This is a genomic window from Kocuria sp. HSID16901, from assembly GCF_003989425.1.
Taxonomy (GTDB): Bacteria; Actinomycetota; Actinomycetes; order Actinomycetales; family Micrococcaceae; genus Rothia; species Rothia massiliensis.
The window spans coordinates 346,029-576,714 of sequence record NZ_RBLM01000002.1 but is presented as its reverse complement, the minus strand read 5'-3'; the positions used below and the strand labels follow the sequence as shown (position 1 = coordinate 576,714).

Sequence of the window (230,686 nt, the reverse complement as noted above, 5' to 3'; positions counted from 1 at the left end):
ACGGCGTCCTCCGTGCGTACCCGGACACCCTCGTCGGCACCGACTCCCACACCACCATGGTGAATGGTTTGGGTGTTCTCGGCTGGGGCGTCGGCGGCATCGAGGCCGAGGCCGCAATGTTGGGTCAGCCCGTGTCCATGCTGATTCCCAAGGTTGTGGGCTTCAAGCTGACCGGCAAGATTCCCGCCGGCTCGACCGCGACCGACGTCGTGCTCACGATCACCCAGATGCTCCGTGAGCAGGGTGTGGTCGGCAAGTTCGTCGAATTCTACGGCGAAGGTGTCGGTGAGGTGCCGCTGGCCAACCGCGCGACGATCGGTAACATGAGCCCCGAATTCGGTTCGACCGCCGCGATCTTCCCGATCGACGACGTGACCCTGGACTACCTGCGCCTGACCGGCCGTAGCGAGGATCAGGTCGCCTTGGTCGAGAAGTACACCAAGGAACAGGGTCTGTGGCACGACCCGAGCAACGAGGTCGAGTACTCCGAATACCTCGAGCTTGATCTCTCGACGGTGGTTCCCTCGATCGCTGGCCCGAAGCGTCCCCAGGATCGCATCGAGCTGACCAATGCGAAGCAGCAGTTCCGTGCGGATCTGAACAACTACGTGAACGGCAAGCAGTCCGAGGCGGGCGACGAGTCCTTCCCGGCATCCGATGCTCCGGCCGCCACGGCTTCGAATAAGGAGCAGGAAGAGCAGCGTCCGCGCCGCGTTTCTGCCGCCGCGTCCGCCAGTGGCCGCCAGTCGAATCCGATCGACGTCGATATGCCGGATGGACGCGAGTTCGAGCTGGATCACGGCGCCGTCGCGATCGCTTCGATCACGTCGTGCACCAACACCTCCAACCCGTCCGTCATGATGGCGGCCGGCGTGCTCGCTCGTAACGCCGCGGCGAAGGGCCTCAAGGCCAAGCCGTGGGTCAAGACATCGATCGCACCGGGCTCGAAGGTCGTCACCGACTACTACGAGAAGGCTGGCTTGTTGCCGGAGCTCGAAAAGGTCGGGTTCTACATTGTCGGCTACGGCTGCACCACCTGCATCGGTAACTCGGGCCCGCTCGAGGACGAGGTTTCGCAGGCCGTGAGCGATAACGATCTGTCGGTCACCTCGGTGCTTTCGGGTAACCGTAACTTCGAGGGACGCATCAACCCCGACGTCAAGATGAACTACTTGGCTTCGCCGCCGTTGGTCATCGCCTACTCGTTGGCCGGGTCCATGGACTTCGACTTCGAGAACGACGCTTTGGGTCAGGATGCGGACGGTCACGACGTCTTCCTCCGAGACATCTGGCCGGATCCGACCGAGGTCCAGTCCATCATCGACGATTCGGTCTCCACGGACCAGTACAGCACCGAGTACGGAACGATCTTCGACGGTGACGAGCGCTGGCAGAACCTGAACACCCCCACGGGTGACACGTTCGAGTGGGACGAGAAGTCGACGTACGTGCGCAAGCCACCGTACTTCGAGGGCATGACGATGAACCCGGATCCCGTGGAGGATGTCCAGGGCGCACGCGTGCTCCTGAAGCTGGGCGATTCGGTCACGACCGACCACATCTCGCCGGCCGGCTCGTTCAAGTCCGATACCCCCGCGGGTCGGTACCTGACCGAGAACGGCGTGGAGCGCAAGGACTTCAACTCCTACGGTTCTCGCCGTGGTAACCACGAGGTCATGATTCGCGGTACGTTCGCGAACATCCGCATCAAGAACGAGTTGTTGGACGGCGTCGAGGGCGGTTTCACCCGCGACTTCACGAAGGGCGGCGAGCAGGCCGCGGTGTACGACGCCGCACAGAACTACGCCGCTGAGGGTACTCCGCTGGTCGTCTTGGGCGGCAAAGAGTACGGCACGGGTTCGTCCCGTGACTGGGCAGCGAAGGGCACGCGCCTGCTGGGCGTCAAGGCTGTCATCGCCGAGTCCTTCGAGCGCATCCACCGTTCCAACCTGATCGGCATGGGCGTTCTTCCGCTCCAGTTCCCGCAGGGTGAGTCGCACTCATCCCTCGGCTTGGACGGAACAGAGACGTTCTCGATCACGGGCGTGACCGAAATCAACGAGGGCAAGACTCCGAAGACGGTTCACGTGACGGCGACCTCGGAAGACGGCAAGACCACCGAGTTCGACGCCGACGTTCGCATCGATACCCCAGGTGAGCGGGAGTACTTCCGTAACGGGGGCATCTTGCAGTACGTGCTGAGGAACCTGGTCCGCGAGGCCTAAGAGCCAGCCGGATAGCACGACGCCGGGCGGGGGAGTTGAATGACTTCCCCGCCCGGCGTCGTTATTGAGGGTGTGGTTTCTCCGCGGGCTCAGGGCCGCGCGAGGCGCTGGCTGGCTAGCTGATGGTGACGCGGTCGCCGTTGACCGCGACGGTGTACTCCGGAAGGGCCTCAGGTGCCGGACCGGCCTGGACGGATCCATCGCTCAGCGAAAAGACCGAGCTGTGGCATGGACACGTGATGGTGTCCTTCTGGACGTTAACTGAGCAGCCTTGGTGCGTGCAGGACGAGCTGAAGGCTTTGAACTCGCCGGGCTTGGGTTGGGAAACGATCGCCGTCACGCCGTCGGCCGATGCTTTGATGCCGCTGCCCACGGGGACATCGGCGGTCGACGTGAGATCCACGGGTTTCTGGGGATCGATGCTCGCTTTGCCACTGCTCTGGTCCGAATCGGAGCTGGAGCCACATGCCGAAAGGACGGCTGCGGTTCCGGCCAGGGCACCCGCTCCGGCAAGAGCGGAACGTCGCGGGGTCCCACCACGTACCGATCCGTCGGTTCCGGCCGTGTCGGCCGCCTCCGTGATGTCGTGCGGATGGTGAGTGGGCTGCTGCTCTGACAACGTGTCCTCCGTGGATTGTCTTGTGATGCGCCTGCATCGCGGTATCGATGCCGCATTCTGTGGACCGGCCGGCACGATCCCGCAGCCGATGACCATGACACCGAAGGGCCCACCGTTTACGTGCGCCATGCACGGCATCGGTGGGCCCTTCGACGTTCCCGTTAGTCGATACGCTCGAAGGCGCCGACGCGGTCCAGGTACCGGGTGATTCCTCCGTTGAAGAACGGCCATCCGGTGCCCAGAATCATGGCCAGATCGATGTCTTGGCGGTCCGGGACCACACCTTCATCCAGCATACGAGAGATTTCCGAAGCCAAGGCGTCTTCCACCGAGGTCCGGAGCGTCTCCTGGGTCACCGTATCGTCGTTGGCCGCGCCCACGAGTTCGCGGGCTTCGGTGCTCAGGCCGCCCTTCTGGTCGGACAGTGGCGAGATCGCGTGCTCATTGAGCGTCCGGAATTTCTCGGACACGTGGAATCGATCGCCCTGGTAACGCTCGAGGGATTCCAACAGGTGCACCGCGATGGGGAGCCCCACGAGGTCAATCAAGGTGAAGGTATCCATGGGAAGTCCCAATGGCCGGTATGCCTCGGTAATGCTCTCCGGGGAGGCGCCCCGATCAAGGGCCAGGCCGGCTTCGGAGAGGACGACGCCGAGCACCCGATTGACGATGAATCCGGAAGAATCCCGGGCACCGACGGCGATCTTGCCGAGCCGTTTGGCGAGAGAGAAGGCCGTCGCGATGGCGGCGTCGGTGGTCGAGTCCGTCCGCACAATCTCCACGAGGGGGAGGACGGCGACCGGATTGAAGAAGTGGAAACCGATCACGCGTTCGGGGTGATCGAGGTCTTCGATCATCTCGCTGACCAGGAGCGAGGAGGTGTTGGTCGCGAGGATGCAGTCCGTGCGCACGGACTTCTCGAGGTTCGCGAATACATCCCGTTTGACCTGGGTTTCCTCGAAAACCGCTTCGATCACAAAGTCACAATCGGCGAAATCTGCCGTGTCTGTGGTGCCGCTGACCAATGTCCGAAGGTGTGCGGCCTGTTCTTCGGCCAATCGTCCCTTGGACACGTTCTTCTGAAGTTCGCCGGAAATCGTGTCCAATCCTCGGTCAACGCGAGCCTGGTCGACGTCGCTGATGATCACCGGAACCTGGAGCCGAGTCAGGAACAACAGCGCGAGTTGCGAGGCCATCAACCCCGCGCCGACGACGCCCACCTTGGCAATGTGCGCAGGCTCGACCTCCGGAGGAACCATCGAGGGGTGTTTGGCGCGATGCTGCACGAGTTCCAACATGGAATAAACGGACGAAGAAAATTGGTCGCCGCGGGCGAGCTCGTCGAGGACGGAGATTTGGCGTTCCCGCGACTGCTTACGAGACTCGAGCGGACCGTTGGTAAAGACCTCGAGGGCAACTCGAGCGGCGTCGCTGGCACCGGAGGTCTTCCGCTGCACGATCTCTTCTGTGGCCCGCACCGATTCCTCGAATCGTTCGCGCAACGAGCCTCCCTCGTCGCTATCCGCGGCCCACAAAGGCTCTTCTTGATCCGTCTCGTGTGGGCGGTCGACGACGACCTCGCCCCGAACCACGCCCTCGAACCATGCCAGGGCCTGGTTTCGCGCTTCGTCGTCGGTGACGGGAGCCTCGGTCAGTTCATCGAGGATTCCGATCTCGTGAGCCTGTTGCGAGGTCAGGGACTTGCCGTTGTTGAGTGGGTTGTGGAAGATGACGCGCACGGAATTTTCCGGGCCAATGAGGCGCGGCAAGGCGAAGACACCCGTCCATCCCGGTATCAGACCGAGACGGATTTCGGGAAGACCAATGTTTTTGGTTCCGGGATGACCGATCCGGTAGTCGGCGGCCAGCGCGAGTTCGAGTCCACCGCCGAGCGCGGTGCCATTGACTCGGGCGCACGTGGGAACCGGCAGGGAACGAATAGATTCCACAAAGTCGTGTCCCATCGCCCCGACCGCGGTAATGGGAGTTTCCGGGTCTGCCGCTAGGGTGCTCACCAGGGTGAGGTCGACGCCGGCGGCGAAAGTTGGGGCCGTTCCCTCGATCATGACGCCGTCTACGGAACCATCTTCCGCCAACTGGTGGACCTCGTCTATGGCATTGAGCAATTCTTGCATCGAGCGGGGTCCCAGGGTCTCGGGGCGCTTCTCGGAGTCGTTGTGCAAGGTCAGTACCGCGATCTTGCGTCCCTGAGGCCCGGTGACGACGTCGCGAGAGACGTGCGTGACCACCTCGTCGGGGCAACGGTCTGTCAGCGGCGTGTAATCGGGATGTGACACGGTCATGGGGATCCTCTCGACGGGGTGTTTCAGCACCACGGTACTGTAACGCCCGTCACGAATCTACCCGGTACTCGCGGTATCGAAGAGTCGTTCCGTCGTCAGGCATCCTCGGCGAGGTCGCGGGCCAGGGGGTGGGCGACGAGATCGATCTGCCAATTCCGCGCACCATATCCGCGCAGGGCCTCGATCGCCGTCTCCTCGGAAGGATACGGATGTTCCCAACACAGACGCCGCAGGTGCTCCGGGGTGAGCAGATTTTCGGACGGCATGGAGTATTGCTCCGCCAGCTCGGACATGGTCTCCTTGGCGATTTTGAGAGACTCCGCCGAATCGGGTCGCTTGGATTCCCATGCCTTGATGGGAGGGGGAGACGAGCTAGGAATGCTGTATGGGACGAGGTTTTCCTCGCGAGCCGCTTCCTGAATGGCTCGTACCCACCGCACAGACTCCCTCTTGATGAGCTTGGCGTGGAAACCGGGGATGCGTTGCAATTGTGGGACGGATGAGGGCATGGCCTTCGCGGCCGCGATCAAGGCCGAATCGGGCAGGAGCCGCTTCGGAGCGACATCCTTGTGTCGGGCCAAAAGATCCCGTTCGTTCCACAGGTTTCTGAGGGCGGTGAGCTGGCGAGGCGAGCGAACTTGGCGAATGCCCTTGGTCTTGCGCCAGGGGTCGGATTTGGGCTCGGGATCGGGTGCGTCGCAGATCGCTTCGAATTCCTCGAGGGCCCAGTCGAGCTTGCCTTGTTGCCGCAAGAGTTCGACGACGGCGTCACGCAGGTCCACGAGGAGTTCAACGTCCAGCGCGGCGTAGTTGAGCCACGGCGTCGGGAGCGGACGCTGCGACCAGTCGGCCGCCGAATGTTCTTTGGCCAAGGCATAGCCCAGGAGCTCCTCAGTCATCGCACCGAGACCGACGCGGGGCAGCCCGGCGATGCGTCCGGCCAATTCGGTGTCGAAGAGCCGGGAAGGATGCATCCTGACCATGCGCAGACTCGGAAGGTCTTGTGAGCTGGCGTGAATGATCCACTCGGCACCCGACAAAGCCCTGTTAATCACCGTCAAGTCCTCGAAGGCCTCGGGGTCGATCAGCACGATGGGGGAGTCCCCGCGTTTAATCTGGACGAGAAAGGGCCTCTGACCATAGCGAATACCGGAGGCACGTTCCGTGTCGATCGCGACCGGTCCCGAGTGCTTCGTCAAGAGCTCGGCCGCTTCCTCAAGCTCGGGATAGGTGTCGATGACCGACGGTACGCCACCGGACGGCTCGTTGAGCGGAACGGATGGGGGAATGACCAGATCAGGGCTCAGTCCGAGGTCTTCGGGATCGATGCTCAGTTTCTCGAGCTCGTCGGCGCTGAACCCCTCTCCGTAAGCCTGGTTTTGGCCGCCGATGGGGGTCGATTCCTTGGTCATGACGCTGTCACGGGCCGGGTATCCATCCTTCGTCCTGCCTCGAGGGGGAGTGCCATCCCTCGGCTGTCCTGCCTTGTCATTTGTGCACGTCTAGTCTAGTTCACGGGGAATCCGCGTCGTGGGGCTCAGCATCTCGAGGAAGTCAACGGCTAGATACCGCTCACCGGGAAACGGGCCACATCTTCCGGGAGCGGGGGCAAGCCAGCGTAGGTGCAGACCATGTCGGCCCAGGCTTCGAGATGTCGGCGCATGTCCGGACCGGTAGGGGTCCATGATGCCCTCAGCTCGATCTCATTGCGTTCGCCGCTGTCCTCAAGGACTCCGAAGCCTTGAGAAAAGGCGCGCGTTGCCGTGCCACCAGCCTGCTTGTGGAGAGCGCCTTTGGACTCGAGGGATTCCACGAGCCAGTCCCAGGCGACCGAGGAGAGCAACTGTTCTGCCGCGACATCGGGTTCAATCGCTGCGCGGATGTAGCTGACCACGCGAAATTCCCCGCCCCAGGTCTCCGGTGCTCGAGGATCGAACAGAAGAATGAACCGTCCCAGAGCGAGATCCTGATCTGGGGCATCGGGATCCGCCACCCCGGCCCCCAAACCGACGCCGTATGGCGCCAGATGTTGGGGCGCATCAATCGGTGACAGCGAAAGTTCAGGCTGAAATCGGGCGCGACGCAGTGATTCCAAGGCCTCCTGAAATTGGCTTGGCGTCTGGAAATCATCCTGTGGCGTCGTCACGTTGCCAGGCTACGACTAGCGAGCGGACGCACCCGGCAGGCACGCCGGTTAGGGTCAACAGGCCCCCAAAGTTACGCGCGACTCAGGATCCCGACGGCGTGAACTTCAGGGATACGGAGTTCATGCAGTACCGAAGGTCCGTGGGTGTGCCGAATCCTTCGCCCTGAAACACGTGCCCCAAATGAGAATGGCACGCGGCACACTGCACCTCGATGCGTTCCATGCCCATGGAAGTGTCCTCGATGTATCGGACTCGTTCCTCGGCCAACGGTGCAAAAAATGACGGCCAGCCGCACTGGGCATCAAACTTTGTATCGGCCTCGAAGAGATCGGTCCCGCAGGCGCGGCAGGAATACGTGCCTGGGGAGTCTTCGTCCCAATATTCCCCGGTAAAGGGCCGTTCCGTGCCGGCCTGGCGCAATACCGCAAATTCTTCGGGAGTGAGGATCTGCTGCCATTCCACCTCGCTCCGTTGTGCCGAGCCGCTAGCGTTCAGCGCAGAGTTTTCGAAAGGGTTCTTCTCAGTCATCGACGTGTCCCGTTCCCCAGTACAGGTGCAATACCGGCACCCCTAGGGTCCTTTCCGCTTGGTTGGACCAATGAATGTTCAGCGTGTCCTCGACCGGATGGGGCTCGGTGATGATCAGCACCTGTTGGGCGCCGGTTTCCACCTCTTCGCGCATCGCGGCCACGGGGTCGCCCAACGCAACCCGGCCACGCGCCGTGAAACCGGCATCGCTGAGAACGGCCAAAGAATCCTCCAGGATTGCTCGAGCGTCGGACTCCAGCGTCGCCGGTCCCTTTTCCGCGTGGGACACCACGTGAACTGCTTCCTCAAAGTCCAACAGCGCCAGTTGGTCCAAAAATTCCAGCCACAGATGTTTCGGCAGCGCGGCGGGGACCACGACACGGACATCGTCACCCTCTTCCTGCGGGGCCACGATGTTGATGTTCTCGATCTCCGTTTGGCCGAGAGTCACTTCGGTTACCACTAGCAATGTGCTCATGACTCAAACCCTACTCGCGACGCACCCCAAATGACCTGGTTGTCTACCGATTGACAAGCAAGGATGATGGTAAAAGACACGGTCGAGAAAGGGCGGTACCTGGTGGGCTTATTGGAGTCGGCGATCGGTAGGAGAGGGCGATCCGCCTCCGTGATGAGTCACATCCCTGGCATGACTCCCGAAGTGCGACGTCCCTGGGTTTCCGGTCTCCGTACCGGCGTCGTGGCAGGGGCTTCAATTACCGGCCTCGCGGTGGGCGCGGTGGCGACGATCGCCGGATTCTACGCGCGGACCATCGTGACCCCTCCTAAACAAGGCAATGAGGCTCTGAGAATTCTCGGCGTCGGCTACGAGACCCCCGAACCCAGCGAATCAGATATTCCCACCACGGTGACGTTGCCCGCCAACGACGAAACTCTGGTCAGCGGTCGGTACATGCTTTTTTTCGATGGTGGGCGGGGTTACGCCGTCGTGGGCGACGTCGTGGCTTACTCTCCGAGGCTCGAGACCGTGACACGGCGGGTCGTCGAAGTCCACGAAGGCGACCTTCGCGAGGCCAAGAGGGGACGCTGGTCCGGCGCTATCTACGAAAACCCCGGCGATGCGGGATATGACTACGACGACGTGACCCTTGAGTTGCCTGTCGGGGATGCTCCCGCATGGGTGGTTCCGGCGCCCCAGGACTCGTCCTGCCGGACGTGGGCCGTGATGGTGCATGGCCGTGGGGCTGCGCGCCAAGAGACCCTCCGGTCACTCGACACGGTGCAAGAACTGGGCATGACCAGTATCCATGTCGCATATCGAAACGATCGGGATGCGCCGCCCTCAGAAGACGGCCGATACGGCCTGGGATTCACGGAGTGGGAGGACATCGAGATCGCGATCCGCTACGCCCTTGATCACGGGGCTCACGACGTCGTGCTCTTTGGATGGTCCATGGGCGGCGCCATCGCTTTGCAAGCCACCGATAAATCCCAATACCAGCACCTGATTAAGGCCTTGGTGCTGGACGGTCCCGTGGTGGACTGGTTCGAACTCATCCGGTACCACTCGCGGATGCAGCGTTTGCCGTTGAGGCTGGGCCAGCTGGTCTCCGACCTCCTCGCCGAACCTCGCGCCGCAATGATGACCGGATTAGGTGCGCCCATCCTTCTCTCTGACTTGGACTGGCTCTCCCGCAGCGATGAACTCCTGACCCCAACCCTGATCTTGCACTCGGTGGACGACGAATTCGTGCCCGTCAATACCTCCGTGGACCTGGCGTCCCGAAATAGCCTCGTGGAACTCGTCCCGTTTCATAAGGCCCGGCACACCAAGGAATGGAACGTGGACCCCGAGCGATGGAAGCAGGCCGTGGTCGAGTGGCTGCCGGAACATCTCTTTCACGAGAGCGCCCCCACGGAGTTGCCAGAGGGCGAGTCTCCGTTGGACGTCGCCGAGCGCCAGGCGGACTACTGATCGGTCCGGACGGCCGCAGCCGCCCGGCATCTCGACCCGGCCGGGTTCACTGCGCGGCGATATCTGCGAAGTCTCCACGGGTCGCGGCGACCAGGTCATCCGGAGCCAGCTCCACATCCAGACCTCGTTTCCCGCCCGAGACGAAAACCGTGGGGTGTTCCCGGGCGCTCGCATCCACCACCACACGCACGGGATTCTTCTGGCCCAACGGTGACATGCCTCCGAGCACGTAGCCGCTACGCTTTTCGGCAACGGCCGGGGGAGCCAACGAGGCAGACTTCCAACCCAGCGCGGCCGCGGCCTTTTTGACAGCCAGCGAACCCGACACGGGAACCACCGCCAGGGCGTAGTCGTCGTCGTGAGTGATCATGAGTGTCTTGAAGACTCGATCGGCGGAATGTCCGAGTGCAGCGGCGGCTTCGGCCCCGAAATTCTGGGTGTCCTCGTGTTCAAATGGGTGAAGAGTGTACTCATAGCCCGACTCGATGAGGGCAGTGACGGCGGCCGTAGGTGCCCCGGATGAATGCTTGGATGATTTTTTCGACACGACTCACCTGTCTTTCTTGAGGATGCTCCCACGATAGTCATGACGCGGCGTTGTACGCACGCATCGCGGAGAGACTACACTCGCTGTGGACCGCCGCCCCGCTGCGGTCCCGTATTCGCGCCGTGAAGAGGCCGAATGCGCATGATGAGCGAGACTCAGCCTCGAAGGAGTACGGTGCCCGAAAACCCCACACGTCTGGTCGACCGACGTCCCAACGTTTCCGCGGAGGAGCTCCTCGAAGGGTTCACGCCTTCGGAGCGCTTCGGGGAGGTTTCCTTCGATACCTACATTCCCGACCCGCAGCAACCGTCGCAGTCTCAGGCCGTCGAGGCGCTCAAGAACTTTGCGCAAACGGTTGGCGGATCCTCTCAAGGCGGCTTCCTCTCCAAGCTCTTCGGTAAAGGGGCCAAGAAGGAGGATAAAGCCGGAATCTACCTCGACGGCGGATTCGGCGTCGGAAAGACCCACCTCCTGGCTTCCTTATTCCACGCGGTACCTGGGCCTAAGGCCTTCGGCACATTCGTCGAGTACACCAACTTGGTGGGAGCGCTGTCTTTCCGCAAAACGGTAGAGGCTTTGTCCACCTACAAGCTCGTCTGTATCGATGAGTTCGAACTGGATGACCCGGGCGATACCGTGCTGATGTCCCGCTTGATGCGCGAACTTTCCGATGCCGGGGTCAAGCTCGCGGCGACATCGAATACCCTGCCCGGCTCCCTGGGAGAAGGACGATTTGCCGCGGTGGATTTCAAACGGGAAATTCAGGTGTTGGCCGATCAATTTGAGGTAATCCGCGTGGATGGCGAGGACTACCGCCACCGCGGCTTGCCGGCGGCTCCGCAGCCCGTAGCCGATGGCGATTTCGATCGCGTCGTGGAACAACATTTCGGAGAATCCACGCAGGTTGCCGTGGACGATTTCGACCAGCTCATCGAACATCTCTCCTCGGTTCACCCGAGCCGATACCGCCAGCTTGTGGCGGGGCTGGACGGTATCGCGTGGCGGAACGTCACGACGATTACCTCGCAGGCCGTGGCACTGCGTTTCGTCGTGCTTGCGGATCGCCTTTACGACCGAGACCTTCCGATCATTTCGTCCGGTGCGCCTTTTGACCAGGTCTTCACCGAGGAGATGATGGCGGGCGGATACCAGAAGAAGTACTTCCGCGCGGTCTCTCGTCTGACGGCACTCGCTCGCGAGGGCATGCTCGAGGGCTCGGCGCATCAAAACTAGGCCCCCAACGGGCTTGGCGGAAGGAGCTGCCGTTGTTGTGGTGGATACTTCCGGCGGTCGTGGTGGGCACGATTCTGCAACGGATTTCCGGGACCGGGGTGGGCCTGGTAGTCGCTCCGGTGTTCACCCTCATCCTGGGTGGGGCGAGCGGCATTTTCTTGGCGAATCTCACCACCGCGGTCTCTGGGGCCCTCCTGACCGTCGCGCTGTGGCGTTCCGTCAACTGGAAACAGTGGCGGTTGCTGTGCCTGTCGGCCGTGTTGGGTACGGTCCCCGGTGCCGTCCTCGTTCGGCTGGCTCCCGGCCCCGTTCTTCAGCTCATCGTCGGTAGCGTCGTCGCTCTCGCCCTGGTAGTGACGCTGGCGGGAAAGCAAACCCGTGCGGTACAGGGGTCCGGTGTCGGCGTGGTCTCCGGTGCCGCGGGCGGGCTCTTGAACGTCACGGCCGGAGTCGCCGCACCCGCCATGGTGATCTATTCGCGCGTGACCTCGTGGCGTCAGACGGAATACGCCGCAACGATGCAACCGGTGTTCATGACCCTCGGCCTGATGTCTCTCGTCGCCAAATGGTCGGTCGGCGCGGTGCACGGGGCCGCTCTGCCCGCGCCCTGGTTGTTGCCGGGTGTGGCGCTCTCCGTCGTCGTCGGTTTGGTGATGGGCCGGCCGTTGGTTCGGCGTATCTCCCCGAACATTGCGAGGACACTCGCACTGACGCTCGCGGGGGCCGGAGCCGCCCTGACGATCGGGAAAGGGATACTCGGGCTGATGATGACCTAGCGACGTCAGCCTGACCCAAACGTACGGACCGGTGATTGGGCAGGTGCGGTAGACACACAAAGGCCCCGGTTCCAAAGAACCGGGGCCTTTCCTTTGTGCGCGATACTGGGATCGAACCAGTGACCTCTTCCGTGTCAGGGAAGCGCGCTACCGCTGCGCCAATCGCGCGAGTTACATCAATATATTATGTACTGCGAGGTGAGGACGGGATTCGAACCCGCGTTCACGGCTTTGCAGGCCGCTGCCTAACCACTCGACCACCTCACCATGTTCCTGATCAAGCGACTCAGGGCCTTCGCTTCACGAGGTGAAGCAAGCTGCGAGCGGTTGACGGGACTCGAACCCGCGACATCCACCTTGGCAAGGTGGTGCTCTACCAACTGAGCTACAACCGCATGTCCAGCAGACTCCAGGGTGACACCCTGACGTCCGGCGGGTGAATATTTCCAGCCCGTCGCGCTGACAGATGAATACTCTACACATCTTCTAAGGTCTTACAAAATCCAGCGATCCATACCCAAAAATCCCCGGAATCACGGGGGAGAAGAGGGTTCCTTGGTGCGAAATCGGGCCATGTGGCGTCGAAATAGTGACCGTGTTGTGCATCACGGGCCCTTGGAGGGTGCCGAATTGACTCCCAGGGGTGGCGTCTCTAAGATGTATCGAGTGCTGAGCGCGATTGGCGCAGTGGTAGCGCGCTTCGTTCACACCGAAGAGGTCACTGGTTCGAACCCAGTATCGCGCACAAATGGTTGCCCAGCAGCCAGGTTAAGGTCCCCGCCGGAACATCCGGTCGGGGACCTTTTTCATGAGGTGTGGTGTAGATCGGCACCCGAGGTGCAGTGTCGATCCCGCGGGTGTGGACTGACCGGACGCACACTGGAATGAAGCATTTCGGGGTGGACCGAAGATTGGGTGGGCTCTCACGGCGCGCCGCCCAAGCCCCCGGACACGCCAGTACGAAGGACTGATTCATCGATGACCCAACCGAGGTTGGCAACCGCCACCGAGCACGGGCGCATGTATGCGCGCAAGGTGGACGGTGAGCCCACGGTGCCTTCCATTACGACGGTCATCGGCCAGTTTGCGCAAGATCTGGGCGGTTGGCATGGGTACATGGCAGCGAAGGCCGCACTCGAAGACGACCGCATGCTCCGGGCCGGGCGCTCGACCGGCCTCAAACACGCCGTCATTCGCGACGCCGCCGCAGCAGCCGAACGATACAGAGATCAAGCCGCCGCACGGGGAGATCGGGTGCACAACTATTGCGAAGCCGTCGCTTTGCGAGAGTTGGGCCGAGAAAATCAGGTTGCCGAGACCCGGGATACCCTGCGCGCGCATGGGGAAACTGACTGGGCGGATCGGTTCGATGAATGGTGGGACCTCTACCAACCCGAGCCTCTTGCGGCAGAAGTGACGGTGTGGAACCACACCGTGGGATACGCGGGGACCCTGGATCTCGTGGCTCGAATCGGCGGGCGCGTCTGCATCATCGACTACAAGACCAAAGGCACGGATCGGAAAAACCGCGTCAAGCCGCTGGACGCCAAGGTCATCATGCAGCTCGTGGCCGGGGTCAAGGCGGAGGAGTATCTCGTTGACGCCGAAACGGGGCAGTGGGAACCGTGGGAGTACGGGGATGCACCCGTTCTCCTGGGAGTTGCGCTCGGCGAAACCGAAGTCAAACCCCAACAAGCGAATCCGGCATTGCTCAAGGACAGCTGGTTCAAGTTCTGCGCTCTCCGTAAAGTATGGGAATACCACCGGAGCGTGGATTCGATCGCTGCCGACGGGGCCGTTCAACCACTCATGCCGGTGGTTCCGCCGCCCCCGCGCGTCACCCTGCCCGAACAGAACGCCAGCTGACTCACCAACCTCAAGGACTTCGATGACCGTACTGACCGTGCGCACTCTTGGCGATCCGGTACTTCGTACCGTGTGTGAACCCGTGACGAATTTCGACGACGAAATCGGCCGCCTCGTCGACGACATGATTGAAACCATGTTCGAGGTCGAAGGCGTTGGGCTAGCCGCGCCGCAGATCGGGGTCTCACTGCGACTCTTCACCTACGGCGTCGAGGGGCGCGATGGCGAGGTCGGTCACGTGATCAATCCGGTGCTCGAAGTGGGCGAGGAGCCCCAAGAAGGCGGCGAAGGCTGCCTATCCGTTCCCGGGTTGAGTAGCGACACCCCGCGCCGACACTGGGCGCGCGTCACCGGCGTGGACAAAAATAATCGTCCCGTCGTGGTGGAAGGCGAAGGCCTTTTGGCGCGATGCTTGCAGCATGAAACCGACCACCTGGACGGCAAGCTGTACATCGACCGGCTGGTCGGCGACGACAAGAAACGGATCATGAAAGCCATCCGAGCCGCCGACTATCGGGACGTTGCTGCGGGAGTGGAACGACGCCGGGCGGGCACCGTGTCCAGCGGATTCGCCGCTGGGTCAAGCTTCGGCAAGGGATCAGCTTTTGGTGGTTCGGCATTGGGAGGACGTTCATGACCCGAGTTCTGTACGCGGGGACCCCGGAGACGGCCGTCCCCCCGCTCGGAGCGCTCCTCGCCGCCGGGCTCGACGTCGTCGGGGTTCTGACCAGGAATGATGCCCCCGTGGGACGCAAGCGTGTGATGACACCGTCGCCGGTGGCGCGTCGGGCAGAGGAGCTGGGCCTTCCGGTCATTAAATCCGGTGCGTACGACGACGAAGCGCACCAGGCGGTCACGGACCTCGCCCCGGACATCGCGGCGGTGGTCGCCTATGGTGCGATCCTGCCGAGTCGAGCGTTGGACGCCTTGGAGCACGGATGGATCAACCTGCATTTTTCGGTCCTCCCGGCGTGGCGAGGAGCGGCACCTGTACAACGTGCGCTGATGGCGGGGGAGCGAGAGCTCGGCGCGTCCGTATTTCAGATCGAAAAGGGCATGGACACCGGCCCGGTGTACAAGACCTTGACCGAGACGGCCTCTGACGACGACACTGCAGGGACCATGCTGCACCAGCTGTCCATCAGCGGAGGCGCTCTCCTTGCCGAGGTGATCGGTGACGTCTCACAGGGGCGGATCGTTGCGACGCCGCAGTCCGGCGAACCGACCTACGCCGCGAAACTCACCCTTCAGGATGGACGCATTGATTGGTCGGGTTCCGCCGCCGACGTCGCGGCGCAGGTGCGCGGAGTGACGCCAGAACCCGGGGCCTGGACGGAACTCAACGGCCAGCGGGTCAAGATGCAAGGAATCCGGCAGGTCCACGATGCGGCCGACCCAGCCCCACCAGGCACTGCCCGATTGGAGCATCGCACGATGACGGTCGCCTGCGGCGTCGGGCGAGTGAGCGTTGAGCGTCTCCAGCCGGCGGGTAAGAAGATGATGGCCGCGGCGGACTGGGCCCGTGGAGCCGGGCAACTCGAGCAGAATACGGTGGTCTTTCAATGAGCGAAACTTCAGGACGTGGCCGGTCATCGGCGTCCGGCGGTCGGCGCGCCGGGTCGTCCCCACAGCGGGGAGGCGCAAAGCGTCGAAATGCACAGGGCCGGGAGCGCAATCGCCAGAGCCAGGGAGCGCGAAACTTTTCGTCCTCCGCGCCCAGCCAACGGCGTCGAGTCGCAGACCCGGAACGATTGGTCGCTTTCGAGGTTCTTCAGGCCGTCGAAACCCAGGACTCCTACGCGAATTTGGTTTTGCCGTCGACGATTCGTCGACACGGGTTGGACCGGCGTCAGGCGGCCTTCGCCACGGAGCTGACTTACGGAACGTTGCGCGAGCGGGGAATTTACGACGCCGTCTTGGCCGAATGCCTCGATCGGAAGCTCTCCGCAACGGACCCGAAGATCGTGACCGCGTTGCGGCTGGGGGCCCACCAGATTCTCGGAATGAGGGTTCCGGCCCACGCCGCGTTGAATCAGACCGTTGGTCTGGCGCGCGGCGTCATCGGTGCCGGACCCGCCACGATGGTCAACGCAGTCTTGCGTCGCGTCAGCGAGAAGAGCCGCGACGAGTGGCTGGCGCAACTCACGGAAGGGGTAACCGACGAGGTCAAGCGGCTCTCCCTCGAGACATCGCATCCGGCATGGATCGTCCGTGCCTTCCGCCAAGGACTGGCGGCACACGGTCGTACGACCTCGGAGCTTCGCTCGCTCTTGGACGCGGACAACGAAAGCCCCTCCGTGCACCTGGTCGCATTGCCGGGGCTGGGAGACCTCACCGAAGCCCGTGAGAATGACGCCCGACCTGGCGAACTCACTGAGGACTCGGCCGTATATCGCCACGGCGACCTGAGTAGGCTCGAATCGGTACGATCCGGCACCGTCCGGGCTCAGGACGCCGGGTCTCAACTCGTGGCCCGCACCCTCGCCGCAACACCGATCGAGGGTTCGGACGGTGCCTGGCTCGATCTATGTGCCGGTCCCGGAGGTAAAGCGGTGCTGCTCGGTGCACTCGCCGTCCAAAGGGGTGCGCAGCTTGTGGCGAACGAATCGGCCGAGCACCGTGCAGATCTCGTCCGCAAGGCCCTTGCTCCGCTTCCGCGGGAGTCCTACACGGTGCTGACCTCGGACGGACGTGCCATCGCGGAGACGATCCACACCGCGGACCTCCCGGAAGAGGTATCGCTCGCGGTCGAGGCCTTTGGCGAAACCGGTGAGATTTTCGACAGGGTCATGGTCGACGTTCCGTGTTCGGGTCTCGGGGCATTGCGACGTCGGCCGGAAGCCCGGTGGCGGAAGACGCCGGGCGATATCGCGGAGCTGATGTCGTTACAACTCGATTTGGCCCGCGCGGCCGTCACCGTGACCAGGCCGGGAGGTCTCATCGCGTATGTGACGTGTTCGCCCCATCCCGCCGAAACACAGAACGTGCTGTTGGACCTCCTGAACGGGGAAGACGTCGAACTGCTCGATACTGGCGCGGCCATGCAGGCGGCGGCCCTTCCCGGAGCCCTCGAGGGAGATGCTGCTCCTGGAGCGCCGATGGCGGGGGCTCCAGTTGCCGAGGGGCAAAAGGCGGCCACCACGGCACAGCTTTGGCCGCATGTGCATGGAACGGACGCGATGTTCATGGCCTTGTTGCGCAAAAAGTAGGTCTGCGCACGACCGAAAGCGGCAAGTGCTCTCGGTATGCTGTGACATGCACCCCGTCTCTTGCAAGGCACGAGACGGGAAAACCGCGTCTCGACGTCAGGAGGGCCCGTGAGGCATCTTCACATCAACCCGTCCATTTTGTCCGCCGACTTTTCTCGCCTGGGCGAGGAACTGCGTGCCATCGAGACGGCCGATGCGGCCCACATCGACGTCATGGACAACCACTTTGTGCCGAATCTGACCTGGGGACCCGCCGTCGTGGAGCGACTCCACGCCGTCTCACCCGTGCCCTTCGATGTCCACCTCATGATTGAGGACGCCGATCGGTGGGCACCTCGCTACGCGGAGATCGGGTGTGAGTCCGTAACTTTCCACGCGGAAGCTGCGATAGCACCGATCAAGCTCGCGCGCGAGCTACGAGCTCAGGGCGCCAAGGCCGGGATGGCGTTGCGTCCGGCGACTCCGGTGGAACCGTACCTCGACATGCTCGAGGAGTTGGACCTACTCCTCGTGATGACCGTCGAACCCGGGTTTGGTGGCCAGAAGTTCTTGGATGTGACCTTGCCGAAATTGCGGCGTGCCGCGGAAGCGATCCGCGGTTCTGATGCCCAGGTCGCTTTGCAGGTCGACGGCGGAATCTCGGAAGAGACCATCGGGCGTGCGGCCGAGGCTGGAGCCGATGTGTTCGTGGCCGGATCCGCCGTCTATGGTGCGAAGGACCCTGCGGAGGCCATCTCTTCATTGCGTTCCATTGCATCCCGATCGGTGGGCTAAACCTCTTCATCGGCACTCGATGTGCCATAATCGAATTCACGCAATCGTGCTCCGGGGGTCGGTGAAATTCCGAACCGGCGGTTATAGTCCGCGACCCGGTTCATTCAGTTCCTCTTGAATGGCCCGGCCGAATCGGTGAAATTCCGGTACCGACAGTCACAGTCTGGATAAAGGCGCACGAGCAGAACGCGGCACAGCGCCGTCGGACGCTCGCTCTCAGCGGGCTTCCTCGATGGGCTGGGCCTACCGTTGTGTTCTCCCCGGAGCCTCCGCAGCTCGGAAGGAGAACAGTGAACTTTCTGCGGTGGCTCTTTGACGCTCAGCTGTCGATCGGTGGAGGTTTCATCCTCTGGCGCGAGGTCTTGGGCAATCTTTTCGGCTTGGCATCTGCCCTCGGCGGAATGCGGCGCAAAGTCTGGGCCTGGCCCGTCGGCATTGCCGGAAATCTGCTCTTATTGACTGTGTTTATGGGGGCCGTGTTTGGTTCCCCGCACCCTGTGAACCTCCTCGGCCAAGCGGCCCGGCAGATCATGTTCATCATCGTGTCGATCTACGGCTGGTACCAGTGGAAGACCGCTAAGCAACAAGGCCGGTCGGCCGTTTCGCCGCGGTGGGCCACATGGAAAGAACGACTCGTGCTGGTGGTGGCCTTCATCGGCGGTACCGCAGCGCTCACGCCAGTTTTTCGGGCCCTGGGATCCTACGAACCGGTGTGGTCGGACGCCTGGATTTTCGTGGGAACGCTGCTGGCCACCTGGGGAATGGCCAGGGGATGGGTCGAATTCTGGCTGATCTGGGTCGCGGTCGACGTCGTCGGCGTACCGTTGTTGTTCTCGGCCGGCTACTACGCCTCCGGATTCATGTATTTGTTCTATGGATGCTTCACACTGACCGGATTCTTTATGTGGTGGCGTACCCGGAACCAAGAGCGGCGCGTTGAACTGGAAACTCAATTCCCGGATCCCACGGTGGACGTCACGAGTAAGGACCACGCGTGAACCACTCGGCAGAAGAATCTGGCTTCAGGGCCATGCGAGCGGCGCTCACGGCGGCTCTGCACGGAGTCCGAGGAGCGAACCCCCTGGTGGGGGCGGTGCTGACCAATGAATCCGGGGACATCCTTCACGTGGGGTGGCACCGGGGGAGCGGCACGCCTCACGCCGAGGTAGATGTTCTGGAACAAGCCCGCCGGGCCGGAACCGACCTCAACCGCACGCATCTATACGTGACCCTCGAGCCGTGCAATCATTACGGGCGAACCGGCCCGTGTTCCAAAGCGATAGCAGACGCCGGCATACCGAAGGTCACCTATGCCGAGACGGATGGGACGGGCGCCGCGGGCGGCGCGGAGTTCCTGGCCTCCCATGGGATCGACATGCATGCGGGACTCCTTCGCGAGGAAGCCCACGACATCAACGCCCGATGGTGGGCCTCCCAACAAGAGACACGACCATTCGTGACCGCCAAGGTGGCCGCTTCACTCGACGGCCAGGTGAGCGCGCTGGACGGAACGAGTCAGTGGATCACCGGCCCCGAAGCGAGGGCCCACGGGCATACACTTCGCAGCCGAGCGGATGCGATTCTCGTCGGAACGGGCACGGCGTTGAGCGACAACCCTCAGCTCTCCGCGCGCGACACCGGGGGACACCCATTGGGGCGCCAACCCCTCAGGGCGGTCATGGGCATCCGGACCATACCGGCGGGAGCACACCTCAACCAAGGTCCCGGCCATTTGCACTTGGACACTCGCGACCCCCGGGAGGCCCTTCGGCGTCTTGCCCAAAAGGGGATCGGTCACGTGCTCATCGAAGGAGGGCCCAGCATCATCTCGGCATTCCTCACGGAGGATCTGGTCGATGAAATGTACTGGTATACCGCTCCCACCCTTCTGAGCGAGGGCCGCTCCGCGACGCACGGTCTCAGCGTGCCCACCCTGGCGAAGGCTTATCGGCTCGCGATCGACCCAGCTAGCGGCGAAGCCGACGGAACCCGAGAAGGCATCGGACGCCTCGGAAACGACACCCTGACGCATCTCGCACCTCAACGTCCCCACGAGAGAAAGTAACGCATCATGTTCACCGGAATCATTGAATCCCTCGGAACCGTGGAGCATCTCGATCTCCGCGCCGACTCGGCGGTACTGTCCGTGCGGGCCGGAGACCTGGTGGCTGATCTGGCCGAGGGCGGATCCTTGGCCATCAACGGAGTATGCCTGACCGCCACGCCCCATCACGCCGAACCCGGAATCTTCACCGCCGATGTGATCGGAGAGACCCTCGCCCGCACCTCATTGCGGACCCTGCACCCGGGATCGCGGGTCAACCTGGAACGTTGCCTCCGCGCCGACGGCCGATTCGACGGTCACATCGTACAGGGGCACGTCGACGGCACCGGCACGATCCTCGCGATCGAAGACCTGCCCGACTGGTCGATCGTCCGCATCGGCATGCCTCAAAGCCTCGCCCCGTTCTTGGCGGAAAAAGGCTCTATTGCGGTGGACGGGATTTCCTTGACCGTCACCGCGGTCAGCCCGGCCGGTTCACCGGATCCGTGGTTTGAAGTGGGAATTATCCCGACGACGTTGCGAGCCACCACCCTGGGGGACGCCCACCCCGGAGACCCCGTGAACCTGGAGACCGACGCCGTCGCTAAATACTTGGCGAGGAGCCGAGCCTTCGAAACCCCCGCGCACGAAGCCCTCACGGAGATCCCCGACCATGACGCCGACGTGTCGACGGGGCTCGACACCGTCGAAGACGCCGTCCAAGCAATTCGTGCAGGCGGCTTGGCCGTCGTGGTGGACGACGAGAACCGGGAGAATGAAGGCGACCTCATCGGAGCCGCGGCGCTCGCCGACCCGGCACGACTGGGCTTCATGATCCGGTACTCCTCCGGGGTCGTGTGTGCACCCATGAGTCCCGAGCGCGCCGATGCCCTCGACTTGCCTCCCATGACGGCAGTCAACGAGGACCCTAAATCCACGGCCTACACGGTGACCTGCGATGCCGCCCGTGGGATTACCTCTGGTATCAGCGCTGCTGACCGAGCCAAGACGCTGAACGTTCTCGCCGGCTCGTCCTCCACGGCGTCGGACCTGACGCGCCCCGGCCACATCCTGCCTTTGCGTGCCGTTCCTGGGGGTGTGCGCGCCCGGCAGGGGCACACCGAAGCCGCGGTCGACTTGGCGCGGCTGGCTGGCCTCCCCGACGTCGGATATATCGCCGAGGTAGTTCACGACGACGGTTCGATGATGCGCTTCGATGCTTTGCGTGATTTCGCGACGACGCACGGCCTGCCGATGATTTCGATTGCTGATCTCCAAGCGGAGCTCGAGGCTGATTTGGTGGAGGACCTTGACGCATGAGGATTCCACCAGATTTTGGGGACGTGGGGGAGCAGCGGATTCGTCCCGAGGCGACGTCGGAGGCCGTGATGGTCCCCACGCCCCATGGCATTTTCAGCATCCGGGCGTGGTCTTTCCCTGACGGCCACGAAATTCTGACCGCGACTGCGGCGGACGCCTCGGGCAACATCATCGATTCCGAGAACCCGGAGCCTCTGGTTCGTTTGCATTCGGAGTGCCTCACGGGTGACGTCTTCGGATCGTTTCGTTGCGACTGTGGTCCGCAACTGGCCCAAGGCCTCGAGACCATTGCCAAGGTCGGAGGAACATTGATGTACATCAAGGGCCATGAGGGGCGAGGCATCGGGCTGGTCCACAAGATCAGGGCCTATGCTCTCCAGGACCAAGGGATGGACACCGTGGACGCGAACCTCGCGCTGGGTTTCGAACCCGACCCGCGAGCCTATGCCCAGGCGGCCTATGTCCTCCGAGACCTCGGAATCACGACGTTACGGTTGATGACCAACAATCCCGCCAAAGTCGAGGCACTCGCCGCGCTCGGCATCGAGGTCTCGTCGATTGAACCTGACGAAATCGGTCCACGACCGGAAAATGCACGATATCTTGCGACCAAGAGGGATCGCATGCATCACCGCCTCGAGCTGCTCACGAATGAGGGCCCGGAACAAGCTGACGTCAACCATGACGACAACAATTCACCCAACGTAGCTGACGGAACGAAGGAGACATCATGAGTGGAGAAGGCGCATTCACTGCGGAACTGAAGGATCTGGACGCGGGAGACCTCAGGGTCGCCGTCGTGGCAGCCTCATGGCATGAGCGTGTCATGAACGGACTCCTGGACGGGGCCTCTCGTGCCCTGTCCGAGGCCGGTCTCAGCGAATTGTCGACGATCGTGCGCGTGCCCGGATCATTCGAACTTCCGGTGGCCGCCGCACGGCTGGCTCAGAGCCACGACGCCGTCGTCGCGCTGGGAGTCGTGATTCGTGGAGGAACGCCTCACTTCGAGTATGTCTGTCAGGCGGCGACGCAGGGATTGACCCAGGTCAGCCTCGAGAGCGGTAAGCCGGTCGGTTTCGGCGTGCTGACCTGCGACGACGAAGAGCAAGCCCTCGATCGTGCCGGGCTCGAGGGATCCTCGGAGGACAAAGGCTACGAAGCGACGTCGGCCGCTGTCCACACCGCGGTAACACTGTCTCGACTTTGAGAACGCCGGGGTACCCTAAACAGGTGAAAACATTTGACGAGCTCTTCGCCGAGCTGACCACTAAAGCAGCCGACCGACCCGACGGTTCGAAGACCGTGGCCGAGCTAGATTCCGGTATTCACGGGATCGGGAAAAAGGTCGTGGAAGAGGCCGCCGAGGTGTGGATGGCCGGCGAATACCAGTCGGACGAGGAACTCTCTGAGGAAATTTCCCAGCTGATCTATCACCTTCAGGTGCTGATGATCGCGCGGGGCCTCAAGCCGCAGGACATCTACTCGTACTTGTAGTCGCGGACACGATCGCCCAAGAACCATCACCGATCAGCGCCCGAAGGAAGACCATGTTGCGCATTGCCGTCCCGAATAAGGGATCCCTCTCCCAAGCCGCCCAAGCGATGCTGACCGAAGCGGGGTACCTGCAGCGTCGTGACAGTCGCGAACTCGTGATCGTCGACGAAGAGAACGACGTTGAATTCTTCTACCTTCGTCCCCGCGATATCGCGGTGTACGTTGGCCACGGAACCCTCGACGTCGGCATCACGGGCAGGGACCTCCTTCTCGATTCCGGAGCGAACGCCGAGGAGTCCTTGGGCCTCGATTTCGCTCGTTCGACCTTCCATTTCGCGGGTCCGCGTGACCAGTTCAGCGACATTTCACAGCTCCACGGCAAGCGGATCGCGACCAGCTATTCGAACCTCGTGCAGAATTATCTGGAAGAACAGGGCATCGAAGCTTCGGTGGTTCGGCTCGACGGCGCCATCGAATCGTCCATCCGATTGGGCGTGGCCGACGCCATCGCCGACGTCGTGGAAACCGGAAACACCATGCGCGCGGCCGGACTCGAACCATTCGGAGAACCCCTCATGCGGTCCGAGGCCTTGCTCATCAAGCGCCGTGGCTTGGAAGATCGTGCAGGCCTGGATGTGCTTTCACGTCGCCTGCGTGGTGTGCTGGTTGCCCGCCAATATGTGCTGATGGACTACGACGTAAGCGGAGACGACCTGGACGCAGCAACCGCCGTTACTCCAGGTCTGGAAGCGCCGACCGTGTCCCCGCTCCAACGTGAGGGATGGTTCGCGGTGCGCACCATGGTGCCCAAGAAGTCCACCAACCAGATCATGGACCGTTTGTACGACGCCGGGGCACGGGCCATTCTGGTCTCCCCGATCGCGGCGGCTCGGCTGTAGCCACCCACTCGGTGAGAGGAGACGCATCATGGGCGTTGCTGTTCGTGTGATCCCTTGCTTAGACGTCGACGCGGGACGTGTCGTCAAGGGCGTTAACTTCGAGGATCTCCGGGACGCCGGAGACCCCGTCGAGCTGGCGCGGCGCTACGATGCCGCCGGAGCCGATGAACTGACTTTTCTCGACGTCACGGCGTCTTCCTCCTACCGCGAAACGACCTACGACATCGTCGCGAAGACGGCCGAACAGGTCTTCATTCCTCTGACGGTCGGCGGAGGCGTTCGCACGCCGGAAGATGTCGATCGGTTGCTCAGGGCCGGGGCAGACAAGACGTCCATCAACACCGCAGCCATCAAGAATCCGAACGTCATCAACGAGATCTCGGATCGATTTGGGAATCAGGTGCTCGTGCTCTCCGTGGACGCCAAGCGGTCGGAGCACACCGCATCGGGATTCGAGGTCACAACACACGGAGGTCGCACCTCGACGGGATTGGATGCCCTTGAATGGGCTCGCGAAGCCGCCGAACGCGGGGTGGGCGAGATATTGCTGAATTCCATCGACGCCGACGGCACGCGCGACGGATTCGATCTGGAGATGATCCGGGCGGTGCGCGGCGTCGTAGACCTCCCACTGATTGCCTCCGGAGGCGCCGGCAAGGTGGAGCACTTTCCGGAGGCCGTCCGAGCGGGCGCGGATGCGTTGTTGGCCGCGTCCATCTTCCACTTCGGGCCAGATCACGCGATCAGGGACGTCAAAGCCGCTGTTCGACAGGCGGGCTTCGAGGTCCGCTGATCTCCGGTCGTGACGCTGGGTGCCGCGGAAACTAGTAGGAAATGTCGACTCGGGCGGCGTCCCGACGTCCAAAGAGATACATCATCAACTCGAGGGGTTCTCCCGTGAGCGTTACGGACTCACCGGTGCTGGGGGCCCGCACGACCTTCTGCACGACGGCGCTGACCCTGGACTCGTCGGAAGGCTGGCGCACGACCTTGGTCCCGTAGGTCGGTGAGCCGTCGGAGTCGGTCCCCACCATGGTGAGCCCATCGGGATAATTCTTCGCGAAGAGTCCCGCACGACGGGACAGAGCCCTCCAGACGGCGGATTGTTCATCCGCATCTGCCTCTCGGCCAGCATTCATCTCCAAAGCACCGGGCGATCCACGCAGAACATCCTCGCGATGAACGAGGTATTCCAAGAAGTTCGTCGTCTCGTCGACCGCCTCAACACGGCGAATGAGCGGACGAGCCGCCTCGAAACGGCTCAAACCGTGAGAAAACGCCTGACCATCGGAGAGCTCCTCGGCGAGTTCTTCGGTCTTGGTTTCGGTGCGCTGAGCCAACGGGGGAAGGAGGACTCCGGCGGCGACGTCGGGTCGAGTCTCCCGCAGGATCAGGTGCGCGAGCATGTGCTCGGTGTTCCAGCCCTCACAGAGTGTGGGATAGCCAGGGCCCACCCGGCCCAGGACATTGACGAGGTCTTGTCGAATTTCTGTGATCGCGCTCATGGGTCGATTGTAGGCCCGCAAGGTTAAACGGGGGAGACGCCGAGGTGTCCCACCGGTCACGTTCGCCCGCCACCGTTGCGTCACGACGGTCCGAAGGCCGGACGGTAGAGTGGTGGGCGATGATGAGTCAGCCACGTACCCAGGAATCCACCCTGCCCGAGGAGATCAGGCAGGGGTTGAAACGCGATGATCAAGGACTCGTTGCCGCCGTCATCCAGCAATACGACACCGGTGAAGTGCTCATGTTGGGATGGATGGACGACGAAGCTCTGCAACGCACCCTGTCCACAGGCCGTGTGACGTTCTGGTCGCGATCCCGCGCCGAGTACTGGCGTAAAGGCGACACCTCGGGGCACCGCCAGTACGTCAAATCCGTTGCATTGGACTGTGACGGCGACGCACTGCTGGTGCAGGTCGACCAAGTCGGCGCCGCGTGCCACACCGGAACGCGAACCTGTTTCGACGAGAGGTCATTGCACGCCGTCACGGGCCACCGAGACGACCACTAATCCCAGGCCGATCCATCGCTTAAGGAAACATCGATGAAGACCCACGAACCGTCCTACTCCGGCAAGATCCGGCCAACCCGCGAGGAATTCCGTCAGCTGGCCGAAGAACACCGGGTGATTCCGGTGACCCTCAAGGTCGTCGCGGATTCCATGACACCCATAGGGCTCTACCGTTCCCTCGTGGCGCGCGATGGCCAGAGCCGGCCGGGAACCTTTCTCCTGGAATCCGCCAACGAAGGCGCCCAGTGGTCCCGCTACTCATTCATCGGCGTCTCTTCGCGCTCGACGCTGACCACCAAGGACGGCAAACCGCACTGGCAGGGCACCATCCCGGAAGGGGCCCCAACCGACGGCTCTCCCGTAGACGCCATCCGCGATACCCTCGAGATGCTCCACACGGAAGCATGGGACGGTCTTCCGCCCCTGACCTCGGGACTCGTCGGTTACTTGGGCTGGGACACCGTCCGGCACTGGGAGAAACTGCCACACCCACCCACGGACGATGTCCACCTCCCGGAATTTGCCCTCAACCTCGTATCCGACATGGCGATTCACGATCACCACGACGGTTCCGTCACCTTGGTGGCTAACGCAATCAATTGGAACGGCACCTCGGACCGGGTGGACTGGGCCTACGACGACGCCGTCGCGCGATTGACATCCATGATCGACGACCTCGCCGAACCCCTCGGGCGGACCACGGTCTCCATTTTCACGGGCGATGACAAGGACACCTCGTCACCCGTGGACGACGAGCGAGTCCACGAAACATGGAGTCGCCAGCAGTACATGAACGCGATCGTCGAGGCTAAACACGCGATCGTCGACGGGGATATCTTCCAGGTAGTCATCTCCAGGCGTTTCGAGGCAGACTGCCCTGAGCCGCCATTAGATGTCTACCGCGTCCTGCGGCAAACCAACCCCTCGCCGTACATGTACCTCTACACTTTCGAAGACCCCGACGGCGAACCCTATTCGATCGTGGGTTCCTCGCCTGAGGCCTTGGTGACCGTTCACGGCGACCGTGCCAGCACGCACCCGATTGCCGGATCCCGCCCCCGAGGAAAGACCCACTCGCAAGACGTCGCGCTCGCAGAAGAACTCCTGGCCGATGAGAAGGAAAAATCGGAGCACTTGATGCTCGTGGATCTCTCCCGGAACGATCTCTCGAAGATCGCCACCCCGGGCACCGTGGCCGTCACGCAGTTCATGGAGGTCGAGCGGTTCAGCCACATCATGCACATTTCCTCGACGGTCGAGGCCCACATTCGCGACGACGCCCATGCGTACGACGTCTTGAGAGCCACCTTCCCCGCCGGAACGCTCTCGGGAGCACCGAAACCCCGTGCCATGCAACTCCTCGACGATTACGAGCCACACCGCAGAGGGGTCTACGCTGGCGTGGTCGGGTATTTCGATTTCGCGGGAAACATGGACATGGCCATTGCCATCCGCACCGCGTTATTGCGCGACAATCGTGCATTCGTGCAAGCAGGAGCGGGAATCGTCGCAGATTCTCAACCCGAAACGGAAGCCGATGAATCCGTGAGTAAAGCTGCCGCCCCCTTGAAGGCGGCGCTCCGTGCCCGTGATCTGACGAGCATCGCCGAGGAGGAAAAGCATTGACCCAGGAACCGGACAACGCCTCACTCGCGGCCCCCGAAGTGTCCGGAGGGACGGACCAGGGGAAACGGGCTCCCGGCTCAGGGCGGGTGATCTTGGTGTGTTTGTTGATTCCTGCGTTGGCCTTTGTAACGACGCTATTCCCGTGGATTCAGGCACACGTTTCGAGCGTGATGTCAGCGGTCGATGTCGACGTTAAGGGCACGGACGCGGCGCCCGCTGTGTCCGCCTTGGCCTTGGTGGCCTTGGCCGGCGTCTTGGCGGTTCGGATCGCGGGCAAAGTGTTGAGGTTGGTGATCAGCGCCGTCATTGCCCTGGCTGGACTTGGCATGGGGATCGCGGCCCTTACCGCCGCTCTGAACCCCACGGATGCCGCGATGACCAAGGTGGGCGAAGCCACCGGCACCAACGGACCCGGAGGTCAGTACGTTGTCACCGTTTGGCCCTGGCTGACTCTCGTCCTCGGGGTCGCCACCATCCTCGCGGCGGCCTGGCTGTGGTGGAGCAGCCGGTCGTGGAAGACCACCTCGCGGCGTTACGAACGAACGTCGCAACATTCGGTCCAACGAGGTGAGAACCCTCACGCTGACGATATCGATGCCTGGGACTCCTTGAGCGAGGGCGAAGACCCGACGCGGTGAGGCCCGTGCAACATCCGTTGCCGGCGGTATCCTTGACATAGACTATTCACAGACTGCGCACGAATTCGTGCTGATCACTTCGTATTAGGAGGGCCAGTGAGCTCTGAACAGAATCTCGAACTCACGCCGACCGCCGTCGAGGGACACGGAAATACACCGGCCGCCTGGGCCTTGGTCACGTTGGTGATGCTCGGGACTCTGGTCGGTACGGTTGCTTTCGACCGCGGCAGCATGGTGTGGATCATCATTGGTGTCGCCATCATTCTGCTCGGCGGGGTAGTCGGTGGCATCTTGAAAGCCGCCGGTTACGGCAAGCTCGGCTCACGGCTCAAGAGCCATCACTAACAATCCATGACGACAGCGCTCCCCGAGGCACCAGCCTTCGGCGGGGCGCTGTTCTTCATGAACAGGCGCGGCACAACGTCACGCATCGCAGCAGACCGGAGACCACAGCTTCATGACCGTTTTGGAAGAAATTATCGCCGGAGTCCGAGAAGATCTCGAAGAGCGGCGCCGGAAGGTGAGCCTCGACGAGCTCAAGGAAAGGGTCTCGTCGGTATCGCCTGCCCGGGACGCCGTCTCGGCATTGCGTGGACCCGATGCCTCGACCCTCGAAATCCTTGCCGAGGTCAAGCGCGCCAGCCCCTCCGCGGGCGATCTCTCGCACATCGAGTCGCCGGCCGAATTGGCCCATGACTACGAGGCCGGAGGAGCCGCGGCGATCTCGGTGCTGACGGAATCCCGGCGTTTCAAGGGATCTTTGGAGGACCTAGACGCCGTCCGTGCCGAGGTCTCGATCCCGATCCTGCGCAAGGATTTTACGATCGATCCCTACATGATCTGGGAGGCACGTGCTCACGGTGCCGATATGATCCTGCTGATCGTGGCGGCCTTGAGCGACGAAGAGCTGCGGGAATATCTAGAACTGACCCATCGCCTGGGAATGAACGCGGTCATCGAGACGCACACGGTCGAGGAGATCAAGCGTGCGGCTCAGCTGGATGCGCGCATTGTGGGCGTGAACGTTCGGAACCTCAAGACGCTGGGGACGGACAAAGCACATTTCGGCAAACTCGCGTCGAAGCTGCCTTCCGGGCCCGTGATTTTGGCAGAGTCCGGGGTCGTTGAGGCCGAAGACGTGGCCGAATACGGACGTCAAGGTGCCGAGGCGGTCTTGGTGGGCGAGGCGCTCGTCAAACACGATGATCCTCGGGACGCCGTCAGCCTCTTCAAAAAGCAAGGGCGCAAAGCACGGGCTGCCTATTTAGAAGAGAAGGAAGCACAAAATGGCTAATTCCCCGTCTCCTCAGGAGCACCACAAGCTTGCGGATGCCTTCTTGGAAGGATCCGGCGGTACCCTCAAGAACGCTAGCGGTCCGTACTTTGGCGAATACGGCGGGCAATGGATGCCGGAATCCCTGATTCGGGCGATGGACGAGCTCGAAGACACCTTTGATAAGGCCAAAGCCGATCCGGCGTTCCTGGACGAGTTCCAGAGACTTTCGCGGGACTATGCCAATCGCCCGTCGCTGATGACCGAAGCCCAGCGCCTCAGTGAACGGGCTGGCGTGCGCATCTTCTTGAAGCGGGAAGACCTCAACCACACGGGATCCCACAAGATCAATAACGTCCTGGGGCAGGCCCTCTTGGCGAAAAAGATGGGCAAAACCCGTCTCATCGCCGAGACTGGTGCGGGACAGCACGGCGTCGCCACGGCCACGGCCGCCGCATATTTCGGCATGGAATGCGTGATCTACATGGGCGAGGTCGACACCGACCGGCAGGCCCTGAACGTAGCGCGGATGCAATTGCTCGGAGCCAAAGTCATCGCGGTTCAAAACGGTTCACGAACGTTGAAAGACGCCATCAACGAGGCCCTCCGGGACTGGGTCGCGAACGTCGAAGATACCCACTATTTGCTGGGAACCGCGGCCGGAGCGCATCCGTTTCCCGCGATGGTGCGGTATTTCCATGACGCCATCGGCACCGAGGCCAGGAGCCAGATCCTGGAACAAACTGGTCGTCTCCCCGATGCGGTCACGGCCTGCGTTGGCGGCGGCTCGAACGCCATCGGCATGTTCCACGCCTTCCTGGATGACACCTCGGTGCAACTCATTGGTTTGGAGCCGGGCGGCGACGGCGTAGAGACCGGTCGCCACGCGGCCACCATTAATTTGGGCCGTCCGGGGGTCTTGCATGGTGCTCGCACGTATCTCATGCAAGACGACGATGGTCAGACGATCGAATCCCACTCCATCTCGGCGGGCTTGGACTATCCCGGAGTCGGGCCCGAGCACGCTTACCTGTCTGACATCGGTCGAGCTACTTACCTTCCGATCACGGACAGCGCGGCGATGAATGCCCTGCGAATTCTGTGCGAAACCGAGGGCATCATCCCGGCCATCGAGTCGGCGCACGCCTTGGCCGGAGCGCTTGATCTCGCCGCGTCGTGGAAAGAACAGGATCCCGAGGGAGCCCGTGAGAAGATCATCGCCGTCTGCTTGTCCGGGCGTGGGGACAAAGACATGGACACTGCGGTGTCGTGGTTTGGCCTGGGGAAGGCCATCCCCAGTTCCGAGGTCAACGCCTCAACACTGAAGAGCCAGGAATCTGACGCCCACGACGCCGCGGAGGAAACTCGATGACCACGCCCGAATCGGAACATTTCAGCGCCTCGACCCGAAGCTTCCCTCAGCCCAACCCGGAGTCGCCACTCGCGGCCAAGCTTGAGGAATGTCAAGCGGAGGGACGCCCTGCACTGATTGGTTACCTGCCGGTGGGCTATCCCACGGTCGACGAATCCATTCGGGCCGGCATTGAGCTGGGACAGAACGGGGCCGACATCATTGAACTCGGCATTCCCTATTCCGACCCGGTCATGGACGGCCCCGTCATCCAGGAAGCGACCGCCGTGGCACTGTCCCGAGGTTTCCGGGTGGACGACGTTTTTCGTGCCGTCCGCGAGATTACGGCCCAAACCTCAGCGGTCGTCGTCGTGATGACCTACTGGAACCCGGTGCTTCGAAAGGGCGTTGACCACTTCGCGTCGCAGCTCGCTGCTGCCGGTGGCGCCGGAATCATCACGCCCGACCTGGTCCCGGACGAAGCCGCAGAATGGCTCGAGGCGAGTGACCGTCACGGCCTCGACCGAATTTTCCTCGCGGCACCGTCGTCTACGGTCGAACGCCTCGAAATGATCTCCCGAGCTTCAAGTGGTTTCGTCTACGCCGTTTCCGTGATGGGAGTGACCGGGGCACGGTCCTCCGTTTCGGACGTGGCCGAACGGCTCGTGTCCGACCTCCGAACCGCGGGCGCTCCGAAGGTCTGCGTTGGACTCGGCGTCTCCCGTCGGGAACACGTGGAAGAAATCGGCAGCTACGCCGACGGCGTGATCGTGGGGACCGCCCTCGTTCGGGCGCTCGGAGAGGGCGGCCCGGAAGCCGTCGGTGAACTGACGAGACAGTTGGCGGGTCGGTCCGGAGCCTCCGCATGAGCCTGGTGGTACCCATCCTCGGAGCTATTCCGTCTCCCAGCTGGTCCGGTTTTCACCTGGGCCCCCTGACCATCCACGCGTACGCGTTGTGCATCCTGCTGGGGATTCTCGTGTGCCTATGGCTCACCACTCGACGGTGGGCAGCGACAGGCCGTAACCCCGACGATATTTGGGACATCGCCCTCTGGGCCATCCCCTTTGGGCTCGTCGGAGCCCGGATGTATCACGTCTTGATCACGGCCCCCGGTGACTACTTCGGTCCCGGCAAAAACCCCTGGGATGCCCTCAAAATTTGGGAGGGCGGAATCGGCATCATGGGTGCCGTGACCCTGGGAGCCTTGGGAGCCTGGATCGCCTGCCGCCGGAAGAACGTCTCCTTGGCGGCATTTGCCGACGCCGCGGCCCCTGGAATTCTAATCGCTCAGGGCATCGGCCGGTGGGGGAACTGGTTCAACCAGGAGCTCTTCGGGAAACCGACCACCTTGCCATGGGGACTCGAAATCGACCCGCTGTCCAGCAACTTTCCGCAACAGTACCCGCCCGGAACGTTGTTTCACCCGACGTTCCTCTACGAATCCCTGTGGGACATCCTCGGCGGGCTCGTCATCCTGTGGCTTTCCCGGAGGGTTCTGACGAAAATGGGGCAGGTCTTCTGGACCTACGTCATGTACTACGGATTCGGCCGATTCCTCATTGAGCTGTTCCTCCGGATCGACCACTCGGATGAATTTCTGGGTCTCCGGATTCACGTGTGGACGTCGGGATTCCTGGTGGTTCTCGGCGCGGTCATGCTGTTCGCTATGAGCCGCCGCAAGACCAAAGATCCTGAGGATATTTCCAAGGATCGCGACGCCACGGCCGTCGAAGCCTAACCACATGGGAGTTGAAGAGGGCCGGTTCCAGAAATGGAACCGGCCCTCTTTTCGTGCTCGTAATGATTCTGTATCTCAGCCGTAATACGTGGAGAAGTTGAGACGTCATTCAGGGACGTGGGTCACGTCGTGGTACTTTGGCGGAACAACACATGGGAAAGTCGTGCCTTGCCGCCGCATCACATCACAGGCGAGGCAACATGATCGACTCGGTGCGTGCACCACACAGCGCCGGAATATCTCGTAGTAGCTGCAAAGACGCGGTGACCGTTGGATCGTCGGGGCCTAGAGCTCCGACCGGTCGCGCTCGTTGCGCCAGCAGCCGTGACCCTTCCTCTCCCGTTCGACGTCGGAACCTCAAGACCCGCACGTGAAACCCGATCGACAGGGATGTTGGATCCACCGGTTCGCCGAACCGCGGTGCCGGCTCGTCAGGAGTACGTGGCACCGACGAACTCGCAGGGCACTGACCTGGCATGAGTTCACGGACTGACACGAGGAGGAGAGGCTCCACTTTGAATGGTTTCGATATGACCGATTCCGCCGAGGGACGCGGCCACGCACCTTCACCGTTCAAGACGTTCGCGGACATTCCGGAGAAACACGGACTGTATGACCCGGAGTTCGAAAAGGACGCCTGTGGGTTGGCGATGATCGCCAGCTTGACGGGAGAGGCCACGCACGACGTCGTCGACAAAGCCCTGACCGCTCTCCGTTCACTGGAACATCGCGGTGCCGTCGGAGCCGACAAAGGCACGGGCGACGGCGCTGGCGTGATGACGCAGATCCCGGACGACTTTTTCCGGTCCGTCGTCGACTTCGAGCTTCCTCCGCTGGGGAAATACGCCGTCGGCACGGCCTATCTTCCGACCGATGGAGTCAACTCCGAGGAGCTTCTGCAGTCCTTGACCGAAATGGCCGAGGGTGAAGGAACCCGGGTGGTCGGTTGGCGCGAGGTACCGGTGGACTCCAGCATCGTGGGGGGATCCGCCCGCGCCGTCATGCCGTATTTCGTGCAGATGTTTATCGCGGAAGCCATCACCGACGAGGCAGATCAAGCCGTCACGGGACACATCCCGGTGATCGAGTTGGACGCCGACCAGCAGCGACGGCAGCTCGACCAAAAGGCCTTCCGTCTGCGTAAGCGGGCGCAGCATAAGTTGGGGATCTACTTCCCGTCCTTCTCGACGCGCACCATCACGTACAAGGGCATGCTGACGACGGCCCAGTTGGAGCCGTTCTACCCCGACCTTTCTGATCCGGCCTTCGTGACCCGCCTGGCGATCGTGCATTCGCGGTTTTCCACCAACACCTTCCCCTCATGGCCTCTGGCCCAGCCGTTCCGCACCATCGCTCACAACGGTGAGATCAATACCGTCAAGGGCAACCGCAACTGGATGCGTGCGCGTCAGTCGCAGCTCAAATCCCCGGTGCTCGGACGCCGTCCGGAAGAACTCTTTCCGATCTGTTCCGTCGGCGCCTCCGACTCACAGTCTTTCGACGAGGTCTTGGAGCTGCTCATGCTTTCTGGGCGTTCCGTAACCGAGGCCATCATGATGATGATTCCTGAGGCCTGGGAGAACCACGAGAGCATGGATGAGGCGCGCCGCGCGTTTTATCGGTATCACTCGACCCTCATGGAACCGTGGGATGGCCCGGCCGCCGTGACCTTTACCGACGGTGAACTGGTGGGTTCCGTGCTGGACCGTAACGGGCTACGTCCGGGCCGCTACTGGGAAACCGAAGATGGACTGGTGATCTTTGCATCCGAAGTCGGCGTCGTCGATCTGGGTGACACGAAGATTGTCTCCAAGGGACGCGTCGCTCCGGGCAAGATCTTCTTGGTCGACACCCGCGAGGGCCGGATCGTTCCTGATCAGGAGGTCAAGGACGACGTCGCGGCCCGCAACCCCTGGAAAGAGTGGGCGGATCGCAACATCATGCGGCTCGCCGATCTTCCCGAGCGTGAGCACCGCAATCCGTCGGCTCAGTCGATTCTCGTGCGTCAGCAAACTTTTGGATACACACACGAGGAACTGAAGTCACTGCTCGGGCCGATGGCGGCGAAGGGTGCCGAGCCGATCTACGCGATGGGCACGGATACGCCCATCGCGGTCCTCTCCGGCCGGCCTCGATTGCTGTTCGACTACTTCATCCAGTCCTTCGCCCAGGTGACGAACCCGCCGTTGGACTCGATCCGCGAAGAGCTCGTCACCTCCCTGCGATCATCGCTGGGGCCCAACGGAAACCTTTTGCGCAACGGGTACGTGCCCACACGTCAGCTCGAGCTCGATTTCCCCGTGATCGACAACGACCAGCTCGACAAGATCATGTACATCGAGGACGACGACGGCATGCCGGCCGCGCTCAAAGTGAGGGGTCTGTACGAACCCGCCGGGGGAGAAGCGGCATTACGGTCTCGGATCTCCGAAATTTGCGAGAAAGTCTCTGCGGCCGTGAACCGCGGCATCGAATACGTCGTGCTGTCAGACCGTAATTCGAACGCCAACTGGGCACCTATTCCTTCGCTCCTTCTCACGGCGGCGGTGCACCACCACCTGTTGCGCTCCGCGACCCGCACCAAGGTGGCGCTCGTCGTCGAGGCCGGTGACGTCCGGGAAGTGCATCACATTGCTGCCCTGGTGGGCTTTGGTGCTTCTGCGGTCAACCCGTACCTGGCCATGGAATCCGTGGAACAGCTGGTCGCCACCGGTGACCTGACCGGTGTCACGGCTCAACAGGCGACCACGAACCTCATCAAGGCCTTGGGTAAAGGCCTGCAGAAGATCATGTCCAAGATGGGCATTTCGACGGTCAGCTCATATTGCGGCGCTCAAACCTTTGAGGCATTGGGACTTGCGCAGTCGCTCGTGGACGAATATTTCACCGGAACGCACTCCCAAATGGGCGGTGTGGGGCTCGACGTCATTGCCGCCGAGGTCAAGTCTCGTCACGATCGTGCCTACCCTCAGGACGGCGTGAAGATTCCGTATCGAAGCCTGGAGACCGGCGGCGAGTACGACTGGCGTCGTGACGGGCCGCCGCACTTGTTCAATCCGCACACGATCTTCCGGCTCCAGCACGCCACGAAGACTCGGAGCTACGACATTTTCAAGTCCTACACCAAGCTGGTGGACGACCAGTCGAAGGATCTCATGACCCTTCGTGGACTCTTGGATTTCAGGTCGACGCGTCCCTCGGTGCCTCTCGAGGAGGTCGAGCCCGTCAGCGAGATCGTTCGTCGATTCTCCACGGGCGCAATGTCCTACGGATCCATTTCGAAGGAGGCCCACGAGACCCTCGCCATTGCGATGAACCGTCTGGGGGCCAAATCGAATACGGGAGAAGGCGGCGAGGACCTCGACCGTTTGCTGGATCCTGAACGTCGTTCGGCCATCAAGCAGATAGCCTCAGGACGTTTTGGCGTCACGAGCTTGTACCTAACCAACGCGACCGACCTCCAAATCAAGATGGCACAGGGCGCTAAGCCGGGTGAGGGCGGCCAATTGATGTCGGCCAAGGTTTATCCGTGGGTTGCCCGCACCCGTCACGCGACGCCGGGTGTCTCGCTGATTTCACCGCCACCGCATCACGATATCTATTCGATTGAAGACCTGGCCCAGCTCATCTACGACCTCAAGCGGGCGAACCCGGAAGCTCGGGTCCACGTCAAACTGGTCTCGGAAATGGGGATCGGCACCGTAGCAAGCGGCGTCACTAAGGCGAAGGCCGACGTCGTCCTCGTTTCGGGTCACGACGGCGGCACCGGTGCGGCACCCATGAACTCCCTCAAACACGCCGGAGCCCCGTGGGAACTCGGTCTCGCCGAAACGCAACAGACCCTGCTGCTCAACGGGCTGCGCGATCGTGTGGTGGTCCAAGCCGACGGCCAAATGAAGACAGGCCGCGACGTCGTCGTGGCGGCACTGCTGGGGGCGGAAGAATACGGTTTCGCGACCGCACCTTTGGTGGTCGAAGGCTGCATCATGATGCGCAAGTGCCACCTGGACACGTGCCCGGTGGGCATCGCGACCCAAAATCCGCAGTTGCGCGAACGCTTCCGTGGTCAAGCCGATCACGTGGTGAACTTCTTCGAATTCATCGCGCAGGAGATTCGCGAGTATTTGGCCGAACTGGGATTCCGGAGCCTCGCCGAGGCGATAGGTCACGCGGAAGTGCTCGACACCCGCAAGGCTGTGGCCCATTGGAAGGCCGATGGGCTGGACCTGCGCGATATCCTGCGTTCCTCTGCCGACGAGTTCGGAAACGAAGGCATCCGAAATACTCGTCCGCAAGACCACGAGCTGGAATTGCACATGGATAACGAGCTTATCCGGCTCGCGGAACCAGCATTGCGCGATCGTCGCCCCGTCTCCATCGATCACACGATCATCAACACCGATCGGGCGATCGGCACGATGTTGGGGCACCGCGTGACGCAGACCTTCGGTGCCGACTTCCTGGAGGACGACACCATTACCTTGAACCTTCACGGTCAGGCGGGCCAGTCTCTCGGTGCGTTTTTGCCCCAGGGCATCACTATCCGGTTGACGGGCGACGCCAACGACTACACGGGCAAGGGGCTTTCGGGTGGCCGCATCATCGTCCGGCCGGAGTCGGACGCGTTGTTCATCGCTCAGGACAACGTGATCGCGGGCAACGTCATCGGATATGGAGCGACCAGCGGCGAGATGTTCCTTCGAGGCCAGGTCGGTGAACGATTCCTGGTTCGAAACTCGGGCGCCACCGCCGTCGTCGAAGGAATTGGCGACCACGGCTGCGAGTACATGACCGGTGGTGTTGCTCTGATCTTGGGCGACACGGGCCGAAATTTCGGAGCCGGTATGTCGGGAGGCGTGGCGTATGTCCTGGACCTCGACGTCATGGATGTCAACAAAGCCGCGCGCGAGTCGGGGGAATTGACCTTCGCCGGGCTCGACCCGCATGAAGAAGAAATTGTCCTGGACCTGCTCCGTCAGCATGTGGCGGAGACCGACTCGGAGATCGCTCGGACCATGTTGGCCGATCCCGAGGGGTCTCTCGCACGGTTCACACGCGTCCTACCGCGGGACTTCGCAGCGGTTCGAGACATTAGGGCGCGCGCCGAAGCTGAAGGAACGGATCCCGATGGGGATCAGGTCTGGCAAGAAATTTTGGAGGAGACCGCACGTGGCTGATCCGAGAGGCTTTTTGAAGCACAATCATCGAGTTGACCGGCCCAAACGCCCCGTACCGGTGCGAATTCGAGACTGGAAAGAGGTCCAGGTCGAGCAAGACTCGGCGGTCCTCAAGGAACAAGCGTCCCGGTGCATGGACTGTGGCGTGGCCTTCTGCCATCAGGGGTGCCCGCTGGGCAATTTGATCCCGGAGTGGAACGACCTCATGTGGCGCGACAAGACCGCCGAGGCAGTGCAGCGCATGCACGCGACCAATAATTTTCCGGAATTCACCGGTCGCGTGTGCCCCGCACCGTGCGAGTCGTCGTGCGTTCTGGGGATCAACCAGCCGGCCGTGACCATCAAACAGGTCGAATACACGATCGGTGAGAAGGCCTTCGACGAGGGGCTGATTGAGCCTCACCTGCCAGAGCGCTTGGTCGACAAGACGGTGGCCGTGGTGGGTTCCGGTCCGGCCGGACTGGCCGCTGCGCAGCAACTCACACAGGCCGGATACACGGTGGCCGTCTACGAACGAGACGACCGTATCGGCGGGCTTCTCCGCTACGGAATTCCCGACTTCAAGATGGAAAAATCGGTGCTGGATCGCCGTTTGGACGTGATGCGCGAGGAAGGTACCCGATTCCGCGCGGGAGTAGAGATCGGTCGGGATATTTCCTGGGACCAGCTCCGACGTCGTTATGACGCCGTGATCGTGGCCACCGGGGCAACCAAGCCTCGAGACCTACCGATTCCCGGACGTGAACTCGACGGTGTTCACTTCGCCATGGATTACCTCGTGCAGTCGAATCGCGTGATCGCTGGCGACGACGTTCCGGATCAGATTTCGGCCGAAGGCAAACACGTGGTGATTTTGGGCGGTGGCGATACCGGCGCGGATTGCATCGGTACCGCGAACCGGCAGAAGGCGGCTTCCGTGACGACGCTGGCCATTGGTAAGCGCCCTCCAGAGGAACGTGCCGACCACGAACCGTGGCCGATGTTCCCGAATCTCTTCGAGGTCGCCAGCGCCCACGAGGAAGGCGGCGACCGAAACTACCTCGCGTCGACCATCGAATTCGTGGGGGAGGACGGCGTCCTCACCGGTCTCAAGATCGCCGACACGGAATACCGTGACGACGGCACTCGAGGGCCCAAAGCGGGAAGTGAGCGGGTCATTCCTGCGGATCTCGTGTTCCTGGCCCTCGGCTTCACCGGTCAGGATTCGGAAGACATCGTGGATCAGGCCGGAGCGGAATTCGACTCTCGGACCAACGTGGCCCGCGACGACCAGTACATGACCAACGTGCCCGGCGTCTTTTCCTGCGGCGACGCTGGCCGGGGTCAGTCGCTCGTGGTGTGGGCCATCGCCGAGGGTCGAGCCTGCGCTGCGGCGGTAGAGCGGCATTTGGTGGGAACCACGGTTCTTCCGGAACCGGTTTCGCCTTCGGACCGACCGATCAATCTGTTGTAACCGACCACGACGGCGCATCGCCGGTCGCGGACGAGTGAGCCCCCGGATTCTTCTCCAGAATCCGGGGGCTCATGGCATGTCGAGTGGATGCCGTCGTCAGAGGGCCTTCAGCGCCTCGATGAACGGCGTGATGGATGACCGGTCGCGATAGTCGGCCGAACCGCCGTAACAGTCGATCATCTGACGGTCGGTCTCTGATTTGTGCGGCTTAGATTTCAAAAAGGTTTTGACGCCGACCATTGCGGTTTTGTGTGCTCGGGAGAGAACCGAGTAGTCGATTCCGCCGCGAAAGTGAGCCGTGGGTGCGCCTTCCTGATAGACCTCGCCGAGGTTCTTCGCGATGAGTGCATCGAGTTTCTCCGTCGGCTGGGACACATCTCCGGAAAAGGAGACGGTGAAGAAGCCCTTCTTCTTGGGCGAAAGGGCGGCGTCCAAAGCCTTAAACTGGTCGGCATTCGTCAGCTTTCCCGCGTAATCGCTGGCTCCCAACACCACGAGATCAGCCTGGGCGACGTCGTCTCCGGTGGCGTCGCTCACTGCGAGTGCGCGACCATCCAAATCCTCGGCGATCCATTCGGCGTACGAACGGGTGTATCCGTAATTTGATCCGTAGAGCACGAGGGTCGTGGCCAAAGGTTTCTCCTCTTGTCCGTTGTACGCACAGACGCAATGGGTGATCTGAGCGGTGCATGATGAGCACCACCTCCACTGTAGTCGTGACGACCCTACGGCTAGGACCGTGACCTGGCGAGTGTGGGTAGATGTGGGAAATTTGGGATGTGGGGTAACCGTATGTGAGGTATATCTACCCTCGGTGCTTTACCCCGGTAATCCCGGAAAATCCCCGGTTTCTAGGGGAAACGCAGATGGAATCGGCCGGCTACAGTTCGTGACGATGACCATGACGACACCATTCTTAACCCGGGGATGTTGCCTCGCCTTACTGTTCATGTGGCATTGAGGGAACTAGAGTTGACGCTATGAGACGCGCAAAAATCGTATGTACCCTTGGACCTGCCCTTTCCACCTACGACAAAGTCTCGGAGGCCATCTCCGCTGGACTGAATGTTGCCCGGCTGAACATGAGCCACGGTGACCACGAAGTCCACATCAACAATTACGACAATGTCCGGCGTGCCGCGGCTCATCTCGGCAAGAACGTCGCGATCTTGGCCGACATTCAGGGACCGAAGATCCGCTTGGAAACTTTCGCTGATGGTCCCGTCAACCTGGAGCCAGGTGACGTTTTCAAGATCACCATTGACGATGTTCCGGGTAATCAGGACATCTGTGGCACCACCTATAAGGGACTTCCCGGCGACGTGCGTCCCGGAGATGCGCTCCTGATCGACGACGGAAAGGTCCGCCTCGAGGCCACCCAGGTGGATGCCACGACGGTCACCACCCGGGTCGTCGTCGGCGGCAAGGTCTCCGACCACAAGGGGATCAATCTCCCCGGTGTCGCAGTCTCGGTTCCTGCACTGACGGAGAAGGACGAAAAGGACCTTCGCTGGGCCTTGCAGACGGGTGTGGACATCATCGCCCTGTCCTTCGTTCGTTCGGGCGACGACATCACCCGCGTTCACGAGATCATGGAGGAAGAGGGTCTTCGTCTTCCGGTGATTGCCAAGATCGAGAAGCCGCAGGCCGTGGATAACCTCCAAGACATCGTCGATAAATTCGACGGCATCATGGTGGCCCGTGGTGACCTCGGTGTGGAGTACCCGCTGGAAGAGGTGCCCCTCGTCCAGAAGAAGGCCATTACGCTGGCCCGCCGTTGGGCCAAGCCCGTGATCGTGGCGACCCAGGTTCTCGAGTCCATGATCACCAACCCCATGCCGACCCGCGCCGAGGCTTCCGACTGCGCCAATGCGATTCTTGACGGGGCGGATGCTGTGATGCTGTCCGGCGAAACCTCCGTGGGTAAGTACCCGATCATCACCATTCAGACGATGGCGCGCATCGTCGAGTCCACGGAGAAGCACGGTTTGGATCGTGTTCCGGCCTTGGGCTCTTCGCCTCGAACCCGTGGCGGTGCCGTGACGCTTGCGGCCGTGAACATTGCTGACCAGCTCAACGTCAACTACATCTGCACGTTCACGCAGTCCGGAGACTCGGCACGTCGTTTGTGCCGTTTGCGCCCGTCCAAGCCGGTGCTGGCCTTTACCCCGGACGACAAGGTGCGTGCCTTCATGGCCTTGTTCTGGGGCGTCGACGCGGTGCAGCAGTCCGAGTGTTATGACACCGACAGCATGACGGAAGCGGTCGACCGCTATCTTCTCAAATATGACCTGGTCAAGCCCGATGAGCTGCTCGTGATGACGGCGGGTACACCTTTGGGTGTCGCAGGTTCGACCAACATGGTCAAGGTCCACCGCGTCGGTGACCTTGACGATTCGGGGGCTCGTGCTCCCGAGAGCCGCGAAAAACTCGGGCCGTACAAGCACTAACTTGGTGCATTTAGCTGTGGTCGAGGGCCTCGGTCATCGACGCCCGGCGCGCGTCGACGGGGCAGGGGAAGCCTCCCTTGCCCCGTTCGCCGGGTGGCGCTGGCCACAGCTGGGCTATGGATTTCCGCACGGACCAAGGATTGTGTAAAGTATTCATGGTTCGAGTCGACGCAAGCCGTTGACGAGACTGGCCCAAGTGGCGGAATTGGCAGACGCGCCGCACTCAAAATGCGGTTCTTCACGGAGTGTGGGTTCGAGTCCCACCTTGGGCACCATTGCTACAAAGCGGCCTTCCCAGCTATGAAAAATAGCTGGGAAGGCCGCTTTTTTAGTGCCAGGACGAGCTTAGGAGGCGGGACCGTACGTCAGAACGACGGTTCCCTTGGTGTTGACTTGGTGGTCCAGGAGCGTCAACGAAAGCGGTCCGGAGGACAAATCCATCGAATCGCTGAGACGTCGTTCGGATCCGGCCATCACTGGGTGAACGATGAGCGTGAGGCGGTCCAGCAGCCCGGCCTCCAGAAGCTGGGCAATCACACTGAGGCTTCCCTGGATCGAGATGTCGCGCCCTTCGGTTTCTTTGAGGGAGCGGACGAATTCTAAGAGCTCGACGTCGATGACGGAACAGTTGTCCCAGGTCACCGATTCACGGGCGAGCGTTCGCGATGCTACGTGTTTGGGTACGGAGTTGATGAAGTCCTTGAAAGGGTCTTCGACGTCGTCGCGGGTCCAATGCGAGGCCCACATGTCATAGGTCGAACGCCCGAGGAGGACGTCGTCGACCGAGGAAAGTGTCGACGTCATCACCTGTGCCAAGATGTCGTCGAAGGCGTCGCCTTGCCAAGCGGCGGGATTTTCAACGGCCCCGTCAAGGGTCGAAAAGAGGTTAGCGGTTACGAGTCGCGTCATGTCTGTGTCCTTGGATTGGGTTCCGTCTTCGACGGCCGAAAATGGCCACATCCGAATGCCTTCATGCTAGCGGGAACGGAAGGCCTTGAAGGGTGACGGCGCGGTCGAGGTCACCAGAAAACCCGCTCACGGGAAGGCAGAATTGAACGAATCAGCTCGTGGCTGATAGCCCTCAGACCGTTGGGTGCCGTGTGGTCGGTGCCACTAGGGTGGTGAGGACAGGGTTTCCTCGGGACTCCCGGGGATGAACCACCGAAGTCCAACAGTAGGAGAACGCATGTCTGACACCACGTCCATTACGGTCAGCCGCTCTATCGACGCTCCGGCCAAGGCAATCTTTGATCTCTTGAGCAACCCTGAGCGTCACCACGAATTCGACGGATCGGGATTCGTGGTCTCCGATGATCGGACCGATCGCATCGAAAAATCCGGCGTGAAGTTCACCATGAACATGAATGGTGAGCACATGGGCGGCGACTACAAGACCGACAACTTCGTGACCGGTTACGACGAGAACAAGTTGATCGCCTGGAAGACCGCACCTGCGGGTGAGGAACCCCCGGGTTGGGAGTGGACCTGGAGCCTCGAGTCCACCGGCTCCGACTCGACCGACGTCACGCTGACTTACGACTGGTCGGCTATGGACCCGAAGTTCGCGCAGGAACTCGGAATGCCCTTGGTCAAGCAGGATCAACTCGAGGAATCCCTCGAATTGCTGGCCAACGCCGTCTCGGGAGCCTGACTTCTGAGGAACTGACACCATGAAGAGCCCGACGCTTCCCAGAGAAGCGCCGGGCTTTTCTGTTGCCTCGAGCCGATGGATGTGTCGGAATAATCATCAACAGGCGGTGAAGACCGCGCAGGAACGGCGCCTGTGCACGTAAAATAGGGGAGAAGCCCATCCATACACGGCGGCCACGGTCTTGATGATGACCGCTTACCAGAGGAGTGCACGGTGACAGACCCGACGCCAGAACAGGACACCACGAACCTGGAAGAGAAGACTCAGATGAACGAATCTGAGACGGAACGCCGTACGGTCGTGGTGGCCGAAGATGAAGCGCTGATTCGCCTCGACATCGTCGAAATTCTCAAAGACCAGGGCTTTGACGTTGTGGCCGAGGCTGGTGACGGCGAAGAAGCCGTGGAGCTGACTCGTCAGCATCAGCCGGACGTTGTGCTCATGGACGTCAAGATGCCCAAAATGGACGGAATCAGTGCCGCTGAGGTCATCGCGAAGGAACAGATTGCTCCCGTCGTCCTCCTCACCGCGTTCAGCCAGAAAGAACTCGTGGACCGCGCCACGGAAGCCGGTGCTATGGCCTACGTGGTCAAGCCGTTTACCGAGCACGACCTCATTCCCTCGATCGAGGTGGCCATGAGCCGCTACGAACAGATCAAGGCCTTAGCGAAAGAGGTTACGGGCCTCAAGGACCAGTTTGAAACACGAAAGCTCGTGGATCGCGCAAAGTCCCTGCTGATCACCAAGATGGGTTTGAGCGAACCGGAAGCTTTCCGGTGGATTCAGAAGACGTCGATGGACCGTCGCCTGTCGATGCGCGAGGTCGCCGAAACGGTCGTCTCTCAGGTTTCCTAACCCAGACAGGGGCCGGGAGGGAACCCTGTGTACTGTGCATGACGGCCTCATCCAGGCGGTCCATCCACAGTTTCGTGGTCCCAGACTCACATCTCGCTTCCGGCCATGACTAGGATTGAAGGGTGACTTCCGCTTCATCCTCCACACCCAGTAGCCAGAACGGCAAGCAGCGCCTGTTGCTCATCGACGGACATTCGATGGCTTTCAGGGCCTTCTTCGCTTTGCCTGCCGAGAACTTCTCGACATCGACAGGCCAATGCACGAATGCCGTATACGGGTTCGTCGCCATGTTGATCAACCTCATCAAAGGTCAACAACCGACGCACGTAGCGGTAGCTTTCGATCTCTCCGGACCCACCGTCCGCTCGGAGGAATACTCGGAGTACAAGGCCGGTCGCGATGAAACCCCGCAGGAATTCATCGGTCAGGTCGAGTTAATTCAGCAGGTCATGGATGCGATGAACATCCACAGTGTGACCGTAGAAGGGTTCGAAGCCGACGACGTCATTGCCACGATGTCCGTTCTCGGCGCGGAAGCCGGGATGGAGGTCCTGGTGGTCTCTGGCGACCGCGACGCCTTCCAGCTGGTCAACGATCACGTGACCGTCCTGTATCCGCGGCAAGGCGTCACGAAAGATCTTCCGAGGATGGATGCGGCCGCGATCGAAGAAAAATACGCGGTTCCACCGGAAAAGTATCCCGACCTCGCGGCGCTTACTGGCGAGAAGGCGGATAACCTTCCGGGCGTACCCGGCGTCGGCCCCGGGTTTGCCGCCAAATGGATCGCTAAATATGGGGACCTCGAAGAAATCCTGAGCCACGCGGACGAAATCCCCGGCAAGAAGGGAGAGGCTCTCCGGGCCCACATCGACGATGTCCGCCGCAATCGTCGTCTTAACCGATTGGTCACGGATGTCGCGCTTCCGATCACTGTGGAGCAAACCGAAGAGCCGCGGCCAGATCGGGAGAGGATCAATGAACTCTTCGACAAGCTGGAATTCAATTCGCTCCGAGACCGTCTCTTCGCTCTCTACGGCGAAGACGCGGCGGAGCAGACGGTTGTCGAAAGCACCATTGAAGAGGTCCAAGAGCCGGCAACCAGCAAAGAGGTGACGGCGTGGTTGGACCGAGCCGCCGGCGACGCCAGCGCTGCTGGGGATTCTGAATCGGCGCGAGCGGCAACCGCGATTACCCTTCGGCCACACTATGGCAACGGAGAGACCGGCAGGGCCCACGAGAAGGACATCGTTGGCGTGACGTTAGTTTCGGGACCACATGCAGCGTGGTTCCCGTGGGCGGAACTCGCTGAAGATGCCCATTCCGCCCTCACCTCGTGGCTCGAAGACGAGGAAAAGCCCAAAATCGTGTTCAACGCCAAAGACGCTTATAAGTCCTTCGCCGAGATCGGCGTGGAACTGCGCGGTGTGGTGGATGATCCGGCCCTCTCGGCCTACCTGTGTGGATTCATTCCTCTGCAGCGACGCCGCGAGCACGTTTTTGAGGACCTCGTGGGTCAGTACCTGCACTCTTCCTTGCCGGAACCTGCCGAGGATGATGCGCAAGGCGCGCTGTTCGACACCGCCGTGGATTCAGACTACGAGGCACAGTTGGCTTCGCTGACGGAGGCGTTGAGCGTGCGGCTGGACCAGGAGCTCGCCGAAAAGAACATGACGGCTCTCTCCCGAGAATTGGAGCTTCCCCTCACGCAGGTCTTGGGATCCATGGAGCGCCGAGGCGTGAGCGTCGATGCGGAAGCCTTGGATGGGTTCATCAATAACTTTGCTGGGCAGGCCAAGCAGGCCCAAGACAGCGCCTGGGATGCCGCGGGCCACGAGGTCAATTTGGGCTCGCCCAAGCAGCTTCAAACCGTGCTGTTCGATGAGCTGGACATGCCCAAGACACGCAAGATCAAGTCCGGGTATTCGACCGACGTGGAATCCTTACAAAACCTTTTGGAAAACGCCGCTCCGGATTCACCGGGGGAGCGATTTTTGACGGGTCTCATGAGGTACCGGGACCAAACGAAGCTCAAGCAGACTGTCGAGGGCCTCAAGAAGGCGATCGCCTCGGATGGACGCATCCACACGACGTTCCAACAGGCCATCGCCTCCACTGGGCGACTTTCCTCCACGGAACCGAACCTACAAAATATTCCGATCCGCACGGACGAAGGTCGGCAGATTCGTGGCGTATTCGTGGTCGCCCCAGACGAGGTCAACGGCACACGCTACGAAACCTTGCTGACCGCCGACTACTCCCAGATCGAAATGCGCATCATGGCCCATCTCTCAGGAGATGAGGGGCTCATCGAGGCCTATCGATCCGGGGAGGACCTGCACCGTTTCGTGGGCTCTCAGGTTTTCGGAGTTGAGCCGTCTGAGGTCACTCCGGAAATGCGTTCCAAGGTCAAGGCGATGAGCTACGGTCTCGCGTACGGCCTCTCGTCGTACGGCCTGTCAAAGCAGCTCCGCATTGGCGTCGATGAAGCGCGTGGACTCATGAGCAACTACTTCAAGCGGTTTGGCGCCGTGCGGACCTACCTCCGCGAGGTTGTGGAGCAGGCTCGTCGGGACGGATACACCGAAACCATGCTGGGGCGTCGTCGGTACCTGCCGGATCTCCAATCGGATAACCGGCAGTTGCGGGAGATGGCTGAGCGGGCGGCTCTGAACGCTCCGATTCAGGGTTCGGCGGCCGACATCATCAAGAAGGCAATGCTCGGGGTGGAGCGCCGTCTCAACGAAGGCAATATGCGCACCAGGATGTTGCTGCAGATCCATGACGAACTCATTCTTGAGGTCGCACCGGGAGAACTCGAGGCTGCCGAGGGAATTCTTCGCGATGAAATGGGTGGTGCCGTGGAACTCGCGGTGCCTCTAGAGGTTCAGATGGGTCACGGTCGATCCTGGAACGACGCAGCCCACTAACCTCACGACGCACCGACGGAACCGATTCGACACGACGAGGGAGCACTGACATGAGTCTGAAACCGATCCATCTGACCGAGTTCACGGGAAAAGACGGAAGGGCCACCGATGAGTATCGGCGGATTTCCACCCGCATCGCCCACGGATTTCATGCGACTCCCGGTGAGGCGGAGATCCAGGACTATAGGGCCCGTCACGATGAAAAGTCCGGAGTCGTTGTTCGGGGTTTCGAGGACACGGCAGACCTACCGGACTGGGCGGGAGGTAGCCCGAAGCCCGTGGCCACGATCCTCGGCTTCCCCATGCGAATCAATGTGGGAGCATCCGTGCTGGGTCTCTGGGGGATCACCGGTGTGAGCGTCTCGTCGACCCATCGACGCCGAGGATTGCTACGCCAAATGATGCAGTCCGAGCTTGAGGAAGCGCAGCGTAACGGCTACCCGTTGGCCGCACTCACGGCGACCGAAGGGGGCATTTACGGTCGATTTGGCTTCGGGATTAGTACTCGACTGTGCACCTACGACATCAATCTTCGATCCAAGCCGAGGATCCTAACCGAGGTCATGGAGGCCACGGGTGCGGAAGGCGGCACCATCGTCGAAGCCGAGCCGCGTGACCTCGTCGAGCTGGCGCGTGACCTTAACGAGCGACGCCTCCAAATCATCCCGGGTCAAATCTCGCGGTCGGACAAGATCATCGATGACCGCCTAGGCATCGTGTCTCTGGGCGAAGAGTCCATGAAGCCTCGTCTTAAACGAGAAGCCTTCGTGTATCGCGGGGCGAAGGGCGTGGACGGATTTGCCGTCATCGAGCATCAGGGCCGGGAGCATGATGTCTCCCGGGCGAAAGTCGTGGACGTTCAAGCGGCGACCACCGCTGCGTGGGTTGCCCTCTGGGATCATCTCCTTCAGCTTGACCTCGTCGATTCCTTGATACTCGACGAATCGCCGGGGCAGCCCTTGGATGCGCTCATTGCCAATCCACGGAACGTGGTCCTGACCGAAGATGAGGATCTCATCTGGACGCGAATTCTCGATGTTCAGAAGGTTCTTGAAGCCCGCCGTTATCCCATCGACGGCGACCTTGTGATCCTGGTGGATGATCCCATGGGTCTCGTGACTGGTGCGTACGCGCTCAGCGTGAAAAACGGTGTCGGGACCGTGACGGCTTCCGAAGAGTTGCCGCCGGTCGGTGAGCGGGGGAGCACCTCCGAAGACGACGCCGATTTGGTCCCGGAGGCTCCCCGGGTGCGCTTCTCGGTGGATCGCTTGGCCTCGGCGGTGTTCCGTGGGTGCAAGGTGGAGGCACGTTTCGGTGTGATCCGCGGGGAAGGGGTCGTACAGGCTACGCATCTCTTCTCGGTCGACGACGAGCCGTTCTGCGATTTCGACTTCTAGCGCCGCGCACGTCGGGAAACGTTGGGGCTTTCCGGCGGGTATACCCCCGGAACCTGCAGGCGTTATGGCTGATACGGCTTACGGTCTCGGGTTCCGGGTCATGCGGCGTAACTCACGCCGAATTGATGAATTAATGCCCGACACGCGGGGATTTTCCGCGTATTCGGCGTTGACCGTGTTTGCCGCACGTCATACACTGATAGGGCGCGTTTTTTCTTCGCGCAGTCCAATAAATGTTCGGCTTCGTCCCAACACGTCCAATGGACAGGGCGGGGTCGACCGAGTACAAAATCTATCCACATCGGAGCCCCTACTACATGACCACCAACACCCCGCAGGTCGCGATCAACGATATCGGAACCGAAGAAGAGTTCCTCAAGGCCGTTGACGAGACCATCAAGTACTTCAACGACGGCGATCTTGTTTCTGGCGAAGTTGTCAAGGTTGACCGCGACGAAGTTCTGCTGGATATCGGGTACAAGACCGAAGGCGTCATCCCGTCCCGCGAACTTTCCATCAAGCACGACGTCGATCCCGGTGAAGTTGTTGCCGTTGGTGATGAGGTTGAGGCTCTCGTCCTGACCAAAGAGGACAAGGAAGGCCGCCTGATCTTGTCCAAGAAGCGCGCTCAGTACGAGCGTGCTTGGGGCGATATCGAGAAGATCAAGGAAGAGGACGGCGTCGTTACCGGTACCGTCATCGAGGTCGTCAAGGGTGGCCTCATCCTCGACATCGGCCTTCGCGGATTCCTCCCCGCTTCGTTGGTGGAGATGCGCCGCGTGCGCGACCTCGCGCCGTACATCGGCCAGGAGATCGAAGCCAAGATCATCGAGCTGGACAAGAACCGCAACAACGTGGTCCTGTCCCGCCGTGCATGGCTCGAGCAGACCCAGTCCGAGGTCCGTTCCTCCTTCCTCAACAAGCTCGAAAAGGGCCAGGTTCGTACCGGCGTCGTTTCCTCGATCGTCAACTTCGGTGCGTTCGTGGATCTCGGCGGCGTCGACGGACTCGTCCACGTTTCCGAGCTTTCCTGGAAGCACATCGACCACCCCTCCGAGGTCGTCGAGGTTGGCCAGGAAGTCACCGTCGAGGTTCTCGAAGTGGATCTGGACCGCGAGCGTGTTTCGCTCTCGCTCAAGGCCACTCAGGAAGATCCCTGGCAGACCTTCGCCCGCACTCACGCGCTGGGCCAGGTTGTTCCCGGTAAGGTCACCAAGCTGGTTCCCTTCGGTGCGTTCGTTCGCGTCGAAGACGGCATCGAGGGCCTCGTCCACATCTCCGAGCTCGCGGTCCGCCACGTGGATCTCGCCGAGCAGGTCGTTTCCGTGGGCGAAGAACTCTTCGTCAAGGTCATCGACATCGATTTGGACCGTCGTCGCATCTCGCTGTCCCTTAAGCAGGCCAACGAAGGCGTCGACCCCGAGGGCACCGAGTTCGATCCGGCCATGTACGGCATGGCTGCCGAATACGACGAGCAGGGCAACTACAAGTACCCCGAGGGCTTCGACCCCGAGACCAACGAATGGCTCGAGGGCTTCGAGGCACAGCGCGCCAACTGGGAGCAGCAGTACGCTGATGCCCAGGCCCGCTGGGAAGCTCACAAGGAACAGGTCCGCAAGGCCCTGGCCGAGGATGCCGATGCTGCCGCCACCGCGGCCGCTGGTTCTTCCTCGTCCACCTCGTCGGCTTCCTCTTCGGCTCCGGCTCCGGCCAGCTACTCCTCCGAGGCAGCTGCCGATTCCGGCACGCTCGCTTCCGACGAGGCCCTGGCTGCACTGCGCGAGAAGCTCACCGGCAACAACTAAGCCGGTCGGCTCCCGCCAGGGAAGCACTTTGCAGCTTTAGGCGTTTAGCCTGAGAAAAGGCCCCTTCACCGTCACGGTGAAGGGGCCTTCTGCGTATCCGATGGATCAGCCGTCCACCCAATCAGTTCCCGCCCAAGTGACAGCCCATCGGCCAGAGGAGTGCGCCGCGATTCGAGCTTCGACTCCGCTGAGAGATTCAGCGTCGTCGGGAACGGCGATAGTCAGTGTGGCCTGAGACGAGGAATAGTCGGTACCGAGAACTACGAAGTGTTCCGCCCGCAACTCATTCTCCAAGCGGCCTGCTTGCGCGTGAGGTACATGAATCAGTCCATGCCGGAGCCGACGTCGAGGAATCAAGTGGGCCTCAGCCAGGGCATTAACGGTCGCGTCCGTGTACGCGCGGACTAGTCCACCGGCGCCCAGTTTGACCCCGCCAAAGTACCTCACGACAACAGCGCAAAGATCGGAGAGATCCGTGACGGACTCATCATCACCGTCCGTGCGGTGAGAAAGAACCGCCTGCAACATGGGAATGCCGGCGGTTCCGGCAGGTTCGCCGTCGTCGGAGGACCGCTGTATCTCACGATCCGCACCGATCACAAAAGCGGAACAAACGTGCCGGGCGTCGTGGTAACGCTTCCTGAGAGTTTCGATAAAGCGTCGCGCTTCATCCTCGGACTCAACTCGAGCAATATGCCCAATGAATTCGCTCTTCTTTATCTCGAGAATCGCCTCGACGGGTCGCGTGTCACGAGGAACGGTGTACTTGCGGGCACGGGTTTCCTGGCAATCGGTCACCGCACCAGTTTAGGGGGATCCGTAGTGTGAGGAGTGTTTGAGGGCGGCTACGCTGAGACGAAGGCCGCATACGAACGAAGGAGAGTCATGAGCCAGAAAACGTGGCACCTCGGTCTGACCGGGGGCATCGGTTCGGGAAAGTCGACGGTGGCCGCAATGCTAGCCCGGCGTGGCGCAGAAATCATCGACGCCGACGCCATCGCCCGGGATCTGATGGAGCCCGGAACGGAGGTGTTTGAGGACGTCATTCAGGCCTTTGGGCACGTTGTTTTGGATAACTCCGGCGCGTTGGACCGTGCGGCGTTGGCTCGGGTGGTGTTCTCTGACGAATCGGCGCGGGAGCGTCTCAACGGGATCGTTCACCCGGCGGTGAGGGCCGAATCGCGCAAGCGCGTGGATGCAGCGGAGGAAGATCCTGACTCGTTCGTGATCGTGCAAGACATTCCGTTGCTGGTTGAGACTGGTCAGTCAGACTCATTCGATGGCGTGATCGTCGTGGAAGCACCTGAAGCGGCGCGCGTCGAACGTCTCGTGACAACGCGCGGAATGGATCCGGACGACGCACGGTCACGGATCCGTGCCCAGGCCACAGACGAACAACGACGCGCGATCTCGACGTGGGTGATCGACAACTCGGGTTCTGAGGAGGAAACGGAAGAGCAGGTCGACCGCCTATGGCGTGAACTGGTAGATGACGGCGGAGAGCCTCAACCTCAACTCTGACGGGTCCGAAGCAACTGATACACCACGGAGTCATCGTGGAGGCCAAACCCTTCGCGACGGCCTCGCACGTAGAGCTGTTCGGCCGCTGAAGCCAACGGAACCGGTTGTTCCGCCTTTCGCGCGGCGTCGGTTACCAGCCCCATGTCTTTGACGAAGATATTGAGGGCAGAGCGTGCTTCGTGGAACTCTTCCGCCACCATCCTGGAGCCGCGGTCCTGAAACATGAAGGATTGGGCTGCTCCACCATTGAGGACCTCATGGCACTGAGTGACGTCGAGTCCCATCGAATCCGCGAGCGCGAGTGCTTCGCCCGCGGCGGCAATGTGTACGCCGCACAGTAGTTGATTGACGATCTTGAATTTCTGTCCATCGCCGGGTGCCTGCCCGACGACGGGGTGATTCGATGACATGGCATCGAGCAGCGGCCGTACAGCGTCGATATGTTCGTGCGCTCCTCCAACCATGACCAAGAGGTCTCCTTGTCCGGCTCGCAAAACACCGCCGGAAACGGGCGCGTCAACGACTCTTTGAGTGATGGGAGCCAGGGCGATCGCGGCTGACTCGACGGCGGCTGGTCCGACGGTGGACATGATTAACACGGTTGTGTCGGGGGAGAGGACGTCTGAGATGCCGTCCTCTCCAAAGAGCACGGCTTCCAATTGGGGGCCCGTGGCCACCATGATGACGACGACATCGACGCCGGTGGCCGCTTCTCGGGCCGATAGCGCGGAGGAAACGGTGGGCCTGAGCGAATCGAGCACCTCGGGGTTGAGGTCAAATGCGGTGACCTGGTGGCCGGCTCTAGCCGTCACTGTGGCCATAGGCGCACCCATGGCGCCGAGTCCGATCCAGCCGACAGTTGGGGTATTGGTCATGTTAGGGGTTCCTTCGTGCTGTCGAGGTGTGTTCATCGGGTTGCCGCTTGGAGTCGGGCGATGACGTCGGCGAGGGCCTCCTTATGGCCCACGTTGCCGGGGAACACGACGTATGGGCAGGTGCGGACCTCCTCGGGGGCTTCTGTGGGGTCGAAGAGGGAAATTTGTCCGGGAAAAAATTGTCCCCGAACGTTGGCCAACCGGATGTCTAACCCGCGGTGTGCGACTTCGTGAGAGGTGATGCCACCCTTCGCGACCACCCACGCCGGGAGGGCGGAGCGAGTCCGGGATACGACGTCGACCACGGCGTCCGAGACCGACCGCGCGATGCGTAGGGACTCGGCAGGGTCGGAGGTCGAGATCAGCGTTCGGCTTGTGTACACAGCGACGTCTTGGTGTGCGAGATGTTCTCGAATCGCGGAGACGGACTGGGCTAGGTGGTTTTCGCGTTGGTCAGGGTCCAAGAGCTTCTCGACGTCGAGTTCGATGTTTGTGAGGCCGCCGCGACGCTGCACTTCGGCTAATTGTTCGGTGGTCAGCCCAACATGAGAGCCGACGACGACGAGACCATGCTGGCCGCGATTTTGGTCGATCGTGATGTCACGGGGATCGAGGATCTGTGCGCTTTGCTGCCCGGCCAGTGCGCGGACGAACGAAGGGCCACAGCGGGTCACGAAGTGGTGGCCTTCGCTCTCAAGGCGTGTGACGGCGTCGGAGACAACCTCCATGTCAGAATATTCGGTCGCGTTAACCACGACCCACTGCCGGTTGGTCGTGGCGCGAAGGATGCCGTAGACCGTCTCGACTCCTCCGACGCGAATGTCGTCAAGAGAGATGCTCAGAACATTTTCCGCGGCTACTTGCCCTGCTGAACGTTCTTCCAGAAATTCAGCCAGGTTCGAATGGGAGTAGCCGAAGGTCGCGTCGCGGGCGAAGTCCGTGTCTTCGACTCGGCGATGTTCGCCATTCACCACGGCGTAGTGCACGTTGTCCTTGGTATATCGCCCGGCTTCAAGCATGGCCGGGCAAAAGAGAAATGCGTCAACGGCGATGTCGTGCTCGGCGAGAACGTCTGCCAAGGCATTCGGTTCGGCGATCACGTGTCCGCGAAGCGTCGAATCGGAGCGAGACACGACGTGCAGCGGGGTTTCCTGTCCGGACGCGGCCTGAAGAAATCGGGACAGCGTGCTGCGGTTCAATGCTACGGCGTCGTCTTCATCGAGGGCACGTGTATTGGTCAGAGTGAAACATGTGGATCCAGGGCTACTCAAGGCATTGTTCAGCAGTTCTGGGTCTTGTTCGAAAGCGACCGGGACATCGTGGACACACTGGGATCCGGTGGGGTCATCGTCAAGAACGAGCAGACGACGGGGTGAGGTAAGCATGCGTGTACTCCTCTGGGGTGGTTTTAGGCGATGGCGGAAATGATGGGCCACATGATGAGGGCAACACAGAATCCCGCGATGGACGTCACCGTGGTCAACACCGTGTAAGACTTCAGCGCTGTAGCGGTCGTGACTTTGTTGTATCGGGACCAGACCCAAAACAGGGAGTCGTTCACGTGGGAGAGTGCCATTGAACCGATACCGATGGTCACGGCGACCAGCGCTACTTGAAGGGGCGCGAGGTGCATCGAGGAAATCAACGGAGCGATGAGAGGCGCGGTGGTCAATGTGGCAACTGTCGCGGATCCCTGTGCCGCTCGAATCAGAGCTGCCATGAGCCACGAGAGGACCAGAACGTGAAGTCCCGTGCCAGCGAGTGCCTGCGCAACGGCGTCGGCTACACCCGTTTCTTTGAGGACATGCCCAAAAGTGCCACCGGCTCCCGTAATGAGAATGACTGCTGCCACCGGAGGGAGCGCGGAGTTGATGACGTCCTCGGCGCGGGATAGACCCCAGCCTCTGCGATATCCCAACACGATTGCCGCCGTAATAACCCCGATTAACAACGCCATGGGGGATGCGCCGACGAATGAGAAGAAAGCCACCGCCGGATTTTCCTCCGGAAGGAGCATCGAGGTCAGGGTTTGAGTCATGATCAGAACCAGTGGAATAAGGATCATCGAGATCACCAGGCCAGGGCTCGGTGGATTCTCCACGTGGGGAAATGACTGCGTTACATCTTCGTCGAACTCTTCTCCAGATTCGGCGAGGTCAGTGGCGGAGATGGCCGGGACAGGGGAGAAGGCGCGTCGGGTAATGAATGGAATGACCAGTTGCGCGCAGATCCACATGATGATCGCCGGGATGAATCCCAGTAAGAGGACCATGCCGATATTGGCTCCCAGAACTTGCGCACCGCCAACTATTCCAGGGTGCGGCGGGAGGACCACATGAACCGTTAGCAGGCCCATGACCGTGGGCAACGCGTAATTGAGCATATTGCCCTGTAGACGCCTCCCCACCGAGAGAATGATCGGCATCAGCACGATGAGGGCGACATCGACGAATACGGGAATTCCGAAGATGAATGCTGCCGTCCCTAGCGCCCACGGAGCCTTATCTGGACCGAACCTCCGGAGCATCATCTTGGCGAGTACGTCGGCACCGCCCGAGACCTCGATGATCTTTCCGAGCATTGCACCGAGGGTGACAATCAGGGCTACGGAACCAAGGGTGGTTCCCATTCCGTCTTCCAATAGGGGAACGAGCTCATTCAGCGGGATACCAGAGGCCAGGGCGAGCCCTACGGATACGAGTAACAAGGCAATGAATGGGTGGGCCTTGACCTTAATGATCAGAGCCAAGATGACGGCCACTGCGGCCACACCCAAAAGTACGAGGGCTACCGGGGACATGAAATCTCCATCGACTTCTCTTCCGGCCAGATGTGGGGGACACCACCTGGCAGTTGTCAGATATCTGACAAGTGTAGCTATGGGTGGCATACTGTCAACCAGATCACATGATGACGTCCTGGTGAGGAGACAAGGATGACCAAGAGTCTTGCCGACCGCATAAGTCGGTTACTCCTGGAGAAAATTGGGCAGGGCGCTTACGGCATAGGGGACGAGCTTCCATCAGAAGGGCAGCTTGCAGAAGAATACGACGTCTCACGGTTGACCATCAGGGAATCGATTAAGGCCCTTGCGAGTCGAGGCGTTATCGAAGTCCGCCACGGTAAACGCAATAGAGTCGCCCCTGCCGAACAGTGGGATCTATTAGACGCCGATCTGATGAAGCTCCGAGGCAGCCTCCGAGGCGAAAGCCAAAACCTGATCGAACAGCTCACGGAGGTTCGGCACATCCTTGAGATCGGCGCGGCGGAACTCGCCGCCCAACGTATTTCATCCCAGCAGCTTGCGCTCATGCGAGAGCAGCTTGAGATCATGATCGCCGCGGAGAGCGTTGAGTCGGAGCCTGATATTCCCCGGGCCGTTGAGGCTGATATCTCCTTCCACCGCATCATCATTGACGCCGCCTCGAATGAATACCTATCTGCCACCTATCGGCCACTCGAAGAGGTGCTTCAGGCCGTTCGCTTGAAGACCTCTGCCACCCGCAAGGTGCGTCGAGAAGCCATCGCGTGGCACACGGAAATTTTGAACCGCCTTGAACAACGCGATACCGAAGGCTCCCGCGAAGCCATGCGCTCGCATATGACGCAGACATTAGGGGCCGTACGAGAGGAGACATCATGAAAATTATCGTCACGGGAGGAGCTGGATTCCTGGGCAGCCGCGTCATCGATGAGCTCTTGCGTCGCAAAGACGCCGGTGACTTCGGTATTTCCTTTGACAAGGTGGTTTCCTTGGACCTGGCCGAGAACCGAAGCCACGATCCCAGGGTGCAATCGGTCGTGGGGAATCTTGCAGATCCTGAGATCCTGACCGAGGTGGTCGGAAACGATACCGTCGCCGTATTCCACCTGGCAGCGGTGCTCTCGGGCGGATCGGCGGAAAATTTCGATCAGGCCATGGCGGTCAATCTGGACGGGACGAGAGCCCTCCTGGAAGCGGTCCGCCATGCCGGCAATTCGCCGCGTTTTATTTTCACGAGTTCATTGGCGGTCTTCGGAGGCTCAGTGCCCCGAATCGTGGAGGAAAACTGGGCGGAGCAGCCCGACTCAACGTATGGGGCGTTGAAGGCTGTGGGCGAGTTGCTCGTCAATGAGTATTCACGAAAAGGTTTTGTGGATGCGCGTATTTGCCGTCTTCCCACTATTTCGGTTCGTCCCGGAAAGCCCAACTCGGCTGCTTCCTCCTTTGCCTCAGGGATTATTCGGGAACCGCTCTCCGGAATCGCCTCGGAATGCCCCGTACCGCACGAGACCCGGATGTGGCTTTCGTCGCCGAATATGGCGGTGGCTAATCTAGTACATGCCCTCGAGATTGATGGTCAAAAAATTGGCGCTTGGCGTGGAATGAACATTCCGGGGATATCTGTCACGGTCGAAGATATGCTGGCGTCTCTCGAGGCGGTAGGAGGACCCGAGGCTCGTGAGCTCGTCACCGATCGCCAAGACCCGGCGGTCATGGAGATCGTTTGCTCATGGCCGGGCGAGTTTGCGGTGGACCGGATGCTCGAGCTCGGCTTCATGCGAGACGCGTCCTTTGACGACATCGTTCGGCAATTTAGGGATGAGTTTGTAGCGTGATGCGTCAACCCACCGGCGCATCACTTTTCGGGCCAGGGATAGGGGTGGTTCGCCGTCGGCGCGAACGATCGAACATTCGTGCGAATAGCGGTAGCCTGGGTTTATGAGTCTGGCACAGGAGATCCACCGCGTCGTCGCCCCATTTGAAGTCATTTCCGAGTACAAGCCCGCCGGCGATCAGCCGAAGGCCATAGCCGAACTCACCGAGAGGGTTGAAGGCGGCGAGAAGGACATCGTCCTGTTGGGCGCCACCGGTACCGGTAAATCGGCGACGGCCGCGTGGCTGGTGGAATCGGTCCAGCGCCCCACTCTGGTGATGGTTCAAAACAAGACCTTGGCTGCTCAGCTGGCCAACGAGTTGCGTGAGCTGCTGCCGAATAACGCGGTGGAATACTTCGTCTCCTATTACGACTACTACCAGCCTGAGGCATACGTCCCGCAGACCGATACCTTTATCGAAAAGGACTCGTCGGTCAACGAAGAAGTGGAACGGTTGCGCCACTCAGCCACCAACGCCTTGCTGACCAGGCGCGACGTCGTCGTGGTCTCCACGGTCTCGTGCATTTACGGCCTCGGCACGCCTGAAGAGTACGTCGCCCAGATGGTGACGCTAAAACAGGGCGAAGAAATGGACCGCGACGAGCTCCTCCGCCAATTTGTGAACATGCAGTATGCGCGCAACGACGTCGACTTTCACCGGGGCACCTTCCGCGTCCGCGGGGATACCGTCGAAATCATTCCGATGTACGAGGAAAACGCGATTCGCATCGAATTCTTCGGCGATGAGATCGAATCGATTTACACCCTCCACCCATTAACCGGCGAAGTCATCCGGGAAGAGAACGAGATGTACGTATTCCCGGCGTCGCACTATGTGGCTGGTGCCGAGCGCATGGCCCGTGCGGTGGATTCCATCAACCATGAATTGGGCGAACGTCTCAAGGAATTGGAAGAGCAGAATAAACTCGTCGAGGCCCAACGTCTTCGGATGCGTACCACGTACGATCTGGAAATGATGGAGCAGATGGGATTCTGCAACGGTATTGAGAATTACTCACGGCATATTGATGGCCGTGAGGCTGGATCGGCGCCGCACTGTTTGCTGGATTATTTCCCGGACGATTTCATGCTGATCGTGGACGAGTCGCACGTGACGATTCCGCAGATCGGTGGCATGTATGAGGGGGACATGTCGCGTAAGCGGACGCTCGTGGAGCATGGGTTCCGGTTGCCTTCCGCGATGGACAACCGTCCATTGAAATGGGACGAATTCCTCGAACGCATCGGGCAAACCGTGTATATGTCTGCAACTCCTGGAAAATACGAGCTGTCGCAGGCCGACGGTTACGTCGAACAGATCATTCGCCCCACGGGTCTCGTGGATCCGGAAGTGGTGGTCAAGCCGACTCAGGGACAAATCGACGACCTCTTGGACGAGATTAATCAGCGGGCACAACGCGACGAACGCGTGCTCGTGACGACCTTGACCAAGCGGATGGCCGAGGATCTGACGGACTACCTCGTCGAGCACGGTGTGAAGGTCCAATATCTGCACTCCGACGTCGACACCCTGAAGCGTGTAGAGCTGTTGCGATCACTTCGGTTGGGCGAGTTCGACGTCCTCGTGGGCATCAATCTGCTACGCGAAGGCTTGGACCTCCCAGAGGTGTCCCTGGTCGCCATTTTGGACGCCGACAAGGAGGGATTCCTTCGCTCGACGACGTCGTTGATCCAGACCATTGGACGCGCGGCCCGTAACGTTTCCGGCCAAGTGCACATGTATGCGGACAAGGTCACCGACTCCATGAAGACCGCGATCGACGAGACCAACCGGCGTCGTGAGATTCAAATCGCGTACAACAAGGAGAACGGCATCGACCCGACGCCGTTGCGCAAGAAAATTGCTGATATCACCGACCTGATCGCCCGCGAAGATGAGGACACCAAAGAGCTCTTGGCTCAGCGTGCGGCCGCAAATAATCACACTGCGCCCGTTGCTGGTAAAGGCAAGAAGGGGAAGTCCGACGACGCCGCTGACAACGCAACCTTGGCGGCCAGCGCGAAGATTCGCGAGGACGGACTGGCAGCGGCTCCAGCCGAGGACCTCCGGGATCTCATCGAGCAGATGACCGAGCAAATGCGCAACGCCGCGGCGGAGCTCCAGTTCGAATTGGCGGCGCGTCTCCGTGATGAAGTCTCGGACCTCAAGAAGGAACTGCGCCAGATGCAACAGGCGGGTCACGCCTAGTCTCCGCGACCGGCCGCACGTTCGTCTCTGGTGAGTTCTTGCGGGACGCCGCGACGAAACCAGGGTGTGAACATGGCGAGGGCCCGATCATGTTGATCGGGCCCTCGTGGCGTCCGGTGGCGGTTAGTTTGCTACGGTGAACCGCTTGCCGGTGTGTTCGTTCATTTCGGCTTCGTCGATCAGCGCGACGGCAAAGTCTTCCGCGGAAACCGAATCGCCTGCCGGAACGTCTAGCGCAACCGTGTACTGGCCGGTGCGTTCGCCGGGCGCGATGACGGGGGCCGGGGCCAGCATCGACCACTCGAGTCCCTCGGAATCGACATAGTCCAGATAAATCTGGGCGAAGGAATCTGCTTCGATCTTGTACTCGGCGGGGAAGCCTTCGGTGTCCTTGAGCATGGTGTGCTCGTCAGCCTGAAGTGCTCCAGCGCCCCCGACGACGAGGAATCGGCCCCGAGGGCGGGCCGCGATCAGCGCGCGGTGATTCTCGATATCGGTGGCAAAGTCGCCGGTGCGACCATTGACGACCGTCAGAATCGTAAAGTCATGGTCCGCGATGACGTCGACGGTCTTTTGTGTATCTGCCGTATCCAGTGAGAACGCTTCCGTCGCACCTTCGGGAAGGCGTCCGCTACGGGAATACGCATCCACCGTATGTCCACGGCGGGCAGCTTCCGCTACGGCCCGCGAACCAATCATGCCGGTGGCTCCAATGACTGCAATTTTCATGTCGATCTCCTCTGTCGTACTGGGTCCGCGGTTGCGGATCGTCTGTTGTGCATAGTATCTATTAGATATTAGGTACCTCAAGGAAACTAAGGAGAAAATGTCGATGTCATCTCACGGCGCAATCGCGTCCGAACCCCAGGGGCCCTTTGACGTCATGGATCCTCGTTGCCCGTCTCGCACGGTTCTTCGGCACGTGACCGATCGGTGGACGCCGCTGATTGTCACGAGCTTGAACGACGGGCCACTCCGATTCACGGAACTTCGTGGAAGGGTTGGAGGTGTCACCCCGAAGGTTTTGACTCAGACCCTTCGATCCATGGAGCGCGACGGATTCGTGGTGCGCCATGTCACGGGTACGGTCCCGCCCCGAGTTGACTACGAGTTGACGGCCGTGGGGCGTAGTTTGGCGGAGCCAATTCGGGCCTTGCGAATCTGGGCCGAAGAGCATGCCGTGGCGGTTTTGGAATCGCGGGCCGCTCACGACTCAACGATTCAGGTGTAAGACGATGTCGCACGTCGACCCCTCTGGCATAACTCCGTACTATGAGATCTGCGACACATTTTGACCTTGTGTCCACTCGTTATTCAAGGGAGTTCTGCATGTTGACCGGCCATCCGTCCACCACAGGCGATACGTATCAGCTCAATGTGACCACGATGCTTCGACACGCGGCTCGCACCTATCCCGAGACGGAAGTGGTGTATCGAGATTCCGAGGGGCGGATCTGCCGGTCGAATTACGCCACCGAATGGACACGGGTCAACCAGATGGCTCGAGCGCTGGAGTCTCTTGGGGTGGAGGCCGGCGATGTCGTGGGTGTTTTGGACTGGAATTCCCGACGCCACATGGAGTTGTACTTCGCCATCCCAGGTCTGGCGGCGACTCATCTTCAGCTGAACGCCAAGCTCTCCCGCGAGGATCTCGGCTACGTGGTGCGCCATTCCGGAGCTCGCTGGATCGTGGTGGACGAGTCCTTGATGCCGATCGTGGAATCTCTCGACGACGTGGAATCAATCCAAGGGTGGATCATCGTGTCGGATCGTGGTGGTGCGCGGCCTGCGACGCATTTGCCGAATCCCGTGTATCTCGAGGATGAGATAGCCCGACAGCCTGAGACTGAGTACGACTGGCAGGTGGTCGACGAACGCACCGCCGCCTATGCGGGCTATACCACCGGGACGACGGGGCGGCCTAAAGGGATCTTTTACTCTCACCGATCGGTGTATTTGCACGCGTGGGCGTTGCACACCTCGCTGAGCTTTAATCACCGGGATTGTCTGATGCCGGTGACCCCCATGTTTCACGTCATGTCGTGGGGATTCGTCCATTCTGCGGTTTTGGCGGGCGCCAAGCTGGTGATGCCGGGCCAATACTCGGCCGGGAAGGTGAAGGACCTCGCCGAATTCCTAGTGAATGAAGGGGTGACCATTTCGAATGGTGCCCCGGCGATCTGGACTCCGCTCCTGGAATATTTCCGGTCGGAGGAGCCTCAAGCCGATCTCACGGGTCTACGCGTCGTCGTCGCTGGATCCGAGCCCGCGCTGTCCCTCATGAAGGGATTCCGGGACGTGGCCAACGTGGACATCGTGCACGGATATGGGGCATCCGAAACCTCGCCCATCGTCTCGATTAACTGGAATCTAAAGTCGAGCTTGAATCATTTGACCGAGGACGAAAAGTGGGACTTGAAGAGGTCGCAGGGACTTCCGAGTGCCGGTGTGGACATCAAAGTGGTTTCTGTTGACGGGCAAGAACAGCCTCATGACGGCCAATCGGCGGGAGAGATCTACTACAAGGGACCATTTATCACCCAGGAATATTTCGACCGTCCGGAAACGGCGGATGCCTTCGACGACGGTTGGTGGCGGTCGGGCGACGTCGGCGTCATCGACGAAAACGGGTACTTAAAGCTCACGGACAGGTTGAAGGATGTCATCAAGTCTGGCGGCGAATGGATCTCCTCGATCGACATGGAAAACGCGATATTGGATAACCCGCGCATAGCAGAAGCCGCGGTGATCGGCGTCCCCGATGAAAAATGGGACGAGCGTCCGGTGGCGTACGTCGTGGCACGCGAGGGGGAGGCGATCGACGACGAAGCGGTACTGAGCACGCTCCGAGCTCGATTTGCGAAGTGGCAGCTTCCCGAAAGGATCGTTGTGATGGACCAGTTGCCGCGCACCTCGGTCGGTAAGCTCAACAAGAAGAAGCTTCGCACCGACCACGCGGGATGATCCCGTGAGGCGGCCGGCTTCCTTTCCTGAGATGGAGGTACCCCTGTGCCCGTTGAACCACGTTCCCTGAAACGTCTCGGATTCTTGCACATCGCGCCCTTTTCGGCCGATGATCCAGGAACCGGCTTGAGGGACGCCATCGACCTGTTCCGCTATGCCGAATTCTTGGGTTTTGACTCGGGCTGGCTTCGAACTCGCCATATGCAATACGGCGTCACGGCCCCTGGGGTGATGCTGGGCGCTCTTTCCCAGGCGACCGAGCGGATTCAACTCGGTAATGCCGTCATTCCGATGGAGTTCGAAAATCCCCTGAGCCTCGCTGAGGATCTCGGCGTGGCTGACCTCCTCAGCGGCGGGCGCCTGCGACCCGGCTTGAGCGTCCACCCGCCTTCTTTTGACGACGACGTCAAAGACGTGGTTTTCGGTCCGGGCTGGCGTTATGAGGATTACGGATATGACAGGATTCACCGGCTTGTCTCGCTCTTGCGGGGAGAAAAAGTTCGAGATCTTGGGGAGTATCAAGGATTTGGTGGCGACTTTGACTCCGAAACTGTTCAGCCCCTGAGTCCAGGGCTGGCGGATCGGCTTTCATACGGGGCCGGGTCTTTGCGTTCGGCCAGGTGGGCTGGGCAAAGCGGGCTCGGTCTCTTGGTGAGCAATATCGGTTCAACGGAAAATGGCATTCGCGATTTCGACGAGGCTCAGGCGGCCGTCATCCGTGAATACCGGAGTGCGTTGGCCGAACGGCGCTCCGGAATAGCGGCTCAAGCTCGGGTCGTGGTTCCGACCGACGAGACTTCGCCGGAGCAGAAGGTTCGATACGAAGAGTATGTTGCGCGGAGAACGCCGCGAACCGCAAAGATTTTGGGGGAGAAGACCATCATCGCACCGGATCGAATCGGGAGTACCGAGGACATTGTTGAAGGTCTTTTGGGCGATCCGTCCTTCAACCTGGTGGACGAATTCATCGTCGAATTGCCGTTTGAGCTCGAACCTTCGGACTGGCGTCATATTCTCGAGCAATGTGCGAACCGCATTGGCCCCGCATTGGGGTGGCGACCGGCCGGCGAAAGATAACCTTCGGCCGGATATACAAAAACGCCCCCGGCTTCATCTCAAGCCGGGGGCGTCTGTTGAACGATTTACTGGGAGATCTTCGCGCGATTCGGGGCGTGGGATCCCTCTAGCGCCTGCATTTCTCCCATTTCCTCAATTTCCCGCTGGGAGCGCTTGGAAGCGGCGAAGATTCCGGTGATCACCAGAAGTACGGCGCAGACCAGGCAAAATCCGATGGCCCAGTCGACGAACTCGCCGACACGTCCGTCAGACGGAATGCTCCAGATAAAGAACGCGGCTCCGGCCATGAAGATGGCTCCGAAAATGTACGACCGTGCTCGGGTCCAGGCGGTGGTCATGGTTATACGTCCTTTTCTCGGCGTCGATTAGTGGCCTCGATGAGTAGCTTACCTAATGAGATCGATAGCTTCGTCCAGCTCCGGCGGTCACCTCCTGAATCGGATGGCGGTAGAGTTTCTCCCTGAGCAAGGGAGTATCCCCTTCGACCTGTGAACGTCAGCACGTCAGGCGCCGATGCCTGGCCGGGCACGGGGTCGCGCCGCATGCGGAGGCGATGGGAGAGACTTGTGCGGTTCTTGATACCCACAAGGAGGGCCGGTGGAGGTCTCCATCACTCAATGGATCGTCACGATCGTGATAATCCTGGCATTGCTTGCGTATGACTTTATTTTTCACGTGCGTAAGCCTCACGAGCCGACGATCAAAGAAGCGGCCCTGTGGACGTCGTTCTATGTGACCATCGCGTTGCTGTTCGGTCTCTTCATTCTCATCTGGGATGGTGGCGACGTCGCGGTGCAGTATTACGCCGGGTTCATCACCGAGCAGGCCCTTTCGGTCGATAACCTCTTCGTCTTTCTGATCATCATGGCGTCCTTCAAGGTGCCACGTGCTGATCAGCAGAAGGTTTTGCTCTTCGGCATCGTCGTGGCGCTTCTCGCGAGAACCCTGTTTATTTTCGTGGGCGCGGCGGCCATCAACCGGTGGGCTGCGCTGTTTTACGTGTTTGGTTTATTCCTGGTGTACACGGCCGGCAAGCTCGTTAAGGATGAAGTCCACGACGCCGAGAGCGGCGACGATGAGGCGAATAACGTGATGGTTCGCCTGGCTAAGAGGTTCCTCAAGACGACCGATCAGTACGACGGTGACAAGCTGTTCACGCGGGAGAACGGCAAAAAGGTCATGACTCCCATGCTGTTGGTCATGGTGGCCATCGGCCTGACCGACATCATGTTTGCTCTTGACTCGATTCCGGCAATCTTCGGCCTTACCCAGGAGACTTATATTGTCTTCACCGCCACGGCCTTTTCATTGATGGGTCTTGCGCCAGTTGTACTTCCTGATCGATGGGATGCTGGACCGCCTGATCTACTTGTCGTGGGGACTCGCCGCTATTCTCGGGTTCATCGGTGTCAAGCTGATCCTGCACGCCCTGCACGAAAACAGCCTTCCTTTCATCAACGGGGGTCATCCCGTGCCCGTCGTGGAGATTTCGACGATGCTCTCGCTGGTGGTCATCGTGGGCATCTTGGCGATCACCGTGGCCGCTTCGCTGCTGTCACCCAAGGGTCGCGAGCTCCGAGAGGCGAATTCCTCGGAAAAATAGGTCGCCGTGAGGCGCCTGACGTGGACGGACGTCGCGAGGTCCCGTAGGCTGGGATGCTATAGCAAGGGAGTATCCCTCGATTTCGTGCACGTCAATACGTCAGGCGCCGATGCCTGGCCGGGCACGATCCACGCTGTGCCTCGGGACCTGTTCCCGCAGCGTGGGGGAGAGACTTGTGCAGTTTGTCGACTCACAGGAGCCCTTCGATGGAAATTCCCCTTATTCAATGGATCGTGACCCTCGTGGTGATCTTGGGCCTGTTGGCCTACGATTTCATCTTCCATGTGCGTAAGGCGCACGAACCCACGATCAAAGAGGCCGCCGTGTGGTCGGCCGTGTACGTGGGCATCGCCCTTCTCTTCGGCCTAGTGATTTTGGGGTTCGACGGCGGGCAATTTGCCGCCGAATACTACGGCGGGTACATCACCGAGAAGGCGCTCTCGGTGGATAATTTGTTCGTCTTCCTAATCATCATGGCGTCCTTTAAAGTGCCCCGTGCTGATCAGCAGAAGGTCTTGCTCTTCGGCATTATTTTCGCGCTGGTGGCACGTACGGCGTTTATTTTCGTGGGTGCCGCTGCCATCAACGCGTGGGCGTGGGTTTTCTACATCTTCGGGCTGATCCTGCTGCTGACCGCTGGCAACCTCATCAAGGGTGAGGTGTCCAACGGCGAGGAGAAGGACGAAGCGAATAACGTCGTCGTGAGGCTGGCCAAGCGCTTCATGCACACCAGCGACGAATACGACGGCGACAAGCTCTTCACCTGGGAAAATGGCAAGAAGGTCATGACCCCGATGCTGCTCGTCATGGTGGCCATTGGCGGTACGGATGTGTTGTTTGCGCTGGATTCGATCCCCGCGATCTTTGGCTTGACCCAGGAACCGTACATTGTGTTCACGGCGACGGCGTTCTCGCTGATGGGTCTGCGCCAGCTGTACTTCCTCATCGATGGACTGTTGGACCGTCTGATTTACCTCTCATGGGGTCTTTCCGTGATCCTGGCGTTTATTGGTGTCAAGCTGATCCTTCACGCACTTCACGAAAACAACCTTCCCTTTATTAACGATGGTCAGCCCGTTCCGGTGATTGAAGTCAGCATCGGCATGTCCTTGATCGTGATTATCGGGGTTCTGATCCTGACCGTTCTGTTGTCCTTGTTTAGCCCCAAGGGTCGGGCTCTGAGGATCGTGACCGGCACGGAGAAAGCAGCAACCGAATACCTCGACCTTCCGGAAGAGACCTCAGAGGAACGCCGTCAGGCCAAGCACGATGAGCTGGTGGAGTACCAGGAGAAACTCCGGGCTCTCCCGAGCAAGCGCAGAGATTCCCTGATCGATTCAGAGAGCCGTTTCCGCGATCTACTGGAGCGTGCCCACGGGCGCCATGAGGAACACTCCGGCGCCTGATCGAATTCCTGTGTGACGTCCGGCGGCTTCCCTTCCCTGCGGGTGAAGGGGAGCCGCCGGATTTTTCGTCGTGGGGTATTTCGGGTTTTGCCGAGGTGCGAGGGGACGCTTCATCTCAGGTTGAGGCTTGTTGGGTGGGGTTTCCCGTCGGGGGTTCTTGTTCGTCGTCTTCCCGGCCAGCGGTAAGCGGCCATCTAGTGGGGGTTACCCGATGGTGTGGCCTTACCCTTGGCGGCCGTGTGGCGGGAAGCGACTCTTTAGTGGGGGTTGCCTGTCGGGGGTGGCTGGTCGTCGTCGGTCTGGTTGGCGGGAAGCGGCTATCTGGTGGGGTTTCCCTGGTGATGTGGTGTTTGCCCGCGTTGTTCGTTGGCGGGAAGCGGCTCTCAGGGGGCGGTTGCCCGGCTAGCGTGGCGTTTACCCGCGTTTGGCGGGCGGCTGGGCGACGTCGTTCGGGGGTGGTTTCCCGGCTTAGTGGCGCCTACCGCTATTAGGTGGTGCTTTAACCGTCACCTAATAGCGGTGGGCCCCTCCGAATTGGGTAACCGCCGCCGAAGCGGGTAAGCGCCACCGCGGGGCGAGGCAACCGCCACTGGATGGGGCCACTACCGCCGAAGCGGGTAACCGCCCCCGCCGGGCGAGGCAACCGCCACCCAAACGAGCCACCGTCGCCAGGGCGAGCATGCAGGGACCAGCCCCTCTGTTCGTCGGCTTAAATTGTCAGTCCCCCTCCGTACGATTCGAATATATATTCGAAACATGGAGGGGGATCATGTCGCACACTCAGGTTATGACCACAACATCGGGCCAGCCAGCGAGGGTTGTGGTCGACGGCCATCGCTATCGCGTCGCCGCGGACCCTATCCGCTGGTATGAACGGCGCGCCTGGTGGGCCGAGGTAGATCGTGCGCCCAAGGATCATTGTCCGCACCTGGTGGATCGAGAGATGTGGCAAGTGCAGGTGGTCGTGGAGCGTCCCGGAGAGGCGCGCCGTCGTCGTCGTGCTGTTCCGGAAGACGAATTCAGGACCTTCCAGTTGGAAAGGGACCGCACTACGGGGAGCTGGAGAATGATGGGAAGCCTGTAGCCTGATAAGGAGTTTTCCGTCATGTGAAGGGTGCCAAGAATGAAGCTGGGACGCTCGTACGTTGAGAGCCTGTTGGAGAAGGAAAACGGCCTCTATACCTGGGTCGAAGTCGCGGGAAAGCGCTACTATCTGCGAGACGTCGGACCCGCAAGTGTGCTGGACGGCGAACTCTTTCGCCATGGGGAGGATGAGGCGCGCGCCGCATTCTATTCGAGCATTGGGGTCGAAAAGATTCCCCATGCCCTGTCGGTAACGGATGTTTTGCCTCTGGAGCCGGGAAAAATCCTCTGTGTTGGCCTCAACTATCACGACCATGCTGAAGAGGTCGGGGCGGAATTGCCCACGTACCCCACCATTTTCACCAAATATGCCAATTCACTGGTGGGGCCGGATGACCCCATCGCGATGCCCCCAGAATCGACCAAGATCGATTACGAGGCCGAGCTGTGCGTGGTCATGGGGCGCCGTGTGCGTCGCGCGAACGAAGAAGAGGCCCTCGCGGCCATCGCTGGATACACGCTCTTCAACGACATTTCGGTGCGGGACTGGCAGGGGCGAACGAGCGAATGGTTCCAGGGGAAGAACTGGGACTACAGCACCCCGCTCGGACCGCACATCGTGGCGCGCAACGAAGTGGATCCCGTCGCAGGGCTGCAGATCGAATGCCTCGTGGATGGTGAGGTCATGCAGTCCGGAACCACCGCCAACATGATTTTCACCCCGGCCCAAATCGTCTCCTACCTCAGCACCTTCATGACCCTCGAACCTGGGGATGTCATTGCCTGCGGCACTCCTGCTGGGGTGGGTATGTCCAAGAAGCCTCGCCGCTTTTGGTTGAAGGCCGGACATGACGTCACGGTTCGCATCGAAGGCATCGGTGAGCTGACCAATACCTGCCGCCCGGAAGGGGAAACGGTGGATCACTTCGCCGGAAAGTCTTGGTGGGGGCCCGTTTCTGAGTGAGTGTCGGGCGCCTTGCATGGGGCGCTCTCGCTACGCCAAGGGTGCGGCCTTGACTTAATTTTCGAACATATGTTCGATTAAGGGGTGAATTTCCCGCATCTGGTCACCTACAGCGCCTTCAGCGCGCACTATGGCGTCTCCGAACCCTCAGAATTCGCCTCGGCGGCGGCCAGACACGGCGCAACCCACCTTGGCATTACAGACCGAGACGGTCTCTACGGAGCCGTCAAACACGTCCGCACCTGCAGGGAACACGGGCTGGAACCCCTGATCGGAGTGGATCTCGCGCTCGCGGACCCCACTCGCCGAAAAATCACGGGCCGCATCAGTATCCTCGCCGAAGGTCACGACGCCGGGGCCGGATACGGAGACCTCTGCCACATCGTCAGCCGAGCTCACGCAGCCTATGAACATCCCGAAGGGCGAACCCTGGCGGGAAGGCCCTATCTCACCGCGGCAGACCTTGGGCGCGCCGTCGCCGGGGGAGAAGGTCACTTGGTGATACTCCTGGGGCCGGAATCCGACGTCGGACGCCTCGCCACAGCCCGTCGCTACCGGATGGCGCGTTCCGCGTTGAACGATTGGAAACGACTCGTCGGGGCCTCGCGTCTGCGTGTCCACCTCGTCAGCCACCTCACCCGCCCAGGAGCTCAGCGCAGTACCGCCCATGCCGCCCGCATGCTCGGCCTCGCCGCAGGGAACGGAATCCGCGCCGTCCTCAGCAACGCCGCGCGCTACGCCACCGAAGATCAAGCCGTCACCGCGGACCTCCTCGACGCCGCCCGAGGGCTCACATCATTGGGATCCGGAAACCAACAAGCCAACGGCCAAGGGTGGCTCAAAGCCCCCACAGAGATGAAAAAAATTGCCCGGGACATCACCCGGGCTGCGGACGCCGGCATCACCTCGGCCGATCTGCTCGCCTCCACCGCCGAACTTGCCCACCGGTGCGCCATCGACCCTGCCACAGACATGGGTTACGGAACCCCCACCGTGCCCGAAGCGCACCTCACCGGCGTCACCAACCCACCCGCGGCGGAACTCCGAGCCCGGTGCGACGCCGCATTACACCGCATCTATGGTTCTGCAGCGAACCGTGTGGTCCACGGTCCAGGACTCGCCGAGACCGATTGGGAAACTCCGCGAGAACGCCTCGACCGAGAACTACGCGTTATCGAAAACCTCGGATTCTGTTCATACTTTCTGACCGTGGCCCACGTTTCGAGGCTCATCGGATCATTAGGCATCCGCCACGCAGCCCGTGGGTCGGGGGTCTCTTCCCTCGTCAACTACCTTTTGAATATATCCGTGGTGGACCCCCTCGAATACGGCCTCGTCTTCGAACGCTTCCTCTCCGACAAGCGCTCCACCCTGCCCGATATCGACATCGACGTCGAATCGGCCCGACGCCACGAAATCTACCGCGCCGTCTTCGACCACTACGGCGATCACCGCGTCAGCCTCATGTCCATGCACAACGCCTACCGAGCACGCGGAGCGGTCCGCGACGCCGCCCGGGCCATAGGCCTCCCAGCCGACCAAACCGACCGCATCGCCAAAACCATCTGGCGGATACCCGCCGGAGAACTCCGCGAGCTCCTCGACACCAAACCCGAACTCGCCGCCCTAAAGGACGAGGCCGCACGGGACCCCGGGGTCAACCTCCTCATCGACCTCACCGAACGACTCGACCGGCTCCCACGCCACCTGTCAATGCACCCGTGCGGTGTGATCCTCTCCAACTCATCCCTCCGACGGCGGACACCCGTCCAACCCTCCGGAATAGGGCTTCCCATGAGCCAATTCGACAAACACGATATGGACCCCATGGGCCTCCTCAAACTCGATATTCTTGGCGTGCGCATGCAATCCTCGATGGCTTACACCCTGCAAGAAATCGAACGGACCGAAGGAAGCGCCCCCGACCTCGAATCTATCGACACCCGCGACGAAGCCACCTTCGACCTCATCCGCTCGACGGAAACCCTCGGCTGCTTCCAGATCGAATCACCCGGCCAACGAGAACTGATCGGAAAGATGCAGCCCGGCAGCGTCGGAGACCTCATCATCGACATCTCCCTCTTCCGACCCGGCCCCATGCAATCGGACATGGTGCGCCCCTACCTCGAATCCCGACACGGATTCGCCAGCCCTCACTACATCCAGCAAGACCTCGTCCCCTACCTTTCCGAAACCGGGGGAGTCATGGTCTTCCACGAACAAGTCCTCAAAGTCCTGAGCACCATGACCGGGTGCGACCTGGCCTCAGCGGACGAACTGCGCCGACAACTGGGCGGAGCATCCGAACCCGACGTGGAACAATATTTCCGCGAACACGCGCGAACCCGCGGATACACCCCAGAAGTCATCGAGAAAACCTGGTCTGCGCTCGCGGCCTTCGGATCCTTCGGATTCTGCAAGGCGCACGGAGCCGCCTTTGCCATCCCCACCTACCAGTCCGCCTGGCTGAAGACTCACTACCCAGCCCACTTCATGGCCGGAATCCTCGAGCACGACCCCGGCATGTACCCACAACGGCTCCTCCTGGGAGAAGCGCGGCGGCTCGGCATCGACCTGCTCCCGCTCGACGTCAACAGATCCGGGCGAAACTACCGCGTGGAACGTGTCCGTGGCACGAACCGGTGGGGAATTCGCCTGCCCCTGACACAACTCGCCGGAATCAGTCGAGCCGAAACGGATCGCATGATCGCCCATGCACCCTACACATCGGTGGCCGACCTGCGGGAACGGGCGCGACCACACCGACCCACCCTGGACCGCCTCGCCGCGGTCGGAGCGCTCGATACCGCTGTGTTCCGCGACGTCGCACCGAACGGAGGGAACGGGGAACTGCCACCCCACCACCACACGGGGGCCGACGCCGTCCCCATTCAGCTGGCTCTACCTCTCGGCGCATACCACGAAACGCCCTACCCAGACCGCGATACGAGTGATCTCCCCGCAACCCTGCACACCGAACTCGACCTGCTGAGCTTAGACGTCTCCGCCCACCTCATGGCGGGATACCGCCACCGTCTCGCGGGATGGCCCATCACACCAGCGGCCGACCTGATCCACCTGCGTAACACCTCCGAAGTATGGGTTGTCGGTGTGAGAGTCTCCACCATGACGCCACCCATGAAAAGCGGACAACGCGTCGTCTTCATCTCCATCGACGACGGCACCGGGTGCGTGGACACCGCCTTCTTCGACGAAGCCCAACGACTCTCCGGCCCCGACCTCTTTGGCACCCCCATGCTGTTGATCAAAGGAACCACACGGCGAACCGGTCCACGCGGCATTTCCATGACCGCAGAACGCGCGTGGGACCTCACCAAGGTCCTCGAAGGAGACATCCCCATCCCAGAAGAACTTCGCGCACACCTTCCCACAGCGTTGAGAAGAACCCACGGGCCCGAGGCCAGCACCACAGTAGTCCATGCCCACCGCGAGACCGGGTAGAATCGCCACGTCCCACCGCAAACGGGGGACGGCTCTACACCGCACGCCCCAGGTATCGGCGTGCGCCCAACGACTCAAGGAGTGAGTGTCCATGGCCGAGAACCCGGCCGACAACCTGCAGATCACCGTCCACGGCGAACCCCAGCAGGTGACCACGGGCACCACCGCCGCGGACCTGTTCCAGGACGACCCCACCATTGTGGTAGCCCGCATCAACGACGTCCTCAAAGACCTTTCCACCGAAGTGGCCGACGGCGACGTCGTCATCCCGATCACCATCGACCAGCCCGAAGGCCTCGAGGTCCTCCGCCACTCCACCGCCCACGTCATGGCCCAAGCCGTGCAGGCCATGCGCCCCGATGCCAAACTCGGCATCGGCCCTTACATCACGGATGGCTTCTACTTCGACTTCGACGTCGAGGAACCCTTCACTCCCGAAGACCTCAAGAAGCTCGAAAAATCCATGATGAAAATCGTCAAATCCGGACAAACCTTCCGACGCCGCTCCGTGACCCACGACGAAGCCCTCGAGGAGATGAAGAACGAGCCGTACAAACTCGAACTCCTCGGGCTCTCCCAGGGGCCCGGATCCGGCGCCGACGCAGCCGAAGGTGCAGGCGTAGAAGTTGGCGAAGGCGAAATCACGATCTACGACAACGTCGATCGCAAGGGCGGAACCGTGTGGAAAGATCTCTGCCGCGGACCGCACCTGCCTAACACCAAACTCATCGCCAACGGATACGCCCTGACCCGCTCCGGCGGTGCATACTGGCGCGGCTCCGAAAAGAACCCGATGCTCCAACGCATCTACGGAACCGCCTGGCCGAGCAAAGAAGAACTGGTCGCCTACAAAGAACGCATCGCCGAAGCCGAACGCCGCGATCACCGCCGACTGGGCGAAGAACTCGACCTATTCTCCTTCCCCAAAACCATCGGCCCGGGACTACCCGTATTCCATCCCAAGGGCGGCGTCATCAAACGCGAAATGGAAAACTACGTCCGCGACCGCCACATCGCGGAAGGATTCCAGTACGTCGGAACCCCCCACATCGCCAAAGAAGATCTCTTCTACACCTCCGGGCACCTCCCGTACTACTCCGACGGCATGTTCCCCGCCATGGAACTCGATAACGGGGACTACCGCCTCAAGGCCATGAACTGCCCGATGCACAACGAGATCTTCCGCGCTCGCGGACGGTCCTACCGGGAGCTGCCGTTGCGGTTCTTCGAGTTCGGAACCGTCTACCGGGATGAAAAATCCGGTGTGCTTCAGGGGCTCACCCGCGTCCGCATGATCACGCAGGATGATTCGCACAGCTACGTGACCAAGGAACAGGCGCCGGACGAAGTCCGTCACCTGTTGAACTTCATGCTGTCCCTCCTGACCGACTTCGGTTTGACGGACTTCTACCTCGAACTTTCCACGCGCGAGACGGAAGGCGAGAAGAAGGACAAGTTCATCGGGACGGATGAGCAATGGGAAGAGGCCACCAAAGTCTTGGAGAATGTGGCTCAGGAAACCGGCCTCGAACTCGTTCCGGATCCGGGTGGGGCCGCCTTCTATGGCCCGAAGATCTCCGTTCAGGCCAAGGACGCCATCGGGCGCACCTGGCAGATGTCCACCGTTCAATACGACTTCAACCAGCCGTCGCGATTCGGGCTCGAATATCAGGCGGCCGACGGGAGCCGTCAGGAACCCGTGATGATTCACTCCGCTAAATTCGGTTCGATCGAGCGGTTCATGGGCGTCTTGACCGAACACTACGCCGGCGCATTCCCCGCCTGGTTGGCTCCGGTCCAGGTCATCGGCATTCCCGTGGCGGAGGCGTTCAACGACTACATGGGCGAAATCGCGGAGAAACTTCGGAAGCACGGAATCCGGGTGGACGTCGATTACGGTACGGATCGATTCCCCAAGAAAATCCGTAATGCGTCCAAGGAGAAGGCCCCGTTCGTGCTGATTGCCGGAGGCGAGGACGCCGACAACGGGGCGGTTTCCTTCAGGTTCCGGGATGGTTCCCAAGACAACGGGATCCCGGTGGACGAGGCCGTGGCGAGGATCGTTGAGCACGTCAGCCAGCGCGTGAATCTTGATCCGACCGCGACGACCGTCGAATCCAGCGACGCCGAATAAAAACATCGGATCTCAGCGTGGCCGCGAAACATGAGAGTTTCGCGGCCACGCTGCTTTAACGGCTAGCCGTCGATCAACCCGACGTCACGGGTCTCAACCCCTAAGCTGGAGACATGACGGACAACGCTGAATATTCGACCGACGACTTCGTCCTTCCCGGCGTCCCCGATGCTTTTCAACGCATGTGGACGCCGCATCGTCGGGCGTATGTTTCTGGCGGGCAGAAGGATTACACGGAAAACTCGTGCCCGTTCTGCGCGGCGCCCGATCGAACCGACGAAGAATCACTCATCGTCCACCGCGGAGAGCGAGTCTTCGTGGTGCTGAATTTGTATCCGTATAACCCAGGGCATTTGTTGGTTTGCCCGTACCGTCACGTCGCACAATTCGACGACATCGACCCGGAAGAAACCGCGGAGATGTCGGCATGCGTGCAAACGGCCATGAGGGTCCTTCGCGAAACCTCGAACGCCGCGGGGTTCAATATCGGCATGAACCAGGGGAAAGTCGGTGGGGCGGGTATCGCGGCACACCTGCACGAGCATGTCATCCCACGTTGGAATGGTGACACCAACTTCCTGCCGATCGTTGCCGGGACCAAAACGGTCACACAAACACTCGACGAGATACGTCGTCTCGTCTCGGAAGCCTGGCCCAAAGAACCCACGGAATCAACGAACTAATCCCAGGGAGTCACGACGACGTCGAGTCACCCACGGGACCGAGGCCTCGCGACTTAGCGGTCGCGGTTCCACTTCGGCGTCGTGGGATTCCAACCGATCAAGGCTTCTAACAGGGGAGCCGGTTCTGACTCCACGACGAGAGACTCACACAACTCCGGTCGGAGGAAGCCCTCTTCCACCATGTGGTCTAGGAGATCCAGCAGGGGGTTCCAAAAGCCGTTGACGTTATACAAAGCCACGGGTTTGGTGTGAAGGCCCAGGTGCTGCCAGGTCCAGGACTCGAATAGCTCCTCGAGAGTTCCGGCCCCACCTGGTAGGGCGATGAAGGCATCGCCGACCTCGGCCATTCGGTGCTTTCGCTGGTGCATATCCTGCACGATTTCCAGATCGGACAGGCCGTCATGGGCAATTTCCGCATCGGCGAGTGCTCGAGGCATCACTCCGGTCACGGTCCCACCGCCGGTCATGACGGCATCCGCGAGAACGCCCATGAGCCCAACCTTCCCGCCGCCGTAGACGAGGCCGATGCCGCGCTGGGCAAACGCCACGCCCAATCGGCGCACCGCCTCGGAATACACAGGGTCGAACCCTGTGGCCGAGCCAGTATAAGCGGTCACATAGCGAAGCGATCTCGAAGGGGCAGGGACGGAAGGAAACACCTGATCAGACGACATGCCGTCCAGAATATTCCCTGAGTGCCACGGCTTGGGATATCAGAACAAACGGATCTGTTCCTCGCGCCGTGAATTCGCGCCGGATACCGTGCGACACGCCCTATTCTTGAGCGCCGTCATATTGACGAGAGATCGCACCTCCGGGGGCGCGAGCGTTCCCTCAGATAAATTCTGTGCGGAGCCCGTGAGCAGGAACGGACCCGAGCCAGAGACGACTCTGCCCGTCGCACTCTCCGAAGGCCACTGGTCAGGAGCCTCCCAGAGCGAGCCGTCGTCTAGATGCTCGGCGAAAGGTGCGGAGAATTCTCCCGGCGACCATGCCTCCTCGACGGGGGCGAAACCACGGTTTTCGAAGCCATCCAGGAACTCGGCGACCTTCGCTACGGTCTGCTCGTGTTTCCGGGCGACGGTTTCGAAAGATTCGGGCGCCAACCAGCTGGTCAGCTTCGTCGTGACCCGTTTGAATTGCGTCAATCGAACATGCTGCGTCACGGCGTCCTCCAGCTCTCGGACAAGCACTCCGTCGTCAGCCAGCGCAACGTAGTCCGCAAGTGCCACCGCCTGCTGGTCCAGGCGGGAAGTCTTCGAGCGTTCGTGTGCGGTTCCGACCTTCGAGGTCCCATCGGGAAAAGTCGCCACATACAACCAATGCGGGTAATCGATGTACGCACGAGCGGCTTCGGTGAGCTCAGACCCACGATGTACGCGATGCACCGGACGAAACCTATCCAAGTGTCGACACAACGGACACTGTTGCCCTTGACTGAGCCGATTCGAACGGGGGCAGGGGACTTGGCGGAATCGTGGCAATCCCGTGTCGTCGAACTCGGCATGCGCGAAACCGCTACACCACAGGCCGGCTTCGGCGATGTCTGTGCACGTCGCCACACATATTTCGTCCCCTGGGGAGATGGCGACACTCAGCCGTTCGCCCGTCGGAGATCCGTCCCGCATCATTTCCAGGCGCGCTACGGGGCGACGATCGGGCCACGAGAGGTCGCGCCACAGGAAGGGGCCTTGTGGGAAATCCGCCGGATGCGTGTCAGTCATCCAATCATCATGACAAAGTTGGGCGATTCATGCGGGTTAGGATGAATCCATGCCAAGACCAGTGATCTTCAGACCTGCGACGCGCCTCATCGGGCAGGGGATTAGGTACGCTTCATCGCTCCGCGGTGGTGGCTCCGCCTTTCCTGGACTCGTGATGGAAAAGCTGGACCCGGATTTCGTGCCCCGAAATTTGAAAAAGTTGCCTCGCGGCGTCGTGGTAATTTCCGGCACGAACGGGAAAACCACCACCACCAAAATGACGGTTCAGTTGCTGGAATCTCAGGGGCTCAAAGTCTTTACCAATCGCACGGGATCGAATTTTGTGCGGGGCGTGGCCGCGGCATTACTAGCGGAAATGGACTTTACGGGGAAACTCGACGCGGATATCGCGGTGCTCGAACTAGACGAAGCTCATGCCGTGCATTTTGTGAAGCTTGTGCAGCCGAAATATGCCCTGTTGCTCAACGTAATGCGCGATCAGCTTGACCGATTCGGTGAGATAGATACGACCCGCAAAATGCTGACCAAGGTCGCTCAAGCCACCACCGGAACCGTGGTACTCAACCGCGAGGATCCCCGAATTCGCGGTATTGCCGAAGATGTTTCAAAGGGCACCCATGTTGCCTATTACGGTCTTTCCCAGCAGCTACGGTCCAAATTCCCGTCGGACGACGAAATGCGGGATAAACGACGCGCGACTCAGGCGGAAAACCTCCCCGAAGCGGCGGTGACCCTCTCATCTTTCGAAGGCACCTCGTCGCACCTGTTGCTCGGTGATCGAGAGGTCACTGCCACGATCAACCTCTACGGTATCTACAACGTGTACAACGCGGCGGGTGCCCTAGCCGTGGCCCGCGAGATCATGGGCGACGACGTCGACGAGTCGGCCCTGCTCCGAGAGCTCGGCGAGGTCACGCCAGCATTTGGTCGAGGCGAGTCCGTGTCTATTGGCGACCGGAGCCTCCAGCTGCTGCTTGTCAAGAATCCCGCGGGATTCCGTCTTTCCTTGGCATCGGCCACGAGCCAGGACTACGCCACCATGATGACCATCAACGACGAATACGCCGACGGTCGCGACGTTTCGTGGTTGTGGGACGTGGACTTCGATTCTTTGCAGAACGGTGGGGTCGACGTCGTCTCCGGCACCCGAGCCTACGACATGGCGCTTCGTCTGGAACATGACGACGTTCCCGTCGGGGCGGTAAACACCGACCTGGCGAGTGCCCTGGATGAATTCATCCGAGGCTCCGGCGACCGGCCCATGCGCGTGTTCTGCACCTATACCTCGATGCTCGCGTTGCGTCGCGAACTTGCCAAAATCACGAAGGTGGACGACATCGGATGACCAACCAGAAGCTCACCATTCTTCAGCTGTACCCGCGAGACATGAATATCTATGGGGATTGGGGTAATACCCTGTCTCTGGCGCGCCGCGCCCGCAAACATGGATACGACGTCGACATCCTGGATTACAACCCCGGCGATGAATTTCCCGAAGATTTCGACATCCTCGTGGGAGGCGGCGGGCAGGACTCCGGCCAGAGCGTGATCCAAGACGACCTGCATCGGATCGCCCCCGTGTTGCGCGATAAGGCCGAGACTGGAACGCCCATGCTGGTGATTTGCGGCCTCTACCAGCTTTTCGGCAAAGACTTCACCACCGTTGGGGGAGAAGTGCTGCGTGGCATCGGTTTGTTCGATGCCCATACCGTGGGCGGCGAACAGCGTCTGATCGGCAATATCGTCCTGAACTCGGAGGAGTTCGGCACCATTGTGGGATACGAGAACCACTCCGGACTCACCTATCTGGGCGAGGGAGTGCAGCGCCTAGGCACCACGGTCAAGGGGGAAGGCAATAACCTCGACGACGACGGCGAGGGCGCGCGGGTACACCACGTGATCGGCAGCTATCTCCACGGTTCGTTATTGCCGAAGAACCCTGTGATCTCGGATTACCTCATCCGGCACGCCGTGGAGAAGAAGTTTGGGCATTTCGTCCCGGCGCAGATCGACGACTCCTTGGCTACCAAAGCTCGCGAGACCGCCGCGACGCGACCCCGATAAGGCCTGCGCTGAAACGCTCCTCGAAATGCGCGAGGAGCGAAACGGGGGTGTACTCGTCGCCTCTCCAGCACGCCTCTGGCGTACCGCGGTGAGGGAGACTGGTGCCCCGCCGCTACAATGAACAGAAGAATTCCTTGCGGACTGGCTGGTTTGGTGCCGCGTGGACGTCATTTGCCGACGTCACGTTGCTTCGCTACACGCGGCCGACCAGGGGCAGTTCCGCAACACGTCACCGTCTACACCGAGGAGCACATCTATGTCGGGTCACTCCAAGTGGGCCACCACCAAACACAAGAAGGCCGCAATCGACGCCAAGCGCGCCAAGGCCTTCGCCAAGTACATTAAAGGCATCGAGGTTGCTGCCCGCATGGGTGGCGCAGACGTCTCAGGCAACCCGGCCCTCGACCTGGCGATTTCCAAAGCAAAGAAGAACTCGGTCCCGAACGACAATATCGACCGCGCCGTCAAGCGTGGGGCTGGGCTGACCGGTGAGGTCGTCGATTACGCCGAGATCCTGTATGAAGCTCGTGGTCCTCAGGGGTCCGCGCTGTACATCGAATGCCTGACCGATAACAAGAACCGTGCCGCCGCGGATGTTCGTACGGCCGTGACCCGTAGCGGTGGAACGATGGCCGATCCCGGGTCGGTTTCCTTCATGTTTGAGCGCAAGGGCGTCGTTGAGGTTGCCAAGAAAGATGGCCTGACGGAAGACGATCTCCTCATGGCCGTTTTGGACGCCGGCGCCGACGAGGTCAAGGAAGAAGACGAATTCTTCGAGGTCATCTCGGAGGCCTCCGACCTCAACGCGATCCGTCAAGCCCTCGATGAGGCCGAGCTGGAATACAACAACGACGACCCGCAGTGGCGCCCCACCATGACGGTGGACCTCGACGCTGACGGCGCCCGCAAATTCCTTCGTTTGGCCGACGCAGTCGAAGCCCTCGACGACGTCCAGAACGTCTACTCGAATGCGGACATTTCCCCCGAGGTCATGGCCGAACTCGAAGCCGACGACTAGTTCGTACGGAAGAGTCGCGTGAGTACGACCCGATCGGGCCCGGTTGGGGCCGTCGCATCGACGGCCTCGAACGGGCCCCTGCGCATTCTTGGGGTAGATCCCGGACTCACCCGGTGCGGATTCGGCGTCGTAGATATGGCCGGCAATCGCAAGGCTCACTTTGTGGACGCCGGAGTGGCCGGTACGCAGGCCGCCGACGCACTCGATGCTCGAGTGCTGCATATCCAACAGGCAATGCAAAGCTGGCTCGAGACGTACCAGCCGGATGTCATGGCCATTGAACGCGTCTTTGCTCAAGAATCGGTGAATACCGTGATTGGTACCGCGCACGCATCCGGCGTCGTGATCGCGGCTGCGGCCTCGGCGGGAGTCCCCGTCGCGTGGCACACTCCGTCCGAGGTTAAAGCGGCAGTCACCGGGAGCGGCCGAGCCGACAAAGCATCGGTCGGGCGAATGGTCACCAGAATCCTTAACCTCGATTCCGTCCCGAAGCCCGCCGACGCCGCCGATGCCCTGGCTTTGGCGATTTGTCACGGCTGGCGATCTGGTGTGATCGGGACCGGCATCAATATGAGCACGAATGTCCAGACTCACCAAGGATCCGTGCCGAAATCGCGAGCCTCGGGTGGAATGACCCCCGCACAGAGGGCGTGGAAAGACGCTGAGGAAAAGTCGCGACGTGGTCGCTGACCAACGTGACTCGTGAGAATATTCATCCACAGGTGAGTCACAACGTGCGATTCGTATCTATGTTCGAATAAGGTGGCTTCATGATCTCTTCTCTGTCTGGGACCGTGACCCATGTGGGTCTCCACGACGCCGTCATCGAAGTGGGCGGCGTCGGAATGCTCATTCATGCCACGCCCGGTACACTCGCCACATTGCGACGCGGCGAATCGGCGCGTGTGGAAACCTCTCTGATCGTTAAAGAGGATTCCCTGACGCTCTTTGGGTTTCGGGATAACGATGAGCGGGAGGTCTTCACCACCATGCTCTCGGTCTCGGGGATCGGGCCCAGGATCGCGTTGGCCGTACTCTCGGTCTATTCGCCCGTCGAGGTTTCGCGGGCCGTCGCCGCGGGGGACGACAAAGCATTCAGCAAAGTTCCCGGAATCGGCCCCAAAGGGGCACGACGCATCGTCCTCGAGCTGGCGGGCAAACTGGTGCTACCGGACCCTGAAGCCGAGGACTCGCTGGCGTCGCCCCATACCGCGGGCGAGCCGGGGCCTTCGTGGCGAGGGCAAGTCCTGGACGCGCTGATCGGCCTCGGTTGGACGGACAAAGACGCCACCGCGGCGGTGGACTCCTTCGTCGAATCCGAGCCAGCCGCAGAATCCATGACCGTTGCGCAAGCACTTCGGTCCGTCTTGGCAGGCCTGGGGCGCGCCAACGCTATGGGCCACCGGTCCAAATAGCCCGTCGGAGAGGAAAAGATGACGCAGCAGTTCCCCGAGAACGACGCCCAACAGCTGCCCGGGCAACAACGCATCGGGCAGGAACGTCTCGTGGATGCGGAGGCTGAACCCGAGGACAAGGCCATCGAGGCTGCTCTTCGGCCGAAGGCCTTGGACGATTTTGTGGGCCAAAAGCGGGTGAGGCAGCAATTGTCCCTCGTCTTGGAAGCCTCTAAATTGCGGGGGAGGAGCGCGGATCACGTTCTCCTTTCCGGACCTCCCGGACTGGGCAAAACCACATTAGCCATGATCATCGCCGAAGAGATGGGCGCACCCCTGCGCATTAGTTCTGGGCCGGCTATCCAGCACTCGGGAGACCTCGCGGCCATTCTGTCTTCCTTGACACCTGGTGAGGTGCTCTTCCTTGACGAGATTCACCGCATGTCTCGCCCCGCAGAAGAGATGCTCTATATGGCGATGGAAGATTTTCGTGTGGATATCGTCGTGGGAAAAGGCGCCGGAGCGACCTCCATACCTCTCGAATTGCCCAGCTTCACTTTGGTGGGTGCGACCACCCGCGCAGGTCTGCTCCCTGGGCCGCTCCGGGATCGTTTTGGCTTCACGGGACACCTGGAGTTCTACGACGTCGCCGAACTGGAACTCGTACTTCGCCGTTCCGCCGGATTGCTGGACCTCAAAATCTCAACTGAAGGATTTCACGAAATAGCGTCTCGTTCGCGGGGCACCCCTCGTATTTCCAACCGGTTGCTGCGTCGAGTGCGGGACTGGGCGTTGGTCAACGACATTGAGCACATCGATGCTCGGTCTGCATCCGCAGCATTGGACATGTACGAGGTGGATTCCCGAGGGCTCGACCGGCTCGACCGTTCTGTTCTCGAATCTCTGATTCACAAATTTGGTGGCGGACCAGTGGGGCTCTCAACTCTGGCCATCGCCGTCGGGGAAGAAACCGAGACGGTCGAAACGGTTGCCGAGCCCTATCTCGTCCGGGAAGGACTCATGGGGCGAACTCCACGTGGACGAGTCGCACTTCCAGCTGCCTGGGAACACCTCGGATTGGACGCCCCGGAGTAACGGGCAAGGTCGTCCCTCGACGGGGATGAGGGTTATCACTCGACGTTCAGACTCTTCCATTAGACTGGCCAGGTCTGCCTATCCTCGCCCTCTGTGGCCTGGAAGTCCGGCAGTTCAGCTTCAAGACGTGAGGAACACATGCTACTTTCCACCATCAACTCGACCGGGAGTCTCCAGGCCGCCGAACAGGGCGGCGGAGGCTCGAACTTCCTGCTTTTGGGACTCATGCTGGTGGTCGTGGTGGTCTTCCTCGTGCTTCCGATGCGTCGCCAGAAAAAGATGCGCGCACAGATGGCTGAGCGCCAGGAATCCATGGTTCCCGGAACTCGTGTCATGACGCAGTTCGGTGTTTTCGGAACCATTGTCTCTGTGGACCGACCGAATAATCGTGCCGTGATTGAAGTGGCCCCGAAAACCGAAATCACGGTTCACTTGGGGGCCGTCACCACCGTGCTCGACGACAACGGCCAGATCCCGGGCACTCCCGAGGCCGCTCGTGCCGCAGCCGAAAAGGGCGTCACGGAACCTTCTGCAGAATCTCAGGACCGCGCCGCGCAGAACCCCACGGATCCCCGCTTCGATTCCGGATCGACCTCCGCTGAGAACCGCACGCCGCGCCTGAACGGTGAGGTCACCGACGGTGAGTCCCCACGCGGAGATCGTGAAGATGGCGGCCAGGAGTACCGCGACGATCGCGGAGACGATTTCCCCCACGGTTCGTCCCGCTAACACCAATTCATCCATTCTCGAGGTGCCTGCTTTTGTAGGCACCTCGAGTCGTGATCCACAGGAAAGCTTATGGCTCGGAACAAAAGAATGTCGGGCGCGAGAAAAGCCCTGATCTTGCTGACTGCCATCGTGGTGGTGCTCGGCGGGGTCATCGGTCTCTCGGCAGCAAAGCTCGGAGGTGAGTCGACGCCGAAGCTGGCGCTCGACCTCTCCGGCGGAACCGAGATGATTCTTTCCCCCAAGGCCACCAACGGTGGTGGGGACATTAGTAAGGATCAGCTCGACCAGGCCGTGGACATTATTCGACAGCGCGTCGATGGCTCTGGCGTCTCGGAAGCTGAAGTCAGCACCCAGTCGGGTCGGAACGTCGTCGTCTCGATGCCGGGTGTGCCAAGCCAAGAGACGCGCGATCTCATTCAGGCCTCGGCCCAGATGTCATTCCGATCCGTGTTGGCCGAAGGTAACGGTGCCCCGGTCCCTGAAAAGGACCGCACGGACTACGCCAAGATGCCCAAGCCGTCGGACAAGCCCAAGGATGGGTCTGATTCCGCGTGGATCACTCCGGAGCTGCAAAAGCAGTATGAACTCCGGGACTGTTCTGCTCACCCAGGCAAAGACGACAAACTGGATCCCCAGAAAGCCGTGGTGGCCTGTTCTGCCGATGGGCAGCAGAAGTATATTTTGGGCCCCGTCGAATTGAACGGTTCGGATATTTCCGACGCCAACTATTCTCAGGTTCAATCAGGAAATGGCGTCAGCACGGGTCAGTGGGGCGTGAACATCTCGTTCAATAATCACGCCAAGGACGTTTTCAAAACCGTCACTGAGCGCCTCAACGGTTTCTACGGTAAAAACCAGAATGACCCCAAGGCCTCGTTCGCGATCATGCTCGACGGCAGCGTCCTTCAGGCCCCCCGTTCTCAAGCGGTCATTTCGGATGGCAAAGCGCAGATCACCGGTAACTTCACTGAGAAAGACGCCGAGTCACTGTCCGAACAGCTGAAATACGGTGCGTTGCCGATCAGCTTCCACATCGAGTCGGAACAGCAGATTTCTGCGACCCTTGGCACCGATCAGCTTCAAATGGGCATCATCGCCGGCATCATCGGCCTATTGCTGGTGTGCATTTATTCGCTCTTCCAATACCGACTCTTGGGTTTTGTCACGATCGCATCGTTGCTTGTTGCGGGCGTGGTCACCTATGAGGCGATTACCTTGCTTGGCTGGGCGGTAAATTACCGATTGTCGCTGGCCGGTGTGGCAGGTTTGATCGTCGCTATCGGTCAGACGGCAGACTCCTTCATCGTGTATTTCGAACGAATTAGGGACGGCCTGAGAGACGGTCGAAGCGTCCCGTCTGCGGTGGACCATGGGTGGCTGCGTGCCCGACGAACCATCTGGGCTTCAAAGGGTGTCAACTTGTTGGCCGCCGTCGTCCTGTACTTCGTGGCAGTGGGCAACGTGAGGGGCTTTGCCTTTACGCTGGGTCTCACCGCGATCGCGGACCTCATGGTGATCTTCTGGTTTACGCACCCAATGATGGTCTTGTTGTCTCGGACCAAATTCTTCGGCGAAGGCCACAAGCATTCTGGGCTCGATGCTAGGGCGCTGGGGTATGTCCCGCTGTACCGCGGAGCCGGCCGTTTGCGTGACCCGGAAGATTCTCCGCGCGCCTCGAAATCTCGTGGCAGGAGCGGCTCTGAGGAAGACCGTCCGATGACGATCGCCGAACGGCGCCGTGCGGAAGCCCTCGCCTCCCGGGAGCAAACTACCGATTCTGGAAAGACACCCGACGACGCGTCCGGAGAGAACTCCGAAGGAGCCGACCATGCCTAAGTTCGCACAGCTCGGAAGCAATCTCTATACGGGTAAAACTTCCGTCCCCTTCATTCCGAAGAAGAAGCTCTGGCTGAGTATCTCGGCGGTTTTGGTCCTCATCGCGCTGTTGATTCCGGTGCTGACTGGCGGATTCAAGATGGGCATTGATTTCCGCGGCGGTTCGGAATTCACCGTTTCGGACACCAAGAACACGGACATCAATGTCGGCGAAAAGGCAGTGTCTCAGCACTCCGGTGCAAAGCAGACCGAAGTCACCAAAATTGCCGCGGGCACCATTCGTGTTCAAACCGACCAACTCAACGACAACGAGACTCTCTCGGTCAAGAAGGCCTTGCAAGATGCCTACAAGGTCAGCTCCGACGACGTGACGTCGTCGTACGTGGGTCCGACTTGGGGTCAGGGTGTGACGCGCCAGGCGACGTGGGGACTGATCATCTTCGTGTTGCTCGCGACGATTGGCATGGCGTTGTACTTCCGAACGGTCAAGATGTCGCTGTCGGCGATTGCCGGATTGGCGTTTACCGTCATTACCACCGCCGGAGTTTATGCCCTCGTGGGATTCGAAGTCACGCCTTCGGCCATCATCGGATTCCTGACGATCTTGTCGTACTCGCTGTACGACTCGGTCGTGGTTTTCGACAAGATTCGAGAAAACACCAAGGGATATCAGAGCAATACACGCAGAACCTTCGCCGACGAGGTAAACCTCGCGACCAACCAGACCCTGGTTCGTTCGATTAACACCTCTGTGGTGGGAATCCTTCCAGTGGGCTCGATCCTATTCATCGGGGCATTCATGCTGGGCGCCGGAACGCTTCAGGACCTTTCCCTGGCGCTCTTTATCGGCATCATCATGGGTACGCTCGGTACCTTGTTCGTCTCGGCACCGTTGTACGCAGCACTGCGACAGGGCGAAAAACCCATCAAGGAGCAGGCCCGCAGGATCGCACGTGGCGAAACCGGCGAACCCCATGGGGAGGACGAAGCCGTGACGGATGACGAAGAAGAGCCGTCCGAAACTTCCACCACCGATGCTGGGTCTGGCCACTCGGTCCGACGCGGTGGCGACACCCGAGGAAACGCGAACCGCGGTTACGTTGCCACAGACACCAGTCCCGTACCGCGGCTCGACCCCAAGGGAGGCGAGGGCCCCGACAACGGTGCGGTGGTGTAACCGCAAATGGGATCGAGTTTGCCATTGAAACTCACGACGCCGGCGAACCTACGGGTGCGTCGGCGTCGTCCGTAGTGGCTGTGCGCAGGACAACGGTCCGCTGGGACTACACTAGGTGCATCACAGGGGGTAGGAGTTTACTTTGGCAGGATCTGATCAACACGACGGGTACGGAACTCACCGAGTCATTTCAGCGTCCACGCGGACCCCGGAACGGCGAGCTTTTCCACGTGCCACCAGCGCCGACCGCGCCCAGGCAGGAAACTCCGTGGGAAATAATCCTGAAGCGGCAGTCAATCGCACCAAGCCGGTTTCCCCAGTCTTGATGCCCTTGCTCCGCACGGTCAAAGCCAGTAATCCGCAAGAAGATTTCTCCGTCATCGAGCGTGCTTTTGCCGTCGCAGATAAATATCACACGGGTCAAAAACGTAAGAGCGGGGACCCATACATCACGCATCCGGTCGCGGTTACCACCATTTTGGCGGAACTCGGCGCTTCCGGAGCGACGCTGATTGCCGGCCTGCTTCATGACACTGTGGAAGACACCGACTATAGCCTCGCCGAACTCACTGAGGACTTCGGCCAGGAAGTCGCGGACCTCGTCGATGGCGTCACCAAATTGGACAAGGTGACGTATGGCGAGCAGGCCCAAGCCGAAACGGTGCGAAAGATGGTCATCGCCATGGCCAAGGACATCAGAGTCTTGGTCATCAAGCTTGCCGACCGATTGCACAACGCTCGAACCTGGCGGTTTGTTTCACCCGAATCGAGTGCGCGAAAAGCCAAAGAAACCCTCGAAATTTTCGCGCCCCTGGCACACCGACTTGGCATCAATACGATCAAATGGGAGCTGGAAGACCTCTCCTTCGCGGCGCTTGAACCCCGCATTTACGACGAAATCGTGCGAATGGTCGGCGATCGAACGCCGGAACGTGAACGGCAGCTCCAAGAGATCCGCACGGGCGTCATGGAAGAGTTGTCCTCCTCGAATATCTCGTGTGACGTGACGGGGCGGCCGAAGCACTATTACTCGATTTATCAAAAGATGATTCTTCGGCACAAAGAGTTCGACGAGATCTATGACCTTTTGGCGATTCGCGTGCTGGTCGACTCGGTTCGTGACTGCTACGCCGCGTTGGGTGCGATCCACGAAGTGTGGAAGCCGTTGCCGGGTCGGTTTAAGGACTACATCGCCGTTCCGAAATTCAACACGTATCAATCCCTGCATACGGCGGTGATCGGTCCGTCGGGCCGACCGGTCGAGGTCCAAATACGTACACACGAAATGCACCAGAAGGCCGAGTACGGCATTGCGGCGCATTGGAAGTACAAGGCCGCCGCGCGGGGAGAATCCCAATCCGGCGAATTACGGACGGAAGACTCCGCGGACACCCTGAAATGGCTTCAGTCCTTGATGTCGTGGCAGTCCGAAACGAAGGATTCCTCGGAATTTCTGGATTCCCTTCGGTACGAGGTCAATGCTCAGGAAGTTTTTGTCTTTACACCGGCCGGAGATGTCCTTTCTCTGCCCAGCGGATCAACCCCGGTGGATTTTGCCTACGCCATTCACACACAGGTTGGCGAGCACACGATCGGTGCCCGGGTTAACGGCAAACTGGTGCCGTTGTCGTCGAAACTCAACCATGGCGACAGGGTCGAGATCCTGACGACGAGAGCCGAAGATGCCGGTCCAAGTGAAGACTGGCTCAAATTCGTGGCCAGCCCCCGGGCGAGGACAAAGATCCGGCACTTCCTGACCAAGGAGCGGCGCGAAGAGGCCATCGAAAAGGGCAAGGACAACTTGACCCGCTCGATGCGCCGGCACAGCCTCCCGTTGCAGAAGTTGCTCACGAGCAAGCTGCTGCTCTCCGTGGCCGAGGAACACCACAAGGACGACGTCGCAGCCCTGTATGAAGCGGTGGGCGAGGGACAGATCAAGGCGCAGGATGTCATCGACCGTCTCGTTGACCTTTTGGGCGGCCAGATTGGCACCGAGGAAGACCTCGAAGAAGAAGCCCCGATCACGACCCATGCGCGCCCCAAATTCGCCGATTCCGGTGTGATTGTTGAGGGCGCCGATGGCGTCTACACGAAACTGGCACGATGCTGTACGCCTGTGCCGCCCGACGACATCATCGGAATCGTCACCCGCGGCCATGGGATCTCCGTGCACCGTTCGGATTGCCCGAACATGCGGCACGCTCAGGATGACCCTCGCCGTATTCAGGTCCGGTGGGCCCCCACGAAATCATCGGTATTCCTCGTCGAGATTCAGATCGAGGCCTTGGACCGCAAATCATTGCTGTCGGATGTCACCCGGGTCTTGTCGGAAAGCCACGTCAATATTCTGTCGGCCAACGTGCACACCAATGTGTCCCGCCTGGCGATATCGCGGTTCTCCTTCGAAATGGGTGACCCCCGGTACCTGGACCACGTGCTCAATACAGTCCGGGGAATCGACGGCGTCTACGACGTCTACCGGATTACCGGCTCTCGACCCACGCCGAAGACGACTTAAGCGCTCCTCGTGCCTCACGGGGCCCTAACCGCAACACACGTTCCATTGCGCGTTGTCGAAACTTGACGCGCGGCAGGGCAGCTAGGGCCGCGCATACTGAGGGTGGGCCGCAACCGTATTCAGTGGCGCGTAGCAGTGTGGCGAGCACGAGGTCTGCCCGGCGGCCCCCATCGTGTACCGCAATGTCGACGCACGTTCGCAGGGGAGTGGTGACCCGGACGCCGCCTATGTTCAGGTCGTCATAGGGCGTGTAGCGGGTGAATCGGTGGCGGACGAAGGGGACTTCTTCAGGGCCGAACCGGTGGCCCGACCTGCCACCCACCGAGCATTCGATGGCCTCCGGGGCGGCGGAGCAACCATAAATCCACGCGGCTGTCAGCCGATGCAAGATCGCGACCCTTCGACTTTGGGGTTTGAGATAGTGCGCGGCCGCTCGTGCTCGCTCTTCGGTGCCGGGAGAAGACGTCGCGTAAAGGTCGAAGAGGACGGGTGTGAGAAGGCCCCGAGCGCACAAGGACTGCGCCTCTGAGTGGGTGAGATCCCGTCCCGCAAGGACAAATTCTCCTGGCGAGACGCATGGTTCTGTGCTCTCGGAGGTGGGACCGCTCCGCTGCTCAAAATTCGTCATGTCATGGAGATACCCCACTGAGGGGCGCGAAAACGCGGACCCGAAAAAATGTGGAAAATTCATCGGGTCCGCGTTGACCGTGGGCAGGAATCGGTCTTCGGGGCTCAGTCTGTGGCTGACGAGACCTGGTCTAACCACTGACGACGGGCCTCGAGGGCCTCCCGCGTCTTGGCAGCAGTCTTCTCGTCGCCAGCGGCCTCGGCCTTGCTGAGGTCAGCCTCGAGACCGGCGATGGCTTCACGAAGCTGAATCTCCATCGAGGAAGCGCGAGCTTGCGTCTCGGGGTTGGATCGCTCCCATTCGGCCTGTTCGGCGTCGGCGATGGCCTGCTGAACCTTCTTCAACTCGTTCTCTACGCGGCGTAGGTCTGCTCGGGGCACCATACCGGCCTGATCCCATTCGTCCAGGATCGGCGCGAGCTGAGACTTGGCCACCTCGGGTTTTGTCACCGGCAAAATCGCGCGAGCGCGTTCCAGCAAGGCCTCCTTGACCTTGAGGTTTTCCTGGAATTGCTGTTCCGTCTCCTGGTTGGCCGCGGCACGGGCGTCGAAAAAGACGTCTTGAGCCTGGCGGAACCGAGCCCAGAGGGCGTCGTCTTCCTTACGCGAAGCGCGAGGCGCTTGCTTCCACCGATCCATGAGGTCACGGTACTTGCCGGACGTCGGCCCCCATTCGGTGGAATGAGAAAGCGCCTCTGCTTCGGCAATGAGTTCTTCCTTGACCTTTTTGGCCTTGGCATTGTCTTGGTCAAGTTGAGAGAAATAGGCGCGACGGTTCTTATCGAAATTCGTTCGCGCGTTCCGGAACCGCTTCCAGAGGTCGTCTTCGACCTGCTTCGGTAGGCGGGTCTGCTTCTGGGCGAGTTTCCAGGTGTCGAAAAGATCGGCCATGCGAGCACTGGAATTTTTCCAATGCGTCTTCGCTGGGTCTTGAGCCGCAACTTCTTCTGCCGCCTTGACCACCGCTTCTCGTTCGGCGGCCGCGCGTTGTTTGGCTTCTTCGGCTTCCGCCTTCTGATCTTCGGCGCGCCGGGCAATCTTGTCATCGAGTTCTTGAACCCGGCGCTCGAGGTCCGCGATGTCGCCCACCATGGCCCGTGCCTGCAATTGCTCCTTCGCATGCTCGAGATTCTTGCGTGCGGCTTCTGCGTTGGCGCCTTGGGAGATGCGGTTCTCGAGGAGGGATATTTGAGTCTCGACTTCACTGAACTTGCGGGCGAAGTACGTCAGCGCCTCATCCGCCGTGGCATCGGGAAACGCGCCCACGGAAAGCTGTTCGCCATGGTAGGTCACGTAGACATGACCATTTTCGCCCACGGTTCCGTGGCGCTTGGCCTCCTCCAGAGATCTCGGAGCGGCCGGAGCGGCTACGGGTTTAGGGGCAACGGGTGCGCCGGGGAGGTTTGCCGGTGTCGGCTTGTCGTCGGATTTCTGTTCGGTCACCGCTGAAACTCTTTTCGTGGGAGGCCAGGAGGCCTTGATCATTCACTGTGCGAAGTCATCCTGATGTTAAAGGACGTCGTGACCCAATATATATGGGACGTCGATCACCTTGCCGGAGGGTTTCGCGGGCAGATGATCGTCAAAACATTCTTCATGCCCGCGCGGGTTCGTGCGGGCCAGGCGGCAAGGTTTAGGCTTAAGGGCGAGTATGCGCCCGACAACGCAGGTCTGGTGCGGCGAACCGAGGAGAGATTCATGGCCCGAAAGGCGTCCTTGTCCGGCTTTTCCGAATTGCTACCCGAAGAAAGGGTCGTGGAAAACCACGTTTTGGACGTTTTGCGCCGCACTTTTGAACTGCATGGATTCTCATCCATCGAGACGCGTTCCGTGGAAACCGTCGACCAGCTCCTGCAGAAGGGCGAGATCGACAAAGAGGTATACGCGGTTTCTCGATTGCAAGAAGATTCGGGGACTGCCTCGAGTGAAAAGTTGGCCTTGCACTTTGACCTGACGGTTCCGTTTGCACGCTACGTCGTCGAGAACGCCGGATACCTCAACTTTCCGTTCATGCGGTATCAGATCCAAAAATCGTGGCGCGGTGAGCGTCCGCAGGAGGGACGCGCCCGCGAATTTACTCAGGCGGACATCGACGTCGTGGGGGAGGAGACTCTTCCTTTCCGGTACGACGTCGAGCTCGCACTCGTCGTCGTCGAGGCGCTCAAGCAACTTCCCATCCCGGAATTCAGGCTTCGGCTCAATAACCGGAAGCTGTCGGAAGGCTTCTATCGCGGCATCGGCCTCAGCGATACCGCGGGCGTTCTGCGAGCCATCGACAAGCTGGAAAAGATCGGTCCCGAGGCCGTCGCGAAGATTCTTCGCGACGAGGTGGGAGCGAGCGAGCAGCAAGCGCAAGCGGCGCTGGATCTCGCTTCCATCCGAAGCGAAGGCCTGGACTTCGTGGAGAAGGTGCGTGCGTTTGGCGTCGATGACGAGCTGCTGGAGCAAGGCCTCCAAGAACTCTCGGAAGTCATGGCCGAAGCTTCTAAACGGGCTCCCGGTACCGTGATCGTGGATCTCTCAATTGCACGCGGGCTCGATTACTACACGGGGACCGTGTACGAAACCTTCCTCGTGGGTCACGAGAAGCTTGGCTCCATTTGCTCAGGTGGCCGGTATGAGTCTCTGGCCAGCACCGGCAAGAAGACCTATCCCGGCGTGGGCCTCTCGATCGGCGTCACTCGCTTGGTCGCCAGAATGCTTTCTCAGAATCTTGCACAGGCTTCGCGTAAGGTCCCGTCCGCGGTGTTGATTGCCCTCACCAACGACGAGGCATGGCCCCAGGCTCAGGACGTGGCTGATCAGCTGCGTTCGCGTGGGGTGGCGTGCGAGGTGTCCGCGAATGCCGCGAAATTTGGCAAGCAGATTCGCTACGCCGACCGTCGTGGAATTCCGTTTGTGTGGTTCCTCTCCATGGACGACGACGGTCATACCCTTCACGAAGTCAAGGACATTCGCTCGGGAGAACAGATCCCGGCCGATCCCCAGGCATGGATGCCGCCCGAAGAGGACCTCGTCCCTCGCGTGGTGGCGACGTCCGAGGCCCGTTAACTCATCCACATCAGCCCGTTTGCCAACCGGGGCCTAACCTCAGGTCGGTAGACTCGGCATTACACACCCCGGCGGGAAGCCCGCCGACCACGTCGAAAGGACCGTGAGTGTTACGCACGCATACCCTCGGTGAACTCACCGCCGAGAACATCGGAGAGACCGTCACCCTTGCTGGGTGGGTTGCCCGCCGTCGCGACCATGGTGGCGTTGCCTTCGTCGATCTACGAGACCGGGCAGGCGTGACCCAGTGCGTGTTCCACGATGAGGCCGACTTCGATGCCCTGCGCAACGAGTACGTCCTGCAGGTCACCGGCAAGGTCACCCGCCGTCCGGAAGGAAACGATAACCCCAATCTCGTGACCGGCGAGATCGAGGTTGAAGTGGAGGGTGTTGAGGTGCTCAACACCTCGGCTCCCTTGCCTTTCCAGATCGATGAACACGTGGAAGTTGGCGAAGAAGCGCGTCTGCGTCACCGCTACCTGGACCTTCGTCGTCCGGCTCCTGCTGCGGCCATGCGCCTGCGTTCCGACGCGAGCCGCACCGTCCGAGAGCTCCTGCACCAGGATGAGTTCCTCGAAGTCGAGACGCCCACAATGACGCGTTCGACACCCGAAGGCGCACGAGACTTCGTGATCCCGGCCCGTTTGGCACCCGGTTCCTGGTACGCCTTGCCGCAATCCCCTCAGCTGTTTAAGCAGCTGCTGCAGGTCGGCGGCATCGAAAAGTACTTCCAGATTGCACGGTGCTACCGCGATGAGGACTTCCGCGCCGATCGCCAGCCGGAGTTCACCCAGCTGGACATCGAAGCTTCGTTCGTGGAGCAAGACGACATCATCGACCTCGGCGAGCGGGTCGTGGAAGCGCTCTGGAAACTGATCGACGTCGAAGTTCCCCGTCCGATCCGTCGTATGACCTACTGGGAAGCGATGGAGAAGTACGGCTCCGACAAGCCAGACCTGCGCTTTGGCCTCGAGCTGACGGAACTCACCGAGTACTTCAAAGACACCACCTTCCGAGTTTTCAAGGCTCCCTACGTGGGCGCCGTGGTCATGCCTGGCGGTGCCTCTCAGCCGCGCCGTACGCTGGACGCTTGGCAGGAATGGGCCAAGCAACGCGGCGCCAAGGGGCTCGCGTACGTCCTCGTGCAGGAAGACGGCACCCTGACTGGGCCGGTCGCCAAGAACATCACGGAGGCCGAACGCGAAGGCATCGCGGCGAAGGTCGGCGCCAAGCCGGGCGACTGCATCTTCTTCGCTGCGGGGGAGGTCAAGAACTCGCGGGCGCTACTCGGTGCAGCGCGCGTTGAAATCGGCCACCGCACCGGTCTGATCAAGGACGATGAATGGGCGTTTGTCTGGATTGTCGATGCCCCCATGTTTGAGTCGGCTCAGGATGCCGTGGATTCGGGCGACGTTGCGCTCGGCAATTCCGCTTGGACGGCCGTTCACCACGCCTTCACGTCACCGAAGCCCGAATTCATGGACACCTTCGACCAAGACCCGGGATCCGCGTTGGCCTATGCGTACGACATCGTGTGCAACGGCAACGAAATTGGCGGCGGCTCTATCCGTATCCATCGCCGGGATGTCCAGGAGCGGGTCTTCGGCGTCATGGGCATCAGCGAAGAGGAAGCGCAGGAGAAGTTTGGCTTCCTCCTCGAAGCCTTCAAGTACGGTGCGCCTCCCCACGGCGGAATCGCGTTCGGTTGGGATCGCATGATGGCCTTGCTGGCCGGCACGGACTCCATTCGCGAGGTCATTGCCTTCCCCAAGACCGGCAACGGTTACGATCCGTTGACCTCGGCTCCGGCCCCGATCACGGATCAACAACGTCGTGAGACTGGCGTGGACGCCAAGCCCGAGCCCAAGGCCACGGAGAAGTAAAAGTACTAGCGCGAAGCCCCGGTATGGACCGGGGCTTCGCGCGTTGTAGTGCCGGTTCGCAGCTGAGTGAGTCGGAACTCTCGACGGCGATAGCATGGGCTGATGCGCATAGTTTTACAACGGGCACTCAGGGCCAACGTCTCGGTCGACGACGAAGTCGTTGGCAGCATCGATCGCCCCGGATTGGTGGCGCTCGTCGGCGTGACTCACGACGACGGCGATCGCGAGATTGACAAGCTTGCCGATAAGACCTGCAACGTGCGGCTGATGGACGGAGAAGTCTCGTGCCTTGAAGCGGGCGCACCGATTTTGGCCGTCAGTCAATTCACGCTGTACGGAAGCGCGAAGAAGGGAAGGCGCCCTTCATGGTCTCAGGCCGCACCGGGACCGGTTTCGGAACCCATCTTCGAACGCTACGTCGGCAGATTGAGGGAACTGGGCGCGGACGTGGAAACGGGGCGTTTCGGTGCGAACATGCAGGTCGAGTTGATCAACGACGGTCCCGTGACCCTCATTCTGGACAGCGCTGACCTGTTGTGACCCAGCTAGCGCCTGCCGATAGGCTTTCATCGTGACTCAATCACTCTTCGATTCCTCTGATGGTCGGGAAGAAGGCTCCGAAACTGGGGGCCGATCCCGAGGCCCTCAAAGCCCTTTGGCTGTGAGGATGCGTCCCCGCACGGTCTCCGAGATTGTGGGACAACAGCATGCCTTGAAGCCTGGTTCTCCGCTGAGAGTCTTAGCGGGGGAAGACGCTGGGCCGGCTGGACCGTCGTCGGTGATCTTGTGGGGCCCTCCGGGGACCGGAAAGACGACAATCGCTCACGTGATTGCGCGCGGTTCGACCCGTAAATTCGTGGAGCTCTCAGCGGTGACGGCTGGTGTGAAGGATGTCCGAGCCGTCATGGACCAAGCCCTCAACGACCGAGACTTGCGCGGCGTGACGACGGTCTTGTTCTTGGATGAAATTCACCGATTCACCAAAGCTCAACAAGATGCATTGTTGCCCGGAGTGGAAAATCGGTGGGTAGTGCTGGTCGCAGCCACGACGGAAAATCCTTCGTTTTCGGTCATTTCCCCCTTGCTCTCTAGATCCATCTTGGTGACCTTGCAGAGCCTGAATGCGGAAGATATCGGCGGTTTGCTCGACCGGGCAGTCACAGACGAACGAGGACTCCAGGGGAAAGTGTCCCTGAGCGCGTCCGCCCGCCGTCATGTGGTGGAACTTTGCGGCGGTGATGCCCGGCGCGCCCTCACGGCCCTGGAGGCAGCTGCTGCGGTGGCCTACGGAGAGTCGGAGAGCGATGATGGGGAACCCGTCGAGATCACTGAAAAGCACACCGAAGAGGCCATGGACCGGGCCGCATTGCGCTACGACCGCATGGGGGATCAGCATTACGACGTCATCTCGGCTTTCATCAAGTCCATTCGTGGTTCGGACGTGGATGCTGCCCTGCACTATTTGGCGCGCATGATCGAGGCGGGCGAGGACCCTCGATTTATCGCGCGTCGGATCGTGGTGCACGCGAGCGAGGACATTGGCATGGCCGATCCCACCGCGTTGCAAACGGCCGTTGCGGCTGCACAGGCTGTGCAACTCATCGGAATGCCCGAAGCCCGGATTAATCTGGCACAAGCCGTCATTCACCTTGCTACTGCCCCGAAATCCAACGCCGTCGTGACCGCGATCGATAGCGCCATCGGGGATATCCGTTCCGGGAAATCGGGCAGTGTACCCGCACACCTACGGGATGCCCATTATCCTGGGGCAGCCGAGCACGGTCATGGTAGAGGCTACGTATACCCCCATGATGTACCTCATGCCGTGGCACAACAGCAGTATGCACCGGACGAGCTCGTGGGACGCGAGTACTACCGTCCGACCGAGTACGGCGCCGAGCGACCCCTCCAGAAGCGACTCGGAATCATCCGCAAGATCCTTGGGAGAAGTAGCACGGACCGGTAGTTAAAATTTGGATAAAAATTGGATATCATGTCCACGTCGCTGTGGGCTGAAGGTGGCTCGTAACCACCTCCTCGGCGGCTACTTATCAATTTGATTACTGGGAGTTGGGAACAGCTCGCACATCACTTGGGGAATTCATGAATCCAACTATTTCTCGACGGACGCTCGCCAAGGGCGCCGCCTGGTCCGCGCCGGTGGTTTTGGGGGCCAGCCCGGTGCACGCCGCGTCATATTCCGACTATTGCCCGTCAGATGACGAACTCAACGCCGGGATCTGTAGCGCAAAATTTGCCTCTGCGTGGCAGGTGATCGGCGCCAAAACCTACAGCACCACGGCGGGAGGTTTGCTCAACGCGACCACTGCCATGAACTTCGGAACGAAGTGGCAGTGCCACAACCGGGGCCTGGTCAACTGGAAGATGTACAACCGGGCGGCGCACTACACGCTTCCTCGACCCAAAATTGTCTTCCGGGACGGTACTACGTATGAGGGAACGACGACGCTGGGATCGGATCAGGGTGGCGGGGCACAAGTTGGCTTCTTGTTCTCACTTTCGGTCTATTGGGAAGGGTCTAAGAGGTCGAACAGGAAAGACTGGGCCGGTGCGCAGGTGAGCGTTCCGATGAAGCTTTTCTACACTTCCCCGAATGGCACGCTCCGAAACTGCCAACTCGTGATGAAGTACGAAATGCCGACCACATACTCGATGCTGGTCAAGCCCATGGGAAATCCTCGTTTCGAGCTTTATCCCTAACGTGAGGGTGGGCGTTCGCTGCAAAAGTAGGCGGGTGTCGGACACGGGTTCATGGAGGCTGGTGGGGTGGCACAGCATGAGGTAAGGTGGGACGCTGGCTGGCAAGCTCCCCAAAACGCACCGAATGGTGATCACCGGGGTAGTTGTAGCAAGAGTTGCGGCTGACTCGAGCTCTCCACCGCGCGAAACGTGCGCGGCACTCTGGAGGCCAGTAACACCAGAACAATGACCAAGGACCTCCGCGGAAATTGGTCAACCGCATGAAAGGTAAATTGTGGCTGCTACTACTAAGAGCAAGCGCGCCCGTAACTTGGTGCGCAAGTCTCGTGCCCTCGGAATCCCGCTGACTCCGAAGGCTGAGAAGTACTTCGAGCGTCGTCCGTATGGCCCCGGCCAGCACGGTCGTGCCCGCAAGAAGGCTGACTCGGACTATGCTGTCCGTCTGCGCGAGAAGCAGCGTCTTCGCGCCCAGTACAACATTCGTGAGGCGCAGATGCGTCGTGCCTACGCCGAAGCTAAGCGCGTCGAGGGTCAGACCGGTGAAAAGCTGGTCGAGCTGCTCGAGTCGCGTCTGGATGCTTTGGTTCTTCGTTCGGGCTTTGCTCGTACGATTTCCCAGGCACGCCAGATGGTCGTTCACCGTCACATCATGGTCGACGGCGTCCGCGTGGATCGCCCCTCCTTCAAGGTGAAGCCCGGTCAGCTCATTCACGTCCACCCGCGTTCGGAAAAGATGGATCCGTTCCAGGTTGCCGCCACCGGCGCGCACCAGGACGTTCTGCCGGACACTCCGGGATACTTGAATGTCGAGATCGACAAGTTGCACGCCAAGCTGGAGCGCGCACCCAAGCGTAGCGAGATTCCTGTCACTTGCGAGGAACAGCTCGTGGTCGAGTACTACGCCCGTATGGCGTAATTCTTTAGGCCTCATAGTGATGGCCCGGGCACATGCCCGGGCCATCACGCTCTTAACGGGATGGATGCCGTAAACTGACACTCATTCCGGTGGCCTTTCCTGGGCCACCAATCCATGAAGTCGACAGAGGAGACGGTTGCGTCTATGACGGGTGGAGACATTGCCGGCCTGATTGCGGCCGGAGTATTTGCCATCTTGGTAGCCCTGCTTGCGGTGCCTATCGTCAAGTTGGGCAAGGTCTTCGACGAGGTACGAGTTGCGGTCCGACAGATCAACGAGGGAACAGGTCCCTTGATCGATGAAGTGACGCGAACGGTCACCACCACCAATTCTCAGTTGGCCAAGGTGGAAGGCATTACCGATAACGTCTCCGATGCCTCAGCTAACGTATCGGCGTTGTCTAGCTTGGTGGCCTCGACGGTGGGGCAACCGCTCATCAAAATGGCTGCTTTCTCCTACGGAGTTCGCAAAGCTTTCCGCCCAGAGGACACCCCGGGGAAAGGCTCAGCTGATGGCACCCGTGGCACTGGGGGAGCTACCGATAGTCCGGCGGGAGGGGCCCAATGAGCTTCTGGACGAAAACTGGTTTGATTCTGGCGGGAGCCGCCGCGGGATACTTCGCGTCGAAGCGCGGGGGACAGGTTGTCCACGCCGCCCAAGAACTAGTGGTCAGGGATTCCATGCAGGTTGATAAGCGCAGTAATCACCAAGGCGCCCTCGATAAAATCTGGGCCTCGGACTTCATGGGCCCTGTGCGTCGTGGAGCTCTCCGAGGCCTCAAATTTGCGGCCACCGTCAAACAAGGCATGACCGAGCGGGAAGATGAACTCAATCGCCGGTATGCCAACCAAAAGAAGGACCTTCGCCCCGGGTCCCTCGATACATGGGGCGATACCTACAACACCGAGAACCTCTCCGTGTCGGAACCGACCCGGGAAGAGGCACGCCCGGACGTGCTCGACGGTGAGGCTCCGGTCCGCGACGCGGATCTACCGCCAGGCTTTTTCACCGGCGGTGCGGAGCACCGAGAACGTTAGCGGATGAGTGCTTCCCCGTGAGGCGCACCAAATTTTGAATCGTCACGATAGATTCCCAGGACGAAGGACACATAGCGGACATGCTTTCTCAGGACATTAAAAAGCGTTGGATCAATTTCTTCTCCGAACGTGGACACACCGTAGTCCCGTCGGCCTCTCTGATCTCCAACGAGCCCGGCGCCATGTTCACGATCGCCGGAATGGTCCCGTTCATCCCCTATTTCCTCGGACGTGAAACGGCTCCCTATAGCCGTGCGACGTCGGTGCAGAAGTGTATTCGTACGCTCGATATCGACGAGGTCGGGAAGACTGCCCGCCACGGAACCTTCTTTCAGATGGCCGGAAACTTCTCGTTTGGGGACTACTTCAAAGAGCAGGCCATCCCGTTCGCTTACACCTTGCTCACCACGCCTCAAGACGAGGGTGGATTCGGGTTGGATCCCGAACGCTTGTGGGTCACCGTGTACGAAGGGGACCAGGAAGCCTACGACATCTGGACTCGGGAGGTGGGATTCCCCGAGGAACGTGTTCAGCGTATGAACATGAAGGAGAACTATTGGTCGACGGGCCAGCCAGGTCCCGCCGGCCCGGACTCGGAAATCTTCTACGACCGTGGCCCTGCGTACGGTCGCGACGGAGGGCCCGCAGCCGACGAAGACCGGTACATCGAAATCTGGAACCTCGTGTTCATGCAGTACCAACGTGGCGAGGGAATCGGTAAAGAAGACTTCGAGATCCTCGGCGAGCTTCCGAAGAAGAATATCGATACCGGCTTGGGGCTCGAGCGCTTGGCCATGTTGTTGCAGGGTGTCGAGAACTTCTACGAGACCGATCAGGTGCGGCCCGTCCTGGACGAGGCCGCTCGACTCGCCGGAAAGAAATATTTTGGCTCTGAATCCGCCGAGGATGAGGGCTACGAGGACGACGTGCGCTTGCGCGTCGTCGCCGACCACATCCGTTCGTCGCTGATGCTGATCGCCGACGGTGTGAGTCCCTCGAATGAAGGTCGCGGTTACATTCTGCGCCGCTTGTTGCGCCGTGCGATTCGCGCGATGCGGCTCCTTGGGGTCACCGAACCGTGTTTGCCGGTTCTCCTGCCCGTGTCAAAGGACGCCATGCAGGGTGCCTACCCTGAAGTTGGTACCGATTTTGATCGCATCTCACGGATCGCATATGCCGAGGAGCGGGCGTTCCTTCACACCATCGAATCGGGAACGACTCGACTCAACGAGGCGGTGACTCACGCTAAATCAGCGGGCGGATCCGTCTCGGGTGAAGAAGCCTTCGCCTTGCACGATACCTACGGCTTCCCGATTGATCTGACCCTGGAAATGGCTTCCGAGGCCGGCGTCGCCGTGGATGAGTCTGCCTTCCGTGCACTCATGGAGGAGCAGCGTCATCGTGCCCAGGCCGATGCGAAGGCCAAGAAGGGGTCTCACGCGGATCTCAGCGCTTTCCGAGAATTGGTCGACGAGCGCGGCTCGGTCTTCACCGGATACACAGAGTTGCGAGGAGAAAGCACCATTCGGGCGGTCTTGCAGAATGGTGTGTCCGTTCCGGCGGCTTCCCAGGGGGACTCCGTAGAAATCGTTTTGGACGAGACACCCTTCTACGCCGAGGCCGGCGGTCAAGCGGCCGATACCGGCATGATCACCGGTAACGGATTCTCGATTCGCATCCACGACGTTCAGCAGCCGGTTCGTGGCCTGAGCGTCCACAAAGGCGAAGTGACTGAAGGCCAGGTAGTCACCGGATCGGAGGCCTTGGCACAGGTCGACGTTCAACGTCGCAAAGATGCCGAAAAGGCGCACTCGGGCACACATATCGTGCACGCCGCCTTGCGGAGCGTTCTCGGCCCGGAAGCGGTTCAGCGAGGATCCTTCAACAAGGAGGGTTACCTCCGCTTCGACTTCGCCTGGACCGACTCACTGTCTGACGGCGCCCGCGAAGAGGTCGAAGGGGTCTCCAATACCGCGATCCGTGACAATTACGACGTCGTGACCCGCGAAATGCCCTTGGATGAAGCGAAGGCCATGGGGGCCATCGGCCTGTTCGGCGAGAAGTACGGGGATATCGTGCGCGTCGTCGAGATCAATGGAGACTTCTCCCGCGAGTTGTGTGGTGGCACGCACGTGTCGACCTCTGCGGAGATCGGATCGTTGTCGTTGCTGTCCGAGCAGTCCGTGGGTTCGGGTAACCGTCGTGTCGAGGCCTTGGTGGGGCTGGACTCCTTCAACCACCTCGCTGCCGAACGCACGCTGGTCCATCAGCTCACCGACCTCATGAAGGTGCAGAATTCGGCGGATCTTCCGGAAAAGATCTCGTCCACCCTGGGGCGTCTCAAGCAGGCAGAAAAGGAACTGGAAAAGCTCCGTAAGGAAAAACTCCAGACGGAAGCCGGGCGGCTCGTGGAGAAGGCCGAGCTTCTGGGCGGAGTCCGGGTGCTCGCGCACGACGCCGGTGAACTTGCGGGCGACGACGTCCGGAATCTGGCGACTGATCTTCGCCACAGGCTCGGAGAAGATGCCGCAACCGTGGTGGTTTCCGGTGTCAATAACGGACGTCCGGTCGTCGTGGTCGCCACCAACCAGGCGGCCCGTGAGCAGGGCGTGAAGGCTGGCGCCTTGGTGCGGACCGCAGCTGGCGTATTGGGCGGCGGCGGTGGCGGCAAGGACGACCTCGCCCAGGGCGGCGGCCAAGATCCCACCAAAATTTCCGAGGCCTTTGACGCCGTCAAGAGCCAGATCGCTACCGCAGGATCATCGCGATCGTGATGAGAAGGGGCGTACGCATGGGGGTCGACGTGGGCAATGCCCGCGTCGGCCTCGCCCTGAGCGATCCCGATGGGATTTTGGCCACACCATTGAAAACTTTAAAGAGAAACTCCAATACCAATTCGGACCGTCGGGTGCTGCGTAAATTCATCGACGTGCACGAGGTGACGGAGGTATTCGTGGGGCATCCTCGGACCATGCGTGGCGGCTCCAGTGCATCCACCCAGATGGCCGAAGATTACGCGGCAGGACTGGTGTCTGAGCTGCTAGAAGAGGGGCGAGGTGACATCCCCGTTTGGCTCGTGGACGAGAGGCTCACGACGGTCTCTGCGCAGCGTTCCTTGCACGAGGCGGGTGTCTCTTCACGGGACTTCAAAACCATGGTTGACCAGATGGCAGCGGTGCATATTCTTCAACAGGCCCTCGACGCGCTGAAAGCGGATCGCTCGGTCGCGGGATATTGTGTTAACTCGGAGCAACGCGGCGTCGGCACTGAGCCGTTACCCGATGACACCGAAAAGAATGGAGAACCTTCGTGAGCGAAGATTCATCACGAAAAAACCGTGGAGAGTCTTCGGGTGATGACAATGAGTCCTTCCACGGGCTTTTCTCCCCGACAGATGCCGAGCGACGCGCCGGAATCCAAGGGCTACGCATCGAGCAGGAAGATCTGACTCCCGCGCAGGCGCGCCGACGCGAAGCCCGACGTCGTCAAGCGCTCATCACGGCAACCATCATTTTCGTGATCGGCTTGGTAACCACGTTGGCCATCGTTGGTCCCCGGACGGGACTTTTCGAAGCCAAGGATTACCACGGTGACGGTAACGGTAAGAGTGTCAGCATTGAGGTTGGACAAGGCGACACCAACGCCACGGTCGGTCAGCAGCTCGAACAAAAGGGCGTCGTGGCCAATAGCGAGAAATTCGTTTCCACCATGGAAGAGAAGGCCAACGGCAAGTTCATTCAGCCCGGAACCTTCGAGCTTCAGCAACACATGAGTTCTGAAGCGGCGATGAACTCGCTCACCGGATCGGGTAGTGCCAAGCACTACGTCGCGATCAATCAGAATCTCCGTAAGGACGAAGCCTTCGACGCCCTGTCTAAGGGCACCGGAATCAACGTCAGCGACTTCAAGGAGCTCGACAAGGACCCAGGCCAGTTCGGCATCCCGAGCCAATTCAACTCGCTGGAAGGATTCCTGCATCCGGGAGAATACCGTTTCAAGTCCGATGCTTCGGCCAAAGACGTCATCCAGGAGATGGTCGACAAGACGAAGAAGGATCTCAAGGACGCCGGTGTCGACAGCGACGACGAAATCTTCCATACGGTGACGGTCGCTTCGATCCTCGAATTCGAGGCGACGCCGCACGACTACAAGGCGGTTGCCGGAGCCATCGACAATCGTGTGGATAACCCAGGCGGCGAGACTCAGGGATTCTTGCAGTCCGACGCCACGGTTGCCTATGGGCTCGGCAAGAAGACGTATCAGATCTCCGATGACCAAAAGCGAGACGCGTCCAATAAGTACAACACCTTTGCCAATAAGGGGTTGCCGATTGGGCCCATCGGTTCGCCGGCTGCGGATGCCATCAAGGCCGCAGCGCATCCGGATCACAACGATTACTACTACTGGGTGACGGTGAATCTTGATACGGGCGAGACCAAATTCGCCAAGACCTATGAAGAGCATCAGAAAAATGTTGAAGAGTACGACCAGTGGTGCTCGGATCATTCGGGCAAATGCTCCTGACTCGAACGCCTGAAGGACCGTGGGCGGCCGTTCTTGGTCACCCGGTGCATCACAGCCTGTCGCCGGTGATGCACCGGGCGGCCTACGCGGTGCTCGGCGAAGAATTGTCGTACACTTTGGCGGATGTCGAGGAGGATGACTTCGCCACGGCAGTCGCCCCCGCTCTGCAGGATCCGCGGTGGAGGGGTTTCTCCGTGACCATGCCCCTAAAATCGGTTGCGTGCCGACAGGCCGATCGTCTGACGGGATTCGCGCAGGTTGTGGGAGTCATCAACACCTTGGTGCCCATTTGGGCGGGGCAAGAACGCCACATTCTCGGACATAACACCGACGTTTCGGGAATCGTCAATGCCCTCGTCGCGGCACAACCCCACCTGCCGGAGCGTCCCCGAGCGGCGATCCTGGGTGGAGGCGGTACGGCTTCCGCGGCCACTGCGGCGTTACACATCCTGGGTGCGGACAACATGACCGTATTCGTGCGGAACCCGAAAAGGACCGAGCGCGTGGCGTCGGTGGCCGATCGCTTGGGAACGACGCTGGAATGGGCCCCTTTGGAGGCTGCCCCGGCCCGCATGGGCGAATTCGACGTGATCGTCTCGACATTGCCGGCTCGGGCCTTTGACGACTATGCGCCATCGATCTCGGGGGATTTGACCGGTTTGGCACTTTTGGATGTGTCCTATGACCCGTGGCCCTCGGGGCTGGCCGTGGCCGCGCAAGACCGAGGCGCCGCAGCCGTCTCGGGGCGTGACATGTTGTTGTATCAGGCAGTGGATCAGATCAAACTGTTCACGGGGCGACTTCTCTCCGAGGAACTGCCGCATCAGATGGAAGTATTGAGGGCGATGGCCGACGCCGCTGGCGTGCAAGCTCGCGTGAAGGCCCCCCGCAAGATTTACGACGATCAAACCCTTAGGCCCCGTCGCTGAATCCCGATAGGAATTTCACCGGCTCCACGGGAACGACGGCGGATCACCGAATACTCACACGAAAGATAGAGGTAAAACCGTGACATTGCGTTGGCTGACGGCCGGGGAGTCCCACGGCGAAGCACTCGTGGGAATCATTGAGGGTGTACCGGCCGGCGTCGAGCTCACGTCGGCAGATATTCGGGACGCCCTCGCGCGACGTCGGCTCGGATACGGCCGAGGCGCCCGGATGAAATTTGAGGAAGACCGCGTGAGGATCCTCGGTGGAGTCCGGCACGGCCTGACGCAGGGCGGCCCCGTCTCCATCGAGATTGCCAACACCGAATGGCCCAAATGGACCGACGTCATGTCGTCGGATCCGGTCGACCCATCCGTTCTCGAAGGCAGGGCTCGCAACGCCGCGCTGACGCGCCCACGTCCGGGTCACGCGGACTTTACCGGAATGCAAAAGTACGGGTTCTCCGAATCCCGTCCTGTGCTGGAGCGCGCCAGCGCTCGAGAAACGGCCACCCGTGTGGCGCTTGGTGTGGTCGCGGCGAAAATTCTCGAAGCACTGGGCGCTCAGCTCGTGAGCCACACGACGGCAATCGGTTCGGTGGCCGCCCCTCTGGACGCCGAGCGACCTCTTCCGCGTCACGTAGAAGCTCTGGACGCGGATCCGCTCCGGTGCTTCGACCACAAAACGTCGGAAGCCATGGTGCGTGAGGTGGACGTCGCACACAAGGACGGCGAAACGTTGGGCGGCGTCGTCGAGGTTCTCGCATATGGTCTCGTCCCGGGGCTCGGCTCTTACGTTCACTGGGACCGCCGCCTCGACTCGCGATTGGCCGGCGCGCTCATGGGGATCCAAGCCATTAAGGGCGTGGAAGTCGGCGATGGTTTCCTCACCGCCACACGGCGAGGAACGGAAGCTCACGACGAAATTTCTCTCGACGCGGACGGCCGGGTTCTTCGCGAAACCAACCGAGCCGGAGGCATCGAAGGTGGGATGAGCATCGGCGATACCCTTCGGGTGCGGGCCGGCATGAAGCCCATCGCGACAGTTCCTCGGGCGTTGAAGACCGTAGATACCTCGACCGGCGAACCGACCACCGCGCATCACCAACGGTCCGACGTCTGCGCCGTGCCGGCTGCTGGTGTGGTGGCCGAGGCGATGGTGGCGCTCGTTCTCGCCGATGCTTACCTGGAGAAATTCGGTGGGGATTCGATCGCAGAATCGCAACGCAACATGCGCACGTACCTGGAAAATATTCCCGAGGAACTGGGGTGGGTCTCCAACTCGCGGGGTTGGGATCAATGACTCGTGACGGCCGAGCGTCCATCATCCTCATTGGCCCCATGGCCGCCGGTAAATCGTGGCTTGGGCGAGGCCTTGCGCAATCCCACGGCTACGCGTTTGTGGATTCGGACGAGTACATCGTGGCGCATCATGGAGAGATTGCGCAGATTTTTGTGGACCATGGGGAAGCACACTTCCGAGACCTTGAGGCGTCGTCGATCGAAGAGATCCTCCGGGAGGACCTCGGGGAGAGATCGGTGGTGTCTCTGGGAGGGGGAGCACCGATGTCGGAACGCGTCCGTCGACTCCTCCAGGGGCACACAGTGGTCTTCGTTCGGGTGGACGCGGATACCGTCCGCCCACGGATCATGAGAGATGCATCCCGTCCCATGCTTCAGCCGGATCCCATGAGACGATGGCAAGAAATTTTTGACGAACGCGTGGGCACTTACGAGGAACTCGCCGACATCGTCGTCGATGCTTCAGGGCCGCGTGATGTTCCGGAACTCGTCGAGGAGATTCACCACGCGGTTCAAGACAAGAAACACCAGGCGGAATCGGAATCCCACGAGGTCGGCTGAGTCGAATGGTGGCGTCACAGCGCGCCGCTCTAGCAGGAGGTACAGATGAGTCAGGAACAGGCGGCACCAACGCGGATCTCGGTTACGGGGCAGTTGCCCACGGATAACTATGACGTGCACGTTGGGCATGACTTGCTCGTTCAACTTCCCGAAATTTTGGGCCCCCGTGTTCAACGCGTCTTGGTGGTTCACCCGAGAGCCTTGCGTTCCACGGGTGAACTCGTCATGAATGACCTCAAATCTGCGGGTTTCGAGTCCTTCAGTGCGGAAATCCCCGATGCCGAAGAGGGCAAACACATCCAAGTTGCGGCCTTCTGCTGGCAGGTTTTGGGGCAGAACGACTTCACCCGCTCCGACGCGATCATTTCCGTCGGAGGCGGCGCGGTGTCCGACGTCGCAGGGTTCGTGGCGGCTACGTGGTTGCGTGGGGTTCGTGTGGTCCACATTCCCACCACATTGTTGGGCATGGTCGACGCCGCCGTGGGCGGAAAGACGGGCATCAATACCGCCGAAGGCAAGAACCTGGTGGGATCCTTCCACACGCCCGCCGCCGTATTGTGCGATGTGGGCACCCTCCGGACCCTTCCGGTCCACGAGTTGGTCACAGGATTAGCCGAGGTCATCAAGTGTGGATTCATCGCGGACCCCGTGATTTTGGATCTCATCGAGGCCGAGCCCGAAAAAGTACGGGATTCGCAGTCCGCCGTCATTCGTGAATTGATTGAACGGTCCATCCGGGTCAAGGCCGAGGTTGTCTCGGAGGATCTCAAAGAATCGGGACGCCGTGAATTCTTGAATTACGGGCATACGCTGGCGCACGCGATTGAGGTCAACGAGCGCTACCAATGGCGTCATGGTGCGGCCGTGTCCGTCGGAATGGTCTTTGCCGCGGAATTGTCCGCAGCAGCGGGCAATTTGGACGGTGCCGTTGTGGACCGAACCCGAAGCATCCTGGAGAGTGTTGGGCTTCCGACGACGTACCGTGGGGACCAGTGGAAAAAGCTCCTGGACGCCATGCACCGGGATAAAAAGGCCCGCGGAAATCTCTTACGTTTTGTGGTCCTCGACCGTGTGGGTTCTCCCCGCATGATGGAAGTTCCGGACGAATCCATTCTGTTTGCGACTTACCAAGAAATCGCATCCTGAAAAACCAGGTACCACCAGAGCGTTACAATAGCTATCGATTAACCATGCACGCTGTTTGAGCGTGCCCATCGACGATCCGCCAAAGGAGTGTTCGTGGCAACGACCAACGACATCAAGAACGGGACCATCCTCAAGCTCGACGGGAATCTCTGGGGTGTCATCGAATTCCAGCACGTCAAGCCGGGCAAGGGCGGTGCGTTCGTGCGCACCAAGCTGCGCAACGTCAACACCGGCAAGGTCGTCGACAAGACATTCAACGCCGGCGCCAAGGTCGAGCTGACCACCGTGGACCGTTCCGAGTACCAGTACCTGTACCAGGATGGTGCCGATTACGTCTTCATGGACAACAAGACCTACGACCAGATCAACGTGCCGGAGGCTGTGGTTGGAGACGCCGCCAACTTCATGTTGGAAAACCAGAACGTGACTCTCGCGATGCACGAAGGTGCGCCGCTGTACATTGAGTTGCCGCCGTCGGTAGTTCTGGAAATCACCTACACCGAGCCGGGCCTTCAGGGTGACCGTTCCACCGGTGGCAACAAGCCCGCCACGCTCGAGACCGGTGCCACGATCCAGGTTCCGCTGTTCGTCGAGCAGGGCACCAAGGTCAAGGTCGACACCCGCTCCGGCGATTACCTGGGCCGCGTCAACGAGTGAATTCGAGAACTAAAGCGCGCGTTCGCGCCCTGGAAGTACTGTTTGAGGCCGAAGAACGCCACGAGGATACCCTCGAGGTTCTCCGGCGTCGGCGCCTGCACACCTCGGCATTGATCTCAGATTATTCAGAGAGAATCGTGCAGGGTGTCGTCGAGCGAGACGAAGAGATCCGAGAGTACATCGAGACCTATTCCAAGGGATGGGCCATGGATCGCATGCCCTCCGTGGACCGCGCGTTGTTACGCATGGGTGTCTGGGAATTGCTGTACAACGATGATGTGCCCGACGCCGTAGCCGTGGCGGAAGCGACGGGCCTGGCACGCACGCATTCAACCGACGATTCACCGCGGTTTATCAACGGGGTGCTGGGTCGATTGCAGAAGGTCAAGCCCACCTTGATGACCGATTAAGACAACGACGGACGCCGTCGGGAGTTTCTCCCGGCGGCGTCCGTCTTTCGGTGTGGTAGCTTGGCCGAGATGCATTCATCTTGCTGACCTTTAAATTCCGTCCCGTGAGTCGGGGAAGGAGGCAATCGCGATGACTACTCACTACCGTTCCGATGCGGAACCGAATACTCGGATTTCCTCGAACGCGCGCGTGATTTTGGATACCGCGGATGTCAACCGGGCTCTGACCCGTATAGCTCATGAGATCGTCGAGTCCAATAGGGGCACGAAGGATCTCGTGCTTTTAGGCATTCCCCGGCGAGGTTTTCCCCTCGCGCAAAGGTTGGCGCAGAAAATAGCCGCCACCGAAACGTCATTTGATATTGATGCTTCTCTGGGGCAACTGGACGTCACGATGTACCGCGATGATCTGCGGCGGAACACGTCCCGTACCCCGGCGCCGACACACATTCCTGCCGCGGGGATCGACGGAAAAAACGTCGTTTTGGTTGACGATGTCTTGTACTCGGGTCGTACCATTCGCGCGGCATTAGACGCCCTGGCGGATTTTGGCCGCCCCGCCGTCGTACGTTTGGCCGTCCTGACAGATCGCGGCCATCGTCAGCTACCTATTCGCGCGGACCATGTGGGTAAGAACCTGCCGACGTCGCACCACGAATCCGTCAAGGTTTTTCTTCGAGAAACCGACGAACCGCCCATCACGTCCGGCGGTACCGGGGATCGCGATGTCTCCGACAGTGTCGTGCTCGATCCGGGCGCTGAGGCCAAGAAGGGATCCATCGCATGAAGCATCTACTCGATACCCAAGACTTGAGCCTCGCCGAGGCGATAGAGATTCTCGACACCGCCGACAGCATGGCCGAGGTGGGCAACCGAGAGGTCAAGAAGCTTCCGGCCCTGCGCGGACGCACCGTGGTCAACCTGTTCTTCGAGGACTCGACGCGAACTCGCATCTCTTTCGAAACCGCTGAGAAGAGACTGTCCGCGGACGTCATCAATTTCGCGGCCAAAGGCTCTTCCGTGTCGAAGGGCGAGTCTCTCAAAGACACCGCTCAAACCCTCGAAGCCATCAACGCCGACGCCATCGTGATGCGCCATCCTTCCTCGGGCGCTCCGGAACGCTTGGCAACCAGCGGCTGGATTTCTTCCCCCGTGATTAACGCCGGGGACGGAATGCACGCGCATCCGACGCAGGCCTTGTTGGATGCCATGACTCTGCGCCAGCATCGGTCTCGACTAACCGGGGAGCCCACGCGTGGCTCGAGTCTTCGGGGCATGACGGTAGCAATCGTGGGCGACGTGCTGCATTCGCGGGTCGCTCGATCCAACGTGTGGTTGCTGTCCTTGCTCGGGGTGCGCGTGATCTTGGTGTCGCCGCCGACCTTGTTGCCTGTGCGCATCGACGACTGGCCCGTCGAGGTGTGTTACGACCTCGACGAGGCGCTAACACACGACCTTGACGCGATCATGATGCTCAGGATCCAGCGGGAGCGCATGCATGCCTCGTTTTTCCCGTCGTCGGAGGAGTACGCCAGGATGTGGGGCCTGACGCCGGAACGGCTGGCCTACTTGGACGGTCGCGGTGCCGAAACGGCAATTTTGCACCCCGGACCCATGAACCGCGGGCTAGAAATCAGTGCGGCCGCCGCGGACTCTCCGAGATCTCTCGTCCTCGACCAGGTGACCAACGGTGTTTCGGTGCGCATGTCCGTGTTGTATCACCTTCTCACCGGGCCTCAGGGCACTTCCGACCATTCCGCACTGTAAAGGACATCATGAGCTCACAGCATTTTTTGATCCGCCGGGCCAATGTTCTCGGCGAAAACGTCGTCGACCTGCGAGTCGAAGACGCCACAATCACCGAAACAGGAACCGACCTTCCGGAGCGTGACGCCGAAGTCATCGAAGCGGAGGGCCTGATCGCCCTCCCAGGCCTCGTCGATGTCCATACTCACCTTCGGGAACCAGGCCGCGAGGACGCGGAAACGGTCGAAACCGGAACGCGAGCCGCAGCAGCGGGGGGATATACCGCCGTCTGTGCGATGGCGAATTCACAGCCGGTGGCCGACACGGCAGGTCTGGTCGAACAGGTGTGGGAACTCGGCCGCGCGGCAGGGTGGGCCGACGTCCACCCCATCGGCGCCGTGACGGTGGGTCTCCAAGGTGAACGGCTCGCCGAGATCGGGGCCATGGCTGATTCGCGGGCCCAGGTCCGCATGTTCTCGGACGACGGCAAGTGCGTGCATAACGCGTTGCTGATGCGCCGTGCCCTGGAATACGTCAAGACCTTCGACGGCGTCGTCGCCCAACATGCTCAAGAGCCTGCACTGACCGAAGACGCCCAGATGAACGAGGGAAGTGTGTCGGCGGACCTGGGGTTGGCCGGTTGGCCGGCGGTCGCGGAGGAGGCGATCATCGCCCGTGACGTCCTATTGGCTCAGCACGTCGGTTCTCGCGTGCACATTTGCCACGTTTCCACCAAGGGGTCGGTGGAAATCATTCGCTGGGCCAAGGAGCGCGGCATTGATGTCACCGCCGAGGTGACACCGCACCACCTGGTGCTCACGGATGAGCTCGTGCGGACTTACGACCCGGTGTACAAGGTCAATCCGCCCCTCCGTACACGAGAAGACGTGGAAGCGTTGCGGGCGGCCGTTGCCGACGGAACGATCGACGTGATCGGAACCGATCATGCCCCGCACCCCCTCGAGGCCAAGGAATGTGAGTGGTCCACCGCGGCGATGGGTATGACGGGGCTCGAAACGGCGTTGTCCATTATTCAGATGACCCTCGTGGAAACCGGCACGATCGGTTGGTCCGATGTTGCTCGAATTATGTCCACCGTCCCAGCTCGCATCGCCCGTATCGATGATCAAGGCCGCCCCCTCGCCCAGGGGGAACCCGCGAATATCGTGCTCGTCGACCCCGAAGCTCGCCGAACGGTTGACCCTCAAACCCATGCTTCTAAGGGACGTAATTCGCCGTACAAGGCGATGGACGTTCCTGGCCAAGTCCGAGCAACCTTCCTCAAAGGTCACCCGACCGTGCTGAACGGCTGCTTGGCTACACCGCGCAATGCTGGCGCGGAGAATTAGGAAAAGATGTCTGTCAACCACCTGCTGACGTTGGTCTCTTCGTTGATCTTGGCGGCCTTGGTATTCGCCCTGATTGCCTGGGGATGGCGCTCCCGAACCACAAGACAGGCCGGAATCGCTGACGTACCTCACGTTCCCCAGGAACTCGAGGGAAGCACCGCGGAATTCGCCTGCCACGTCCAATACGTTTGCACCACCACCGCCGGAGACTGGCTGGACAGAATTGCGGTTCACGGCTTGGGCGTGAAATCCAATGGCCAGGCCTTGGTTTATCCGGAGGGCCTGATCGTGACTCGCGATGGCTCCCGAGACCTCTGGATCCCTCGGGATTCCATCGAGGTGCTTCGACGCGAATCCGGCATGGCCGGAAAATTCGTCGAGAAGGACGGGTTGGCCGTCATCTCGTGGCGTCTCGGCGACCGGCTGGTGGACACCGGGCTACGAACCCGACGAGCCGCCGATACTCCTGAGCTGTTGGAACGTCTACGAGCACATGTTCCGGACGCTGACAGCGCTCTTCCCGCACCTCACCAGAACCAGGACACTGAGGCCTCCGGGCCGTCTGTAGAAACCACTAGGAAGTGAATTCATGACACATGCACAGCAGCCCGCGAATCGGGCCGTACTGGTTCTCGAAGACGGCACGACGTATCGCGGCCGAACCTACGGTGCAACGGGGGAGGCCTTTGGAGAGGCCGTTTTCTCCACGGGCATGACCGGTTATCAAGAGACACTGACGGATCCCTCGTATGCGGGGCAGATCGTCGTGCAAACCGCTCCTCACATTGGCAACACCGGCGTCAACGCCGAAGACGCCGAGTCACGTCGCATCTGGGTCAGCGGATACGTCGTCCGAGATGCTGCCCGACGGCCCTCAAATTGGCGCTCCGAGCGATCGTTGGATGAGGACCTCACCGCACAAGGTGTGGTTGGCATTCAGGGTGTGGACACGAGGGCCCTGACCCGTCACCTGCGAGATTCGGGTGCCATGCGCTCTGGGATCTTCAGTGGCGAGCAGGCCCAACTCTCACACGAGGAGATGATCCGCCGAGTTGTCGCTTCCGCCGAGATGAAGGGGCGCCGGCTCGCGGACGAGGTCAGCGTGACCAGCAAGTACACCGTTGAGCCGCGGGACCACGGATGGAACGGCGAACCGCTTGCTACGCTCGTCGCGGTCGATCTGGGCATCAAATCCATGACACCGCAACGTTTTGCCGAGCGCGGGGTGCGGGTCCATGTGGTCCCTGCGAACATCACTCTGGACGAGCTCGTCGATCTGAACGTCGATGGCGCGTTCTTTTCGAATGGTCCTGGCGACCCGGAAACGGCCGATGTCCAGGTCGAGTTGCTTCGCGGAATTCTCCGTCGAGGAATTCCTTTCTTCGGCATTTGCTTTGGCAATCAGCTGTTGGGACGTGCCCTCGGGTTCGGTACCTACAAATTGCCCTTTGGGCACCGTGGCATCAACCAGCCCGTCATGGACCGGACCACGGGTCGCGTGGAGATTACCGCCCAGAACCATGGATTCGCGGTGGATGCCCCGCTCGATGGGCCGGTTACCGCACCCTGCGAAGAATTTGGAAAGGTCGAGGTGTCGCACGTTGGTCTCAACGACGACGTCGTCGAGGGTCTTCGTTGCCTGGACATTCCCGCCTTCTCCGTTCAATATCACCCGGAGGCCGCGGCTGGACCTCACGACGCGGCCTACTTATTCGATCGATTCATCGAGCTCATGACTTCCACCGATGCCGCCAGCCAGAAAGCAGGAAAGTAAACCTATGCCTCGTCGTCACGACCTCAAGAGCGTCCTGGTCATCGGCTCCGGCCCCATCGTCATCGGTCAGGCCGCCGAATTCGACTATTCCGGTACGCAGGCCCTCCGCGTGCTGCGCGAAGAGGGCATCCGAGTCATTCTTGTGAACTCGAATCCGGCCACCATCATGACCGACCCGGAATTTGCCGATGCCACGTACATCGAGCCCATTACGCCGGACACTATTGAGCGCATCATCGAGCGCGAACGACCTGATGCCATCCTTCCGACCCTGGGCGGGCAGACCGCCCTCAACGCGGCGATTGCTCTGGACGACCGCGGAACTCTCGAGAAATTCGGAGTCGAGCTGATCGGTGCCAATATCGCGGCCATCAATCTGGGCGAGGATCGTGAAGCATTCAAGGGCGTCGTCGAGCGTTGCGGCGCCGAATCGGCCCGATCTGAGATCGTTCACTCCATGGAGGAGGCGCTGAAGGCCGCGGAAAAGCTCGGTTATCCCATGGTCGTTCGCCCTTCCTTCACCATGGGTGGATTGGGCTCTGGCATGGCCTATAACGAGGAAGACCTCCACCGCATCGCCGGCGCGGGCATTCAATACAGCCCGACTTCGGAGGTTTTGCTCGAGGAGTCGATCCTCGGGTGGAAGGAATACGAGCTCGAGATGATGCGCGACAAGAACGACAACGTCGTGGTCGTGTGCTCGATTGAGAATTTTGATCCCGTGGGTGTTCACACCGGCGACTCGATCACGGTGGCTCCGGCCTTGACCTTGACCGACCGCGAATACCAAAAGATGCGCGACGTGGCCATCGCCGTGATCCGTGAGGTCGGCGTGGACACCGGCGGATGCAACATTCAATTCGCCGTGGATCCCGTGACGGGCCGCATTGTGGTCATCGAAATGAACCCGCGCGTCTCCCGTTCGTCCGCGTTGGCCTCCAAGGCCACGGGTTTCCCGATCGCGAAGATCGCTACCAAGCTTTCGCTCGGGTACACGCTCGATGAGATCCCCAACGACATCACGCGCAAAACCCCGGCCTCGTTCGAGCCGACCTTGGACTACGTCGTCGTCAAAATTCCGCGGTTTGCCTTCGAGAAATTCCCTGCTGCGGATCCGACTCTGACGACCACCATGAAGTCCGTGGGTGAAGCCATGGCCTTGGGACGCAATTTCACCGAAGCGTTGCAGAAAGCGATGCGATCGCTGGAACAAAAAGGCAGCGAATTTACCTTCGGCAATGATCAGCTGGATCATGCGAAGCTCGAGGAGTTGGTCGAGTCCTGCAAGACGCCGACGACCGAGCGCATTCATCACGTTCGCCAGGCTCTTGCAGCGGGCGCGAGTGTCGAACGAATGTATGAGGTCACGGGCATCGACCCGTGGTTCTTGGATCAGCTCGTTCTCATCAACGAGGTGGCCGACCTCGTACGCACCGACGGTAATTTGACGCGGGAGACACTAGAGACGGCGAAGCGTCACGGATTCTCCGACGCCCAGATCGCGGAACTCGTACATCTCAGGGAGGACGTCGTCCGCGGGGTACGCCACAGTCTCGGAGTCCGTCCCGTGTTCAAGACCGTAGACACCTGCGCGGCGGAATTTGAGGCGTTCACGCCCTACCACTATTCGTCCTACGACCAGGAAGATGAGGTGGCCCCGCACGGGGGACAATCCATCATGATTCTCGGCTCGGGGCCCAACCGTATTGGCCAAGGGATCGAGTTCGACTACTCCTGCGTTCACGCCTCGATGGTTCTGCGGGAAGCTGGCTATGAGACCGTTATGGTCAACTGCAACCCCGAAACCGTATCTACTGACTACGACATCTCCACGCGCCTGTACTTTGAGCCCCTGACGTTGGAAGACGTGCTCGAGGTCATCGACTCGGAACGGCGTACCGGAGGTCTTCTCGGCGTCTTCGTGCAGCTTGGTGGGCAAACTCCGCTCAAACTTGCGCGGGAACTTCAAGAGGCGGGGGTCCCGATTTTGGGTACGTCGCCAGAAGCAATCGACCTCGCCGAAGACCGAGGAGAGTTCTCGCGAGTCTTGGACCGGGCCGGCTTGATTGCCCCGAAGAACGGGACGGCCTCAACGTTCGCGCAAGCAAAGGTGATCGCCGACGAGATTGGCTATCCGGTGCTCGTGCGACCTTCCTATGTATTGGGTGGTCGCGGCATGGAGATCGTCTACGACGAGCAAAATCTGGAGCGTTACCTTTCCCACGCGACCGAGGTTTCACCGTCTCAGCCGGCCTTGATCGATAAGTTCCTCGAAGACGCGATCGAGATCGACGTGGACGCGCTCTACGACGGGACCGATCTCTACATGGGCGGCGTCATGGAGCACATTGAGGAAGCGGGTATTCACTCCGGCGACTCCGCATGTGCACTCCCGCCCGTGACCTTGAGCCCCAGCATCATCGAAAGGGTTCGAAAGGCCACCCGTAGTATCGCCGAAGGTGTGGGCGTCCGCGGACTGATCAACATCCAGTTCGCCGTGGCATCGAACAACCTTTACGTCATCGAGGCTAATCCGCGGGCATCACGGACGGTTCCGTTTGTGTCCAAGGCGACGGGTGTTCAGCTGGCTAAATCTGCGGCGTTGATTGGTACAGGACGTTCCATCGCTTCTCTCATCGAGGAAGGCCGATTGCCCTCTCACATGGACGGCGCCGATTTGCCGGAGGACACCGCAATTGCCGTCAAGGAGGCGGTATTGCCCTTCAACCGGTTCCGCACCAAGACCGGTGCTGCCGTGGATTCTCTGCTCGGCCCGGAGATGCGTTCCACGGGCGAGGTTATGGGACTCCATGCATTCTTCGACACGGCCTTTGCCAAAGCGCAGGCCGCCGTCGGAAACATTTTGCCCACCGAGGGCCGCGTCTTCGTGACCGTTGCCGACCGTGATAAACGAGCGGCGATCGTCTACGTCAAGATGCTCAAGGAGCTCGGTTTCGAGATCATCACGACGGGTGGGACCGCCATGGTCATGCGGCGCAACGGGATCGACTGCACGGTGGTTTCCAAGCTTCGGGAAGCAGAGGAAGGGGAGCGCACCGTCGTGGACATGATCACCGACGGCGACATCGACCTGATCTTTAACACCCCGTCCGGCGCCGAGGAATCGCGCGGCGATGGTTACGAGATTCGCGCGGCGGCCACGAGCATCGGATGTCCATTGATGACGACGATCTCCGAATTCGGTGCGGCGATCCAGTCCATCGATGCGCAGCGTCGTCACACCTGGGATGTCATGAGCCTCCAGGACCACGAAGCGACCCTGTCCGCAGCCGCTCAGAAGACATCGAAATGAATCGACCGATGACGCAGGCAGGGGATCGCCTCTATGGCACCATGCAGGAGCTCGGCCCCCTTTGTGTAGGGATTGACCCTCATCCGGGGCTTCTGCGGGATTGGGGGCTTCAAGATTCGGTGGACGGCCTCGAGAGATTCGCCATGACCGTTGCCGAGGCCATGTCGGGGAGAGTCGCCTCGATCAAGCCTCAGGTGGCACTTTTCGAGCGTCACGGTTCCGGGGGCATCGCGGTCCTGGAACGCGTGATCGAGACGATGCGTGGATCGGGGACCGAGGTCATCTGCGATGCGAAGCGTGGGGACATCGGTTCCACGATGGCCGCCTATGCCGACGCATGGCTGGGGGCGTCCTCGCCGTTGGCGGGGGACTTCCTTACCGTGAGCCCGTACCTGGGCTTCGGATCTTTGGACCCAGCGATGCGTCAGGCCGAGCAATCTGGGAAAGGCACTTTCGTGCTGGCGCTAACCTCTAACCCTGAAGGCGCCGAGGTTCAGCATCAGGGAGTCGAGAAGTCGGTGGCCAAAAGTGTCGTTGAGGCAGCGTATAAAGAGAACGAACGCCACCCCTCGAAGCATGTCGGACCCTGCGGATTGGTCGTGGGGGCAACCGTGGGCGACTCGCTGGACACGCTGGGCATTCATCTCTCTGAGTTCAATGGACTGATCCTCGCTCCTGGATACGGAGCCCAGGGCGCTTCGGAAGAGGATCTTGCTCAGGTGTTCCGGGGATGTCGGGATCAGGTCGTCGTCTCCTCCTCACGTGGGGTTTTACGTCATGGACCGGATGCGGATGCGCTGGTCAGGGAAGCGATTGCCTGCAATTCCCGTTTGCGCCAAACCCTGCATGCCGGCTAGGCGCGGGTCCGTGCCGTACGAAGGTATCCTTCGAGGTCAAACAAAGCACGAGATTCGGCGTGTTACTGACTGGTAAGTACGGCATTCCTGGGGTACTTTAGTTTCCATACGTACGGGAATCTTGGGGATTAGTAATTGTTATCTCGTACGCACTGGAGAGGAAGTAACTATGGCTCTACGCCCTCTGACCGACCAGGAACGCGCGGCGGCTCGTGAAAAGGCCAAGCTTTCGCGGCAGGCGCGCGCTAACGCAAAACTCGCGCTTAAGAATCGCGAAATCACCATTGAGCAATTCTTGAAGCGCGCGGATACGGATGAAGCTTTGCAACGCATCCGCGTCGAGGATATGTTGAAATCGCTCCCGAGTATTGGTGAAGTGCGAGCTGCTGCGATCATGCGTGATCTGAGGATCGCACCGAGTCGTCGCCTTCGCGGCCTCGGGGCTCACCAGCGTAAGAATCTCATCGAATACCTCGAAGGGTAGTCCAATGTCAGAGACCCAGTCCCCTAAGTTGACCGTTTTGGCCGGACCGACAGCCGTCGGAAAGGGGACGGTCTCTGCTTACATCCGCGATCACTACCCCGAGGTGTGGTTGTCCATTTCTGCGACGACGCGTGGACCCCGTCCTGGCGAACAAGACGGGGTGCATTATTACTTCGTCTCCGACGAAGAATTCGATTCGATGGTTGATAACCGTCAGATGCTCGAATGGGCCAAGGTGCACAATAACCATCGGTACGGAACGATGCGTCGCATGGTGACGGAGGCATTGGACGCAGGACGCCACGTGCTCCTGGAAATCGATATTCAAGGCGCTCGGCAGGTACGCAATGCGATGCCCGAAGCAAATATGATCTTTCTCGCGCCGCCGAGCTGGGATGAGTTGGTTCGTCGTTTGCGGACGCGCGGCACGGAAACGGACACCGAACAGCGTGTTCGATTGGAGACGGCCAAGGAAGAATTAGCTGCCGAGCCCGAGTTTGACGAGACGATCGTCAACGACACTGTGGAAAAAGCGGCGGCCGAGGTCGTGAAGATCATGGGAATTGAATCCGCGACACAGCGGAGCTGACGCGACCAATCCGGGTACGGTGAATCGTGGTCCGACGGCCGGTCGAAACCACGCTGGGGCCGACCAGGGTGCAATCCTAGGCATACGGTTGTATCATGGACTTTTAGTTTTGCCCGAGGCCCCACAGGTGGCCGTCGGATGATTATCGGGCGATCGGCCCGGTACATACCCATCAACGTCACGGGAGAAATTCTTGGCACTTTCCGAACATGAAGGCATCATCGATCCCTCGGTGGATTCACTCCTCGAGAAGACCGATTCTAAATACGGTCTGGTGATCTTCGGTGCTCGCCGTGCTCGTCAGATCAATGCCTACTACTCGCAGTTGCAGGAAGGCCTCTTCGAGCACGTGGGTCCGTTGGTCGACACGTCCTTGAACGAGAAGTCTCTCTCCATCGCGATGCGCGAGATTGAAAACGATGTCATCGAGGTAAAGCACGTCGAGGGAGGCCGCTTCAACGAGAACGGTCAAGTCATCTCCGACGACCAGCCCGTGGCTGACTTCTTTAACTCTGAGATGTTCGCACAGGAGTCCGAATCTGCGGACGCCTTCGTGCAGTTCAGCGAAGAGAACTCGGATCAGTCCGAGTAACCTCCGAAACCGGGTAGGAGTGCCCGGACGGCACCCGTTAGACTAAACGGGTGCGAATAATACTCGGAATCGGTGGAGGCATCGCGGCGTACAAGGCCGCGATGCTTCTGCGTTTATTCAGTGAACAAGGGCATGACGTCGTGGCCATGCCCACTCTGTCGTCGTTGAATTTCGTTGGAGCTGCCACCTGGGAAGCCCTCTCCGGCAACCCCGTTCGTACCTCAGTCTTCGAAGATGTCGACTCGGTAAACCATGTCCGACAAGCAGAAACGGCCGAACTCATCGTCGTTGCCCCGGCTACCGCGGACCTCATGTCCAAGGTCGTCACCGGGCGAGCCGACGATCTCCTGACTGCTACGATCCTGACCGCGACGTGTCCGATCGTTTTTGCCCCGGCCATGCACACTCAGATGTGGAACAACCCGGCGACGCGCCGCAATGTGGCCCAATTGCGTCGGGACGGATTCACCGTGATTGAACCCGCCGTCGGGCGACTGACCGGTCGGGATTCAGGTGCTGGCCGACTTCCGGAGCCAGCCGAAATTCATCGACAGGCCCTTGTCGTATTGACTAGCCAAGGAACCGAGAATCCGGACCTGACGGGGCGGCGGATCGTCGTCACTGCCGGAGGAACCCGCGAAGCGCTGGACCCCGTACGTTATCTCGGTAACCGATCCTCTGGTCGGCAAGGCATCGCGATAGCACAGGCTGCGGCAGATCTCGGTGCCTCGGTAGACCTGATTGTGGCCCACCTTGAGGTTGAGGCGCCTGAACCGACGGAACGACTTCGAGTTCACCGGGTTTCTTCAGCCCTGGAGCTCGAGTCTTCGGTCCACGCGTCGGTCTTGGGGGAGGACTCCGCCGACGCCGTCGTCATGACAGCCGCAGTAGCGGATTTCCGTCCGAAATCCATGGCCACAACAAAGATCAAAAAGGATCCGGACGCCGACGATGCTCCGAGCATCGAATTGGTGCGGAACCCAGACATCCTCAAGGGCCTGGTGGAATCACGGCGTCGAGGGGAGCATTCCGCCTTTTTGGTGGGTTTTGCCGCTGAAACGGGGTCGCCCGAGCACTCGGTCGCAGAATTGGGGGAGGCGAAATTCCGGTCGAAAGGATCGGACATGCTTGTGGTCAACGAAGTCGGTTCGGAACTGGTGTTTGGGCGCGACGAAACCGCGGCCACGATCCTCGTCGCAACCAACGATGGAATTGCATCCGAATCTGTTTCCGGCCCCAAAGCCGTGCTTGCGAGACGTCTCATGACGCGGGTGGCGTCACACCTCAATATTGGCTCATAGGGCCCGAGGTTTTGAAGCAAACGGGTAGAGTGATCGAGTGACTTCCAAAGATAATCAGCATCTTCGCCTCTTCACGTCCGAATCAGTGACCGAAGGACATCCGGATAAGATCTGCGACCAGATCTCCGACTCGATCCTCGACGCCCTCTTGACGGAAGACCCCATGTCGAATGTCGCCGTGGAGACGATGGTTACCACGGGTCAGGTCATGGTGGCCGGTGAGGTCACGACTCGCGGCTACGTCGAAATACCCAAGATTGTGCGTGACACGATCTTGGACATCGGCTACAACTCCTCAACCCGCGGATTCGATGGTGAATTCTGCGGTGTTTCGGTGTCGATCGGTGAGCAGTCACCTGACATTAACGCGGGCGTGTACACCTCACTGGAAACCCGTGACGGCACGGCCAGCGACGATCTTGACCGCCAAGGCGCGGGGGACCAGGGCATCATGTTCGGCTATGCGAGCAACGAAACCGAAGCGTTGATGCCCGCTCCGATCTGGATCGCGCATCGGCTTTCTGAGCGGCTAACCAAAGTTCGGAAAGATGGAGTCCTTCCTGATCTTCGTCCGGACGGGAAAACTCAGGTCACGTTGGGGTATGACGGCAACACCCCGGTTTCCGTCGACACAGTAGTCCTCTCTAGTCAGCACGACGAGAAGTACGATCTCCGAACCCTCGAAGAAGAGGTTCGACGTTTCGTCATCGATCCGGTGCTAGCGGATCTCGACCTGGATATCGATGGGGCCAAATACATCATTAACCCCGCCGGGCAATTTGTTCAGGGCGGTCCGGTCGGCGACGCCGGGCTGACCGGACGGAAAATCATCGTGGACACGTATGGTGGAATGTCACGTCATGGCGGTGGCGCCTTCTCGGGCAAAGACCCGTCGAAGGTGGATCGTTCGGCGGCCTACGCCATGCGGTGGATCGCCAAAAACGTCGTAGCCGCAGGATTGGCCGATCGCGCCGAGGTGCAGGTTGCTTACGCCATCGGGCGGGCGCGTCCGGTCGGACTTTACGTTGAGACCTTCGGAACGAACCACGTGGACCCGATTCGCATCGAAAAGGCCATTGGCGACGTCTTCGACCTCAGGCCTTTGGCCATCATCAACGACCTTGATTTGCGGCGTCCCATCTATGCGAAGACGGCCGCTCACGGTCACTTCGGCCGCTCTGAACCCGAATTCACGTGGGAGCGGACGAACCGAGTGGACGCTTTGCGGGCAGCCGTTACCCCATGATCGATGAGCCGGAGGGGATCCTTCCGGGCTTGGAAGGGTTGGACGTCGCGTCTTCGGATCCTGGTAGGGAACCCGGCGCCGTGGAGCTTGCCGCAGAGTTACCCGTGGCCAGGGTCGCGATCGATACGCGGGTTCCGCACCTGGACCGACTCTTTGACTATTCCGTTCCGGCTCATCTTGATCACGACGCCCAGCCTGGGGTTCGCGTTCGCGTTTCCTTTCACGGCCGGGAAACGGTGGCTTGGCTCATTGAACGAGTGGCTACCAGTGATGCCTCGGTGAGTCTCCAGGCCTTGCGTGATGTGGTCTCGCCGGTGCGGGCCCTTCGACCCGAGATCTGGGAGCTCTGCCGGTCGGTTGCCGCGCGGAGTGCTGGTTTGGTGTCCGACGTCGTACGTTTGGCGGTGCCGCCCCGAGCTGCCCGGGCCGAACGACAATTTGAGCGTGAGGTTCTGGGGCTCGGACAACAATCACGTTCACAGGGGGCGTCCGAGGGAAAAGCGCAATCCTCCGGTGCGGAGCCCGAGAAAAGTCCCGAGAAAGGGTCTTGGGGCGATGGCTTGGGTAGTGCGGCAGACACCCATTCCCCTACATGGCTGAAACCTGAGCCAGATGACGACGTTTCCGGCTGGGCCTTGTACCGTGGCGGCGAGAGCTTTCTCGATAGCTTGGCGACGTCGTCGGGGCCACCGGTTCGCGGTGTGATGTCGGTTGCACCGTCCGCCGAATCCGGTTGGGCTCAGCTCGCGGCCCGTGCGTGCGCGGAAACGTTGTCCTCAGGACGCCGAGCGTTAGTCATTGTTCCCGACCGCCGCAGCCTGGATCAGCTGGAATCGGCCGTTAACCGGCTGGTCGACGGGCAACGGATCGCACGGCTTCACCACGAGGACGGTCTCTCGGCACGGTACTCATCGTTTCTGCGGGTCCTGTCGGGTGAAGCCTGGGTGGTGATTGGTACTCGTTCGGCAGCGTTCGCCCCCGTGCCCGAACTCGGAGTCGTGGTCTGCTACGACGACGGCGACGAAAACCTCACCGAGCGACAAGCACCGTATTGTCACGCACGCGATGTCTTGCTCCTCCGGGCGCAGCTCGAAAAATGCTCCGCAGTGTTTTTAGGCTATGCCGTCAGTCCGGAATGTCAGCGTCTCGTCCAGACCGACTGGGCCCGGTCGATAGCCCCGGCGCGAGAGGATCTCCGGAAGAGTTCTCCGCTCATCAGGGCCACCTCTGACTCCTACACGCGGGAACGGGACCCGCTCGCCGCCAGGGCCCGCATTCCGCATTTGGCCTACCAGGTGGCACGCGAGGGACTGAACCGCGGCCCTGTCTTGATTCAGGTTGCTCGAACCGGCTATGCGCCGTCCTTGGCTTGCTCCCGATGTCGAGAGTCCGCCCGGTGTCAGCACTGCTACGGACCGCTCAGCCTCGAGAAAGACTCCCGCTCCCATGCCGTGTGCCGATGGTGCCACCGCGGGGTCGCACATTGGCAGTGTACCCACTGCGGACATGATTCATGGCGGCTCACGAGCGTCGGCGCACTGCGGACCGCGGAGGAGCTCGGACGCGCGTTCCCTCAAGTCCCGGTGGTTTCGTCCAGCGGAGAGAACATCAAGGCCTCCATAGGCGATTCGCCAGCGCTCGTGGTGGCGACTCCGGGTGCGGAACCCACGGTGCCTGGAGGATACACGGCAGCGCTGTTGTTGGATGGCGATCTCATGTTGTCGAGAGACTCGCTTCGCAATGCCGAATCCGTGCTCAGACGATGGATGAACGCCAGCGCCCTCGTGGCATCCCGAGATCAGGGCGGGCAGGTCGTCTGCACCGCGGAGGATTCCGCAGCCTTAGGGGCACTGATTCGGTGGGACCCGTCGGGATTTGCTTCGCGAGAGCTGGCTGAAAGGCATGAGCTCTTGTTGCCGCCTGCGGTTCGGACCGTTGCCATTACCGGACCCCGAGTATCCGTTGAGGAGTTTGTGCGTGTTCTTCACCTTGACGATATGGAACCTGCCTCGGGGTTGCGCGTGATAGACCCTGTACCGCTGACCGACGACGAGACTGATGACGATTATCGAGCCATCATCTTCATGTCGTACGGCTTGGCACCCCAAGTCACCGAGCGGCTCCGAAGTACGCGCGCCTCCTTTTCAGCCTCGAAAAAATACCAGTCGGTGCAGATTCGATGCGATGCCCTGGATGTGTTGTAGGCACGATCCAGTCCGCCGAATTCGCCTTAACCTCGACGTCGCTCTCGCGTTGAGGTCGCGAGTCGCACGAGATCTCGAGCGGAGCGGTCCCAACTATCACGCGCGGCATCGCGGATCGCATTTTCGACCTGGTTTTTCAGTTCCTGAGGGTCTTCGAGGGAACGCACGGCTTGGGCTAGGGTGCCTTTCTTCTGAAAATCGCAATGTAATGCTCCCGGAGCCACTTCACGGAAAATCGGAATATCCGTGAGTATCCTCGGGGTCCCCTCGGCCGCCGCTTCCGCTACGGGCAGCCCGTAGCCTTCCGCGGAACTGGCGGTCACTAATGCCGTGCAGGTCGCCAGCATGTGTTGATATTCGCTGTCCGTCACGCCGTCGTGAAAGATCACTTGGGCATTTTGGGGGATGAGGCGCAGCAATTCCTCTTTTCGACGAGGATCGAACCGGGACAGCAGATGTAATTCATAATCGGGTAATTCGGCCATTGACGTGATCAGAAGATCCACGCCCTTATACGGCATGGCGGATCCCATATACACCAGGGAACGCTTTCGATGTGGAATCCTCGCCATCGCCTCCTGAAGATCGACGCCAGACCCTTCTGGAGGAGCATTCGAGATGACTTGTAGTGGTCGATGCGTCAGGCGATGCTGGACCATCAAATGGGCCGTGGTCTGGCTGACGGTGACGACGTCATCTGCCCTATTAAGGAGCAAACGCTGCGGCAGGTACGTGCGATGGAATAGTCGCCAACCCCAACGGACCGCGGCCGGAAGGAAACGCGGAGGATCCGGGTGATCGTAGTAGATCAGGTCGTGCAAGGTCAGGATCAAACCGAAACGCCGGCCCCAGGAGCCAATTGTTTGCATCGGGGAGAACAACACGTCCGGCCGATACCGGTTGAGTAGCAACGCGCTGAAAGGTTCAAAAGGGCCGGTGGGGGAGAATCCCTTCACATGAGGGAAGTCAGGCAGTTGGGCCAGCTGTTCGTCGTCGGAAATAACCATGACGACTTTAATCTGGGGATAATTTCCCGAAATAATTCCTCGGTGAAGGGCATGGAGCAGGCTCGCGGTGTATCGGCTAATGCCGTCGTGGACCGGCCGAACGTAGCGTGCGTCGATCATGAGCCGCAACTCGTTGGATTGGCGGGCGAGGGTGTTCACAAAGATCCTCCTACCGTTGAAGGAATGTGTGCTTCCACGAAGGTAGCGATGAGAACGGCGGCCCGCCGGGGTGTCTCGTAATGGATGAGGTGCCCCACCTCGGGAATGACGTGCAGATCGGCGCGGGGGAAGCGTGCGGCGAGTCGCTCCTGCGCAGGGACCGATCCCAAATCATCGTGTTCGGCCACGATGAGCGCGGTCGACACCTGGACGTGAGCGGCGACGTCGGTCACCGTGTCGCGAATGGAGGATTCATAGGCCTGAAGGACGACGTCGCGGGAAGCGAAGGAACCGAAATAGGCGTCGTGTTGGCCGTTGATGAAGCGTCTCAGCCGAGGATCGCGATTTTTCATCATGAGTTCCGACGAGATGCGGGTGACCCAAGAGGAGCGAATCAGCCGATCGCCGATGGCGGCGGGCAGGGCCGCGCAGGCCCGATAGAAGGCCGAGGCCGCCAGGGACGGAATCCTTGCCGAGGATTCCAGCGCAGGTTCACAAATGGGGTTGATCAGAGCGAGTGCTTCGACGCCGTCCGGTGAATGAGCTGCCGTTCGCGCCGCTACGACCGAGCCGAAGGAATGCCCGACCAGGACGATGGGCCGCGGACGGAGCTGTTGGATGAGAGCGGCAATGACATCCGCGTACGTCTCGGAGGAATGTGTTCGGTCAACCAGAGGCTCCGATGTTCCGAATCCAGGGAGGTCGGGGACGACGACGTCCCATTCCGTGGACAGCTCCTGTGCGATGAGCGCCAAGCCGTGATGATCTCCGCGGAAGCCATGAACCATGAGAATGAGTGGAGAATCTACGAGAACTTCCGAGCGAGGAGCTGTGTACGTCCAGTAGCGAACGCGGCTGCCGTCGAATTCCAGGCTCGACTCTTGAGGCAACGTGAAGTTCTGGGGAACATCCTCGAAGACGGACGATGGGGTGGTTCGAGTCACGCTACTCCTCATGGGTCGACGACGGGTTCGCCTTCACTGCAGAACCGGTCGATTCTCACGATACAAGCCGGATCGTCGAGCATGCGTCATCAGGGTTAGACTGTGGACTATTCCCGATGGCAGGCCCTCTTCTGGGTGCTTCCTGCTCATCACGACGTACAACCCCACCAGCGCAAAGGAAACACTGTGCCTCAATCGGTTGGAGAGAATCCTTCACGAGCCCTCATGGACGAGAAGACCTACGACTTCTCATCCCTGGAAGCGACGTGGGCGGACTACTGGGAGCGAGAGAAAGTTTTCGCCCCACTCGACGACGATTCACGGGAACGCAAATATGTCCTGGACATGTTTCCTTACCCCTCAGGGGACCTTCACATGGGCCACGCTGAGGCCTTCGCCATGGGCGACGTCGTCACTCGCTACTGGAAACAGAAGGGCTACGACGTTCTGCACCCGATCGGCTGGGACTCTTTTGGACTGCCGGCGGAAAACGCGGCCATCAAGAACAACACCCACCCTGCTGAGTGGACGTACAAGAACATCGAGACTCAGGCGGCCTCGTTCAAGCGCTACGGTATCGCCGTGGACTGGTCCCGCCGGTTGCACACCTCCGATCCGGAGTATTACCGCTGGACCCAGTGGCTGTTCCAGCAGTTCTATGCCAAGGGACTTGCTTACCGGAAGGATTCGCCGGTTAATTGGTGCCCTAAAGACCAGACCGTGCTGGCCAACGAGCAGGTGGTCAATGGAGCCTGTGAGCGTTGTGGCACGCAGGTGACGAAGAAGTCCCTGAACCAGTGGTACTTCAAAATCACCGAATACGCGCAACAGCTCTTGGACGACATGAAGCAGCTGGAAGGCCACTGGCCCGATCGTGTCTTGGCGATGCAACGAAACTGGATTGGTCGTTCGGAAGGTGCAGAGGTCACCTTCGACGTCGAACAGACCGATACCCGGCCCGCGACTCAGCTCTCCGTTTTCACGACGCGGCCCGATACCCTGTATGGCAATACCTTCTTCGTGGTCGCGGCGGATTCCGATCTTGCCGTGGAGCTCGTGACACCGGAGCAGAAGAGCTCCCTCGAAGCGTACCGGGAAGAGGTCAAGGCGTTCTCGGACATTGAGCGTCAATCCAGCGATCGCCCTAAGACGGGTGTGTTCATCGGTCGTCATGCCATTAACCCGTTGACGGGAGAGCGCCTCCCCATTTGGGCTGCCGATTACGTCTTGGCCGATTACGGCACCGGCGCCATCATGGCCGTTCCTGCCCATGACCAGCGAGACCTCGATTTCGCGCGGACATTCGATCTTCCGGTCCGAGTGGTCGTGGATACCGACGCCGAGAACCCCGCCGAAACGTGGGAAGCCACCACCGGCGAGGGGACCATGATCAATTCCGGTGAGCTGAACGGTTTGGGCAAAACCGAGGCCATCCGACGGTCCATCGAGATTCTGGAGCGTGAAGGCAAGGGCGAGGGCAAGACCATCTTTCGCCTGCGTGACTGGTTGCTGTCACGTCAGCGCTTCTGGGGCGCGCCGATTCCCATCATTCACTGCGAGTCCTGCGGAGAGGTGCCCGTACCGGAGGACCAGCTTCCGGTGCGCCTTCCCGACAACCTCAAGGGCGAGGACCTCTCGCCGAAGGGGAAGTCACCTCTGGCGGCCGCCACGGAGTGGGTCAACGTTGAGTGTTCGAACTGCGGTGGGCCGGCGCAGCGGGACACCGACACGATGGATACCTTCGTGGATTCCTCGTGGTACTTCCTGCGTTTCGCGGATCCACATCTGGATACTGCGGCCTTCGACCCGGAGGAACTGCGCAAGTGGGAGCCCGTGGACCAGTACGTCGGAGGAGTGGAGCATGCAATTTTGCATCTGTTGTACGCTCGATTCTTCGTCAAGGTGATTCGAGATCTCGGCTACATCGACTACGACGAGCCGTTCCGGGCCTTGCTGAATCAAGGACAGGTCCTCAATGGCGGAAAAGCCATGTCGAAATCGTTGGGCAACGGGGTCGATCTCGGACAGCAAATTGACGAATATGGCGTTGACGCTGTGCGCACCACCATGGTCTTCGCTTCTCCGCCAGAGGACGATGTCGACTGGGCCGATGTTTCTCCCGGCGGAGCCGGTAAGTTCTTGGCCCGAGCTTGGCGATTGGGCCAAGACGTCGGTTCGGCTTCTCCTGTAGATTCCTCGGGCGACGACGCATTGCGTCGCGTCACCCATCGCACCATCCACGAGGCCGAGCAAGCGTTGGAGTCGCATAAGTTCAACGTGGTCGTCGCTAAGACCATGGAATTGGTCAACGCGACACGTAAGGCCATCGATTCCGGCCCCGGCGTGGGAGACCCTGCAGTTCGTGAGGCCACGGAAGCCGTAGCCGTATTGTTGTCGCTGTACGCGCCGTACACCGCTGAGGACCTGTGGCACGAAATTGGCCACGAGACACCCGTGTTGACCGCGGGGTGGCCTTCCGTCGATGAAGCCATGTTGGTCGATGAGACGGTGACCGCCGTCGTTCAGATCAAGGGTAAAGTCAGGGCCCGCCTCGACGTTGCCAAGGATATTTCCGCAGAGGACTTGGAAGCCTTGGCCTTGGCGGACGCCACGGTGCGGAAGAACATCGGAGAGTCACCGATCCGCAAGGTGATTGTTCGTGAGCCTAAGCTCGTCAATATCGTGATCTGAGGTTCGTGTGAGCACGGAATCCCACCCCCGGCAGAAGGTCGCGATCGTCACGGATTCGGCGATCGGTCTCGGCCCGGCGTTGTCGACCAGACTGCGTTCCGGGGGCGGATTCGTCTCAATTTCCCTTCCCTTGATGGTGGGGGACCAAATCTTCACGGAGGAAGATGACCCTAGTCTGAAGGAACGGTTGGTGATCGCCAGCGCCGAGGGTCGCCGTATGACAACATCCCGGCCTTCGCCGGGGGCTTTCGCGGCGGCGTACGAGTCCTTGGCTTCCGAGGGCTACGAACATATCGTGTCGATTCACTTGTCGTCGGAACTTTCGGGGACCGTCGACGCCGCGAGGGCTAGTGCCCGAGGGGCGAAAGCCTCCGTTTCCGTGATTGATAGCCGGACCGTGGCCATGGCACAAGGAATGGCGGTTGTGGCCGCTCTCGACGTCGCGCGTTCCGGAGGCAGCCCGGCTGAGGTTGAAGCCGCGGCCGGAGAAGCCGCCCGATGTGCTCGGTTGCTCTTCTACGTGCCCACGCTGGATGCCCTGGCTCGTAGCGGTCGGATTCCGAAGAGTCTTGCCATGGTCGGCCAGATGTTTCAGATTCAACCGATCGCAACCGTCCAAAAGGGTCGGCTGAAATATGTGGAAAGGCCACGTCAGGAGGCCGCCGCCGTCAAGCGCTTGGGTGAATTGGTGGTGGCGGATGCTCGTCAGGCGTTAGCGGAAGACGAAGCTTCACGAGGTGAAGACGGTCGAGTGGTGGTGGCCATTCAGGATTTTTACGGAAGCGCTCTTGCTAACCGCCTTGCGGATTTAGTCACCCTCGAACTCGGCTCGAGAGCGATCGTCGTCCGCTCGGAGGTACCGCCCGTATTGGCCATCCATGCCGGTCTCGGCCCGGTCAGTGCCGTGTGTGAACCAGCAGGACTGGTGCCAGAGCTTTCGTCCACATCGAGCTGAGTCCCAGGATGAAAAGCTAGTAGTTCCACAGGGAAGAGGCGTGAGCGGTCGCATCTCGGGAAAGCGATTGCGCTAGCCGACTAGCTTCTCCGTATGGACGATTTCCTCACGGACCCGGAAGCTCATGCGACGGATTCTCACAGTGTGCGCCGTCGGGCAACCTCGCGACCGCGAACCGGAACGGCTGCTGGGCGCGAACGGTTGAATGCGCTCATGGAGCGGTCGCGAACGCGTTTGCCCAGCGAGAACGAGGATGCGCTTGATGCGCTGACCAAGGACCCATCGCAGAACGGCACCCTACGGGCCAGTCGCACTGCACGGAATCCATCCAAAAGACTGCTCGGTCTTGCGCCTAGCCCCCGCGCGACGATCGCCCTCGTTGCCATGGTCGTCGTCGCTCTGGTGGGATCGTATGTCTTTCTGCCTCGCCACGGGGAAACCGCGAACTTGGCCGTGGAAACCTCAGGGTCAACCGTGCCTTGGGAATCTTTCGAATCGAGGTTCGCTGGAGCGTCTGGATCCTCGACGGCCATTTCGGAAGCCACAACTGGCGAGATCACCGTACACGTGGTGGGTGCCGTAAGGAGACCGGGCCTGGTCAGATTGCCACCCGGCGCCTTAGTCAATGACGCAATCGAAGCCGTCGGGGGAGCGATCGAGGGTGCTCGGCTGGAGGACATCAATTTGGCCGAACAGGTCACTAGTGGTCAGCAAATTCGAGTGCCGCGTGCGGGCGATGATCTTCCATCTCCCCGTGACGGTCAAGTATCAGCTCATGACGCGAGTTCCACGAGCCACGGCAAGATCAACATCAACACCGCCGATGTCGAAGAGCTCCAAAAACTCCCTAAAGTCGGACCGAAGCTCGCCGAACGCATCATCGAGTGGCGAACCCAGCACGGCCCATTTCGCAATCTGTCGGAGCTGGACGCGGTTCCCGGGATCGGCCCTACGATGATCGCTGCGCTGGAGCCACTGGTCTCGTGGTGAATTCTCGGATTCATGACGGCCAGGTAAGGGGCGCTAACTTCCGTCTTTTGCCGGCCGCGGTCTGTGCCTGGGGCGTCGCGTCTGTCGTGGTCACCAGCGGGAGGGAGCTGCCGACATGGGGTGTTCCACTCGTGGTTGGTGCGGCGACGACGTCGTGCCTGATGAGCGCATGGGGCTTAGCCTGGGGCCGTCCACTGGTCACCGCCGCGGCTGCAGCTTTGTGCGTGAGCCTTCTGGCCATCGCTGGAGTGATGTGGCGATGGGACGGACTAACCCAGCAAAGTCTCTCCGTATCGATGCGACGGGCCGCAGAGAACGGGGAACGGGTACGGGTCACGTTTCGGCACGATAGCTCCTTGAGAGTAGTAGCCGGAAGATTTGAGGATTCATGGGTGACCGACGTCGATCTTCGCCGCATCGACGCCGGCGGAGAAATTTCCGAGGGTTCTCTCCCCACGGAGGTGTGGTGGAGCGACCGTGAGTCGTATCACTTCCTCGAAGAAGGAGGCCACCGAGACTATGTCGCGATAGCCAAATTTGATCCGAGTTCCGACGGGCATCCGGCACTTCGGTTGGTCTCTCAACCGATCGTCGTCAGCGGTGAATCCTCGGAGCATGAACCTTTTCCGCCGTGGGCGCGAGCAATCAGAGAAGACACCGTGAACAGGGCGGAGAAGTTGCTGGACCGTGACGTCGGCGCTTTGGTCACAGGTATGAGCTACGGGGACGATTCGCGTATGACTCCCGACACCAAGGAGGCTTTCAAGACCAGTGGCCTGACGCACCTCACTGCCGTCAGCGGATCCAATGTCGCACTGGTGACTCTGCTTGGTTTACGAGCCGCTCGATGGGCAGGGTCTCCCAGAACGGTCAGCCTACTGCTGGGAATCGCGGCCGTCGTCGGATATGTGTACCTCGTCGGCCCCGACTCATCCGTGCTGCGTGCCTCATGGATGGGCGTTTTAGGTTGTTGGGGGATGATCCTCGGACGAGGCGGCTTCGCCCTGTCCTGGTTGTGGGTCACGGTGGTCGGGCTACTCATCGCCGATCCGAGGCTGTCTCACGACGTGGGGTTCACCCTATCGGTCTTGGCCACGGCCGGAATTCTCTGTCAGGGCAAGGCCCTTCGGGATATGTGTGAGAGATTCTGCCCCGTCGTCCTAGCGGAAGCCGTATCGATGAGTACGATCGCTACGGTGTGGTGCGCCCCGGTGATCACCGCCATCTCGGGCGTTTGGGGCACCTACACGATTCCCGCAAACGTCGTCGTGACGCCATTGGTACCTGTCGTCACGCTGGTGGGTCTTGCCGCAACCCTCATGGCTCCTTTTCCATTTTTTGCTGATGCCCTGACCGTGTGCGCCGGATGGTCGGCCTCTCCCATTGTTGGTGTGGCCCATGGAGTAACGGCTCTTCCGTGGTCGGTTCTCGAGATGGGTCAGAGTCCGTGGGCAATAATAGGCGCGTGCTCCGTCAGCCTCGTGGCGGCGATGACTATTTTTCGATGGTCGACGACGGCACCAACTAGACTGGCCACCACCGGGAAAGGTGAAAAAGAGCCATAGGATGGTGCCCGATCACCTCCGTTCACCGTACCGATCATCGATGCAGGGAGATTGCAGTGCCTCCACGTTCACCTTCCAGGGCTCCTTCAGGGCCAACCTGGCGAGACATCGAACCGGCTCCGGTGATTCTGTTGAGCGGCTCCGAAGAGTTCTTCGCTGTGCAGGCTCGTCGACGAGTGGTGGAACGCGTACGTGAATCTGTGGGTGAGGCCGAAATTCATGATGTATCGGCCAAGGATTACACACCGGGCGCTCTGTCGATGGCCACGAGCCCCTCTCTCTTCGGTGATGCACGCGTCGTGGTGGTGCGGGATGTGGAACGGATGAGCGACGAATTCCTGACCGAAGCATTGCCATATGTGCAAAGCCCTGACCAAGAGTCCGTCGTCATCCTGCATCACGGGGGAGGAAACCGGGGAAAGCGCCTCCTCGACGCGATTAAAAAGGCCAAGCACCCTGTCGTCGAATGTAAACCGCTGAAAAACGACCGCGACAAAATGGATTTCGTTTATCAACTGTTTCGGTCGGAAGAGCGGCGCATCGAACCGGACGCGGCCAGAGTCCTTATCGCCGCCGCGGGCACGGACGTCGCCGAATTAGCCGCGGCGAGCCAACAACTGATGGCCGACGGTCCAGCGACGATCACCGACGCCGTCGTCGAAAAGTACTACGGCGGCCGTGTCGAAGTGACCGCGTTCAAGGTGGCTGATGCGGCGGTCAGCGGAAAGAGCGGCTTTGCTCTCAGGGCTCTTCGACAAGCTCTGGATTCGGGAGTGGATCCGGTGCCGCTCGTAGGCGCTCTGTCGATGAGGGTCCGGCACATTGCACAAGTCCATGGCCGGCGGGAGAACTCCTCAGCCTTGGCAAAGTCACTGGGGATGGCGCCCTGGCAAGTTGAGCAGGCGCAACGTGATTCGCGTCGGTTCTCCTCAGAGTCGCTGAGCCGGGTTATTCGAGGGCTCGCGACGGCGGATGCACAAGTTAAGGGGGAAGGCCACGATCCGGTCTACGCGCTGGAAAGGGCCGTTCTGACACTGTCGACTGCCGGTTCTCGGGGGAGAAACGGCTGATCGGATCGGTAGAACTAAAAGTCGAAGGGCCCTTCCCAAATGGGAAGGGCCCTTCGGCTCACGTTTTCCTGAGACAGACTAGGAAAGAGCGTTCACGCGCTGGCTCAAGCCCGACTTCTTGTTCGCAGCGTTGTTCTTGTGCAGAACACCCTTGCTCACAGCCTTGTCGAACTTCTTGCTAGCAACGGAGAGAGCCTGGACGGCCTCGTCCTTGTTGCCGGCGGCGACAGCGGTGTTCACCTTGCGAACGGCGGTGCGCAACTCCGACTTGTAGGCGTTGTTACGCAGGCGCGCCTTCTCGTTGGTGAGGATGCGCTTTTTCTGAGACTTGATATTAGCCACTTAAAAACTTTCTGTTTTGTCTAATAGGTCAGTGAGGGCAAACGAGCCGAATCTTGACTGAGCGGCGTGGGGATGCCTATGGCAATCCGGCCCGCAGTGCCCGATGACCATCGGACACACAGCTAACGAGTTTATCAGAGCCAAAGACATGGAGCCAGGGTAAACACACCATGAACCACGCCACTAGCGTGAGCCGAAGATGCCGGAGAGCACCTATCGCGACGAGTTGACCTCGGAGATGACCCGATCGAAGATTTCCCGGCTCACCGCGGCCCCTTCGCGCCGGACCTGTTGTCCATTGACTCGAATGATTCGATCAACCTTGACCTCAGAATCCCGGCCCTGCCTGTCCCACGGGCCGCTCCCTATATCAACGTATCTCTCGTCGCGGTGTCGACTGTTGTTGTGATCTTTGCTGGTGAGCATCAGCCCTAGAAGGTCCTCGCCGTCTCGGCCGACCAAGAGTACCGGTCGATCTTTGCCGCGCGAGTAGTCCTCCTCAAAAGGAACCCACGTCCAGACAATTTCACCCGGATCGGGACGACCGTCGGGCTTCGGCGAATAACTGGTATTGAGGCGACCGTGGTAATCACCTCGATACGAGGCGCCCCGAGCGTCGGTGTTGCGCGGGGCGCGAGACGAGGTGGGCGCCGACGACTCTTTCTGAAGCTGCCGGACCTGACGAAAAACGGATCGGCCCAAGCGAAAGATTCGGTTCACGGTGTTTCCATCGAGATTCATGGCCCCAGCATAGGGGACAACTTCGCTAACCACGGGAAAACATGGGAAACTAAGACATTGACCGGCACGAGCGTGCGACCCATCCACGAAAGGAAGGCCCCCGTGGCACCACAGGCGAGTCAGGGCCCTCGGCCCGCTGCAACGGATCCGACAATTCTGCGGAACTTTTGCATCATCGCCCACATTGATCACGGGAAATCCACGCTGGCCGACCGCATGCTGCAGGCGACCGGCGTCGTCACCCCGCGTGACATGAAGGCGCAATACCTCGATCGCATGGATATCGAACGCGAGCGCGGCATCACCATCAAATCTCAGGCCGTCCGTATGCCCTGGGAAGTGGACGGCACCGCATACGCACTGAACATGATTGACACGCCCGGTCACGTCGACTTCACGTATGAGGTATCCCGTTCCTTAGCCGCGTGTGAAGGCGCGTTGCTTCTTGTCGACGCCGCGCAGGGCATCGAGGCTCAGACCTTGGCCAACCTCTACCTGGCCATGGAAAACGACTTGGCCATCATTCCGGTGCTCAATAAGATCGATCTTCCGGCCGCTCAGCCCGAAAAATATGCACAAGAGATTGCCAACCTCATCGGCGGGGAACCAGAGGATGTCCTCAAAGTTTCCGGAAAGACCGGTGAAGGCGTCGAGGAGTTGCTTGACCGCATCGTTCGGGACTTGCCGGCACCGCAGGGAAATCCGGATGCTCCCGCACGGGCGATGATTTTCGATTCCGTCTACGACTCGTATCGCGGCGTCGTGACCTATATCCGCGTCGTCGACGGCAAACTTTCGCCACGTCAACGCATCGCTATGATGTCGACCGGCGCCGAGCACGAGCTCTTAGAGATCGGCGTGATTTCACCTGAGCCTCAACCCACAGATGGACTCGGCGTCGGCGAAGTAGGCTATCTGATCACCGGCGTTAAAGATGTTCGACTCTCCAGGGTGGGCGACACGGTTACCGACGGTCGCCACCCCGCCGAGGAATCGCTAGGTGGCTACGAAGACCCCAAACCCATGGTCTTTTCGGGACTCTTCCCGATCGACGGCTCGGACTACCCGGTACTGCGTGACGCGCTGGACAAACTCAAGCTCAACGACGCCGCGTTGGTCTATGAACCTGAAACATCCGCGGCCCTCGGCTTCGGATTCCGGTGTGGCTTCTTGGGAATGCTCCACTTGGAAATTATTCGTGAGCGCCTGGAACGTGAATTCAATCTGTCCCTGATTTCCACGGCTCCCAACGTCATCTACGACGTCGTCCAAGAAGACGGATCCTCGATGCGGGTGACGAGTCCCAGCGAATTCCCCGAGGGCAAGCTTCAGACGATCGAAGAGCCCATGGTGGCCATCACCATCATTGCTCCCAGCGAATTTGTGGGAGCCATCATGGAGCTATGTCAGTCGCGCCGCGGGCAAATCGGGGGAATGGACTACCTCTCGGAAGAACGTGTGGAGCTTCGATACCGACTTCCACTCGCCGAGATCGTGTTCGACTTCTTTGACCAGCTCAAGTCCCGCACCAGGGGGTATGCATCCCTGGATTGGAAGTTGGATGGGCAACAAGAATCGGATCTGGTCAAGGTGGATATATTGCTCCAGGGTGAGCGAGTCGATGCCTTCTCGGCGATTACCCATCGCGACAAAGCGTATTCCTACGGCGTAACCATGGCGGCAAAGCTCAAGGAACTGATTCCGAGGCAACAGTTCGAGGTGCCGATCCAGGCGGCCATTGGTTCGCGCATCATCGCCCGTGAAAATATTCGGGCCATCCGTAAAGACGTACTCTCGAAATGCTACGGCGGCGATATCTCGCGTAAGCGTAAGTTGCTCGAAAAGCAAAAGGAAGGCAAGAAGCGGATGAAGACCATCGGTCGGGTGGACGTGCCGCAGGAAGCCTTTGTCGCGGCGCTCAGCTCAGCGGATGAGGCCAAGGATAAGCCCAAAAAGTGAGCCCCGCTCAGCCCACTGGTGACCCGGCCCCGCGGGACGGGCGTCTGCCAGAATCCGTCCTGAAGAATGCCTCCGGGCGGACTTTCAGCCTGTATGTTCACGTTCCGTACTGCTCCATACGGTGTGGGTACTGTGACTTCAATACCTATGCCACGGATGATTTCGGCGATGGCGTCGGACGTCTCACCTACGCACAGGATGCCTTGCGGGAACTCGATATCGCTCGCTCCATCTTGGAAGCTTCAGGAGTTGCCCCAAGACTCATGCATTCGGTGTTCTTCGGTGGCGGTACCCCCACCCGTATTCCTACGGAAGACCTCGTTGCCATATTTCAACGAGCTCAGGAGGTATTTGGGCTGGAAGACGGCGCCGAAGTCACGACCGAAGCGAACCCAGACTCCGTAGAACTAGAGGATCTCCAAGCCCTCAAAGAGGCAGGTTTCACTCGTGTCTCTTTCGGAATGCAATCTGCCGTTCCGAGGATCTTGAGTATCTTGGACCGAACTCACGAACCATCGAATGTTCCAAAGGTCGTGGAATGGGCCAAACAGGTCGGCCTCGAGGTCTCGGTGGATCTGATATCCGGGGCGCCGGGCGAAACGCTGGAGGAGTGGCGTACATCCGTAGAAGCGGCCATTAGCTACCGTCCGGATCATATTTCTGCCTATTCGCTCATCGTGGAGCCAGGAACCAAGTTGGCATCGCAAATCGCTCGGGGTGTCTATTCTGAGGTCGACGACGACCAGCAGGCCGACATGTATCTCCTCGCGGACGAGCTCCTGCACACGGCAGGATACGAATGGTATGAGGTGTCTAACTGGTCACGGACGGACTCGACGAGGTCCCGGCACAATCTGGCCTATTGGAAGAACCAGGATTGGTGGGGGATCGGCCCAGGAGCGCACTCTCACGTCAATGGCGTGCGGTGGTGGAATATCAAACATCCCCTTCCGTACGCGCAGCGGGTCCGCCAAGGAGACTCGCCGGCGATAGCGAGGGAGATCCTCGATGCCGATACTCGCTACATGGAGACGATCATGCTCGCGGTGCGGATTCGCGAGGGGCTGGAAACTCATAAGGTCCGACCCGAAGGCCGAGACCAGACGCACTGGTTGGCGCAGCAAGGACTCCTCGAGCGGGAGGCTTTGGAGAGAGGCGTAATCAGGCTGACGCGTCAGGGCAGGCTCTTGGGCGACGCCGTTGTCCGGGATCTTCTCGTCTGATGGCGTCCTAGCCTGGGCCGCTAATCAGCCGTGGAGACGGCTCAGCGGGAGCGGCGTCGGGAAACCCAATCGAGGGCCCGAGTGTTCCACCGATATTGGTACGGGTTGCCGCGATTCACGTGAATTCCGGCGATGAGTGCGGAAACGGCAAGGTAAACCCAGACGATGGCTGCAATGAGCCCGAAGAGCCAGCCGATTCCGGGTACCACGGACAATGCCACGCACACCACGATGACGATCGACGGAACGAGAGTGAAGTTCAGTGCTTCGCGAGCTTCTTGGGCCGTAAATCGGCCACGAGCGCGAAGGGTCGCATAGATGATGGCCGACGGAACGCACCCGACGACCCCGCCGAAATGAGCCATGGTGGCCATCGAACGGTCGTCTTTAACGCTCAAGGGCTGCGGCGTCGCCGATACTCCCTCGAACGGTGGTTTCTGCTTGGTGCTCGTGGTCGTCAAAAACTCGCCTTTTCTGCCGAACCTGTCGTTCATTGCGTCACACAATACTTGTACCGATGATACCGGTGTTGAGGATGCTCCGGTACATGCTCATCGACACCATTCCATGTCCATCATCAACTTGCCAGCAACCAACGCCCGCTAAGTCACGAGGCGCTTGCCGGTGGCTCGGTCAGGAAATCGATAATGTGTTCTACCGGTCCGAGAATACCCGGATCGAGGTCTGAGTATGTGTTGACACTCGATAGTATCTTCTTCCAGGCGATCGCGCGTTGTGCGGGCGTGGAATGTGGCCAACCAATTCGCTGGAGAATCCCGGTTTTCCAATCTTCGCCACGGGGCACGGTCGGCCATACATCGAGTCCGACGGTTGCGGGTTTCACGGACTCCCAGACGTCTACGTACGGGTGCCCCACGAAGAGCACATTGCTGCGGGCGCCAGGCAGGCGCATTGCTTCTTCCGCAAGTTTGGACTCTTTGCTTCCGGGGACAAGGTGGTCCGCGAGGACGCCGAGCCGTCGTTGAGAGTTCGGTTGAAATTCGCGGATGTAATCGGCGACGTGGTCCAGTCCATGAAGGGGCTCGACCACAATGCCTTCGATGCGGAGGTCTTCACCCCAGACCTTCTCGATGAGTTCCGCGTCGTGGAGACCCTCGACGACCATGCGAGAGGCGCGCGCCGTTCGAGCCTTCGCTCCGTGAACGGCAACCGACCCCGAACGGGTTCGTTGAGGAGCGTTCTTCGTGGGAGCCTGAGGCACGGTGAGTTTGACGGGTTCTCCCTCATAAAGAAATCCATAGCCCATAGGAAATTCTCGGACGGCGCCATGTCGGTCTTCGAGGCCGACCACGCGTTCACCGCCGATGGCTCGCAACGTGACGGCCGCACCAACCCATCCGCTCTGGACTTCTTCGATGACCATGCCGCGACGTACCTCAAGGATCTGAGGCTCGACCGGACGATGACTGATGCGGCCATCGCTGATGTCCTGGGGACCCCATCCGTATCGATCCATCGGTGCTCCTCACGGCTGTCTTATGACGTTGGCCTCGTGGCCAGTGGACAATATATCGCGGCCGCTCGCCGAGAGCTGATCGTGCCTCGTATATTTTCCGTGATCGGTTCTCGAGCGTAGACTTAGCAGACGGACTGGCCAAGTGCCAGACCTGGCCGGCACATCCATGGTTGAAGCATCGAGGAGGGGACGCACCCGTGAATCAGCCGCGACGTCTCGAAGTTCTCAGCGCCATTGTTGAGGACTACGTGCATTCTCGTGAGCCGGTGGGTTCCAAAGCTCTCGTGGAACGGCATAACTTGGGTGTGTCGAGCGCGACGGTGCGTAACGACATGGCTGCGCTGGAAGAAGCGGGAATGGTCACCGCGCCCCATGCAAGCGCAGGCCGTATCCCTACGGATAAGGGATACCGCGCCTTCGTCGACCAAATTTCTTCCATCAAGCCTCTCTCTGCCGCTGAGCGACGAGCCATCGCGAGTTTCCTCGATTCGACCGATGAAGTCGATCGAATGATGGAGAAGTCAGTGCGGTTATTGTCGCAATTGACGCGTCAGGTCGCATTGGTCCAATACCCCACGAAGACGGGTGCGAAAGTCCGCCACCTCGAGTTCGTGACCATGGCCCCTCGAATAGTTTTGGTCGTTCTGATTACCCATAGGGGAGGAGTCAGCCAACGCGCCGTCGAAGTGCCTGACGACGTGCCCGAAGAATTCGTCGTTCGGTTGAGGGCTAAGTTCCTCGACAAGGTGTTGGATCGCTCCGTCGGTGACCTCGAACAGCCCTTGGTATCCGCGGTAGCGGAATCCGATCCGCTGTATCGTGAAACTTCGAGCCTGCTGGCGGCCACCGTCGCCATCCTGGGCCGCGGAGAACAAGAAGAACGACTCGTGATGGCTGGAACGTCCTACCTCGCGGAATCGACCGAAGACTTTACTCGAAGCATCGCCCCCATTCTCGACGTCTTGGAGGAGCAAGTGGTGATGTTGAGATTGTTATCGGAAATCGACAACGATGCCCGTGGGGTCTCGGTGCGAATTGGCCACGAGAATGCGGAGACCCCACTCTCCGATGCCTCGGTCGTGGCAACGGGCTACGGGCCCGACCTCGCATCGAAGCTCGGAGTCGTGGGACCCACACGCATGGATTATCCAGGCACCATGTCCGCCGTGAGGGCCGTGGCTCGATATCTCTCCCGAATTTTGCACGAGTAAAAACCCAGCAGCTTTACATCGTAGAAACGTGGAATCCACGCGGCATCTGGCCGCAGATTAAGGAACTTCAGTGAGCGATCATTACCAGACTCTCGGCGTTTCCAGAGACGCTAGCCCGGAAGAAATCAAGAAGGCCTACCGCAAGAAAGCACGGACCCTTCACCCGGACGTGAACCCCTCGCCTGAAGCGGCAGAGGAGTTCAAGCGCGTGTCACACGCCAATGATGTCCTCTCGGACCCGGAGAAACGCCGGATCTATGACGCGACCGGAAACGAAAACGGTACGAACACCGGTTTCGGTGGAGGGTTCCCGGGATCTGGTGGAGGTTTCGGTTTTTCCGATATTTTCGAGACTTTTTTCCAAGGCGCAGGTTCGCCTCGCGGCCCAGAAAGCAGGGTCCGTCAGGGCCAAGATGCCTTGATCAACGTTCGCGTATCTCTCCAGGATGCGGTCTTCGGCACCGAAAAGGAAATCACCGTGGACACTGCGGTGACGTGTTCGGTGTGCGCCGGCCACGGGACGGAAAAGGGAACCGAACCCGAAACCTGTACCGTATGCCACGGTCAGGGTCACATCCAGCGCCAGGTTCAGTCGATCCTGGGCAATGTCGTGACGACCGCAGAGTGCCCCAGCTGTAGGGGATTTGGCACCGTTATTAAGCATCCCTGCCAGGAGTGCTACGGCGAAGGACGCGTGCGCCAGCGCAAGCCCCTCACGCTCAAGATTCCGGCGGGCGTTTCCACAGGAACGCGTATCCGCTTGAGTGGCCAAGGCGAGGCCGGTACCGGTGGTGGCCCGAACGGGGACCTGTATGTCGAGATTCGTGTTGCTCCAGATGAAACCTTCACCCGTGAAGGCGATGACTTGCATGCCCGCATGACGGTCCCCATGACCGCCGCTGCTTTGGGCACGACCATTTCCCTGAATACCTTCGACGGACCTCAAGATGTGAGCGTCAAGGCAGGAACCCAAACGGGGCAGACTACAACCTTGCGTGATCTCGGTGTGAGCAAGCTTCGAGGTTCAGGGCGAGGAAACATCGTCGTACATTTCGAGGTAGAAACCCCGACCAAACTCAGCGAAGAGGAGCGGGATCTGCTCCGTCGTCTGGCGGAACTGCGTGGTGAAGAATCGCCGGTCGGTGAAACCGTCCAGAATTCCGGTCACGGATTCTTCTCGCGACTTCGCGACAAATTTCAAGACTAGGCGCATCACATGACACGCCCGGTTTTCTACGTTGACCCTGGTGACCTTGAAGGTCGCGCCCTCGGAGACTCCATGTCGTTGGGTGGCTCCGAGGGGCACCACGCCAAGAACGTCAAGAGGATCACGACGAATGAGTCGATCGACCTGGTCGACGGCCGCGGACATCGCGCCGTTTGCACCGTGACATCTGTGGAAGCGGATGGATTGAGGCTGACGCTTGCTTCGGAGGTGAACTCGGACCCCGCGTCGGGCATCGTCCTCGTGCAGGCTTTGGCCAAGGGCGACCGCGATCTGATGGCTGTCGAGATGGCGACCGAACTGGGTGCGTCGGCCATCGTGCCGTGGCAGGCAGAGCGGAGCATCGTCCGATGGAAGGGAGACCGGGCAGCTAAAGCCCATGCCAAGTGGGTCAAGACGGTGGAAGCGGCGGCCAAACAGGCGCGCCGCTCCTTAGTCCCCAGGGTCGAACCATTGCACAGCACGCGTCAGCTGACGAATATTCTGGGGCCGGGCGACTCGATGTTCATTCTTCATGAAGAGGCACAGGTCGCTCTAACAACCGTTACGGCCCGAGAGAACGATGACTCGGGAACTGTGTTCCTCGTGGTCGGGCCAGAGGGTGGCATTGGAGCGGACGAAGCGTCCATGCTCGAGGCCGCTGGCGGCCAATGCGTTCGACTCGGATCGGAAATTCTGCGGAGCTCGACCGCTGGCGCCGCAGCGATGTCGGTACTCCATGCGATCCGAGGTTCCTGGGATTAGACGCGCTATCGGCCTTTGACGGTGAACGTGTGGTCGTCAGTGATGCTGATGTCGTGACCCTTGACCGCGAAACTGGGATCCCTGAGGTCTTCGGTCCGGATATACATGCGAATGGTGTATTTCCCTGTGGGGAGTGACTTGCTGAACTGAATTTCCTGAAGCCCATCGTCCTGTTCGGAGAGATTCTCCTCGCCGGATGCCACCACGTCGTCGTTGGTTTTGATATCCCAATACACCTTGGACGCAATATTCGAAGCCACCATCTTGACGCTGAAGGTCGACGTGGTCTGTTCGTCTTGACTGGGATCAATGATCCACAGGGGAGCGGCTGCAGCCTTGTCTCGGGTCATCGGGCTTCCCAGCGTTTGCCCCCCAAAGGTGAACCCCCGTCGTCCGTCGACCAGAATGACCACCTTAGTATCGGGGCCCGCTTTGCCGATTCCGGCGACGGCGGCGGCAGCCGTTGCTGTATAGATCAACTGTTGGATGGCCATCCGAGCCTCGGTAGGCGTCGCCGTCATATTGAACATGTCGGGGGAGACGTCAACGGTCAGCGTTCCCGTCGCCGACATAGACGACCCAACGCGACTCGCGGGCTTCCACGCGGAGTGATAGTCGCCGTCTCGCGGATGAGTTTTTGACAGCATGGCAATGGTCGTGGACACGATGTCGCCGCTGGGCGCCGCATCCTCTGCCTGATAATTGCTGTATTCACGGAAGAGATACGAAGAATTCGACGTCTGGCCCACCCAATACAAGGGGACTTTCAAATCGCTGGGCGACGGCGCGGATGTCGGTTGTTGTGACTCTTGGGATTGGCTGGCCTTATTCGCGGCGTCGAGAACGCCGCATCCACTCAGGGAAGTGGCGATTGCGATCAGGATGACGACGGCCCCTGCCGTTGATCGCCGGCCTCGTCTCGCCATTGCTATCCCTCTCCACCTGAAACCGTCCGATCACGGATCTTTCAATTCTTCCCCGCACAGTCTACGTGGGCTTTCGTGCTCGTCGATCCCGAGGAGTCGGGAATTGGATGGAGACCAACAGATACTCGCGGTAGTCTGGAAAGAAGAGATGGGCTCGAGAAGTCTCGGATCCATATTTCGCACAGGAGAGGTTTTCCCACATTTGACCACCGCATCTACGCCGGGGCTATCGCGACCGTTATCCGTGTCTCGGACTTATTCATTCAAGAGCCGCGAGTCCATGGTTCAGGTTTTAGGCCCCCAGGATTCGTCCATCTTGGTGATTGAACGTGCGTTTTCGGACGTATCCTTTGGGCTCAAAGGCCTGGGTGTCTCGGTTTCCGGACCATCGGCGCAGGTAGATCTTGTAATCCGCTTGTTGGAAGAACTCGAGGTGCTCGCCGGACAAGACGTTCGCATCACAGCGGAAGTTGTCAAACGGCTGGTGGACCTCCTGGTGAAAAATATGGCCACGGCGAGCCCCACCATGTCGCAAAATATTTTGTCTTCCCGGGGACGAAAGATCCGCCCCAAAACTGTCAACCAGTCAGCCTACGTGGACGCTATTGACAGCAATACGGTGACCTTCGGCATCGGTCCCGCAGGAACGGGCAAAACATATCTGGCAATGGCCAAGGCCGTTCAGGCTTTGCAAGCCAAAGAAGTTACTCGGATTATTCTGACTCGCCCAGCCGTAGAGGCGGGGGAGAGTCTCGGATTCCTGCCCGGTAGCCTCAACGAGAAGATCGATCCATACTTACGGCCGCTTTACGACGCCTTGCACGACATGATGGATCCCGAATCGATCCCTCGACTCATGGAGGCCGGAACCATCGAGGTTGCTCCGCTGGCCTATATGCGCGGTCGAACTCTCAATGATGCCTTCGTCATTTTGGACGAGGCACAAAATACCACCGTAGAACAGATGAAGATGTTCCTGACTCGGTTGGGTTTTGGCTCGAAGATGGTCGTCACCGGTGACGTCACTCAGGTTGATTTACCGACCGGATCTACCTCAGGTTTGCGACAGGTTCAACGGATCCTTGACGGTGTGGAAGATATTCATTTTGCTCGGCTTCAGCCGGTGGACGTGGTGCGCCACCAACTGGTCAGCGATATCGTGACGGCGTATGGACGATGGGAAGAAGCCCAGCAGGTCGCGACGCAGCAACGCCACGACCGAAAAAACGCACCGACGGAAACCCGGAGTGATGGCGCATGAGCGACAGCACGAAAGATTCGGATGTGTCACTGCCGAATGTGACCATAGATGTCTCCTCGATGGAGGACCATTCGGACCAACCCGACCTTGATGAGGCCACAATCCAGAATCTCGCCTCGCTCGTCGCTTTCAGCTTCACTCAACTCAAGGTAAAGGCCTCCACCGAACTCGGCATCGCCCTGGTGAGCGAAGCCGAGATGGAGCGCTTGCACCTGGATTGGATGGAGCTTCCTGGGCCGACCGATGTGATGTCGTTTCCCATGGACGAATTGACTCCGGGAACTTCGGAGCAGTGGGCCGAAGGCGCGCTAGGTGACATTGCACTTTGCGCGAGTGTGGCCGCACGCCAGGCCCAGGCTGCGGGACACAGCCTCTCGGATGAACTGTGCTTGCTTACAGTTCACGGTATTTTGCACTGTCTTGGCTTTGACCACGGAACTCCCGAGGAAGAGGCCGAGATGTTTGGAATTCAGCGAAGCATCTTGGAAGAATTTCTCGGTCATCCTGCACCCGTCGAAACGAGGCAATAACACCGCATGATCACGGCCCTTCTCATTGTCGTGACCGTGGCTTTGCTGGCGGTCGCTTTTGTCTTGACCGCCACAGAGTCGGCGTTTACTTACCTTCCCCGGCACGAGGCGGAAAAAGCCTCTCAGGCTGAAAGCCGCGCGAGCCTGCGTCGTGTCTTGACCGACCCTCGTCCCTACATGCACGCTCTGCGGTTCGTGCGTATTCTGTGCGAATCGTTGGTCACGGTCACCCTGACCATCATGTTTTTGCGATTCATGCCGTGGATGTGGCTGGCCGCAGCTTGTGCCGTAGTGATCGCCACGGTTCTCGGTTTCGTCGTGATTGGGGTGACTCCTCGCCATGTCGGACGGGCGCACCCCCTCGCCGTCGTGACCAAGACGTCCGGACTCCTGCGATTCCTGACGGCGATTCTGGGCCCCGTTCCCCGACTCCTCATGCAAGGCGGTTCTGCGGTTTCTCCCGCGACGGAGGAAAATGCCGGCTTCTTCACAGAAGAGGAGCTCCGGGAATTTGTGGACCGGGCGAGTGGCAATGACGTCCTCGAAGACAACGAAGCGGCCATGTTGCACTCGATCTTCGACCTTGATGACACGCGGATCCGTTCGGTGATGGTTCCTCGGACCGACACCGTGACCTTTGATCTGGACGACACATTGGACAATGCGTTGAACCTTTTCCTCCGGTCGGGCTATTCCCGAATCCCGGTGATGGGCGAAGATTTCGACGACGTCCGGGGATTTCTCTACCTCAAGGATGTCGCCGAGGCCATGTTCAACACGTCTGCTACTCAGAATCAGCCCACTGTCACGTCGCTGTTGCGGCCCGCTCGTTTTGTGCCGGAGTCGCAAAAGGTTTCGGAGCTGCTACCCATCATGCAGCGTGAAGGAACCCATGTGGCCATCGTGGTCGACGAATACGGTGACACCGCAGGGTTGGTGACATTGGAAGACCTCATTGAGGAACTCGTGGGAGAAATCGTCGATGAATACGATGCCGCCGAACCCGAGGTAACGCCCGAAGGCGATGCATACAGAATCTCGGCTCGAACGAGCATCAGCGACCTCGGTGAACTCTTCGACATGGATCTTGAGGACGACGACGTCGAGTCCGTGGGAGGGCTCCTCGCAAAGGCGCTAGGACGGGTCCCGATCGTTGGGTCCAGCGCGGAGATCTACGGAATTGGTCTGAAGGCAGTTAAACTGGAGGGACGTCGAAATCGCGTGGGGACGATCCTCGTCTGGCGCGAGTCGGCTCCCAATCATAACGAGGCGCACACAGCCTCGGAGGAGCACTAAATGGAATTTGCCACGGTCCCCGAGGACTTTGTCGCGGGATTCGCGGTTTTGGTCGGTAGGCCCAACGCTGGAAAATCGACTTTAACCAATGCCCTGGTAGGCCGAAAAGTCGCGATTACGTCGAATCGTCCCCAGACCACACGACATACCATTCGTGGAATCGTTCACTCCAAACATTCCCAGTTGATTCTGATCGACACTCCCGGACTTCACCGTCCGCGGACACTTTTGGGTGAGCGCCTCAATGATCTTGTTGCGGAGACGCTCGCCGAAGTCGATGTGATCGGTTTTTGTATTCCCGCGGATGAAAAAATTGGCCCGGGGGATCGCTACATCGCATCGCAACTTGCAGCCGCTGGCAATAAGCCCATCGTCGCTATCGTGACCAAATCGGACAAAGTGACCCCGGACAAGCTCGCCGAGCAGCTTGTCGCCGTCTCCGAATTGGGCCATGAGGTCATGACGGCCGAACGCAAAGCCCGTCAAGAGCGATTAGAGCGTCGTGCGGCTAAGGGTGGCAAGGCACGCGCGAAAGGCCGTTCTGAATTGTTCTCGGGCGACACCCAACGCTCGGAGGCCAGTCGGGGCGACAACGACGGCGGCGGAGGCTGGGCCGACGTTATTCCCGTTTCCGCGGTCCAGGAGTTCCAGGTCGAACAGGTGGGAGAAGTCCTCAGCTCACACTTGCCCGAGTCCCCTCCGTTGTACCCAGATGGCGACCTTACGGATGAGCCCGAAGCCGTAATGGTTGGGGAACTCGTGCGTGAGGCCGCATTGGAAGGCGTCCGGGATGAACTTCCTCACTCCGTCGCTGTCACTGTCGAAGAAATGATGGATCGTGAGGACCGTCCAGAAGACGACCCCATGATTGATGTGCACGTGAACCTCTATGTAGAACGCGACTCTCAGAAGGCCATCATCATCGGCAAACGTGGCGCCAGATTGCGCGATATCGGGACCACGGCCCGCCAGGGCATTGAAGCACTTCTCGGGACCAAGGTGTATCTGAGCATCCATGTGAAGGTCGCTAAGGACTGGCAACGTGACCCTCGCGCCTTAAGGCGCTTGGGCTTCTGACCGGAAATGCAATAGTGCGCGCCGTGGACGGACATTTGTCCTCCCCGGCGTTGTCACGCATAGAATGAACGAAATTTTACGGTAGCCCACTTTCGAGAGGATCCATCTGTGACGCATGCGCCGGAAACGTCTGAAGACAGCCAGGCCACGTCTCTGACCCCCAGAGGGCGCCACTATCAAAACCGCGCCAGAAACTCCCGGCGGGGCATGTGGTTGGCTCTGTGTTGCGTTGGACTTCTCGTGGTCGTGCTGGGCGCCGGAGGTTTCGCGGCCATGAGGCTTCGGTCGAACGTGAGTACCGAAGCGCTGAACCTCGGCGACCAGATGAACGGCGGCTCCCAACTCGCCGACGGCCCCCTCGATATTTTGGTCATTGGCTCCGACACTCGGTCTGGAAATAACGCCAATTATGGGAGTGCGAGCGACGAGGAATCGGGTGCTCGCTCAGACGTCATGATGCTGATGCAGATCAGCGAAGACCACAAGAACGTCAACGTTCTTTCGTTCCCTCGGGACCTGATGGTCGATATTCCACAGTGCAAGGGCTCCGACGGAAAGGTTTATCCGGCCGAACAGGATACCCAGATCAACGAATCGCTGACCAACGGTGGACCCGGTTGCACGGTCGCGACGATCAATAAACTCACAGGCGTCAACGTCGATCACTTCATGCTGGTGGACTTCAACGCGGTAAAGCAGCTCAGCTCGGTGGTGGGCGGCGTCAACGTGTGCGTCAATAAGCCGATTAAGGATGAATATTCCGGACTTGACCTGCCCGCTGGGCACTCCGACGTCGAGGGCGAGCAAGCTCTGGCCTTCCTGCGTTCCCGCCATGGTTTTGGTGATGGCTCTGACACCAGCCGCATTCAGGCCCAGCAGGGCTTCCTCGCGTCCTTGATGCGGAAGGTGAAATCACAAGGAACGCTATCTAATCCGGGCAAGATGTACGGTATCGCGGAGGCTGTCACTCAGAACGTCACCGTGGATCAAGGATTTACTGATCCCGCGACCCTTGTGAGTGTCGGACGAATCTTGTCAGGCGTAGATCTGTCGAAGATTGTCTTCGCAACGGTTCCGACCGAGCCCTATACCTACGACCAGAACAAGTTGCAGCTCAGCGCGGACTCGGAACAGGTCTTCAAAACGTTGCAAAAAGATGGTTCCTTGGCCGACTCACAGGATGACAAGTCACCTCAGCCCGATCAGTCCTCGACGGCCTCGATCGACCGCACCGTTCCGGTGTCGATGTCGAATGCGTCGGGTAAACAGGGTCGCGCCCAGGACTTGAGTTCGAATGTCGAACACTTGGGATACAGCAACGTGACGTACCAGGAGCTTGCGGATTCTTCCGATAAGACGACCATTCAATACCCTGCCGGGTACCAGGACCAAGCCCAAGAACTTGCGAGCCACTTCGGTGTGGGGTCCACGGAGGTAGTTGAAACCGCGGGATTGTCCGGAATCAGTGTCACCGTTGGCAAAGATTTCACGTCGGGTGACACCGTGAAGAAGGACTCGTCGCAAAAGATCGTTGGGGGAGCGAACGGGCAGACGGCAGATCAGCAGACCTGTCAGCAGGCCTTCGAGTACTAATTCACGGGAACCATCGCAGAGGAGCTGCCGAGGCCCGGGTGTATCACGATGTGGACACCGGACGATTCGATGAATGTGAGTGCCGACACCGGTGGTAACTTGGCACTCGTGAAACTGACGCGGTCTAACCTCCTCCTTAGGTGCCGTAGCGAGGCTTCGATCATCGAGTAGGCCGACACCTCGCTGCGGAGGATTGTCGCGCCGGCCTCAGTCTTCATCACCTCAAGGGAGAACACCTACGATGACTTTTCCGCAGAAACCTTCTGGCATGCCGATTCACAAGTACCGGCCTTTCCAGGAGGAGATCAACGTACAGTTGCCGGACCGAACCTGGCCCGACAAGGTTATGTCTCACGCCCCTCGCTGGTGCGCCGTGGACCTTCGTGACGGCAACCAGGCTCTGGTTGATCCCATGGATACTGACCGAAAATTGGCCATGTTCAAATTGCTGGTCTCCATGGGATACAAGGAGATCGAGGTCGGTTTTCCGGCTGCTTCTCAAACCGATTTCAATTTCGTACGTACCCTCATTGAAGATCGCCTCATTCCGGACGACGTCACCATTCAGGTCTTGGTGCAATGCCGTGAACATCTGATCGAGCGCACGTACGAGGCCATCGAGGGTGCTCCTTCGGCCATTGTTCACTTCTACAATTCAACGTCCGTGTTGCAGCGTCGTGTGGTTTTCCATCAGGATCAGGATGGAATCATGGACATAGCGCTCAACGGTGCTCGCTTGTGTACAAAATACGAGGAGCAACTGAGTACGTCGGTGCCCATTACCTACGAATATTCGCCGGAGTCCTATACGGGCACCGAGGTCGAATATGCGGCCCGCGTGGCGAATGCCGTCACCCACGAGCTGGGTATTGGCGACGACCGTCAGGTCATCATCAACCTTCCGGCGACCGTCGAGATGGCCACCCCCAACGTATATGCTGACTCCATTGAATGGATGCACCGGCACCTGGACAACCGAGAGAACGTCATTCTGTCGCTTCATCCTCATAATGACCGAGGCACAGGGGTCGCGGCGGCGGAACTGGGGTACTTGGCCGGAGCCGATCGCATCGAAGGTTGCCTCTTCGGGAATGGGGAACGCACGGGCAACGTCGACCTGGTCACCTTGGGCCTGAATCTGCTGACTCAGGGAATTGATCCGCAGATTGACTTTTCCAATATCGATGAGATCCGTCAGACCGTCGAGTACAGCAATCAGATCAAAGTCCACGAACGTTCTCCATATGGCGGCGACCTGGTCTTTACCGCCTTTTCCGGTTCGCACCAGGACGCGATTAAAAAGGGCTTCGACGCTATGGCGGCCGACGCGAAGCAAGCCGGCAAGGATATCGACGAGATGGAATGGGCCGTGCCGTACTTGCCGATCGATCCGCAAGACCTGGGCCGAAACTATGAGGCTGTCATTCGGGTGAATTCGCAGTCAGGCAAGGGCGGCGTCGCCTATCTGCTGAAGCAGCAGAAAGGCCTGGATATGCCCAAGCGCGCTCAAGTTGAATTCTCGAAGGTCGTTCAAAACCGAACTGACAGCGAGGGCGGAGAGATCACGAGCGTGGCGTTGTGGGACATCTTCAAGGATGAGTACCTGCCTGCTCGTGAAGAGCGTGGAGAACCGCGCTGGGGTAAATTCCGTATTGCGAAGATGTCCACGGAAGCGACGGAAACGGGCGATACGACCTTGAGGCTCAAACTGGACGTCAACGGTCGTGAAATCGAGCGTTCAGGCGTGGGCAATGGCCCGATTGACGCGTTGACGCGCATCCTGGAGCATGAAGGCGTCGATGTCCGTGTGATGGACTACTCCGAACACGCGCTCTCGGCCGGCGAATCCGCTCAGGCCGCCAGCTACGTGGAAGTGGCGGTGAAGGACAGGGTCTTGTGGGGCGTCGGAATCGATGCAAACACGACTCGTGCCGGACTCAAGGCCCTGATTTCGGCGGTCAACCGAGCATTGCGCTGATCCTGACAGGCTTGGTCTGGTCCGCCTCGACGACGTCGTGCAGACGCCCCGAAGCGGACCAGGCCAAACGCCGTGGTCAAGCGTGAAATAATCATGAGGTGCCTACCACCACTGCAGCGTCTCGGAGCTACCGGGATACCCTCATCGTTCTCAGGACGTATCAGCTGGGGGAATCGGATCGAATCGTCGTGGGTCTATCGGCCCACCACGGACTGATTCGGGCAGTCGCCAAAGGCGTTCGGCGCAGTACATCGAAGCTGGGTGCTCGGCTCGAGCCCTTTATGATCAGCGATGTGTCCCTGGTTTACGGACGCAATTTGGATACCGTGACGCAAGCGGTCACCCGTAAGGCCTATGCGGCCCCCATCGTCGCCGACTATGTCGCCTACACACACGCGGTCGGCATCGCTGAGGTTGCCGAATACCTGGCACAGGCCGATGAAGAAACGGGACATCAGCTCTTCAATCTCACGGCGGGCGCTCTCTCTGCTTTGGCCCGATCGGCCCACGAGGTCTCCGATATCTTCAACTCCTTTCTGATTCGAGCCATGAAAATTGGTGGTTGGTATATCGAGACCGAGCGCTGTGTTCGATGTGGTTCCGAGGACGACCTCCGCGCGTGGAGCATGGCTGGAGGCGGGCTTGTTTGCGATTCATGTGCGCAAGCGGGCGACCGGCCCCTATCGGTTGCCGCAGTGGCCTACATTCAGTCGGTCGCTCGAGGAGATTGGGAATCCCTTGATTCCGTCCGGAACAGCGAGGTGGCCAACAAGGTCGGGGACCTCCTCCAACGTTATGTACAGTGGCACGTGGAACGGGAGTTCCGCTCGTTCGCGTTGCTCGAAAGGAATTGATGGTGGTTCTAGCGCCATATCCTCACCCGTCGGGGCAACAGGCTCCCGAGATCCCGCAGAAGTTCATTCCACAACATGTCGCCGTTGTCATGGACGGAAATGGCCGGTGGGCCAACGAGCGAGGCCTGCCCCGAAATGAAGGGCACAAAGCGGGTGAACGTGCACTGCTCGATGTCGTCGCCGGTGCCATTGAGATGGGAGTGCCGGTCGTCAGCGCGTACGCCTTTTCCACGGAAAACTGGAAACGTTCGCTCGACGAGGTCAGCTTCCTCATGCGATTCTGCGGCGACGTCCTGGAACGGCAGCTGGAAACCCTCAAGTCGTGGGGTGTGCGTATTCGGTGGGCCGGCCGACGGCCGAAATTGTGGAAGTCCGTCATCCGGCAACTAGAAATTTGCGAACGGGAGACGCAAGGAAACACCGTGTGCACGCTCGTGATGTGCGTGAATTATGGTGGGCGTGCCGAAATTGCCGATGCCGCCGCCAGAATCTCCAGTGATGCAGCGCAAGGGGTCATTAAACCGGGGCAGATATCGGAAAAGACCTTTGCCAAGTACCTGTATGCTCCGGAATTGCCCGACGTGGACATGTTCCTTCGGACCTCCGGGGAACAGCGATTCTCGAATTTCCTCTTGTGGCAAAGCGCGTACGCGGAAATGGTTTTCATGGATGTTCTCTGGCCCGACGTCGACCGCTTGGTGTTGTGGAAGGCGATTGAGGAATACGCGCGTCGTGATCGCCGGTATGGAGCGGCGGTCGATGCGGTTTCGGGCTAATCCCCGCGACGCAAAACCTCAAGTTTAGATAGATGGTTAAATCGTCAGGACGACGACCAGGAGTCAGGGTGCCCAGAATCTACCCCACTTTTTTCAAGATCGTTTTCTCCGGAATGGACGCCGAAAAGGCACATTCGTGGGGATTCACGGGAATCAAAGCCTTTCGGGCCTGGGGCCTCTCCAAGGTTCTACGCCGAGCTCTGGCCCCCGACCCTCGACTCAAGACCGAGGCTTTGGGAATGACCTTTCCGTCCCCGTTTGGGTTGGCCGCCGGCTTCGACAAAGGAGCTACCGGCGTCAATGCGTTAACCGACCTCGGATTCGGGCACGTGGAAGTCGGTACGGTCACGGGACAGGCTCAACCGGGGAATCCGCGGCCTCGACTCTTTCGCCTCATCGAGGATCGGGCCGTCATCAATCGAATGGGATTCAATAACGACGGTGCGGATTCCATAGGACCACGGCTCGCATCGGTTCACGCTGATCTCTGGCACGATCACCGTGACGGAACTCGTCCCGTCGTCGGGGTCAACATCGGCAAAACTAAAAAAGTCGCCCTCGACGACGCCGTTGAGGATTACCTCCACAGCGCCAGAACTCTCGCGCCGCAAGCCGACTATCTTGTGGTTAACGTCAGTTCGCCGAATACCCCCGGGCTCAGGGACCTTCAGCACATCGAATCCCTGCGACCATTGTTGACGGAGGTCGGGAAGGCCGCCGACGACGCCGCGCGCCGCCACGTACCCTTGCTCGTTAAGATTGCCCCGGACCTGACGGACGAGGAGATCGCTGCCATCGGAGACCTCGCCCTCGACGTGAATCTCGACGGAATCATTGCGACGAATACCACCATCGAGCGTCAGTCCTTAGGTCTTCGTTCTACTCCCGACGAAATTGCTCACTGTGGCGCAGGCGGTCTGTCCGGTGTCCCGTTGCGCGAACGGTCTCTCGCCGTTTTAAAAATGCTGCGACAACATGTCGGTTCAGAGATGACGATCATCTCTGTCGGAGGGGTGAGTACTGCGGAGGACGTTCAAGAACGGTTAGATCACGGTGCGAATCTAGTGCAGGGGTATACGGCCTTTCTCTACGAAGGGCCGTTCTGGGCCGCAAGAATCAATCGCGGACTGGCAAAGTTTCGACGCCGTCAGGGTCGACCCTGAGGGAAAGCGAGTAACGCAAAAGGCACGGATCGATTTCCTCTATGGAGGAATCGGTCCGTGCCTTTCTGTGATGTCGAGGGCCTCTAGGAAGGGAACTCGCCGCGTCTGACCATGGGCTTGGGCATGCGCAATTTCCTGATCATCATGACCCGGTTGAAGACGTACATGCCGGAGCCTGGCTCGGCGGAACCAAATTTCTCGACGACGACGCGCTTGAGTTTGCGCCACAAAATGAAAAAGTCCAATACCCAAATGGCGATGAAGATCCACATGACCCAAATCGTGTACTGCTGGATATGTAGCGGCATGAGGAGGCCGATGATGAATATCGCGAGCAGCACGATGATGAAATAATCACCGATATTGAATCGGGCATCGACATAGTCTCGAAGGAATCGGCGTTGAGGGCCACGGTCTTTGATCGGCAAGTAACGATCATCGCCTGTTCGCATGGCTTCGCTCTGACGCTGTCGCGCTTCTTGCGCGGCAAGGCGCTGCTTTTCCTTGGCAAGTTTTCGATCATCAGGGACCAACGGCCGTTTACGGGCCTGTTCACGTTCCTTGCGCGTGGGAGTTGGGCGGCCCTTTCCCTGTTGCGTATGCGCTTCGGCTTCAGTCATCGAAGGCGATGACTGATCCTCTGCGGCGTTGTCATGGGAGGTTTTCTTCTTGCTTCCGAACACTCCTTCAGGATACGTGAAACTCGTAGCTATTACCGTCAGTAGCTGGGGGAGTCCTAGAGTGGCTCTCACAACCTAGATCCCGGCACACCCTGGAAAGCGTGAATATATGCCTAATCCTCAAGTTGAAATTGAAGTCAAGAATTCCGTAGACAGCCGCTTCTCTTCGGCGCTGGAAACCCTGAAACGGCTCGTCGCCATTCCGTCGGTCGCGTGGGAGAGTCACGATCTGACGAAGGTACGAGAGAGCGCCGAAGCCGTCAAGGAACTCGCGCGAGAGGCAGGGTTCGACGAAGTCGAGATTTTGACGGCGCAGCAACCAGATGGTCGGGACGGCATGCCGGCGGTCGTCGCTCACAAGAAGCCGAGCCCTGGATATCCCACGGTCTTGCTGTACGCGCATCACGATGTGCAACCGGTGGGCGACGGTGCCGATTGGAACACGGATCCTTGGGCCGCCACGGAGATCGGGGACCGTCTGTACGGCCGTGGCGCCGCCGACGACAAGGCGGGTGTCATGACCCACCTGACGTCGGTTGCGGCAGTTCAAGAAGTTTGTGGTGACGACCTTGGCCTAGGCATTACTCTCTTCATCGAAGGTGAGGAAGAAGCAGGTTCTCCGAGCTTCAAGAACTTCCTGCAAACCTATCGTGACAAGCTTGAAGCGGATGCCATCGTCGTCGCTGATTCCTCGAATTGGCGGGCCGGCGTGCCCGCTCTGACCACGAGTTTGCGTGGTGTTATTTCGGGAACTATCACCGTCAGAACCTTGGATCACGCATTGCACTCAGGAATGTTTGGCGGTCCGGTCGTCGATGCCAATACAGCCATGGTGCGTCTACTGGCCTCCCTTCATGACGACAAAGGGTCGGTGGCCGTCGAGGGGCTTGTGCGGGGCGATGAGCCGAGCCTGACCTATGAGGAATCAGACTTTCGAAAGGATGCCGGTACGCTTCCCGAAGCGCCGTTGACGGGCGTCGGAAGTGTGGCCTCGCGACTGTGGCAACAGCCTGCCCTGTCGATCATCGGCATGGATGTCACTCCCGTGGATCAGTCATCCAATACGATGGCCGCCACCGCACGTGCCCGCGTGAGCCTTCGAGTTCCCCCGGGGCAAGATCCCGAGAAAGCTCACCGCCTCCTGTCGGAGCACGTGAGCAAGCATGCTCCGTGGGGAAGCGAGGTCGATTATGAAGCGGGGGAGGCGGGTCAGCCCTTCGAGGCCGACGTCACCAGCGAAGCCGCCGAAGCAGTCCTGGGTGCCATGCGCTCAGCGTGGTCCACAGAACCCGTGTTGATGGGAATGGGTGGGTCAATTCCCTTTGTCGCCTCGCTCGTCGAAACTTTTCCCCAGGCTTCCATCCTCATTACTGGCATCGAAGACCCGGATACCCGAGCGCATAGTGCCAATGAATCGTTGTATATCCCGGACTTCCAGCGAGCTATTGTCTCCGAAGCGTTGTTCTTGACCCATATGAATAAGAAGGGCCAATAGACCCTGCTTGCACCGTCACGTCGTTGATTCGGTCCCGCAAAGTCGTTGGAATACGACCGTCGAGTACGGCGTTACACTGAACTGAGACCAATGTCAGGGCTCCTCGAGGAGCAGAAAGGCCGGTGTGATGATGACTGTAGCCCCGGAAACCACCACGGAATTGCCTACTCATGGCGTGAACTTGACCGATGGTGCGGCCGAGAAAGTACGTGCTCTGCTGGAACAGGAAGGTCGCACCGATCTTCGTTTGCGAGTTGCCGTTCAGCCCGGCGGATGCTCTGGCCTGATCTATCAGCTCTATTTCGACGAGCGCGTTCTCGACGGCGATGCTGTCCGCGATTTCAATGGCGTAGAAGTGATCGTGGATCGCATGAGTACGCCGTATCTCGAGGGCTCAACCATCGATTTCGAAGACACGATCCAGAAGCAGGGCTTTTCGATTGATAACCCGAATGCCCAAGGCTCGTGCGCATGTGGAGACTCATTCCACTAAGTGACATAGATCGCGCTTGAGTGGCTCGTAATATGGCCCGGACCTTGGCAAAGCCTGAGAGTCCGGGCCATTTCCGTGTGGAGCGCACCAAATCAGGGCCTCAGGAGTCCACATCGCGCTCATGTCGCGGAACCGTTCAATGCATGAAACCGGGTACTGTGGTGACACAGTGTCAGCGGGAATCCGCAGGTGCGAGTAAGCTGGCTCTAAGATAGAGGTGACCGGCTCGTCCAGGATTTTCGCCTGGGCCACCGTTTTCATCACACGCACGCATAGAAGAGGAAGGGCAGTCTGTGAGTTCGCAGAACCGAACCGGTAGCAGCCGCGTTAAGGGCATCGTTGCCGTTGGCGCGACCGCCGCCGCCACGCTGCTGTTGACGGGTTGTTCGGAGACCGCCGAAAACGGCTTCTTGCCGACTAAGCGCGGTACGACGGACAACGTCGACACGATCATGGATCTTTGGATTGGCTCCTGGATCGCTGCTCTCGCGGTCGGCCTGGTCACTTGGGGCTTGATGCTCTGGTGCATCATCGCCTACCGTCGCCGCAAGGGCGAGACCGGCTACCCCCGCCAGCTTGGATACCACCTTCCGCTGGAAATCATGTACACGATCATCCCGATCATCCTGATTGTCAGCCTCTTCTCGTTCTCCGACCGTGCCGAGCGTTCCGTTGATGCACGGTGGGACCATCCGGGAGTCACCGTTGAGGTTTACGGCAAGCAATGGGCTTGGGACTTCAACTACCTGGATAGCAACACGTACACCTCGGGAACGCAGGGTCACCTCGATGGCAAGCCTGGCGTGGAGAATTCCCTTCCTACCCTTTACCTGCCGGAGAACACCGAAGTTGAGCTCCAGCTGAAGTCTCGCGATGTCAACCACTCGTTCTGGGTACCGGCCTTCTTGCAGAAGATCGACACAATCCCGGGACAGACCAACTACATGGACTTCAAGACCGGCGGGCCTGGCGACTACCAGGGTAAATGTGCCGAGCTCTGCGGTGAGTACCACTCGGAGATGCTTTTCAATGTGAAGGTTGTTTCCAAGTCCGACTACGACAAGCACTTGCAGGAACTCAAGGACCAGGGCAATAACGGACGCCTCGGTGATGAGTACAACCGCAATCCCACCAAGAACGAATCGAAGTAGGGGAGTACCGGTGTCTACACTCGAGTATTCAGCTGAAGAATCAACGGTTGCTCAACGTACCGTTCCTCGCTCGCGAGGCCGGATCATTGTCAGCTGGTTGACCTCGACCGACCACAAGACGATCGGGTACATGTACTTGATCGCCTCCATCACGTTCTTCCTGCTCGCTGGCATCATGGCGCTCGTCATGCGCTTGGAGTTGTTCCAGCCAGGAATGCAGATCCTTGAGACCAAGGATCAGTTCAACCAGCTCTTCACCATGCACGGCACGCTGATGTTGCTGATGTTCGGAACGCCGGTGTTCGTTGGGTTCGCCAACGTCATCGTTCCGCTTCAGCTGGGCGCGCCTGACGTGGCGTTCCCTCGCCTCAATGCGTTGGCGTTCTGGTTCTTCTTGTTTGGTTCACTCGTCGCTATCTCGGGCTTCATCACCCCGCAGGGCGCTGCATCGTTCGGTTGGTTCGCATACGCACCACTGAACTCGACGACGTACAGCCCCAGCGTGGGCGGTGACCTCTGGGTCTTCGGACTCGCCCTCCAGGGCTTCGGCACCATCATGGGCGGCGTCAACTTCATCACGACCATTCTGTGCATGCGCGCACCGGGTATGACGATGTGGCGTATGCCCGTCTTCACCTGGACCACCCTGATCACGGCAATTCTGCTGATCATGATCTTCCCGCCGCTGGCTGCAGCTCTGTTTGCCCTCGGTATGGATCGACGACTGGGTGGCCATATCTTTGACGCCGAAAATGGTGGCGCGATTCTCTGGCAACACCTCTTCTGGTTCTTCGGCCACCCAGAGGTGTATGTGCTGGCCCTTCCATTCTTCGGTGTGGTCTCGGAAATCATTCCCGTCTTTTCTCGCAAGCCGATCTTCGGTTATAAGGGACTGGTTTACGCGACGATTTCGATTGCTGCCCTGTCCGTGACGGTGTGGGCGCACCACATGTACGTGACCGGTGCCGTGATGCTTCCGTTCTTCTCGTTCATGACGATGATGATCGGCGTGCCCACGGGCGTGAAGTTCTTCAACTGGATTGGAACGATGTGGCAAGGGTCCATGACGTTTGAAACGCCTCTGCTGTGGGTGTTCGGCTTCTTGCTGACCTTCCTCTTCGGTGGCGTCACAGGCATCATCTTGGCTACGCCGCCGCTGGACTTCCATCTGTCCGATTCGTACTTCGTGGTCGCTCACTTCCATTACACGGTCTTCGGTACGGTCGTGTTCTGCATGTTCGGTGGCCTGTACTTCTGGTGGCCGAAGTTCACCGGCAAGATGCTCAATGAGCGTCTCGGGAAGATTCACTTCTGGTTGCTGTTCGTGGGCTTCCACGCCACGTTCCTCATCCAGCACTGGCTCGGTGTGGACGGTATGCCCCGTCGTTACGCGGACTACTTGCCGGAGGACGGCTTCACCTGGATGAACCAGTTCTCTACCATCGGCGCCATGATCCTCGCGCTGTCGATGTTGCCGTTCTTCTGGAACGTTTACATCACCACCCGAAATGGCAAGAAGGTTGAAGTGGACGATCCGTGGGGATTCGGTGGATCGCTGGAATGGGCAACGTCTTGCCCGCCCCCGCGCCACAACTTCACGGCTCTTCCGCGAATCCGCTCTGAGCGCCCTGCGTTGGACCTGCACCATCCGGAACTGTCCACGAACCACGACGTCGCCTCGGCTGCCCGCAAGGCCGCCACGGTGAATTCCTAGGAGGTCACAACGTGCGCGAAAATAGCATTCTCTTCTGGGGCTTGTTCGTCTTCCTCGTTCCGGTCAGCATTGTCTACGGATACATGACCAATTTTGAGGAATGGGTTGGATTCCCCGCTCTGTTGCTGACCGCTCTGATGTCGGCGTTCCTGGGCTTCTTCTTTGGTTTCACCAACAAGAAGCACCCGAACCAGCCATCGGATAACCTCGACGGTGAGATCGCCGACGCGGCCGGTGACTACGGTTTTTACTCGCCGTGGAGCTGGTGGCCTCTCCTTCTGGGCATTGCCGCCACGATTGGCGTCGTCGCCTTGGCCATCGGCTGGTGGCTGCTGATGCTTGCCGTTCCGGTAGCTTTGGTGGCACTTGTTGGTTGGGTCTATGAATACAACCGCGGAAGCCATGCCCACTAGGGACAAATAGGTTTCTTGACGCTAGAAAGCCCCCATGCTCGTAGAGCATGGGGGCTTTTGTGTGGCCACGTTGGTGGAGGCCCCGGGGACCGGCGGCTTCAGGACTCGTGTGACTTCCGCGCCCGCCGGAGACCACGCGAGATTTCTCCAAGCGCTTGCCCAAGGGCTAGGGGAAACTGAATTTGGGACGGCGCATGTGCGGGATGGCAGCATGTGCGCTGCGTGTAGTAGCAATTGTCGCGGAGGTTGGGTCCGCCCAAAGCACGGGGCACGCGTAGGGTGGTGCCACATCTTTGTTGTAGAGCATGTTGGCTGCTGCCCTGCGACCCGGGCTGTCGTGGACAGCCGACCCCGGCTATTGAGGGGTCCGACTGGAGCATCAGGAGGGGGATGTCCACCGCCCATCGCCGTTAGTCGCTCATCGGGGCCGGGTGGCATCCGGCTCTTAGGTGGCGGTTGCCCGGTTGGCGGGCGCCTACCATCACGAGTAGAGAACGTAGAGAAGGAAAAGTCTCGACGTTGGGTGGCGCTTACCCGAATCGGATGTGCTTAATTCCGTTAGGTGGTGGCTAGACCGCCTCCTAACAGCTGCAGGCCCCACCAAATTGGGTAAACCCCACCGAACGAGCGACTTACCGAACGGGTGCCGCCGCCGATACGGACAAACCCCGCTCAACAGACCGAAGACCGCACGGAAAAACCCCACCAAATCGGACAAACGCCTCTAAACGGACCGAAGCCCGCATGGCAATCTCAACCGATACGGACAAACGCCACCGAACAGATCGAAAGACGCACGGCAACCACCACCAAATCGGACATACGCTACCGAATGTGTTGTTCGCGACCGTATAGGCTCCAGCATCGCGTCCCCGCCACCCTTTGCCGACACCCGTGTAACCCTCCGAGACTCGAGCAACATTCTTCGGACTTCAGGGGGGTGAGATCCCGCTGAGGCCACTGGGAGAGGAGTTTCGAGGGGATAGGACCGACACGTGGTTCTTCGGTATTTGCGCAGCCGGTCTATCGGTTGCTCGACAACGATCTGACAGGAAATGAGGGAGGGCGCACCCCACACGTACAGGTGCTAAGAAGTGCTCCCCGGAAAGTTACCTGCTGATGTGTCACCTCCATGAGTGGACGGACAATGGGAGACCACCGACGGAGTAGAGCGAATCTATTGGGTAGCCACGACGCCGGCGGCCAAAGACGTCTAGAACCACTAGACGACTCCGCCACAAGAACTGGCCTGAAGCGGGCGGCGAGAATACCCCGCCTCCGTCAACGTGCAGACGGCGGTTGTAGCTCCCGGTACTCCATCAATCCAGCAAGCGCATGAGAAAGGCCCTCGAACTCCATTACGGAGTTCGAGGGCCTTTCCTAAACGAGGTATTTGGCCTAGCCGTGAAGACTAGTGACCGCCTGCCTCAATCTCGTGATGCTTGTGAGCAGCTTCCAGCTCGGAGGGAGTTACGGGAGCAACCCTGTCCTCAAAGAACAAGCGGGAGATGCGACCGCGGACCTTCTCGGCGCCAGTGATCTTGCCCTTCTTGTTCGGCTGAGCGGGAGTGACCTTCGGGGAGTTGAAGTCCACCAGGCGGTACATGTCGTACTCATTGAGAGGCTCATGTACTTCGATGAATTCACCGTGGGGAAGTTGAACAACCCGGCCGGTTTCGACACCGTGGAGGACCAATTCGCGGTCTTTCCTCTGCAAGGAGAGGCAGATCCTGCGCGTGATCTCGAAGGCGATGAACGGTCCGAAGAAGAACAGGAACCGGAGCACGTAGGCGACGTCGTTGAGAGCGACGTGGAAGTGCGTCGCGATCAAGTCGGAGCTTGCCGCAGTCATCATGACGGCGTACCAGGTCACACCGGCCACGCCTGCGCCCGTACGGAACGGAGCGTTACGGGGGCGATCCAGGATGTTGTGTTCACGGTTGTCCTTGGTAACCCAACGTTCGATCCACGGCCACAGGAAGAAGCAGCCCAACAGGATCGCAGCGGGCACCATCGGGAGCAACACTGCCAACACCCAGGTGCCACCTGCCTGCAACTGCCAGTGGAAGGGCCAGGAGCCCGGCATCAGACGTAGTGCGCCATCGACCCAACCGATATACCAGTCAGGCTGCGTACCTGCCTGAACAGGGGAGGGATCGTAGGGACCGTAGTTCCAAATGGCGTTGATCGTGACGGTTCCGGCCATCAAGGCGATGATTCCGAAGACCACGAAGAAGAACCCGCCAGCCTTGGCGGCGTAAACCGGACCAACAGGGAAGCCGACAACGTTCTTTTCGGTACGTCCGGGGCCGGGGTACTGAGTGTGCTTGTGGACGACCACCATGAAGAGGTGAATCGCGACCGTGAGCAAAATGAGCGCGGGCACAATCATGATGTGCAGCGTGTACAAGCGGCCGATGACGGCGTGGCCTGGGAACTCGCCCCCGAAGAAGAAGAGCGAGAGGTGAGTACCGACCAGCGGGATCGCCTTCATGACGCCGTCGATAATGCGGAGACCGTTACCGGACAGCACGTCATCGGGGAGCGAATAACCGGTGAATCCGGCCGCCATGGAGAGCACGAACAGCATGCCGCCCACAACCCAGTTCAACTCGCGAGGGCGACGGAATGCGCCAGTGAAGAACACTCGCATCATGTGCACAGCAATGGCGACGACGAACATGAGAGCGGCCCAGTGATGGACCTGACGCATAAACAAGCCGCCACGGATATCGAACGAGATATGCAATGCGGATGCATATGCCGCCGACATCTCGACGCCCTTCATGGGTACGTAGCTACCGTCGTAGACCTTAGAGGTCATCGACGGGTCGAAGAAGAAGGTCAGGTAGGTTCCCGAGAGAATCAGGATGACGAGGCTGTATAGAGCGACTTCGCCAAACATGAAGGACCAGTGATCCGGGAAGATCTTGCGGCCAAATTCACGCACGATTCCCGACATGCCCACTCGAGTATCAACAAAGTTCGCGATACGGCCGGGGGTGGTCGAGGCCTGGTATTCGTTTACGGCATTAGACATGATTAAGCCTCACTCGCCATCTCTTGCTTTTGCTTGCCGCGTTCCCAGTAGGCCGGGCCAACCGGCTCGTGGAAGTCGCTGCGGGCAACGAGGTAGCCCTCGGAATCGACGGTGATCGGAAGCTGCGGCAACGCGTGGGCGGCGGGGCCGAAGACCACGGCGCACTCATTCGCAGCGTCGAACGTTGACTGGTGGCAGGGGCACAGCAGGTGGTGCGTCCGCTGCTCATACAGAGCGATGGGGCAACCAACGTGCGTGCAAACCTTGGAGTAGGCGATGATGCCGTCGACGTTCCAGTCCTTGCGATCCTCGGAAACGTGCAACTCCTCCGGATCCATACGCATCAGAAGAACAACGGCCTTGGCCTTTTCCTCGAGGTAACCATCTTCGTGGGAGATATCGAGAATGTTCTCGGGAAGAACGTGGTAAGCGGATCCCATGGTCACGTCGGCGGCCTTGATGGGAGTTCCGGAAGGGTCGCGAACCAGGCGAACTCCCTTATCCCACAAGGTGTGAGAGAGAACCTTGGTATCGATCGGCCCGAGTTCGCGGAACAGAGTCACAAAGGTGAGGGGCGCCAGGATAATGGCACCGATCAAGGTGTTCCGCATCAGAGGACGACGCTTCACACCGGATTCGTCGATGATTGTTTCGACGATCTCCTGAGCTTCCGCTCGTGAATCCTCGGAGCTGATTTCGTGACGCATCTCGACCATCTCGTGGTCAGGCATCAGCGTACGTGCCCAGTGAACAATGCCGATTCCGATGCCGAACATCGTGCACGCAATACCGAGACCGAGAAGCAGGTTCTGCAAGCGCAGATTGCTGGTGGGATCCGGGTTATTGACGTCGTACATGTCGCCGTTAGCTTTGATCGCGAAGAACCCGATCCAGAAAATGAAAGCGCCAACGATCGACAGAATGAACAGCCAGGAGACCTGATGTTCGGCACGCTTAGCACGCCGAGGATCAAGGTCGGTCAGACGTGGTTCGTGATGCGGCAGACCAGGATCCGGAAATTTTTCCTGGTTCTGATCTTCTGAGGTAGCAACGGCGCCGGAATGATCCGGTGCTCCGTCACGATGGTTGCCCATGTGTTCCTCTAACTTCCTTGGTACGAGCTACTAGTAAGTGTGTGATGCCCTGCTGGGCTTATGCGGACCGCGAGGTCAGCCAGACGGTGAAGCCTACGACGACTCCGAGTCCGATAGTCCAGATGAACAAGCCTTCAGAAACCGGGCCAAGGGAGCCCAGCGCGAGTCCGCCGGGGGAGCTGTTGGTTTCTTGTGCCTTCAGGTAAGTGATGACATCGCGCTTTTCGTCGGGCGTGATGTTGGCGTCGTTGAACACCGGCATGTTTTGCGGGCCGGTTTCCATGGCCTCGTAGATGTGCTGCTCGGAGACACCCATGAGCGTCGGCGCGAACTTGCCGCGAGTCAGGGCACCGCCGGCGCCTGCCGCGTTGTGGCACATGGCGCAGTTGGCCAGGAAGACCTTGGCGCCGTTAGCGGCATCGCCCTTGCTCGTGTCCAAGGATTCCGCATCCGGCACGCCGGGGCCTGCACCCAAGGAAGAAACGTAGGCGGCGAGCTGCTTGGTCTGCTCGTCGTTGAACTGACCCGGCTTGATCTGGGCCTGAGTACCCTGCATCTGCATGGGCATACGGCCCGTGCCGACCTGGAAGTCCACCGCGGCCGCGCCGACACCGATCAGGGACGGCCCGTCCTGGGTGCCTTCAGCACTCGTGCCGTGGCAAGTGGCGCAGTTCGACTGGAACAACTTTTGTCCGGCAGCAATGTCATCTGCTGTGTAGCTCTGTGAGGAGTCGGCCTTGGCCTGGTTGGTGGCTGAGGCAACTGCATAGAGGCCGCCAGTCAGGACAAGAGCGACAGCCAAAAGAATGATGGCCGCCAGCGGATGACGCCGCTTTTGAGAAAGTGCCTTCACGTCAGGAGTTCCTTTGTCTGTGTGTGATTGATGTGGGGACGGACCGCTGAAACGACGTCTACTTGACGAAGTAGACGACGAGGAACAGCACAATCCAGACCACGTCGACGAAGTGCCAGTAGTAGGACACCACGATTGCCGAGGTCGCTTCGTAATGACCGAAGCGCTTGGCAACATAGGCGCGCCCAATGATGAACAGGAATGCGATGAGTCCCGCAGTCACGTGAAGAGCGTGGAATCCGGTGGTGATGTAGAACGCCGAACCATAGGCGCTACCGGCAATCGAGACGCCCTCCGAGACGAGGGTTGCATATTCCATCGACTGGATGCTGACGAAGAACGCGCCCATGATGAAGGTGAGGAAGAACCACTCGATCATTCCCCACTGGCCGACCTGCCAGATAGAACCGGTGCGTCGTGCCTTGAGCTGTTCCGCCTTGAACACGCCAAACTGGCAAGTGACCGAACTCAAGACGAGGACGATCGTATTTGCCAGCGCGAGCGGAACATCAAGGTGGTGGGTGTTTTCGGCCCACACCTCGGGCACCGTGGCGCGCAGGGTGAAGTACATGGCAAAGAGTCCGGCGAAGAACATCAGCTCACTCGCGAGCCAAACCACCGTGCCAACGGACACGATGTTCGGGCGATTGAGCGTCGGTTGTGCCGACTTACTGTGAGTTTGGGTTGCAGTTGTCACATAGACATTATGTCGGTAAAACTCCCGTCGGACCAACAGGAACGCCGTTTGTGCCCTCCGGCGTGTCACGGAGCGTGCCGCAGATCGTTGGAAATCCGCGGGAATTCGGGGCTTTTCGCGCCCTGTAGGTATTAAGGTCACGTAACGGTGGGACGAGGGCCACACGTGTTTATCCAGGGAGCGTCCAGGGATACGTCAGGGTTCGAGAGTATCGCTGACAGGTGCGGGCTGTGATCCCGTAAGGTTGAGGGATGAACGATTCGTCACTCCACGCACGTGAAACCAGCTGGAAGTCGCTGATCAACGCGATTGAACGTCACGAAGACCTGACCTACGACGAGGCTGCCTGGGCCATGAAAGACATGATGACCGGCGCTGCCGACCCGGTCCACGTTGCGGCCTTCTTGGTGGGTTTGCATACCAAGGGGGAGACGGCCGAGGAACTTCACGGGCTTTCCGAACAGATGCTCAGCATGGCCAAGGATTATCACGGCCCGCGCGACGCCGTGGACATCGTGGGCACCGGGGGAGACCAGCACAATACGGTCAATATTTCGACGATGGCTTCGTTGGTCATTGCCGGGACGGGCCTCAAGGTCGTCAAGCATGGAAACAGGGCGTCGTCGTCCTCCACGGGGTCCGCGGATGCTCTTGAGCGCCTAGGTTTGCCGCTGGACGCGCCTGCAGATCGTGTCGAAGCCTCCGCCGATGAGGTCGGAATCTCGTTCCTCTTCGCGAATACATACCATCCGGCCATGAGATATATCGGCCCGATCCGGAAGACGCTGGGCGTCCCGACGATCTTCAACTTTTTGGGACCGCTAGCTAACCCCGCTCGGGTCGATTCATCCGTTATCGGTGTATCGAATGCTCGGATAGCACCACTGATGGCGGATGTTTTTGCTCGTCGTCGGCAACACGCCTTGGTATTTATCGGGCCACTCAATCTCGATGAATTGAGCTTGATCGGCCCGTCCCGCATCTGGGAGGCGTTCGATGGGCAGATTCAGGAGAGCGTCATTGAAGTTGCCGATTTGAACCTGCCCTCGAATACGTTGGGCGACATCACCGGTAAGGATGCCGAATTCAACGCAGATGTGATTCGGCGGGTCATTGCGGGGGAGAAGGGGCCGATTCGCGACACCGTGGTCCTTAATGCGGCCGCTGGTCTGGTATCGGCCTCGAGCGATGTGGATCGGCCCTTGCCGGACCGGTTGAACGAGGCCATACATAGTGCGGAGGAGTCCATCGATTCCGGAAGCGCGCATCGTGTGCTGCAGGATTGGATTCGGTTCCTCCAAGATTAACCTTAGGTATAAGTTGAAGGTTAGTGATACGCTCGGGGAGTAGCCAGCGTTTTTGCTTTAATTCGCGGTCGGACCGTGCGTGAATCGCTGAATCAAGCGCACTACGAGCCGGAATCCCAGGAGGAAGACGCCGGTCGTGATGGTTGCGACGATGATGAACGACCAGTGCGTCCCGGCGCCTGTGATTGCGCGAAGAACCATGCCGACGACCACGGTGGAGACCCATATGGCGACTCCGGCAGGAAAGATTATTTCAGGTCGACGCCACGCGCGACTGACGATCCATCCCACGGCGCCGCCCACGAGGAACGGCCATGCCGTCATGGCAATACCCGAAATAGTTTCTCCGTGAGAGGCTCGGCCGATGCCAGCGAAGATCATAATCAAGAGTGCATCGATGATGGCAAAGGCCCAGACGGGCATAGATGGTGCTGCGCGACGTTCGGGTTGAAGTGCAGGGGAAGGAGTCATGTGTCGAATCTACCGCGGACATGGATTCGGCAGCCAATAGGGGCGTCCAGATTCCCTCTACTTTACATAATGTAGATTATCGGTTGTATGGATCTCCGTCTGGACGGTCTGCCGTTGATGTATTCGCCGACCGAATCATGCACGATAGATATATACCCCGTGAAAGGACTCAATCGTGCTGACGTGGATTGTCGAGAATCCGGTGGCCGTCTGGCTCATAGCAGCGATCATTTTGGGCGTCATCGAAATGCTGTCGCTCGATTTTTTCTGCTTGATGCTTTCGTTCGGTTGCCTAGCTGCAATGCTGACAGCATTGGCAGTTGATAGCTGGACGGTCCAAGTCATCGTTTTCGCTGTCGTGGCAATTCTTCTGCTGTTCTTGGTGCGTCCCATTATGCTGCGACGTCTTCGTCGGAATTCCCCACACGCTCCGACCAATGTCGACCGACTGATCGGCCAACACGTGGAAGTTTTGGAGGCCGTGTCCGACAAGACGGGACTCATTCGACTTGAAGGCGATCATTGGACGGCGCGAACCGTTGGTGATTCGGCGCCGATTCCTACTGGACACGAAGCTGTCGTTCAACGCATTGAGGGTGCAACAGCAATCGTGAGCAATGAAGCTCCCGAGACAGAACAAGACAGCACCACACTCTAGATCCCGAATAAAAGAACCACCTGAAAGGTAGTCGCATGACCCCGCTCATCATCGTGCTGGTCCTGATCATCATTTTTGTGGTGATCACGGTCTTTAAAGCAGTGCGGATTATCCCCCAAGCCCGTGCAGGAATCGTGGAACGTCTCGGTAAATACCAGACGACGCTCAATCCGGGATTGCACTTTATCGTCCCATTCATTGACAGGGTTCTCCCCCTGATCGATCTTCGCGAACAGGTCGTCTCGTTTCCCTCGCAGTCCGTGATTACTGAAGACAACCTCGTCGTCGGAATCGATACCGTGGTCTATTTCCAGGTGACGGATCCTCGTGCCGCTACGTACGAAATCACCAACTACATTCACGCCGTGGATGAGCTCACGAGCGCGACCTTGCGTAACGTCGTCGGTGGCCTCAATCTTGAGCAGACGTTGACCTCCCGCGACCAGATCAATGCGGAGCTCCGTGGCGTGTTGGACAGCACCACAGGACGCTGGGGTCTGCGCGTTTCCCGCGTGGATATCAAGGAAATTCAGCCCCCGGTATCCATTCAGGATTCGATGGAAAAGCAAATGCGTGCTGAGCGGGATCGTCGTGCAGCGATTCTTACCGCTGAGGGACAGAAGCAATCGCAGATTCTCACCGCAGAAGGTGAACGCCAGGCGGCGATTCTTTCGGCAGAAGGTGACGCTAAGGCCTCGATTCTTCGCGCCGACGGTGAGGCTCAGGCCATTCATAAGGTCTTCAGCGCGATTCACAAGGCGAAGCCGAGCCAGAAGCTGCTCAGTTACCAGTACCTTCAGACCTTGCCGAAGCTTGCTGAAGGCGATGCCAACAAGCTGTGGTTCATTCCGACCGAGCTGGGCGATGCGCTGCGTGGTATCGGTAAGGCCTTTGGCGACGACGGCTCTGGGGTTGACCCCATGAACCCCTTCACCAACGTCTCCGATGATGAGGAGGACGTCGAGGTTCCGGACGACGTCGACGACCCGATCGTGGACTCCCCTGTGCTCAAAGTGACCGAGGACGATCTCAAGGCAGATCCGAATCAGACGATGGTGGATCCAGACGAATTTGAGATGCCGCCGTCGAGCATTGATGTCGACTCGACCCCGACAGCTGATCGCGATGAGGCCCCAGGGACGACGAACGCGTCCAATGAGGGCGGATCCACGGGGCAGTCCCCCAGCACCTATGGGATCCCTGGAGACAAATAGGTCATTTAGGTTTCCCGATGAATGCCGTTCATCTCGTCCCTGTGGGGCGGTTGGGCGGCATTCGTCGTCCGGGACCCGAAATTTCGGTGTTCATGGTGATCAATGAGACCATGGAAGGGAATAAATGAGGGCGTGCCAGCGCTGATGGGATCAGCGATAACTGTCTGGCACCGGGGAAGGATAAATATTTATGAGTGACCGTAGCCTGCGAGGCATGCGTTTGGGCTCTCAGTCCATGGAATCAGAGCAGGGCGTGGAGCCCGCTCCGCGTCAGCGTGTTGAGTACCGTACGGAAGACGGTGAGCAAGTCTTCGTCACTTTTGCGGTCGAAGCCGAGATTCCCGCGACCTGGTCGGCCAAGTCGGGTAAGCAAGCATATTTGGTTGATGGCTCCCGGCCGGAAGCTGGCAACGAAAAGCCGGTGCGTACTCACTGGGACATGCTGCTGGAACGACGCTCCATGGAAGAGCTGGAAGAAACTCTCCAGAAGCGCATCGAGTACTACCGTGATCGCTTGGACCTCGCCACGCCGGAGAAGTAACTCCCCCGGTCGTTCGAAGCGAGGAGATACGCCGAACGTCGAATGATCGTTCAGAAATTATGAAGGGGCGGCACCCGTATTGGGTGCCGCCCCTTCATCGTATGCAGCGGAGTGGTTTCCTTATGCCTTCGTCCGAGCGAGCTTATTTTGTAAGGTCTTGAGCCGCGCCCCAAGACCCCATCGGGCAACCTTCGTCATGGATTCGAAGATCACGCCTGAATCCATTTTGGAGTCCCCGACCTCGCGCTCCACAAAGGTGATCGGAACTTCAGCGACAGTAAGGCCCTGCAGCTGAGTTCGCCAGCCCAAATCGATCTGAAAGCAGTAACCGACCGATTCAATGGTGTCGAGGTCAATTTTCGTCAGGGTTTCGCTTCTGAACGTGCGGTAGCCGGCGGTAATGTCCTTGACGGTGGTGCCCAACATGGTTCGGGCGTAGACGTTGGCTCCCCACGACAGGAACTGCCGGTGCCACGGCCAATTGACCGTCTTGCCGCCGGGAACGTAGCGTGAACCGATCGCAAGGTCGGCACCCTGCTCAACGGCTTCCAATAGGCCGCCGAGTTCTTCGGGGCGGTGTGAGCAATCGGCGTCCATCTCAACCAGGACGTCATAGCCGCGTTCGAGACCCCATTTGAATCCGGCAATATACGCCGCTCCAAGGCCACCTTTGCCTTCGCGATGCAGGACGTGAATCAATGAATCCTCTGCGGCGAGCCGGTCCGCGAGTTGGCCGGTCCCATCGGGGCTGTTGTCGTCCACCACAAGAACGTGCACTTCGGGCTGGGCGGCACGAAGGCGCTTCATGACCACGGGAAGAGCTTCAATCTCGTTAAACGTGGGGATCACGGTCAGGGTCTTAAGTCGCACTATGTATTCTCCTGCTGAGATCACGCGTCCTCGCGGATCCCCGATATGACGTTGGCCTTATTAATTGTACCGGCGGCTACCTTATCCCAGGTTGTCACCAATTCGGGTCACCCGAGTCGACCTGGGATGTCACCACGAAAGCTCTCTCGAACCTACACGAGCTATCTGGGCTATTGGGAAAGAATGTTCGTTCAACTCCGGAAGCAATGGGGTCCTTGCTCGGGGGTCTGTACTCCATGCTGCGATGCGTGTGTCTGCCGTCTGCACCATGAGCGCTTCGGCCCGCCAGCCTACGAAGTCTGCGGGCGCGTCGGGAACGATTTGGCCTCCGAACGGTCCGCCGGCCCTAAACAGTCGCCTGAGCCCTCGTGTCTGAGCGGTGAACGTGGCGCGACTCGGCAAACCCACAGAATCTTGGGAATTCAGTCTCAGTCCTCGGGTCGCCCATTCCCAGGGGTTCAACGTCGTAGAGTCACCAACGACGCTACTGGAGCTGACCAGGCCGACAGCTGAGCCTGCCTTCAACTGGTCTTTCACGACGTCGATCCATTGCTCGTCGTTGAGGTCGGCGGACAGCAGGAGCCCGCTATCTTCGATGTCCGTGAAGTTTTGGCTTGTCTCGGCTACTCGGACGGCTGACGGGAGATCCAACGTTTGATCCGTGAATACCTGTCGAAGGTGCCATGAATCGTCCTGCGCCACGACGCTCGCCGTGTAGCCTGACTGCGCCAGTTGGACATCCGTATCTTGCGAAGCCTGAGAAGCGTCGATTCGCCCCACAAAACCCGGGACCAAAATCAGTCCGTCGAGGTCGACGGTGTGCATCGAGTCATCGACGACGGAGTCCGCGCCGGCCTCTTCCCCGACCCATACGACGCGCTCCCCTTGTACCAAGACGGCCGTCGCGAACGGGTCGGCTGGGCTATATACGGATCCATTCCGATACATGACGGTTTCATCGCCACGAAAAATTTCCAATGTCCTTATTCTCTTTCTCATGCCTCATCGAAAATGTCGATGAACTCTGGAGTCTCGTCCTCGCCTGATGGCGCATCCAATTCATGAATGATGACTCCCCGTTTGATCAGTCCAATGGCGGCTTCACACACAGTGCGCCAGTCAGCATCATCGACGGCGTGACCCAACTGGTCTAGTGCGTCAATCACCTGTTTGGTAGCTCGGACGAAGTCCCCCGCAACGAGGTCGGACCGTTCTAGGGACTGGGATAAGCTACCGCCTCTCGCCCACCGATAGATCGACCACATGAGCCCGACGTCGGGAACGGGCGTCTCTGGAAGCCTGTGGCGACGCTCTCGGCTCGTCAGCTCGGTCCACATCGCATGGAGCGAATCCACCCTGCCGCCTAATCCAGCGGGATACTGACGCATAAAGACCGTTTCTTCCCTCTTACCGGAAAAAACCAGAACCGACATCGCCGCACACAACGCCGCGGGATCCAGATCTTGGAAGTACCCGCCGTGTAAGGCCAGTGTGGTCAAGAGATCGCGATCTCCATAAATCTTCCTCAGCGCTTCACCTTGTACTTGAAGCTCAGGTGTGCCATCCGCTCCTGGGGCCACATAGTCGTACTCCGCCAATAATTCGAGGATATGGGCGAATCGTTGAGCAATCGTGTTGGTTCGGGAGTCGATTTGATGCCGGAGTGAATCGGTTTCCTTCTTCAACTTCACCCAACGATTGAACCAGCGCTCGTGGTCTTCGCGTTCGGAACACCCATGGCATGGATGATTCTCGACGGCCTTGCGAAGACGCGCGATCCCCTCGCGCTCATCACGTCGATACTCGAACTCCGGAGATACAGGGGCCGAAATAGAGCGGGGCGGTTTTCCGGCGTCAAGTGCGGCTGTGGCGCGAGCCGACATGTCACGACGCTCTTCCGGGGTGCGCCCCGTGAAGTGTTTGGGAACCTTAACCCTTGAGATCACGTTGACGTCGCCGTCAAAGTCAGAGGGTCCCACCACACGGAGATGAGCGGAAAGGGTCACGATGCCAACCCGTGATTCAAACCCTCCTTGGGGTTTGCCGACGACGACCGCCGTTCCTGCGCTCCTACCGCGCGGAATTTCGATCACGTCCCCTGGCGTGAGCAATTGCAACAACGAATCAACGGCGTCGCGGTTCGCCCGTTTTCGGTCTCGCGCGAAGGCTTTTTCCTTTTGGTTTAGGTTGTACTTGAGGTTTGCATACTCCACGTAGTCGCCGAGGTGGCATGACATGGACTCTTCGTAGCCAGCAAGGGCCTTCTCTTGGCGACGGACCTTGGACGCCAGATTTACCACGGATTTATCGGCCTGGAACTGAGCAAAAGAAGACTCCAAAATGCTCATGGCCCGATCAGAACCAAAATGGTCCAGCAGGTTGACCGACATATTGTACGTAGGGCGGAAGCTTGAATAGAGCGGATAGGTCCGTCGGGAAGCCAGCCCAGCAATTTGGCGGGCGTCCATGCCGTCGTCCCAGAGCACAACGGCATGGCCTTCGACGTCAATGCCTCGTCGTCCGGCTCGTCCAGTGAGCTGTGTGTACTCCCCCGGTGTGATGTCGACGTGTTGCTCGCCGTTGAATTTGGACAGTTTTTCGATCACCACCGACCGCGCCGGCATGTTGATGCCCAAAGCAAGAGTCTCCGTGGCGAAGACCGCCTTCACGAGTCCCATCGAGAAGAGTTGTTCAACGATTTCCTTGAAGAGCGGCAACATGCCGGCGTGGTGAGCCGCAATTCCTCGGCTCAAGCCTTCGCGCCACTGATCAAATCCCAGAACTCGAAGGTCCTTAAGATCAATCGCTGCGGTGGCCTCCGAAATGTAGGCCCGGATCAGCTGGGCTTGACGGTCGTCTGTGAGCCGAATGTCGGCATTGATGCACTGGCCTACGGCGTCGTCGCAAGCGGCTCTAGAGAAAATGAAGTAAATGGCCGGGAGGAGACCATCCTCTTCGAGGGAACGGAGGACCACGGGGCGTGGAGCGCGTCGCATCCGTGGTGACCCGGAACGACCGTGGCCCTTGCCCTTGCGTCCTCGCCGAGGTCCCCCACGTTTCGAGGTCGCCTTCAACAACTCGGTATTGACCTTGAGCTTCTCGGTGTCTCCGGAACGTACGATGTCAGCGGCACGCGAGATGGTCGTGTTATCGGCAAAGAGATCCAGCAGGCGATGTCCCGTCATGACGTGTTGCCACAGAGGCACGGGCCGATGCTCGGACACGACTACCGTGGTGGAACCCCGGACGGTGTCGAGCCACTGCCCAAATTCCTCGGCATTGGAAATCGTGGCGGAGAGGGACACAACCGCCACGGATTCAGGCAGGTGGATGATGACTTCTTCCCAGACAGCGCCGCGAAACCTATCGGCCAGGTAGTGAACTTCGTCCATGACGACGTAGCCGAGCGAGTCCAGCGTGCTCGATTGGGCGTACAACATATTCCGCAAGACCTCGGTGGTCATGACCATGATGGGGGCCTCGGAATTGACGGCCACGTCACCCGTCAGCAATCCGACGTTCTCGGAGCCGTAAGTCTTGCACAGGTCCTGGAATTTTTGGTTGGAGAGGGCCTTGATGGGGGTCGTATAGAAGGCCTTTTTGCCCTGTTGCTGACCCAAATAGACGGCGAACTCCCCCACCACAGTTTTGCCAGCTCCGGTGGGTGCCGCCACCAAAACGCCATCTCCCTGCTGGAGGACTTCGCAGGCTTCGCGCTGAAAATCATCCAGGGGAAAGTTCAGCGACTCTTCAAAGGCGCCAAGCGGAGAGCGCAAGTACTCGTTTCGCGCCCGAGCCGCGCGGTATTGGTCGGCGTAACTAGGCATATACCCCACCCTACCGGTCTAGATCCTTGACCTGACCGAATTCCGCTCACCGCCGGATGAGCGTCTTGGAGTATTCCCAGAACGTTAGTCCTTAGCTTCGAGACCTAAATCCTTGAGTCGTCCGGCAGGGGTCGCCTGGTCGGCTTCCATTCCATAGGATTCTGCGAGTTTGGCGTTCTTCTTATCCCGTCGTTTGTCATTGAAGATACAAATCGCGATGGCGAGGAAGAACAGGAGAAGTAGCGGCGCCATGAGGTAGAACATCGTCATGACGTCGGTTCCTGGAGCAGTCATAGCAGCCAACAACGCCACGATGACCACGACCCAGCGCCATGACTTGAGGATGGTCCGTCCGCGGATCAGCCCCATCATATTGACTCCAACCAGGGCCACTGGCACCACGAATGAAATTCCGAAGGAGAGAATCAGCTTGACGACAAACGAGATGTACGTCTTGGCCTCGATGAAGTTTGACTGACCTTCGGGGGTAAATGCCGTGAGCGTGAAAACTGCGGCCGGCATGCACAGCCACGCAATGAAGATCCCGAGAAGAAAAAGCGGGACGGAGACTCCGATAAAGCTCAAGGCATAGAGCTTCTCCCGCTTATGAAGGGCCGGCATGATGTAGGCCCACAATTGGTAGAGCCACACTGGTGAGGCAAGGACCAGACCGATGGCTAGCGAAACCTGAACCATCACGTCAAAAGCGGAGGCCACTCCGTTGAAGTTGATGGTGGCGTGACGGCCATGCTCGGAGGCGATCTCGGCGATAGGCTCCGTGATCGCCTTCATGACGGGATTGTAAAAGAAAAACCCTGCGACGGCGCCGATGACCGTGGCGATGGCGGCCTTAATTAACCGATTGCGAAATTCCCGGAGATGCTCCCGCAGGGCCATCTGTGCCTCGGGATTTCCCTTCCGGCTGTACTTTGAAGCCATGTTTTCTGAGTGTCCTTGTGTCTCCAAGGTCGGTACAGCGCCAAGCGGTCCATGCCTTTCCAGCACGGACCTACTCGTCGAGACCAACGATCAGCGGTGCGACGTCCCCTGATCACGCACATTGGGCTCGGCGGTGGCGCCACCGGGCGCGTGCGAACCGTTCGAGTCGACGTCGCCATTGCTGACGACCTCTCCATTAACCACGCTGTTCTTCTGACCCTGGCCAGATTTGTCGGACTTGTCGTCCTTCATTTCTTTGACTTCGGACTTGAAGATACGCATGGACTGGCCCAAGCTTCGGGCCATGCCAGGAAGTTTCGGAGCGCCAAACAACAACAGGATGATGACCAGAAGGATCACCAAGTAGAGGGGGTGATCGAAGAGCCTACCGAGCATGAGATTTTCCTTTCTTATCACCGCGGTATAGGTCCCTCACGTTCTGAGGCTGACCGCGGTGGTCACGGCGCGCGATGCGTTGGGCGACGTGACGTTCGTGTCGCTTCGTGCGTTCGCGAAGATACTCCTCGCGAGCTTGATGAACGGGTATCAGAATGCCGGGAACCGGGGCCTCACGTATTCCGGTGGCCACAGAACTCGACGACTTCTCCCATCGCTCTGTCATATCTTGTCCAAGGGTGCCGATCTCATCCAACAGTTTGAAGAACCGACGGATGACCCACCACATCAGTAATCCGAGGACGGCCGCGGATACGAGGACGAGCGCCGTCCACAAGAGTATCCAAAACCACCAAGGCATGGGTTCCATTATACGCATCCATCAACTGTGAGTAGGCTGACCTGGCCGATCGCTTGGGTCACAGGGATTCTGTAGAATCCGGCGTCGATAGAGCTCTCTTCGCCATTCTGGTGCCCACAATTGTGGCTGCCACAATGCCATGCGCCCCGCGTGGTGCAACATCATCCGGTACAGACTGAACCAGCTGCGAACCCTAACCTCGATGAGCTGTCCCTCGATGCTGGAACCATCCGCACGCGATATCCGTGCCTGGCCGAGTTGAGTTCCATTCATGAGAGCCGAAAGCTCGGGGCACGAGGCATCGACCCACATGTGAGCGGTGGTATCTTGCGGCGATTCGTTGTCACCACCGTGAGCCGCCGTGGATTCAGCAGGGACACCCGGGACAGGTGGCGTCTCACGTTCGATGGCCCGAATAGATGCGACCCGGTAGGTGCGTTCTAGGCCGTCTTTGGCGTCGGCGGCGCTGACGTACCACGTGGGTCCGTCTGCATAAACCTTAGTGGGCCGCACCGTGCGCCACGTAGCGGAGCTTTGCGACCGTGAACGGTACAGGATGCCTACATGACGGCCTTCGTCAGCTGCCTCGCGCAGGATAGACAGATGTTCCGTGGTAATGGATTCGAGATGGACCGAGAGCTGATCGGACTCGACGCTAGCGAGGGTCACCGTTTTTGCGAGCTTATCGGCGATGCCCCGAGTCTGCTCACGGTGTCCTGGGCTGATCTCCCCCAAAAGATGCAAGGCGAGAACGAGACGAATGGTCTGGTCAGGAGCGAGGCTGAGGGGCTGATCCAGCTCTCGCGGAAGCTCGACCCGGACGACGTCGTCATGTGCGTCCACCATCATGTAGGCGCTGCCCAGTAGCTCAGATCCAGCGTTGGCCAAGGCCATCAAATCCTTGTTGATTTGCGACGGCGGAATGTCCAGATGCTTCGCGATCTCTCCCGTCGTGCAACCCTGATGCGATCCGAGGAATGATGCGAGATCGACGAGACGAACGAACCGTCGCTCGCTCGCCTCTCGATGACGTTCCCTGCGCGGGGCTTCAATCTGCACGGCCCCCGAGGTATAGGCCGAGGAGACTTCGTCCTGCAATTCGACAGCGTGCCGAGCCTGTGCCTCGACCCGATCATTGATCTCCGCGCTGGAGAATCCAGCGTCGTTGCTGACCTCGACCGTGACAGCACCACCCAGTTCCGCGAGGCACCGGATCAACTCTTGGATATCCGGGACATCGACAGTAATCGATGCGCTCCCCACTTGGCCTTGCTCCATCGAGGAAGGAATTTCCGAGAGCGCATCCATCCCGCGAAGCGCTGTGCCGTCTTCGACCCAGTCCATGACCATGGGCCAAGCATGGGTGGGAAAGGTGAGTTTTACCGCAGGACTCTGAGATTCGGTGATTCCGGCAAGCACTCGAGCCATGGAAAACTCCGGGTCGGCTGCCGGTAGCGTGGTCCACGATTGCGTGATGGCGCTCATCCTGGACAAGCGGAACGTGCGAAAGGCTTTCCGGTCAGAGTCCCAACCACCGACGTACCAGTGCCCGAATCGTTGCCCTACTCCCCAGGGCCTCATGATGCGGGGCAAAGCGTCGAAGGAATCGACACGGCGGTAGTTGAAGCGCAATTCGGTGCCTTGGGCGAGAGCCTCAAGCACGAGATCGAGGTGATCTCCTCCCCCATTCAACGCCGGACTCCAGCGATTGTGAGGTTCGGTGGAATTCTCGTCACGATATCCGAGTCGCCTCACCGCGCGATCTACATCCCGTGCATAGTGAGGGTCCGACCAAAGGCGGGCCGCGACCCCCAGGGTCAACTTGTCGGAAGGCGAAAATGTTTCTTCCGACAGCCAGAGGCGATTGCGGTCCAGGCTATAGACCGGTTCTCCGCGCAAAGTATTCGTTTGCAGGCGCATCCCCAGACGCCGCAACGCCGATTTGTCTCGTTCGAAGGTCCGTTCAAAAGCCGCATCAGAGCTCGCACTCCGATATGCGTCAATACTCTCCCGGATGCGCGCCCTGGTCATGGGGCGCTCTTGGGAGACGAGGAGACTGTATAAGGCGAAGAGCCTCTCAGGTACGGTCGTAGCCATGAGAACTGAGCGGGGCCGCCGAAGCGACCCCGCTCCTGAACTATCGGGCGTCCACGAGGTCCACGACGAAGACGAGCGCCTGGTTAGGCCCGATGGCTCCCCCAGCGCCCCGCTCGCCGTAGGCCATCTGAGACGGAATCTCGAGACGGCGGCGGCCTCCGACCTTCATGCCGAGAAGCCCCTGATCCCAACCCTCGATGACCTGGCCAACACCCGCTCGGAATGCGAGCGGTTCGCCACGGTTCCATGAAGCGTCAAATTCTTCACCGTCTTCGTAAGTCACGCCCACGTAATGGCACTGAACCTGGTCTCCGGGCTGAACCTCGTGGCCCGCGCCTTCGATGATGTCGATGCTCCGTAATTCGGTGGGAACCGGGCCGTCGGGGAAATCTACCTCAGGTTTGGTGCGATCCAGATTGCGTTGTCCAAATGACATATCGATCCTTTCTGAGAGCCCCGCGGGATGCCTCCGCGATAGCTCGAGAGTTCTACTTCTGTGTTGTGCCCTGGCCGGTGCCCTGCCCCGCGCCCTGAGCGGGATCGGCCTTCGACGTCCCGAGAATGTCGACGACGAAGACCAACGGTCCTGCCGGTTGCTGTGCGTTTGCACCCAAGGATTCCTTGGTGCCATAAGCCTTATCCGTCGGTACGACCAAGAGCACCCGGTCACCGACCTTCTTGCCCTTGAGGCCCTCGGTCCAGCCCTTGATGACCTGGTTCAGCGGGAACCCGTTTGGGTCTTTAGTCCAGTTCGAATCAAACTGTTTTCCGTCCGACCACTTCACACCGGAGTACTTGACGAAAACTTGGTCACTTTCCTTGACCTCATCACCGTTGCCATTGATCAGGTTTTGCGAGGTCAACGTCGTCGGATCAGGCTGGCCCTCGGGGATCGAAATCTCCGGTCCGCTGTCCTTCATCGTGACCTTCGGTAGCCCTTCCTTCGGAGGAACTGTTTCTCCGTCGGCCGACTTTTTCAGCTTCTTCGAAATGCTGTAGATCTCGACGGCACTGGCATCCGAACCGCCCGATGCGCCTGCGCTGGCGTTGTCTTGGGGCTTCTTCGCGTAGGCGAATGTGGTTCCAACCTTGGAATCCTTGAGGATGTCGTAGACCTTCGGCAGCTTGTCCTTCAAGTCGTCATTGACGGTAATCGGGATGGGAGCGCCGGAATAGGTGTCCCCTTGGCTCTTTTGGTCCGCTCCGTTGAAAACAGCCGCGTTGACGAGGATGGTGTCTCCCGTGCCAACCTTCTCTCCGTCACCTTCCTTGAGCTGACGCGTTGAGTCGTCTTTCACGGTCAACGGGGTCTCAAAGGAGATCGACGGCGCCTTGTCCGCGCCTTGATCCTTGTAGTCGATGGAGTCGAGGCCGTGATCATTGCTGCAACCGGCCAAGGCAAGCGCCAGGGCTACGGTTGCGGCAGAGATTTTCAGGGATCTACGCACGGAATATTTCCTCACTGTGTTTGCGGTCGGGACGATTCGTGACGTCCAAGGGCACGGCGTCGACTCTAGATGACTCGACGGCGAAATTCCTGGACGTGTCAGATCAGCGGTGGCATGGGGGTTGACCCCGAAGCCGTCGCTTCTCGCAGGAGTTCTATGGTTCGTTCAATGTCCTCATCGAACGTGGCGAAGGGATCCTGGCATACATGGGCCATCGCGGGGACATTATTAATCTTGTAATGGACCCAATCCACCGTGTAGTCGGACCCGGCGTGTTGTGCAGCGGCGATAAACCGACCGCGAATCCGGGCACGAGTTTCCGGCGAAACGGACTCCGCGCGGATAACGCTGTCCTCATCGACCCAACGCCTTGCTTGGCCTTTGCGTTCGAGAAGATAGTAGATACCGCGGGCCCGATTGATGTCGTGATAAGCCAAGTCCAGTTGGGCCATTTTAGGATCTGAATAATCGCAGCCACGCTTTGCGGCGGTACGGTCGAGCAATTTCTTCTTGATCGCCCAGTCGATTTCGGTGTCGATGGAGGATGTATCTTGACGGTCTACCGCGTCCAAGGTGCGCGCCCAAAGATCCATGACATAGTCCGTTTCCGAACGGTGAGACCCATGTGCTGCCAAGAAGCTCTGTGCCGCCTCTAGGTAATACCGTTGCAGGTCCAAGGCCGACATGTGTCGTCCGTCTTTCAGCTCGACCGTTTCGCGACCGGTGAGATCGTGAGAGATCGTCCTGAGCGCCTGGCCCGTATTTGCGAGTTCCAGGTCCTCGAGGTTCGCGTGATCTTCGATCATTCTCAAGATGACGTCCGTCATGCCCAGCCGAGCCAAGGTCGTGGTCTCGGACATGTTGGAATCTCCCACGATGACGTGGAGGCGGCGATACTGTGAGGCATCGGCGTGAGGCTCGTCGCGGGTATTGATGAGGGGGCGCGATCTCGTGGTCGCCGAGGATGAAGCCTCCCATACATAGTCGGCGCGTTGTGAGAACGAGTACGAAGCCTCGCCCGTTCCAGGAGCGCCTTGGGCCTCGGGCGGACCGGTTGGGTGGACTCGACCCGCGCCCACCACGATCTGCCGGCTGACGAGGAACGGAACCAAGAAGCGAACGAGGCGTGAAAACTCTGCTTTCCTCGAAAGTAAATAGTTCTCGTGAGAGCCAAACGAGTGGCCGGCAGAATCGACGTTGTTCTTGAAAAGGTGCAATCGCCCGGGCATGTCCTGGGCTATCAGGGCTTCCTCGGCGCGTTGCGCCAAGCGCTCAAAGAGCCGTTCGCCGGCCTTGTCTTGCCGTACGAGGTCCGTCAGCTCGGCGCATTCTGCCGTTGCGTATTCCGGGTGCGATCCGACGTCCAAATACAGCCGAGCGCCGTTTTCGAGGAACACGTTCGACGAGCGGCCCCAATCCACTACAGGGCGGAACAGCTTCCGTGCTGCCTCCTCGGGACCCAAATGGCCCATCCCTGACATGGAATATCGGATGCCAAACTCGGTTTCTACTCCGAAGATCCTGCGTTGCATGTAGCCTACTGGCCGCCCTTCTGGACGAACCCGCGGACGTAGTCTTCCGCGTTTTCTTCCAGAACGCTGTCGATTTCATCCAAGATGTCGTCGGTTTCGCTGACGAGATCGTGGTCCAGGGAATGTTCACCCCGAACAAGGCTCACGTCTTCTTCTTGCGACTGATCCTGTGCCGACTGCTGCGATGATTCACGAAATTGTGCCACGGTGATCCTGTCCTTTCTCCATCATTGAATTTTACGCAGGCCGAGACGGGACAGGGCCTGATGCGCGTTCGAGCTGGAATTGATCACATGCTCGGTTTCCTCGCGAGTCCACCGCGCGGGGTCCTCCATAAGCCACCGGTGTCGCCGATCCGTTGCCGGGTCTGTGACCGTGAGGACATCCCACCCTGCGGAATCCACCTGGTGAGGCCAACGGCCCAAAATCTTGCCGCGGAGGTAAGCCCGAGTGTTTTCGGGAGGCTCGACGACGGCGTCGTCGATTGAGGCGTCGTCCACAAGGGTTTTCATGCGGCCCAAAGAGACCAACTTGGTGTACAGACTTTTCGAGGGCCGTAAATCGGCATATTGAAGGTCAAGTGCCTGAATCTTGGGATCGTCAAGACCGACACCGCGGCCTTCGTATTGCCGGATGAGAGCGTACTTGGCAACCCAATCCAAGCGGTTAGCCAACGACAACACATCGTTTTCCAAAGCCTCAAGAACATCGAACCAGAGGTCGAAGGTCCGCCGGGTTCGCTCGTCGTTCCATCCACGTTTTTCCGCCAACTGTTGGGCGGCCTCGGCATAAGCCCGTTGAATCTGTACGGCCGTCATTCGACGTCCGTCCTTGAGCGTCAGGAGTCGCTCCAACGTCAGGTCATGACTTGTCTCGATCATGGCCTGCACCGGGTTTGCCAACGTGAGGTCCGGCACCTCGTCGTGCTCGATGAGCGTCAGCACGGCGGCCGCGCTCGCCAGTTTAAGGAGTGTCGAAGTATGAGACAGGTTCGAATCTCCCGTAATCACGTGGAGGCGACGGAAGCGCTCGGGATCCGCGTGAGGTTCGTCCCGGGTGTTGACGAGCGGCCGGCGGATGGTGGTTTCCAAGCCGATCTCTCGCTCGAAGAAGTCGGCCCGTTGGCTGATCTGAAAGCCAGGCCTCACATGATTCGCGCCGATGCCCGCACGGCCGGCGCCCGTGATGACTTGACGCGTCGCGAAATACGGCAAGAGATGACGCGCGAGTTTCTGAAAATTCAGGGATCTGGGAACTAGGTAATTTTCGTGAGCGCCGTAAGAGACGGACTTATTATCCGTGTTGTTCTTGTAGAGGTGGATGGCCTCTGGCCACGACTCGGCGTACCTGCGTCCGACTGACGTGGCCGCCGCAGCAGCGATGCGATCGCCTGCGAGGTCCCAAATCGTCGCGTCCCAGGGATTTGTGGTCTCCGGCGCGGAATATTCAGGATGCGCATGGTCCACGTAAAAACGGGCCCCATTAGGCAACACGCGGTTCATCACGGCACGGTCCCAGAATGATCGGTTCACCATGCTCGGGGAATCATCCAGAACCTCCCGAGCGATGTCTTCGCTGGTCAATACGTGACCTTGATGGGTCAGCTGACTCGGGTGTGCTTCCGATTGCCCCATCTGGAACCCACGGGCGTCTTCCAACGGCGATTCGGAGGCATAATCCCACCCGGATTCGGCGGCCGCATGGGGGTAGCTGTCGACCACCAAGGTCGACAGCACCGAATCATTGGCTCCAGGGTTGTCCGGGCAGATGATGCCGAATTCCGTTTCGGTGCCCATGGCACGTTCGAAGATCATGAAATTCCTCGTTCAGAGTGGCTGGCCTCCAGGCTTCCGCTAGGAAATTCAATGCCTGAGAGCGGAACCGAATGCCCAATTCGTCCCAGCCAATCTTCAACGTCGCCTCGTGATGCGGAATCACGCTGTTGCAAGAATTCCGTCCGGGCGCTCTCCACGAGATGCTCGACGCTCAAACCCTTCACCTCATCGTCCAGGAAGGATTTGATGGCGAGTTTTTTGGCACGATCCACGATGTTGTGGATCAAGGCACCCGAGAGGAAATCCGACCAATATGCGGGGATTCGCCGGCCATCGACCAAGACGGCGTCCAAGTACCGATGCTCTTCGTCCCGGGTGAAGATGTCGGCCACCACCGTTTCGATCATGGATGCAGCCAGTGCATTTCGGTCGCCACCGTACTTCGAGACGTCGTCCGCACGAAGCGGCAGCTCGGAGTGCACATAGAGTCCAAAGATCTCGCCGGTGCCTTGGTAATCGGGCCTATCGATGCGAACCTTGACATCCAGTCGACCGGGCCGAAGCACGGCAGGGTCGATCATGTCTTCGCGGTTAGTGGCGCCGATGACGATGACGTTGTCCAACGACTCGACGCCGTCGATCTCGGCGAGGAGCTGAGGAACGATGGTCGTTTCCACGTCGGAAGATTTGCCCGCACCACGCGTTCGGAACAACGATTCCATCTCGTCGAAGAAGATGACGACGGGGTTTCCTGCCGTAGCCTTATCCCGTGCGCGGGCAAAGATGGCGCGGATCTGTCGCTCGGTTTCACCGACGAATTTGTCGAGCAATTCCGGGCCCTTGATGTTGAGGAAGTATCCGCGCAATGTGCCGTCTTGCGCGTCACCGGTCATCCGATCGGCCAGGGACTTGGCCACGGCCTTAGCGATCAAGGTCTTGCCGTTTCCGGGAGGACCATAGAGAAGAATGCCCTTCGGCGGCTTGAGATCGTGCTCTCGATACAGCTCCGGGTACAAGAACGGAAGTTCGACGGCGTCGCGGATCTGTTCGATCTGAGGCGTCAGGCCACCGATGTCCTCGTAGGAAACATTCGGAGTATCTTCCAGCACCAGGTCTTCGGCGTCGGATTTAGGCACGAGCGACAGCGCGATGCCACTGGCCGAATCGAAGGAGACGGCGTCGCCAATCTTGACCTCGGATTCGACCAACTGTCCCGAACGCAGGGCGACGACTTGGTTATTCGAACCGGTCCCCAACACCAAACGGTCGGAACCCAAAATCTCCCGGACGCTCGCAATCTCACCGGTTTCGCGATATCCGACGCAGGCGCATGCCCCGACGGTTTCTGTCAGCAATACGGTCATGCCGACTTTGACCTCATCGAGCGATAGCACAGGGCTCACCGGGATCCTGATCCGGCGCCCGCCCATCACCACGTCCAGGCTGGCTTGGGTCGATACGAGCGGGGCGACGTCGTCGTTCATGGAAGACGACGAGATATTGCGGTGATTGACCCGGACCACTTGGGCCTGGTTCATGGGAGCTTCGAGATCTTGAGCGATGGCCTGCTTGAGACGCTGAATATCGCTACGTGCCCCTTCCAGGGTACGGACCAATTTGTCGTTGCGTAACGTTGATTCCTTCAACTGTTTATTGAGGTTCAAGCGTTGGTCGCGCAAGACATTGAGCTGCCGGAGGGTCATCTCGTGGTCGCGCGGGTTGATCGTGGATTCAGATTCGGCCATGAATCCATGTTCTCACCGCGGCGACGTTACTGACCACTAGTGTCCGCATCGTGTCCGGAGCGTGCGGCGTTCTGCGCTTGCCGTTGGGCATCGCGTCCGGCACGGCGCAGTTTACGGTCTGAGACGTTCCGCTCGCCCAACGACATCGGAGTCCATGCATTCATGTCTTCTTCGGTGAAATCTGACTTCGAGGCTCGTCGCTTGGGAGCCAGGCGTTGCGCACCATCGGCGAGTCTGCGAGCCGAGATGAGGAATCCTGTGTGTGCGACCATGCGGTGGTCGGGCCGGACGGCGAGTCCTTCGACGTGCCATCCGCGCACCATAGTCTCGAAGGATTCGGGTTCGGTGAAGCGACCATCCGCGCGCAATGCCTCCGCAACGCGAGATAGCTGCGTCACCGTAGCTACGTAGCACATGATCACGCCGCCCGGAGCGAGAGCGGTCGCGACGGCGGATACGCACTCCCAGGGGGCGAGCATATCCAAGATCGCGCGATCAACGGTGCCCGGCGCTTCAAACTCCCCCAGTTGTTCAGCGAGGTCGCCAAGGGTGAGTTCCCACGCGGGATGGGGGCCGCCAAACATCGTTTCGACATTGCCGGCAGCAATATCGGCAAATTCCTCACGACGTTCGAAGGAACGCAAATGACCGGAATCGCCGATGGCGCGGAGCAAGGAAATGCTCAAAGCCCCGGAACCAACACCGGCTTCGATCACCCTCGCCCCCGGAAAGACATCCGCCATCGTGATGATCTGGCCGGCATCCTTCGGATAGACCACGGCGGCGCCGCGAGGCATCGACAGAACGAAGTCCTTGAGTAACGGGCGCAGCGCTTGATACTGGAACCCGACGGAATTGGAGATGACGGTTCCTTCGGGCTTGCCAATCAAATCGTCGTGAAGCAGAACCCCTCGGTGGGTGTGGAATTCACCACCTTCCACCAAGGTTATGGTGTTCATGCGACGGCGTTCGTCCGTGAGCTGCACCCGTTCACCTGCGCGGAAGGGGCCCCTGCGGTTTTGCGCGCCGGTTACGGACGTTGGCCGATGCTCCGATGATTCTGAGGCCATGAAAGTGCGACTCCTGACGATTCACGATCGAAATTGATTCGCGCACCATTCTCGCACGTTGGGCCGCGCTTCATGGACGCGCTGGGCATCAGTCGCGCTGGCTACATCGAACCGCTTCGATCACATCGGATTCAAAGAGCACTGTGGGCTGCCCGTCCCACGACTTCACAGGCCAGATGCGCCCCGGCAATTGAGCCACAAAGGACATCAGGGCGTGCCCCTGGAGACCCTCAGGCACCGGGCGGTCCCACGTCGCTGAAACCATGAGTCCTTCGGCACTGACGTCGTTGTCGCCAACGGCCGATGCCTCCGCCATGGCCGCGGCATCGACCACACCCCGTGCTTGACCCCGGTCGTCGGTGACCAGGTAAACCCCTCGGGGATCTTCGAGGGGCGGAAATGCGCTGAGACGGTCGGTGAGCCTGACGGCGGTGGTGGGTCTCGCCAGAGCCACGACGGAAATTCCGTCCACGGCCTGGCGCAGGTGGACATTTCGGAAGGCCTGCGAGGATCCGGAGATGACGATGAAGGCGACCATCATGGTTAAGACGATCATGCCCACGTTGTGCCACGTGCCCGAGAGTATGAGCCATGCGATGAGCCCCGCGGCGGCCAGGTAACCGACGACGCCGGCCGTCCTGGTCCCCGTGTCTCGGTTCTTCGTCACTTTCCACGCCAAGGCCTCTACTGCATAGCCGCCATCGAGGGGAATACCCGGTAGGAGGTTGAACAGACCCACAAATCCGTTCGATGTGGTGATGAGATATAGAACCAAGGCCGGCCAGCCCGTCCAATCGAGGCCGGCCAGGAGTCCCCACCCGATGCCGGCCAGAACGAGATTCGCCACGGGGCCAGCAAGCGAGACGATGGCGGAACGCCCCGCGGTGGCATGAGATGACCTAAAGGTCGTGTGGCCGCCCATCAAGGTCAGGTTGATGCCAGAGACCGACCAACCGAACCCCTTGGCCGTCAATCCGTGGCTGAGTTCATGAATGAGCACGGAGATCGCGAGGAGCACGGCAAAGGCAAAAGCCGCCAGGTATGCTCCAGGGCCAAGCCAGACGAAACGTTGCGAGAGGTAGCTTCCGTAGCCGGCGATGATCAGGATGGTCAGGAGAAACCAGGACCTCGAGAGTCGGACCGGAATTCCCGCGATCCGGCCGATGAGATAACCTTCATGACCGTTCATGGAACCTCAGAGGGTGACGCCCAAGCGGGCTTCGACGACGCGTGCCACTTCACGGCGGTCTCCAGCGGGGCCTCCGGCCTCCACCTGGGACACCCACTCGTCGAGGGCGCGAAGTGCTTTCGGAGCGTCAAGATCCTGAGCTAAAGCCTGACGTACCGCCGTGATGACGGCATCGCTAGAGCGCGTGTCGTCGTCGGTGGGGTCGGCCGTCATGACGCGCCGCCAAACCTGAATCCTTGCCTCAGACTCGTCCAGAAGCTCCTGTGTCCAGGACCAATCGGTGCGATAGTGGTTCGCCAAAATGGCCAATCGGATTGCTGACGGGTCGACGCCTCGCTCGCGAAGTCGAGAAACGAGCACGAGGTTTCCCTTCGATTTACTCATTTTCTCGCCGTCGAGTCCCACCATGCCGGTATGCACGTAGTGTTCTGCCATGCGATTCTTCGACATCGCATAGGCATGCCCTGCACCCATCTCGTGGTGTGGGAAACGTAGGTCGTTGCCTCCGCCCTGGACCGTGTAGGGCATCCCAAGAAAGCGTTCGGCAATAACGGTGCATTCGATGTGCCAACCGGGGCGGCCGGGCCCAAGAGAACCTCCGTCCCAGGACGGCTCGCCCTCACGATGAGCGCGCCATAAGAGTGCGTCGAAGGGATCCTTCTTGCCTGGTCGCTCTGGGTCTCCCCCGCGTTCGGCAAAGAGCGGTCCCATTTCTCGTTCGGAGTAGTTGGATACGTACCCCAGATACCAGCGAGCCGGCTCATGTTCCGTATCGGCGGCCGCGCGTACGTCGAAGTAGACGTCGCCGTCCGGATGCTCCACGTCGTCGTCGTCGGTATATCCGCTGGCCCGGTATGCCAAGCCGTCCTCGATCATCCGCTCTACCCACGGAACGATCCAATCGACCGACTCCGTGGCTCCAATGTAGTGATTCGGAGGGATGACGTTGAGTGCCTCCATGTCTGAACGGAAAAGATCCGTTTGCTCTTCCGCGAGAGCCTCCCAGGAGACGCCGGTCTGTTCCGCTCGTTCCAAGAGCGGGTCATCCACGTCAGTCACGTTTTGGACAAACGAGACGTCGTATCCCGCATCGATCCAGGCCCGATTCAGCAGATCGAAGGTCACGTACGTGGCGGCATGTCCCATGTGCGTTGCGTCGTACGGAGTAATTCCGCACACGTACAGGGAGGCCGACTCGCGGTCTTCGGGAAGCTTCACGATCTCATGGAGCCGTGAGTCGAATACCGACGGCACAGGGCCGGCGGTCTGAAGATCAGGAATGTGCGGTGCGGACCACGTACGCATGGACGCCTTTCGACGGGAGCGGGCGGGAAGATTTATGCGGCGATGACGCCAGTGCCGAGCAAAACGAAGACGAGCAGACCGACGGCGATTCGGTACCACACGAAGACGCTGTAGCTATGGCTCGAAATGAATTTCAGGAGCCAACCGATCATCACATAGCCCACGGCAAACGCGATAATTGTGGCCAAGATGGTGGGTCCGGCCGAATAGAAGGGGTCAAATCCGTCGGAGAGCGACTTGGCCAGCTTGTACAAACCGGAGAGGAAGACCGCGGGAATGGCCAACAGGAAGGAATAGCGTGTTGCGGCCTTTCGGGTATATCCCATGAAAAGACCGGTCATGATGGTGCCGCCCGAGCGCGAAACCCCGGGAATCAACGCGAGGGCCTGTCCCAATCCGTAGAGAACGCCGTGCTTGACGTTAAGGTCTTCGAGTTTCAGCTGTTCTTTTCCGATGCGGTCAGCGATGGCTAGGAAAACACCGAAAACGATGAGCATGGTCGCGGTGATCCATAGGCTACGGAATTCCGTGTCGATGTAGTCCTGAAGGAGCAGGCCCAACACACCGATCGGGATGGATCCGATGATGATGAACCAACCCATGCGAGCATCGGGGTCTTGCCGGCTGACCTTTCCTCGAAGGGAGAGAAACCAGCGAGAGATGATGCGCACAATGTCTCGCCAGAAGAACAAGATGACGGCGGTTTCCGTACCTAATTGGGTGATCGCGGTGAACGCGGCTCCCGGGTCATCCTTATGAGGCAGTAGCTGCCCCACGATGCTCACGTGCGCCGATGATGAGATCGGCAGGAACTCCGTCAGGCCCTGAACGAGGCCGAGAATAATTGCTTGTATCCATTCCACGCCTCGACTCTACATACTCATCTTCGGGCTTCTTCTCAGGCACCACACTTTGTGGGTGAAGTTACAGGCTACTCATTGTGACTTGTCAGCTGTTCGTTAAAGAAGAACGGCAGGAACTCCGTGATAGGAGTCCCTGCCGTCGTTCCAATCCGGCCGAGAGATTACCGAGAGGGAGTCTCGTCCTCGTCGTCCTCATCGAGATCCTCGAATTCGTCGTCTTCGTCCAGATCGTCGAGTTCGTCGTAGTCTTCTTCGTCCTCGTCGTCATCTTCCACGAAGACTTCCAGCGGGGTGACTTCGTTATACGCGACGTAGATGGCGTCCTCATATACCTCAAAGGCATCCGCGATACCGAGGTAAGCATTTTCCACGGCGGTGTCCTGCTCGCCGCGCTTGGCTGACAGGGCGGTCAGATGTTCCTCGAGAGCCTGAATGAGCGAATTGAGCGCGACGCGCGGTTCCGTAGTCATGCTCCTAAACTAGCCGACTTTTACGCCCGTGAAAACACCGATGGTTCGATCTAGCAGGGCAACTGTGAGACTTCACCTCGCTCAGAATCGAAGTCCGCTCATGGACTGTTCGAGAGCCTCCGCCGAACGGTGCAACTTGGCCAGTTCTTCATCGGACATCGGAACCTGCAAGCGTTCCCGGATGCCATTCCTATCTACGATGGAAGGAACGGACAGGGCAACCCCGCTCACGCCTCGGTAGTCTTCGAGGACGGTCGACACCGGAAGTACTGCGGCTTGATCGCCCAAGACGGCTTCGACGATGCGTGCGCCCGCAAGGCCGATGGCGTAGTTGGTGGACCCTTTGCCGTCGATCACTCGATAGGCGGCTTTCATTGCTTGCTCAGCCAGTTCGATGCGCCGTTCCTCCGGGAATAGTGGGTCACCGTTATCGTCGACCCACTCATCGATCGGAACTTGTCCGATATTGGCCTGGGACCACAGGGGAAATTCGGAATCTCCGTGCTCCCCCATGATCACCGCATGCACACTCGAGGTCGCGACGTTGGCTGCTTGACCGATGAGCAGCCGAAGCCGGGAGGTATCGATGACGGTTCCCGAAGAGAAGATGCGGTCGGCGGGCAGCCCTGAGATCTGCTGGGCGACGACAGTGAGGACGTCGCACGGATTCGTGACCAACATGTAGACGGCGTCGGGTGCTACCTCCAACAGTTGGGGCAACATGGTGGAGAGAATCTTGACGTTGGCATCGGCCAATTCGAGTCGAGTTTGTCCGGGCTTTTGCCTGGCCCCGGCGGTGATCACCACCATGTCGCTGTCGCGGAGAATCCCGAGGTCTCCGCTGCCGACAACGGGCGTACCACCGGCGAACAATGAACTGTGGGCGATATCCAGGGCTTCTGCTTCGGCTCGGGAGCCGTCAATGTCGTACAGGGCGATATTGCGAGCGGACCGGCGCATCATGGCGGCGTACGCCATGGCCGACCCCACTCCTCCTGCTCCGACAATGCCCAATTTCGAGGTGGTCCGGAAATCACTGGTCATGGTTACTGTCCTCTCTCCCAAGGCTCACGTGGTGGGGTCGACGCCCCAAAGTCATTTTCCCACAGCCGTGTCCGAATATGTGGGAATATTTGGGAATTTCGAGGTTAAATACCAATAGGCCCCGGCCGGAAACTTTCGTTCCGGCCGGGGCCTTTTCCCTGGTGCGCGAGGGGGGACTTGAACCCCCACCCTCTAATACGAGGACTAGCACCTCAAGCTAGCGCGTCTGCCTATTCCGCCACCCGCGCAGGTGATCTCGGGAGCGAGCTCCCGGGCAACGAGTAATAACTTACTGGATGCTCGACGGGCACGCAAATTCTCAAGCTCCGATCACCTGTGATGATCGGCACTTCCCGAGATCTTCGAAGCTACTCCGGGCGATTCCACGCGAATTCGAAGTTCTTCCGTGCCTTACGGCCAATTCCCCGAATGCGACGTCGTCCCTCAGGTGCGGCCCGATCCTTCCAAATCTCCACGGTGGACGGAAGGACTACGGGCGATCCAAATTCCACCGTCCATTGTCCGGGGCCTGCCGGGTCATCGGCCAGCTGCCCCAAGGCCCTGGAAGCGCAATACATTCCGTGGGCAATGGCACTGGGGAACCCAAACACTTTGGCCGAAGCAGCGCTGAGGTGGATCGGGTTTGCATCGCCCGAAACCTTGGCGTATTTGCGACCGGTTTCGGAAGGAAGTCTCCAGCGTCCGATGAGCCGAAATCCTTCACGAGGATCTTCTCGCCGCGTGGACTCCGCCTGCGAATCCTTGCGGACGGCGGTCTCGTCCTCTTGAGTGGTCTTGGCCTGCTTGGATAGATACAGGGACTCGTCACTGAAGGCCAGCTCGCCCTTGTCGTCCCAAATCTCAGAAAGAATGGTGACGGTCACTCCCCTGCGATGGGTCCCGAACTCTTTAACCCGGGACCGAATCTTGACCGTGCTGTCCACGGCGATGGGCCTCCGCTGCGTGACCTCATTCTTGAGGTGGATCAGGCCTAGCAGCCGGAGCGGAAACGTGCGACTCGTCATCACCTCTGTGGAGATCGGAAAGCTGATGGCGTGAAGGAATCCGCCGTGAGCGTCCTCCCCCGCAGGCGCATGCACGACGGCGCAAAAAGCAGCGTGCTTTTCGGCGTCGACCTTCACTCGACGCTCGGCTACTTCGAGCGCCTCGGGTGCAGGCATGGCATTGCGTGCCGGAGAATCCGACGAGCCGCGGCGATGCAGCTGCTTGTCGACGGCGGCCCCCAACTCTTTGACCAGGATCTGGCCGTAGAATTTAGCCGCGCCGGCCGAATCACCCTGTACGCTGGCTCCGCTCTTGGGCTTGAGGCTCTTGATGCTCGGAAATTTCATTAGGCACCCACCATCGACTGTCCGCACACGCGAAGGGTCTGACCGTTGATGCAACCGGCGGCGTCTGAGACCAGGAAGCCAACTGCCTGGGCAACATCCTCCGGCCGGCCGCCTTGCTGTAAGGAATTCAGCCGACGCGCGACCTCGCGAGTCACGGTTGGCATCGCCTTAGTCATGTCGGTCTCAATGAACCCGGGAGCCACCGCATTGATGGTTCCTCCGGCTTTCTGGAACTCCTGGGCCATGGCGGAGACCATGCCGATGATTCCAGCCTTCGACGCCGCGTAGTTCGTCTGCCCTCGGTTACCGGCGATGCCGCTCGTGGAGGCCAGGGAGACGACGTGCGGCGTCGAGCCGAGCACCCCAGAATCGAGTAGCTGCCGATTCATGGCCAACTGTGAGGCCAGATTGACGGCCAAAACCGATCCCCACTTGCTCTCATCCATATTCGCCAAAGTCTTATCCCGAGTGATACCGGCGTTGTGCACCACGATGTCCAACCGGCCGTAGTGCTGCTGAGCCGCCTCGGCGATACGCTGACCTGCCTTGGGATCCGTGATGTCGAGCTGAAGCGCTCGGCCGCCGACGCTATTGGCGACCTTGGTGAGCGCCTCGCCCGCCCCGGGGACGTCAACCAGAAGAATCTTCGCGCCATCGTCGCTCAGCCGGCGGACGATAGCTTCACCGATTCCTCGTGCGGCGCCGGTGACGACGGCAACCTTTCCCTCAACCGGATGATCGGCGTCGGACGGAGTCTCGGCATGGCCTGACCCCACGGTGAGGGGCTGACCGCTGACGTAGGCGGAACGCGAAGACAGGAAGAATCGCAATGGTCCGGTGACCGCGTCACTATGGGTCGCAGTTCCAGGGGCAATGCTTAGGAGATTGCAGGTCGCTCCTTTGCGCATCTCGTGGGCCAGGGAACGCATGAACCCCACGACACCTGCCTGGGTGGCAACGAGCTCCGGGGTGTCCCCCGACGTGCTGTCTCGACCTAGGACCAGGACCCGACCGGAGCTCCCAAGGCTACGGAGGGCAGAACCGACGGCCAGCGCCGGCCTTTGAAGGTCAGACGGCTGTGCCGCCGACGTGAAATCGACGATGATCGCGCCGTATCGCGTATGTGCCTCCGGGTGGCGTCGAACCTCGAGCCCCCAACCTAGAAGAGTCTCGGCGAGGTTGTCGGATGCGTCATCTCCGATGAGCAAGACCTTCTGATCCTTCAGCAGGTCTTGTCCCGGTTCGTAGCGGCGCAGCTCCACGGGTTGCGGTAAGCCGAGCGCCCCGGCGACCTTCTTGCCGAGGGTTGAATTAACGATTTGTGTGTAAGAATCCTTCATCGCGTTCTGAGCTTCCTCCTGAAGTCTATGGATGGACTAGTTGGCGGGCTTTTCGGCTTCGAGGATCATGGCGACGCCGAGTCCTCCCGCCGCGCAAACAGAAACGAGTCCGCGCTGGGTCTTGCCGGTTTCTGTGGCCTTCTCGTGAAGTTGCTTTGCCAGGGAGGCGACGATTCGTCCCCCGGTAGCGGCGAAGGGGTGGCCTGCTGCAAGCGATGAACCGTTCACATTCAGCTTGGACCGATCGATGGAACCCACGGCCTGGTCGCGACCGAGCTTTTCCCGGGCAAATGTCTCAGATTCCCAAGCCTTGAGATGGCACAGGACGGTGCCCGCGAAGGCCTCGTGAATTTCGTAAAAGTCAAAGTCTCCCAGACCGAGATGATTGCGTTCGATCAGCTGTGGCACCGCGTAGGCGGGGGCCATCAGTAGTCCCTCGTCGCCGTCGACGAAGTCCACGGCCGCGGCCTGTGCATCGACCACACGGGCCAGAGGTGTCATGTTGTGCTGATCTGCCCACTCCTGGCTGCCCAAAAGCACGGCCGATGCGCCGTCGGTCAATGGCGTCGAGTTACCTGCGGTCATGGTCGGTTCGCCGGGAAGGCTGCGACCGAAGGCCGGGTTCAGCTTCGCAAGCTTCTCCAGGGACGTATCCGGACGAAGATTGTTGTCCCTATTCAATCCGCGGAAGCCGGTCACCAGATCATCGAAGAATCCGCGATCGTAGGCGGCAGCAAGATTCTGGTGGCTCGTCAGGGCAAGCTCATCTTGGTCCTCTCTGCTGATCTCCCAGTCGGCAGTCGTAATGGCTTGATGCTCGCCCATGGAAAGTCCAGTGCGCGGTTCACCCGTTCCCGGGGCTTGCGGCTTGATATCGGCCGGGCGCAGGGAAGAAACGGCAGCGAGTCGTTGCTTGAGGGTTTTTGCCCGGGCTAGTTTGAGCAGTCCGCGGCGGAGTCCTTCAGAGACCACGATGGGCGCGTCGGAAGCGGAATCGACACCGCCGGCGATGGCAGAGTCCATCTGACCCAAACGAATCTTGTTGGTCAGTCCCCAGACTGTTTCCAAGCCGGTTGCGCACGCCTGCTGAACGTCGTAGGCGGGGGTTGATGATGAAAGGGCCGAGCCCAAGACGGCCTCACGCGTGAGGTTGAAATCCTTGGGGTGCTTGAGGACGGCGCCCGCCGCGATTTCGCCGATGTGCTCGCCAGCAAGGCCAAATCGAGCTGCCAATCCGTCAAACACACTCGTCAGCATGTCCACATTGCTGACCGAGGCATAGGCCCCGTGTGAACGTGCGAACGGAATGCGGTTACCACCGAGAACATAGGCCTGAGACATGGATCCTCCGGATCTAGAAGGTTATGGAACGACGGCGCAAAGCGCTGAATTTCGCTCGAGCGAGAAGCCGATTCCCACCGCATCGTCCCTTGTGACTGGGGTTACAAAAGTCAAGAGTACCTGATACTCTGCGTATCGTGAACACCAACGAGGCCGTCAAAACACGGAAAGATGCGTCCATCGAATCGTCCGCCCCCGATGGGCGCGCGACTCGATGGCAAACCCACCGTAAGGTGCGGCGTCGTCAGCTTCTTCGGGAAGCCCGGCACGCGATTCACAAAATCGGTCCACAAGCCTCTATGGAAGAGATCGCCGCCCATTCTGGGACGTCCAAGTCGGTCTACTACCGATACTTCACGGACAAAGCGGGTCTCAGCCAAGCATTGGGTGAATTTTTGCTGGCAAGCCTGGAACAGAAAATCGTCGAAGCGGCCGCCAACGGGTCATCCCCGGCGGATACCGTGCACCGGATGATTGACGCGTACCTCGTGATGGTTCAGCGTTCGCCGTCCATCCACGAATTTGTGACGTCTCATGCCGGATTGGGTTGGGCACGTCTGGATGGTGACGAAGCCCCGACGTCGTCACTGGGGCTCTTTGCCGATCACGTCGCTCACCTCTTGCTGGCCTCCTTGCGAAATGTTGCCCAGGAGAGTGGGGAACTTTCCTTACCGGACGACGTCTCGCTCGACTATTGGGCCCGAGCAGTGGTCGGGATGGTTCAATCCGTGATCGAAAAGTGGAGCCGCGCCTATGTCAAAGGGGAAGCCCCATCCCGCGAACAAACGGTGGATCAGCTCACCCAATGGATCCTCATGCCCTTAAAGGAGCACACATGACTCAGACTTCGGAACTCCCAGACCGCCACACCAACCCATCAGATTCAGGAGTAAACATGCCGCTGAACCCCACATCCTCCTTGACGGATGACGCCGCGGCGTCGCACCCGAAAGCGTCCAAAGGATCACCTGAAGGCACGTCTCAGGGCCCGCTGGACGAGGTGCAGGCCGTTCAAGGACCGGACACCGACGAGCGAATCGATATCGAGACGCTGCACGACAAGCTCATGGGCCCGTGGAAAGAGGTCCGTCAGAAGGTTCGGGATCTCATTGAAGATCCGGCGTTGCACAAGGTCGATACTCTCAGCTATCAGGATCACCGCGAACGCGTCCTGCAGCAGCTTCAGATCCTGGTCGAAAACCACGTCGTACATCGCGCCTATCCTGAGTACGTTGGCGGCGGCGAAGATCCCGGCGGAAATATCGCTGGGTTCGAAGAGCTCGTGGCGGCCGACCCCTCTCTGCAAATCAAGGCCGGCGTCCAATGGGGCCTCTTTGGTGCCGCCGTTCATCAACTCGGCACCGAGGAACACCACCGACGCTTCCTGCCAGGAATTATGAATTTGGATGTTCCCGGCGCCTTCGCGATGACCGAGATCGGCCACGGGTCTGACGTGGCCTCCATAGCGACCACGGCCACCTACGATCCCGACAGCGAAGAGTTTGTGATCAATACTCCGTTCAAATCGGCGTGGAAGGAATTTCTCGGTAATGCCGCTCAGCATGGCAAGGCGGCCGTGGTTTTTGCTCAGCTGATCACCGAGGGAGTCAACCATGGAGTCCACGCGTTCTACGTGCCGATTCGCGACGAAGACGGGGTGAATCTTCCCGGTATCCAGTCCGAAGACGACGGGCACAAGGGCGGCCTCAACGGAATCGATAATGGCCGGTTGGCTTTCGACCATGTCCGGATTCCCCGGACCAATCTGCTCAATCGCTATGGGGACGTTGCCGACGACGGGACCTACTCCTCCCCCATTGATTCTCCAGGTCGCCGATTCTTCACGATGCTCGGAACACTCGTTCAAGGCCGCGTGAGCCTGGACGGCTCGTCCGTCAATGCCTCCAAGATCGCGTTGAGCATCGCCATCCGATACGCATATGAGAGGCGTCAGTTCTCCGCGGGCGGAGAGACCGAAGCAACGCTCATGAGCTATCAGCTCCATCGGCGTCGGCTTTTGCCTCTGTTGGCCCGCACTTACGCCCAGGCCTTTGCCCATCACGGATTGCTATCGACCTTTGATGATGTCTTCTCGGGCAGAGAGGACACGCCGGAAAATCGTGCGGAATTGGAGACCTTGGCGGCGTCGCTCAAGCCACTGTCTACGTGGGGTGCTTTGGAGACCCTGCAGGAGTGCCGTGAAGCTACCGGCGGTGCAGGCTTCATGACCAAGAACCGTTTCACGTCGCTCTACCAAGACCTGGATGTTTATGCGACGTTCGAGGGTGACAACCACGTGCTTTTGCAGCTGGTGGCTAAGCGCTTGTTGGGTGACTACTCGAAGGAATTCGCGGGGCTCGACGTCGGAACGATCACCAAATATGTGTCCTCTCGCGCGGAAGACCTTGCATTCAATCGCACGGGACTTCGGAGCGTTGCCCAGCTCATTCACGATACGGGTACTCAGAAAAAGTCGGCCAAGGCCCTCAAGGACCCCAAGTGGCAGCGTGAACTCATGCAGGATCGCGTGCACACCATGGTCTCAGAGGCCGCCGAGGCGCTCCGGCCGGCACGAAAGATGTCGGCCACCGATGCGACCAAGGTCTTTAACAGCCAACAGGTTAAGTTGATCGATGCCGCCCGTTCGCACGGTGAACTCCTCGCGTGGGAAGCCATGAGCGACGTCGTCGATTCCTTGGACGGAAAAACCCACGAAGTCATGACCTGGTTGCGAGATTTGTACGGTCTCACGCTGATCCACAAGAATTTGGGGTGGTACGTGTCCTACGGCCTCATCTCCACGCAACGCGGTCGGGCGCTGGAGGAGTACATCAATCGGCTCCTCGACAAAATCGAGCCCTATTCCTTGCAACTCGTGGAAGGCTTTGGCTGGACCCAGGCACATCTCCGCGCCGAAATTTCCAGTGGTCTGGAAGAGGTGCGACAGGCTGACGCTGCGGAATACTTCCGAAAACTACGGGCCTCGTCGGATGCTCCGGTGGATGAAAAGACGCTGATGAAGATGAAGTCGTCTGGTTCGGGCAAACGCCGTTAGGCACGGAGAGATCGCTGCTGAGCATAGCGACATGACAAGGGGCGGACGCACGGAAAATGACCGTGCTTCCGCCCCTTATCCGCTTGTGCGTCCGAGAGTTACAAGGTAAAACTCCTATACTCTGTGGTGTGCGTAACGATAATTTGACCTTTGATGAAGCCCAGAACCGATCCGCGCTCCTTGAGATGGATCGGTACGACGTCCACGTGGACTTGACGTACGCAGCCGATCCGACGATGGAGTCTTTTCCCGTTAAGGCGACCATCACCTTTTCGGCCGACGTCACCGGCCCGGAATCAGCGTCGACCTTCATCGAGTACATCCACCACAGCGTCGACTCGGTGACTTTGAACGAGCAGCGTTTGGACCTGACGCAGGTGGTCCATGGCAGTCGCATTGAGCTACCTGATCTTGCGCCGACAAATACGCTCGTGATTCACGGTCGTTCGCTGTACTCCCGTTCCGGGGAAGGGTTACATCGGTTTATCGATCCTCAGGATCATCGCACGTACCTCTATACGCAATACGAGCCATCCGATGCTCGCCGTGTATTTCCCACCTTTGAGCAGCCGGACCTCAAGGCGAATTTCTCTTTCACCGTCACGGCCCCGAGCGACTGGGTCGTCGCGTCGAATACCGAGATTGTGGCGACCGAAGACGACCCCGTACTCGAGGGGGTTTCGCGACGGCGCTTCGCACCGACTCAACGCATGTCGACGTACATCACGACCTTGCTCGCCGGTCAGTACCACGCGGTGAGCTCCTTGTATCGACGAAGCGGGTCGGATTCAGGGGTCACGCCCATGACCCTGTATTGCCGGCAATCGATGGCCGAGTCCATGGACTCGGAAAATATCTTCGACCTAGTTCGGCATGGCCTCGATTTCTTCCAGGATCTTTTTGACTACCCGTATCCGTGGGGCAAATACGATCAGGCCTTCGTCCCGGAATACAACCTGGGTGCGATGGAGAATCCCGGATTGGTGACCTTCACGGAGTCGTATCTCTTTCCCGAGGGGTCGACGGTGGCGCAACGTGAAGGCCGAGCCGATGTCATCATGCACGAAATGTCGCACATGTGGTTTGGAGACCTCGTGACCATGCGGTGGTGGTCCGATTTGTGGCTCAAGGAGTCTTTCGCCGAATTCATGGGTTCCTTGGCCGCAGAACGGGTCGGAGGCTACGAGGAAGCGTGGGTGACGTTCGCCAATCGTCGGAAAGCCTGGGCGTATACGCAGGATCAATATTCGACCACGCACCCGATCGTCGCCGATATCCCCGATGTTGAGGCGGCCAAACAAAACTTCGACGGCATCACCTATGCCAAGGGCGCTTCGGTGCTCAAGCAACTGGTCGCATACGTAGGCTTCGAACAATTCATTCAGGCGGCCCGCGTCTATTTCAAGCGACATCAATTCGGGACTGCGGAGCTCTCGGATTTCTTAGCGGTCCTCAGTGAGGCCTGCGGCCGCGATCTGAGTGAGTGGGCCCGGGCCTGGTTGCAAACGGCCGGTGTCACCCACTTGACGTACAGCGCCCAACGTTCAGAACTCGCGCAAACCTTCCCCGATGAGGCTTCGCAGGCTATCGGTCGCCCCCATGTGCTCAATCTCGCGACATTCTCTTTGGACGCCGGCTCCCTGCAGCGAACCCAGGTGGTTCCCTGCGAGGTATCCGCGGGTGCCGAGAGCATGTCGACGACCGTATCTCTGGACGTCTCTCCCGCCAGCGACGCCGAGAGCATCGTTGTGGTCAATCAGGATGATCAGACATATGCCTTAGCCCTGCTGGCCGAGTCCGATGTCGAGACAGCGCTGGAGTATGGACATACGATCAGTGATCCGTTGGACCGGGGCGTCTTGGGCAGCTCGTTGTGGAACATGGTTCGGCTGGGCCAGGTCGATCCTCGCCGTTACCTCGAGCATGTGGGCCGGGGACTCAGCCGCGAAAATTCCCCTACCCTGCTGGACACCCTACTGATCCATGCGGGTACGGCACTGCGGTCGTATGTCCCTGAACCGGAACGGACGTCACAGCTCGAGTCCTTGGCCGCACACCTGCGGGACGGCTTGGCATCGGTAGAGGAAGGAAGCGACCAGCAACGAGTTCTGTTACAGCACAGCCTTGTCTTGGGCCGTGAATCTGGAGCGCTGGCCGACATTGCCTACGAGCTCCTGGACTGGGCGACAACCCATCCGGGCACCCCGTGGCGAGGCCTGACATTGGGAGACCAGATCCAGTGGCTGGCTCGGACGGCGCTTGCCGCTCACGGTCGTCTCACCCGTACCGCCCTCGAAGAGTCCTATGCAGCAAACCCCAGCCAGTACGCCGCCATCGGTCACGCGCGTTCGTCAGCCGCCTTGCCGAGCACAGACGAGAAGGCTCTGGCTTGGGAAAGGATCTTCGGCGAGGATCTCTCCAACGACCTACTGTCGGCGACGGCAGTGGGCTTAATGACCGGCGACCCAGCTCTGAGGCAAGGGCAAGGGGCTCGGTACTTCGACGGACTCGGCGCGGTCTGGGCAGACCACTCGATCGGTATGGCGACCCGAATTGTCAGGGGCCTGTTCCCCACCGTGGACGACGACGTCGACCCCGTGGCTGCAACCCAGGAATGGCTCGCAGATCATCCTGACGCGCCCCGGGCCTTGCGCCGTGAACTGACCGAACGTTCTGAGGACGCGACCAGGGCGTCGCGCATACGCGATCTATGGTCCAAAATTTAAAGAACCTGATGTGGCACCCTGATGATCCGCGGGACGGCGAGGAACACGACCGTAAGATTCGCCGCGATTACCGATCTCCAGGGGCCAAGTTGTGACATTCTAGGAGGACCTGCTTCGGGTACTGAGGGATATTAGAGGAGATTCGCAGTGACGGATTACGCGCTCAACGACCGTGGGTCCTTGGAGCTTGTCACCGAGGACTATTACGACGCCGAGATTTTGCGGCTCTTCGACGGAAAACGCTTGGATCGTGAGCAGGTCGTCGACGCGACGGCTCAGCTGGTTCCGGAGCCCGATAACCCCGTCTTTCCCGAGAGCATCGCGATTTGGGTCAACGGCTACAAGGTGGCCCGAATGACCGTGAAGGATTCCGAACGTTATTGGAATCCCCTGGCACGCATCATCTATTCGGGATACACGCCCGTCGCGCCGATTCGTTTCTGGGCGACCCAACGGCGCGATGGTGATCATCCTCGCCTGGAAACCCGCGCGATCCTCTCCGTTTCGCGCCCGGAACTGCTCTTCCCGATCAATGCGTCTCCCCTCCACGCGGCTCTTCTCCCCCAGGGGTCCAGCGTCAAGGTTCTTAATGAGAACGAACATGCCGAGTACCTCCACGACGTCCTCCCGATGTCCGGCGAGGGCCGCGTCATTCTGACCCTTGAGGCGAACCGTCACAAGCTGGCGGACGGCAGCGAGGTCGAGGTCGTGGACGTCTTGCACGACCGTCGCATCGTCGGACGCCTCAGCACCCAGATGTCTGAACAGCTGGCGCCCGTGGTTCGTTACGCCTTCCAGCACAACAAGTTGACCGCCGTGTGGGGAACCATCCGCGGTAGCTCATTCGAGCTGTCGCTCACCGTCCAGACGGTTCGCGCCGACGAAATCCCGAGCTCTTGGTACACGGATCTGCCCAATTCCTTGCCTCTCCTGAAGGCCAAGCAAGATTCATATGACCTCGACCCGAGTTACGTGCCGAGCGAGGCGGAAGAGAACCCCAGCTTGAAGCGAGCCGAAAAGCCCGACGATGCCGTCGAACGGCTCCACCCGGATACTCACGGAAGCTCGTCTGCGACCAAGGCCGGATTTGTGGAGCGTCATCGACACAGCGGAGGCTCAGGATGGGGCTTGGGCGTCCTCGGTGCGCTGATCTTGATCCTGGGCATCGTGCTGATCTTCTTCAAACCGATTCTCGGTGTATTGGGCATCATCGTCGGCGCATCGGTGGTATTCGCCGGCGTCTACATGTCGCGATTCCAGGGGTCTGGTCGGATGTACGACCAAATTGATATCAACCCGACCGGTGGTCCTTCCGCTTCTGACCACGAACCTCAGGCGCTGGACCAGTCTGAAGAGCCTGAGGGTGCCGAAGCCGACCAGGAAGAGCAAGCCCTCGAACAACGACAGGAGCAGGAGCCCTTTTCACCCAACACGGAAGCCCTCGACCTGCAAGAATCCGAGCCCGAGGCCACCACGGACGCTATCGACGACGTCGAGAAATACGACGAATCACCCGAGGTGAACGACGGGTATTACTCCGATCAGTATCTGTCCGAGGAGGAAGCTGCCGATTTTGAGGAAGATACGGAGCCTTCCGAATACGACGAAAGCTACTCGTATCCGGAGTGGGAGCACTCGGACGACTACGAAACCGTGGGCGAGGATTACTCGAACGGCCGCGGCTCGGGCTCGCGTCGCTAGGTGACACCATTGCTCACCCGCGCTCGCTCTCGGACCGACCGCTTTCTCCAGATTGCCGACGTCTTCATTCGTCACGGATTGGGATTCCTGGTGGAGGGGTTGGGTGCCCCGATCGCCGGCCCATTGCATCGGGTCCGGCGCACCGAAACCGGTGAGCGCCTCACCCAACCTCAGCATCTGAGGATGGCTCTTGAAGAGCTTGGCCCGACCTTCATCAAGGTCGGTCAGCTCATTTCGACTCGACAAGATCTCCTACCGACGAGCTACACGCAAGAACTGCGCAAATTGCAGGACGACGCAACGGTCGTTCCCTACGAGGAGCTCATGGACTCCTTGGCCGGACAGCCCGAGCAAACCATGTTGGAACAGTTCGATTCCATCGACACCACTCCCCTGGCGTCGGGGTCTATCGGGCAGGTTCACGCGGGGGTTTTGCACGGGCAGGACGTCGTGGTTAAATTCCGCAAACCGGGCGTTCTCGAAGAAGTTCATCAGGACCTGGATATCATCAGCGACCTCGCGACGCTGTTGAGCCGGTATGTTCCCTTAGCCAAGCAGTACGACGTTGTAGAACTGAGCGCGGAATTCTCCCGAACGCTCTTGGAGGAGCTCAACTACACCATCGAGGCAACGCACTGCGATCGGTTCGCGAATTTCTTCCACGATGATCCTGAATTGCATATCCCCCACATCTACTGGGAAGCAACGACTTCGCGCATCCTGACGCAAGAACGCGTTGGTGGAATCAAAATCAGCAATGTGGACGCGCTCGACGCCCACGGAATCGATCGACATCGGCTCGCGGTGAATGCGACCGGCGCGATGTGCCGGATGATCTTTGAATTTGGCTACTTCCACGCGGATCCTCACCCGGGCAATCTGTTTGTGCGTCCAGACGGCGCCATCAATCTGATCGACTTCGGCATGTGCGGCGAGCTGAGCGAAGACTTCCGCGACAGCATGCTTCCCTTGCTGATTGGCGTGACGACCCAGAACATAAAGCAGTGCAGCCGCGCCGTCATCCGTCTCACCAATTCACACGGCCGTAATGTCACGCCTCAGGAAATTGAGGCAGATCTCGGGCGCATCATCCGTCAGTACTCCGGGCAAAGCCTTGACGATCTGAATATTGGCAGGGTGCTCACGGACGTTATGGCCTTGTTGCACCGGCATCAGCTCAGCCTGCCCTCAGAAGCGGCGCTCCTGATCCGCATGATCGCGACGGCCGAATCTTTGGGTGAGCTGATCGACCCGGATTTTGATTTCATCGCCGTCCTCAAGCCTTTTGCGACGGCTTTCGTATCGAGCAGGGTTTCGGTGGAAGCCATTCTCAAGCGGCTGACTGCCATGACTCGGGAGACCGTGGGGTTCGGCGTCGAGGTGCCAAGCTCCTTACGAAAGATCATGAGCGTCATCGAAAATGGCGGCTTTGACGTCCATCTCCGCGCGGATGAGCTGGAAGAAATTATCGACCGCGTCGAGGTTGTGGGGAACCGATTGGTTGCCGGTGCGGTCTTGGCCGCATTGGTGAATGGTTCCGCCAAGATTATTTCGACGCACCCGGAAGGCTATCGAAGCTGGAAGGGGCTCCTCATCAGCGGAGGCGCGGGTGGTGCGGGTCTGTTGAGCGGATACATTTTGAGCTCGGCTCGCCTTCGGGTTAAACGACCGAAGCGACGTCGTGGCCTCATGAGTCTCTGAGGCACGACGTCGCTTCGCGTGTCGCGCTTCGCGGCTAGTCGGTTCCTGCGGTCTTGGCGAATTGGTCCATGGTTCCATCCTTCATGGCCTTGCTGAGTTCTTGGACGGCTCCCTCGTCCAGATTGACGATGGACTGGCCGTCGTCGGACCACCCCGTCCCGGCATTCGGCAGAGTCATCATCTTCATGTTCTTGAAACCGTTTGGCCCCATTTTCATGAGAATCTTTGCCGCTTCCGTGGAATTGAGCGAGTCATCGACTTGTACATAGGGCGAGAAGGTTTTGACCATGTCGTTGACCTTGAGCGGGTTGGCGAAGTTTTGCGGGTCGCCGATGGCCTTCATGAGGCCACGGATGTAGGCACGTTGATCGCGAACCCGCTGATAGTCGCCGTCCGCGAAGGCATAGCGTTCCCGGACGAAGGTTAGCGCGCGGTCCCCGTTCATCTTTTGTGGGCCCTTGTCGTAGGACTCACCGTGTTCGGTCGTGAACGCCACTGGAACATCGACGGTGACGCCGCCGACGGAATTGGTCAAGTCACGGAAGCCTTCGAAATTGATGCCGGAGACGTGGTCAATTCTGGTGTCCAGCAACTGCTCGATTGTTTGGACCTCCAAGGGAATACCGCCTTGGTCGAGGGCCGCGTTGATCTTTGCCTTGCCGTGTCCCGGAATATCGACCCAGGTGTCACGCATGATGGAAATCAGGTACGCCTGGCCCCCATCGGCGGGAACGTGGAGGAGCATGATGGTGTCCGCGCGCTGACCGGAAACCGTTTTTTCATCGGCCTCCCCTTGACGCGAGTCGCTGCCGAGGAGCAAAACGTTATAAGAGCCGTCTTCTTTCGGCCGATTTTTGTCGTCCGGCAGGGCGTTGGCGAATTTTTTGGTTCCGGAATCAAAGTTGTGGGCCAGGTTGGCAAAATAGGCCCCAACGGCGATCACGCCGACCAAGAGCAGAGTCCCGCAGATGCCGAGCGCGATGAGTCCCCCGCGCCTCTTTTTTCGGCGCCGGGGCTGCGGCTCGTTGCCGTTGTCCAGGAGGTCGTCGTTCAGCGACATTCGGATACTCCGTCAGGTTCGGTGATGTTCGGGGGTCAGTTAACCCGACCGATTTTACTCTGAACATACAGAAAGTGCCGGGAATCGTGAAAGATTCCCGGCACCTTCTCAGCGAGGGGCTGGTTACTTGCCAGCCTTGCCGAAGTTCTTGAAGCGAGCATTGAAGCGCTCGACGCGACCGGCCGAGTCCATGATGCGCTGCTTACCCGTGTAGAACGGGTGCGACTCGGAGGAGATTTCGACCTCGATCAAGGGGTACTCGTTGCCGTCTTCCCAGGTTTCAGTCTTCTGGCTGGTGGCGGTCGAACGGGTCAGGAAGGTCTTGCCGGACGCGAGATCGCGGAAGAGGACCGCGTGGTAATCCGGGTGAATATCGGTCTGCATGGGTCTACCTTTTCAATCGGACTGGATTTTGCCAGGCCTAGGGAGTAAAGCTGAGATTCTCCAGGGGACGGTCGATATATTGTTCGAACACGCCACGGAGGACGCCGCGGTACGGCGACCACATAACGCTACCACGTGTACTGCGAGAAGAGAAGGATTCAGCGGACGCGCGTTTCCCAAAAGGCCACGGCCGAAGCTGCCGCTACGTTGAGTGAATCAACCCCGTGGCCCATGGGGATCATGACCGTTTCCTGTGCGGTCGAAACAGTAGCCCGGCTCAGGCCATGCCCTTCGGTTCCGAGAATGAGGGCAAGTTTGTCTTCGTTCCGGGCTGAGAGCTCGTCGAGGGTTATGGAATCCGGTTCCAGGGCGAGGGCCGCCGTGGTGAAGCCGGCTTCGTGGAGTGCCTCCACATCATCTGGCCACGATTCCGAACGAGCCCACGGAACTTGGAATACTGTACCCATCGAGACTCGAATCGAGCGTCGATACAGCGGGTCCGCGCAGCGCGGCGAGACCACGACGGCGTCGACGCCCAGCGCAGCCGCTGAGCGAAATATGGCGCCGACGTTCGTGTGATCCACGATGTCCTCCAATATCGCTACGCGTCGAGCTCCACGAATAACCTCGCGAACACTCAACGGTTGTGGACGCCGCATCACGGCCAGTGCTCCCCGATGCAGGTGGAAGCCCGTGAGGTCTTCCAGCGTGGCGTCGTCGCTCACGTAGGCAGGGACCTCCGGCCACGCTCGAAGGACGTCTTCCAAATCCGCAGCCCACTTGTCCGACATGAGAAAAGACAAGGGGGCGTGGCCTGCATCGAGGGCTCGTCGCAAGACCTTGGATGATTCGGCGATGTAAACGCCCCACTCCGATTCTCGCGACGTGCGCATGCGGACGTCGGTCAGTCCACGATAGAAGCGCAAGTCCCTGAGCACTCGTTCGTCAGCACGGCCATGGGAATCTGCGATCTGCTGCTGGGCCACGCGCACGACATTGGGAATCGTGTCAACGTGGGCCGCGCGGGCGGCCAGCTCGGCCGGTCCATATTGAGGGTTATTCATAGGTGCTCCGAAAAAATGTGTCGCGGCCTAGTCGAGAAAGACCATCTTGACGATGGCGGCAAGTCCCAGGATCACGATGATGCTCCGAAGAACCACCGGCTTCAATCGTCGTCCGATCTTGGCCCCCACCCAGGAACCGACGGTCGAGCTGATGGCGATCAGGAGGACCACCCACCAGTCGATTCGATCAAACGCAAACAAAAGATATGAGATTCCTGCGATGAGGTTAACGCTGGCCACTAAGACGGTCTTGATGGCGTTGGCACCCTGGAATGATGCGAGGAGGAAGACGCCCAATATCCCCAAGAGAAGGACCCCTTGGGCAGCCACAAAGTAGCCCCCGTAGACGCCGGCGAAGAAAACCAACGCATAAAGTATCGGCGGTTGATGGTCGCTCTCTTCGGACGGCAACTCTGTGCCTTCGCGCCTCTTTCGGACGATCGCTTGCAGTTTCGGCTGGAAGATCACGAAAAGCAACGCCACACTGATGAGAATCGGGCTAGCAGCCTCAAAAACACTGGCGGGTAGGTGCAACAACAGGTAGGCACCGAGAATCCCACCGATCAGGGAACACGGAATGAGCTTCCAGAGGGTGCGTTCTAATCCCTTGAGCTCTTTTCGATACCCCCAAGCGCCAGTGAAGTTCCCGGCGATCAGGCCCATGGCATTGGAAATCGTGGCTGTGACCGGTGGCACGCCCATCGACACGAGCACCGGAAAGGTCACGAGAGTGCCTGAACCGACGATCGTATTAATGGCACCGGCCCAGAGGCCAGCAACCAATATGATGCAAATTTCCAGAATGGACATTAGTTCGCGGAGAACGCCGTGTGACGGCCATCCACGGAGGTCAGTTTGAGAGGCATCTCGTAGGCTTCGCTGAGATTTTCCGAGGTGAGGACCTCATCGATGGGGCCTTGCGCGACGACACGGCCGTGGTTCAGCAGGAGCAGATGTGTGAGGCCACGGGGCAATTCCTCGAGATGGTGGGTGACTAACAGAGTGGTCGGCGCATCGGGGTCTTGCGCGAGGTCCGTCAGGCGCGCCACGAGGTCTTCACGGCCGGCAATATCCATTCCGGCCCCCGGCTCGTCGAGAATCATGAGTTCCGGGTCGGTCATGAGAGCGCGGGCAATCAGAACACGCTTCCGTTCACCGTCGGACAAGGAACCAAAAGTTCGGTCCGACAGGTGGGATACGCCCCATTGCTCGAGCAGTTCTTGGGCGCGCTCGTGATCCATCTGATCGTAGCCCTCACGCCAACGTCCTGTAACGCCATAGGCTGCGGTGACGACGACGTCTCGGACCTTTTCGGACGCCGGAAACTGTGAAGCGATGGCGCCCGAAGTCAAACCGATCCGAGGCCTCAGTTCAAAGACGTCCACGGCCCCCAAAATTTCGTCCAGGATATCCACCATGCCCGAGGTCGGATGCAATCGCGCGGCGCAGACGCTCATCAACGTCGATTTGCCGGCGCCATTGGGGCCGAGCACTGCCCAACGCTCCCCTTCCCGTACGGTCCACGTGATTCCGTCGATTAGTCGTTGGCCCTGTCCCCGCACCACGGAGACGTTAACTAGCTCCAAAACAGCACTCATGTCTCGACTTTAAGCCACGTCGGCCCGACTTACCTAGCCGTGACACTCGGCAAGTGGAGAGCATTCATACCTGGGAACCTGAGCCATCCATCCATAGGATGGGAAATATGAGCAAAAACCTGCGAATCGTTGCCCTGAGGGTGGGCGCCCCCGCTGATCGGCATCGAGACCTGTATCGCTACGTTGAGGATGCCGGTGCCCAGATCCTGAATGGCATTGACTACTCCGTGCCAGCCTTGCCGGAAGTCCGGGCTGATGGGCGGCGAGCCGCACAACGTGGCGGTCCCCAGTACAGCGTTGTCACCTTGGATGTTCGCTGGCCTCATGATCTCGCGGAATTGCGTGGCACCTTGCGCCCCGATCCGCTGAGCCGCGGGCTCGAGGGGTACGACCTCAACGTCGTCGACCCAGCGATCCTTACGGCTGATCGGCGCATGCTTGTCATGGACGCGGACTCGACGCTCCTCGACGGAGAGGTGATCGATGAACTAGCCGCCGTGGCCGGGGTGCGTCACGAAGTTGCCCAAGTGACGGAGCAGGCGATGCGCGGGGACATGGACTTCTCAGAGTCCTTCAGGAGACGAGTTGCAACTCTTTCCGGGCAACACCAAGCCGTCATGCATCGTGTCTCGCGTTCCCTCGTGTTGAACCCTGGAGCACTCCAATTGGTTAACGCCTTCCACGTTTCGGACAACCCGGTGTGCGTCGTATCCGGTGGATTCATCACTATCTTGAAGCCAGTGATTCGTCAGCTAGACATCGAATGTGCCAGGGCGAATGACGTGACGATCAAGGACGATCGTTTGACCGGCGAAGTCCGTGGAACCATCGTTGACGGTCAGGTCAAACAGGATTCCGTTAAGGAATGGGCCAAAAAGTTCGGTGTGAAGCCCTCGAACGTCGTGGCGGTCGGAGATGGCGCCAACGACGCGATGATGTTGGATCGTGCCGGGCTCGGGGTGGCCTACAACGCCAAGCCGGTTCTGCGACAGGTCGCGGACGCGCAGATCAACTTCCCACGGCTCGACGCCGTGCGGCATCTCATCGGTATGTAGCGGCCTCCGGATATGGAACTGGGGCGTGGCACCGTGATGATGGTGCCACGCCCCAGCTGTGTCCCGAGCTTTAGTTGAGGAAGCCCTTCGCTCCGCCCACGAGTTCCACGTGGCCGGTTTCGACGTCGGCCGTGACCATAGCGGCGACCTCTTGCGCGAACTCTTCAACGGAGTAGAGCTTGCCTGCCTCATTGCGACGCTCTTCGAGCGTTCCCGGGCGGGCCCGATTGAGAAGCGTTGCCGTAACAGTGCCCTCAATCATGTCGCCAGAAACAACGACCAACGAGATCCCCTTCTCCTTCAATGCGGGAATCTCAGCGATGAGGGCGTCCTCGCCGGCCCTCTTTGACTTGGCCACAGCCTCGTACTCGGGCATGGTCTCTACGTCGTGAATGAAGTGAGCCTGGTGCGACGTCACAAAGACAACGCGTGAGCCTTCCTTCATGGAGGCCGCTGCGGTCCGCAACAAATCCAACTGAGCGTCGCGGTTGAGGCGAAGGGCGTAGTCCTCGCCCAAGTCAGTTTCCATTCCACCTGAGGCGTTCAGCACCAAGACGTCGAGTCCGCCGAAATTCGATACGGCGGCGTCGACCAGCTGCTGGACGTCGTCGTGGTTGGTGATGTCAGCTCCCACGGCGACGGCGCGGCCGCCAGCTTCCTCAATGGCCTGGACGACTTTATTGGCCCGGGGAGCCTTCTGGCGGTAATTGATCACGACGCCCGCTCCTTCGGAGGCGAGAATCTTGGCGGTGTCAGCGCCAACCCCTCGCGAGGAACCGGTCACGATTACGGATTTATTGTCCAGAGCGCCCATGCTGTCCTTTCTACGGCGTCCTCGGAGGCTACCGAGGACGCGATATTGATGTTTTCAACGGTCGCTGGCTGAAACCAGCGGCCAAAAATCGGTGAATTTAGTGGCCCATTCCGAGGCCGCCGTCGACGGGGATGACGGCGCCGCTGATATACGCCGCCTCGTCACTGGTCAGCCACCGAACCACGCGTGCGACGTCCTCAGGCGTACCGAAACGGTGGGCCGGAATGGTGTCCAGGTACTTTGCCTGAGTCTCCTCGGGAAGAACATCCGTCATATCGGTATCGATGAATCCGGGAGCGACGACGTTTGCCGTGACGTTTCGGGCTCCCAGCTCGCGAGTGAGGGAGCGTGCGATACCCACAAGGCCAGCCTTCGACGCAGAATAGTTGATCTGGCCCGGGGATCCGTACAGGCCAACGACGGAGGAAATGAGGACTACGCGACCAAATTTCTTGCGCATAAAGCCCTTGGCCGCGCGCTGCACCACCCGGAAAGCTCCGGTCAGATTGGTGTCGACGACCTCCGTGAAGTCCTGCTCCTTCATGCGCAGCAGCAGCGTGTCTTTGGTCATTCCGGCGTTCGCCACCAAGATCTCGACAGGGCCGAACTCGGACTGGATCTCTTTGAACGCACGATCCACGGATTCGGAATCGGTCACGTCCGCACGAACGGCGAAGAAACCTTCTGGTGCTTCCCCGGAACGATACGTCACGCAGACGTTGTGCCCCTGAGCCCTATAGGCTTCGGCGATCGAACGGCCGATGCCGCGGTTGCCTCCGGTGACGAGAACGGTCCGGGGCTGAAAGTCCTGGGAAGTATCGGTAGACGTCGGTTCTGCTGCCATGGTCACCTTTCGGCTTCAACCGGCCTCGAGGACCGGACTCCTGATGCGGTATTCAATCCTTCATCCTATCCGAGCCATGACCCGTGTCCGTGTGGATATTGACGCAATCGGCCACCAAAGACCAACTTCGGCGCCCGAACCGTGCTCCAAAGTGAGACAATGATTCTTTATGCGGTCCTCAACATCACGATTCCGGGAGGAGGGACCGGCGTTGTCACCTCGCGATCATCGAGAAAAGTCCGACGCTCACGATGAGCCTCAGGACGTTCACACCATCACCGGTGCCCAGGCGCCCCATAGCGAAGGCATCGACCATCGCATGAAGCGATACGCCTTGCAGATGGGACTTCGCATCGTGTGTCTGATCGTGGCAGTCGCGTTCGATGGGTGGATTCGCTGGGTGGCCGTCGTAGGCGTCGTCGTTTTGCCGTGGGTCGCGGTGGTCTTGGCCAACGGTAATGATCGAGCGGAAGTTCGTGATGTTTCTTACGATCCCGGTCGGCAGCCACGAGAGCTCATTCCTGGGCAAACCTATTCGGCCGAGGAATCGCGGGGACATCAAAATCCGGATGATGGCGAGCAGAACGGTGACGACATCAGCCATGGTTCTCCTGACGAAGCGCCGAGCTCTCCCCCGTCGGACGACGTCATCGACGGGGAATACCGGACTGGGCACCAGTACTAGCGAGCCATCCATTGGCTTCCATCCGACGGTGTTGAGGCCGAGGACCGTAACCACGAGGAAGGCGGTACGCATGAATCTTCAGGAACTCTTGGGAACCCCCGAGAGCGTCGACATCCCGACCTGTTCCCGGCGTGGTTGCTCTGCCGAGGCTACCTTCCGTCTCGAGTGGAATAATCCGTCGATTCACACACCCGACAGGCGTAAAGTATGGCTGGCGTGTCCGGAACATCGAGTCTTTTTAGAAGAATTCCTCGGCGCGCGAGGATTCCTCAAGGAGACCATCGACATCGGTCCGCGAGGATGAAACTCCCCCTACATAGGTCCACGAAAAGGTAGTGCGTGTACAAGTTCTTGTTGTCCGGCAAATGGATCGGAGCGTTCGGTCTGTGCGTTCTGTTCTCATTGCTTTGCGTCTATCTGGCCGGCTGGCAGATGGACCGCAAGGAGGCCTTGGACTACAGGAATAGTCGCATCAGCCAGAATTATGACGCCTCCCCCGAACCTTTCTCTGAGGCCGGTCATTACTTTCAGGATTATCAGCAAGACAAACAGTGGACCCCGATCTCCATGAGGGGCTCCTATCATCCGAAGGACCAAATTCTGGTTCGAAACCGGCCGCACGACGGCAGCATCGGTTTCGAGGTCCTCGTCCCCTTCACGACGACGTCTGGCACCACCGTGGTGATCGACCGCGGCTGGGTACCTGCCGGAGACTCGAACGCTAAGCCGGCTTCAGCCGTTCCGCCGCCTCCCGAGGGAAATGTCACGGTGGTGGCGCGTCTGCAGGCCTCCGAAGCGGATACCGGAAAGAGCGCGCCGCCAGGACAGATCGCTTCCGTTGACGTGAAACGCCTCGGCCAGAACCTGGGCTATCCCGTGGCCGAGTCCGGGTACGGGATTTTAGCTTCGGAAGACCCGGCGCCGGCGTCGTCGCCCTCTCAGCTCAGCGAACCGGAACAAGACGCGGGACCAAACCTCTCATACTCGATGCAGTGGTACGCCTTTTCCGTCTTGGTCTTCGTCGCTTATGCCTGGTGCGCCCGGCAAAAGGTGCGAAATGACCGCCTCGACGCTCAATTGGCCGAAGAACTCGAACAATATTATGGGCGTTTTTACGACGCCGATGGCACGTATATCGGCGACATTGACGAATCGATTGTCTTGCGGCAAATGGAAATGATCGACGACATGCCGTCACATATGAAGGCCATCGTGAGGCCGAAACCACCGAAGAAACGCAAACGCCCCAGCGCCGAAGAGATCGAGGACGCCGAGGTGGATGCTTTTGGGACGGCGCGTCGACCACGCTAAGAATCGCCGTCGGAGCGGTACGTCCGATGACGAACGTACCTCTCCGACGCGGCCGGTTCCTAAGCCAGCGTGATCAGGTCCTGGTATTCCTTGTTCCAGTGATCCTCGATGCCGTCCGGAAGCATCAGAACCCGCTCGGGATCGAGCGCCTCAACGGCCCCTTCATCGTGCGAGACCATCACGATCGCGCCCTCATACGTCTTCAAGGCGTTCAGAATTTCTTCACGGCTTGCAGGGTCAAGGTTGTTGGTGGGCTCGTCCAGCAGAAGAACGTTGGCGCTAGATGCGACCAACGTGGCCAAGGCGAGGCGGGTCTTTTCGCCGCCGGACAGGACGCCCGCGGGCTTGCTGACGTCGTCCCCCTGGAAGAGGAACGAACCCAAAATGGTGCGAACCTGCGTGTCTTGCAGGTCCGGAGCCGCTGTGCGCATATTTTCCAGAACTGACCGCTCCGGGTCTAGGGTGTCGTGCTCCTGAGCGAAGTAGCCGAGTTTCAGCCCATGGCCCGGTTCGAGCTGACCGGAATCCGGTTCCGAAACTCCCGAGAGCATTCGCAGCAAGGTGGTCTTACCGGCACCGTTAAGGCCCAAAACCACGACGCGGGAACCTCGGTCGATGGCCAAGTCCACGTCGGTAAAGATCTCGAGGGAACCGTAGGACTTGGAAAGCCCACTGGCTCGGAGCGGCGTCTTGCCACAGGGAGACGGCGCGGGGAAACGGATCGCGGCGACCTTATCCTTCGCTTGCTCCGGCTCAACCTCGCGCATGAGCCGTTCGGCGCGCTTAATCATCTGCTGGGCTGCTACTGCCTTAGTCGCCTTGGCACGCATTTTATTTGCCTGCTCCATGAGTGCGCCGGCCTTTTTTTCGGCATTCGCGCGCTCGCGTTTGCGTCGATGTTCGTCCTGCTCACGCTGTTGGAGGTAATGCTTCCAATCCATGTTGTAGACATCGACCACACACCGGATCGCATCGAGATAGAGCACCTTGTTGACCACAAGTTCCATGAGTTCGACGTCGTGGCTGATCACCAACAGGCCGCCCTGGTACCCACGCAAGAATTCGCGCAGCCACGCAACGGAGTCCGCGTCGAGGTGGTTAGTGGGCTCGTCGAGCAACATGGTGTCGGCGTCCGAGAACAAAATCCGAGCAAGTTCCACACGGCGACGCTGACCGCCAGACAGGGTTCGCAGCGGTTGCGATAGTAATCTCTCGGGAAGGTCGAGGTTGTGAGTGATCGTTGCGGCTTCTGATTCCGCGGCGTAACCGCCACCCGAAATGAACTCGGCTTCCAAGCGGTCGTAGGACCGCATGCCCTTTGCCTGAACCTGGGGATCTTCAGAAGCCATGTCTTGCTGAGCCTGGTGCATGCGACCCATGACGCCGGCCAACCCACGAGCGGAAAAAATCCGATCCCGTGCGGTCTGCTCCATATCGTCGACCTTTGGGTCTTGCGGCAGATAGCCGATGGAACCCGAATGGGTGACTTCTCCACCAGCGGGAAGCGCCTGGCCGGCCAAGACCTTCGTCATCGTCGTTTTACCCGCGCCATTACGACCGACGAGACCGACCTTATCCCCCTTGTTAACTCGGAAATTGACCTCGTCCATCAGTAGACGAGCGCCAGCACGCAATTCGAGATTCGAAACTGTAATCAAGGGTGGACATCGACCTTCCGGGCGGATCGGGGTGCGTCATTTATTGATAATTGCCCCAGAGAACTGGGACGTCACAGACGCCATGACGGCATCCTTTCCATTTTACGACTCTATGCAAGGACGACGATCACAGCAGCATTTCTCAGGGACCTGGCATGCCGAATAATTTCGGGTTTACCTGGGGTTGATGTGGTGTTTAGTCGAGGTCTCGTCGCGAGTAACACCGCATCCCTAGGTTACGGGTGTGGCCTTTTGCCACAAATTTGCATCAACCACACCACTTCCAGGAGGAACCGTGGCTCCACAGGGGCGAAAACTACTTCCGTTGCTCAACTTCACCTCGAGCCGATCGCATCGTACGTGCGTCTACAAATGCGGTGACGCTTGCGCAAAGCCCGTGTCCAATACTTCTGATAACGAGTATTTCCGCGATGTCGCCCGACGGGTATTCGACCGGCGTCGGCTCCTCAAGGGGGCAGGGGCTGCGGCGATGACCGTGGGCGGCGCCGCCGTCACGGCCGGCTGTGCTACCTCTGAAGCTTCGGCGGATTCCGTAGGCGCCCCGTCAGGTTCTTCTGACGGAGCTTCGTCCGGGGATATTCCCGACGGCATGCGTTTCGACGTCGTGGCTCCGAATACACAAGACGCCGTCGTCGTCCCCCATGGATATGACAATAAGGTGCTGATTCGCTGGGGCGATCCTGTGGTTCCCGGGGCACCCCAGTGGGACCTGAATCAGCAGACCCCAGAGGCAGCGGCTCAACAATTCGGGTTCAACCCGGACTTCGCCGCCTTGCTGCCGATCGAGGGTAGCGACAAGAGACTCTTGTTTGTGTGCAACCACGAATACACGACCCCTCAGCAAATGTTCCCGGGGTACGACGCCGACAATCCTTCGGAGAATGACGTCAAGATCGAATGGGCCTCACACGGCCTCACGGTCCTCGAAGTTGAAGGAAACGACCAGGACGGTAGCCTCAAGCCCGTCATGGGCAAGTACAACCGTCGGATCACTGGCACCACTGAGTTCACACTCACTGGGCCGGCCGCCGGAAAGGAACTCCTGAAGACGAAGGCGGATCCGTCGGGCACGCGGGTTCTCGGGACTCTCGGAAACTGTGCCGGAGGATTGACGCCGTGGGGCACGGTGCTTTCCGGCGAGGAGAACGTCGATCAGTACTTTGCCGGGGGCGCGGAAGCCACGGGAAAGGACGCCAAAAAGCGCAATGACCGTTATGGAATGAAGGACTCCGAGACGGTCCGTCACTGGGAGAAGTACGACGATCGTTTCGACCTCCGCAAGGAGCCGAACGAGGCTCACCGTTTCAATTACGTCGTGGAGATTAACCCGTGGGATGCCTCGTCGACTCCCGTCAAGCACACCGCCATGGGACGCTTTAAGCACGAAGGCGCCACCATTCACGTGACCGACGACGGCCAGATCGTCGCCTATTCGGGGGACGACGCACGGTTCGAATACATCTACAAATTCGTGTCGTCGCGTCGCATCACTGAAGGGTCAACCCCCGAAGCGATAGCGGCCAACATGAAGGCTCTGGATGAAGGCACCTTGTACGTGGCGTCATTCCAGGGAAATTCCGATGATTTCACGGAAGGAAAGCTTCCGAAGGATGGCGCCTATGACGGTGAAGGTACCTGGCATCGGCTGGCCACCAGCAATTCCGACGGAAGCGTAACGTCCCACATTAACGGCATGACCGGCGAGGAAGTTCTGATCTTCACGCGGTTCGCTGCTGACAAGGCCGGGGCCACCAAAATGGACAGGCCCGAGGACGTGGAGCCGAACCCGAAGACCGGAAAGGTCTATGCCGCGCTCACCAATAACGATTACCGAGGGGCCAATCGTCCGGGAAAGAATGACGCACCAACGGCCGAATACGCGCCAATCAAGGAGAATAAGAACGGCCTGGTTCTGGAAATGGACGATGATCATACCGGCGAGTCCTTCACCTGGAACCTTCTGCTCGTATGCGGTGATCCTCAAGCGGCGGAAACGTATTTCGGAGGGTTCGACAAGAACAGCGTCTCCCCCATCTCCTGCCCGGATAACGTGGCGTTCGATCCGCACGGAAATCTTTGGATCTCCACAGACGGCAATGCGTTGAAGTCCAATGATGGTCTGTTTGCCGTGTCTCTCGAAGGTGATACCCGTGGCCTGACCAAACAGTTCCTGACAGTTCCGAAGGATGCGGAAACGTGCGGTCCGATCGTCGAGGAGCGCCGGGTCCTGGTTAACGTTCAGCACCCTGGTGAAGACGACGAGGCCACGGTTGAGTCCACAACGTCCCACTGGCCCGACGGCGGTAAGTCTCTGGCCCGACCCGCTGCGGTCGTGGCCTGGAAAAAGGGCAATGGACCTATTGGGTCCTAGTCGCCGCAGGTGAAGAGAAAAGGCCGGGCCGCTCCACAAGGGAGCGGCCCGGCCTCATCATCTGCGCTGTGGCGGCGTTAGATATTGAATCCGAGAGCGCGCATCTGATCGCGCCCCTCTTCGGTAATCCGCTCGGGACCCCACGGCGGCATCCACACCCAGTTGACATGCCATTCGTCCACCACAGGCTCAAGGTTCTGCGTGACCTGTTCTTCGATGACGTCCTGCAAAGGGCAGGCAGCGGTAGTCAGCGTCATATCCATGATCAACGCACCGTTGTCGTCCCAGCGAGTGCCATACAGCAAGCCCAGGTCGACGATGTTGACCCCGAGCTCGGGATCGATGACGTTAGCCAGGGCGTCCTCGATCTCTTGGTCCGACGGGCGCCCGTCAGGCTTCTCTGTCGTTGCTTCGCTCATGCTCCGGCCCCCTCAAGGTAGCCGACGTAGCCCTCATTCTCGAGGCGCTCGGCCAACTCGGGTCCGCCCTGGTCCGCAACGTGGCCGTCAACGAACACGTGGACGAAGTCGGGCTTGATGTAGCGCAAAATGCGTGTGTAGTGGGTGATGAGCATGACGCCCATGTCGTTGGCATCGTGTGCCCTATTGACGCCTTCGGAAACCACCTGAAGGGCGTCGATGTCGAGCCCGGAGTCGGTCTCATCGAGAATGCCGAATTTAGGCTTGAGCAATTCGAGCTGGAGGATCTCGTGGCGCTTCTTCTCGCCACCGGAAAATCCTTCGTTGACGTTACGCGAGACGAAGTCCGGATCGATCTTCAGCTCGTTCATGGCCGCCTTGACGTCCTTGGTCCAGGTTCGCAGAGCCGGTGCTTCGCCGTCGACGGCGGTCTTGGCCGAGCGGAGGAAGTTGGACATGGTCACACCGGGAATCTCTACGGGGTACTGCATGGCCAAGAACAGTCCCGCACGGGCGCGCTCGTCAACGGACATCTCGGAGACGTCTTCGCCGTCCAGGAGGATTTCGCCGGAATCGATCGTGTACTTCGGGTGACCGGCGATAGTGGACGCAAGGGTCGACTTACCGGAACCGTTCGGTCCCATAATGGCGTGAACTTCGCCGGACTTAATGGTCAGGTTGACGCCTTTGAGGATCGGCTTGGTGTTTTCGTCATCGAGGATGACCGAGACGTGCAGATCCTTGATCTCAAGAGTGGACATGAATACTCCTCTGAAGTGTATGAAGTTCGGGGATGCCTGCCGGCATTAGTTGTCGCTGATCGCCAGTTCATCTTCGAGGGCGCCCATCAGGGAGTCCTCGAGTTCCGGAACACGGATCTGCTGGATGATTTCGTACAAGAAGCCGCGGACCACAAGGCGACGAGCCTGCTTTTCGGGGATGCCGCGGGCCATGAGGTACCACAGGTGTTCCCCATCGAGCTGGCCGGTCGTGGAAGCGTGGCCGGCGCCCTCGATGATGCCGGTTTCGATCTCCAGGTTGGGCACGGAATCCGCGCGGGCACCGTCCGTCAGCACCAAGTTCTGGTTTTTCTCGTAGCTGTCGGTGCCTTCTGCAGCCTTCTGAATGAGGACGTCGCCCACCCAAACCGTGTGGGCATCCTCGCCTTGAAGGGTTCCCTTATACAACACGTTGGAGGTATTCCGGGGAGCGTTGTGGTCCACGAAGGAACGGTGTTCCAAATGCTGACCCGAATCCGCGAAGTAGAGGCCGAACAGTTGCGCGTTGCCGCCTTCAGCGGAGAACCGCACATTTGAGTTCAGACGGACGATGCTGCCACCCAGCGTCACATTGATGTGCTTGTAGTGCGCATCCTTACCGACCTCGGCATCATGCTGGCCCACATGCAAGGCGTCGTCGTTCCACCTTTGCAGGGAGACGACGGTCAGGCTCGCGCCCTGTCGAACGATGATCTCCACGTTTCCGTTATGGCGGCTCGAACCGGTGTGTTCAAGCACTACGGTGCTGTGGGAGTTGGCACCTGCCTCGATCACGACGTGGTTATTCGAGCGTGCCGAGGCGTCGTGCCCCTCTACCCGAACCGTCACGGGTTCCTGACGTTCCTCGTTTTCCGGGACAAGAACGTGCATGGCCTCGGGAGCGTTGGCAGATCCGACCACCGCTGCGCGATCCGCGGGTCGCAACACGGTGTCTCGAGGTGCCTCGCCCTTGTTCAAAGTCCCGGCAAGCCAGGATTCCGGGCCGTCGAAGGAGACGCTGAATGCCGGCTTCCCGTCGACGACGTCCGTGGCCGCATCCTCAAATAGGGAAGCGATCTTCTTGATGGGAGTGAAACGCCATTCCTCTTCACGGCCATTCGGAAGCGCAAAGTCGGCGACGTCGAAGCTCCAGGGCCGTTCCGCACGTGAATGCATGACCTGCGAGTCAGTTTGACCTGCATTATCCGACTTGCGAGCACGAAGCGTGTCGTCGGTGGACAGCTCGGGCGAAAGCTTTTCGCCTTCCTGATCCATACCGGGAATCGCTGGGCGGGCTTCACCGGTGTGAACGCCGTCGACCTTTTCGGAAGTCTCGGTCTGATCCTGTTTGATCTGATCAGTCATGTTTTAGCCTACGGATCCTTCCATCTGGAGTTCGATAAGACGATTGAGCTCGAGTGCATATTCCATGGGGAGCTCGCGCGCGATGGGCTCGACGAAGCCGCGGACGATCATCGCCATGGCCTCGTCCTCGGGGAGCCCTCGCTGCTGCAAGTAGAACAACTGTTCCTCGGAGACCCGCGAAACCGTGGCTTCGTGGCCCAGCGTCACTTCGTCTTCGCGAATGTCGATGTACGGATATGTATCCGAACGCGAGATGGTGTCGACCAGCAAGGCGTCACACACCACGTTGTTCTTGGAATGTTTGGCGCCTTCACGCACCTGAACCAACCCGCGGTAGGCAGCACGACCACCAGAACGCGCCACCGACTTCGAAACAATCGAGCTGGAGGTGTTCGGGGCGATGTGAACCATCTTCGACCCGGTGTCTTGGTGCTGGCCCTCGCCGGCGAAAGCGATGGAGAGAGTCTCACCCTTCGCGTGCTCCCCCACCATGTAAACGGCGGGGTACTTCTGGGTGACCTTGGAGCCGATGTTTCCGTCGATCCACTCCATGGTTGCTCCCTCGTGAGCAATGGCGCGCTTGGTCACGAGGTTGTACACGTTATTCGACCAGTTCTGGATCGTGGTGTAGCGAACGCGAGCGTTCTTCTTGCACACGATTTCGACGACGGCCGAATGCAATGAGTCCGACTTATAGATCGGAGCGGTGCAACCCTCGATGTAGTGAACGTAGGAATCCTCGTCCGCGATAATCAGCGTACGCTCAAACTGACCCATATTTTCCGTATTGATACGGAAGTAGGCCTGCAGCGGAATCTCTACGTGAACTCCCGGGGGAACATAGACGAAGGATCCGCCGGACCAAACCGCCGTGTTGAGGGCAGCAAATTTGTTGTCTCCCACCGGAATGACGGTGCCGAAGTATTCTTCGAAGAACTCGGGGTGTTCCTTGAGTGCCGTATCAGTATCCATGAAGATGACGCCTTGGCGCTCGAGGTCTTCACGGATCTGGTGGTAAACCACCTCTGATTCATACTGGGCGGCCACACCGGCCACCAAGCGGTTGCGTTCGGCCTCGGGAATACCCAACTTCTCGTAGGTATTCCGGATATCCTCTGGCAGTTCTTCCCACGACTCCGCCTGACGCTCGGTCGAACGCACGAAGTACTTGATGTTGTCGAAGTCGATCTCGTTCAGATCGGCTCCCCACGTCGGCATCGGCTTCCGATCGAAGAACTTCAAGGCCTTGAGCCGGAGATTCAACATCCACTCAGGCTCATTCTTCTTGGCGGAGATGTCTCGGACAACGTCCTCGTTCAATCCGCGCTTTGCGGACTGTCCGGCGTCGTCGGAGTCGTACCACCCGTATTGGTAGGTGCCGATTCCTTCGAGCTCGGGGTTTCGTTCCAGAACGTCGGAAATGACGTTGCCGTCGGCTGTTCGCTCAGCTTGTTCAGTCATGGAGACCCTTCCTTGCTGTGTGTCGCTTTCCCCTGTGACGGGGTCGTGGCTTGCTGTGTCCCGCGAGCCAAGGGGATGTGTGTTGTACATACATGGGCTCCCCCGGCCATGGTCGAAAGGCGTCGGACATCGACTCCCAAGAGGGAGGCGATGATCCGAGTCTCTTCATCACAGAACTCGGGAAATTCTTGGGCCAGATCACGGACTGGGCAGTGACCTTGGCAGAGCTGGATGCTCGAGAGGAGGTGCTCGGGTAGTTCGACAGTTCGCGCGGCTTCGCCCATCGCCAAAACGGAGGTGCTGGCGACGAACCCGTCACGAGTCATGGCGTCACCGAGCGCCTTGGCTCGGTCGTTAATATCGGATCCCGCAGCTTCGACGATTGGCCGGTAGCGACGCTCCATCTCCTCGAAGAGTTTTTGGGCGAATTCACGAAGTGCTTCTTCTCCGAGAGATTCCTTGATGGTGTGGAGCGACTCAATCGCAATGCCCAGGTAGTCATTGCCCAGTTCAGCATGCCCCTGGGGTGCGATGACGTACCTCCGGGCAGGTCGGCCTGCACCGCCGCCGCGCTTGCGCACCACCGTGACCTCGATGAACTGTTCCTTTTCGAGGGCCTCAAGGTGCCGCCGAATAGCGGCGGGAGTGAGACCCAGAACGCGACCCAAATCCGCAGCGGACACCGGGCCATGAGCAAGCACGCCTTGCAGGACCCGGTCCCGGGTCCGTTCTTCGGTCTCGGCACCTCCCTGCGGCGAGGCACCCTTGGTCTGGGTAGCGTGCTTCATCGAATACATAACTAAAGTATGTCCTAATTTATTCCGACCTATCCAGTAAGGCGCACCTTGCCGCCTGTCATACACCACACCGTCTCAATGCTGAGGAGGGCGGAAGCTCGCCGTAGACTGGGACGGTGCCAGTTTTAGGAGATGAGAAGCGCCCGGGTGAGGCGACGACACGCGACGCAGCTGTGGTCGTCCAAGACTTGTACAAAGATTTTCCCGCCGCGCGGCGACCACGCAGGGAATCCCGTACCGAGGGGGCGCCCACGCGGGTTAAGGCCGTCAACGGCATCACACTCCAAGCTCGACGTGGTGAGATTACGGCCGTCTTGGGTGCCAATGGTGCGGGTAAGTCCACAACGCTGTCTTGTGCTCAAGGCCTGATGCGCCCAACTTCCGGTTTCGTGAGATTGCTCGGAACGGATCCCTGGGGTGCAGGTCCCGAATTGCGTGCCAGAGTCGGCATTATGCTGCAGGACGGCGGTCTTCCGCAGGCCATCCGGCCCATTCCGCTCCTCAAGCACGTGGCTTCGATGTACGAGACCCCGGCAGACCTTGAAGCGCTGATCGAAAGATTAGGGATCAACGGATTTGACGGAACTCCCGTGCGGCGTCTTTCGGGAGGTCAGAAGCAGCGGGTTGCTATGGCCGCTGCTCTCGTTGGCGGACCCGAGGTTCTTTTTCTCGACGAGCCGTCGGCAGGGCTCGATCCCCAGTCTCGCAAGGTCGTTTTCGACCTGATCCGCGAGCTGCGGGATGAAGGAACCTGCATCGTCTTGACGACTCACCTCATGGACGATGCACAACGTCTAGCCGACTATGTCTACATTGTCGACGCCGGACAGAACGTCGTCGAAGGCCGAGTCCACGAGTTGCTGTCGCCCGAATATAGCGGTCAAAGGGCGAGGTTCACGGTCTCTCAATCCGGATTGAGCCTCACGAACCTCTTCCCCGAGTCTCTTTCCCAAGGTCTCGAACTACGCGAGACCCAGCACGGCACCTATGAGTTGTCGGGGCCCATTCGTCCTGAACACCTCGTTTATCTGACAAAGTCTTGGGAACGTTCTGGCGAATTGCCCCTCAACTTCGAGCTCACCTCGAAGAGCCTCGAAGACCTGTTTCTCGAAGTGTCTGGGAGCGATGTTCGGTGAGTACCCCCACGAATGAAGAACGCCACGGAGACCTCATGACGGAACCCACGGTGGCCGAACGACGACCTGCATCGGCGAGCAAACGCGTCCTCCAGCAAGGTCGGTTCGAAACGTTGGCCATGTTGAAGAACGGTGAGCAACTGATGTTGCTGATCTTGTTCCCGCTGATGGCACTCCTTGCATTGTCTTTCACGGGATTCCTGGATTCGACGGCTGCATCGAAGGGCGTGGGCCGTGTAGATCTTGCCTTGCCGGGAGTGCTCGCTCTCTGTGCCATGTCGACCGCGTTGTCTGGTCAAGGAATCGCCACAGGCTTTGATCGCCGCTACGGCGTCTTGCGATTTATGTCCACCACTCCCTTGGGTCGGGGTGGCCTCATCGCCGGCAAGGGAGTTGCCGTACTCACCATCGTTATTGTGCAATACGTGGTTATGGCGATCGTCGGCGTCATTCTCGGCTGGCAACCACCCTTGACCGGGATATTGCTCTCCATTCCAACCCTTATTTTGGGGGCCGCGGCATTTACTGCAGTTGGCATGTTGGTGGCGGGTACGGTTCGAGCCGAAGCCACGTTGGCTTTGGTGAATACGCTGTGGGTCGTTTTGGCGGCTGTTGGCGGCTCCCTCCTCCCCTCGCAGCATGCACCAGGCTTTCTCAGGTGGGTTGTCGCGTTGCTTCCCTCTGGTGCCTTGGGCGACGCCCTCCGCGCCGATTTCGTTTCCCACCAGGTCGCCTGGTGGCCCCATGTGGTCCTAATCTGTTGGATCGTGGTCGCAGGCTACGCCGCCAAGCGATGGTTCAAGTGGTCATGACCACGACCGATCAGTTCGCTTCTGACGACTTGATCAGCGGATAATAGAAGGAGTTTAGCGTCGTCGTCAGATTATTGAGGTACTGAGAATGTCCACGCCCGCTCCGGCAACTTCGCCTTCATGGGTGGATCGTCTGATCCCTTTCAATGTCACGGCGTGGGTTCGGCGTCTGGGGCTCGCCTCGGTTCTGGTGAACCTCTTGCTCGTCATTACCGGCGGTCTCGTTCGTTTGACCGGTTCCGGTTTGGGGTGCCCTACGTGGCCACGGTGCACCGATGAGACGTGGACGAACGTCCCGGCTATGGGCATCCACGGTTTCATCGAATTCGGAAACCGTACGCTGACCGGCGCCGTCGGAATTGTGGCCCTCGCGACGTTCATCGCAGTATGGCGTCTTCGCGGCCGGTACACCGATCTGTTCTATATCTCGCTGGCATTGGGCGTGGGCGTCATCGTGCAGGCCATCGTCGGCGGATTCTCCGTGTTGGTGAGATTGAATCCCTGGATGGTGGGAGTGCATTTCATGCTCTCCGGAATCATGATCGCCATGGCCTCAATTTTCTATGCGAGGGCCCGCCGTTATTCCTTGCGATCGGTCATTGAGAGTGAACGACTGTCGGATACACCCGGACCGGATAATGTGCAGCGCGCGCTCGGATTCGTGATTGCCGTTCTATCCACCGTGGTCGTGTACATGGGCACGTTGGTCACGGGAACCGGCCCTCATTCCGGGGACGCCTCATCCGCCCGTCACGCCTTCAACCCAGAGACGGTGACTCGCTTCCACTCGGTACCGGTCTGGGCTCTGATGATTCTCTTGGTCGTGACCTTCATCCTCGCGAAGAAGAGGCTGTGGGCACCAGCCGTTTCCAAAAACATCGTGGCAATCTTCGTTGTGATGCTATTTCAAGGAGCCATCGGCTACACCCAATATTTCACCGGGTCTCCTAGCTCTCTCGTCTGGCTTCATCTCGTGGGCGCAGGTCTACTGATAGCGACGGTCACGTTCCTCTTCGAGCGCATGGTGGTCCTGGGCACCCCGGCCTTGCGGCAGCTGGCAGAAAGCCGCGTGGATATCGCGGAGGCCAACGGAATCGTCTGACGAATACCATCGTCACCACGCCAAAACCCCCACTCATCCCAGGGATGAGTGGGGGTTTTCTTTCCTCGAAATATTCGGTGTGAGGCAGCCTGGCCTACAAGACTGACCCTCCGACAAATGGATCGATAGCCAAAGCGACAAATACGACGGTCAGATACGTAATCGATGCGTGGAAAACCACCATAGCGGTTCGAGACGTGGCTTCCTCAGCCAAGGCCAATTGATGCAGATGGTGGCATTTCCAGATGAACCAGGCACCTGCAATCAACGCCGTCAGACCATAGACCCAACCGGCACCACCGACGGGTATGAGCATGAGGGAACAGATGACCGTCGCCCAAGCGTACAGAACAACCTGAACCGAGACGGCCTTTGCGGACGCGATTGCCCCCAGCATGGGAATGCCTGCACGCTGGTAATCCTCCGCGTATTTCATCGACAAAGGCCAGTAATGAGGCGGAGTCCACAAGAAGATCAGGACGAAGAGAACCACGGCTGAAAAGCTGAGCCGGTTTTCAACTGCGGCCCACCCGATGAATACGGGCATACACCCCGCGATGCCGCCCCAAACAATGTTCTGAGCAGTTCGGCGCTTCAGAATGAGCGAGTAAAAAACCACGTACAGCAGAATCGCAGCGAGGCCAAGAACTCCCGACAGCGGGTTAACGAACATCGTCAGATAGGCCACAGCAACGATGGACAGTATCCAAGCGAAGACGAGTCCCTCGCGGTCAGTAACTTCACCCGTCACCAAAGGTCGCTTTTCCGTGCGCTTCATGAGCCGGTCGGCTTCGCGATCGATATAGCAATTAAATGCTCCGGCACCACCGGCGGCCATCGCGCCGCCGAGCATGGTGTTGAGGATCAGCCAAAGATTCGGGATTTCACCGGCCGCAAAAATCATGGTGGGTGCAGTGGTGACGAGAAGGAGCTCAATCACTTGCGGCTTGGTGAGAAGGAAAAATCCCTTGAGCTTTCGCCGCAACCCCACCTTGGACCCCGACGCCGCGCTGTGGGGGCTTGGCATCGTGGATCCCTTCCCCGCGCCGTCGTGGACGGTGTGCGCGGAAGGTGGTGTCTCGCTGATACTTTGGCGCTTCACTCATCGACCCTTCGTGATTGACGTTTTCACCCTACGGAATAGACCCGCTTGCCATCTTCAGATATCGACCGGGGTGGGAGGGAAAAACAACCTCCATCATATAACGAATTGGGCAGCACTCCCCAGCTGACACGTGATATTTCCGTCTCATCGCCGCATCGTGAAATGGTGCGTCCGCTGTCGGCTCACTCCCCTGCCCGTCTGGACCGTATTGGCATACTGTTGGAGGGAGAAATTGCGGGATTCTGATCTCGGTCACCCCGGTCCGGGGCCCGCACATATCAGCGGAGAAAGGGGCAATTTCGTGCCTAACCTCAATGACAAGCTCGAATGGACCGACCAGGATCGTCGTGCGGTGGACACCGTACGCGTTTTGGCTGCGGACGCGGTCGAAAAGGTCGGAAATGGCCACCCCGGTACGGCGATGAGTCTCGCTCCTCTTGCCTACCTGCTCCAGCAGCGCGTCATGCGGCATGATCCTTCGGATGACCGTTGGGCGGGCCGTGACCGGTTCATCCTCTCCCCTGGTCACTCCTCTTTGACGTTGTACATCCAGCTCTATCTCTCCGGCTACGGTCTCGAACTGGACGATCTCAAGTCGCTCCGCACGTGGGGTTCATTGACTCCGGGGCACCCGGAGTACAAGCACACTCGGGGCGTTGAGATCACTACCGGTCCCTTAGGGCAAGGATTGGCTTCCTCCGTGGGCTTTGCATACGCCCAGCGTCGCATGAGGGGCCTCTTCGATCCGGAGGCTCCCGAGGGTAAGAGCCCCTTCGACCACATGATTTACACGATTGCATCCGATGGCGACTTGCAAGAGGGCGTGACCTCTGAGGCGTCGTCATTGGCTGGTCATCAGCAACTCGGGAACCTGATCGTGTTCTACGACCAGAACCAAATTTCGATCGAAGACGACACCGACGTCGCCTTCACGGAGGATGTCACCAAACGCTATGAAGCCTACGGTTGGGATGTCCGCACCGTGGATTGGACTCATGGCGGAGATCATTACGAAGAAAATGTCGAAGAGCTTTACGAACAGATTCGTGAAGCTCAAAAGGTCACTGATAAGCCGACCCTGATCGCGTTGAAGACCATTATCGGTTGGCCGGCACCCACCAAGCAGAATACGGGTGCCATTCATGGTTCAGCGCTGGGTGGCGACGAAGTCAAGGCCGTCAAGGAAGTCCTCGGATTCGATCCGGAGAAGACCTTCGAAGTCAGCGACGACGTTCTGGCTCACGCACGTGAAGTGAAGACTCGTGCACAGAAGGAACGCCAGGACTGGGAAAAGAGCTTTAGGCAGTGGCAGGAAGACAACCCTGAATCGGCGAAGCTGTACCGTCGTCTTTCTGAGGGTGCCCTCCCCCAGGACTACAAGTCTTCATTCCCCGTGTTCGAAGCAGGCGAATCATTGGCGACCCGCGCGGCAAGCGGCAAAGTCATTAATGCCATTGCCGAGACCTTCCCTGAGCTCTGGGGCGGTTCTGCTGATCTCGCTGGTTCCAACAACACCACGATTGAATCCGCAGATTCTTTCAACCCCTCCTCGCGCTCGACCAAGAAGTTCACGGCCAATCCTTACGGGCGTGTCCTTCACTTCGGAATTCGCGAGCATGCTGCGGCAGCTATCGTCAACGGAATCGTGCTTTCCTCGCCGACGCGAGCTTTCAGCGGCACGTTCCTCATCTTTAGCGACTACCAGAGGCCCGCGATCCGGCTCTCGGCGCTGATGGGCGTCCCCTCGATCTACGTGTGGACTCACGATTCCATCGGTCTTGGAGAAGATGGACCTACACACCAGCCGGTCGAGCAGCTTTCGTCCTTGCGCGCCATCCCGAACCTCGACGTCGTCCGTCCGGGCGATGCCAACGAAACCGCAGTCGCTTGGCGCACCATTTTGGAGCAGAAGGAACGTCCAGCGGGTCTCGCCTTGACCCGGCAAGGGCTCCCGACTCTGGCCCGTGTGGATCTCCACCCCGAAGCCGAAGGGGAGAAATTCGGTTCGGCAGAAGGCACTGCACGCGGCGGATACGTTCTCGCAGACACCGATTCCACTCCGGACGTCGTGTTGATCGCTACCGGCTCGGAGGTGGAGTTGGCGCTGACGGCGCGCAAGCTCCTTGCCGAACAGGACGTGGCCGCCCGCGTGGTCTCAATGCCGTGCCGCGAATGGTTCGACCGTCAAGACGCCGCCTACCGTGAATCGGTCATTCCGGCCGGTGTAGCGGCCCGAGTATCCGTGGAAGCCGGAAGCGCGATGTCGTGGAACGACATCTTGGGATCAGCAGGACGCGCGGTTTCCCTGGATCATTTCGGAGCATCAGCCGACTACAAAACCTTGTACAAGGAATTCGGTATCACGCCGGAGGCCATTGTGGAATCGGCCCTCGAGTCGATCCACGCCTCGAAGGCATAGGACCGACGGGCCGGGCGGCGATCATGTGAGCCTCCCGGCCCACTCAGTTTTCGAATAACTTCATCGCCAAGAGGAGTACTACAGATGACTACCCACACCCAAAAACTTTCCGACGCCGGCGTTTCCATTTGGCTCGACGACCTCTCCCGGGAGCGTCTGACGTCCGGCAACCTGGACGAGCTGATTCGGGACCGCAACGTCGTCGGCGTGACGACCAACCCGACCATTTTTGCTCAGGCTCTGTCCAAGGGTGACGCCTACGACGCTCAAATGAAGGAACTTTCTGAAGCCGGCGCCGACGTCGAGGAGTCCGTGTTCACAGTGACCACGGACGACGTCCGCGATGCCTGCGATGTCTTCGCACCGATCTACGAATCGACACAGGGCGTTGACGGACGCGTTTCGATCGAAGTTGACCCGCGTCTTGCTCACAAGGCCGAAGAAACCATCGAGATGGCACGCCGCCTCCACGAGACTGTGGGCCGAGACAACGTCATGATCAAGATTCCCGCAACAGAGGCTGGTCTCGAGCCCATCGCTGAGACACTCGGCCAGGGAATCAGCGTCAACGTGACGCTGATCTTCTCGCTCGAAAGGTACCGCGCCGTGATCAACGCGTTCATGACCGGTATGGAAAATGCCCTCGAAAACGGACATGACCTGAGCAAGATTCACTCCGTCGCGTCCTTCTTCGTTTCGCGAGTGGATTCGGAGGTCGATGGTCAGCTGGACAAGATCGGAACCGACGAAGCCCAGCAGCTGAAGGGCAAGGCCGGGCTGGCCAATGCCCGTCTCGCGTATCAAGTCTACGAAGAAGCCTTCGCCACCGAGCGGTGGAACCGATTGGCTGAAGCCGGTGCCGCTGCACAACGGCCGTTGTGGGCCTCCACAGGCACCAAGGATCCGTCGTACCCGGACACCATGTACGTCACTGGTTTGTGCGTGGAAAACACCGTGAACACCATGCCAGAGAAGACGCTCGAGGCCACCGCTGACCACGCGGAGATCACTGGCGATTCCGTCAAGGGCACGTACGACCAGTCCGAGGCGGAGATTAACGCACTCGAGAAGATCGGCATCTCGTACAACGATGTCGTAGCCAAACTCGAGGAAGAAGGGATTCAGAAGTTCGAAGACTCCTGGAAGGAACTCTTGGACACTGTTTCCTCCGCCCTCCGCAAGTAAAACGAAGTCATCGCGCGTGGCGGCCGTGGAATAGCGGCCCGTCACGCGCGGTTTGACCATCTGGTGAGTTTTCACCGAGAAGATATTTCTTAATTAAAGGATTTGGTGTGTCGGTTACTCAAGAAACCAATCCGCTGAGAGATCCACAAGATCGTCGCCTGACCCGTGTTGCCGGGCCGTCGGCCCTCGTCCTCTTCGGCGTCACGGGCGATCTCGCCCGCAAGAAGCTCCTTCCTGCGATCTACGACCTCATGAACCGCGGACTATTGCCGCCAAAATTCGCGCTGGTGGGGTTCGGACGTCGCGACTGGTCGGATGACGATTTCAGGGCGGAAGTTCGCGAGGCCGTGGAGGCCCATTCTCGAACTCCGTTCCGGGAAGACGTGTGGAACCAGTTGACCGTGGGGATTCGCTTCGTCCAGGGGTCCTTCGATGAAGCTGACGCTTTCCGTCGGCTCAAGCAAACCCTGGCGGACCTCGAAGAGTCGCGAGGAACCCGGGGCAACCATGTGTTCTACCTATCGATTCCCCCGAAGGCTTTCGAGGCAGTCTGCACGCAACTCGCGGAGAATGGTCTTGCCGATCACGATGACACCACTGGTTGGCGGCGGGTCGTCATTGAGAAGCCGTTTGGGCACGATCTCGAGTCGGCTCGCGAGCTGAACGACATCGTGGAGGGTGTGTTCCCCGCCGATTCCGTCTTTCGTATCGATCATTACTTGGGCAAGGAAACGGTCCAAAATATTCTGGCGCTCCGATTCGCCAATGAAATGTTCGAGCCTTTGTGGAACGCGAATTACGTGGACCACGTACAGATCACGATGGCCGAGGACATCGGCATCGGCTCGCGAGCCGGGTACTACGAGGGTGTCGGCGCCGCTCGGGATGTTATTCAGAATCACCTGCTCCAATTGCTGGCTCTCACGGCGATGGAGGAGCCCATCACCTTTGACGCCGAATACCTTCGAGACGAAAAAGCCAAGGTCCTCGCAGCCGTCACCTTGCCCGAAGACCTCGAAAGCTATTCCGCTTTGGGCCAATACGCCGAAGGGTTCCAAGGTGGCGAGGAAGTTAAAGGCTTCAAGGATGAAGAAGGCATTCCCGATGACTCTCGAACGGAAACGTTCGCAGCCATAAAACTCGACATCAACAATCGTCGTTGGTCGGGAGTTCCGTTCTACCTTCGGGCCGGGAAACGACTCGGACGACGGGTCACGGAGATCGCCGTCGTCTTCAAGCGCTCCCCCAACTTGCTGTTCCGTGAAAACTCCTTCGAGGAATTCGGCCAGAACGCCATTGTGATCCGAATCCAACCGGATGAGGGCGTGACCATTCGTTTTGCATCCAAGGTTCCCGGAACACAAATGGAACTGCGCGACGTCAGTATGGACTTCGGATATGGGCATTCCTTTACCGAGTCCAGTCCTGAAGCCTACGAGCGGTTGATCTTGGACGTCCTTCTGGGAGAACCTCCGCTATTCCCTCGACACGAAGAAGTGGAACTCTCGTGGAAGATCCTGGACCCGTTCGAAAAGTATTGGCAGGACAGTGGGATGTGCCCGGAAGAGTACGACCCTGGTTCGTGGGGACCCGATTCAGCCCATCAACTGTTGGCTCGTGATGGTCGAGCCTGGAGGAGGCCCTAATGATCCGCACCCTCAAAGACACCACGAGCTCCACGATTGATAAAGAGCTCGCTCGCATGCGCGATGACACCGGCATCAGCACTCTCGGCCGAGTTCTGACCCTCGTCATCATGGCCGATAAGGGCCACTCAAAGAATGCCATCGACGCAGCGATCGCAGCCAGCCACGAGCATCCGTGCCGCATCATCGTCCACATCGCTCATGATGTGTCGGGCGATAACCG

The 230,686-nt window shown here is 59.8% G+C and carries 200 protein-coding genes, 6 tRNA genes, 1 pseudogene and 1 riboswitch (2 of these 208 only partly in view); of the genes and pseudogenes, 134 read left to right on the top strand and 73 right to left on the bottom strand.

The window, feature by feature from the left end:
• Positions 1 to 2,225, top strand: partial view of an aconitate hydratase AcnA gene (gene acnA / locus D8M21_RS04805; protein ID WP_048678517.1) — the 3' portion only. 580 nt of this gene lie to the left of the window's left edge; the window shows 2,225 of its 2,805 coding nt (coding positions 581-2,805); the start codon falls outside the window, past its left edge; its stop codon occupies positions 2,223 to 2,225.
• Between the two features lie 115 nt (positions 2,226 to 2,340).
• On the opposite strand, the gene D8M21_RS04800 is transcribed toward acnA, so the two are convergent.
• The 6 genes from D8M21_RS04800 to D8M21_RS04775 all read right to left on the bottom strand — a co-directional run bounded on the left by D8M21_RS04800 (position 2,341) and on the right by D8M21_RS04775 (position 8,300).
• Entirely contained in the window at positions 2,341 to 2,844 is a 504-nt protein-coding gene (locus D8M21_RS04800; protein WP_238651034.1) for a Rieske (2Fe-2S) protein, read from the bottom strand.
• Between the two features lie 161 nt (positions 2,845 to 3,005).
• Complete coding sequence (locus tag D8M21_RS04795; RefSeq protein ID WP_082156622.1) at positions 3,006 to 5,147, bottom strand: 3-hydroxyacyl-CoA dehydrogenase NAD-binding domain-containing protein; 2,142 nt, start codon at positions 5,145 to 5,147, stop codon at positions 3,006 to 3,008.
• Between the two features lie 95 nt (positions 5,148 to 5,242).
• Positions 5,243 to 6,559 carry an HRDC domain-containing protein gene (locus D8M21_RS04790; RefSeq protein ID WP_082156621.1) on the bottom strand — a complete coding sequence of 439 codons (1,317 nt, stop codon included), beginning with the start codon at positions 6,557 to 6,559 and terminating at the stop codon, positions 5,243 to 5,245.
• A 149-nt stretch (positions 6,560 to 6,708) separates the two neighbouring features.
• Entirely contained in the window at positions 6,709 to 7,293 is a 585-nt protein-coding gene (locus tag D8M21_RS04785; protein ID WP_048678515.1) for a DUF3000 domain-containing protein, read from the bottom strand.
• Positions 7,294 to 7,375: 82 nt separating this feature from the next.
• Entirely contained in the window at positions 7,376 to 7,822 is a 447-nt protein-coding gene (gene msrB, locus D8M21_RS04780) for a peptide-methionine (R)-S-oxide reductase MsrB (RefSeq protein WP_048678513.1), read from the bottom strand.
• Positions 7,815 to 8,300, bottom strand: a complete 486-nt coding sequence (locus D8M21_RS04775) for a hypothetical protein (protein ID WP_065424202.1) — start codon at positions 8,298 to 8,300, stop codon at positions 7,815 to 7,817. The genes msrB and D8M21_RS04775 overlap by 8 nt, the downstream gene beginning before the upstream one ends.
• Before the next feature lie 171 nt (positions 8,301 to 8,471).
• Between D8M21_RS04775 and D8M21_RS04770 the strand changes: the two genes are divergently transcribed.
• Positions 8,472 to 9,758 (top strand): alpha/beta hydrolase family protein, encoded by a 1,287-nt coding sequence (locus D8M21_RS04770; RefSeq protein WP_126855675.1) that lies wholly within the window; start codon positions 8,472 to 8,474, stop codon positions 9,756 to 9,758.
• A 46-nt stretch (positions 9,759 to 9,804) separates the two neighbouring features.
• On the opposite strand, the gene ybaK is transcribed toward D8M21_RS04770, so the two are convergent.
• Entirely contained in the window at positions 9,805 to 10,305 is a 501-nt protein-coding gene (ybaK, locus tag D8M21_RS04765; RefSeq protein ID WP_048678509.1) for a Cys-tRNA(Pro) deacylase, read from the bottom strand.
• 144 nt (positions 10,306 to 10,449) lie between these two features.
• Here ybaK and zapE point away from each other — a divergent pair, with 144 nt between their 5' ends.
• Together zapE and D8M21_RS04755 are read left to right on the top strand one after the other, a co-directional pair.
• The gene (gene zapE, locus D8M21_RS04760) at positions 10,450 to 11,538 is read left to right on the top strand and encodes a cell division protein ZapE (RefSeq protein ID WP_048678711.1); all 1,089 of its coding nucleotides are present in this window, start codon (positions 10,450 to 10,452) and stop codon (positions 11,536 to 11,538) included.
• Positions 11,539 to 11,570: 32 nt separating this feature from the next.
• Positions 11,571 to 12,314, top strand: coding sequence for a sulfite exporter TauE/SafE family protein (locus tag D8M21_RS04755; RefSeq protein WP_048678507.1), 744 nt, complete (start codon positions 11,571 to 11,573; stop codon positions 12,312 to 12,314).
• A gap of 96 nt (positions 12,315 to 12,410) precedes the next feature.
• Here D8M21_RS04755 and D8M21_RS04750 read toward each other — a convergent pair.
• The 3 genes from D8M21_RS04750 to D8M21_RS04740 all read right to left on the bottom strand — a co-directional run bounded on the left by D8M21_RS04750 (position 12,411) and on the right by D8M21_RS04740 (position 12,709).
• Positions 12,411 to 12,482 (bottom strand) — tRNA-Val (locus D8M21_RS04750).
• Between the two features lie 28 nt (positions 12,483 to 12,510).
• A tRNA-Cys gene (locus D8M21_RS04745) sits at positions 12,511 to 12,581 on the bottom strand.
• 55 nt (positions 12,582 to 12,636) lie between these two features.
• A tRNA-Gly gene (locus D8M21_RS04740) sits at positions 12,637 to 12,709 on the bottom strand.
• A gap of 278 nt (positions 12,710 to 12,987) precedes the next feature.
• Here D8M21_RS04740 and D8M21_RS04735 point away from each other — a divergent pair.
• From D8M21_RS04735 to hisF, 14 genes are all read left to right on the top strand, one after another.
• Positions 12,988 to 13,059 (top strand) — tRNA-Val (locus tag D8M21_RS04735).
• Between the two features lie 233 nt (positions 13,060 to 13,292).
• Positions 13,293 to 14,180, top strand: coding sequence for a cytochrome P450 (locus tag D8M21_RS04730; RefSeq protein WP_048678505.1), 888 nt, complete (start codon positions 13,293 to 13,295; stop codon positions 14,178 to 14,180).
• A gap of 22 nt (positions 14,181 to 14,202) precedes the next feature.
• A complete protein-coding gene (gene def, locus D8M21_RS04725; protein ID WP_048678503.1) occupies positions 14,203 to 14,817 on the top strand; it encodes a peptide deformylase in 615 nt (204 codons plus the stop codon).
• Entirely contained in the window at positions 14,814 to 15,746 is a 933-nt protein-coding gene (gene fmt / locus D8M21_RS04720; RefSeq protein WP_048678501.1) for a methionyl-tRNA formyltransferase, read from the top strand. The genes def and fmt overlap by 4 nt, the downstream gene beginning before the upstream one ends.
• Positions 15,743 to 17,389 carry an RsmB/NOP family class I SAM-dependent RNA methyltransferase gene (locus D8M21_RS04715; RefSeq protein ID WP_048678500.1) on the top strand — a complete coding sequence of 549 codons (1,647 nt, stop codon included), beginning with the start codon at positions 15,743 to 15,745 and terminating at the stop codon, positions 17,387 to 17,389. The genes fmt and D8M21_RS04715 overlap by 4 nt, the downstream gene beginning before the upstream one ends.
• 108 nt (positions 17,390 to 17,497) lie before the next feature.
• Entirely contained in the window at positions 17,498 to 18,163 is a 666-nt protein-coding gene (rpe, locus tag D8M21_RS04710) for a ribulose-phosphate 3-epimerase (RefSeq protein ID WP_048678498.1), read from the top strand.
• A gap of 43 nt (positions 18,164 to 18,206) precedes the next feature.
• Positions 18,207 to 18,345: riboswitch (FMN riboswitch) on the top strand.
• 108 nt (positions 18,346 to 18,453) lie between these two features.
• Positions 18,454 to 19,161: a nicotinamide riboside transporter PnuC gene (pnuC, locus tag D8M21_RS04705; RefSeq protein WP_048678496.1), complete on the top strand. Its 708-nt coding sequence runs from the start codon at positions 18,454 to 18,456 to the stop codon at positions 19,159 to 19,161.
• On the top strand, positions 19,158 to 20,228 hold the full coding sequence (gene ribD / locus D8M21_RS04700; RefSeq protein ID WP_053089927.1) for a bifunctional diaminohydroxyphosphoribosylaminopyrimidine deaminase/5-amino-6-(5-phosphoribosylamino)uracil reductase RibD: 1,071 nt from the start codon (positions 19,158 to 19,160) through the stop codon (positions 20,226 to 20,228). Before pnuC ends, ribD begins: the two co-directional genes overlap by 4 nt.
• A 6-nt stretch (positions 20,229 to 20,234) precedes the next feature.
• Positions 20,235 to 21,527, top strand: coding sequence for a 3,4-dihydroxy-2-butanone-4-phosphate synthase (gene ribB, locus D8M21_RS04695; protein WP_048678494.1), 1,293 nt, complete (start codon positions 20,235 to 20,237; stop codon positions 21,525 to 21,527).
• On the top strand, positions 21,524 to 22,261 hold the full coding sequence (locus D8M21_RS04690; protein ID WP_065424200.1) for a GTP cyclohydrolase II: 738 nt from the start codon (positions 21,524 to 21,526) through the stop codon (positions 22,259 to 22,261). The genes ribB and D8M21_RS04690 overlap by 4 nt, the downstream gene beginning before the upstream one ends.
• The gene (gene ribH, locus D8M21_RS04685; protein ID WP_048678492.1) at positions 22,258 to 22,734 is read left to right on the top strand and encodes a 6,7-dimethyl-8-ribityllumazine synthase; all 477 of its coding nucleotides are present in this window, start codon (positions 22,258 to 22,260) and stop codon (positions 22,732 to 22,734) included. Before D8M21_RS04690 ends, ribH begins: the two co-directional genes overlap by 4 nt.
• Positions 22,735 to 22,757: 23 nt before the next feature.
• Positions 22,758 to 23,021 carry a phosphoribosyl-ATP diphosphatase gene (locus tag D8M21_RS04680; protein WP_048678491.1) on the top strand — a complete coding sequence of 88 codons (264 nt, stop codon included), beginning with the start codon at positions 22,758 to 22,760 and terminating at the stop codon, positions 23,019 to 23,021.
• Positions 23,022 to 23,074: 53 nt separating this feature from the next.
• Positions 23,075 to 23,920: an ATP phosphoribosyltransferase gene (hisG, locus tag D8M21_RS04675; protein WP_048678489.1), complete on the top strand. Its 846-nt coding sequence runs from the start codon at positions 23,075 to 23,077 to the stop codon at positions 23,918 to 23,920.
• 28 nt (positions 23,921 to 23,948) lie between these two features.
• Positions 23,949 to 24,713: an imidazole glycerol phosphate synthase subunit HisF gene (gene hisF / locus D8M21_RS04670; protein ID WP_048678487.1), complete on the top strand. Its 765-nt coding sequence runs from the start codon at positions 23,949 to 23,951 to the stop codon at positions 24,711 to 24,713.
• Between the two features lie 31 nt (positions 24,714 to 24,744).
• On the opposite strand, the gene D8M21_RS04665 is transcribed toward hisF, so the two are convergent.
• Positions 24,745 to 25,425, bottom strand: a complete 681-nt coding sequence (locus D8M21_RS04665; RefSeq protein WP_126855674.1) for a maleylpyruvate isomerase family mycothiol-dependent enzyme — start codon at positions 25,423 to 25,425, stop codon at positions 24,745 to 24,747.
• 119 nt (positions 25,426 to 25,544) lie between these two features.
• Between D8M21_RS04665 and hisI the strand changes: the two genes are divergently transcribed.
• From hisI to D8M21_RS04615, 10 genes are all read left to right on the top strand, one after another.
• Positions 25,545 to 25,934 (top strand): phosphoribosyl-AMP cyclohydrolase, encoded by a 390-nt coding sequence (hisI, locus tag D8M21_RS04660; protein WP_048678702.1) that lies wholly within the window; start codon positions 25,545 to 25,547, stop codon positions 25,932 to 25,934.
• 33 nt (positions 25,935 to 25,967) lie between these two features.
• Positions 25,968 to 27,560, top strand: a complete 1,593-nt coding sequence (locus tag D8M21_RS04655) for an anthranilate synthase component I (protein WP_048678483.1) — start codon at positions 25,968 to 25,970, stop codon at positions 27,558 to 27,560.
• Positions 27,557 to 28,198: a Trp biosynthesis-associated membrane protein gene (locus tag D8M21_RS04650; RefSeq protein WP_048678482.1), complete on the top strand. Its 642-nt coding sequence runs from the start codon at positions 27,557 to 27,559 to the stop codon at positions 28,196 to 28,198. The genes D8M21_RS04655 and D8M21_RS04650 overlap by 4 nt, the downstream gene beginning before the upstream one ends.
• A 96-nt stretch (positions 28,199 to 28,294) precedes the next feature.
• Entirely contained in the window at positions 28,295 to 28,543 is a 249-nt protein-coding gene (locus D8M21_RS04645; protein WP_048678480.1) for an HGxxPAAW family protein, read from the top strand.
• 112 nt (positions 28,544 to 28,655) lie between these two features.
• Complete coding sequence (gene trpC, locus D8M21_RS04640; protein ID WP_048678478.1) at positions 28,656 to 29,492, top strand: indole-3-glycerol phosphate synthase TrpC; 837 nt, start codon at positions 28,656 to 28,658, stop codon at positions 29,490 to 29,492.
• Positions 29,485 to 30,843, top strand: a complete 1,359-nt coding sequence (trpB, locus tag D8M21_RS04635; RefSeq protein ID WP_048678476.1) for a tryptophan synthase subunit beta — start codon at positions 29,485 to 29,487, stop codon at positions 30,841 to 30,843. The genes trpC and trpB overlap by 8 nt, the downstream gene beginning before the upstream one ends.
• On the top strand, positions 30,840 to 31,691 hold the full coding sequence (gene trpA / locus D8M21_RS04630) for a tryptophan synthase subunit alpha (RefSeq protein ID WP_048678475.1): 852 nt from the start codon (positions 30,840 to 30,842) through the stop codon (positions 31,689 to 31,691). The genes trpB and trpA overlap by 4 nt, the downstream gene beginning before the upstream one ends.
• On the top strand, positions 31,688 to 32,563 hold the full coding sequence (gene lgt, locus D8M21_RS04625; RefSeq protein ID WP_048678473.1) for a prolipoprotein diacylglyceryl transferase: 876 nt from the start codon (positions 31,688 to 31,690) through the stop codon (positions 32,561 to 32,563). Before trpA ends, lgt begins: the two co-directional genes overlap by 4 nt.
• A 530-nt stretch (positions 32,564 to 33,093) precedes the next feature.
• Positions 33,094 to 37,740 (top strand): glutamate synthase large subunit, encoded by a 4,647-nt coding sequence (gene gltB, locus D8M21_RS04620; protein WP_048678699.1) that lies wholly within the window; start codon positions 33,094 to 33,096, stop codon positions 37,738 to 37,740.
• Positions 37,733 to 39,193 carry a glutamate synthase subunit beta gene (locus tag D8M21_RS04615; protein ID WP_048678471.1) on the top strand — a complete coding sequence of 487 codons (1,461 nt, stop codon included), beginning with the start codon at positions 37,733 to 37,735 and terminating at the stop codon, positions 39,191 to 39,193. The genes gltB and D8M21_RS04615 overlap by 8 nt, the downstream gene beginning before the upstream one ends.
• Positions 39,194 to 39,289: 96 nt before the next feature.
• Here D8M21_RS04615 and D8M21_RS04610 read toward each other — a convergent pair whose 3' ends face one another.
• A complete protein-coding gene (locus tag D8M21_RS04610; RefSeq protein ID WP_048678469.1) occupies positions 39,290 to 39,826 on the bottom strand; it encodes a flavodoxin domain-containing protein in 537 nt (178 codons plus the stop codon).
• Between the two features lie 347 nt (positions 39,827 to 40,173).
• Between D8M21_RS04610 and pyk the strand changes: the two genes are divergently transcribed.
• A complete protein-coding gene (pyk, locus tag D8M21_RS04605) occupies positions 40,174 to 41,643 on the top strand; it encodes a pyruvate kinase (protein WP_048678467.1) in 1,470 nt (489 codons plus the stop codon).
• Between the two features lie 10 nt (positions 41,644 to 41,653).
• Here pyk and D8M21_RS11255 read toward each other — a convergent pair whose 3' ends face one another.
• A complete protein-coding gene (locus D8M21_RS11255) occupies positions 41,654 to 41,800 on the bottom strand; it encodes a hypothetical protein (RefSeq protein ID WP_153245883.1) in 147 nt (48 codons plus the stop codon).
• Positions 41,801 to 41,833: 33 nt separating this feature from the next.
• Between D8M21_RS11255 and D8M21_RS04600 the strand changes: the two genes are divergently transcribed.
• A tRNA-Leu gene (locus D8M21_RS04600) sits at positions 41,834 to 41,918 on the top strand.
• 70 nt (positions 41,919 to 41,988) lie between these two features.
• On the opposite strand, the gene D8M21_RS04595 is transcribed toward D8M21_RS04600, so the two are convergent.
• Positions 41,989 to 42,552: a dihydrofolate reductase family protein gene (locus D8M21_RS04595; RefSeq protein WP_048678698.1), complete on the bottom strand. Its 564-nt coding sequence runs from the start codon at positions 42,550 to 42,552 to the stop codon at positions 41,989 to 41,991.
• 277 nt (positions 42,553 to 42,829) lie between these two features.
• Between D8M21_RS04595 and D8M21_RS04590 the strand changes: the two genes are divergently transcribed.
• From D8M21_RS04590 to rpsA, 5 genes are all read left to right on the top strand, one after another.
• On the top strand, positions 42,830 to 43,294 hold the full coding sequence (locus D8M21_RS04590) for an SRPBCC family protein (protein WP_048678466.1): 465 nt from the start codon (positions 42,830 to 42,832) through the stop codon (positions 43,292 to 43,294).
• Between the two features lie 267 nt (positions 43,295 to 43,561).
• Positions 43,562 to 44,149 carry an ANTAR domain-containing response regulator gene (locus D8M21_RS04585; RefSeq protein ID WP_126855694.1) on the top strand — a complete coding sequence of 196 codons (588 nt, stop codon included), beginning with the start codon at positions 43,562 to 43,564 and terminating at the stop codon, positions 44,147 to 44,149.
• Between the two features lie 122 nt (positions 44,150 to 44,271).
• A complete protein-coding gene (polA, locus tag D8M21_RS04580; protein ID WP_126855673.1) occupies positions 44,272 to 47,076 on the top strand; it encodes a DNA polymerase I in 2,805 nt (934 codons plus the stop codon).
• 50 nt (positions 47,077 to 47,126) lie between these two features.
• Positions 47,127 to 48,473: a GNAT family N-acetyltransferase gene (locus tag D8M21_RS04575; protein WP_048678464.1), complete on the top strand. Its 1,347-nt coding sequence runs from the start codon at positions 47,127 to 47,129 to the stop codon at positions 48,471 to 48,473.
• A gap of 317 nt (positions 48,474 to 48,790) precedes the next feature.
• Complete coding sequence (rpsA, locus tag D8M21_RS04570; protein ID WP_048678461.1) at positions 48,791 to 50,278, top strand: 30S ribosomal protein S1; 1,488 nt, start codon at positions 48,791 to 48,793, stop codon at positions 50,276 to 50,278.
• A 105-nt stretch (positions 50,279 to 50,383) separates the two neighbouring features.
• On the opposite strand, the gene D8M21_RS04565 is transcribed toward rpsA, so the two are convergent.
• A complete protein-coding gene (locus tag D8M21_RS04565; RefSeq protein WP_048678460.1) occupies positions 50,384 to 51,076 on the bottom strand; it encodes an IMPACT family protein in 693 nt (230 codons plus the stop codon).
• An 87-nt stretch (positions 51,077 to 51,163) separates the two neighbouring features.
• Between D8M21_RS04565 and coaE the strand changes: the two genes are divergently transcribed.
• Positions 51,164 to 51,799, top strand: a complete 636-nt coding sequence (gene coaE / locus D8M21_RS04560) for a dephospho-CoA kinase (RefSeq protein WP_048678458.1) — start codon at positions 51,164 to 51,166, stop codon at positions 51,797 to 51,799.
• Here coaE and D8M21_RS04555 read toward each other — a convergent pair.
• Genes D8M21_RS04555 through D8M21_RS04545 form a run of 3 tightly spaced genes read right to left on the bottom strand, consistent with a single transcriptional unit; the run spans position 51,790 to position 55,474 of the window.
• Complete coding sequence (locus tag D8M21_RS04555; protein WP_048678457.1) at positions 51,790 to 52,674, bottom strand: NAD(P)-dependent oxidoreductase; 885 nt, start codon at positions 52,672 to 52,674, stop codon at positions 51,790 to 51,792. The genes coaE and D8M21_RS04555 overlap by 10 nt on opposite strands.
• 32 nt (positions 52,675 to 52,706) lie before the next feature.
• Positions 52,707 to 54,059 carry a four-carbon acid sugar kinase family protein gene (locus tag D8M21_RS04550; RefSeq protein WP_048678455.1) on the bottom strand — a complete coding sequence of 451 codons (1,353 nt, stop codon included), beginning with the start codon at positions 54,057 to 54,059 and terminating at the stop codon, positions 52,707 to 52,709.
• 23 nt (positions 54,060 to 54,082) lie between these two features.
• Positions 54,083 to 55,474, bottom strand: a complete 1,392-nt coding sequence (locus D8M21_RS04545; protein ID WP_048678452.1) for a GntP family permease — start codon at positions 55,472 to 55,474, stop codon at positions 54,083 to 54,085.
• A 135-nt stretch (positions 55,475 to 55,609) separates the two neighbouring features.
• Here D8M21_RS04545 and D8M21_RS04540 point away from each other — a divergent pair, with 135 nt between their 5' ends.
• The 3 genes from D8M21_RS04540 (at position 55,610) to uvrB (ending at position 59,521) form a co-directional block, all read left to right on the top strand.
• Positions 55,610 to 56,317, top strand: coding sequence for a FadR/GntR family transcriptional regulator (locus tag D8M21_RS04540; RefSeq protein WP_048678451.1), 708 nt, complete (start codon positions 55,610 to 55,612; stop codon positions 56,315 to 56,317).
• Complete coding sequence (gene denD, locus D8M21_RS04535) at positions 56,314 to 57,273, top strand: D-erythronate dehydrogenase (RefSeq protein ID WP_202975601.1); 960 nt, start codon at positions 56,314 to 56,316, stop codon at positions 57,271 to 57,273. Before D8M21_RS04540 ends, denD begins: the two co-directional genes overlap by 4 nt.
• Positions 57,274 to 57,376: 103 nt before the next feature.
• Entirely contained in the window at positions 57,377 to 59,521 is a 2,145-nt protein-coding gene (gene uvrB / locus D8M21_RS04530) for an excinuclease ABC subunit UvrB (protein ID WP_048678447.1), read from the top strand.
• Between the two features lie 123 nt (positions 59,522 to 59,644).
• Here uvrB and D8M21_RS04525 read toward each other — a convergent pair whose 3' ends face one another.
• A complete protein-coding gene (locus tag D8M21_RS04525; protein ID WP_048678445.1) occupies positions 59,645 to 60,250 on the bottom strand; it encodes an NAD(P)-dependent oxidoreductase in 606 nt (201 codons plus the stop codon).
• A 103-nt stretch (positions 60,251 to 60,353) separates the two neighbouring features.
• Between D8M21_RS04525 and D8M21_RS04520 the strand changes: the two genes are divergently transcribed.
• The 3 genes from D8M21_RS04520 to D8M21_RS04510 all read left to right on the top strand — a co-directional run bounded on the left by D8M21_RS04520 (position 60,354) and on the right by D8M21_RS04510 (position 63,562).
• Complete coding sequence (locus D8M21_RS04520) at positions 60,354 to 60,752, top strand: winged helix-turn-helix transcriptional regulator (protein WP_048678692.1); 399 nt, start codon at positions 60,354 to 60,356, stop codon at positions 60,750 to 60,752.
• Positions 60,753 to 60,850: 98 nt separating this feature from the next.
• Complete coding sequence (locus D8M21_RS04515; protein ID WP_085529558.1) at positions 60,851 to 62,485, top strand: long-chain-fatty-acid--CoA ligase; 1,635 nt, start codon at positions 60,851 to 60,853, stop codon at positions 62,483 to 62,485.
• Positions 62,486 to 62,530: 45 nt separating this feature from the next.
• The gene (locus D8M21_RS04510; RefSeq protein ID WP_048678442.1) at positions 62,531 to 63,562 is read left to right on the top strand and encodes an LLM class flavin-dependent oxidoreductase; all 1,032 of its coding nucleotides are present in this window, start codon (positions 62,531 to 62,533) and stop codon (positions 63,560 to 63,562) included.
• Between the two features lie 65 nt (positions 63,563 to 63,627).
• Here D8M21_RS04510 and D8M21_RS04505 read toward each other — a convergent pair whose 3' ends face one another.
• Positions 63,628 to 63,900 carry a hypothetical protein gene (locus D8M21_RS04505; RefSeq protein WP_048678439.1) on the bottom strand — a complete coding sequence of 91 codons (273 nt, stop codon included), beginning with the start codon at positions 63,898 to 63,900 and terminating at the stop codon, positions 63,628 to 63,630.
• 259 nt (positions 63,901 to 64,159) lie between these two features.
• Between D8M21_RS04505 and D8M21_RS04500 the strand changes: the two are divergent.
• From D8M21_RS04500 to D8M21_RS04470, 7 genes and pseudogenes are all read left to right on the top strand, one after another.
• Positions 64,160 to 65,156 (top strand): annotated as a pseudogene (locus D8M21_RS04500) (TerC family protein); the annotation flags it as partial.
• 215 nt (positions 65,157 to 65,371) lie between these two features.
• Entirely contained in the window at positions 65,372 to 66,571 is a 1,200-nt protein-coding gene (locus D8M21_RS04495) for a TerC family protein (protein ID WP_048678437.1), read from the top strand.
• Between the two features lie 787 nt (positions 66,572 to 67,358).
• A complete protein-coding gene (locus D8M21_RS04490; protein WP_126855672.1) occupies positions 67,359 to 67,655 on the top strand; it encodes a hypothetical protein in 297 nt (98 codons plus the stop codon).
• A gap of 39 nt (positions 67,656 to 67,694) precedes the next feature.
• Entirely contained in the window at positions 67,695 to 68,618 is a 924-nt protein-coding gene (locus D8M21_RS04485; RefSeq protein ID WP_053089925.1) for a fumarylacetoacetate hydrolase family protein, read from the top strand.
• A gap of 84 nt (positions 68,619 to 68,702) precedes the next feature.
• On the top strand, positions 68,703 to 72,080 hold the full coding sequence (locus D8M21_RS04480) for a DNA polymerase III subunit alpha (RefSeq protein ID WP_053089924.1): 3,378 nt from the start codon (positions 68,703 to 68,705) through the stop codon (positions 72,078 to 72,080).
• A gap of 91 nt (positions 72,081 to 72,171) precedes the next feature.
• Positions 72,172 to 74,214, top strand: coding sequence for a threonine--tRNA ligase (thrS, locus tag D8M21_RS04475; RefSeq protein WP_446720491.1), 2,043 nt, complete (start codon positions 72,172 to 72,174; stop codon positions 74,212 to 74,214).
• 113 nt (positions 74,215 to 74,327) lie between these two features.
• Entirely contained in the window at positions 74,328 to 74,897 is a 570-nt protein-coding gene (locus D8M21_RS04470) for an HIT family protein (protein ID WP_048678433.1), read from the top strand.
• Positions 74,898 to 74,950: 53 nt separating this feature from the next.
• On the opposite strand, the gene D8M21_RS04465 is transcribed toward D8M21_RS04470, so the two are convergent.
• Together D8M21_RS04465 and D8M21_RS04460 are read right to left on the bottom strand one after the other, a co-directional pair.
• Positions 74,951 to 75,514, bottom strand: coding sequence for an LOG family protein (locus D8M21_RS04465; RefSeq protein WP_238651027.1), 564 nt, complete (start codon positions 75,512 to 75,514; stop codon positions 74,951 to 74,953).
• 96 nt (positions 75,515 to 75,610) lie between these two features.
• On the bottom strand, positions 75,611 to 76,285 hold the full coding sequence (locus D8M21_RS04460) for a hypothetical protein (protein WP_053089923.1): 675 nt from the start codon (positions 76,283 to 76,285) through the stop codon (positions 75,611 to 75,613).
• Positions 76,286 to 76,670: 385 nt separating this feature from the next.
• Between D8M21_RS04460 and D8M21_RS04455 the strand changes: the two genes are divergently transcribed.
• The 10 genes from D8M21_RS04455 (at position 76,671) to D8M21_RS04410 (ending at position 88,452) form a co-directional block, all read left to right on the top strand.
• Positions 76,671 to 77,966, top strand: coding sequence for a Mur ligase family protein (locus D8M21_RS04455; protein WP_048678429.1), 1,296 nt, complete (start codon positions 76,671 to 76,673; stop codon positions 77,964 to 77,966).
• Positions 77,963 to 78,685 (top strand): type 1 glutamine amidotransferase, encoded by a 723-nt coding sequence (locus tag D8M21_RS04450; protein ID WP_048678428.1) that lies wholly within the window; start codon positions 77,963 to 77,965, stop codon positions 78,683 to 78,685. Before D8M21_RS04455 ends, D8M21_RS04450 begins: the two co-directional genes overlap by 4 nt.
• A gap of 256 nt (positions 78,686 to 78,941) precedes the next feature.
• The gene (locus D8M21_RS04445; RefSeq protein WP_048678426.1) at positions 78,942 to 79,703 is read left to right on the top strand and encodes a YebC/PmpR family DNA-binding transcriptional regulator; all 762 of its coding nucleotides are present in this window, start codon (positions 78,942 to 78,944) and stop codon (positions 79,701 to 79,703) included.
• An 18-nt stretch (positions 79,704 to 79,721) separates the two neighbouring features.
• Positions 79,722 to 80,393 carry a crossover junction endodeoxyribonuclease RuvC gene (ruvC, locus tag D8M21_RS04440; protein WP_048678424.1) on the top strand — a complete coding sequence of 224 codons (672 nt, stop codon included), beginning with the start codon at positions 79,722 to 79,724 and terminating at the stop codon, positions 80,391 to 80,393.
• A gap of 80 nt (positions 80,394 to 80,473) precedes the next feature.
• Positions 80,474 to 81,118 carry a Holliday junction branch migration protein RuvA gene (gene ruvA, locus D8M21_RS04435; RefSeq protein WP_048678422.1) on the top strand — a complete coding sequence of 215 codons (645 nt, stop codon included), beginning with the start codon at positions 80,474 to 80,476 and terminating at the stop codon, positions 81,116 to 81,118.
• Between the two features lie 18 nt (positions 81,119 to 81,136).
• Complete coding sequence (gene ruvB, locus D8M21_RS04430) at positions 81,137 to 82,192, top strand: Holliday junction branch migration DNA helicase RuvB (protein ID WP_048678420.1); 1,056 nt, start codon at positions 81,137 to 81,139, stop codon at positions 82,190 to 82,192.
• Positions 82,193 to 82,330: 138 nt separating this feature from the next.
• Entirely contained in the window at positions 82,331 to 82,921 is a 591-nt protein-coding gene (gene yajC / locus D8M21_RS04425) for a preprotein translocase subunit YajC (protein WP_053089922.1), read from the top strand.
• Positions 82,922 to 82,990: 69 nt separating this feature from the next.
• Positions 82,991 to 84,757, top strand: a complete 1,767-nt coding sequence (gene secD, locus D8M21_RS04420) for a protein translocase subunit SecD (RefSeq protein WP_048678418.1) — start codon at positions 82,991 to 82,993, stop codon at positions 84,755 to 84,757.
• On the top strand, positions 84,750 to 85,934 hold the full coding sequence (gene secF, locus D8M21_RS04415) for a protein translocase subunit SecF (protein WP_065424199.1): 1,185 nt from the start codon (positions 84,750 to 84,752) through the stop codon (positions 85,932 to 85,934). Before secD ends, secF begins: the two co-directional genes overlap by 8 nt.
• A 325-nt stretch (positions 85,935 to 86,259) precedes the next feature.
• On the top strand, positions 86,260 to 88,452 hold the full coding sequence (locus tag D8M21_RS04410; RefSeq protein ID WP_126855693.1) for a RelA/SpoT family protein: 2,193 nt from the start codon (positions 86,260 to 86,262) through the stop codon (positions 88,450 to 88,452).
• 732 nt (positions 88,453 to 89,184) lie between these two features.
• On the opposite strand, the gene D8M21_RS04405 is transcribed toward D8M21_RS04410, so the two are convergent.
• Complete coding sequence (locus D8M21_RS04405) at positions 89,185 to 90,522, bottom strand: DUF349 domain-containing protein (protein ID WP_238651025.1); 1,338 nt, start codon at positions 90,520 to 90,522, stop codon at positions 89,185 to 89,187.
• 255 nt (positions 90,523 to 90,777) lie between these two features.
• Here D8M21_RS04405 and hisS point away from each other — a divergent pair, with 255 nt between their 5' ends.
• From hisS to D8M21_RS04255, 30 genes are all read left to right on the top strand, one after another.
• Positions 90,778 to 92,130: a histidine--tRNA ligase gene (gene hisS / locus D8M21_RS04400; RefSeq protein ID WP_048678672.1), complete on the top strand. Its 1,353-nt coding sequence runs from the start codon at positions 90,778 to 90,780 to the stop codon at positions 92,128 to 92,130.
• A gap of 107 nt (positions 92,131 to 92,237) precedes the next feature.
• Positions 92,238 to 94,013, top strand: coding sequence for an aspartate--tRNA ligase (gene aspS, locus D8M21_RS04395; RefSeq protein WP_048678416.1), 1,776 nt, complete (start codon positions 92,238 to 92,240; stop codon positions 94,011 to 94,013).
• Between the two features lie 102 nt (positions 94,014 to 94,115).
• Positions 94,116 to 94,553 carry a D-aminoacyl-tRNA deacylase gene (gene dtd / locus D8M21_RS04390; RefSeq protein WP_048678414.1) on the top strand — a complete coding sequence of 146 codons (438 nt, stop codon included), beginning with the start codon at positions 94,116 to 94,118 and terminating at the stop codon, positions 94,551 to 94,553.
• A gap of 31 nt (positions 94,554 to 94,584) precedes the next feature.
• Complete coding sequence (locus D8M21_RS04385; protein ID WP_238651024.1) at positions 94,585 to 95,979, top strand: replication-associated recombination protein A; 1,395 nt, start codon at positions 94,585 to 94,587, stop codon at positions 95,977 to 95,979.
• A 137-nt stretch (positions 95,980 to 96,116) separates the two neighbouring features.
• Complete coding sequence (locus tag D8M21_RS11395) at positions 96,117 to 96,734, top strand: hypothetical protein (RefSeq protein ID WP_048678411.1); 618 nt, start codon at positions 96,117 to 96,119, stop codon at positions 96,732 to 96,734.
• 274 nt (positions 96,735 to 97,008) lie between these two features.
• Positions 97,009 to 97,650: a 30S ribosomal protein S4 gene (rpsD, locus tag D8M21_RS04375; protein WP_048678410.1), complete on the top strand. Its 642-nt coding sequence runs from the start codon at positions 97,009 to 97,011 to the stop codon at positions 97,648 to 97,650.
• Between the two features lie 144 nt (positions 97,651 to 97,794).
• Positions 97,795 to 98,217 carry a DUF948 domain-containing protein gene (locus D8M21_RS04370; RefSeq protein ID WP_048678407.1) on the top strand — a complete coding sequence of 141 codons (423 nt, stop codon included), beginning with the start codon at positions 97,795 to 97,797 and terminating at the stop codon, positions 98,215 to 98,217.
• On the top strand, positions 98,214 to 98,687 hold the full coding sequence (locus D8M21_RS04365) for a hypothetical protein (RefSeq protein ID WP_048678406.1): 474 nt from the start codon (positions 98,214 to 98,216) through the stop codon (positions 98,685 to 98,687). The genes D8M21_RS04370 and D8M21_RS04365 overlap by 4 nt, the downstream gene beginning before the upstream one ends.
• Before the next feature lie 80 nt (positions 98,688 to 98,767).
• Positions 98,768 to 101,461 carry an alanine--tRNA ligase gene (gene alaS / locus D8M21_RS04360; protein ID WP_048678404.1) on the top strand — a complete coding sequence of 898 codons (2,694 nt, stop codon included), beginning with the start codon at positions 98,768 to 98,770 and terminating at the stop codon, positions 101,459 to 101,461.
• Positions 101,462 to 101,478: 17 nt separating this feature from the next.
• Positions 101,479 to 102,000, top strand: a complete 522-nt coding sequence (ruvX, locus tag D8M21_RS04355; RefSeq protein ID WP_048678403.1) for a Holliday junction resolvase RuvX — start codon at positions 101,479 to 101,481, stop codon at positions 101,998 to 102,000.
• On the top strand, positions 101,997 to 103,211 hold the full coding sequence (gene mltG / locus D8M21_RS04350; protein WP_126855671.1) for an endolytic transglycosylase MltG: 1,215 nt from the start codon (positions 101,997 to 101,999) through the stop codon (positions 103,209 to 103,211). Before ruvX ends, mltG begins: the two co-directional genes overlap by 4 nt.
• Complete coding sequence (locus tag D8M21_RS04345; RefSeq protein WP_238651022.1) at positions 103,178 to 104,140, top strand: shikimate dehydrogenase family protein; 963 nt, start codon at positions 103,178 to 103,180, stop codon at positions 104,138 to 104,140. Before mltG ends, D8M21_RS04345 begins: the two co-directional genes overlap by 34 nt.
• Positions 104,141 to 104,219: 79 nt before the next feature.
• Positions 104,220 to 105,440: a chorismate synthase gene (gene aroC / locus D8M21_RS04340; RefSeq protein WP_048678399.1), complete on the top strand. Its 1,221-nt coding sequence runs from the start codon at positions 104,220 to 104,222 to the stop codon at positions 105,438 to 105,440.
• The gene (locus D8M21_RS04335; RefSeq protein WP_048678398.1) at positions 105,437 to 106,000 is read left to right on the top strand and encodes a shikimate kinase; all 564 of its coding nucleotides are present in this window, start codon (positions 105,437 to 105,439) and stop codon (positions 105,998 to 106,000) included. The genes aroC and D8M21_RS04335 overlap by 4 nt, the downstream gene beginning before the upstream one ends.
• A 45-nt stretch (positions 106,001 to 106,045) precedes the next feature.
• The gene (gene aroB / locus D8M21_RS04330; protein ID WP_048678396.1) at positions 106,046 to 107,146 is read left to right on the top strand and encodes a 3-dehydroquinate synthase; all 1,101 of its coding nucleotides are present in this window, start codon (positions 106,046 to 106,048) and stop codon (positions 107,144 to 107,146) included.
• Positions 107,147 to 107,239: 93 nt separating this feature from the next.
• Positions 107,240 to 107,803 carry an elongation factor P gene (gene efp / locus D8M21_RS04325; protein ID WP_048678395.1) on the top strand — a complete coding sequence of 188 codons (564 nt, stop codon included), beginning with the start codon at positions 107,240 to 107,242 and terminating at the stop codon, positions 107,801 to 107,803.
• On the top strand, positions 107,800 to 108,213 hold the full coding sequence (gene nusB / locus D8M21_RS04320) for a transcription antitermination factor NusB (RefSeq protein WP_048678393.1): 414 nt from the start codon (positions 107,800 to 107,802) through the stop codon (positions 108,211 to 108,213). The genes efp and nusB overlap by 4 nt, the downstream gene beginning before the upstream one ends.
• Before the next feature lie 130 nt (positions 108,214 to 108,343).
• Positions 108,344 to 109,000, top strand: a complete 657-nt coding sequence (gene pyrR / locus D8M21_RS04315; RefSeq protein WP_048678391.1) for a bifunctional pyr operon transcriptional regulator/uracil phosphoribosyltransferase PyrR — start codon at positions 108,344 to 108,346, stop codon at positions 108,998 to 109,000.
• Entirely contained in the window at positions 108,997 to 109,980 is a 984-nt protein-coding gene (locus D8M21_RS04310) for an aspartate carbamoyltransferase catalytic subunit (RefSeq protein WP_048678389.1), read from the top strand. The genes pyrR and D8M21_RS04310 overlap by 4 nt, the downstream gene beginning before the upstream one ends.
• An 8-nt stretch (positions 109,981 to 109,988) precedes the next feature.
• Complete coding sequence (locus D8M21_RS04305; protein ID WP_126855670.1) at positions 109,989 to 111,308, top strand: dihydroorotase; 1,320 nt, start codon at positions 109,989 to 109,991, stop codon at positions 111,306 to 111,308.
• Between the two features lie 6 nt (positions 111,309 to 111,314).
• Positions 111,315 to 111,893 (top strand): PH-like domain-containing protein, encoded by a 579-nt coding sequence (locus D8M21_RS04300; protein ID WP_082156613.1) that lies wholly within the window; start codon positions 111,315 to 111,317, stop codon positions 111,891 to 111,893.
• 4 nt (positions 111,894 to 111,897) lie between these two features.
• Entirely contained in the window at positions 111,898 to 113,082 is a 1,185-nt protein-coding gene (gene carA / locus D8M21_RS04295) for a glutamine-hydrolyzing carbamoyl-phosphate synthase small subunit (protein WP_048678386.1), read from the top strand.
• Between the two features lie 4 nt (positions 113,083 to 113,086).
• A complete protein-coding gene (carB, locus tag D8M21_RS04290) occupies positions 113,087 to 116,395 on the top strand; it encodes a carbamoyl-phosphate synthase large subunit (protein ID WP_126855669.1) in 3,309 nt (1,102 codons plus the stop codon).
• Positions 116,392 to 117,252, top strand: a complete 861-nt coding sequence (gene pyrF, locus D8M21_RS04285; protein ID WP_238651021.1) for an orotidine-5'-phosphate decarboxylase — start codon at positions 116,392 to 116,394, stop codon at positions 117,250 to 117,252. The genes carB and pyrF overlap by 4 nt, the downstream gene beginning before the upstream one ends.
• 169 nt (positions 117,253 to 117,421) lie before the next feature.
• On the top strand, positions 117,422 to 117,736 hold the full coding sequence (mihF, locus tag D8M21_RS04280; protein WP_048678382.1) for an integration host factor, actinobacterial type: 315 nt from the start codon (positions 117,422 to 117,424) through the stop codon (positions 117,734 to 117,736).
• Positions 117,737 to 117,740: 4 nt separating this feature from the next.
• Positions 117,741 to 118,325, top strand: a complete 585-nt coding sequence (gene gmk / locus D8M21_RS04275) for a guanylate kinase (protein WP_048678381.1) — start codon at positions 117,741 to 117,743, stop codon at positions 118,323 to 118,325.
• A gap of 193 nt (positions 118,326 to 118,518) precedes the next feature.
• Positions 118,519 to 118,917, top strand: coding sequence for a DNA-directed RNA polymerase subunit omega (gene rpoZ / locus D8M21_RS04270; RefSeq protein ID WP_048678379.1), 399 nt, complete (start codon positions 118,519 to 118,521; stop codon positions 118,915 to 118,917).
• Positions 118,918 to 118,967: 50 nt separating this feature from the next.
• Complete coding sequence (gene coaBC / locus D8M21_RS04265; RefSeq protein WP_048678378.1) at positions 118,968 to 120,218, top strand: bifunctional phosphopantothenoylcysteine decarboxylase/phosphopantothenate--cysteine ligase CoaBC; 1,251 nt, start codon at positions 118,968 to 118,970, stop codon at positions 120,216 to 120,218.
• 37 nt (positions 120,219 to 120,255) lie between these two features.
• A complete protein-coding gene (gene metK / locus D8M21_RS04260; protein WP_048678376.1) occupies positions 120,256 to 121,464 on the top strand; it encodes a methionine adenosyltransferase in 1,209 nt (402 codons plus the stop codon).
• On the top strand, positions 121,461 to 123,668 hold the full coding sequence (locus D8M21_RS04255) for a primosomal protein N' (RefSeq protein WP_048678374.1): 2,208 nt from the start codon (positions 121,461 to 121,463) through the stop codon (positions 123,666 to 123,668). Before metK ends, D8M21_RS04255 begins: the two co-directional genes overlap by 4 nt.
• A gap of 26 nt (positions 123,669 to 123,694) precedes the next feature.
• On the opposite strand, the gene D8M21_RS04250 is transcribed toward D8M21_RS04255, so the two are convergent.
• Positions 123,695 to 124,834: a glycosyltransferase gene (locus D8M21_RS04250; protein ID WP_321174084.1), complete on the bottom strand. Its 1,140-nt coding sequence runs from the start codon at positions 124,832 to 124,834 to the stop codon at positions 123,695 to 123,697.
• On the bottom strand, positions 124,831 to 125,778 hold the full coding sequence (locus D8M21_RS04245) for an alpha/beta fold hydrolase (RefSeq protein WP_238651019.1): 948 nt from the start codon (positions 125,776 to 125,778) through the stop codon (positions 124,831 to 124,833). Before D8M21_RS04245 ends, D8M21_RS04250 begins: the two co-directional genes overlap by 4 nt.
• A 225-nt stretch (positions 125,779 to 126,003) precedes the next feature.
• Between D8M21_RS04245 and leuS the strand changes: the two genes are divergently transcribed.
• The 5 genes from leuS to holA all read left to right on the top strand — a co-directional run bounded on the left by leuS (position 126,004) and on the right by holA (position 133,049).
• Positions 126,004 to 128,469 (top strand): leucine--tRNA ligase, encoded by a 2,466-nt coding sequence (leuS, locus tag D8M21_RS04240; protein ID WP_048678662.1) that lies wholly within the window; start codon positions 126,004 to 126,006, stop codon positions 128,467 to 128,469.
• Positions 128,470 to 128,476: 7 nt separating this feature from the next.
• On the top strand, positions 128,477 to 129,424 hold the full coding sequence (locus D8M21_RS04235) for a DegV family protein (RefSeq protein WP_048678371.1): 948 nt from the start codon (positions 128,477 to 128,479) through the stop codon (positions 129,422 to 129,424).
• A 93-nt stretch (positions 129,425 to 129,517) separates the two neighbouring features.
• Complete coding sequence (locus D8M21_RS04230) at positions 129,518 to 130,414, top strand: ComEA family DNA-binding protein (protein WP_053089921.1); 897 nt, start codon at positions 129,518 to 129,520, stop codon at positions 130,412 to 130,414.
• Positions 130,415 to 130,806: 392 nt separating this feature from the next.
• Positions 130,807 to 131,979: a ComEC/Rec2 family competence protein gene (locus tag D8M21_RS04225; RefSeq protein ID WP_048678370.1), complete on the top strand. Its 1,173-nt coding sequence runs from the start codon at positions 130,807 to 130,809 to the stop codon at positions 131,977 to 131,979.
• Positions 131,980 to 132,035: 56 nt separating this feature from the next.
• Complete coding sequence (gene holA / locus D8M21_RS04220; RefSeq protein ID WP_238651018.1) at positions 132,036 to 133,049, top strand: DNA polymerase III subunit delta; 1,014 nt, start codon at positions 132,036 to 132,038, stop codon at positions 133,047 to 133,049.
• A gap of 78 nt (positions 133,050 to 133,127) precedes the next feature.
• On the opposite strand, the gene rpsT is transcribed toward holA, so the two are convergent.
• Positions 133,128 to 133,391: a 30S ribosomal protein S20 gene (gene rpsT, locus D8M21_RS04215; protein ID WP_048678366.1), complete on the bottom strand. Its 264-nt coding sequence runs from the start codon at positions 133,389 to 133,391 to the stop codon at positions 133,128 to 133,130.
• Positions 133,392 to 133,604: 213 nt separating this feature from the next.
• Complete coding sequence (locus tag D8M21_RS04210) at positions 133,605 to 134,132, bottom strand: type II toxin-antitoxin system PemK/MazF family toxin (RefSeq protein ID WP_048678365.1); 528 nt, start codon at positions 134,130 to 134,132, stop codon at positions 133,605 to 133,607.
• Positions 134,133 to 134,234: 102 nt separating this feature from the next.
• On the opposite strand from D8M21_RS04210, the gene lepA reads away from it, so the two are divergent.
• Both lepA and hemW read left to right on the top strand, forming a co-directional pair.
• A complete protein-coding gene (lepA, locus tag D8M21_RS04205; RefSeq protein WP_048678363.1) occupies positions 134,235 to 136,091 on the top strand; it encodes a translation elongation factor 4 in 1,857 nt (618 codons plus the stop codon).
• Positions 136,088 to 137,314: a radical SAM family heme chaperone HemW gene (gene hemW, locus D8M21_RS04200; RefSeq protein ID WP_048678361.1), complete on the top strand. Its 1,227-nt coding sequence runs from the start codon at positions 136,088 to 136,090 to the stop codon at positions 137,312 to 137,314. Before lepA ends, hemW begins: the two co-directional genes overlap by 4 nt.
• Positions 137,315 to 137,355: 41 nt before the next feature.
• On the opposite strand, the gene D8M21_RS04195 is transcribed toward hemW, so the two are convergent.
• Positions 137,356 to 137,775 (bottom strand): DUF4870 domain-containing protein, encoded by a 420-nt coding sequence (locus tag D8M21_RS04195; protein ID WP_048678655.1) that lies wholly within the window; start codon positions 137,773 to 137,775, stop codon positions 137,356 to 137,358.
• Between the two features lie 146 nt (positions 137,776 to 137,921).
• Positions 137,922 to 138,791, bottom strand: coding sequence for a DUF3097 family protein (locus tag D8M21_RS04190; RefSeq protein ID WP_048678358.1), 870 nt, complete (start codon positions 138,789 to 138,791; stop codon positions 137,922 to 137,924).
• Positions 138,792 to 138,988: 197 nt separating this feature from the next.
• On the opposite strand from D8M21_RS04190, the gene hrcA reads away from it, so the two are divergent.
• From hrcA to D8M21_RS04175, 3 genes are all read left to right on the top strand, one after another.
• Positions 138,989 to 140,002: a heat-inducible transcriptional repressor HrcA gene (hrcA, locus tag D8M21_RS04185; protein WP_048678357.1), complete on the top strand. Its 1,014-nt coding sequence runs from the start codon at positions 138,989 to 138,991 to the stop codon at positions 140,000 to 140,002.
• A 70-nt stretch (positions 140,003 to 140,072) separates the two neighbouring features.
• Positions 140,073 to 141,209, top strand: a complete 1,137-nt coding sequence (dnaJ, locus tag D8M21_RS04180) for a molecular chaperone DnaJ (protein WP_048678355.1) — start codon at positions 140,073 to 140,075, stop codon at positions 141,207 to 141,209.
• Positions 141,210 to 141,218: 9 nt separating this feature from the next.
• Entirely contained in the window at positions 141,219 to 141,971 is a 753-nt protein-coding gene (locus D8M21_RS04175; protein ID WP_065424195.1) for a 16S rRNA (uracil(1498)-N(3))-methyltransferase, read from the top strand.
• A gap of 5 nt (positions 141,972 to 141,976) precedes the next feature.
• Here D8M21_RS04175 and D8M21_RS04170 read toward each other — a convergent pair whose 3' ends face one another.
• Positions 141,977 to 142,897 (bottom strand): GerMN domain-containing protein, encoded by a 921-nt coding sequence (locus D8M21_RS04170; protein ID WP_048678350.1) that lies wholly within the window; start codon positions 142,895 to 142,897, stop codon positions 141,977 to 141,979.
• 280 nt (positions 142,898 to 143,177) lie between these two features.
• On the opposite strand from D8M21_RS04170, the gene D8M21_RS04165 reads away from it, so the two are divergent.
• The 9 genes from D8M21_RS04165 (at position 143,178) to D8M21_RS04125 (ending at position 153,425) form a co-directional block, all read left to right on the top strand.
• Entirely contained in the window at positions 143,178 to 144,158 is a 981-nt protein-coding gene (locus tag D8M21_RS04165) for a PhoH family protein (protein ID WP_065424194.1), read from the top strand.
• Positions 144,155 to 144,688, top strand: a complete 534-nt coding sequence (ybeY, locus tag D8M21_RS04160; protein WP_446720490.1) for an rRNA maturation RNase YbeY — start codon at positions 144,155 to 144,157, stop codon at positions 144,686 to 144,688. The genes D8M21_RS04165 and ybeY overlap by 4 nt, the downstream gene beginning before the upstream one ends.
• Positions 144,689 to 144,694: 6 nt before the next feature.
• Positions 144,695 to 145,984 (top strand): hemolysin family protein, encoded by a 1,290-nt coding sequence (locus D8M21_RS04155; protein WP_048678347.1) that lies wholly within the window; start codon positions 144,695 to 144,697, stop codon positions 145,982 to 145,984.
• Positions 145,985 to 147,061, top strand: a complete 1,077-nt coding sequence (locus tag D8M21_RS04150; RefSeq protein ID WP_048678345.1) for a GTPase Era — start codon at positions 145,985 to 145,987, stop codon at positions 147,059 to 147,061.
• A gap of 108 nt (positions 147,062 to 147,169) precedes the next feature.
• Entirely contained in the window at positions 147,170 to 148,654 is a 1,485-nt protein-coding gene (locus D8M21_RS04145) for an LCP family protein (RefSeq protein WP_048678344.1), read from the top strand.
• A gap of 241 nt (positions 148,655 to 148,895) precedes the next feature.
• Entirely contained in the window at positions 148,896 to 150,632 is a 1,737-nt protein-coding gene (gene leuA / locus D8M21_RS04140; RefSeq protein ID WP_048678341.1) for a 2-isopropylmalate synthase, read from the top strand.
• A 98-nt stretch (positions 150,633 to 150,730) separates the two neighbouring features.
• Positions 150,731 to 151,486, top strand: coding sequence for a DNA repair protein RecO (gene recO, locus D8M21_RS04135; protein ID WP_048678339.1), 756 nt, complete (start codon positions 150,731 to 150,733; stop codon positions 151,484 to 151,486).
• Positions 151,486 to 152,262 carry an isoprenyl transferase gene (locus D8M21_RS04130; RefSeq protein WP_048678338.1) on the top strand — a complete coding sequence of 259 codons (777 nt, stop codon included), beginning with the start codon at positions 151,486 to 151,488 and terminating at the stop codon, positions 152,260 to 152,262. Before recO ends, D8M21_RS04130 begins: the two co-directional genes overlap by 1 nt.
• A 68-nt stretch (positions 152,263 to 152,330) precedes the next feature.
• Positions 152,331 to 153,425, top strand: a complete 1,095-nt coding sequence (locus D8M21_RS04125) for a quinone-dependent dihydroorotate dehydrogenase (RefSeq protein ID WP_274542914.1) — start codon at positions 152,331 to 152,333, stop codon at positions 153,423 to 153,425.
• An 83-nt stretch (positions 153,426 to 153,508) separates the two neighbouring features.
• Here D8M21_RS04125 and D8M21_RS04120 read toward each other — a convergent pair whose 3' ends face one another.
• The gene (locus tag D8M21_RS04120) at positions 153,509 to 154,108 is read right to left on the bottom strand and encodes a DUF3043 domain-containing protein (protein ID WP_053089920.1); all 600 of its coding nucleotides are present in this window, start codon (positions 154,106 to 154,108) and stop codon (positions 153,509 to 153,511) included.
• 106 nt (positions 154,109 to 154,214) lie between these two features.
• On the opposite strand from D8M21_RS04120, the gene D8M21_RS04115 reads away from it, so the two are divergent.
• From D8M21_RS04115 to D8M21_RS04095, 5 genes are all read left to right on the top strand, one after another.
• Complete coding sequence (locus tag D8M21_RS04115; RefSeq protein WP_048678335.1) at positions 154,215 to 155,600, top strand: dipeptidase; 1,386 nt, start codon at positions 154,215 to 154,217, stop codon at positions 155,598 to 155,600.
• A 130-nt stretch (positions 155,601 to 155,730) separates the two neighbouring features.
• Positions 155,731 to 156,093, top strand: a complete 363-nt coding sequence (locus D8M21_RS04110) for a HesB/IscA family protein (RefSeq protein WP_048678649.1) — start codon at positions 155,731 to 155,733, stop codon at positions 156,091 to 156,093.
• A 293-nt stretch (positions 156,094 to 156,386) separates the two neighbouring features.
• Positions 156,387 to 157,244 carry an aa3-type cytochrome oxidase subunit II gene (gene ctaC, locus D8M21_RS04105; RefSeq protein WP_126855668.1) on the top strand — a complete coding sequence of 286 codons (858 nt, stop codon included), beginning with the start codon at positions 156,387 to 156,389 and terminating at the stop codon, positions 157,242 to 157,244.
• Between the two features lie 10 nt (positions 157,245 to 157,254).
• Positions 157,255 to 158,958 carry an aa3-type cytochrome oxidase subunit I gene (ctaD, locus tag D8M21_RS04100; RefSeq protein ID WP_048678332.1) on the top strand — a complete coding sequence of 568 codons (1,704 nt, stop codon included), beginning with the start codon at positions 157,255 to 157,257 and terminating at the stop codon, positions 158,956 to 158,958.
• An 11-nt stretch (positions 158,959 to 158,969) separates the two neighbouring features.
• The gene (locus D8M21_RS04095; RefSeq protein WP_048678331.1) at positions 158,970 to 159,371 is read left to right on the top strand and encodes a cytochrome c oxidase subunit 4; all 402 of its coding nucleotides are present in this window, start codon (positions 158,970 to 158,972) and stop codon (positions 159,369 to 159,371) included.
• Positions 159,372 to 160,782: 1,411 nt separating this feature from the next.
• Here D8M21_RS04095 and qcrB read toward each other — a convergent pair.
• The 4 genes from qcrB to ctaE are packed head-to-tail and all read right to left on the bottom strand — an operon-like array spanning position 160,783 to position 165,091.
• Entirely contained in the window at positions 160,783 to 162,411 is a 1,629-nt protein-coding gene (gene qcrB / locus D8M21_RS04090) for a cytochrome bc1 complex cytochrome b subunit (protein ID WP_048678329.1), read from the bottom strand.
• 2 nt (positions 162,412 to 162,413) lie between these two features.
• Positions 162,414 to 163,505, bottom strand: a complete 1,092-nt coding sequence (qcrA, locus tag D8M21_RS04085) for a cytochrome bc1 complex Rieske iron-sulfur subunit (protein WP_048678327.1) — start codon at positions 163,503 to 163,505, stop codon at positions 162,414 to 162,416.
• Positions 163,506 to 163,563: 58 nt separating this feature from the next.
• A complete protein-coding gene (gene qcrC / locus D8M21_RS04080) occupies positions 163,564 to 164,358 on the bottom strand; it encodes a cytochrome bc1 complex diheme cytochrome c subunit (protein ID WP_085529512.1) in 795 nt (264 codons plus the stop codon).
• A gap of 58 nt (positions 164,359 to 164,416) precedes the next feature.
• Positions 164,417 to 165,091 (bottom strand): aa3-type cytochrome oxidase subunit III, encoded by a 675-nt coding sequence (ctaE, locus tag D8M21_RS04075; protein WP_082156609.1) that lies wholly within the window; start codon positions 165,089 to 165,091, stop codon positions 164,417 to 164,419.
• A gap of 215 nt (positions 165,092 to 165,306) precedes the next feature.
• On the opposite strand from ctaE, the gene trpD reads away from it, so the two are divergent.
• Positions 165,307 to 166,362 (top strand): anthranilate phosphoribosyltransferase, encoded by a 1,056-nt coding sequence (gene trpD, locus D8M21_RS04070; protein ID WP_048678322.1) that lies wholly within the window; start codon positions 165,307 to 165,309, stop codon positions 166,360 to 166,362.
• 57 nt (positions 166,363 to 166,419) lie between these two features.
• Here trpD and D8M21_RS04065 read toward each other — a convergent pair whose 3' ends face one another.
• Entirely contained in the window at positions 166,420 to 166,833 is a 414-nt protein-coding gene (locus tag D8M21_RS04065) for a DUF3054 domain-containing protein (protein ID WP_082156608.1), read from the bottom strand.
• A 175-nt stretch (positions 166,834 to 167,008) separates the two neighbouring features.
• On the opposite strand from D8M21_RS04065, the gene D8M21_RS04060 reads away from it, so the two are divergent.
• The 3 genes from D8M21_RS04060 (at position 167,009) to D8M21_RS04050 (ending at position 169,246) form a co-directional block, all read left to right on the top strand.
• Positions 167,009 to 167,491 (top strand): NfeD family protein, encoded by a 483-nt coding sequence (locus D8M21_RS04060; RefSeq protein ID WP_048678318.1) that lies wholly within the window; start codon positions 167,009 to 167,011, stop codon positions 167,489 to 167,491.
• Positions 167,492 to 167,526: 35 nt separating this feature from the next.
• Complete coding sequence (locus D8M21_RS04055) at positions 167,527 to 168,705, top strand: SPFH domain-containing protein (RefSeq protein WP_082156607.1); 1,179 nt, start codon at positions 167,527 to 167,529, stop codon at positions 168,703 to 168,705.
• A gap of 190 nt (positions 168,706 to 168,895) precedes the next feature.
• On the top strand, positions 168,896 to 169,246 hold the full coding sequence (locus D8M21_RS04050) for an RNA polymerase-binding protein RbpA (RefSeq protein ID WP_048678316.1): 351 nt from the start codon (positions 168,896 to 168,898) through the stop codon (positions 169,244 to 169,246).
• Positions 169,247 to 169,366: 120 nt separating this feature from the next.
• Here D8M21_RS04050 and D8M21_RS04045 read toward each other — a convergent pair whose 3' ends face one another.
• From D8M21_RS04045 to D8M21_RS03935, 23 genes are all read right to left on the bottom strand, one after another.
• Positions 169,367 to 170,116 carry a polyprenol monophosphomannose synthase gene (locus D8M21_RS04045; protein WP_274542913.1) on the bottom strand — a complete coding sequence of 250 codons (750 nt, stop codon included), beginning with the start codon at positions 170,114 to 170,116 and terminating at the stop codon, positions 169,367 to 169,369.
• 129 nt (positions 170,117 to 170,245) lie between these two features.
• The gene (locus D8M21_RS11390; protein ID WP_193389224.1) at positions 170,246 to 171,094 is read right to left on the bottom strand and encodes a hypothetical protein; all 849 of its coding nucleotides are present in this window, start codon (positions 171,092 to 171,094) and stop codon (positions 170,246 to 170,248) included.
• A 17-nt stretch (positions 171,095 to 171,111) separates the two neighbouring features.
• A complete protein-coding gene (locus tag D8M21_RS04035) occupies positions 171,112 to 173,943 on the bottom strand; it encodes a DEAD/DEAH box helicase (RefSeq protein ID WP_048678313.1) in 2,832 nt (943 codons plus the stop codon).
• Between the two features lie 84 nt (positions 173,944 to 174,027).
• Complete coding sequence (gene tatC, locus D8M21_RS04030) at positions 174,028 to 174,882, bottom strand: twin-arginine translocase subunit TatC (protein WP_048678311.1); 855 nt, start codon at positions 174,880 to 174,882, stop codon at positions 174,028 to 174,030.
• 90 nt (positions 174,883 to 174,972) lie between these two features.
• Entirely contained in the window at positions 174,973 to 175,278 is a 306-nt protein-coding gene (tatA, locus tag D8M21_RS04025; RefSeq protein ID WP_048678309.1) for a Sec-independent protein translocase subunit TatA, read from the bottom strand.
• The gene (locus D8M21_RS04020; protein ID WP_048678308.1) at positions 175,268 to 175,639 is read right to left on the bottom strand and encodes a hypothetical protein; all 372 of its coding nucleotides are present in this window, start codon (positions 175,637 to 175,639) and stop codon (positions 175,268 to 175,270) included. Before D8M21_RS04020 ends, tatA begins: the two co-directional genes overlap by 11 nt.
• A 21-nt stretch (positions 175,640 to 175,660) precedes the next feature.
• Complete coding sequence (locus D8M21_RS04015; RefSeq protein WP_082156606.1) at positions 175,661 to 177,736, bottom strand: helix-turn-helix transcriptional regulator; 2,076 nt, start codon at positions 177,734 to 177,736, stop codon at positions 175,661 to 175,663.
• A gap of 40 nt (positions 177,737 to 177,776) precedes the next feature.
• Positions 177,777 to 178,172 (bottom strand): FKBP-type peptidyl-prolyl cis-trans isomerase, encoded by a 396-nt coding sequence (locus tag D8M21_RS04010; RefSeq protein ID WP_048678306.1) that lies wholly within the window; start codon positions 178,170 to 178,172, stop codon positions 177,777 to 177,779.
• Between the two features lie 52 nt (positions 178,173 to 178,224).
• Positions 178,225 to 179,184, bottom strand: coding sequence for an FKBP-type peptidyl-prolyl cis-trans isomerase (locus D8M21_RS04005; RefSeq protein WP_048678305.1), 960 nt, complete (start codon positions 179,182 to 179,184; stop codon positions 178,225 to 178,227).
• 98 nt (positions 179,185 to 179,282) lie between these two features.
• The gene (pafA, locus tag D8M21_RS04000) at positions 179,283 to 180,716 is read right to left on the bottom strand and encodes a Pup--protein ligase (RefSeq protein WP_048678303.1); all 1,434 of its coding nucleotides are present in this window, start codon (positions 180,714 to 180,716) and stop codon (positions 179,283 to 179,285) included.
• Positions 180,717 to 180,721: 5 nt separating this feature from the next.
• The gene (locus D8M21_RS03995; protein ID WP_048678302.1) at positions 180,722 to 180,922 is read right to left on the bottom strand and encodes a ubiquitin-like protein Pup; all 201 of its coding nucleotides are present in this window, start codon (positions 180,920 to 180,922) and stop codon (positions 180,722 to 180,724) included.
• A 21-nt stretch (positions 180,923 to 180,943) separates the two neighbouring features.
• Complete coding sequence (dop, locus tag D8M21_RS03990; protein ID WP_053089919.1) at positions 180,944 to 182,530, bottom strand: depupylase/deamidase Dop; 1,587 nt, start codon at positions 182,528 to 182,530, stop codon at positions 180,944 to 180,946.
• Complete coding sequence (arc, locus tag D8M21_RS03985; RefSeq protein WP_053089918.1) at positions 182,527 to 184,236, bottom strand: proteasome ATPase; 1,710 nt, start codon at positions 184,234 to 184,236, stop codon at positions 182,527 to 182,529. The genes dop and arc overlap by 4 nt, the downstream gene beginning before the upstream one ends.
• A gap of 26 nt (positions 184,237 to 184,262) precedes the next feature.
• The gene (locus tag D8M21_RS03980; protein WP_048678300.1) at positions 184,263 to 185,306 is read right to left on the bottom strand and encodes a tRNA (adenine-N1)-methyltransferase; all 1,044 of its coding nucleotides are present in this window, start codon (positions 185,304 to 185,306) and stop codon (positions 184,263 to 184,265) included.
• Positions 185,307 to 185,394: 88 nt separating this feature from the next.
• Positions 185,395 to 186,495, bottom strand: a complete 1,101-nt coding sequence (locus tag D8M21_RS03975; RefSeq protein ID WP_048678299.1) for a site-2 protease family protein — start codon at positions 186,493 to 186,495, stop codon at positions 185,395 to 185,397.
• A gap of 6 nt (positions 186,496 to 186,501) precedes the next feature.
• Positions 186,502 to 187,800, bottom strand: coding sequence for a cysteine--1-D-myo-inosityl 2-amino-2-deoxy-alpha-D-glucopyranoside ligase (gene mshC, locus D8M21_RS03970; RefSeq protein ID WP_048678297.1), 1,299 nt, complete (start codon positions 187,798 to 187,800; stop codon positions 186,502 to 186,504).
• Positions 187,801 to 187,832: 32 nt separating this feature from the next.
• A complete protein-coding gene (locus D8M21_RS03965; protein WP_048678295.1) occupies positions 187,833 to 188,663 on the bottom strand; it encodes an undecaprenyl-diphosphate phosphatase in 831 nt (276 codons plus the stop codon).
• Between the two features lie 161 nt (positions 188,664 to 188,824).
• A complete protein-coding gene (locus D8M21_RS03960; RefSeq protein WP_048678293.1) occupies positions 188,825 to 189,133 on the bottom strand; it encodes a hypothetical protein in 309 nt (102 codons plus the stop codon).
• Positions 189,134 to 189,214: 81 nt separating this feature from the next.
• Positions 189,215 to 190,177 carry an L-lactate dehydrogenase gene (locus tag D8M21_RS03955; RefSeq protein WP_048678291.1) on the bottom strand — a complete coding sequence of 321 codons (963 nt, stop codon included), beginning with the start codon at positions 190,175 to 190,177 and terminating at the stop codon, positions 189,215 to 189,217.
• 159 nt (positions 190,178 to 190,336) lie between these two features.
• Positions 190,337 to 190,425 (bottom strand) — tRNA-Leu (locus D8M21_RS03950).
• Positions 190,426 to 190,545: 120 nt separating this feature from the next.
• Positions 190,546 to 191,529 carry a MaoC/PaaZ C-terminal domain-containing protein gene (locus D8M21_RS03945; protein ID WP_126855666.1) on the bottom strand — a complete coding sequence of 328 codons (984 nt, stop codon included), beginning with the start codon at positions 191,527 to 191,529 and terminating at the stop codon, positions 190,546 to 190,548.
• Positions 191,529 to 192,869: a 3-oxoacyl-ACP reductase gene (locus D8M21_RS03940; protein WP_048678288.1), complete on the bottom strand. Its 1,341-nt coding sequence runs from the start codon at positions 192,867 to 192,869 to the stop codon at positions 191,529 to 191,531. Before D8M21_RS03940 ends, D8M21_RS03945 begins: the two co-directional genes overlap by 1 nt.
• A 36-nt stretch (positions 192,870 to 192,905) precedes the next feature.
• Positions 192,906 to 194,210, bottom strand: coding sequence for an acetyl-CoA C-acetyltransferase (locus D8M21_RS03935; protein ID WP_048678287.1), 1,305 nt, complete (start codon positions 194,208 to 194,210; stop codon positions 192,906 to 192,908).
• 137 nt (positions 194,211 to 194,347) lie between these two features.
• On the opposite strand from D8M21_RS03935, the gene D8M21_RS03930 reads away from it, so the two are divergent.
• From D8M21_RS03930 to D8M21_RS03910, 5 genes are all read left to right on the top strand, one after another.
• Positions 194,348 to 195,049: a TetR/AcrR family transcriptional regulator gene (locus D8M21_RS03930; RefSeq protein WP_048678285.1), complete on the top strand. Its 702-nt coding sequence runs from the start codon at positions 194,348 to 194,350 to the stop codon at positions 195,047 to 195,049.
• Between the two features lie 56 nt (positions 195,050 to 195,105).
• A complete protein-coding gene (locus tag D8M21_RS03925; RefSeq protein WP_053089917.1) occupies positions 195,106 to 197,265 on the top strand; it encodes an acyl-CoA dehydrogenase family protein in 2,160 nt (719 codons plus the stop codon).
• Between the two features lie 128 nt (positions 197,266 to 197,393).
• Positions 197,394 to 199,991 carry an aminopeptidase N gene (pepN, locus tag D8M21_RS03920; protein ID WP_048678283.1) on the top strand — a complete coding sequence of 866 codons (2,598 nt, stop codon included), beginning with the start codon at positions 197,394 to 197,396 and terminating at the stop codon, positions 199,989 to 199,991.
• A 147-nt stretch (positions 199,992 to 200,138) separates the two neighbouring features.
• Complete coding sequence (locus tag D8M21_RS03915) at positions 200,139 to 201,692, top strand: hypothetical protein (protein ID WP_053089916.1); 1,554 nt, start codon at positions 200,139 to 200,141, stop codon at positions 201,690 to 201,692.
• Positions 201,693 to 203,393, top strand: coding sequence for an ABC1 kinase family protein (locus tag D8M21_RS03910; protein ID WP_126855665.1), 1,701 nt, complete (start codon positions 201,693 to 201,695; stop codon positions 203,391 to 203,393).
• 34 nt (positions 203,394 to 203,427) lie between these two features.
• Here D8M21_RS03910 and D8M21_RS03905 read toward each other — a convergent pair whose 3' ends face one another.
• From D8M21_RS03905 to D8M21_RS03885, 5 genes are all read right to left on the bottom strand, one after another.
• On the bottom strand, positions 203,428 to 204,453 hold the full coding sequence (locus tag D8M21_RS03905) for an LCP family protein (protein WP_048678281.1): 1,026 nt from the start codon (positions 204,451 to 204,453) through the stop codon (positions 203,428 to 203,430).
• 123 nt (positions 204,454 to 204,576) lie between these two features.
• Entirely contained in the window at positions 204,577 to 204,837 is a 261-nt protein-coding gene (locus D8M21_RS03900) for a type B 50S ribosomal protein L31 (RefSeq protein ID WP_030014296.1), read from the bottom strand.
• Between the two features lie 158 nt (positions 204,838 to 204,995).
• Positions 204,996 to 205,901, bottom strand: a complete 906-nt coding sequence (locus D8M21_RS03895; RefSeq protein WP_048678273.1) for a TrmH family RNA methyltransferase — start codon at positions 205,899 to 205,901, stop codon at positions 204,996 to 204,998.
• 27 nt (positions 205,902 to 205,928) lie between these two features.
• Positions 205,929 to 206,711, bottom strand: coding sequence for a sulfite exporter TauE/SafE family protein (locus tag D8M21_RS03890; protein ID WP_048678270.1), 783 nt, complete (start codon positions 206,709 to 206,711; stop codon positions 205,929 to 205,931).
• Positions 206,711 to 207,499, bottom strand: coding sequence for an ABC transporter ATP-binding protein (locus D8M21_RS03885; protein ID WP_048678268.1), 789 nt, complete (start codon positions 207,497 to 207,499; stop codon positions 206,711 to 206,713). Before D8M21_RS03885 ends, D8M21_RS03890 begins: the two co-directional genes overlap by 1 nt.
• A gap of 107 nt (positions 207,500 to 207,606) precedes the next feature.
• On the opposite strand from D8M21_RS03885, the gene serB reads away from it, so the two are divergent.
• Positions 207,607 to 208,554, top strand: coding sequence for a phosphoserine phosphatase SerB (serB, locus tag D8M21_RS03880; RefSeq protein ID WP_053089915.1), 948 nt, complete (start codon positions 207,607 to 207,609; stop codon positions 208,552 to 208,554).
• Positions 208,555 to 208,624: 70 nt separating this feature from the next.
• On the opposite strand, the gene D8M21_RS03875 is transcribed toward serB, so the two are convergent.
• Together D8M21_RS03875 and D8M21_RS03870 are read right to left on the bottom strand one after the other, a co-directional pair.
• Positions 208,625 to 209,368: an SDR family oxidoreductase gene (locus D8M21_RS03875; protein ID WP_048678266.1), complete on the bottom strand. Its 744-nt coding sequence runs from the start codon at positions 209,366 to 209,368 to the stop codon at positions 208,625 to 208,627.
• 97 nt (positions 209,369 to 209,465) lie between these two features.
• Positions 209,466 to 210,212: a beta-ketoacyl-ACP reductase gene (locus D8M21_RS03870; RefSeq protein ID WP_048678636.1), complete on the bottom strand. Its 747-nt coding sequence runs from the start codon at positions 210,210 to 210,212 to the stop codon at positions 209,466 to 209,468.
• Between the two features lie 211 nt (positions 210,213 to 210,423).
• Between D8M21_RS03870 and D8M21_RS03865 the strand changes: the two genes are divergently transcribed.
• From D8M21_RS03865 to D8M21_RS03855, 3 genes are all read left to right on the top strand, one after another.
• Positions 210,424 to 210,897 (top strand): DUF3099 domain-containing protein, encoded by a 474-nt coding sequence (locus D8M21_RS03865; protein WP_053089914.1) that lies wholly within the window; start codon positions 210,424 to 210,426, stop codon positions 210,895 to 210,897.
• A gap of 70 nt (positions 210,898 to 210,967) precedes the next feature.
• Complete coding sequence (locus D8M21_RS03860) at positions 210,968 to 211,201, top strand: hypothetical protein (RefSeq protein WP_048678265.1); 234 nt, start codon at positions 210,968 to 210,970, stop codon at positions 211,199 to 211,201.
• Positions 211,202 to 211,236: 35 nt separating this feature from the next.
• Complete coding sequence (locus D8M21_RS03855) at positions 211,237 to 212,208, top strand: SURF1 family cytochrome oxidase biogenesis protein (RefSeq protein WP_048678264.1); 972 nt, start codon at positions 211,237 to 211,239, stop codon at positions 212,206 to 212,208.
• A 59-nt stretch (positions 212,209 to 212,267) separates the two neighbouring features.
• On the opposite strand, the gene abc-f is transcribed toward D8M21_RS03855, so the two are convergent.
• The gene (gene abc-f / locus D8M21_RS03850; RefSeq protein ID WP_048678263.1) at positions 212,268 to 213,866 is read right to left on the bottom strand and encodes a ribosomal protection-like ABC-F family protein; all 1,599 of its coding nucleotides are present in this window, start codon (positions 213,864 to 213,866) and stop codon (positions 212,268 to 212,270) included.
• Positions 213,867 to 214,263: 397 nt separating this feature from the next.
• Here abc-f and D8M21_RS03845 point away from each other — a divergent pair, with 397 nt between their 5' ends.
• The gene (locus D8M21_RS03845; protein WP_238651014.1) at positions 214,264 to 216,258 is read left to right on the top strand and encodes a PhoX family protein; all 1,995 of its coding nucleotides are present in this window, start codon (positions 214,264 to 214,266) and stop codon (positions 216,256 to 216,258) included.
• Between the two features lie 77 nt (positions 216,259 to 216,335).
• Here the strand turns inward: D8M21_RS03845 and D8M21_RS03840 are convergent, their stop codons facing one another.
• From D8M21_RS03840 to D8M21_RS03820, 5 genes are read right to left on the bottom strand one after another with little or no spacing between them, the layout of a single operon-like run.
• On the bottom strand, positions 216,336 to 216,677 hold the full coding sequence (locus D8M21_RS03840) for a metal-sulfur cluster assembly factor (RefSeq protein WP_048678259.1): 342 nt from the start codon (positions 216,675 to 216,677) through the stop codon (positions 216,336 to 216,338).
• Entirely contained in the window at positions 216,674 to 217,438 is a 765-nt protein-coding gene (gene sufC / locus D8M21_RS03835) for a Fe-S cluster assembly ATPase SufC (RefSeq protein WP_048678257.1), read from the bottom strand. Before sufC ends, D8M21_RS03840 begins: the two co-directional genes overlap by 4 nt.
• Positions 217,439 to 217,483: 45 nt before the next feature.
• Entirely contained in the window at positions 217,484 to 218,800 is a 1,317-nt protein-coding gene (sufD, locus tag D8M21_RS03830; RefSeq protein WP_126855663.1) for a Fe-S cluster assembly protein SufD, read from the bottom strand.
• A 3-nt stretch (positions 218,801 to 218,803) separates the two neighbouring features.
• Positions 218,804 to 220,261 carry a Fe-S cluster assembly protein SufB gene (gene sufB / locus D8M21_RS03825; RefSeq protein WP_048678252.1) on the bottom strand — a complete coding sequence of 486 codons (1,458 nt, stop codon included), beginning with the start codon at positions 220,259 to 220,261 and terminating at the stop codon, positions 218,804 to 218,806.
• Positions 220,258 to 221,058, bottom strand: a complete 801-nt coding sequence (locus D8M21_RS03820; RefSeq protein WP_126855662.1) for a helix-turn-helix transcriptional regulator — start codon at positions 221,056 to 221,058, stop codon at positions 220,258 to 220,260. The genes sufB and D8M21_RS03820 overlap by 4 nt, the downstream gene beginning before the upstream one ends.
• Before the next feature lie 116 nt (positions 221,059 to 221,174).
• Between D8M21_RS03820 and D8M21_RS03815 the strand changes: the two genes are divergently transcribed.
• The 3 genes from D8M21_RS03815 to D8M21_RS03805 all read left to right on the top strand — a co-directional run bounded on the left by D8M21_RS03815 (position 221,175) and on the right by D8M21_RS03805 (position 224,108).
• Positions 221,175 to 222,194, top strand: a complete 1,020-nt coding sequence (locus D8M21_RS03815) for an ABC transporter ATP-binding protein (RefSeq protein WP_048678248.1) — start codon at positions 221,175 to 221,177, stop codon at positions 222,192 to 222,194.
• On the top strand, positions 222,191 to 223,006 hold the full coding sequence (locus D8M21_RS03810) for an ABC transporter permease (RefSeq protein WP_321174082.1): 816 nt from the start codon (positions 222,191 to 222,193) through the stop codon (positions 223,004 to 223,006). The genes D8M21_RS03815 and D8M21_RS03810 overlap by 4 nt, the downstream gene beginning before the upstream one ends.
• An 88-nt stretch (positions 223,007 to 223,094) precedes the next feature.
• Positions 223,095 to 224,108 carry a COX15/CtaA family protein gene (locus D8M21_RS03805; RefSeq protein WP_053089913.1) on the top strand — a complete coding sequence of 338 codons (1,014 nt, stop codon included), beginning with the start codon at positions 223,095 to 223,097 and terminating at the stop codon, positions 224,106 to 224,108.
• Between the two features lie 94 nt (positions 224,109 to 224,202).
• Here D8M21_RS03805 and D8M21_RS03800 read toward each other — a convergent pair whose 3' ends face one another.
• Positions 224,203 to 225,135 carry a heme o synthase gene (locus D8M21_RS03800; RefSeq protein WP_048678628.1) on the bottom strand — a complete coding sequence of 311 codons (933 nt, stop codon included), beginning with the start codon at positions 225,133 to 225,135 and terminating at the stop codon, positions 224,203 to 224,205.
• Between the two features lie 379 nt (positions 225,136 to 225,514).
• Here D8M21_RS03800 and tkt point away from each other — a divergent pair, with 379 nt between their 5' ends.
• The 4 genes from tkt to D8M21_RS03780 all read left to right on the top strand — a co-directional run.
• Positions 225,515 to 227,632 (top strand): transketolase, encoded by a 2,118-nt coding sequence (tkt, locus tag D8M21_RS03795; RefSeq protein WP_048678245.1) that lies wholly within the window; start codon positions 225,515 to 225,517, stop codon positions 227,630 to 227,632.
• An 84-nt stretch (positions 227,633 to 227,716) separates the two neighbouring features.
• On the top strand, positions 227,717 to 228,817 hold the full coding sequence (gene tal, locus D8M21_RS03790; RefSeq protein WP_048678243.1) for a transaldolase: 1,101 nt from the start codon (positions 227,717 to 227,719) through the stop codon (positions 228,815 to 228,817).
• A 134-nt stretch (positions 228,818 to 228,951) separates the two neighbouring features.
• Positions 228,952 to 230,463 (top strand): glucose-6-phosphate dehydrogenase, encoded by a 1,512-nt coding sequence (zwf, locus tag D8M21_RS03785; RefSeq protein ID WP_048678627.1) that lies wholly within the window; start codon positions 228,952 to 228,954, stop codon positions 230,461 to 230,463.
• On the top strand, positions 230,463 to 230,686 hold the start of the coding sequence (locus tag D8M21_RS03780) for a glucose-6-phosphate dehydrogenase assembly protein OpcA (RefSeq protein WP_048678241.1). 763 nt of this gene lie beyond the right edge of the window; the window shows 224 of its 987 coding nt (coding positions 1-224); its start codon is at positions 230,463 to 230,465; its stop codon lies beyond the right edge, outside the window. The genes zwf and D8M21_RS03780 overlap by 1 nt, the downstream gene beginning before the upstream one ends.

Coding starts and splice junctions, on each gene's coding strand:
- hisI (WP_048678702.1), top strand. CDS start 25,545: ATGATGAGTCAGCCACGTACCCAGGAATCCACCCTGCCCGAGGAGATC.
- ruvX (WP_048678403.1), top strand. CDS start 101,479: ATGGGGGTCGACGTGGGCAATGCCCGCGTCGGCCTCGCCCTGAGCGAT.
- D8M21_RS04015 (WP_082156606.1), bottom strand. CDS start 177,736: ATGGCTACGACCGTACCTGAGAGGCTCTTCGCCTTATACAGTCTCCTC.
- ruvA (WP_048678422.1), top strand. CDS start 80,474: ATGATCTCTTCTCTGTCTGGGACCGTGACCCATGTGGGTCTCCACGAC.
- D8M21_RS03820 (WP_126855662.1), bottom strand. CDS start 221,058: ATGTATTCGATGAAGCACGCTACCCAGACCAAGGGTGCCTCGCCGCAG.
- ribB (WP_048678494.1), top strand. CDS start 20,235: ATGTTCACCGGAATCATTGAATCCCTCGGAACCGTGGAGCATCTCGAT.
- D8M21_RS03900 (WP_030014296.1), bottom strand. CDS start 204,837: ATGCAGACCGATATTCACCCGGATTACCACGCGGTCCTCTTCCGCGAT.
- D8M21_RS03890 (WP_048678270.1), bottom strand. CDS start 206,711: ATGTCCATTCTGGAAATTTGCATCATATTGGTTGCTGGCCTCTGGGCC.
- pafA (WP_048678303.1), bottom strand. CDS start 180,716: ATGCAACGCAGGATCTTCGGAGTAGAAACCGAGTTTGGCATCCGATAT.
- D8M21_RS03975 (WP_048678299.1), bottom strand. CDS start 186,495: ATGAACGGTCATGAAGGTTATCTCATCGGCCGGATCGCGGGAATTCCG.
- lgt (WP_048678473.1), top strand. CDS start 31,688: ATGAGCCTGGTGGTACCCATCCTCGGAGCTATTCCGTCTCCCAGCTGG.
- pyk (WP_048678467.1), top strand. CDS start 40,174: ATGAGACGCGCAAAAATCGTATGTACCCTTGGACCTGCCCTTTCCACC.
- sufD (WP_126855663.1), bottom strand. CDS start 218,800: ATGACTGATCAGATCAAACAGGATCAGACCGAGACTTCCGAAAAGGTC.
- leuA (WP_048678341.1), top strand. CDS start 148,896: ATGACTTTTCCGCAGAAACCTTCTGGCATGCCGATTCACAAGTACCGG.
- secD (WP_048678418.1), top strand. CDS start 82,991: ATGGCTCGGAACAAAAGAATGTCGGGCGCGAGAAAAGCCCTGATCTTG.
- leuS (WP_048678662.1), top strand. CDS start 126,004: ATGGACGAGAAGACCTACGACTTCTCATCCCTGGAAGCGACGTGGGCG.
- carA (WP_048678386.1), top strand. CDS start 111,898: ATGACACATGCACAGCAGCCCGCGAATCGGGCCGTACTGGTTCTCGAA.
- alaS (WP_048678404.1), top strand. CDS start 98,768: ATGCTTTCTCAGGACATTAAAAAGCGTTGGATCAATTTCTTCTCCGAA.
- D8M21_RS04515 (WP_085529558.1), top strand. CDS start 60,851: ATGTTGACCGGCCATCCGTCCACCACAGGCGATACGTATCAGCTCAAT.
- D8M21_RS04505 (WP_048678439.1), bottom strand. CDS start 63,900: ATGACCACCGCCTGGACCCGAGCACGGTCGTACATTTTCGGAGCCATC.
- D8M21_RS04655 (WP_048678483.1), top strand. CDS start 25,968: ATGAAGACCCACGAACCGTCCTACTCCGGCAAGATCCGGCCAACCCGC.
- D8M21_RS04485 (WP_053089925.1), top strand. CDS start 67,695: ATGAAGCTGGGACGCTCGTACGTTGAGAGCCTGTTGGAGAAGGAAAAC.
- D8M21_RS04575 (WP_048678464.1), top strand. CDS start 47,127: ATGAGTCTGAAACCGATCCATCTGACCGAGTTCACGGGAAAAGACGGA.
- msrB (WP_048678513.1), bottom strand. CDS start 7,822: ATGACTGAGAAGAACCCTTTCGAAAACTCTGCGCTGAACGCTAGCGGC.
- D8M21_RS03980 (WP_048678300.1), bottom strand. CDS start 185,306: ATGGCCTCAGAATCATCGGAGCATCGGCCAACGTCCGTAACCGGCGCG.
- D8M21_RS04540 (WP_048678451.1), top strand. CDS start 55,610: ATGACCAAGAGTCTTGCCGACCGCATAAGTCGGTTACTCCTGGAGAAA.
- yajC (WP_053089922.1), top strand. CDS start 82,331: ATGCTACTTTCCACCATCAACTCGACCGGGAGTCTCCAGGCCGCCGAA.
- uvrB (WP_048678447.1), top strand. CDS start 57,377: ATGAGTCTGGCACAGGAGATCCACCGCGTCGTCGCCCCATTTGAAGTC.
- D8M21_RS03925 (WP_053089917.1), top strand. CDS start 195,106: ATGCCGCTGAACCCCACATCCTCCTTGACGGATGACGCCGCGGCGTCG.
- tatC (WP_048678311.1), bottom strand. CDS start 174,882: ATGGCTTCAAAGTACAGCCGGAAGGGAAATCCCGAGGCACAGATGGCC.
- D8M21_RS03805 (WP_053089913.1), top strand. CDS start 223,095: ATGTCCACGCCCGCTCCGGCAACTTCGCCTTCATGGGTGGATCGTCTG.
- secF (WP_065424199.1), top strand. CDS start 84,750: ATGCCTAAGTTCGCACAGCTCGGAAGCAATCTCTATACGGGTAAAACT.
- trpC (WP_048678478.1), top strand. CDS start 28,656: ATGACCGTTTTGGAAGAAATTATCGCCGGAGTCCGAGAAGATCTCGAA.
- D8M21_RS04690 (WP_065424200.1), top strand. CDS start 21,524: ATGAGGATTCCACCAGATTTTGGGGACGTGGGGGAGCAGCGGATTCGT.
- D8M21_RS04665 (WP_126855674.1), bottom strand. CDS start 25,425: ATGAGCGCGATCACAGAAATTCGACAAGACCTCGTCAATGTCCTGGGC.
- D8M21_RS04715 (WP_048678500.1), top strand. CDS start 15,743: ATGAGCGAAACTTCAGGACGTGGCCGGTCATCGGCGTCCGGCGGTCGG.
- D8M21_RS03905 (WP_048678281.1), bottom strand. CDS start 204,453: ATGTCGCTGAACGACGACCTCCTGGACAACGGCAACGAGCCGCAGCCC.
- D8M21_RS04555 (WP_048678457.1), bottom strand. CDS start 52,674: ATGACCAATACCCCAACTGTCGGCTGGATCGGACTCGGCGCCATGGGT.
- D8M21_RS04795 (WP_082156622.1), bottom strand. CDS start 5,147: ATGACCGTGTCACATCCCGATTACACGCCGCTGACAGACCGTTGCCCC.
- gmk (WP_048678381.1), top strand. CDS start 117,741: ATGTCAGAGACCCAGTCCCCTAAGTTGACCGTTTTGGCCGGACCGACA.
- D8M21_RS04230 (WP_053089921.1), top strand. CDS start 129,518: ATGGACGATTTCCTCACGGACCCGGAAGCTCATGCGACGGATTCTCAC.
- D8M21_RS04730 (WP_048678505.1), top strand. CDS start 13,293: ATGACCCAACCGAGGTTGGCAACCGCCACCGAGCACGGGCGCATGTAT.
- D8M21_RS04335 (WP_048678398.1), top strand. CDS start 105,437: ATGACTCGTGACGGCCGAGCGTCCATCATCCTCATTGGCCCCATGGCC.
- D8M21_RS04490 (WP_126855672.1), top strand. CDS start 67,359: ATGACCACAACATCGGGCCAGCCAGCGAGGGTTGTGGTCGACGGCCAT.
- D8M21_RS04110 (WP_048678649.1), top strand. CDS start 155,731: ATGACTGTAGCCCCGGAAACCACCACGGAATTGCCTACTCATGGCGTG.
- pyrF (WP_238651021.1), top strand. CDS start 116,392: ATGAATCGACCGATGACGCAGGCAGGGGATCGCCTCTATGGCACCATG.
- D8M21_RS03885 (WP_048678268.1), bottom strand. CDS start 207,499: ATGAGTGCTGTTTTGGAGCTAGTTAACGTCTCCGTGGTGCGGGGACAG.
- arc (WP_053089918.1), bottom strand. CDS start 184,236: ATGGCCGAATCTGAATCCACGATCAACCCGCGCGACCACGAGATGACC.
- D8M21_RS04495 (WP_048678437.1), top strand. CDS start 65,372: ATGGAAATTCCCCTTATTCAATGGATCGTGACCCTCGTGGTGATCTTG.
- D8M21_RS04470 (WP_048678433.1), top strand. CDS start 74,328: ATGACGGACAACGCTGAATATTCGACCGACGACTTCGTCCTTCCCGGC.
- def (WP_048678503.1), top strand. CDS start 14,203: ATGACCGTACTGACCGTGCGCACTCTTGGCGATCCGGTACTTCGTACC.
- D8M21_RS03945 (WP_126855666.1), bottom strand. CDS start 191,529: ATGAAATTTCCGAGCATCAAGAGCCTCAAGCCCAAGAGCGGAGCCAGC.
- D8M21_RS04550 (WP_048678455.1), bottom strand. CDS start 54,059: ATGCTTACCTCACCCCGTCGTCTGCTCGTTCTTGACGATGACCCCACC.
- qcrB (WP_048678329.1), bottom strand. CDS start 162,411: ATGTCTAATGCCGTAAACGAATACCAGGCCTCGACCACCCCCGGCCGT.
- coaE (WP_048678458.1), top strand. CDS start 51,164: ATGAGCCAGAAAACGTGGCACCTCGGTCTGACCGGGGGCATCGGTTCG.
- D8M21_RS04445 (WP_048678426.1), top strand. CDS start 78,942: ATGTCGGGTCACTCCAAGTGGGCCACCACCAAACACAAGAAGGCCGCA.
- D8M21_RS04370 (WP_048678407.1), top strand. CDS start 97,795: ATGACGGGTGGAGACATTGCCGGCCTGATTGCGGCCGGAGTATTTGCC.
- D8M21_RS03840 (WP_048678259.1), bottom strand. CDS start 216,677: ATGAGCGAAGCAACGACAGAGAAGCCTGACGGGCGCCCGTCGGACCAA.
- mshC (WP_048678297.1), bottom strand. CDS start 187,800: ATGCGTACGTGGTCCGCACCGCACATTCCTGATCTTCAGACCGCCGGC.
- fmt (WP_048678501.1), top strand. CDS start 14,814: ATGACCCGAGTTCTGTACGCGGGGACCCCGGAGACGGCCGTCCCCCCG.
- D8M21_RS03960 (WP_048678293.1), bottom strand. CDS start 189,133: ATGACTACGGAACCGCGCGTCGCGCTCAATTCGCTCATTCAGGCTCTC.
- hisS (WP_048678672.1), top strand. CDS start 90,778: ATGGCCCGAAAGGCGTCCTTGTCCGGCTTTTCCGAATTGCTACCCGAA.
- carB (WP_126855669.1), top strand. CDS start 113,087: ATGCCTCGTCGTCACGACCTCAAGAGCGTCCTGGTCATCGGCTCCGGC.
- D8M21_RS04305 (WP_126855670.1), top strand. CDS start 109,989: ATGAGCTCACAGCATTTTTTGATCCGCCGGGCCAATGTTCTCGGCGAA.
- hisG (WP_048678489.1), top strand. CDS start 23,075: ATGTTGCGCATTGCCGTCCCGAATAAGGGATCCCTCTCCCAAGCCGCC.
- D8M21_RS03875 (WP_048678266.1), bottom strand. CDS start 209,368: ATGGGCGCTCTGGACAATAAATCCGTAATCGTGACCGGTTCCTCGCGA.
- sufC (WP_048678257.1), bottom strand. CDS start 217,438: ATGTCCACTCTTGAGATCAAGGATCTGCACGTCTCGGTCATCCTCGAT.
- D8M21_RS04455 (WP_048678429.1), top strand. CDS start 76,671: ATGCCAAGACCAGTGATCTTCAGACCTGCGACGCGCCTCATCGGGCAG.
- D8M21_RS04150 (WP_048678345.1), top strand. CDS start 145,985: ATGGAATTTGCCACGGTCCCCGAGGACTTTGTCGCGGGATTCGCGGTT.
- D8M21_RS03955 (WP_048678291.1), bottom strand. CDS start 190,177: ATGACCAGTGATTTCCGGACCACCTCGAAATTGGGCATTGTCGGAGCA.
- D8M21_RS04450 (WP_048678428.1), top strand. CDS start 77,963: ATGACCAACCAGAAGCTCACCATTCTTCAGCTGTACCCGCGAGACATG.
- D8M21_RS03935 (WP_048678287.1), bottom strand. CDS start 194,210: ATGTCTCAGGCCTATGTTCTCGGTGGTAACCGCATTCCGTTCGCACGT.
- ybeY (WP_446720490.1), top strand. CDS start 144,155: ATGAGCGACAGCACGAAAGATTCGGATGTGTCACTGCCGAATGTGACC.
- denD (WP_202975601.1), top strand. CDS start 56,314: ATGAAAATTATCGTCACGGGAGGAGCTGGATTCCTGGGCAGCCGCGTC.
- D8M21_RS04010 (WP_048678306.1), bottom strand. CDS start 178,172: ATGTCATTTGGACAACGCAATCTGGATCGCACCAAACCTGAGGTAGAT.
- hisF (WP_048678487.1), top strand. CDS start 23,949: ATGGGCGTTGCTGTTCGTGTGATCCCTTGCTTAGACGTCGACGCGGGA.
- D8M21_RS03870 (WP_048678636.1), bottom strand. CDS start 210,212: ATGGCAGCAGAACCGACGTCTACCGATACTTCCCAGGACTTTCAGCCC.
- D8M21_RS04020 (WP_048678308.1), bottom strand. CDS start 175,639: ATGCCTTGGTGGTTTTGGATACTCTTGTGGACGGCGCTCGTCCTCGTA.
- dtd (WP_048678414.1), top strand. CDS start 94,116: ATGCGCATAGTTTTACAACGGGCACTCAGGGCCAACGTCTCGGTCGAC.
- aroB (WP_048678396.1), top strand. CDS start 106,046: ATGAGTCAGGAACAGGCGGCACCAACGCGGATCTCGGTTACGGGGCAG.
- D8M21_RS04545 (WP_048678452.1), bottom strand. CDS start 55,474: ATGTCCCCGGTAGCCCTCGTACTTTTGGGTGTGGCCGCAGTGGCCGTC.
- D8M21_RS04050 (WP_048678316.1), top strand. CDS start 168,896: ATGAGTGACCGTAGCCTGCGAGGCATGCGTTTGGGCTCTCAGTCCATG.
- zapE (WP_048678711.1), top strand. CDS start 10,450: ATGAGCGAGACTCAGCCTCGAAGGAGTACGGTGCCCGAAAACCCCACA.
- D8M21_RS04170 (WP_048678350.1), bottom strand. CDS start 142,897: ATGGCGAGACGAGGCCGGCGATCAACGGCAGGGGCCGTCGTCATCCTG.
- D8M21_RS03860 (WP_048678265.1), top strand. CDS start 210,968: ATGAATCTTCAGGAACTCTTGGGAACCCCCGAGAGCGTCGACATCCCG.
- D8M21_RS04255 (WP_048678374.1), top strand. CDS start 121,461: ATGATCGATGAGCCGGAGGGGATCCTTCCGGGCTTGGAAGGGTTGGAC.
- sufB (WP_048678252.1), bottom strand. CDS start 220,261: ATGACTGAACAAGCTGAGCGAACAGCCGACGGCAACGTCATTTCCGAC.
- thrS (WP_446720491.1), top strand. CDS start 72,172: ATGGCCGAGAACCCGGCCGACAACCTGCAGATCACCGTCCACGGCGAA.
- D8M21_RS04525 (WP_048678445.1), bottom strand. CDS start 60,250: ATGAAAATTGCAGTCATTGGAGCCACCGGCATGATTGGTTCGCGGGCC.
- D8M21_RS04365 (WP_048678406.1), top strand. CDS start 98,214: ATGAGCTTCTGGACGAAAACTGGTTTGATTCTGGCGGGAGCCGCCGCG.
- D8M21_RS04770 (WP_126855675.1), top strand. CDS start 8,472: ATGACTCCCGAAGTGCGACGTCCCTGGGTTTCCGGTCTCCGTACCGGC.
- tatA (WP_048678309.1), bottom strand. CDS start 175,278: ATGCTCGGTAGGCTCTTCGATCACCCCCTCTACTTGGTGATCCTTCTG.
- D8M21_RS04585 (WP_126855694.1), top strand. CDS start 43,562: ATGAACGAATCTGAGACGGAACGCCGTACGGTCGTGGTGGCCGAAGAT.
- D8M21_RS04175 (WP_065424195.1), top strand. CDS start 141,219: ATGACACGCCCGGTTTTCTACGTTGACCCTGGTGACCTTGAAGGTCGC.
- D8M21_RS04130 (WP_048678338.1), top strand. CDS start 151,486: ATGGTGGTTCTAGCGCCATATCCTCACCCGTCGGGGCAACAGGCTCCC.
- D8M21_RS04310 (WP_048678389.1), top strand. CDS start 108,997: ATGAAGCATCTACTCGATACCCAAGACTTGAGCCTCGCCGAGGCGATA.
- dop (WP_053089919.1), bottom strand. CDS start 182,530: ATGATCTTCGAACGTGCCATGGGCACCGAAACGGAATTCGGCATCATC.
- trpB (WP_048678476.1), top strand. CDS start 29,485: ATGGCTAATTCCCCGTCTCCTCAGGAGCACCACAAGCTTGCGGATGCC.
- trpA (WP_048678475.1), top strand. CDS start 30,840: ATGACCACGCCCGAATCGGAACATTTCAGCGCCTCGACCCGAAGCTTC.
- D8M21_RS04790 (WP_082156621.1), bottom strand. CDS start 6,559: ATGACCAAGGAATCGACCCCCATCGGCGGCCAAAACCAGGCTTACGGA.
- D8M21_RS04300 (WP_082156613.1), top strand. CDS start 111,315: ATGTCTGTCAACCACCTGCTGACGTTGGTCTCTTCGTTGATCTTGGCG.
- D8M21_RS04595 (WP_048678698.1), bottom strand. CDS start 42,552: ATGACGCGACTCGTAACCGCTAACCTCTTTTCGACCCTTGACGGGGCC.
- D8M21_RS03940 (WP_048678288.1), bottom strand. CDS start 192,869: ATGAAGGATTCTTACACACAAATCGTTAATTCAACCCTCGGCAAGAAG.
- D8M21_RS11395 (WP_048678411.1), top strand. CDS start 96,117: ATGAATCCAACTATTTCTCGACGGACGCTCGCCAAGGGCGCCGCCTGG.
- mihF (WP_048678382.1), top strand. CDS start 117,422: ATGGCTCTACGCCCTCTGACCGACCAGGAACGCGCGGCGGCTCGTGAA.
- D8M21_RS04035 (WP_048678313.1), bottom strand. CDS start 173,943: ATGCCTAGTTACGCCGACCAATACCGCGCGGCTCGGGCGCGAAACGAG.
- qcrA (WP_048678327.1), bottom strand. CDS start 163,505: ATGGGCAACCATCGTGACGGAGCACCGGATCATTCCGGCGCCGTTGCT.
- D8M21_RS04190 (WP_048678358.1), bottom strand. CDS start 138,791: ATGGATCGATACGGATGGGGTCCCCAGGACATCAGCGATGGCCGCATC.
- serB (WP_053089915.1), top strand. CDS start 207,607: ATGAGCAAAAACCTGCGAATCGTTGCCCTGAGGGTGGGCGCCCCCGCT.
- ribH (WP_048678492.1), top strand. CDS start 22,258: ATGAGTGGAGAAGGCGCATTCACTGCGGAACTGAAGGATCTGGACGCG.
- D8M21_RS04210 (WP_048678365.1), bottom strand. CDS start 134,132: ATGAATCTCGATGGAAACACCGTGAACCGAATCTTTCGCTTGGGCCGA.
- tal (WP_048678243.1), top strand. CDS start 227,717: ATGACTACCCACACCCAAAAACTTTCCGACGCCGGCGTTTCCATTTGG.
- rpsA (WP_048678461.1), top strand. CDS start 48,791: ATGACCACCAACACCCCGCAGGTCGCGATCAACGATATCGGAACCGAA.
- D8M21_RS04155 (WP_048678347.1), top strand. CDS start 144,695: ATGATCACGGCCCTTCTCATTGTCGTGACCGTGGCTTTGCTGGCGGTC.
- D8M21_RS04055 (WP_082156607.1), top strand. CDS start 167,527: ATGACCCCGCTCATCATCGTGCTGGTCCTGATCATCATTTTTGTGGTG.
- D8M21_RS11255 (WP_153245883.1), bottom strand. CDS start 41,800: ATGAATACTTTACACAATCCTTGGTCCGTGCGGAAATCCATAGCCCAG.
- D8M21_RS04775 (WP_065424202.1), bottom strand. CDS start 8,300: ATGAGCACATTGCTAGTGGTAACCGAAGTGACTCTCGGCCAAACGGAG.
- gltB (WP_048678699.1), top strand. CDS start 33,094: ATGACCGATTCCGCCGAGGGACGCGGCCACGCACCTTCACCGTTCAAG.
- D8M21_RS04410 (WP_126855693.1), top strand. CDS start 86,260: ATGCCCTTGCTCCGCACGGTCAAAGCCAGTAATCCGCAAGAAGATTTC.
- D8M21_RS04065 (WP_082156608.1), bottom strand. CDS start 166,833: ATGACTCCTTCCCCTGCACTTCAACCCGAACGTCGCGCAGCACCATCT.
- D8M21_RS03800 (WP_048678628.1), bottom strand. CDS start 225,135: ATGCCAAGCCCCCACAGCGCGGCGTCGGGGTCCAAGGTGGGGTTGCGG.
- D8M21_RS04520 (WP_048678692.1), top strand. CDS start 60,354: ATGTCATCTCACGGCGCAATCGCGTCCGAACCCCAGGGGCCCTTTGAC.
- D8M21_RS04165 (WP_065424194.1), top strand. CDS start 143,178: ATGGTTCAGGTTTTAGGCCCCCAGGATTCGTCCATCTTGGTGATTGAA.
- D8M21_RS03895 (WP_048678273.1), bottom strand. CDS start 205,901: ATGAATAACCCTCAATATGGACCGGCCGAGCTGGCCGCCCGCGCGGCC.
- D8M21_RS04115 (WP_048678335.1), top strand. CDS start 154,215: ATGCCTAATCCTCAAGTTGAAATTGAAGTCAAGAATTCCGTAGACAGC.
- ruvB (WP_048678420.1), top strand. CDS start 81,137: ATGACGCAGCAGTTCCCCGAGAACGACGCCCAACAGCTGCCCGGGCAA.
- trpD (WP_048678322.1), top strand. CDS start 165,307: ATGAACGATTCGTCACTCCACGCACGTGAAACCAGCTGGAAGTCGCTG.
- pyrR (WP_048678391.1), top strand. CDS start 108,344: ATGACTACTCACTACCGTTCCGATGCGGAACCGAATACTCGGATTTCC.
- D8M21_RS04590 (WP_048678466.1), top strand. CDS start 42,830: ATGTCTGACACCACGTCCATTACGGTCAGCCGCTCTATCGACGCTCCG.